Source organism: Xanthobacter sp. ZOL 2024, from assembly GCF_052932325.1.
Window position 1 is genome coordinate 1,934,354 of record NZ_CM128808.1, and the last position, 230,686, is coordinate 2,165,039.

Sequence of the window (230,686 nt, forward strand, 5' to 3'; positions counted from 1 at the left end):
TCGACACCCAGGGCAGGATGCCCTTGACCTTGTAGCCTCCGGCCACCCGCGTGCCCTTCAGCTTCAGCGTCTCGATGCCGAAGAAGGACTTCATGGGGTTGGACAGAGCCGTGCCGCCCAGCAACTGGCCGTTGGCGGCGGCATTGAGATATTTGGTCCGGGCGGCCGCATTCTCGGAATTGATGAGATACCAGGCCAAAGTGTTCTGGCACCAGGCCATGAAGCCGGTGGAGACGCAGTGCTCGGACACCAGCGCCATGCCTTCGATGGCATCGCCGACCGCATGGCCCTCGTTCACGTGCAGGCGGAAGGCGCCCACATCCCCCAGCCGATGCATCAGCGTGGCCGGATAGGCCCCCTCGTCGATGGCGCGGGCCCAGGTGGCGAGGTCCGTCCCGGCGATGGTGCGGATCTCGGCCAGGACCGCTTCGGGCGGCGGCGCGGATGCGGGGGAAGCAGCTTCAGCCGTGGGAGCGGTCGCGACGAGCATGGCGGTCCTCGAAAGCGGGAAGGGAGCGCGCCCGGCCTCACGCCGGGCGCTGGGAGCGTCGTCGAAGGCCGGGCTCAGCCCAGGCCGACTTCCAGGTTCACCGGGCGCACGAAGGTGTTGGCCACCGGCGACCACTTCTTCACATGGGCGACGAGGGCGTCGATCTCTTCCTTCGGCACGCCGTCGCACTCCATCTCCACCTTCACCCGCACGTCGGTGAAGCCCACCGGCTTGTCGCTGACGTCGCCGGTGCCCCAGACGGCGGTGATGTTCAGATCACCTTCCAGCTGCAGCTCCAGCTTGCGGACGGTCCAGCCGCGATGGACGGCATTGGCGTGCAGGCCCACCGCGAGGCAGGAGCCGAGCGCGGCGAGGGAGGCCTCGGACGGGTTCGGGGCGGTGTCGTCGCCCAGAAGGCCCGGGGGCTCGTCGACGATGTAGGGCGGCAGCGAGCGGATGTAGTTGGCGTGGCGGAAGCGACCCTCGGCCACCGTCTTGCACTTCAGGGTCTTGATGACCTTGGGGTCGGCCTTGCCGGCGGCGATCAGCTTGTCGAGCCCGTCCTTGTCGATGGGGGCGAGGCAGCCCGTGGCGGCTTCCGGCGCAAGGCAGCCGGTGAGCACGGTGTTGGGGGCGGATGAAGACATTTCACTCTCCTTGGTGCGCCTATGGAGACAGACCGGTCTGTCTTATGCAGAAGCTGTGCCAAGGGAGAAGAAGGGGGCGCGGATTCTCGCGTAATCGCGAAAAAGCGAGGAATCGCCTATGTTCCGCCGCCAGGGTTCCGGTGCGGGGCCGGCACGATCCCTGCTTGATGTAGTCAGACAGGTCTGTCTTTTTGCCTGCAAATGCGGCACACTGATGAGGCTCGGTGCACGCATTGCATCGGGGGAGAGCGAAGACGACGATGGCGCGCAAGACCAAGAGCATGGCCGCAACGGCGGCCGACAGCGACGTGAGCTGCCCTCCGGTGCAGGTCCGCGCCGCATCGCCCGGCTTTTCCCACGCGCCGGCGCCGGTGGTGGAGGGGGCGGAACCCAAGGCGCGAGACCGCATCATCGATGCCGCGACCCGACTGTTCTGCCAATACGGCATCACCGCGGTGGGGGTGGATGCGGTGGTGGCGGAGGCGGCCACCGCCAAGGCGACGCTTTATAAGACCTTCGGCTCCAAGGAGCGGCTGGTGGAGGCGGTGCTGGAGCGGGAAGGAGCGGCTTGGCGTGACTGGTTCATTGGCGAGCTGCTCAAGGGTGAGGCAACACCCATGGCCCGCCTGCGCCGCATCTTTCCGGTGCTGCGCCAGTGGTTCACTGACGACGCCTTCTTCGGCTGCCCGTTCATCAATGCGGTGGCGGAGACCGACAAGCGGGACGACCGCATGCGCCAGATCGCCCTCAACCACAAGAAAGTGGTGCTCGATACGCTGACCACGCTGGCGGACGAGGCGGGGGCGCGCGATGCCCATGGCCTTGCCCACCAGCTGGGGCTGCTGATCGACGGCGCCATCGTCGCCGCCATGATCACCAAGGATGCCAATGTGGCGCTGCTGGCCGGCCAGAGCGCCGACCTTTTGCTGCGCGACCGCTGCGCCGCGGCGGCCTGAGCGCCGCCCGGCGCAGGTGCGTCAGTGGCAGGTGCGTCAGTGGTAGACGAACAGGGCTGCGGGCGGATTTTCCACCAGCTTGTGGGTGGTGGAGCCGAACAGCAGCTCCTTCAGGCCGCGATGGCCGTAGGAGCCCATCACCAAGAGGCTGGCCTTCACGTTTGCCGTCTCGAGCCGCAGCACGTCCGGGGGGGAGATGCGCGAGGTGATGGGCATGGCCTCGGCCTGGTAGCCGTGGCTCTCCAGATAGCTGACCGCGGCGCTGGCGCGGCGCGCGGCCTCTTCCTGGGACGGGTCCACGGAGATCACCCGGACCTTGCGGCCGGTGGCGAGGCCGATGAGAGCGAACATCTGGACCGACCGCATGGCCGGCACACTGCCGTCATAGGCGACCAGTACGTCACCCCCGTGCGGCGGCTCCTCTCCACAAACCACGCAGGGACGCGGCGTGAGCGCGAGCAGGCGAGCCAGGAGGTCCGGCAACGGCACCTCGACGCCGCCCTGAAATCCGGTGTCGCAGCCGGTCACCAGAAGGTCGCGCGTTTCCGAGGCCTGTTGCAGCGCCGCCAGGGGCGCGCCCTCGAACGCCAGCCACTCGAACGGCACGCCGTGATCCGCGCAGGCCTGCTGATAGCCGGCGCGCAGCCGATGCTGCTGATCCTCCGCCTGGGCGCGCAGATCCCGTTCCAGGCGGACCTTGAGGCCCCCCGCGCCGGCGCGGCCGAGGCTGGTCACCGCCAGGGCCGCCAGATCAATGCCGGCGAGACCGGCCAGTCCCGCGCCCGTCTCCTGGGCGAGCTGGAAGGCATAAGCCCGCGCCGACGCCGATGCCGCCGAATCTCCGAGCAACAGCAGAATGCGCTTGAGCATAGGGTCTCCTTCCGTGCGCAAGATGGCAGGCGGCTCCGCGGGCGGAGCGCAGGTTCAGGCTCTAGAGCATTTTCCCTGTTGGTTGAAACGCGAAAATGCGCTTCGCAGCATAGGCGGACTTGCGCGCATTCCGTTGCGGCATGTCGGCGCTCTCCGGATCTCCGGTGATCACCCCCCTTCCGCGGCGCCGAGAAGCGGCTATGGTCGCCTTCGTCCCATCGCCCCGGGGCGGGGATGAAGCGCGGCGATATCGCCGTCGGCGCGAGGAGGCGTCATGCGCAATCTGGTTCGTCTCATGGTGGTCGCCGGCTTCGCCATGTCGCTGAGCGCCTGCGACAAGTGTGGCAATTGGTTCGGGCAGAGCCGCCCCGGCGCCTGTCAGACCCAGACGCCGCGCTAACGGCCCGACCGGATCCGGGCTCAAAGGCGCGCCGGCGTTGCATTTGCGGCGTCCCGCCGCTATAAGCGCGCCTTCGCGAACGGCATGCGCCCCCCTGGAGGCGTGCCGCGCCGCGAAACCTGTGGCTGCCCGGCGGCGCAGGTGTTTTGAACCCAAGTGTTCTGAACCCAGCTGTTTCTGAACACACAATTCAGGATGAGTGCCATGACCGCCATCAAGGAACTGAAGGCTGTGGCGCGTGCGCGGGCCGGCAAGGGGGCCGCTCGTGCCGAACGCCGCGCCGGACGGGTGCCCGCCGTGATCTACGGTGAGAAGCAGGACCCGATCACGATTTCGCTGAACTTCATCGAAGTGAACAAGGCCATCTATGCCGGCCACTTCCTCACTACCCTGTTCGAGGTGGATGTGGACGGCACCAAGCACCGCGTGATCCCGCGCGACTACCAGATGGACCCGGTGAAGGACTTCCCCCTGCACGTGGATTTCCTGCGCGTGTCCCAGGGCGCCAAGATCACCGTGGACGTGCCGGTGCACTTCGTGAAGCAGGAGGCCTCCCCGGCCATCAAGGCGGGCGGCACCCTCAACGTGGTGGCCCATTCCGTCGAGCTGGAATGCCCGGCCGATGCCATTCCCGAGGCCGTGGTGGTGGACCTGACCGGCGCCGATTTCGGCGACATCTTCCACCTCTCCAAGGTGGCGCTGCCCACCGGCGTGACCTGGGCCGGCCATGGCGACGACACCCTGGCCACCGTGATGGCTCCGACCGTGGCCCCCGAGCCGGCTGAAGCCCCGGCCGCCGCCGCGGAAGAGCCCAAGGCCTGATCCGACGGCCGGATCGTGTTGAGTAATGAGACCCGCCCGGGCCCGCCCGGGCGGGTCTCATCGCATTTCGCCGCCGCGCCCTTGTTGGGGGGCCTGTCGGGGGGGGGGCGGCCCGATGCGCGGCGCAGCCGGAGGTGTCCCATGTATCTGCTCGCGGGGCTTGGCAATCCGGGCCCGAAATATGCCGGCAACCGGCACAACATCGGCTTCATGGCCCTCGACGCCATCTGTCGTCGCCACCGGCTGGGCCCGCTGCGCAAGCGTTTCCAGGGGCAGGTGGCGGAAGGGGAGATCGCCGGCGAGAAGGTGCTGGCCCTATTCCCCGAGACCTATATGAACGAGAGCGGCCGCGCCGTCGGCGAGGCCATGCGCTTCTTCAAGATCCCGCTCGATCACGTGGTCGTCTTTCACGACGAGCTCGATCTGCCGCCCGCCAAGGTGCGCATCAAGAAGGGCGGCGGCAATGCCGGCCACAACGGCCTGCGGTCCATCACCGCCCAGTGCGGCAATGACTATTGGCGGGTGCGGCTCGGCATTGGCCATCCCGGCGACAAGGCCATGGTGATGCCGTATGTGCTCGGCGATTTCGCCAAGTCCGAGAAGGGCTGGCTCGATGCCGTGTGCGATGCCTGCGCCGATTTCGCCGACCTCCTGGTAACCGGCCGTTCCGACGAGTTCCATAACCGGGTGCACCTGTTCCTGGAGGCCCAGGGCTTCGGCGACCAGAAGCGGGTGGGCGAGAAGGGCTGAACCGCCTTTTCCGCACGAAAGTGGGGGTGCGCCCACGTGTGGGCTTGGCTTCCAGCGATTCCGCGTTAAGAGCGGCGACACGATTTTTCCGGCGCGCCGCTCCAGGCGCCGCCTCACCTTTGTCGCTTGGAACCGGCGGCGCATGGGCGCCCCCTCCATGGCGGCGCGACCAGTTCGGGAGCTGATCCATGGGCTTCAAATGCGGTATCGTCGGTCTGCCGAATGTGGGCAAGTCGACCCTGTTCAACGCGCTCACCCAGACCGCGGCGGCCCAGGCGGCCAATTACCCCTTCTGCACCATCGAGCCCAACGTGGGTGACGTGGCGGTGCCCGATCCGCGTCTCGATACCCTGGCCGAGATCGCCGGCTCGGGGCAGATCCTGCCCACCCGCCTCACCTTTGTGGACATCGCCGGCCTGGTGCGCGGGGCTTCCAAGGGCGAGGGACTGGGCAACCAGTTCCTGGCCAACATCCGCGAATGCGATGCCATTGCCCATGTGGTGCGTTGCTTCGAGGATGGCGACGTGACCCATGTCGAAGGCAAGGTCTCGCCCATCGACGACATCGAGACCATCGAGACCGAGCTGATGCTGGCCGATCTCGAGAGCCTCGAAAAGCGCCTGCAGACGCTGGAGAAGAAGGCCAAGGGCGCCGACAAGGAGGCCAAGGAGACCCTGGACCTCGTCAACCGCGCTTTGGTCCAGCTGCGAGACGGCAAGCCCGCGCGCATGGCCGAGGTGAAGCCGGAAGAAGAGCGGCTGTTCAGCCAGCTGGGGCTGATGACCGCCAAGCCCGTCCTGTATGTCTGCAATGTCGAGGAGGCCTCGGCCAAGGACGGCAACGCCTTGTCTGCCCAGGTGTTCGAGCGCGCCAAGGCGGAGGGTGCCAAGGCGGTGGTGGTCTCCGCCAAGATCGAGAGCGAGATCGCCGTTCTCTCCGCCGAAGAGCAGACCGAGTATCTGGAAGCCATCGACCTGGAGGAGCCGGGCCTCAACCGGGTCATCCGCGCCGGCTACGATCTTCTGAACCTCATCACCTATTTCACCGTGGGGCCGAAGGAGGCCCGCGCCTGGACCATCACCAAGGGCACCAAGGCGCCGGCGGCGGCAGGCGTGATCCACACGGATTTCGAGAAGGGCTTCATCCGCGCCGAGACCGTCGCCTATGAGGACTATGTGAAGTTCAGGGGTGAGGCCGGGGCTCGCGAGGCGGGGCGCTTCCGGCTGGAAGGCAAGGATTACACGGTCGCCGATGGCGACGTGCTGCACTTCCGCTTCGCCAACTGATGGCGGCGCCGTCCGCTCCCGCTCCCGTCGCGGAGGCGCGGGAGATCGGCCGCCTCACCTTTACCGCAGCCGAGATCACTCGCTTTGCGGCGGCGTTCGATCCCCAGCCCGCGCATCTGGCCGGCCCACACAACGCGGGCGCGCCGGTCGCCTCCGGCTGGCATGTGGTGTGCGCCTGGATGGGCTTCTTCGTCCGCAGCCATGAGGGGGCGGAAGCGGAGGCGCTGCCGGGTGACCATCCGGCGGTGATCTCGCCGGTGGGAGTGGGATTCGGCCTGAAGGACCTCAAATGGTTGGAGCCGGTGCCGGCGGGCACGCGCCTCGTGTTCTTCACGCACGTGGAGGAGGCGCGCGCCAGTGGCAGCCGGCCGGGCTGGCAGATCCTGCGCCGCTGCAACAGCGCCCGCACCGAGGCCGGGCAGCTCGTCATGAGCTTTACCCTTTCCCATTTGGCGCCAATGGTTTCGGCGGAAATCTCGGAACCCTGACACCGCGTGCCTTGACGTTTGCGTCATCCTCCCCTTGGATCGGCGCAAATGAGGAGGGTGGGTGTTGCCGGATTTCTTTTTCGAGGATTTTGTTCCGGGAGAGGTGAAGACCTTCGGCTCCCACACGGTCACCGAAGAGGAGATCGTGGCGTTCGCCCGGGAGTTCGACCCCCAGCCCATGCATCTGGACGCCGCCGCCGGCGCCGCCTCCATCCTCGGTGGGCTGGCCGCCTCCGGCTGGCACACCTGCGCGATCATGATGCGGCTCATCTGCGACAGCTTCCTGCTGCGCACCGCCTCCATGGGCTCGCCCGGCATCACCGAGAATTCGTGGCTCGCCCCGGTCCGCCCCGGCGACACCCTCACCCTGCGACGCACGGTGATCGAGGCGCGCACCTCCAAGAGCCGCCCGGAAATGGGGCTGGTGACCTTCCGCTTCGAGCTGGTGCGGCCGGACAAGGCGGCCGTGATCAACCAGGTCGCCATCGTCATGATCGAACGCCGCAACCCGGGAGCTCGCCTCGCATGACCTATTATGAGGACGTCGAGATCGGCAGCACCGCGGAGCTGGGCAGCTACACCTTCACCCGCGAGGAGATCATCGCCTTTGCGGAAAAGTTCGATCCGCAGCCGTTCCATGTGGACGAGGAGGCCGCCAAGCGCTCTCACTTCGGTGCTTTGTGCGCCTCTGGCTGGCACACCGCGGCCACCTGGATGAAGTGCCTGATGGCCTATCAGAACCGCAGCAACGCCACCGACAAGCCGATCCGCGCCGCCGGCGCCTCACCAGGCTTTCGCAACATGCGCTGGCTGAAGCCGGTCTATGCGGGGGACACCATCACCTATGTCACCGAGGTGACGGAGAAATCCGTGAGCCGCAACAAGCCCGAGTGGGGCGTGGTGCGGTCCCACAATACCGGCACCAACCAGCATGGCGAGCTGGTGTTTGATTTCGAGGGCGCGGTGATGATGCGCCGGCGGCCCTGAGCCTTCAGGTTCCGCGTGGCTTGGCCCGGGTGGTGGGCGGCGCCTGCGCCGGGTCCTCGGGCCAGGGGTGCTTGGGGTAGCGCCCGCGCATGTCCGCCCGCACGTCGCGCCACGAGCCGCGCCAGAACTGGGGCAGATCCTTCGTCACCTGGATCGGCCGATGGGCCGGTGACAGCAGGGCGAGGGTGAGCGGTATCCGGCCGCCGGCGATGGCCGGGTGGTGGGTCAGCCCGAACAATTCCTGCACCCGCACCTCCACCTGCGGCCCGCCCTCTGCCCCATAGTCGATGGGCAGGCGCGAGCCGGTGGGGGCGGTGAAATGGGTGGGCGCCTCCGCCTCCAGTCGCGCGGTGAGGGCGTAGGGCAGGAGGGCATGGAGCGCATTGGCCACGGTGTCCGCGCCGATGTCGGCCAGGCTGGTCTTGCCCTCGATATAGGGTGCCAGCCAGCTCGCGGCAGTGGCGCTGAGCGCCGCGTCGGACAGGTCGGGCCAGTCCTCGCCCTCGGCGGCACGCAGAAAGGCGACCCGCTCGCGCCATTGGGCCAGCGCCTTGCTGAGCGGCAGACGGGCGAGACCGGTGGCGGCGAGGCCCTCGGCGAGGATGCGGGCCGTTTCCCCATCGGCGGGCACCTTCTGGGGCGCATCCGCCAGCACCAGGGCGCCGAGCCGTCGCACCCGTCGCGCCCGCACCGCGCCAGCCCCGGCATCGAAGGCGATCTCGGTGCGCTCGGTGATGGCCGGGCCGAACTGGTCGTCCACGTCCTCGGCGCTCAAGGCCGCGGCTAGGGTGATGCGGGCGGCCTCCGCCCGGCCGGTCACCTCTGCCACCGCCAGGAACGGCGCCCGCGCCAGGGCCGTGGCCGGGTCCATCACCGCGCCGCGGCCATTGGCCAGCAGGAAGCGGGTGCCATCGCCGCGTGCCTTGGCAACGCGGTCGGGATAGGCGAGGGCGAGCAAAGCGGCGGGGGAGGGGGCAGGTCCGCGCGCGATGCCGCCGCCGGCGATTTCGGCCCAACGGCTGGCGAGGCGCCGGGCGTCCTCGGCGCGGCGGGCGCGATCCCGGCGGAAGCCGTCCAGCCGGTGGACGAGGTCGACGCCGTCGCCGCCGAGCCCCCGCTCGGATACCAACGCGGCAATCTCCGCGGCCAGCCGCCCGGCGCCGCGATCGGCGCCCATCACCACCATATGGGCGAGGCGCGGCGGCAGCGGCAGCCGGGCCATGCGGGCACCGAGGGGCGTGACGGCGTCGGCGTCATCCAGCGCGCCGAGCAGGCGCAGCAACGCCTTGGCTTCGCTCACCGCGGGAGCCGGTGGCGGATCGAGGAAGGGCAGGGCGGCCGGATCGCGGACCCCCACCCGGGCGAGGTCCAGCACCAGCCCGGTGAGATCGGCGGCGAGGATCTCCGGCGTCGCATAGGCGGGCAGGGCGGCGGTCTCGCCCTCGCCCCACAGGCGAAAGCACACGCCCGGCTCGGTGCGGCCGGCGCGGCCGCGTCGCTGGTCGGCGCTGGCGCGGGGTACCCGCACTGTCTCCAGCCGGGTCAGGCCCACGTCGGGCTCGAACCGGGGCACACGGGCCAGGCCGCTGTCCACCACCACCCGCACCCCTTCGATGGTGAGGGAGGTTTCGGCGATGGCGGTGGCGAGCACCACCTTGCGCCGGCCCGCCGGCGCCGGCAGCACCGCCCGATCCTGCTCGGCGGCATCCAGCGCGCCGAACAGGGCGACCACGTCCACGTCAGGATTGCGCAGCTGGGTCCGTAAGAGGTCCTCGGTGCGGCGGATCTCGGCGGCGCCGGGCAGGAAGGCGAGCACCGAGCCGCGCTCCTGGCTGAGCGCGCGCAGGATGGCATCGGCCATCTGCCGGTCGATGGGCGTGCGGGGATCACGGCCCAGATAGCGGGTTTCCACCGGGAAGGCGCGGCCCTCGCTCTCCACCACCGGGGCGGGGGCGTTCTCGTTTCCCATCAATTGCGCCACCCGGGCGCCATCCAGGGTGGCGGACATGGCGAGCAGGCGCAGGTCGTCGCGCAGCGAGCGCTGGCTGTCGAGGGCGAGGGCGAGGCCGAGATCCGCATCAAGGCTGCGTTCGTGGAATTCGTCGAACAGCACCGCCGCCACGCCGGCGAGCTCGGGATCGTCCAGCACCATGCGGGTGAACACGCCTTCGGTGACCACCTCGATGCGGGTACGGCACGACACCTCGGCCTTGAGCCGCACCCGGTACCCCACCGTCTCGCCCACCCGTTCCCCCAGGGTCTGGGCCATGCGGTGGGCGGCGGCCCGGGCGGCGAGGCGGCGCGGCTCCAGCACCAGGATGCGGCCGCCCTTCACCCACGGCTGCTCCAGCAGGGCGAGGGGCACGCGGGTGGTCTTGCCGGCGCCCGGCGGCGCCACCAGCACGGCGGAGGGGGTCGCCACAAGGGTCTGCGTGAGCGGGCCGAGCACGGCATCGATGGGAAGGGGCGGGCTGAACATGTTGCCGCGCTCATAGGACATCGGGGCCCGCGCTGGCAAAGGGACAGATGACGACAGCGCGCGCAGGTGTGCGCCTTTGCCCGCAGGCACTGGCGTCGCCACCCTTGCGATCGTGGGCGTTCGGTGCCTTAAGGGGACGGTCCGTGCCTGCCGCGTCTGTCAGAAAGCGCCCCCATGTCCTCCGCACCGTCCAGCCTCACCGACAAGGTCCTGCCCCTCGCCTTCGAGGACGAGATCATCGCCGCCGCTTTCCTGGGGACGACGCCGGCATTCGTGGGCGCGGGCGGCAAGGTGTTCCTGGCCGGCGCCGAACCGAAGACGGTGGAGGCCCATGTCGGGGCCACCCTGTGCGCCGCCAGCGATGGCCGGCGGCTGGTGTCCGGTGGCGACGATGGCCGCGTGGTCGAGACCCTGGAGGATGGCACCTCCTCCACCCTCGCCACCCAGAAAGGGCGCTGGATCGACCGCGTGGCGCTGGGGCCGGACGGGGTGGTGGCCTTTTCCGCCGGCAAGACCGCGCATGTTCTCACCCCCAAGGGCGAGGCCCGCAGCTTCGAGGCGCCCTCCACCGTCGGCGGCCTCGCGTTCGCGCCCAAGGGGCTGCGGCTGGCCATCGCCCATTATGGCGGCGTGACCCTGTGGTTCCCCAATGCCGCCGGCGCCAAGCCGGAGGTGCTGGGCTGGAAGGGCTCGCATCTCGGCGTCGCCTTCTCGCCGGACGGGCGGTTCGTGGTGACCACCATGCAGGAGGCGGCGCTGCACGGCTGGCGGGTGGTGGATGGCGCCCATATGCGCATGAGCGGCTACCCCTCGCGGGTGAAGTCGTTCGCCTTCACCGCCGATGGCAAGTGGCTCGCCACCTCCGGCTCGGGCGAGGCCATCCTGTGGCCGTTCCAGGCCAAGGACGGGCCCATGGGCAAGCAGCCGGCCATGCTGGCGCCTTCGCCCACCTCGCGGGTGACGGCGGTGGCACCCCACCCGAAGGATCCGGTGGTGGCGCTGGGCTATGAGGATGGCATGGTGATGATGGCGCGTATCTCCGATGGCGCCGAGATCCTGCTGCGGGCCCCCACCAACACCAGTGGCACCGACGCGGTGAGCGCCTTGGCGTGGCACCCGTCCGGTGGCGCGCTGGTGTTCGGCACCCTCCGTGGCCAGGCGGGCCTGCTGGCTTTCTGAGGCTTGACGATCTTGCCGGAGGTCCGCGCGCGGGGCCACGATTCCGGGGCGGCGGGACTGTCACCGCCACGCTTTATTCGGTAACGTTGCGGCGCTGTCTCGCAACCGCGAGGCCCGCGCAGCCGGAGAATTCCGCCGATGAAGATCGACGACGTCCGCCGCACCGCCTATTCCATGCCGCTCACCAGCCCTTCGTTCCCGAAAGGCCCCTATCGCTTCATCGACCGCGAGTTCATGACCATCACCTACCGCACCGATCCCGCGGCGCTGGCGAAGGTGGTCCCCGAGCCGCTGGAGATCGTGGAGCCGATCGTCAAATACGAGTTCATCCGCATGCCGGATTCCACCGGCTTCGGTGACTACACGGAGACCGGACAGGTCATTCCGGTGAAGTTCAATGGCGTGGCGGGCGGCTATGTGCACGCCATGTACCTGGACGACGAATCGCCTATCGCCGGTGGCCGTGAGCTGTGGGGCTTTCCCAAGAAATATGCCCACCCCAAGCTGAAGGTGGAGAAGGACACCCTGGTCGGCACGCTCCATTACGGCAGTGTGCTGTGCGCGCAGGCCACCATGGGCTACAAGCACGTGCCGGCCGACAAGGAGCAGGTGCTCGCCTCACTGCTGGTGCCCAACTACATGCTGAAGATCATCCCCCATGTGGATGGCTCGGCGCGGGTGTGCGAGCTGGTGCGCTACTTCCTGGAGGATGTCACCCTCAAGGAATGCTGGGTGGGGCCCTCTGCCCTCGGTCTTTTCCCCCACGCCCTGTGCACCGTGTCGCAACTGCCGGTGCTCGAGGTGCTCTCGGCCGTGCATCTGAAGGCCGATCTCACCCTCGGCATGGGCTCGGTCATCTACGATTATCTCGCCGAACCGGCGAAGTGATCCCGGGTCGGCGTGCGGCGCCGGCCCTGTCCATCATGGCCCCTCGATCGCTCCTGCGGTAGCGATCGACGCGGGCAGGGATGCGGAACGTGAGGATCTGGGCGACCGGATCCGGGAGAGGGACCCATGAGCAGCAATCCGCGCACCCGGCCTCTGCCGGCCGATCTGTGCGATATCGTCAATTCCTATGAGCGGATCGCGCTGGTGTTTCAGGGCGGTGGCGCGCTCGGCGCCTATCAGGCCGGCGTCTATGAGGCTCTGGCGGAAGCGGGCTGCGAGCCCAATTGGATTTCCGGTGTCTCCATCGGTGCCATCAATTCGGCCCTGATCGCCGGCAATACACCAGAAAACCGGGTGCCGCGCCTGCAGGAATTCTGGGACACCATTGCCGGCCACACCAAGTCCACCATGTCGTGGGCGCCGGAGGGCGACATCTTCCGCCAGCTGCGCAATCAGATGAGCGCGGCCATGACCATCATGCGGGGCCAGCCGGGCTTCTTCCGCCCGCGCGTGCCCAATCCCTGGCTGCTGCCGGCGGGCGCCAGCGGCGCCACCTCCTTCTATGATACGTCGCCGCTGCGCGACACCCTGCTGAAGCTGGTGGACTTCGACCTCATCAACTCCCGCCAGAAGCGCTTTTCGGTCGGGGCGGTGAATGTGCGCACCGGCAACTTCATTTATTTCGACAATTCCGAGCACGTCATCGGCCCCGAGCACATCATGGCCTCCGGCGCGCTGCCGCCCGGGTTTCCGGCGGTGAAGATCGAGGGCGAATATTATTGGGATGGCGGCGTTGTCTCCAACACGCCGCTGCAATTCCTGCTGGACCAGCCGGACCATCCGAGCGCCCTGGTGTTCCAGGTGGACCTGTTCAGCGCCCGTGGGCCGCTGCCGCGCGACATGTATGACGTGACCGAACGGCAGAAGGACATCGGCTATTCCAGCCGCACCCGCTACACGACCGACGTGTTCCGCCGGGTGCAGGATCTGCGTGGCAAGCTGTTCGAGGCGCTGCAGCGCATTCCCGAGCAGCTGCGCAGCGAGGAGGACCGCGCGCTCATCGACGATTATGCATCGTCCGGGCCGGTGAACATCTGCCACTTGATCTACCAGGAAAAGAGCTACGAGCGGGAATTCAAGGACTATGAATTCTCCCACGATTCCATGCGCGATCACTGGCAGACCGGTTACGAGGACACGGTGCGCACCCTGCAGCGCAAGGAATGGCTGAAGAAACCCGACGATATCGGCATCGTCGTGCACGACATCCACCGTCTCAACGACTGAGCGCGGGTGGCCCGCCGTCTTAAAGCAGGCCGCGGGCCACCATATAGACACCGAGCACGGCGAGACCGCCGAAGAAGACCTTGCGGAACGTCGCGGGGTCGAGGCGCAGGCGCGCCACGCGGCCGAGCTCCATGCCGACGACCGCGGGCAGCAGCGCGGCGCCCGATGCCAGGATCAGCATGGGATCGTCGAACATCACGTCGGCGCCGCTGCCGGGCAGTGCGAGGGTGAGCGCCAGCGCGAAAGTGGAGACGGTGAAGGTGAGCCCCAGCGCCTGCACCAGGTCGTCGCGCTCCAGCGCCAAAGCCTGCAGGTAGGGGGCGGCGGGCATGACGGAGACCCCGGTGGTGCCGGTGATGAGCCCGGTGGCAAAGCCCATGAGCGGCGACAGCCAGGGCTCGTGGCGGGTCGGCAGGCGCAGGGTGATGCGCGACAGGCCGAGCAGGCCATAAAGCACGAGGGTTGCCCCGAGCACGGGATGCGCCAACGACGAGGTCAGGCCCCCGAGGACCGCGCCGCCGAGCAAGGTGCCGCAGGCGACGCCGATCATCATGGTGAGAAACCGGCGGGCGATGGGCGCGCGCCGCGGCCCGGTGGCGAACTGCCAGACATTGGTCACCGCCGAAGGCACGATTAACAGGGCCGCCGCCTGGGCCGGGGCGAGAAACAGGCTGAGCAGGCCAACTCCGACCGTGGGCAGGCCCATGCCGATGACCCCTTTGACCAGCCCCGCGAGAACGAGAATGCCGGTGCCGAGAACGAGGGTGATGGCGAGCATGACGGGGCCTAGATAACCAAAGTCCGGGGTGGGTAGGGGCCGTGGCCCGCGACCCCGCAGGGGTGGCGCCGCGCGATCAGGGCGAGAGGCGCGATGTGCGGAAGCGCGCGGGCCGCTGCCCGTGGCACGGCCGCGGGGCGTGGCGTCCGGCCCGCCCGGCATCTGCGGCGGTCTCTGGTGTGCGCGCCATCGCCTCCGCCTGCGACCCGTCGCCCTTCCGGCCGGTCGGGACGTTGCGACGGCTGGCCGGTCTTCAGAATTCCACGTCCAGCTCTTCCAGCTCCTCGGGCTCCCCGAGCGCGCCGGCGATCCATTCCTGCATGACGGGCAAGGCCATGATGCGGTCCCGATAGGCGGCGCATTCGGCGTCGAGCGGCACGTCATAGGTGGTGAAGCGCGAGCAGACCGGGGCATACATGGCATCGGCCAGGGTCGGGTTGGCGCCCATCAGGAACGGGCCGCCATGGGCGGTGAGGCAGCCGCGCCAGATGGCGACGATACGGTCGATGTCGGCCTGGGCGCCGGCCCACACCTTGAAGCCCGGATAGCGCGCCTTGATGTTCATGGGTAGCGCCGAGCGCATGTTGGCGAAGCCGGAATGCATCTCGCCGGAGATGGACAGGCAATGGGCGCGGGCGGCCCGGTCCTCGGGCAGCAGGCCCGCCTGCGGAAACAGCTCGTTGAGGAAGGCGGCGATGGCCAGGGTGTCCCACACCGTCACGTCGTCGTGCACCAGGCGGGGCACCAGGAATGAGGGCGACAGCAGCAGCAGCTCCGCCTTGGCGTTGGGGTCGTCCACGGGAACGCGCTCTTCATCGAAAGCGAGGCCCGCCATCTTGCACAAGAGCCAGCCGCGCAGCGACCAGGAGGAGTAATTCTTGCTGGAGATGGTGAGTGTTGCCATGTCTGCCATGCGCCTCGGCTGTTGCATGCGCTTCGGGATGAGAGGTGGCCACCAAGGGTCTCCGACCGCCGGCGAAGACGCGCTGTGGAGGCGGCAAAACCAAACCTTCGGATCCTTACGCGGAATGCGTGTTGCAATGCACCACGCCCCGCTTCAATATCATTGTAACAGGTATAACTGAACGGGCCACCGGAAAAGTGCAAAAGCAGCCCTGCGACAAGAACTTACGGTTTTTCGTTTCGCCGGGGCGGAGATAACGCGCGAGCGCGGAACCGAAGGACACACCAGCCAGATGGACGGATCTCTTCTTTGCGCGACGCTGCCGGGTTGGACCGCAGCCAGGGGGTGTCTGCTGCCATGATGTATTCGGCCTACCAGACCCAAGCCGATCTGATGCAGCCCTTGCGTGTTGCCGCCGGGCTCGCGCGGCAGACCCTCAGCGGACCCCTGATCAACGGATACGGACACGCCGGCCTGCGCCATCTGGCGGCGGCGTTCGAGATGGTGGAGCGCGCGGGTCTGAGCCACGGCCGGCCGGACTTCGGCATTCGCAGCGTCGAGGTGGGCAACCGGGAGGTCCCGGTGGTCGAGGAAAAGACCGCGGTCTTGCCCTTCGGCACCATGCTGCACTTCAAGAAGGATGTGGACGTGCCGCAGCCGCGGGTGCTGGTGGTGGCGCCCCTCTCCGGCCACTTCGCGACGCTGCTCGTGAACACGGTCAAGACCCTGCTGCTCGACCACGACGTTTACATCACCGATTGGCATAATGCGCGGGATGTGCCGCTGTCCGCCGGCCGCTTCGGCTTCGACGAATATGTGGACCACATCATCCGCTTTCTGGAGATCCTCGGGCCGGGAGCGCATCTGCTGGCGGTCTGCCAGCCCTGCGTGCAGGCGCTGGTGGCGACGGCGGTGATGTCGGAGGACAACAATCCCGCCACCCCCCGTTCCATGACGCTGATGGCGGGCCCCATCGATTGCCGGGTCAACCCCACCGTCGTCAACAATCTCGCCACCTCAAAGTCCATCGGCTGGTTTGAGCGTAACCTGATCTCGACGGTGCCGAAGGGCTTTCCTGGTTCCGGTCGGCGGGTCTATCCCGGCTTCATGCAGTTGACGGCCTTCGTCAACATGAACATGTCGCGTCATCTGAAGTCCCACTTCGATCTCTACAACAGCCTGGCTGAGGGCGATTATGAGAAGGCGAAGGTTACAAAGGACTTCTATGACGAGTATTTCGCCGTCCTCGATCTCGATGCGGATTTCTATCTGGAAACCATCCGCTACGTGTTCCAGGAATATCGCCTGCCCAAGGGGGAATTGACCTATCACGGGCGGCCGCTGAATTGCGCAGCCATTCGCCGTACCGCTCTGCTGACGGTGGAAGGGGAGCGCGACGACATCTGCTCCCTGGGCCAGACCGTGGCGGCCCACGATCTGTGCACCAGCCTGAAGCCGCACAGGCGGCGTCATCACATGCAGCCGGGTGTCGGCCATTACGGGGTGTTCTCCGGCCGCAAATGGGCCGGCCAGGTCTATCCGCTGGTGCGCAACCACATCCTCGCCAGCGACTGAGGGGCGTCGCCCGCGCTGGCCGGCGCGCGCGCCGGTGGCCGTGCGCGTGGTGGGAGGTGGCATAGGGCCTCCGGCTGTGGTTTTCTGCGCCGCCCGCACCCGCATGGGATGACCTTCGGTTCCGGGTTCCGGAGACCCGACGTGTTGTCCCTGCCTGTGAGGCCTTCGCCTGAGCGCGACCGGTTGCGCGATCACCCCGATTTCATGCGCCTGTGGGTGGGGCGCGTCTGCTCCTCCCTCGCCTTCCAGATGCTGGGGGTGGCGGTGGGCTGGCTGATCTACGACCTGACCGGCAGCGCGGTCGCGCTCGGCATGGTGGGTCTGTGCCAGTTTCTGCCCATTCTCGGCCTGTCGCTGCTGGTGGGCCACGTGGCGGACAATTTTGACCGGCGCTGGATCATCGTCATCTGCCTCGCCATCGCCGCCGTGACCCTGGGGGCGCTGGCGGCGGGGCTCGCCACCCATTGGGCCGGCATCGCCGCCATCTATGGGGCGGTCACGGTGATTGGCGCCACCCGGGCCTTCGAGCATCCCACCCTGGCGGCGCTGCTGCCGGGGCTGGTGCCCGCGCCGCTGTTGCCTCGCGCCCTCGCCGTCTCCTCGTCGGCGGTGCAGGCGGCCACCATCATCGGCCCAGCCCTGGGCGGCTTTGCCTATGTGTTCGGACCGGTGGCCGCCATCGGCGGTGCCGCCGCCGTTTATGGCATCGCGACGCTGGCCCTGCTGGGCATCCGTCACCGCCCGCCACCGGCGGCGCGCACGCCCTTGAGCGTGGCCTCGCTATTGATGGGCCTCACCTTCATCCGCCGTCATCCGGTGGTGCTGGGCTCCATCTCCCTCGATCTGTTCGCGGTGCTGCTGGGCGGGGTGACGGCGCTGCTGCCCATTTTCGCCCGGGATGTGCTGCATGTGGGCGCCGAGGGCATGGGCGCACTGCGGGCGGCCCCGGCGGTGGGAGCCACCTTGATGTCGCTGGTGCTGGCGCGTCTGCCGCCCAGCCGCGCGGTCGGGCACGTCATGTTCGGCGCGGTGGCGGTGTTCGGGCTGGCGACGGTGGTGTTCGCATTGTCCGAGAACTTCCTGCTGTCGCTCGCGGCGCTGTTCGTCACTGGCGCCGCAGACAACGTGAGCGTGGTGATCCGTTCGTCGCTGGTGCAATTGTCCACCCCCGATGAGATGCGCGGACGGGTGTCGTCGGTGAACTCGCTGTTCGTGGGCACCTCCAACCAGCTCGGGGAGTTCGAGTCGGGTATGACCGCCGCGCTGCTGGGGCCGGTGGGGGCGGGGCTGTTGGGGGGCTTCGGCACGCTTTTCGTGGCGTTGGCCTGGATGCGCCTGTTTCCCGAGCTGCGGCGGGTGGACGAGATGCCGCGGCCGGCGACCAGCCGGCGCTGAGAGTTGCGCCACAACCGCGGAGCTCGGCGGGAAACGCTTGCGGCGACTTGGTTTGCCGGCAATCTGCCGGTTCAGTTGTTGACGCGCCGATCGCCATTACCCATGGTGCCTCAGCTTGGCACGTCCGTGCCGGGCGATCCGCTCGCATCCCGCGCAGAACCAGCGGCGTCGCCGCATGATGGGGTGCGAAAAGCTGGCAAGACAACGAGCCGCCCCCGACCTGGAGCCGGGCGCGTCTCGCGCAGGAGTATTGCGCCATGAGCGAGTGGCCAGTCCACGCCAAGATCGATGGCCCGATCGTGATGATCGGTTTCGGGTCCATCGGTCGCGGCACGCTGCCGCTGATCGAACGGCATTTCGAGTTCGACCTGGAACGCATGGTGGTTATTGATCCCGTGGCGGACCACGCCACGCTTCTGAAGGCCCGGGGCATCCGCTTCATCCAGGCGGAGGTGACCCCGGAGAATTACCGCGATCTGCTCACCCCGCTGCTGACCAATGGCGGCGGGCAGGGGTTCTGCGTGAACCTGTCGGTGGATGTCTCGTCGGTGGCGGTCATGGAACTGACCCGCGAGCTCGGCGCCCTCTATGTGGACACCGTGACGGAGCCCTGGAAGGGCTTCTATTTCGACGAGAACATGGATAACGCGGCCCGCACCAATTATGCGCTGCGCGAGAGCCTGCTGGAGGCGCGCCGCCGTAACCCGGGCGGCCCCACCGCGGTGTCCACCTGCGGCGCCAACCCCGGCATGGTGTCCTGGTTCGTGAAGCAGGCGCTGCTCAACATCGCCGCCGATACCGGCCTCGACCGGCCCGAGCCGGCCAACCGCGAGGAATGGGCACAGCTCGCCCGGGCCATCGGGGTGAAGGGCATTCACATCGCCGAGCGCGACACCCAGCGGGCGCGTATGCCCAAGGTCATGGGTGAGTTCTGGAATACCTGGTCGGTGGAAGGCTTCGTGTCCGAGGGACTGCAGCCGGCCGAGCTGGGCTGGGGCACCCATGAGAAGGCGCTGCCGCCGGACGCGCGGACCCACGACAAGGGATGTGGCGCGGCCATCTACCTGCTCTCGCCGGGCGCCGACACCCGCGTGCGCTCCTGGACGCCCACCCCGCAGGCCCAGTTCGGCTATCTGGTGACCCACAACGAGAGCATCTCCATCGCCGATTACCTGACGGTGCGGGATGGCGACACGGTGGTCTACCGGCCGACCTGCCATTATGCCTACCATCCCTGCAACGATGCCGTGTTGTCGCTGCATGAGATGTTCGGCAACGGCGGCCATTTCCAGGGCGCGTGGAAGATCCTCGACGAGCATGAGATCGTCGACGGCATCGACGAACTGGGCGTGCTCGTCTATGGCCACGCCAAGAACGCTTATTGGTATGGTTCCCAGCTCTCCATCGAGGAGGCGCGGGAACTCGCCCCCTACCAGAACGCCACCGGCCTGCAGGTGAGCTCGGCGGTGCTGGCGGGCATGGTGTGGGCGCTGGAAAACCCCAATGCCGGCATCGTCGAGGCGGACGAGGTGGATTTCCGCCGGTGTCTTGAGGTGCAGCGGCCCTATCTGGGGCCGGTGGTGGGAGTCTATACCGACTGGACCCCGCTCACCGGGCGCCAGAAGCTGTTCCCCGAGGACATCGATCTGGACGATCCCTGGCAGTTCAAGAACGTCATCGTGCGCTGAACGCGAAGCGCCACGGCGGCCTCATGGCGCCGTGGCGTCCCGTTCCATCCCGGCCCGGCTTCTGTCGGGCCGTTTTCATGTTCAGGCGGGCAAAAGAAGGCCCCCTCTCCCGGGACCTGCACGGCGGGAGCCGTGGGGCAGGTGGGGAGAGGGGGCATGCGCCGTAGGGCGGGCCTCGCGCTGGAGCGGGCTTGCGGGAGGCGGTCCGGAAGGGCCGCGCAATCCACCACAAGGCGGCTCGGCGCGCCTCGGGCCGGTTCGCGCGACAGAACGCCACGAACGGGCCGCGACAGGGCGGCCTCAGGCCGAGCGGCGCAGCTCGCCGGCCAGCATGGCGCTGGCGAGGTCGGCGAGGGAGGGGCGGGCGACCGCGACGCCCGTGGGGGAGATGAGGCCGCGGACGCCGTCCAGCGCGCCGGCGCTGAGCTCAAGGCCGAGCAGCCGCTCGCGGGCGAACGGCCCAGGCATCCACAGGGCGCCGGTCTTCTCCGCGGAAAAGCCGAAGCGCGCGTAATAGGCGGCGTCACCCACCAGCAGCACCGCCCGGTGGCCTTTCTCCTGCGCCGCGGCAAGAGCTGCGCGCATAATCCGCCCGCCAAGGCCGTCCTTGCGGAACCAGGGGTGCACCGCCAGTGGGCCGAGCAGCAGCGCCGGGGTGCCGGGGCCGGCAGCCACGTTCCACAGGCGGACGGTGCCCACCAGGCGGCCATCGGGCCCATGGGCCGAGAAGGCGAGATCCTCCGCCGGCCGGCGGCCCTCGCGCAGGCGCTCGGACGACTTGGCCCGCCGCTCCTCGCCCATGCACAGGTCGAGCAGGGCCTCGCGCGGGGCCACATCTTCCACGGATTCCAGCACAATGTCAGTCACCGGCACCTCCTGTGCCATAACCGAGACGTGAAGAACGCCGCTCCGGCCGCGCGGGGGCGACCAGACCTTCAAGGTCTCTCGGGAGCGGTGCGGAAGACGAGGGGATGATCCCCTCCTCAAGACCCTCGGACGGCGGAGCGCCGGTGCCGAGGGGGCCTGATGCCGAAGCAGCGCAGGAGAGCGCGGGACGCAAGGCGCGTCCCATCGTGCCGGCGGTCCGCCGACGCCACCAACCCGTCGCCGGGCCGGATCAGATCACGTAGGACTTCAGCGGCGGGAAGCCGTTGAATGCCACCGCCGAATAGGTGGTGGTGTAGGCGCCGCATGCCTCGATCAGGATCTTGTCGCCGATGGCCAGCGACAGAGGCAGCTCCACCGGGGTCTTCTCATAGAGCACGTCGGCGGAATCGCAGGTGGGGCCGGCGAGCACGCAGGGGGCGGTGTCGTCGCCGTCCCGCGGGGTGCGGAACGGATAGCGGATCGCCTCGTCCATGGTCTCGGCGAGACCGCCGAACTTGCCGATGTCCAGATAGACCCAGCGCATCTTGTCGCTGTCGGACTTCTTGGAAATCAGCACCACTTCCGTCTCGATGAGGCCGGCGTTGCCCACCATGCCGCGACCCGGCTCCATGATGGTTTCCGGGATGCGGTTGCCGAAATGCTTGCGCAGCGAGGCGAAGATGGCCTCGCCATAGGACCGGGCCGCTGGCACGTCCTGCAGGTAGCGGGTGGGGAAGCCGCCGCCGAGGTTGACCATGGCGAGGGCGATGCCACGCTCCGCGCACTCGCGGAAGATGGTCGCGGCGGAAGAGAGGGCGTTGTCCCAGGCGTTCACATTCTTCTGCTGCGAACCCACGTGGAAGGAGACGCCATAGGCGACGAGGCCGAGCCGGTGGGCGTGCTCCAGCACGTCGACCGCCATCTCCGGCTCGCAGCCGAACTTGCGCGACAGCGGCCATTCGGCGCCGGCGCCGTCACACAGGATGCGGCAGAACACCTTCGCGCGCGGGGCGACGCGGGCGATCTTCTCGACTTCCTCATAGGAATCGACGGCGAACAGGCGCACGCCCGACTTGAAGGCGCGCTCGATATCGCGCTCCTTCTTGATGGTGTTGCCGAACGAGATGCGCTCGGGCCCGGCGCCGGTGGCCAGCACCATGTCGATCTCGCCGGTGGAGGCGCAATCGAAGCACGAGCCGAGCTCGGCCAGCGCCTTCAGGATGGCGGCGTCGGGATTGGCCTTCACCGCATAGAACACGCGGGTGTCGGGCAGGGCCCGGGCGAACGCCTGGAAATTGGCGCGGACCACGTCGAGGTCCACCACCATGCAGGGGCCATCCTCTCGTCGGGTACGCAGGAACTCGCGGATGCGGTCGGTCATGGTGTCCTCCCCGTGACCTGAAGCCTCATGAAGCGCCACGGGCAACGCACCCGCCGCGCACCGAAAGGACGGATGGGACAGACGCCCGCCATACAGGCGGGCTCGTCATGGGCCCATCCGGGACATGCGCTTGCGGCCTTGGGCGATGTGGACTCGCCGTTCGAGCCGCGGGCCATGCCCGCTTCGCCGGTCTCTCAACCGGCCGCATCATGGGACCGAACGGCAGCCGAACCACCCGCGCGGACAACCGCCTCGCGGGTTTGGGACGACTGCGCACGTTTGGAGGGGGAATCCCGCTCCGCACGGCCGGCAAGATGTAGCGCCTCTTCAGTAACGCCGGCCTGTGGAGGGCCGACCGAGACCAAAAAAGCCCTTACGTCGTTGCTTCAAGTCACGTCCCCCGCATTGAGGAGCGGGGTGGGCCGGTTACTTCCGGCTATCGGTCGTCCTGGCAGCTTTCCGGCCTCTTGTCCGGAGATCCTACCGACCGACACGCGACCACAGGCACGTGCGAAATTGGGCGAGCGCGGATGTAGGGCATTCCGCCTGCCGATGCAAGTGGCGTTTTGATGAAAATCAAGACGTGCGGGGAGAGGCGGAAGCATGCGCAACTTTAGATTGTTTAAATTATAAATACACGCAAATATGGCATCGGTCCTCCTCCAATCCCGGAGCGCATCATGATCACCGAAGCATTGATTCTGCAGGTGTCGCGCGGGGCGCGACCGGGCTATGTGGCGGCCTTCCGCGAGGGCGCCGAGACGCTGGCGCGCCATGGCCTCGCCACGCCGCTGCGCGCCGCGCATTTCCTGGCGCAGGTCTGCCACGAGACCGACGGGCTGACGATCGAGTTCGAGCGCATGAACTACCGCGCGCCGCGAATCCTGACGATCTTCGGCCAAGGGCGACACTCGGCAGCGGTTCGCCCGGCTGAGGCGGAGATGCTGGCGGGCCGCGAGGAGGCCTTGTCTGAGCGCGTTTATGGGCTCGGCAATCCGCGTAAGGCGCACGAATTGGGGAATACCGAGCCCGGCGATGGCTATCGCTATCGCGGCGGAGGCTTGCTGCAGACCACGGGGCGCGGCAGCTACCGGCGATATGGCAAGAAGATCAAAGTGGACCTCGAGGGCGACCCGCGCCGCATCCTTGCACCGCAGGTGGCCCTGTTGCCTGCTTTGCTGGAGTGGGATGAAGGGCAGCTGAACGCCGCGGCGGACCGGGACGACATTCATGAGATCACGCGCATGGTCAACGGCGGCTTCAACGGGCTGAAGTCGCGCCGCGCCTGGTTCACGCGCATCTATCCCTTGCTGACCGGTGATCCGGATGCCGCGGGTTGGCAGGATGCCACACCGTCCGACGACGTCCGAGAACTGCAGATCGCCCTCAACCAGCTGGGCGCGGATCCACGGCTGGAGGAGGATGGTCGCTATGGACCGGGCACCGAAGCGGCCGTCAAGGCGTTCCAGCGCAGCCAAAATCTGAAGGTCGACGGGGTCGCCGGCCCGGCCACGCGGGCGGTGATCGCGCTGCGGCTGGCCGCGGTACGCGGGCGCTGAAGGCCCCGCCATCGCCCTGCGCGCCGGGGCTTTCCCCGCGGCGCCCGCGTTCGATCGCCGCGCACCCCCTGCAGGGCCTTGATCGGCGTCAATTCAAGGCGCAAGGTGAAACTATAAAGATGAAAAGAACGCAGGATCGTTCGCCCGCGGTCCGCGCCGTCTGCAGGGTCCGGAATGAATTACGATCATTTCTTCGCCGACGCCATCGACGCTCTGCGCAAGGAGCGCCGCTATCGCACCTTCGCCGAGATCGAGCGTGATGCGCACCATTTCCCCCGCGCGGTCTGGCATTCGCCCGGCGGCCCCCGCGACATCGTGGTGTGGTGCTCCAACGATTATCTCGGCATGGGCAGCCATCCGAAGGTGATCGAGGCCATGTGCGCCGCTGCCCAGGAGCGCGGCGCCGGTGCTGGCGGCACCCGCAACATCTCCGGCAACAGCCACGAGATCGTGACGCTGGAGCGCGAGCTTGCCGATCTGCACGGCAAGGAGCAGGGGCTGGTCTTCACCTCCGGCTACATCTCCAACGACACCGGCATCTCCACCATCGTGAAGCTCATTCCCGATTGCGTGGTGCTGTCCGACGAGCTCAACCACAATTCCATGATCGAGGGCGTGCGCCACGGCGGCCGGCAGAAGGCCATCTTCCGCCACAACGACCTCGACCATCTCGAAGAGCTGCTGAAGGCGGCGGGTGACCGGCCGAAGCTGATCGCCTTCGAGAGCGTCTATTCCATGGATGGGGATATCTCCCCCATGGCCGGCATCTGCGATCTCGCGGAGAAGTACGGCGCCATGACCTATCTCGACGAGGTGCATGCCGTGGGCATGTACGGCGCGCGGGGCGGCGGCGTGGCCGAGCAGGAAGGCGTGATGCACCGCATCGACGTCATCGAGGGGACCCTTGGCAAGGCGTTCGGCGTGGTTGGCGGCTATATCACCGGCAAGCGCGTGCTTATCGACGCGGTGCGTTCCTATGCGCCCGGCTTCATCTTCACCACCGCCTTGCCGCCGGCCATCGCGGCCGCGGCTGCGGCGTCCGTGCGCCACCTCAAGGACTCCCAGGCGGAGCGTGAGGGCCAGCGCGCCCAGGTGGCCAAGGTGAAGGCGGCACTGGCCGCCGCCGGCCTGCCGCAGATGGACACCCCCACCCACATCGTTCCGGTGATGGTGGGCGATGCCAAGGCCTGCAAGATGGCCAGCGACCTGCTGCTGGCCGAATACGGCATCTATATCCAGCCCATCAATTACCCCACCGTGCCGCGCGGCACCGAGCGGCTGCGCATCACCCCGACCCCATTCCATGACGACGCGCTGATCGCCCATCTGGCGAAGGCTTTGTCGGATGTGTGGGAGCGCCTGGAGCTGCCCTATGCGGACCGGGTGATCGAGCGGCCGGATTCGCGCCGCGTGGCTCTCGGCCCGGCGCCGATCCCGCTGCCGGTGGCGGGGGGCTGATTCGCCCGTTCAGATTCGACGTGTCGAAATGCCCCGGCTTGGTCCGGGGCATTTTTGTTTGGGCTGGCTTTCGCCTTGCGTGGTGGGGCGCGGAGGCGGCGGCGCTCGGCTTCGGAATGAGCGCGCCCGGCTGAGAGGTTCCGCAGGCGGTGGCCGGCTTCTCCATACGAGGGGCCGGACATGAAAACGCCGCCGGCGCGGGCCGGCGGCGTGAACTGCTTCTGCGGGCGATCAGCCCTTGGCGGGCGTCTTCCTTTTGAAGACCCCTCTGATGTTGTCCCACAGCTCGATCTTCACCCCGTGGCGCTTCATGATGAGCGCCTGCTGGGCCACCGAGAGGGTGTTGTTCCAGGCCCAGTAGATCACCAGGCCGGCGGCGAAGTGGGCCAGCATGAAGGTGAAGATGATGGGCATCCAGTTGAAGATGGCCTGCTGGGTCGGGTCCGGCGGGGCCGGGTTCAGCTTCATCTGCACCCACATGGTGATGCCCATGATGATGGGCCAGGCGCCCAGCATGAGATAGGCACCGATGACGGGCACCGTCGCCGGATCCCAGGGGATCAGGCCGAACAGGTTGAAGATGGTGGTCGGGTCGGGCGCCGACAGATCGTGGATCCAGCCGAAGAACGGCGCGTGCCGCATCTCGATGGTCACGAACAGCACCTTGTAGAGGGCGAAGAACACCGGGATCTGGATGACGATGGGCAGGCAGCCCGCCACCGGGTTGATCTTCTCCTTCTTGTACAGCTCCATCATCGCCTGCTGCTGCTTCACCTTGTCGTCGGCGTAGCGTTCGCGGATGGCGGTGAGCTCGGGCTGCACGGCCTTCATCTTCGCCATGGAGGCGTAGGATTTGTTGGCCAGCGGGAAGAACACCAGCTTCAGAATCACCGTCACGATCAGGATGGCGACGCCGAAGTTGCCGACCAGCTTGTAGATCCAGTCGATGGCCAGGAACAGAGGCTTGGTGATGAAGTAGAACCAGCCCCAGTCGATCAACAGGTCGAAGCGGTCGATCTTGTAAGTGCGCTCATATCCGTCGACCACCTGCACCACCTTGGCGCCTGCGAACAGCTGCGAGGACGAGGTGGTGGAGGCGCCCGGCTCGATGGTCTTGGGCGCAGCCAGGAAGTCCGCCTGGAAGGTGGGGGTGCCCCCCACCGTCGCGCTTGAGAATTTGGCATCCACCTTGACCGACTGGTCGGGAATGACGGTGGCTGCCCAATATTTGTCGGTGATGCCGAGCCAGCCGCCGGTGGCGGAGAAGGTGAGCGGCTTCTCCTTGTCCATCTTGGCGTAGGTCACTTCCTGCAGGCCGTTGTCGCCGAGCACGCCGATGAGGCCTTCATGCAGGATGTAATAGCCGGCGACCTGCGGCAGGCCGTGGCGGGAGACCAGGGCATAGGGGTAGAGGGTGACCGGGCTGCCGGCTTTGTTCTCCACCTCGTCCTTCACGGCGAACATGTAATGGTCGTCCACCGTGAAGGTGCGGCGGAAGGTGAGGCCCTCGCCATTGTCCCAGGTCAGCACCAGGGGCGTCGTGGGGGTAAGCTTGCCGCCGTTGGAGGCCCACAACGTGTCGGGGCCGGGCACCTTGGCGGTGGTGCCGGCGGCAGAGGCCCAGCCGAATTCCGCATAGAAGGGGTGCGGCGCGCCGGAGGGCGACAGGAGAATGATGTTCGGGCTCTTGGGGTCCACGGTCTCGTGGTATTCCGTGAGCAGCAGGTCATCCACCCGGCCGCCCTTGAGCGAAACGGAGCCTTTGAGGCGGGGCGTCTCGATGAGGGCGCGGGGGGTCGCGGCGATCGCCTGCTCGCGGGTCAGCGGCTTGGTGACGGGCGTGCCGGCGGCCTGGGGCACGGCTCCCGGCGCCGGCGCGGGGCTCGCGGTTCCCGGCGCGGCGGCGGGCGCCGCCTGTTCGGTCACGCGCTGCTGCTCGGCGGCCTGGCGCTGCCGTTCCGCTTGCGGAATGCCGAAGAAATATTGCCAGCCGATGAGGATCGCCACCGATGCAACGATGGCGATGATCATATTGCGATTGTCACTCATGCCGGATGGCCTCCGTCGGCGGAACCCGCCTTGGGGTCGGAAATCGAAGGGGCGGTGGTTTCAGGGGACGTGGCGGCGCTGCGGCCGGAGGCCGTGGCGTCTGCGGTGTCCCGAATGTGGAGCCGTGCTGCTTGGTCGTCCGGCGCCGCGGCCAGCGCGTCGCGTGGAACGGATCGCGGCGGGCGGCCGGGCGGCGCCGCGCCGGGCGTCGCGGCCGGGCGCCCGGATGCGCTGTTTGCCCCCTTGGAGCGTGCCGCCTTGGGGCGCACCGGCGGGCGGGTGGGATCATGGAGCTTGCGCAGCGCCCGTTCCACCTCGCCCACGAGGGTCTCGAAGGGGGCGTGAAGGGCAGCCTCGCGGGCGACCAGGACATAATCATGTCCGGCGCGTCCAGCGGCGGGCACGACACCCCGCACCGCCTCACGCAAACGGCGGCGGATGCGATTACGCACCACCGCGTTGCCGGTTTTTTTGGTCACGGTGAAGCCGATACGGACATCACCGCCGTCGCCGCGATCGCGGCCCTGCATCAGGAAACAGGGCACGCCCGCCCGCAACGCTTTGGCTGCGGCCACGAAATCGCGGCGTTTGCGGAGTCGATCCACGATCGGGTGGCCTCCGCGGCGCACCGCGCTCAGGCGGACAGGCGCTTGCGGCCCTGGGCGCGGCGGGCGGCGATGACCTTGCGGCCGTTGCGGGTCGCCATGCGCGCACGGAAGCCGTGGCGACGCTTGCGCACGAGCTTGCTGGGTTGATAGGTGCGCTTCACGGGTCATTCTCCGGATTGGTGTGATCGCGACGGGACGTTGGACCCCGGGGCGGCTTGACGGGTCGTTCCACCTTCATGCAAGGCGAACACGGCACGCAAATATCCGCTGGGCTCCGGCCGCCGGCGCCGCCTGAGTTGGGCAGGCTTATAGGGGGCGGGCTCGCGTCCGTCAATCGCCGGCGCGCATCCCGATGGGTCACACCGCCGGGCAACCTTACGGCAGGTAGATAGGCGTGGGTGGTTGCGCGCAGCCCCTTGTGCGCGGCGCGGGCGTCGGATCATCTGGGCACCAGTCTTGGGGACCGACCATGAGTCTCGTTCGCGTCTATATTCGCACCCTTGCGTTGCTGGGCCCGCAGGCCCGTATGGGCATGGTGCTGGCCCTGTCCAATCTGGCTCTGGCCATCGCCCAGTTCGCCGAGCCCATCCTGTTCGGCCGCATCATCGATACGCTGGCGGCGGCGCAGGCGGCTTCGCAGCTGCCCACCTTTCACGATCTCGCGCCGCTGCTCGCCGCCTGGGTGGGGTTCGGCCTGTTCAACATCGGCGCCGGCGTGCTGATCTCGCTGCATGCGGACCGTCTGTCGCACCGGCGCCGGCTGGGGGTGCTGGCGCAGTATTTCGAGCACGTGCTGCAATTGCCGCTGGCGTTTCATGGCGAGACCCATTCCGGCCGCCTGCTCAAGGTGATGCTGGAGGGCGTGGACGCCTTGTGGGGCCTGTGGCTCTCCTTCTTCCGCGAGGATTGCGCCGCCATCATCTCGCTGGTGGTCCTGGTGCCCGTGGGCATCTGGATCAACTGGCGGCTGGGCCTCGTGCTGATCGCCCTCATGGTGGTGTTCGGCATCGTCACCGGCTACGTCATCCGCCGCACTGAGACCATGCAGCGGGAGGTGGAGGAATATAATTCCGACCTCGCCGAGCAGACCTCGGACGCGCTGGGCAATGTGGCGGTGATCCAGAGCTATACCCGCGTCGAGGCGGAGGTGGGCGGCCTGCGTGATACGGTCAACCGGGTGCTGGCGGTGCAGATTCCGGTGTTGTCGTGGTGGGCTGCGGTGTCGATGGCGACGCGGGCGGCCACCACCTTGACCATCCTCGCCATCCTGCTGATCGGCACCTGGCTCTACGTGCATGGCCTCGCCCGCATCGGCGACATCGTGACCTATGTGGCCTTCGCCAACATGCTGATTGGCCGGCTCGAACACACGGTGAGCTTCTTCAATCGGCTGATGATGGCGGCGCCGCAACTCGCCCAGTTCTTCGATGTGCTGGATACCGTGGGCGCGGTGCGCGACCGGCCCGGCGCCCGGCCGCTGACGGCGGTGAAGGGCGATGTGGTGTTCGACGATGTGTCCTTTTCCTACGACGGCAAGCGGCCGGCGGTGGAGGATGTGTCGTTCCACGCGGCGCCGGGGCAGACCTTCGCCTTCGTGGGCACCACCGGGGCCGGCAAATCTACGGCGCTCGCGCTGCTGCACCGGGTGTTCGATCCGCAATCGGGTGCCATCCGCATCGATGGCATGGATATCCGGGACGCGACCTTGTCGTCGCTGCGCCAGAGCATCGGCGTGGTGTTCCAGGAGCCGCTGCTGTTCAACCGCTCCATCGAGGACAATCTCAGGGTCGGCAAGCCCGATGCCACCGAAGCCGAACTGCGGGAGGCGCTGGCGCGGGCCCAGGCCCTGGAACTGGTGGAGCGCAACCCGCTTGGTTTGCGGGCTATGGTGGGTGAGCGCGGGCGGGCGCTGTCCGGTGGTGAGCGCCAGCGGCTGTCCATCGCCCGGGCGTTGCTGAAGAACCCACCCATCCTCATTCTCGACGAGGCCACCAGCGCCCTCGATGCGGCGACCGAAGCCAAGGTGCAGGCGGCGCTCGACGAGGTGATGAAAGGCCGCACCACCTTCGTCATCGCCCACCGCCTGGCCACCGTGCGCAATGCCGATCGCATCCTGGTGTTCGAGCACGGCCGTGTGGTGGAGGAGGGGGCCTTCGAGGATCTGGTCCGCCTGGGCGGACGCTTCGCGGAGCTGGCCCGCGCCCAGTTCATGACGCCGGCGAGCCAGGTGAATGGCTCGGTGGTGGAGACCTGAACCCCGGCCACAACCAAGACTTTCGCAGGCTTGCTTAGAATTCGGCAAGAATGTGGCGGGCTTCGCCGCGCCGCGGGTGCTGCGTTGATGGGCCTTTCTCGGTGCGGGAGCGGGATTCGTCTTTTCCGCGACTGCGAAACCGGTTAGGAAGGGGGTGTTCAGGCGGGGGCCTCCTTCCAACACGGGAGCGGAATCGGTTGGCGCGCTCGAAATCCCTTCTGGCCGCATGGCGTATGCGGGTCGGTCGCGTGGCGGTTCGCGCCACGGGGTTGTTTTCGCTTGTGCTGCTGGCTTCTGCGGTGGCGGGTGCTGGCGCGGCGCGCGCCAATCCGGTGCTGCTGGTGGAGGCCGACACCGGCCGGGTGCTGGAGCAGCAGGACGCCGGCAAGGCGTGGTATCCCGCCTCCGTCACCAAGCTGATGACCGTCTATGTGGCGCTCAATGCGGTGCGCACCGGTCGCCTCACCATGGATTCGCCATTGACCGTGTCGGCGCTGGCGGCCTCGCAGCAGCCCTCCAAGATGGGCTTCCAGCCGGGCACCGTGGTCACCCTCGATAATGCCCTGAAGATGGTCATGGTGAAGTCGGCCAACGACATGGCCATGGTGGTGGCGGAAGGTGTGGGCGGTTCGCTGCCGAACTTCATCGCCGAGATGAACGCCACCGCCGTGCACCTGGGCATGACCGGCACCCATTATGAAAATCCCAATGGCCTGCCGAACCCGGGGCAGGTGACCACCGCCCGGGATCTGGCCATCCTGGCGCGGGCGCTCATCTATCACTTCCCCGAACACGAGATGCTGTTCCGCATTCCGGCCATCAAGATCGGCAAGCGGGTGCTGCGCAACTATAACCGGCTGATCGACCGCTATCCCGGGGCCGACGGCATGAAGACCGGCTTCGTGTGCGGGTCGGGCTACAATCTGGTGGCCACCGCCACCCGCGGCAACAAGCGGCTGATCGCCGTGGTGCTCGGTGCCCGCTCGGGCCGCGCCCGGTCCGAGGAAGCGGCGCTGCTGCTGGAAAAGGGATTCCAGTCGTCCTGGGGCATCTTCGGCGCGGCTGCGCCGACGGTGTCGTCGATCCAGAACCAGGGCGGCGAGCCGTTCGACATGAAGCCCTATGTGTGTGGCGGCAAGAAAATGGAGACGGCCTCGGAGGATGACGACAGCCCGAGTGGTGTCGCCGCCAACGCCATCTCCTTCGCCCTGACGGCCGGCAATCCCGCGCCCCGTTCGGGGGCCGACCTGTTGCAGACCCTGCCGCCGTCCATGGCGCCGATCCCGGTCTATGTGGGCACCCGCAACGCGCCGCAGGATCCCGATACGGCTGTGGCGCGCTCGGAGCCCTCGAAGACGCGGACCGTCACAGCCAAGCCCTCGGCCAAACCCTCCGCAAAGACCTCCGGATCCAAGCCGGGCGGAGGAAAGCCCGACAATGCCAAGGGGACGGGTGCGAAAACGACGGGCGCCAAGCCGGTCGCCGCCAATGTGGCACCCAAGCCGAAGCCCAAGCCCAAGCCGAGTGCATCGGCTGCGGTGGGCGACGGCGCCGCGCGCGCCGGCAACTGACCGCGCCGCGGGGGCCTCGGACGCGACCGGCCGGTTCCCGGCTGGGAAGGTGTGGGGTGGGTGTCCTGTCGGCTCTTCAAGGGCGGATGAACGTGCTCTAGAGTTGCGGCGCACCCCACGCGCGGGTGGTGTGTCCATGGGGAGCGGGAAGCGCCCTCGTTTCTTGATCAAGACAGGTCCGACCGGCGGCGATTGCGCGCGACCCGGCGTGGGCGGGCCGTCGTTCCGGTTAGCCGATGCCTGCCTCTTCCACCCAAACGCCCCGGCGTGGTCCGCCCGCTCCCATCCCGGTCACCGTGCTCACCGGCTTTCTCGGGGCGGGCAAGACCAGCCTGCTCAATAAGCTGCTGGCGGACCCGGCGCTGGCGGATACGGCGGTGCTGATCAACGAGTTTGGCGAGATCGGTCTCGATCATCTGTTCGTCCGGCCGGTGGAGGAGGGCATCGTCATGCTGTCCTCGGGCTGCCTGTGCTGCACGGTGCGCGGGGACCTGGTGGCGGCACTGGAGGATCTGCTGCGCGGCCGCGACAATGACCGCCTGCCGCCTTTTTCCCGCGTCATCATCGAGACCACGGGCCTTGCTGATCCGGCGCCGGTGCTGCACACGCTGATGACGCATCCCTACCTCGCCCTGCGCTACCGGCTCGACGGGCTCGTGTGCGTGGTGGATGCGGTGAATGGCGCGGCCACCCTCGACGGCCATGAGGAGGCGGTGAAGCAGGCCGCCATGGCGGATCGGCTGGTACTCACCAAGACCGATCTGATGGTCACCGCGGAGGACCGCGCCCGCCTGGATGCGCTCAAAGATCGCCTGCACCGGCTCGCGCCAGGTGCGACATTGCTCAAGGTCGATGCGGCGAACGCCGCGAATCTCTTGAATGCCGGCCTCTATGATCCTTCGGCCAAGATCCCGGATGTGGGCCGCTGGCTCGCCGCCGAGGCGGTGGCGGCGGTGGCGCCCGCCGTGGCGAACGCCGATCCCAACCGCCATGACAATCGCATCCGCGCCTTCACCCTCGCCACTGATGCGGCGATTCCGGCGGCCACTCTCGATCTGTTCCTGGAGCTGCTGCGCGCCACCCATGGCGCCAATCTGCTGCGCCTGAAGGGCATCGTGAAGGTGAAGGAGGAGCCGCAGACACCGGTGGTGCTGCATGGTGTGCAGCATGTGCTACACCCGCCGGCGCGGCTGGCGGCCTGGCCGGACGACGACCATCGCACCCGCCTCGTGATGATCGTGCGTGATCTCGACCCCAAGGTGATCGAGCGGCTGTTCAACGCCTTTCTCGGCGTGCCGGAAGTGGATGCGCCGGATGGCGCGGCTCTTGCCGACAATCCTCTGGCGCCCCCCGGCCTGCGCTGAGGCGCGGGCCACGCACTGCCTGCTCAGGCGCCGAGGTAGGCGATGACCCCCTCGGCGGCGGCCCGTCCGGTAGAAAAGCAGGCCTGCAGCAGATAGCCCCCGGTGGGCGCGTCCCAATCGAGCATCTCACCGCAGGCGAACACGCCGGGTTTGTGCTTCAGTTGATAGTCGGGGCAGATCTCGTCCCAGGCGATGCCGCCGGCACTGGAGATGGCGCGGGTGATGCCGGCGGCGCCGGTGAGCGGCAGTGGCACCGCCTTGATGAGTTGGGCCAGGGCCATCGGATCGCCGGGGCGGTCGGCGCCGGCGGCTTCCCGCACCAGGCCGGCGGCGCCCAGGGAAAGGCCGGCCGCCTTCCGCATGAGATTGGCGAAGGAGAGCTTCTTGGGTGCCGCCGTGAGCCGCGCATGGAGGGTCTCCAGGGGCAGATCGGGCCGCAGGTCGATCCGCAGGGTGGTCGGGCCATGCCGCAGAGCCGCCCGAATGGTGCGGGACAGGGCATAGACCACGCCGCCCTCCAGGCCTTCCGCGGTGATCACCGCTTCCCCGCGCACACTGTCCCGCCCGCAGGTGAGGGCGATGCGCTTCAAGGGCGTGCCGGCGAAGCGCTCGCGGAACAGGTCGGACCAGGCGAGGTGCACGCCCATGTTGGCGGCGGTGAGGTCGTGGACGCTCACGCCCACTTCCCGCACGCGCGCCACCCAGCCGCCATCGGAACCGAGGCGGGGCCAGGAGGCCCCACCCAGGGCCAGAATGGTGGCGTCGGCGGTGACGTCCAGCGGGCCGTCGGGGGTGGTGAAGCTCAGCCGCCCGTCATCGGTCCAGCCATTCCAGCTGTGGCGCGGGTGCAGTTGAACCCCCTGGGTGGTGAGGCGCGCCAACCACGCCCGCAGTAGGGGGCTCGCCTTGAAGCTTTCGGGAAAGACCCGGCCGCTGCTGCCGACGAAGGTGGGTTCGCCGAGGTCTGCGGCCCAGCGGCGCAGATCCTCCGGCTGGAAGGTGCGCAAGGCGCCTTCCAGCCGCGGTGCGGCGTCGCCGTAGCGGGAGAGGAAAAGGTCGCGGGGCTCGGAATGGGTGAGGTTGAGGCCACCGCGCCCGGCCATCAGGAACTTGCGGGCCGGCGAGGGCATGCGGTCATAGAGCTGGACGGCGAGGCCCGCGGCGGAAAGACGTTCGGCGGCGGCGAGTCCGGCGGGGCCGGCGCCGATGACGGCGATGGATGCTGGGGCCATGACGGGGCAGGCGTCTTCTCGTGAGGGGCGGAGGCGTACGGCAAGACATCGCGCGGCAGGCACTGCGCCGCCGGGCGATTCGGCGGAAGAGTATGATCCGTCATGGCGGGCCGCCCAAGACGGTAAGCGGGGATGTCACGGGAAGATTTCCCCTTGGGAAGAGGTCGATCCTTGCACCCGGCCCTTCAAGGCAGGTCGAGGGGCGGGGGCATCTGTGCACGGTTGCGGCTGGGGAGCCCCGCCGTGGCAGCCATTCATGCACAATGCGGCGACCTGCTGGTGTCGCGATCAGGTTCCTGAAACCTCCTTTTAAGGTCGGGTGCCTATCCCTTGAGGGGTGCCGCGTAGCTGTAGGTTTCAATCCATGTCTTCTTCGAACCAGCCTCCGAGAATGGTCAATTTCCCCTCGCTCCTGGTCTCGGAGGAGGAGAACCCGGATGCCTTTCCCGGGGAATCGGGCGAATCCACGGTCCATAGCTGGATCAATGCGGATTTCGTGCCGAGCTGGCTGCGCCCCTTCACGCTCGACCAGAACACCCGGTTCACCCGGACGCCGGACCACCTGCTGCGTCCGCCGGAGGAGCCGCAGCCCATCCCCAGCTTCGGCATCGGCGGGGCTTCCTGGCATTTCCTGGAGACGCCCGTCGATCCGGAGGAGGAGCGGGTTCCCGTGCCCGGGGTGAAGGCCGATCTCGAAGCCCTGGAGAATGCCTTGGCCGATCTGCCGGCCTTGCGCGCCGCCCGCGAGGGCACGCGGCAGGGAGAGTGGCAGGAGGTTTTGGGAGCAGAGAGCCTTGATGGCACGGGCGCGTTCGCGCTGTCCGAGCCGCAGGGCTGGAGCGTCGATGAGAATGGCATCGAGACGCGCGTGACCTTTGAAAGCGAGCCGTTTGAGCCGCAGGCTGCGGACGTCTCGCCCGGGGCTGATTGGGGCACCGACACGGGCTTCGCTTCGGAGGCCTTCTCCCCCAGCGCCGGGCCCGTTGAGGCGTCGCCGGTCGCGGCGCCTGGCGGTCTCGAACCCCAGGGGCCATTCGGGCCGATGGATGCGAGCCGGGTTATCGTCGACGACTGGGCCGATGCGCCGGCCCTCGTCGGGTGGCCGCCCGCGTCGCTCTCCTGCGATGGCCCCGGCGGGGCGGAGATGCCGGCGGAGGCCGGAGACGTCATGTGGTCCGTGGCGCCGCAAGAGCCGGTCATCGGCACCGAAGCTGAAATGGTGGGCCCGGCTCCGGAAGCTCCGGCCTGGGATGCGCCGCTCCCGGCCATGCCCGAGCCCTCCATGTCCGAACCGGCCATGCCCGACCCGTCTCTGCCCGCACTCTTGGAGATGTCCGCTGGGGTGTCGGATCTGCCGCTGTCCAATGGAACGGGGGCAGTGATGGGCTGGAGCGAGGTGGTCAGTCCGACCCTGCATCCCGATGCGGCGTCCGCTATGGAGCCGCCGCCGGCGGAGATGGAGCAGGCGTCCGTGCTCTCAGATGATGTCGCGCCCGTCGCCCACGCCGAGCCGATGGGCGGGATCCTCAATGCGGACCCGGTTCAGGACCTGCCCGAGGCGGTGTTCGTGACCGACGGAGAGGGGGGCGCGCCCGCGCCGGTGGCGGCTTCGCCCACCGAGAGCGAGCCCGTTGCCGCCGACGCAATGGCCGCCGACGCAATGGCCGGCGACGCGGCCTCGGACGCGACCGAGGCCTGGGGCGATACCGATCTGTGCGTGACGCCGCCGCTCGACAGTCTCAGTGCCGCCGGCCTGGAGATGGCTGCGGACGTGCTGCAGCCGGTCGATCCCGCCGCGGATGACGAGGCTATGCCTGCGGGTGAAGCGCAGGCCGCTGACGCCGCATGGGAGCGCATTGAGGGTATGACGATCGTGGAAGAGGACCTTGTGGGGCACGGGACCCTCATGAGCGACGGTGCTGGGCTCGCCTCCTTTGCCGTGGAACCGTTGGACGATGCGCTTTTGCGGCGCGCTACCGAGGCGTTGGAGGCGGTCGCGGCGCTGCCGGAAGAGCCAGTGGCCATGACGTTGGACGAGGAGCGCGCGCCGGCCCATCTCGTGCCGCTGACCCGGCTGATTGTGGTGGGGCGCCTCGCTCTTCCTGCCGTGGGTGAGCAGGATCTGGCCCCGGTGGTGGCGGAGGCCGAGCCTGAGCCGGTGGCCGACGCGCCGGTGATCACCGCCCATTTCTCCTGGCAGCCCTATCAGCAGAGCATTCGCGCCCATGTCCTCGGCACGCCGGTGGAGCCCGAGCCGGCGGCGATGGATACGCTCGTGCCGGTTCCGGTGGAGGAGGTACCGGTGCCGGCCCTGCCGGCCGCTCAGCTGCCGGTTCCCGTGGTAAGCGAGGCACCGAACGGGCGCTACGAATTGCCCGCCATCGACCTCCTGCGCGAGCCGCCGGAGGTGGAGCCGGACTTCGAGATGTCCGAGGAGTTCCTCGACCAGAGCTCGTCCGTGCTGCAGCAGATCCTGCGCGATTTCGGCATTCGCGGCGAGGTGATCGACGCCAATCCGGGTCCGGTGGTGACGCTCTATGAGTTCGAGCCGGCGCGGGGCGTGAAGTCTTCGCGCGTCATCGGCCTGGCGCCCGATATCGCCCGCTCCATGAGCGCGGTGTCGGCCCGCGTGGCGGTGGTGGAAGGGCGCAATGTCATCGGCATCGAGCTGCCGAACCGCCGGCGCGAAACCGTGTGGCTGCGCGAGCTGCTGGACAGCCACGAGTTCGCCGAGGCCCGCACCAAGCTTGGTATCTGCCTCGGCAAGACCATTGGCGGCGAGCCGGTGATCGCCGATCTCGCCCGCATGCCCCATCTCCTGGTGGCCGGCACCACCGGTTCGGGCAAGTCGGTGGCCATCAACACCATGATCCTGAGCCTGCTCTACCGGCACACGCCGGATGCCTGCCGGCTCATCATGATCGACCCCAAGATGCTGGAACTCTCTATTTATGAAGGGATTCCGCACCTCCTCACCCCGGTGGTGACCGACCCGAAGAAGGCCATCATCGCCCTGAAGTGGGCGGTGAAGGAGATGGAGGATCGCTACCACAAGATGGCGCGGCTCGCGGTGCGCAATATCGATGGCTACAACGCCCGGATGGCGGAGGCGCGGGAGAAGGGCGAGATCATCACCCGGCAGGTGCAGGTGGGGTTCGACAAGGAGAGTGGCGAGGTGCTCTATGAAGAGCAGGAGATGGACCTCGCCGCGCTGCCCTACATCGTCATCATCGTCGATGAGATGGCCGACCTGATGATGGTGGCTGGAAAGGAAATTGAAGGGGCAATTCAAAGGCTTGCGCAGATGGCCCGGGCCGCCGGCATCCATCTCGTCATGGCCACCCAGCGGCCCTCGGTGGATGTCATCACCGGCACCATCAAGGCCAATTTCCCCACCCGCATCTCGTTCCAGGTGACCTCCAAGATCGACAGCCGCACCATTCTTGGCGAGATGGGCGCTGAAACCCTTCTGGGACAAGGGGATATGCTGTTCATGGCGGGCGGCGGACGGATCACCCGGGTGCACGGGCCGTTCGTTTCCGACCAGGAAGTGGAGCACGTCGTCGCCTTCCTGAAGGCGCAGGGCGGGCCGGACTATCTCGACGAGGTGGTGCTCGACGAGGAGGCCGAGGGCGCCGCCGGCGCCGACGAGGCGGTGTTCGACAAGGGCGAGCTGGGCGAGAGCGGCGGCGACCTCTACGACCAGGCGGTGGCGCTGGTGCTGCGCGACCGCAAAGCCTCCACCTCCTACATCCAGCGCCGTCTCCAGGTGGGCTACAACAAGGCCGCGAGCCTGATGGAGCGGATGGAGAACGAGGGCATCGTCGGCCCGGCCAACCACGCCGGCAAGCGCGAGATCCTCTCCTTCTCCCGGCCCGAGTAGCGCGGGTCGATCCGTCTCTTCGCATTGCAAGGCCGGCCCCGCGGGGCCGGCCTTTTTTGTCTATTCGGCGAAGGCGCGTTCGGTCACGAAGGTGCCGGGGGCGGAATTGGCGCCTTCGCTGAGGCCGGCGGCCAGCAGCAGGGTGCGGGTGTCCTGGAGCATGGCGAGGGAGCCGCAGATCATGCCGCGATCCACCGCCGGATCGAGCGGCGGCACCCCGAGATCGGCGAACAGCGCGCCGCTTGCCATGAGATCGGTGATGCGGCCGCGCCGGGCGTAGTCCTCGCGGGTGACAGTGGCGTAGTGGCGCAGCTTGCCGCTGGCATAGTCGCCCACCAGCGGATCGGCCAGGGTCTCGCGCACCACGTCGAAGCCGTATTGCAGCTCGCCCACCTCGCGGCAGGTGTGGGTGAGGATAACCTCCTCGAAGGTCTCATAGGTCTGCGGATCGCGGATCAGGCTGGCGAACGGGGCGATGCCGGTGCCGGTGGAGAACATGTAGAGTCGCCGGCCGGGGGTGAGGGCATCGAGCACCAGGGTGCCGGTGGCCTTCTTGCGCAGCAATAGCCCGTCGCCGGGGCGGATCTGCTGCAGCCGGGAGGTGAGGGGGCCGTCCGGCACCTTGATGGAGAAGAACTCCAATTCATCGGCCCAGGCGGGGCTGGCGATGGAATAGGCCCGGTAGAGCGGCTTGCCCGCGGCCAGGAGGCCGATCATGGCGAACTCGCCGGAGCGGAAGCGGAAGCTGCCCGGCCGCGTGGTGCGGAAGCGGAACAGGCGGTCCGTATAATGGGTGACGCTGGTGACGGTCTCCACGAAGAGGCCATCGGGCGCCTGGTCGGCGAGGGCCGAGGCGGGAAGGGGCAGGGTCATCGGTCCATCCGTGCGGGTATCGGAGATCAGCGGGCGGGCGCGGCCTTCTCGCTCAGAAGCGGCAGCTTGTCGGGACGCCCGTTCCAGTCCTCGGCATCGGCCAGGGGCTCGATGCGGGCGGCGATGGAGGGCCATTCGGCCGCGTAGCGACGGTTGATCTCCAGCCACGCCGCGGCACCGGGATCGGTATCGGCGACGATGGCGTCGGCCGGGCATTCGGGCTCGCACACGCCGCAATCGATGCATTCGTCGGGATTGATGACGAGCATGTTCTCGCCCTCATAGAAGCAGTCCACCGGGCAGACCTCGACGCAGTCGGTGTATTTGCAGCGGATGCAGTTCTCGGTGACGACATAGGCCATGGCGGATCCCTGGGCTGTGATGAGGGGCGCGGCCGTTGGTGCCGCAGGCGGTGCCGGCCCGCTGAAGGGGCGCGAGCCGATGTCCGCAGCATCGCTCTAGCCGGCGCCGGGAGCGGGGTCTGTCAACTTGTTGCTATCGCAGGGCCGGGGCCCATGGTGACGTGCCGGGCAGCAAGGAGCGTTCCCCATGTCGTCCCCCGCTATGTCCGTTCCCGCCATCTCCTCCCCTTCGTCGGAGCCCGCAGTTTCCCAGCAGTGCGACTCCCCGCTGGAGGTGCGCCTGTCGCCGGATCGGACCCGGCTGACCCTGCAATGGGCCGATGGCGCGGTGAGCGTTTTGTCCGCGGCGCATCTGCGGGCCCACTCCCCATCGGCGGGGGCGCGGCGGGCCCGGCTCGCCGGCCTGTCGACGCCGGTGGCGGCGGATCTCACGGTGAGCGCCGTGCATCTCCTGGGCGGCTATGCCCTCAACCTGGTGTTTTCCGACGGCCACGACCGCGGCATTTACCCCTGGGCGCTGTTGAAGGCGCTGGGGGCGGAGCCATCCGCGGAGCCGAATGCAATTCCTTGACCGACAGCCGTCCTTGGAACGGTTCAACTCGGCGCGAACACGGAATTGCAGGAGGCAAGAGTGGACGAGATCAAGGCCGGACTTTCCGAGATCGACTGCGATGTCCTGGTCATCGGCGGCGGCACCGCTGGCCCGATGGCGGCCTACAAGGCCAAGATGAAGAATCCGGATGCCAAGGTCGTGCTTCTGGAAAAGGCCAATGTGAAGCGGTCCGGCGCCATCTCCATGGGCATGGACGGGCTGAACAATGCCGTGATCCCCGGCCATTCGACGCCGGAGCAGTACACCAAGGAAATCACCATCGCCAACGACGGCATCGTCGATCAGGCGGCGGTGCTGAAATATGCGCAGAACTGCTTCGAGATCATCCAGGAGCTCGACAAGTTCGGCATCCGCTTCCAGAAGGACGAGAACGGCGACTATGACGTGAAGAAGGTGCACCATATGGGCACCTACGTCCTGCCCATGCCCAATGGCGAGACGGTGAAGAAGGCGCTCTATCGCCAGCTGCGGCGGGCGCGCATCCTCATCTCCAACCGGTTCATGGCCACCCGCCTCATCACCGGCAAGAGCGGCCGCATCGCCGGCGCGGTGGCGGTGAACACCCGCTCGGGCGAGTTCCTGGTGGTGCGGGCCAAGACGGTGATCATGAGCATGGGCGCCGCTGGCCGGCTCGGTCTGCCCACCTCCGGTTATCTGTTCGGCACCTATGAGAACCCGGCCAATTCCGGCGAGGGTTATGCCATGGCCTATCACGCCGGGGCCAAGCTCGCGAACCTCGAGTGCTTTCAGATCAACCCGCTGATCAAGGACTATAACGGCCCGGCCTGCGCCTATGTGGCCGGCCCGTTCGGCGGCTACACCGCCAATGCCAAGGGCGAGCGCTTTATCGAATGCGACTATTGGTCGGGCCAGATGATGCAGGAGTTCTACAAGGAGCTGCAGTCGGGCAACGGCCCGGTGTTCCTGCGCCTCAACCACCTGCACAAGGAGACCGCCGAGCATATCGAGCAGATCCTGCACACGGTGGAGCGGCCCTCCCGCGGGCGCTTCCATGAAGCGCGCGGCACCCACTATGCCGAGACCATGATCGAGATGCACATCTCGGAAATCGGCTTCTGCTCCGGCCATTCGGCCTCGGGCGTGTTCGTGGACGAGTTCGCCCGCACCACGGTGCCGGGCCTCTACGCCGCCGGTGACATGGCCAGCGTGCCGCACAATTACATGCTCGGCGCCTTCACCAATGGGGCCATTGCCGGCGAGCACGCCATCGATTTCGCCGCCGAGGTGGATTTCGAGGAATTCGACCGGGCGGATGTGGCCCGCGAGCAGGAGCGGGTGCTGGCGCCCACCCGGCGCGAGGACGGCATTCCCCCCAACCAGATCGAATACAAGGTGCGCCGCCTGGTGAACGACTATCTCCAGCCGCCCAAGGTGACGCGCAAATACGAGCTGGCCCAGGCCCGCTTCGCCGAGGTGCGCGAGGACCTGGAGAACGCCATGGTGGTGCGCGATTCCCACGAGCTGATGCGCGCCATGGAGGTGGCCTCCATTCTCGATTGCGCTGACATGGCCGCCTGCGCCTCGCTCTACCGCACCGAAAGCCGCTGGGGCCTCTACCACTGGCGCACCGACTTCCCCGAGCGCAACGACGCCGACTGGAAGTGCCACGTGCTCCTGTCCAAGCAGGCGGACGGCTCCATGGGCTGCGAGAAGCGCGCGGTCCAGCCCTATATCGTCCCCATCTCCGATGACGAGAAGGACGCCTATTACAAGCAGCGCATCACGGCCGAAGCCTGAGCGAGAGCCCACCGAAAAGCATAGAACAAAGGAGCCCCGCCATGCCCCTGGCCAATACATCCACCGCCGTTCCGGTCGTCGTCGACGAGGGAAAGTGCATCGCCGACAAGGGCTGCACCGTCTGCGTCGATGTCTGCCCGCTCGATGTGCTGCGCATCTCCGAGCTCACCGGCAAGGCCTATATGAAGTTCGACGAGTGCTGGTACTGCATGCCGTGCGAGGCGGATTGCCCCACCGGCGCCGTCACCGTCAACATTCCCTACCTGCTGAAGTGAGGCGCCGATGACCTTCGAGCCGTTCGAGGCCTTCACCGACGTCGAGGACCTCGCCGACAAGCTGCACGATGCCGATGCCAGCGTGCGCCGGGTGGCGGTGATGGAACTGGCGGACACCGCCGACCCCGCCGCTGTCGCCCTCATCGGCTCGGCGCTGAAAGACGAGAGCGCGGAGGTGCGTCTGCAGGCGGCCATCGCGCTGGGCGAGTTCGATGGGCGCGAGACCGCGGAGATGCTGGTGATCGGCCTCGTCGACGCCGATCCGCGGGTGGCCCGCGCCGCCGCCGACAGCCTCGCCGAACTGAAGGACCCGGCCGCCGCCGATCCCATCTTCCCGCTGATCGGCCATGCCGACCCGCGGGTACGCTCCGGCGCCCTGCGCGGGGTGAAGGAATTGCGCCGCCCGGAGGCCCTGGCCTATGCCCTGCGGGCGCTGGAGGACCAAGACCCGCAGGTGCGGGTGGAGGCGCTGGGGGTGATCGGCTATCTGAAGGCGGAAGAGACCTTGCCGGCGCTCATCGCCTGCGCCCGCGACCCCATGGCCGAGGTGCGGCGCACCGCGGTGGGGGCGCTCGCCTTCTCCCGCTCCAACCATGCCGCCGAGGCGCTCATCCGCGCCCTCGCCGATGCCGACTGGTCGGTGCGCGAGACCGGTGCCGAGATGCTGGGCAAGGGGCGGTACGCCCGCGGCGCCGCGCCGCTCCTCGCTGCCATCAATGATGCCGACTGGCAGGTGCGGGTGAAAATCGTGCGCAGCCTCGGCCAGTTGAAGGTGGTCGAAGCCGTGCCGCAGATCGCCGCCGCCCTGGGCGACGAGATCAGCAACCTGCGCAAGGAGGCCGCGGCGGCCCTGGGCGAGATCGCCCATGCCTCGGCCCGGCCCTATCTGGAGCGCTATGTCGATGACGGCGACCCGGATGTGCGAAAGAACGTGCGCTGGGCGCTGAGCCGGATAGAATGAACGGTCTGCAGGCGCGGCCCGCCGCGCCTGCGCCATCCGACGCCGTTTCCTTGTTTCATGGACCCGACGAAACAGCGTAGGTTATTGACCGACTGCATTTTCTTCACGTGGACCGGTCTTTCCGCCGCTTGAAAATGCCCGATGGAGGCCACAGCCCGGAGGTCGCTGCCATTCCGTCCGATGGACTGAAGACGCCGGGCTTGCCCCGTCCCGCTCCGCGCCGTGCCGCGGTCCTGTCCCAGGAGCCACCGGGTGGCGAGGGACACGAGGACGTGCGGCGACCGGCGGGCGGCGGACACAGCGGAACCGGTGGACACGGCGCGCTGGAAGGTGGCGGGCATAGTAGCGGGCAAAGTAGCGGACATGACGGGACCCGGCGCCTGGCGTCGCGCACCAAGGCGCCGCGGGTGCCGAAATATCTCGAGCTGAAGGAATGGCTGCTGCGCGGCATGCTCGACGGGCGCTTCCGCCCCGGCACCGCGCTGCCCAGCGAGAACGAGCTCAGCCAGCAATTCCAGGTGAGCCGCATCACCGTGCGCCAGGCCCTCGACCTGCTGCGCGCCGGCGGGCTCGTGAGCAGCCACCAGGGCAAGGGCTATTTCGTCCGCAACATCAGCGCCATGCAGGATCTCGGCCGGCTCCAGGGGTTCGGTGAGATGATGGAGCCCTTGGGGGTGGATACCCGCTCCCAGGTGTTGAGCGCGGCGGTGGTGGAAGCCCCCGCCAAGGTGGCGCGGGCGCTCAATGTGAAGCGCGGCGACGGGGTGGTGAAGATCGAGCGGCTGCGCATCGCCGCCGGCGTCACCTTGTCCGTGGACCTCAGCTATTTCCCCCTCGATGTGGGTCGTCCCCTGCTCGATCTCGATTTGCAGCGGGTGGACATCTTCAAGCTCATCGAGACCGATCTGGGCATCGAGATCGGCTTTGCCGACATCACCATGAGCGTGGTTGAGGCGGGGGTGGAGCTGTGCGCGCCGGTGCCGGCGGTGGACCTGCCCTTCACCCCCGGGGCGCCGGTGATCCATATCGAGCGCCTGACCTATGCCATGGACGGGCGGCCGATCGATTTCGAGAGCCTCTACGCCCCGGCCGGCAGCCACCGCTTCAAGGCGCGGATTCCGCGCTGGTAGGCCGGCGGGTTCCCAACGGTTGCGTGCGCGATATGTGCATTAAATCAATCAAAATTATTGACAATAGATCAGGGTGGCGCCACGGTTGAGGCATCGGCGATCGGGGCAGGAGGCCCCGGCGCCGGTGCCTCATCCTGCCTGCGCGCGCCTCTCCCAGCTCCGACAGCGGACCGTGAAGGCTGTGTGCATCAAGGTTCCCGGTGATCTTGGGAAAGGAGTGCCTGCCGTGCCGGCACCGCAGCCAACTTGTATTATCAAGTGTCGAAGGGGCCTGCTCAACGGGCAGTCAACTGCGCTCTGCGTGAGCAAGAGGCAGTGACGAAGACGCAGGCATCGCAGCGGAAGGGACTTTCCGCGCCTATGCCTTAAGCCTTGTTTTCTAGAGATTTTCCAACTCCAGTCACGGCATGCACGGTGCGAATGGCACGGCTGTTGCGCCTTTCAGAGGGCGTTTTAGCCAAGTGGCAGACCAGTGCCAGACCAGTGGCAGCTTGCGAGGGGTCAGACATGCGACATCATTCGATGCTCTTGGGCGTAGCCTTGACCGCGCTATTGAGCGCACCTGCCTTCGCCGAGACGATCGAGATCGGCATCGGTCACCAGAGCACCGTGACCAACACCGTGCCGGGCGGCATCATCCTTGAGAAGCTCGGCCTTCTCGAAAAGCACCTGCCCCACGACGGCAAGTATAAGGATGTGGATTACAAGGTGGTCTACCAGGACTATACGTCCGGGCCGCCGATCACCAACCAGATGCTGGCCGGCAAGCTCGCCTTCGGCGTGATGGGCGACTATCCCCTCATCGTCAACGGCGCCAAGTTCGAGGCCTCCGGCAATGCCGAGACCCGCCTCATCGCCATCACCGGCTACAATCTAAAGGGCACCGGCAACGGCATCGTGGTGCCGGTGGCGTCCGAGGTGTTCGCGCTCAGCGATCTCAAGGGCAAGACCATCTCCACCCCGGTGGGCTCCGCCGCCTGGGGCATGACGCTGAAGGCGCTGCGCGATGCCGGCCTCAGCGACGACGTGCGCATCCAGAACCAGGCGCCGCCGGTGGGTGTTGCCTCCATCGCCCAGGGCAAGGTGGATGCCCACGCGGACTTCTGCCCCTGGTCGGAGGTGATGGAATTCCGCGGCACAGGCCGCAAGATCTTCGACGGCAGCGAGGCGGACATTCCCACCTTCCACGGCACGGTGGTGCTGAAGGCGTTCGCCGACAAGTATCCCGAGCTCGTGCAGGCCTATGTGGACGCCACCATGGAGGCCCAGGACTGGATCGCCAAGGATCCGGTCGTGGCCGCCACCAAGGTCTCCGAATGGACCGGCATCGAGAAGGAAGTGCTCTACCTCTATTTCAGCAACGGCGGCATCTCCACCTTCGAGCCCACCCTCAAGGCCCAGTGGGTGGACGCGCTGAAGTATGACCACGACCTGTTGGCCAAGGAGACCAAGCTCACCCCCCTCGACTTCTCCCGCTGGGTGGACCCGAGCTTCGTCAAGGCGGCCTACAAGGCGCAGGGCAAGGACTATGACGCGGCGGTGAAGAGCGTGGTGAGCTCCAAGCCCGGCGCGCCCGGCCTGAAGCCGGCGGAAATCTGGATCGATGGCGCCGGCATCACCAGCTTCGACAGCATCAAGGCCATGACCGACGCCGCCAAGGCAGCCAAGGCCGACAAGAAGACGGTGTTCGCCACCTATGTCTATGACCACGCCAGCGGCCTGAAGCTGTTCGGCAAGGTGGCCTTCTTCGTGGAAGGCAAGGACGGCGCCCTCACCGCCTTCATGAAGAAGGGCGATGCCGAGGCGTTCGCCAGGAGCTCGGGCGGCAAGATGGTGGGCTGGGAAGCCATCGCGTCGTGATGCCTGATGCCGGCGGCGCACGGCGCCGCCGGCATCCCGCCGATGATTGGCCCGTTTGTTTCAGGAAACTGCACCCATGCAAGATGCGCTGAAGCCCCAGGTTGCCTATGCCGGTCCCACCCTGGTGGCCGTGCCGCCCGCGCCCGGCGAGACCCCGCGCGGCGGTGGCCGGCCGCCGGTGGTGGAGGAGCGCGAGGGACCGCCCTCCGTGGGCGTCGTGGTGGCGCAGGCGGTGGCCGGCTGGTTCCAGACCCGGGCCTATGGCTTGGTGGTGGGGTGCATCGGCCTCGCCATTGGCCTCGGCCTGTGGCAGCTCATGAGCGCAAACAAGGTCAATTTCTTCATCAATTTCGCCAATGTGCCGCTGCCCGGCGCGGCGTTCACTGACCACGTGATGGACCGCGAATTCTATATCCATATCGAAGTCTCGGTGCTGCGCATCGCCGCCGGCTTCTGCATTGCCGCGGTGCTGGGCGTGCTGCTCGGCACGGTGATGGGGCGCTCACGCTTCGGCGCCGCCCTCATCGCCCCCTATATCGAGATCCTGCGGCCGATCCCGGCGGTCGCCTGGATTCCCCTCGCCATCCTGATGTGGCCCACGGATGAGGCTTCCATCGTCTTCATCACCTTTCTCGGCGCGCTGTTCCCGGTGGTCATCAACACCATGCACGGGGTGGAGCAGGCGCCGGAAGTGCTGGTGCGCGCGGCCAAATCCCTCGGCGCCTCGCCGCTGCAGATCTTCGCCCAGGTGATCTTTCCGGCGGCGCTGCCCAATATCGTCACGGGCCTCGCGGTGGGCATGGGGGTGAGCTGGTTCTCGCTGCTGGCGGGGGAGATCATCTCCGGCCAGTACGGCATCGGCTATTTCACCTGGAACGCCTATTCGCTGGTGAACTACCCGGACATCATCGTCGGCATGCTGGTGACCGGCCTGCTCGGCACCGTCTCCACCTCGCTGGTGCGCCTTCTGGCGCAGCCGCTCCTCAAGTGGCAGCGCAAGGCGCGCTGACCCGGCCGGCCCACCCGTAACCTTTTCGGAGCATGGACGATGAAAGAGGTGGTTTCCTTCACCGAGCGCCTGGCCGGCCTTGGTTCTCAGCGCGGCAGCGTTGGCCGCGGCCATATCCGGGTGGATGGGGTGACCATCTCCTTCGGCTCGGGGCGCAAGACCCATCAGGCGGTGATGGAGACCAATCTCGACATCAGGCCCGGTGAGTTCGTGTGCATCCTCGGCCCTTCCGGCTGCGGCAAGTCCACGCTGCTCAGTTCCATCGCCGGCTATGTGCGGCCAAGCACCGGCGAGGTGCTGGTGGATGATGCGCCGGTGCGCGGGCCGGGCCCGGAGCGGGGCATGGTGTTCCAGCAATATTCGCTGTTCCCCTGGAAGACCATTGCCGAGAACATCGTGTTCGGCCCCAAGGTGGCGGGCCGGCCCAAGGCGGAATGCGCCGCCATCGCCGCCACCTTCCTGGAGATGGTGGGGCTCACCAAATTCGCCAATGCCTATCCGGCCGAGCTGTCGGGCGGCATGCAGCAGCGGGTGGGCATCGCCCGGGCGCTGGCCAATTCGCCCAGCGTGCTGCTGATGGACGAGCCCTTCGGCGCCCTCGATGCGCAGACCCGGCTGATGATGCAGGAGAGCCTCCTGGAGATCTGGAGCGCATTCGGCATCACCGTGGTGTTCGTGACCCATGATGTGGACGAGGCCATTTTCCTGGCCGATCGCATCGTCATCATGAGTGCCAGCCCGGGCTCGGTGATCGCCGACCTGAAGGTGACCCTGCCGCGGCCGCGCAGCTCGGAGCTCGCCACCAGCGAGGCCTTCACGGGCTTGAAGCGGGCCTGCCATGAGGCGATCCGCGCCGAGAGCCTGCGGGCCTTCGCCCAGCAGAGCCAGTGAGCCGCGCCATGGCCCTTGCCGAGCGCCGGATCGGCGCCAGCGCGGCGGATGCCGCATCGGCGGTGTTCCTCAGCGAGGAGCGCGACGCCCTCAATGCCGGCGCCGATTTCCTGCAGCGCCTGTCGCCGGCGGAGATCGCCCAGGTGCGGGCCGCCGGCACCACCCGGCGGGTGGCCGCGGGCGAGAGCCTGTTCCGCCAGGGCGACGTGCATGCCGGCATCTGGCTGATCGAGAGCGGCACGGTGCGCACCTTCTATGTGAGCCCGGCCGGACGCGAGATCACGCTCGCCCTGTGGACCAGCGGTCATTTCGTGGGCGGTCCCGAGGTGTTCGGCGGCGGCGCCCATGTATGGTCGGCGGACGTGCACGAGGAAGCCGAGGTGCTCTATCTCACCGGCGCCAAGATCCGCCTGCTGGTGGAGACCATGCCGCGGTTCGCCATCTGCCTCATCGAGGGGCTGGTGGCCAAGGGCAAATGCTATTCGGCGCTGGTGCAGATGCTGGGAACCCGCTCGGTCACCGAACGGCTGGCCCATCTGCTCATCATCTTCGCCGATACCGCCGGCCGGCCGGAAGGCAACCGTCTGGTGATCGAGCGCAAGCTGACCCATGACCAGCTGGCGGCCATCGTCGGCGCCACCCGGCAATGGGTGACCATGACCCTCGACAAGTTCCAGAAGCGCGGCCTCATCTCCGTCAGCCGGCAGTCCATCGTGGTGGAGAATTACGACCTGCTCAGCGCCGAGATGCACGGCTGAGGCCGGCCGCGGTGAGGCCCTGTCGGAGCGGGACCTTTACGGCGCTCTAAATGATATAATATATCATCTGCATCGACGCGCGAGGGGGCGAGCCCCGGCGCGCGCCTCTGGAGCGAGGAGAGATGCAGATGGAGCATCGCCACAACGATCCCCTTAAGGATCACCATCAGGACCTTCGCCTGCCGGTGACCGTGCTGTCCGGCTTTCTCGGATCGGGAAAGACCACCCTTCTCAACCACATCCTGTCGAACCGGGCCGGCCTCAAGGTGGCGGTCATCGTCAACGACATGAGCGAGGTGAATATCGATGCGGCGCTGGTGCGGGCGGGGGAGGCGAACCTGTCGCGGGCCGAGGAGAAGCTGGTGGAGATGACCAACGGCTGCATCTGCTGCACCCTCAGGGATGATCTGCTCTCCGAGGTGCGCCGGCTCGCCGCCGAGGGGCGGTTCGATTACCTGCTGATCGAATCGACCGGCATCGCCGAGCCCCTGCCGGTGGCCGCCACCTTCGATTTCCGCGACGAGGACGGGGCCTCCCTTTCCGACGTGGCGCGGCTCGACACCATGGTGACGGTGGTGGACGCGGCCAACCTGCTCAACGATTTCGGCTCGCGCGACGTCCTGCGCGACCGGGGCGAGACGGCGGGGGAGGAGGATCATCGCACCCTGGTGGACCTGCTCACGGACCAGATCGAGTTCGCCGACGTGATCGTGCTCAACAAGATCTCCAGCGTGGATCCCGAGCGGCTGGCGGCAGTGCGCGGGGTGGTGAAGTCGCTCAACCCGGACGCGCGGGTGGTGGAAACCGATTATGCCCATGTCGCACCGGGCGAGGTGCTGGGCACCGGACGGTTCGATTTCGAGAAGGCCAGCACCCACCCGGTGTGGTTCAAGGAGCTGAACGGCTTCAAGGATCATGTGCCGGAGACGGAGGAATATGGCGTCGGCAGCTTCGTCTATCGCGCCCGGCGGCCCTTCCATCCGGAACGGTTCCACGATTTCCTGTGCGCCACCTGGCCCGGCCTGGTGCGGGCCAAGGGGCTGTTCTGGCTCGCCACCCGGCCGGGGCGGGTGGGCGAGATGAGTCTTGCCGGCGCCATCTGCCAGACCGGCAGCATCGGCCGCTGGTGGGCCGGGGTGCCCAAGCAATATTGGCCCACCGAGCCCGATTGGCGTTCCTGGCTGCGGGCTCAATGGGTGCCGGGCTATGGCGACCGGCGGCAGGAACTGGTGTTCATCGGCATGGGGCTCGACGAGGCCGCCATGCGGGCGGCGCTGGATGCCTGTCTGGTGGGGCCCACCGACCCCAAATTGTTCAACCCCGACAAGCTCAAGGCGCTGCCCGATCCGTTTCCGGCCTGGGAGGCGGCCCCGGCCTGAGTGCCGGCTCTTCCTATGGAAAGATAAGTGCATTATATTTTCCATAGGAACAAAGGAGCGGGCGCATGTCAGCGGTAGCGCAGGGGAGGGGAGACCCGCGCCATCACCCAGCGGGCGATCATTCGCCGAGCGATCATTCTGGGCCCGCGCCGGACGCCGGTGCGGTCTTGTCCAAGGCGGTGGTGCGGGCGGCGCAGCGGCTGGATGTGAAGGGCGCGGCCCTGGCCCCCATCCTCGGCCTCAGCCCGGCCAGCCTGTCGCGGCTGCGCAGTGGTGCCTTCCGCCTGGAGCCGGGCACCAAGCCGTTCGAGCTGGCGGTGTTGTTCGTGCGGCTGTTCCGTGCCCTCGACGCGCTGGTGGGGGGCGATGAGAGGGTGGCGCGGGCCTGGCTCGTGGCGCCCAACCTCGCTTTGGGTGCCACGCCCGCTGAGAAGATCCGCACCATCACCGGTCTCATCGATGTCCTTGCCTATCTGGACGCCCGCCGCGCTATCGTCTGAGCTGCGTCCCCACGCGGGGCGCTGCTGGCGGCTGGTGGAGGCGCAGCATGTGGTCTCCACCGCCAAGCTGGTGGATACGCTCGATGAGCAGGCCCTGCTGGAAGGGCTGCTGGAGGCGAGCAAGCCGCCGCTGCCGCCCGAGTGCCAGGGGCTCAACTATCTCCTGTTCACGCCGTTCCGCTATGAGCCGCCCTATCCCCACGGCTCCCGCTTCCGCCGGGCCGGGCGCACGCCGGGGGTCTATTATGCCGCCGAGCGGGTGGAGACGGCGGTGGCCGAGCTCGCCTTCTATCGCCTGCTGTTCTTCGCCGAGGCGCCGCAGGTGCCATGGCCGGACAATGCCGCGCCTTACACCGCCTTCTGCGCATCCCTTTCCACACCGCGGGCGCTGGACCTGACGGCGCCGCCGCTCGCTGGGGATGCCGCCACCTGGACCCATCCCACCGCCTATGCCCCGTGCCAGGATCTGGCCGATGGGGCGCGGGCGGCGGGGGCGGAGCTGATCCGCTACCAATCGGTGCGCGATCCTCATGCCGGCGCCAATCTCGCCGTGCTCACCTGCGCCGCCTTCGCCGCGCCCGCCCCGGTGGAGCACCAGAGCTGGCAGATCCGCCTCAGCGCCAACGGTGTGCTGGCTGTGTGCGATTTTCCGCGGCAGCGGCTCGGCTTCGATCCGGCGGCGTTTGCCGCCGATCCGCGGATCGCGGGGCTCGATTGGCCGCGCTGACGGCGCGGCATGTTTCTTCCCTGTGCGCCATGGGCTAACCATGTGGGCGGCGCAGCGGGGCGTGCGCCATTCTCAAGCCCGCGCCCGTGCTTTAAAAGCGAGGCTGGTCGTCGCTCACCGACGGCACGGCGTTTCGGCGGATGGGCCCATGGCGGTGGTGGCAGGCAGCGGAAAACAGGTGGTCGGGCTCCGGCGTGGATCCAGGCTGAAGCTGCGCCCGCTGCTGGCAGCCTCCGTAATCAGCCTCCTCGCCTGCGCCTGCGCGCCGCGTGAGGGCGTGCTGGTGCCGGTGGAGGTGGGCGAGCCGGTGGCCGGCGGCGCCCAGGTGGATATGCTGGTGGCCACCACCCGCGCGCCCAGCGCCGCGCCGGGCGTGGTGTTCTCCGGGGAGCGCGGCGACGGGCTCGCCTTCACCAATATGGTGGTCTCCATTCCGCCCAACCGGCCGGTGGGCTCCATCCAATGGCCACAGCAGGTGCCGCCGAACCCGACCCGCGAATTTGCGGTGACCGAGGTGGATCCGCTCACCCGCGCCGGGGTGCGCAACTGGTATCTGAGCCAGCCCAAGGCCAAGCGGCGGGTGCTGGTGTTCGTGCACGGCTTCAACACCCGTTTCGACGCCGCCGTGTTCCGCTTCGCCCAGTTCGTCCATGACACCGACACCAATCTGGTGCCGGTGCTGTTCTCCTGGCCCTCCCGCGGGCAGGTGACGAGCTATGTCTATGATCGCGAGAGCACCAATTTCTCGCGCACCGACCTCGCCAATGTCCTCGCCACCGCCGCCGCCAGCCCGCATGTGGACGAGGTGGTGGTGCTGGCCCATTCCATGGGCGCCTGGCTCGCCGTGGAGGCGCTGCGCGATCTTGCTCTGCGTGACGGCAAGGTGCCGGCCAAGATCTCCAACGTCATCCTCGCCTCGCCGGATCTCGATATCGACGTGTTCGAGCGCCAGCTCCGGGACATGGGGCCGAAGCGGCCGCACATGACCATCTTCGTCTCTCGCAACGACCGGGCCCTGAGCGTGTCGCGGCTGCTGGCGGGTGAGGTGACGCGGGTGGGCGCGGTGGATCTCACCGATCCCGCTTACGCCGCCCGCCTGGAGCAGGGCGATGGGGTGGTGGTGCTGGATCTCACCGCGTTGCAGGGGGGCGATTCCCTCAACCACAGCAAGTTCGCCACCAGCCCGCAGATGGTGCAGATCATGGGCGAGCAGTTCGTTGCCGGCCAGGATATCGCCAGCACGGCCCCGGCCGGCGCGCCCGATGTGGTCTCGGGCCTGGTGGGCGCGGTGGCGAGCGCGCCCATCCAGGTGTTCGCTGCCGGGCGTGCCGCCGTCACCGGTCCCTAGGCGAGGCCGACGACTGGACCGTCAGCGCACCATGAAGCCGATGGCGATGGCGTTGGCGATGTCGATGAAGAAGGCCGACACCAGCGGCAGGATGATGAAGGCCAAAGGTGCCGGGCCGTGCGTGCGGGTCACCGCCGTCATGTTGGCGATGGCGGTGGGGGTGGCGCCCAGGCTGATGCCGGTGAAGCCGGCGGAGAGCACCGCCGCCTGGTAGGTCTTGCCCATGGCCGGGAACACCACGAACAGGATGTAGGCCACCGACACCAGCGCCTGCAGCCCCAGCACCACCGCCAGCGCCGGGCCGAGCCCGCCCAGGGTCCACAGCTGCATGCTCATGAGCGACATGGCGAGGAAGATCTTCAGCGACAAATCGGAGATCAGCGCCAGCGCCGACGTGCGGGCCGGCCAGGCCATCTTCGGCATCAGCCGCGGCAGGGTGTTGGTGAGCACGATGGCCACCAGCAGGCACACCACGAACAGCGGCAGCTTCAGCCCGGTCATCTCCACCAGATCCTCGAGGGCATAGGCGATCAGGATGACCACGTTGAGCACCAGCACCGCGCTCAGGATGTTGCGGTAGGTGACCTTGCCGGCGTCGGGCCCCACGTCCTCTTCGGGCAGGCCCACCATGGGCGCCTCGATGGCGTCGTTCTTGAGCTTGTAGCGGCTCATCAGCACCCCGGCCACCGGGCCGCCCAGCACGCTCGCCAGCACCAGGCCGAGGGTGGCGGAGGCGATGCCCACCTCCAAAGCGTTGGGCAGGGCGAACCGCTCGGCGATGATGGGCGCCCAGGCGATGGTGGTGCCATGGCCGCCGATCAGCGACACCGAGCCCAGCAGCGGCGCCATGCCGGAGGGCAGCCCCACCGCCGCCACGCCGCCGATGGCGACGAGGTTCTGGATCGCCAGATAGGCGACCGTGAGCAGCAGCAGGATGACGAGCGGCTTGCCGCCCGCCACCAGATCCGACAGCCGGGCGTTGAGGCCGATGCCGGTGAAGAAATAGAGCAGCAGCATGTCGCGCGCCGCCAGGTCGAACGAGATGGCGACGTTGAACACGCGATAGGCGACGAGGGTCGCCACGGCTGCCAGGATGCCGCCGGTCACGGCTTCGGGAATGTTCCAGCGCCGCAGCGGCGCGATGACCCCATTGAGCCCCGCGCCGACGAAATAGACCACGATGGCGAGGGTGAATGTGAGCAGTCCCGAGACCTGAAGATGGACCGGCATGTCTCTCCCTTGAGATCGTTGAAGCTGTACGTGGCGGGCAGGAAAGCACACTCCGGAGGCTTTCTCACCCGCAAATCCGCACGCGGGCGTCGGCCCGGCACCCGCAGGCGCCGGGCCGGGGTTCAGAAGCTGCCCACCAGGGTGCCGAGGCCGATCACCACTACCAGCGCCAGCACGGCGCTGACGATGCCGGCCATGACGATGTCGAGATAGCCTTCCTTGTGGGAAACGCCGCACACCGACAGCAGCGTCACCACCGCGCCATTGTGCGGCAGGCTGTCGAGGGTGCCGGAGCCGATCACCGCCACCCGGTGCATCAGCGCCGGGTCCATGCCGATCTCGTGGGCGATCTTCATGTAGGTTGGCCCGAGGGCGTCGAGGGCGATGGTGAGGCCGCCGGAGGCAGATCCGGTGAGGGCGGCGAGGATGTTGGTGGCCACCGCCAGCGACACCAGCGGGCCGCCCTCGATGCCCAGCACCCAGTTGCGCACGTCCGCAAAGGCCGGCAGCGCGGCGACGATGGCGCCGAAGCCCACCAGGCTCGCCACCGACAGGATCGGCAGCACCGAGGCGTTGGCGCCCGCGGTCATGGTGGCCCGCAGCTTCGGCACCGAGCGGAAGTTGATGGCGATGGTGGCGATGATGGCGGCGGTGAGCGCCACGATCACCGACCACACGCCGCCCACCGCCGACAGCGAGGTGGAGCCCCATTCCGGCGCGGCCAAGAAGCCGCTGTCCATGCGCGGCAGGATGACGAACGACATCAGCAGGTTGACGACGATCACCACGACGATGGGCAGGGCCGCGAGGACGATGGGCGGGTTCTTATCGGCTTCGTCGCTGGAGTGGATCTCCGAGGGGTCGAAGGCGCCGGAAGTGGTGGCGCGCTCGCGCACGATGGGATCCTCGGCGGCCTCCTCCGCGCTCTCGTCCGCCGGGGCGGTGAGGGCGCCGAAGCCCTCGCCCCGGGCGCGGGCAGCCGTCTCCCGCCGCTTCAGCCACCACATGCCGAAGCCGAGCATGATCAGCGAGGCGATGATGCCGAGCCCCGGCGCCGCGAACGGCGTGGTGCCGAAGAACGGCATGGGAATGGCGTTCTGGATGGAGGGGGTGCCGGGCATGGCCGACATGGTGAAGGTGGAGGTGCCAAGCGCGATGGCCGCCGGCATCAGCCGCCGCGGCACGCCGGCCGAACGGAACAGGGCGATGCCCATGGGGGCGAGCACGAAAAAGGCGACGAACAGGCTGACGCCGCCATAGGTGACGATGGCGCCGGCCAGCACCACGGCGAGGATGGCCCGCTGGGCACCCAGCTTCACCGTCATGTAGTTGGCGATGGAGGTGACCGAGCCGGAATCCTCCATCAGCTTGCCGAACACCGCGCCGAGCAGGAACAGCGGGAAGAACTGGGCGACGAAATCCGCCGCGTTGCGCATGAAGGTCTGGGTCCAGCTCGCCAGCAGCGGCTCACCGGAGAAGGCGGCGGCGATGAGGCCCGCCACCGGCGCCAGGATCAGGATGGAGGAGCCGCGGAAGGCGAGATAGATGAGCAGGCCGAGACCGACCAGGATGCCGAGAAGTCCCATGGCTCACACCCCTTCCAGCAGCACGTCGAGATCGATGGAGGACTGGACGCCCAGCTTGTCACCGTCCTTCTCCAGGAACGCCTCCGCCGATGCGCGGCCCTCCGCCTTGAGCATGCTCAGGAAGTCCCATTCGGCATTGAGCTTGGAGGAATAGCCGAGCGTCGCCATCAGGGAATTCGGCACCATGTGAATGCGCATCTTGGCCCATTCGGCGCCTTCGCTATTGCCCGGATCGGCCACCTTGCGCAGCAGCGCGATCATGCGCAGCTCCTTGAGCAGCACGGCGTTGAACGACACCTCGTTGAGCCGGTTCATGATGTCGGCGGCGGATTTGGGCGTGCCGGGGCGCTCCACCGGATTGATGGGGATGAGGATGGTGTCGTCGGATGAGAGCTCGCGCACCAGCGGCGTCATGGTGGGGTTGCCGGAATAGCCGCCATCCCAATAGGGCTCGCCGTCGATCTCGATGGCCTGGAACAGGGTGGGCAGGCAGGCCGAGGCGAGCAGCACCTCGGGTGTGATCTCGGCGTTGCGGAACACCCGCCCGCGCCCGGTGCGCACGTTGGTGGCGGTGATGAACAGGCGGATGGGCGAGCCCTTCAGCCGCTCGAAATCGATGTGCGCGTCGAGGATCTCGCGCAGGGGGTTGAGGTTCGCCGGGTTGAGGTCATAGGGCGAAAACATGCGGGACATCATGTCCATGCCCCAGAACATGGGCGAATTGTCCAGGGTCCAGCGGCCCATCAGCCGGTCGAGCGGGCTGCGCTGGAACGGGCTGAAGCGGGCGGCTTCCGAGACCGCGCGCCAATAGCGGTCGAGGGCGGCACGGGCCCCCTCGGCGCCGCCGGCGGCATAGCCGTCGGCCAGCACCGCCGCGTTCATGGCGCCGGCCGAGGTGCCGGAGATGCCGTCGATGGTCAGCCAGCTCTCTTCCAGCAGGCGGTCGAGCACGCCCCAGGTGAAGGCGCCATGGGCGCCGCCACCTTGCAGGGCCAGATCCACGAGGAGGGGGGAGCGTTCCATGTCGCGCGTCTCCAGTCAGTTGCCCCGCCCGCGCGGGGCGTATGGGCTGTGCGTTTGCTGCAAGCCCTGTGCGTTTCCTGGTGGTGTCACGCCGTGGGCGGCGCTCTTGCTTCGGGCCCGGCGGCGTGCCGCCGCCGGGATCATCGGTCAGGCGTGGGCCGGCGCCGCGGCAGGTGCAGCCGCCTGCTCCGGCCCGGTATCGGGGCCGAACCAGGCCACGTAGAGCGCCGGCAGGAAGATGAGGGTGAGCAGGGTGCCCACCAACAGACCGCCCATGATGGCGAAGGCCATGGGCCCCCAGAACACGGTGGGGGCGATGGGGATCATGCCCAGCACGGTCGAGACGGCGGTGAGCATGATGGGCCGGAAGCGGGTGGAGGAGGCGTGCACCACCGCATCCCACACCTTTTTGCCGGCGGCCCGGTCGGCCTCGATCTGGCCGATCAGGATCACCGCATTCTTGGTGATCATGCCGATCAGCGCCAGCACGCCGAGGATGGCCACGAAGCCCAGCGGTCGCCCGGAGGCGAGCAGCGCCGCCACCACGCCAATGAGGCCCAGCGGCGCCACCGACAGCACGATGATGAGCCGCTGGAAGCTCTTCAGCTCGAACATGAGCACCGTGAACATCAACAGCAGCATCACCGGCACCACCGCCACCACCGAGGCGAGGGAGGCGGCGCTTTCCTCCACCGTGCCGCCCACCGCGATGTCGTAGCCGGCGGGCAGGGTCTTGCGCAGCGCCTCGATCTTCGGCTGCAGCGCTTCCACCACGCTCTCCGGCAGCACGCCGCGTGTCACGTCCGCCTGCACGGTGAGCGTGGGCACCCGGTCGCGCCGCCAGATGGCGGGATAGTCCTGGCCATATTCGAAGGTGGCGATCTGGCTCAGCGGCACGGTACGGCCGCTGGGCAGAGGCACCTGCAGGGTGGCGAGGCTGTCGAGGGAGACACGCTCCTCGTCAGTGGCGCGGGCCACCACATTGACGAGATAGATGTCGTCCCGTACCTGGGTCACCGGCGCGCCGCTGAGCACCGTGTTGAGCACCCCGGCGAGCTGGGCGGTGGAGAGGCCGAGCAGCCGCGCCTCGTCCTGGTTCACCACGATGCGCACCTGGCGGGCGGGCTCGATCCAATTGTAGTTGATCTGCTCCGCCTTGGGGTTGGAGGCCACCACCGCCGCCAGATCGAAGGCGATGGCGCGGACCTTCTCGATGTTCGGCCCGGACACCCGGTATTGCACCGGCCAGCCCACCGGCGGGCCGAGCTCCAGCGGCGCGATGCGCGAGACGAGCTGCGGGAAGTCTTCCGCCAGCACCTTCTCCAGCTTCGCGCGCAGCCGGTCGCGCCCGGCCACATCCTTCGCCACGATCACCGTCTGGGCGAAGAAGTCGTTGGGCAGCTGCACGTCGAGGGGCAGATAGAAGCGGATGGCGCCACGGCCCACATAGGTGCTCCAGCGGTCCACGTCGGGATCGCCCTGCAGCACCTTGTCGAACGCTTCCGCCACCGCCTCGCTGGCGTAGATGGAGGCGTTTTGCGGCGAGGCGAGGTCCACCAGCAGCTCGGGCCGGTCGGACGACGGGAAGAACTGGCGCGGGATCAGCGGCAGCGCCAGCACCGACAGCACGAACAGGCCGAGGGTCACGGCGATGGTGGCCCAGCGCATCTTGAGGCAGCCGATGAGCAAACGGCGGTAGAGCCCCATCACTCCCTTCGGCGGCGCATCGGGATCGGGCACCTGGTTCCTGGGCGGCGCCTTCAGGATCAGCGTCTGCAGCAGCGGCGCGAATAGCACCGCCACGATCCACGACACCAGCAGGGCGATGGCCACCACCGCGAACAAAGTGAAGGTGTATTCGCCGGCCGAGGAGGCGGCGAAGCCCACCGGCACGAAGCCGGCCACCGTCACCAGGGTGCCGGCCAGCATGGCCGCCGCATAGGCCTTGAAGGCGTAGGAGGCGGCGGTGACCTTGTCATCCCCGGCGGCGAGCCGCGTCAGCGTCGCGTCGGTGGTGGTCATGGCGTCGTCCACCATGAGCGCCAAGGCGATGATGAGGGCGCCCAGCGAAATGCGCTGCATGTCGATGTTGGCGATCTGCATGAGCGCGAACACGATGGCGAGGGTGAGCGGGATGGCCAGCGCCACGATGGCGCCCGCCCGCACGCCCAGAGCGATGAACGACACCACCAGGATGATGGCCACCGCCTGCCACAGGCTTTCCATGAACTCGGCGATGGCGTTGTTCACCGTCACCGCCTGGTCGGCCACCAGATGCGCCTCGATGCCCACCGGCAGGTTGGCGACGATGCGGTTCATGGCGGCATCGATATTCTTGCCCATGGCCAGGATGTCGCCGCCGTCCCGCATGGCGATGGCGAGGCCGATGGCCGGCTGGCCGTTAACGCGGAACATGGGCTGGGGCGGATCGGCAAAGCCGCGGCGGATGGTGGCGATGTCCGCGAGGCGGATGAGCCGGCCGTTCACCACGAAATTGACGTTGGCGATGTCCTGTTCCGAGGAGAAGGCGCCGGAGACCCGCACCGCCAGGTTCTCCGAACCGGTGCGGATCTCGCCCGAGGGCTGCACGATGTTTTGCCGCTGCAGGGCCGCCAGCACCGCCGCCCGGTCGATGCCGAGGCTGGCGAGCTCGCGCATGGAGAACTCGATGAAGATGCGCTCGTCCTGGGCGCCGAGGATCTCGATCTTCGAGACGTCCGGTACATGCAGCAGCTCGGAGCGGGCGTCTTCCACATAGTCGCGCAGCTCGCGCTGGGTGAAGCCGTCCGAGGTGAAGCCATAGATGATGCCGAAGGTGTCGCCGAACTCGTCATTGAAGAACGGTCCGACGATGCCCTGGGGCAGGGTGTGGCGGATGTCACCCACGCTCTTGCGCACGTGATACCAAATGTCCGGCACCTCAGCGCCGGTGGCCGAACCCTTCAATTGCACGAAGATGGTGGTGGTGCCGGGGCGGGTGTAGCTCTCCAGATAGTCGAGCTTCGGCACCTCCTGCAGCTTGCGCTCCAGCCGCTCGGTGACCTGCTTGAAGGTCTCTTCGAGGGTCGCGCCCGGCCAGTTGGCCTGCACCACCATGGTCTTGATGACGAAGGTCGGGTCTTCCGCCCGGCCCAGGTTCTTGAACGCCATCACCCCGGCCACCACGGAGATGGCCATGAGGTAGATGATGATGGAGCGGTGCTTGAGCGCCCAGGCGGAGAGGTTGAAGCCGTTCACGACTGCGGCTCCAGCAGGCGCACCTGCTGCCCCGGATGCAGGGCCTGGACGCCTGCCGTCACCACGATCTCATCGGCCTTCAGGCCGTCGCCCACCGCCACCGCGGCGGGACTGAAGCGCAGCACGTCCACAGTGCGCAGCGCCACCGTCTTGGTCTTGGGATCCACCACCCACACCGCCGGCTTGTCGTTGAGGCGGGTGAGGGCGCTCGCCGGAATCTCGATGACCGGGGCATTGTCCACCGCCACCCGGCCGATCACCGTGGTGCCGAGGCGCAGCGCCTCCGGCGGGTTGATGAGGCCCACCCGGACCCGGAAGGTGCGGGTGACCGGATCGGCCTGGGGCGCCACCTCGCGCACCCGGCCCTGCGCGGTCACGGCGGGATCACCGGCCAGGGTGACGTCCACCAGCGGATCGCTCGGCAAGGTGGAGAGCAGCGCCGCGGGCACCTCGAACACGGCGTCGCGGCCATCGCGGCGCGCCACCTCGACGATGGGCTGGCCGGGCTGCACCACCTCGCCGGGCTCGGCCCGGCGCTGGGTGACGACGCCGGCGGAATCCGCCTTCAGCTCGGTGAAGCCGAGCCGGTCTTCGGCCATGCGCACCCGGGCTTCCGCGTCGTCGAGCTGGGCGCGGGCATTGAGGAACGCCTGCTCGGCCTGCTCATACTGGGCGCGCGGGGTGAAGCCGCGGGCCAGCAGCTGGCGCTGGCGCTCATACTGGTTGCGGGTCTGGGTGACGTTGGCGGTGGCCGCCGAGACCGCCGCCTGGGCCGAGCGCAAGGCGTTCTGCTCATCCTGCGGATCGAGCCGCGCCAGCACCTGGCCGGGTTGAACCTGGTCGCCCACATTCACCAGCCGCTCGATGACGCGTCCGCCGATGCGGAAGCCGTAGGCGGCTTCGTTCTGCGCCTCCACTTGGCCGGTGAGGGAGACGGTGTCGCCGGCGGGCCGGGCCGCCGCGATCACGGTGCGCACCGGGCGCGGCTCGGGGGCTTGCGCCTCCTGCTTCTCGCCGCAGGCCGCCAGCAGCAGCGGCGCGCCCAGGAGCAGGATCGGGAGGGCGAGCCGGCGCCTGCGGGAGGCCGGCGTGGTCTTCAGCAGAAGCGACTCGACGGCCACGGTGGCACCCCTTTTCAGACAAAACATCGGTTTCCTATAGCCGAGGTGCTGCGGTGCCACTAGCGCCGGCCACCGCCGACTTTGGTCCCCTATGAAACCGCGCGGACGGAGGCGATGGGCCGCCGCGGGGGAGGGCTGCATCCCGCCAGCGCTTGAGTTTCCACCGCATGGCCTTTCGGTGGAGGTATCAAGGTCGCGCACGCTTCCTGGTTGGTGGGGCAGGGCGGCTCGGCCGCAGGCCATCACATTCGTGTGGAGTGTTGCTGCATGGGCGCACCTTTCGCCGGCAAAGCCGCGGCGGTGATGTCTCAAGACAGGACAGAGGGGCGGGGATCGGCTATCGCATCGAGGGTCCGGTGGTGTGAGTTGTGCCGGTCCGGGTTGTGCCACTCGGCCGATCCAGGTTCGGGCGGGCCGTCGGCGGCACGGGAGTGGAATTTGAGCGATCTGCGGAGCATGGCCGTCGCGCTGGCGGTCGGTCTGGTGTCGGCCCTCGCCATCGCCGGCATCGGCGCCCGGCGGGTGGATGCCGAGCCGACCCCGGCGCTGGTGGGCAGTGAGGCCTGCGCCGATTGCCATGGGACGCAGACCGAGGCGTGGCGCAACTCCCAGCATGCGGTGGCCATGCAGCACGCCACCGCGCAGACGGTGCTCGGCGACTTCAATGGGGTCGATGTCGATTATTTCGGCACCCGCTCGCGCTTCTTCCGCGACGGCGACAAGTTCATGGTGACCACCCAGGGGCCGGATGGCGCCGACACCCCCTATGAGGTGAAGTACACCTTTGGTGTCCATCCGCTGCAGCAATATCTGGTGGAGTTCGCCGACGGCCGGGTGCAGGCCCTGCCGTTCGCCTGGGACAGCCGGCCGAAGGCGGCGGGTGGCCAGCGCTGGTTCCATCTCTATCCCAAGGAGCCGATCCGCGCCGGCGATCCCCTGCACTGGACCCGGCCCAGCCAGAACTGGAACTTCATGTGCGCGGAGTGCCACTCCACCGGGGTGCGCAAGAATTACGACGCTGCCACCGATCGCTTCAATACCACCTTCTCGGAGATCTCGGTCGGCTGCGAGTCCTGTCACGGCGCCGGGGGCGGGCATGTCGCCTGGGCCCGCGGCGGGGCGGATCCCGCCCAGCCGCGCATGGGTTTCGCCAGTCTCCCCGCGCGCCGCCCCACGCCCGACTGGACCCCTGATCCCGCCACCGGCAGCCCGGCCCATGGCACCAGCCGGCCCAGTGGCGACGAGGTGGAGACCTGCGCCCGCTGCCATGGCCGCCGCGGCATCCTCTCCGAGGACTGGGCCCCGGGCCATCCGCTCACCGACACCCATCTGCCGGCGCTGCTCTCGGGGGATCTGTTCGAGGATGACGGGCAGATGCGCGACGAGGTCTTCAACGACCACAGCTTCAAGCAGAGCCTGATGTATGCCAAGGGCGTGGTGTGCAGCGATTGCCACGATCCCCACAGCGGCGCGCTCAAGGCGGAGGGGGCGGCCGTGTGCGGGCAGTGCCACGCGCCGGAGCGTTTCGCCAGCCAGAGTCATACCGGCCACGTGCCGGGGCCGCAGGCGCCGGACTGCATCTCCTGCCACATGCCGGCGCGCACCTATATGGTGGTGGACCCGCGCCACGATCATTCGTTCCGCGTGCCGCGGCCCGACCAGTCGGTGGCGTTCGGCACGCCCAACGCCTGCACGGACTGCCACAGGGACAAGCCGGCGCAATGGGCGGCCGATGCGGTGGCCCGCTGGCACGGGCCCGACCGCAGGGGCTTCCAGACCTGGACCGAGGCGTTCCACCGGGCCCGCGCCGGCGAGCCGGCGGCGCGGGCGCTGCTGCTCCAGCTCGCCGACGATCCCGCCACGCCGGGCATCGTGCGGGCGACCGCCCTGTCGGAGGCGCAGCAGTTTCCCGCCCAGGCCACCGCGGCCGCCGTGGAGAAGGGGCTGGGCGATGCCGATCCCATGGTGCGGGTGGTGGCGCTGCGCGGCCTGGCCGGCCAGCCGGCGGCCCGGCGCCTGGACCTGGCCGGTCCGCTGCTGGCGGACCCGGTGGCGGCGGTGCGCATGGAGGCGGCGGTGGTGCTGGCCGATCAGGCGGTGGCCGATCTGCCGCCGGAGCTGCGCGGCCGGCTCGCCACCGCGCTGGCGGAATATGAGGCGGCCCAGCGGCTCAACGCCGATCGGCCGGACGCCCGGGCCAACCTGGCGCGGGTGCTGGCGGCGCGGGGCGATGTGGCGGCCGCCGAGGCGGAGCTGCAGGCGGGGCTGCGCCTTGCCCCCGATGCCACCGGGCTTACGGTCAACCTGGCCGATCTCTACCGGGCCCAGGGGCGCGAGGGGGAGGTGGAGCGCACGTTGCGCGCGGCGCTCGTCGCCAGCCCGCGCTCGGGGGCCCTGCATCATGCGCTCGGTCTCTCTCTGGTGCGGCAGAAGCGCTACGAGGCGGCACTGAGCGAACTGCGGCAGGCCATGGAGCTGGCGCCGGAGGATCCGCGCTTCGCTTACGTCTATGCCGTGGCCCTCACGTCCACCGGCCAGGGTGAGGAAGCGCGGGCGGTGATCGATCAGGCCTTGCGCCGCCACCCCTATGATGGGGGCCTGCTGACGCTGGCGCTGCAGGGGGCGATCCGCGGCGGCCAGGTGGCGCAGGTGGCGGACCTCGCCACCCGCCTGTCGCAGGTGCAGCCGGACGATGCCAATCTCGCCCGGCTGGTGGAGCGTCTCAAGGGGCGCTGACCGCGTCCGCTGGCGGCGGTTCGCGGCCAGCGGGCCGTGCCGCGAACCGCGCGTCAGGCCTTCACCACCGGCGGCGGCGCCCAGGTGCCGTCGAGTACGGAGGGCGGGGTGCGGTTGGGCCAGTAGAGGCGCATGGTCAGGGCGAAGGGCGCGGCCGGCGCCGGCAGCCAGTTCTGCTCCTTGTCCTTGCCCGGGGATTCGTGCTGGACATAGAGCGTCAGTGAGCCGTCGTCGTTGTAGACGAAGTCATTGCGGGTGCTGACCGTGAGCTTGTTCAGCGCATTGGGGTAGAACCACAGCCCGTTGTCGATCTGATACATGGTGATCGACCAGAACGCCTTGGGATTGACGGGCGGCATCTCGCCCTTCTTGAAGGTCACGGTGTAGCGGTTCCGGCCGTCGAGCTTGGCGCCGGTGCCATCCACATAGGTGGTGGGATAGACCGAGACCTGCGGCTGCTGGGCCGGCCAGCCGTTGGAGGCCCAGGCGGCGCGGGTCAGATAATCGGTGCCGTAGATGGCGCCGGTGCTGGTGACCCGCCAGCCGTTCACATCCTTGCCGAGGGTGGCCCAGGTCTCGTTCAGCTTGTCGGTGACGCGCTGCGGCACGTCCTGGAGCGCCGCGCGGATGGCGGGATCGAGGGCTGACAGCTTGAAGCGCTGGCCGGGCACGATGCCGATCCGGGCCATCTTGTCGAGCATCGGTGCATCGGCGGCGGGCGGCACGGCCACGGTGCCCATCAGCCGCGTCAGCCAGTCGAAATAACCCTCGACGCCGAGGGCCAGGATGACCTTCTGCGGCGCCTCGTCCATCTTGATGCCCACATCCGCCACGGGCGGGGCGACGAAGCTGAAGTCCTTGCCGTAGGACGACAGGGGCACGACCTTGTACTGGTCCTGCAGCGTGTGGACGATGGCCAGGTCCTCGGGGGTGTCGAGGGCGTAGGTGCGACCCAGCACGCCCAGGTAACGGGTGGGATAGGCGATGTGGGTCATGCCCTTGGGCACCTCGCCGCTCCAGCCGGGGCCGGTGAACAGATAGGTGGCGGCGGCGGTGCCGGTGGTGTTGGTGCCCACCGAGTGCTTCACCACCATCCACAGGTCGACCAGCTCGAAGTTGAAGAAGCGGTCCTTGATCTCCGGATGGCTGAAGACCATCGGCTCCTTCAGGTCGAGCCACGCCATGGAATACAGCGTGTCCGCATTGGTGGCCGAAACGCCGCGATAGGTCGCCGGCGGGTAGCCTCGCACATTGAAGAACGAGCCCAGCGGCGCGCTCATCAGGCCGGGCTTGGCCACATTGCTCATCTGCAGCCGGGTGATGTCGGTGGTGACCAGGGAATAGCCATAGATATAGGCATCGATGGCGATCTGCCGGGCCTCTTCGGCGCTGAGGCCGGCCTCGGCCCGGCCGGTGGCGGGCGCGACGGCCACGGCGGTGGCCAGGGCGCCGACGGCGGTGGTGGCCAGAAAGGCGCGGCGCGACAGTGTGCGGCCGGTCAAACGTGTGTTCATCTGGAACATCCCCGAGACAGTGGGTTGTGTCGGCCGCATCGGGCTGTGCGGTCGGCGTGGAAGGGCGCGCCGGCGCGGCGCGCGGTCCGCTCCGGTGCAGGGCGCGCTGTGCGCTGCTCCCAGCCCGGCGACCCCCGTCCGGGTGGGGCGCGCTCGGGAAAGCGTGGTCAGTCCCACATCCCGCCCTTATCGTATCCGACAAGGGGCGCTCTCCGCGGATTCGCCACCACTCGCACCGGAGCGGCTCAGGTGACAGAGCAAAGAAGGCAGGCGCCGACCACCCATTTTGCGCCAGTGCCGCGCAGGCTCCCGGCCCGTGCGGCACTGGGCGACACCCCGCTGCTGACGGTGACCGCGCTGGCCGGAGTTCCCGGCTTCGTGCGCGAGAGCTTCGGCGAGCGGGTGCTGCAGCGGGCGGTTCAGGCGGCCATGCTCGATATCGAGGCGGTGGAGGACCAGGATTGCTTCATCCCTCACATCACCGTGACCACCTTCGTGGATGCGGTGGCGCGTTTTTCCGGGGACGATGCCTTCTCGCTGACGCTGGCGCCGCACCTGACCATGGCCAGCAAGGGCTGCTGGGCCACCTACATGCTGGCCGCGCCCACCCTCGGCGCGGCGATTGCGCGGGGCATCGACACCATCGGCTTCCACAGCCGGGGCGATGTGATGTCGCTGGCGGTCCATGAGGGCACCGCGCGGCTCGCTTATGCCAGCGCGGCCCGAGGTTTCGATGGCTATACCCATGTGGCGGTGGGCACCGCCGGCATTCTGCTCAGCCTGTGCCGGGCTTTTCTGCCGGCCGCCTGGCGGCCGGGGCGGATCGCCTTCGATCTGCCGCGACCGCCGCGGCCGGAGCTGTTCGAGGCGACGTTCGGGTGCCCGGTGGTGTTCGATGCGCCGGCGCTCGCCGTCACCTTTCCTGCAGATCTCTTGCGGCGGCGGGCGCGCCACGGCGGCGCCCTGCCGCCGATCACCGTGGCCGATATCGCCCGGGCGCGGGTGGAGTGCCGCACGTTGAACCGCCTGCGTGACGTGCTGGAGCAGCAGATCTGGACACAGGTGCTCAGCGGTCGGGTGTCCATCGAGAGCGCGGCGCATGCGGTGGATACCAGCGTGCGGACCCTCCAGCGCGAGCTCAATCGCGAGGGCACCAGCTTCCGGGAGCTCGCCAACGCTATGCGCATCAAGCGGGCGGCGGAACTGCTGCGCGACACCGATCTTTCCGTTACCGCGATCTCCACGGTGCTGGGCTATGCGGCGCCGGCCCATTTCGCCCGCGCCTTCCGCCAGGGGCGTGGCATCAGCCCCCATGAGTTCCGCGTGCACGCCGCGTCCAACGTCGCCGCGTAAGCCGGTACGTGCGGATCGCGCGTGGAGCAGGCGCGCCAAGGGGATCTTTGACGCCCGGGCGTGACAACCACCGGCCCCTTTTGCCCTCTCAACTCCGTTGTCCCCCGTGGTCGGGGCGCGGCCAAGGCGCGCCGGCCGCGGAGCCGGCCCCTGGCTTTTCGGCCGAATACGGCCGGGGCGGGGCCGCAGAGGTCTTGATACCTGCGGGCCGCTTTGTTTAAGATACAATTGATGTAATCGTTATGCGATTAAAATTCGCATTCGTCGCACAAGGCACCGCCCGATGACGATCCTTTCCGCGCTCCGGCAGGTCCTGGCCGAAACGGCCATTCTCACCGCGCCGGCCGATGTCGCCCCCCATCTCACCGACTGGCGCGGGCGATATAGCGGCGCGGCTGAGTGCGTGGTGCTGCCGGCCACCACCCAGGAAGTGGCTGCGGTGGTGAAGATCTGCGCCACCCGTGGGGTTCCGGTGCTGCCGCAGGGTGGCAACACCAGCTTGTGCGGCGGTGCCGTGCCGGGGGGCGCGGCGCGCCCGGTCATCATCAATCTCTCCCGCATGCGCCGCATCCGCGCCCTCGATGCCGCCAACAACACCATGGTGGTGGAAGCCGGCTGCGTGCTGGCGACGGTGCAGGAGGCGGCGGCCGCCGCCGGCCGGCTCTATCCCATCAGCCTCGGCGCCGAGGGCTCGTGCCAGATCGGCGGCACCATCGCCACCAATGCCGGCGGCACCGGCGTGCTGCGCTATGGCAACACGCGGGAGAACATCCTGGGCCTCGAGGTGGTGCTGCCCGACGGCAGCATCTGGGATGGCCTCTACACCCTGCGCAAGAACAACACCGGTTATGATCTCAAGCACCTGTTCATCGGCGCCGAAGGCACCTTGGGGATCGTCACCGGCGCGGTGCTGAAGCTGCATCCCCTGCCCACCGCCCATGCGGTGGCGTGGCTGGCGCTGGAGACGCCGGAGCAGGCGCTGGAGCTGCTCGGCCTGTTCCAGGCCGCGTGCAGCTCGCGGCTCTCGGCGTTCGAGCTGATGAACGCGCTGCAGCTGCAATTGGTGCTCGACCACGTGCCCGGGCGGCGCAATCCGCTTGCCGCCGGCGCCCCCTGGCACCTTCTGGTGGAATTGTCCGACACCGGCGACGAAGGCGAGCTGACCGCGACGTTGGAAAAGGTGCTGGAGCAGGCGCTGGGCGCGGGCCTCGTCGCCGATGCGGTTCTGGCCTCCAGCGAGGCGCAGCGCGCCGCCATGTGGCTGGTGCGGCACAGCGTTTCCGAAGCCAACAAGAAGGCGGGCGTGGGCCTCACCACCGATTGCGCGGTGCCGGTTTCCGCCGTGCCCGCCTTCCTCCGGAGCGCCACCGAAGCCATGCGCGCGGTGGTGCCGGATCTGCCTGCCATCGTGGTGGCCCACATGGGCGACGGCAATGTCCACTTCATCCCCTTCTTCACCCATGCCGCCTGGGCGGCGCTGGAGAACCGGGATGAGATCGCGGCCCGGGTGCGGGCGGCAGTGACCGATGCCGGCAGCGCCCTCGGCGGCACCTTCAGCGCCGAGCACGGCATCGGCCAGACCCTGGTGCCGGAGATGGCGCGCCGCAAGCCGGCGGTGGAACTCGCCCTCATGCGCACCCTCAAGGCGGCGCTTGACCCCGCCGGCCTGTTCAACCCCGGCAAGCTGCTGCCGCCGGCGTCCTGACATCCCACCCCTTTCAAGACCCTCCAGAGCCTGAAAAACATAAGGGAACTGCCATGACCCACGCGTCGAAGACCAACGGAGTTTCGCGTCGCACCGTGCTGCTGGGGGCCGCCGCCGCTGGCGCCCTCGCCATGCCCGCCGTGTGGAGCCCCGCCCGGGCCCAGAACAAGCGCATCGTGGTGCGCGACGACGGTGGCATCTACACCAAGGCCTATGGTGCCATCTATTACCGCCCCTTCACCGAGGCCACCGGCATCGAGGTGGTGGCGGTGCAGGCCAATGCCGAGCCCACCGCCCAGATCAAGAGCATGGTGGAAACCGGCAACTACACCTGGGACATGGCCAAGATCAGCTCGCCGGCCATCCTCATCCTCACCGCCGGCGCGCGGGTCTATCTCGAAAAGCACGGCCTCGAGAACGAGGCGGTGATCAAGTCGATCCCGGCCCAGTACATGTCGCCTTATGGGGTCGGCACCAACGTCTATTCCACCGTGCTCGCCTATCGCACCGATGCCTTCAAGGGCCGCAAGGCGCCGGAGAGCTGGGCGGACCTGTGGGACGTGAAGGGCATTCCCGGCCGCCGCGCCATGCGCAAGCATGCGTTCGACACCATCGAACAGTCGCTGATGGCGGCCGGCGTGCCCACCGACAAGGTCTATCCGTGTGACCTCGACAAGGCCTTCGCCTCCCTCGACAAGATCAAGCCGGACGTGGCCGTGTGGTGGACCAGCGGCGCGCAGGTGGAGCACATGCTGACCTCCGGCGAGGTGGACATGCTGCCCACCTGGGTGTCCCGTGCCCAGGCCGCGCAGACCGCCGGCGCGCCGGTGGGGATCATCTGGAACCAGGGCATCTGGGGGGCCGACAGCTGGTCGATCCTGGCCGGCTCGCCCAATGCGGACGCCTGCCGCCAGTTCATCACCTTCGCGTCCGACCCCAAGCGCCAGGCAGCGCTGACCGAGTATTTCCCCGCCGGCGTCACCCAGCCGGAGGCCTTCAACTACATCAAGCCGGAGATGGCGAAGAACTGCCCCACCTATCCGGACAACATCAAGACCGGCCTGAAGATCGACGCCAAATACTGGTTCGACAACCAGGCCGCGGTCATCGAGCGCTTCAACGCCTGGCTCCTGAAGTAAGCCGTTCCTTCCAGACGACAGGAGCCCGCCATGGCCGCATCGAGCCTGAAGATCTCGCAGCTCACCAAGACCTACGGTGATTTCGTCGCCCTTGCCCCGACGGACCTCGATGTGGCGGACGGTGAGTTCCTCACCCTGCTCGGCCCCTCGGGGTCGGGCAAGACCACTTTGCTCAGCCTGATCGCCGGGCTGGCGGACGCCGATGCCGGCGCCATCCTCATGGAGGGCGCCGACATCACCTACAGCCCGCCCTATGAGCGGGACATCGGCATGGTCTTCCAGAACTATGCCCTGTTCCCCCACATGAGCGTCATCGACAACATCGCCTTTCCCCTGAAAATGCGGAAGGTCGGTACCGCCGAGGCGCACCGCCGCGCCCAGGAGGCGCTGGAGATGGTGCGGCTGCCGCAGGTGGCCGCCCGCTTTCCGCGTGAGCTGTCCGGCGGCCAGCAGCAGCGCATCGCGCTCGCCCGCGCCCTGGTGTTCCGCCCCTCCATCGTGCTCATGGACGAGCCCCTGGGCGCCCTCGACAAGAAGCTGCGCGACCATATGCAGCTTGAGATCAAGCGTATCCATCGCGAGCTCGGCACCACCATCATCTATGTGACCCACGACCAGGAAGAGGCGATGACCATGTCGGATCGCATCTGCCTGATGAATGCCGGGTCCATCGAGCAATTGGGCACGCCGGACGATCTCTATTTCCGTCCGCGCACCCTGTTCGTGGCTGATTTCCTCGGGGAATCGAACCTGCTGCCGGCCACCGTGCGCGCCGTCGCTGGCGAGACGCTGGACGTGGCCATGGGGGGCGTGGTGGCGCCGGTGGGCGGCAATGGCGCGGCCTTCACGCCGGGCCAGGAGGTGAAGGTGCTGGTGCGCCCGCAGAACCTCACCGTCGATGCCGCCCGGCCCGACGATGGGCGGGTCACCGGCCGGCTCGCCGAGATCATGGTGAGCGGCAGTCTCACCAAGCTCTATCTGGACCCGGTGACGCCGGGCCTGCCGCCGCTGGTGGCGGCGTTCCCCACCCATCGCCGCAGCCCCCACCATGCCATCGGCGACCTCCTGGCGGTAGAATGGCACAGCGCCGACGCCGTCGCCATTCCCAGCGCGGGAGCCTGAGCCATGGCCTCTTCGCATGTGGTGGCACAGGGGGTGAACCACGCGGCGCGGCGCGCCCATGCCCGCCGGGCGGTGCTCACCAAGCTCGCCATGGGCGTGCCGCTGGTGGCGCTGCTGGCGGTGTTCCTGATCCTGCCGGTGGGCCAGCTTCTGGCGCTCAGCGTGTTCGGCGAGAGCGGCTTCAGCCTGAAGCAGTATCAGCAGTTGTTCGCCTCGTCGGTCTATTTCGACGTGCTGCTGATCACCTTGAAGATCTCGCTGCTCACCGCGGTCTTCTCCACCGTGCTCGGCTATCCGGTGGCCTATCTCATCTCCACGCGCAGCGGGCCGGCCAAGGAGCGGCTGCTGTTCTGGGTGCTGCTGTCGTTCTGGACCAGCTTCCTGGTGCGGGCGTTCGCCTGGGTGGTGCTGCTGGGGCGCCACGGGGTGGTGAACAAGCTGCTGCTGGGACTTGGCCTCATCGAGCGGCCGGCGGACCTGCTCTACAATCTGGGCAGCGTGCTGGTGGGCATGGTGCACGCGCTGCTGCCGTTGGCGGTGCTCACCATGTTGTCGGTGATGGAGAATATCGACCGCAACCTGCCGCGGGCCGCCTCCACCCTGGGCGCCCGGCCGGGCAGCGCGTTCTGGAAGGTCTATTTCCCGCTGTCGCTGCCGGGTGTGGCGGCGGGCGCCATCATGGTGTTCGTCACCTCCATCGGCTTCTTCATCGTGCCGGCGCTGTTGGGCGGGCGGCGCGAGACCATGATCACCCAACTGATCATCGACCAGATCCAGCAGACCCTGAACTGGGGCTTCGCCGGGGCCATCTCGGTGCTGCTGCTGGTGGTGGTGCTGGCGGTGTTCGTGGTCTACGACCGCCTGCTCGGCCTCTCCACCATGACCGGATCATCGTCGGCGCGGGCCGCCGGCGCCGGCTCAAGCTTCGCCCATCGCATCGGCGACGCCATCCTCACGGTGCTCGGTGTCATCACCGACGCGCTGCTGGCGCTGCTGCCCCGACGCCGCCGGCGGCGGGCGCCCGGCGAGAGTTCCCGAGGGCTGTCGGTGGTGGTGTGGACCATCCTCATCGTCATGACCGTGCCGGCGGTGCTGATGATCCCGCTGTCGTTCGGCAGCGGCGGGCTCAACTGGCCGCCTACCGGCTTCACCCTGCAGTGGTACCAGGACGTCTTCAACTCGCCCATCTGGATGCAGGCGCTCACCCGCTCGCTGATCGTTGGCGTCGGCACCGGCCTCCTGTCCATGCTCATCGGTACGCCGGCGGCCTTCCTTCTGGTGCGCGGCAACCTGCCGGGCAAGGGGCTGCTGCTGGGCCTGGTGCTGTCGCCCATCGTGGTGCCGCGCATCATCATCGCCGTGGGCCTGTTCTACTTCTTCGCCAACATCGGCCTGGTGGGCAGCGCCCTCGGTCTGGTGCTGGGCCACACGGTGGTGGCGGTGCCCTATGTGGTGATGACCATGATGGCGGTGCTGCGCACCTACGACACCCGCCTCGACCTTGCCGCCCAGAGCCTGGGCGCCGGGCGCTTCGCCACCCTGCGGCACGTCACCCTGCCCATCCTCGGCGCGGGCATGATGTCGTCCTTCCTGTTCGCCTTCGCGACCTCGTTTGACGAGCTCACCATCGCTTTGTTCGCCTCCGGCGGCCTCAACGCCACTTTGCCCAAGCAGTTCTGGGACGAGGTGACGCTGCAGGTGTCCCCGGTGATCGCGGCGGTGTCCACCTGCCTGTTCCTGTTCGTTGGGGTGCTGATCTTCGTGGCCGACCGGCTGCGTCGTCCCGCCGCCCGCTGAATCCGTTTCCCCACAGAGGTTTTGTTCAATGCTGACCGCAGACCGCCTTCGAGGCATCTTCCCCGCCCTGCCCACGCCGGTGCGCGATGACGACAGCGTGGACGAGGTGGCCGTCGGCGCCCTGTTCTCCTGGCTGCTGCAGCAGGGGGTCGATGGCGTGGTGCCGCTCGGGGGCACGGGCGAATATGGGGCGCTGGCCCGGCGCGAGCGGCAGCGCATGGCGGCGCTGTCGGTCACCGCCATGGCCGGCAAGGGCCCGGTGATCGCCGGCGTGCTCGACACCGGCTTTCATGATGCGCTTCAGGCCGGCAAAGAGTTCGCCGCCGAGGGCGTCGATGCCCTGCTGGTGCTGACGCCCTATTACACCAACCCCACCCAGGCCGGTTTGCGCGACTATTTCCTGCGCTATGCCGATGCCTCGCCGGTGCCGGTGCTGCTCTACGAGATCCCCTACCGCACCCGCATCGCCATCGCGCCGGAGGTGATCCACACGTTGTCGCGCCATCCCAACATCATCGGCATGAAGGCGTGCAATCTCGACATGTACCACTTCCTGCAGGTGGTGGCCGGGGTGGACGAGAGCTTCACCGTGCTGAGCGGCGAGGACAGCCTCTTCCCCCTGCATGTGGCGGCGGGCGCCAAGGGCGGCATCGTGGTGACGGCGAACCTGCTGCCGCGCGCCTGGCGGCAGATGCTGGAGGCGGCTGAGGCCGGCCGCACCGCCGAGGCGCTGGCGCTCCACCGCCAGCTGATCCCCCTCATGAACATGGCGTTCCAGGAGACCAACCCCGGCCCCATGAAGTCGGTCATGGACCTGATCGGTGTCAACGCGCCCCACATGCTGGCGCCGCTGGTGGAGCCGGCCCCGGCCCTGCAGAGCGCGCTGCGGGCCGAGCTGCAGCGCCTGTTGGCCGTCACCGAGCGCGCGGCCTGACGGCAAAGGGGAGGCACGGCTTGCAATGACCGCCGATCGCAGACAGATAGGGGCCATGACGCGAACCGGGTCTTCCCTCACTTCCCAGGCCGAACCGGAGAAGGCGGCCGCCAAGGCGGAGCGCTCGACCCTGTTCGTCGGGTCGGTGGAAAAGGCGTTCCAGGTGCTGCACGCCTTCGACGGGCCGCACCGCTTCATGACGCTGGTGGACATCGCCCGCGCCTCCGGCCTCGACCGCAGCGCCACCCAGCGCCTGGTGCACACCCTGGAGGCGCTGGGCTATTTGCAGCGGGTGCCGCAGACCCGCAACTATCGCCTCACCTCCAAGGTGCTGCAGTTCTCCTACAGCTACATCCGCGCCAACGAACTGATCGACAAGGCTTCGCCCTATCTGCTCGAGATCAGCCGCAACGTGGGTGAGACGGCCAATTTGCAGGAGTTGGACGGCCACGAGATCGTGTTTGTCGCCCGCTTTCCCGGCCGGCATCTGGTGAATGTGGACATCGTGGTGGGCAGCCGCCTGCCGGCCCTGTTCACCGCCTCGGGCACCGCCATCCTCTCGCGCCATTCCGACGAGGAGCTGGAGGAGGCGCTGCGCCGTACGCCCCTGGAGCCCATCACCCCCTTCACGGTCACCGATCCGCAGGCCCTGCGCGCGCGGGTGCGCCAGGCGCGGGAGACCGGCTACGCCATCGTCATGAACGAGACAGTGATGGGCGACATTTCGGTGGCCGCCGCCATTACCGACGAGCACGGCCGCGCCGTGGCCGCCATCAACATCTCCGTGCCCACCACCCGCTGGACGGTGGAGCGGGCGCAGGCCGAACTGGTGCAGCACGTGCAGGTGGCGGCCACCTCCATCTCCAAGTCGAAGTTCGCCGGCTACGGCGGTTGACCCGCGGGACACCGCAGGCCAGCCTCGGTGGGGGAATCGTCCCGCCGTTGGCACGCCCGTTGCGTGCAGCCGCGGCTCGAGCGCGGCGCGCGCGGGTCCGGACCGGCGGGCCAGGGCAGGCGAGACGTCGGGGCAGCGGGCTGACGGCTGCGGCACGGGGGCGGCAAGGGGGGGCTGGGGTGATGGCGGACAGGGATGACGATGCGCCGCAAGGCATCCTCTCCAGCGCGGGAGTGCGGATGCCGCGCCTGCTCTACGGCACCGCCTGGAAGAAGGAGCGGACCGCCGATCTGGTGGCGCAGGCCCTGCGGGCGGGTTTTCGCGGCATCGACACCGCCTGTCAGCCCAAGCATTATGACGAGCCGGGCGTGGGCGCGGGGGTGGCGGCGGTGCTGGCCGAAGGGCTGTCGCGCCGGGACCTCTACCTGCAGACCAAATTCACCCCCGTCGGCGGTCAGGAGCCGGCCAATCTGCCCTACGATCCGGCGGGTCCGCTGGACGAGCAGGTGCGGCAGTCCTTTCGCGCATCGCTGCGCAACCTGCGCACGGACTATCTCGACGCCCTGATCCTCCACTCGCCCTATCCGGACGACGAGCACACCTTCGCCGTCTGGCGGGCCATGGAGAGCGCCTGCGAGGGTGGAGTGGTGCGCCAGCTCGGCCTCAGCAATTGCTATGAGCCGGAGCGCTTCAAGAGGATCTATGAGCACGCCCGCATCAAGCCGGCGCTGCTGCAGAACCGGTTCTATGCCAAGACCGGCTATGATCGGGAGATCCGCGCCTTCTGCCGGCGCGAAGGGGTGCTCTACGAGAGCTTCTGGACCCTCACCGCCAATCCGGATCTGCTGGCGCGGCCGGAGCTCGGGGCGATCGCGGGGCGGCATGGGGCGACCCCCGCGCAGGCCTTTTTCCGCTACCTCACCCAGCAGGATGTGGTGTGCCTGACGGGCACCACATCAGCCGTGCACATGGCGGAAGACCTGGCGATCTTCGATTTCCATCTGAGCGCGGCGGAATGCGAGGTGATTGCCGGCTTCCTGGTCTGAGGCCGCGCGGCGTCAGCCGTGGGCGCCGAGCCGGCGCAGCGGCCGGCCGGCCAGAACATCCGCCTCGATCTGCTCCAGCCCCACCCGCCGCGTTTCCGGCACGAAGGCGAGGGAGATGGCCAGCGACAGCAGGCAGACGCCGAGGAAGATGCTGATGGTGCCGGGAAGGCCGATGCCCTGCACCAGCGACAGGAAGGTGCCCGCCACGATGCCGTTGAACAGCCAGCTGGTGGCCGAGGCGACGGCGATGCCGCGCTCGCGGATGGCGGTGGGGAACAGCTCGGCCATCAGCACATAGGGCAGGGGGCCGAGGGACAGGGCGAAGGCGACGATATAGGCGCCAAGTCCCAGGAGCGCCATCCACGGCCAGTCCTGGCTGGCGGCGAGGATCACCGTGGCGAGGCTGGCCGCCATGGCCGCCGAGCCGGCGATGAGCAGCGGGCGCCGGCCCAGCCGGTCCACCAGGGCCATGGCGAGCACCGTCGCCAGCACGTTCACCAGGCCGAGCCCGAACGTCGCCGCCAGGGCGGCGGTGCCGGCCGCAAAGCCCAGCTCGGTGAAGATGTGCGGCGCATAATAAAGAATACCGTCGATGCCGGAGAAGTTCTGCAGGATGAACAGCACGCTGCAGAGCAGCAGAACGGCCGCGGTGCTGCCGGCGCGCAGTGCCGCCCGCCAGTCCCCCGCCGGCTTATCGCCGGCCGGTTCGCCCGCCTGCGGGCCCATCTCATCGAGAATGCCGAGCTGGCGGGCGGCGGTGGCGGCGGCTGCGGTGCGGCCCTGCGCCTTCAGCCAGCGGGGGCTTTCCGGCAGCAGCAGCACCGACAGGGCGCTGAACGCGGCGATGACGATGCCACCACCCAGCATCACCTGCCAGGAAGCCCGATCGTGGAGCGCCAGCGGCACCGCATAGCCCACCAGGATGCCGATGGTAATGGCCAGCTGGAACAGGGAGACCACGGCGCCGCGATGTCGGGCCGGCGTCGCCTCGGCCGCATACATGGGAACCACCATGGAGGACAGGCCGACCCCGAGGCCGATGAGCATGCGTGCCGCCACCAGCATGGCGGGCCCAGGCGCCGCCTGTTGGCCGAGGGGGATGAGCGCATAGCCGGCAATGGCGAGGCCCGCGGCGATCAGGCACGACGGCTTGCGGCCGATCCGTGCCGAGAGCGGCGCCGCCAAAGCCGCGCCGATGAAGCAGCCGAGCAGCAGGGCCGTCACCACCATTTCCGTTGCGCGCGTCGAGAGCGCGAACGCCGCCGCAATGTCCCCGACGACTCCGGCAATGGAGGCGGTGCTGAAGCCGAACAGGACTCCGAACCACAAGACAAGGATGGCGGTATAAAGGAACGGCCTCATGAAGATTTCACCCGGAAACCCCTACCTGGAATGGGTCTTGAGCTCAGACACTCAACTCAGGACAAAAAGTCTTGTAAGATGTCCTCAAGCTGAAGCATAACATTAAAATAATTCCAGAGCAGAGACGCCTCGGCTCCTGGCGAGGAAAAGGGGGACACGCTCGTGACCATGCCCACCGCCGCGCAGGAGCACGCCAACCGCCTCGCCATCGAGGGTGGACAGCCCGTCCGCACCGCGCCGCTGCCCTGGGAACTGCCCGGCGCCCACTGGATCGGCGCGGAGGAGCTGGAGCTGGTCTCGCGCGTGGTTCAGGCCCGCAGCCCGTTCCGTTTCTACGGCCCCGATCTCCAGCACATGGTGGATACGCTGGAGAACGAATGGTGCGCCGCCTTTGGCCACAAGCATGCCCTGGGCGTATCCTCCGGCACGGCGGCCTTGAGCATCGCCATGTCGGCGCTGGAGATCGGCCCCGGCGACGAGGTTCTGGTTCCCGGCTATCTGTGGGTCAGCTGTGTCAGCGCCGTGGTGCGCGCCGGCGCCATTCCGCGCCTGGTGGACATCGACGACTGCTTCACCCTCGATCCCGAAGACCTGGCCCGCAAGATCGGCCCCCAGACCCGCGCCGCCTTGATGGTGCATATGAGCGGCGCGCCCGGGCGGGTGGCCGAGGTGGCGGCGATCTGCAAGACCCGCGGCATCGGCCTCATCGAGGACTGTGCCCAGGCCGCGGGCGCCAGCCAGAACGGCAAGGCCGTGGGCACTTTCGGCGACATCGGCATCTTCTCGTTCCAGCTGAACAAGAACATGACCTCCGGCGACGGCGGCATGGTGGTGACCGAGCGCGACGACCTGTTCCGCCGCATCGTCGCCTTGCACGACCTCGGCTATCCGCGCAACGCCCAGGGCCGCCTCGACACCTCCGACGAGAGCTGCCAGCTGTGGGGCGTGGGCGCGCGCATGTCCGAGCTGTCCGGCGCCATGTGTCTTGCCCAGATGCGCAAGCTCGGCCAGATCACCGGCGCCATGCGCGACGCCAAATGGCGCATCCGCAGCGCCCTCGCCGACGTGCCGGGCCTCGGCTTCCGCACCATCGTCGATCCCAAGGGGGATACCGGCCCGTTCCTGCTGATGCTGCTGAAGGACGAGGCCACCGCCCGCCGCTTCGTGGACGCCCTGCGGGCCGAGGGCATCGCCGGCCCGCCGGGCTCCCTCGCCTGCCTCACCCTGCGGGAATGGGGCATGCACTGGTACTGCAACATTCCGAGCCTGGTGAACAAGCGCTCCAACAGCCGCGACGGCGCGCCCTGGACACTGCCGTCCAACGCCTTCGGCGCTGATTATCATTATGGGCCCGGGGCGCTCGCCCATTGTGACGATCTGCATGCCCGCGGCGCGCTCCTGACCATCGCGTCCACCCTCACCGACACCGACGTGTCCGACATCGTGACCGCGATCCGCAAGGTGGCCCGCGTCGTCCTCGACTGACGCCGGCCCATGCGCGCTCCCGCGCGCCAACGACCCACCGTGGAGGGCGCCCGTGATCTATCTCATCGCCACCATCGCCGGCATCGCCGGCGCCCTGTTCGGCTTCGACGAGGGTGTCATCGCCGGCGCCCTCGGCCCGCTGCGGCAGGATCTCGGCATCGATCCGCTGGCCGAAGGCATGATGACCTCGGCGGTGCCGTTCGGCGCCTTCGTGGGGGCGATCCTGGGCGGGCGTTTTGCGGCCGCCGCGGGCCGCCGCAAGCTGCTGCTGGTGGCGGGCGCGCTGTTCATCATCGGCGCGCTGCTGAGCGCCACCGCCGGTGGTCTTTGGACGCTGACCGGGGCGCGGCTCATCATCGGCCTCGGAGTGGGCATCGCCGCCATGATGGCGCCGCTCTACATTTCCGAGAGCGCGCCCACCGAGCAGCGGGGCCAACTGGTCTCCATCTACCAGCTGGCCGTGACCATCGGTATTCTCGGCGCCTATCTGGTGGGCTATGTGTTCGACGACAACTGGCGCCTGATGTTCGCGGTGGGCGCGGTGCCCGCCGTGCTGCTGTTCGCCGGCATCTTCATGGGCACCGACACGCCGCGCTGGCTCGTCTCGCGCGGGCGCAACGTCGAGGCCCGCCAGGTGCTGGCGCGCATGCGCGGCCAGCCGGAGACGGATCGCAAGGTGGCGGCGGAGTTCGAGGCCATCCGCGCCGGCGCCGAGGCCGATGCGCAGCGCCACGGCCGCTTCGCCGATCTCTTCAAGCCCGATGTCCGCCCCGCCCTCATCGTCGCCATGGGGCTGTTCCTGCTGCAGCAGCTCTCCGGCATCAATGCGGTGATCTATTACGCCCCTACCGTGTTCGAGCATGCCGGCTTCAGCTCGGCCACCAACACCATCCTCGCCACCGCCGGCATCGGCTTCGTGAACGTGGCGATGACGGTGGTGGGCATGCTGCTGATCGACCGCATCGGCCGCCGGCTGCTGCTGCTGATCGGTTTTGCCGGCACCGCGGTGGCGCTGGGCATCATCGCCATCGGCGCGGCCACCAACATGCCCGGCATGGACGGCATCACCTTCGCCGCTTTGGTGCTCTACATCTCCGCCTTCGCCATCGCCCTCGGCCCCATGCCCTGGGTGATGATGGCCGAGGTGTTTCCGCTGAACGTGCGCGCCCTGGGCATGAGCCTCGCCTCGCTGGTGAACTGGGGCTTCAACTTCCTGGTGGTCTTCTCCTTCCCCATCCTGGTCGCCGAGTTCGGTCTCGGCGGCGTGTTCGGCCTTTACGCCCTCGTCTGCGTGGCCGGCATTGCCTTCACCCTGTGGCTGGTGCCGGAGACCAATGGCGTGTCCCTGGAAGAGATCGAGCGCCACCTGAAGAGCGGCCGCCCGCTGCGCCAGCTCGGCCGCGGCGTGGCCCACGCCTGAGGAGGATCAGCATGGTTGCGGAACATCCCGAAACGGCGGGCCTTGCCCCGGCGGATCCGCCGGCCCTTGATTTCCACGGGCTGGTGGTGGCGCTGCTGCCGCTTGATCCCTACCACCCGGCACTCGAGCCGCTGATTGACGATCTCGCCCGCATCGCCGCGCTGAATCTGCAGCTCAACGCCGCCTTCCACCGTATCGCCGCCCGTTCCGGCTTTGCCGCCGGCGGCGAGGTGCGCCGTGAGCACCTGGCGGAGGACGCCACCGCCGTCTTCGCCTTTCTCGAATACATGCATTTCGCCTCGCCCTCGTTCCTGAAAAGCGTGGGTGAATGGCCGTTGGGAGGCGTGCGTGGCTGAAGCGACCCCTTGTGATGTCGTCGTCGTCGGCACCGGGGCGGGCGGCGGCATTCTCGCCTACGAGCTCGCCAAGGCGGGCCTGAACGTCATTTCCCTGGAACAGGGCGGCGTGCTCGCCGACGATCATTTCAAGACCGTCGATCCGCCCAACACGGCGCTGGATTTCGGCATTCGCGCCAACACCGTCTGGCCGGCGGAACCGCACGACAGCCTGTTCGTCCATCCGCTCTACGAGAAGGGCGGGGACGGTTCCACCGGCTGGCCGGAAGGCGGCTTTCACCATTATCAGGTGCTCGCCGTCAACGGTCTGCAGAACCTGTGGAACGGCGTCAGCGTGCGCTTTTCGGCCAAGGATTTCGCCCATTGGCCATTCCCCTACGAGACCCTCGCGCCCCATTACGATGCGGTGGAGCGGCGCATCGTGGTGTGCGGCACCACGGAGAACATCGAGGAACTGCCTGACGGCATCTTCGTGGAGCCCAAGCCCCTGCGGCCGCCGGATCACATGATCATCGCCGCGGTGGACGGGCTGGGCGAGACCTATTCCCGGGCCATTCCCAACCGCAAGGCCATCGACACCCGGCCCGACAGCCCGAAGGCCTGCGTCTCCACCGGCATCTGCACCTCCGGCTGCCCCACCGGCGCGGTCTATAAGTTCACCTCGCGGCTGCTCCCGGAAATCCGCGACCTGCCCAATTACACGCTCGTCACCGGCGCCAAGGTGGTGCGCGTCACCCGCGCCGGCGGCGCGCGGCAGGCCTCGGGCGTGGACTATATCGACATGGCCACCGGTGATGCCCGCAGCCTGGCCGCCAAGGTGGTGGTGCTGGCGGCCGGGGCGGTGGAGAGCCCGCGCATCCTGTTCAATTCCGCCGACGAGATGGCGCCCGAGGGCATGGGCAACGCCACCGGCCAATTGGGGCTCCGGCTGCAGGACAATCCCAAAGCGGTGGTCTCCACCTCCCTGTGGCAGCTGTGGGGCAAGGCGCGCGATTACGACATCGGCTATGGGGATCTTCTGATCCTCATGTCGCGGGGCAAGCTGCCCGATGGGGAGGAGTTTCCCTTCATCGGCCACGCCATCCACGGCGTTCCCGATGTGCCGCACTATCTGGCGGGCATGAAGCGCTTTCCGGTGTTCATGAAGGAGCGCCTCGCCCGCTTCATGTTCCATTCCTATGTCACGCTCGGCCTGTTCTGCGCCGGTGATCCTACGCCCGCCAACCGGGTGCGGCCGGGCACCACGCGGGACCGCTTCGGCGTGCCCCACGTGGCGGTGGACTTCTCCCATTCCGACCGCACCGAGGCCATGATGGACGCCATGGATGCCTGGGGCCGCAAGGTGCTGCGGCATGCCGGCGCCAGCTCCATGCACGCTTCGCGGGACAATACCGGCACCGGCATCCATTATGCCGGCACCACCGCCGCATCGGATGATCCCGCCACCGGCGTGGTGAATGGGGACATGCGCCTGCACGACATGGACAATGTCTATGTGTGCGACGGCGGCGTGGTGCCGTTCCTGCCGGACAAGCACCTCACCCTCACCATCATGGCGCTGGCCCACCGCCTCGCCGGGCATCTGGCCGAGCAGGCCCGCACCGCCACCGCGGTCTCCTCCTGAACGCGGCCTCGCACTGGCGTCGGGAGGCGCTCTCAGCCCTCCAGCGGGGGGAGTGCTTCGTCGGCTGTGTCGTCGATCTCCTCGCCTTCCTCCGGAGTTGGCCCTGTGTAAGCGGCTTTTCCCATGGCTGCCTCGATGAGGCCCAGGAGCCTCTTCTGCCGATCATCCATGAAAGCCTTGAAAGCGTTGCCCCGCAGCAAGCCGGGCTCGATCAGATGTGTGCGGAGAAGGGCATCCAGTTTGTCCGGAGCGATCGAAGGCGTCGTGCTCGTTCCCTTTTCAAGCTTGGCGAGGTAGTCGGAGGGCGCGACGCCTCCAATCGTTCGGTTGGTTCGGTATGAAAGGGGTGTTTTGTTGATGATGGAATCATAGGTCGCGGGCTTGTAACCGCGCGACTTGCACCAGTCCTGCGGAAATATGTGATGTATATCGACATTTTCTCCGAAGAAGACTGTGTGATTGAAGTTCTGGCCAGAGAGAAAGTCCTGCGCGCCTTCCTTCATGAGGAGCGCATTGACGCCCTTGTATGCGGCTGACAGGCGCATGCGCATGGTTTTCAGGCGATCAGCGCGGAAAATGGTTTCACTGACGGTCGAGGGCTCTGCGCCACCCTTGAGCCAGAGCGGGACTTCCATGAAGTCTCTCGCTATTCGGGTTTCGACCGCAGAGCCATAAAGCTCGCCGAATACACCGTTCCAATACCATTGCACCAGCTTTGCGCGGTTTGCCGCATTCTGCCAAGCATCGCCCATATCCGCCAGGATCGCCGCGAGAGGGACGATCTGTGACTGGTAGGGGAGATCAAAGATCCTGTAGATGTGCAGCATATGGAGGAATTTGGCCGCCTGGATGAAGCCGTGTTCGACCTGTGTTTCATATTTCTTGTAGGCGTCGAGCGGCAGATCCAGAAGAGCTTGGCGGTTGCCGGAGACAGCGGGCAGATCTTTGCCTTCCTTTCCCGCTTGTTCGGCCGCCCGCCGGCGTTCACGGGTGTGAAACAAGGAAATGGCCTGAAGAAAATCCGTGTTGCCCACGCCCGCAAGAATGCCGGCATCGGAATCCGCCGGACGCAGGGTGTCGGCGAAACGACGCTGTCGACCTTTTATGTCCTCGTCGCCATACCAATCCTTGCGCAGTTCATGGCCGTCGGCCGCATACATTGCCGTAACCAGCTCGAAGGCGTCGAGCGGTTTGCCGCCGGTGTTGACTTTCTCGAAGACGACACAGACCGCTTCTTTCGAGGTGGATCGGTCCAAGGCGATGACGGGAACTCTATAGTATTTGAAATTCTCCAGTACGGTCTTTTTGAATTCTCTGAATAATTCACGTGTCTCCCTGTTCGCGTCTCCGGTCCAATATTCATCGAAGCCGTCCTGCCATTTGTCCCAATCGAAAACATGGGTCGTCGGGTACATGAGGGTCGCGTATTCTTTTTCGGGTGTCGACAGATCGCGGGTCACCTCCCGTCCAAACTCCGTTCTCTCGACGCGGTCCTCCGGGACCCCCAGGATCGCATCCTCGCGGTCCACCGTACCGTCGAGCGCCTTGCGAATGTCGATGTAGAACCAGCGGCGCACCTTCTTTCGCTTGGGCGTGATGGTAGCGACAACTTTTCCGCGCAAAGTGACCTGGTAGAGGGAGGTCATCCGCTGCTGGCCGTCGAGCAGCAGCGATTGCGGGGTGTTATGTCGTGCCTCCGCCGGCGCGCCCTCTATCGGGCGGGGCTTGAAATTGACCGGTCCGCCGGTGTCCAGAGACATCAAGGCGCCGACGGGGAACGCCCGGGAGATCGAGGCAATCAGGCTTTTGATCCGGTCTTCGTCCCAAACCCAGCTTCGTTGAAAGTCGGGGAGTTGAATGACGCCGCGATGGCATTCATCCAGTAGGCGCTGCAGGTCAATCGGGTTGGTTTGAAAGCTGGATCCAGGCATCAATGCCCCGTGTCGATGCGTGTGTGTTGGCCGATTCTAGCTATAATTGTACTTCGCGTTGTGCAAGCTCGCGTGCGGTGCGGGTGAGCTCGTCCGCGGCATGTTCCGCTGCTGCAGATCGGCGCTGGGCGTCTGCCGCGCCGCCTGCTTTTCAACGCTCTCCACGTGCGGCGAAACGGGGCGTGAGGCACAGTAGTCGACGGTCGCGCGGGCAGGTCCCGGTGCCCGCCGGGCGTCGTCTTCGGAGAGAACGCACCTGCGGCCCGGGCTGCTTCCGCTGAAGGAGCGGGGCCAGTGCGGCGTGTCAGCATGCTTCTGAAGCTGCCGAACACAGGCCCCGACCGCCAAAAAATACAAAAGCCCCGCGAAGGGCGGGGCTAACATCTTGAAAAGATTGGCGCTCCCAAGGGGACTCGAACCCCTGTTTTCGCCGTGAGAGGGCGACGTCCTAGACCGCTAGACGATGGGAGCGTTGCGGGAAGGCGCTCCTCATAGCGGTGATCCGGGGGGAGCGCAAGCGGCTTGTGGGGAAAAGCGAAGTTCTCAACAGGGCGTCAGCCCGCGGCGGCGGGCAGGGGCGGGCGGTGGCCGAAGATGGCGCTGCCCACGCGCACATGGGTGGCCCCCTGGCGGATGGCGGCGGCGAAATCGCCGCTCATGCCCATGGATAGGCCGGTGAGGCCGTTGCGGGCGGCGATCTCCGCCAGCAACGCGAAATGCGGGTCGGGCACCGCTTCCACGGGGGGGATGCACATCAGCCCGGTCAGCGTCAGGCCGTGCACGGTCCGGCAGTCTTCGATGAAGGCGTCGGCATCCTCCGGCAGCACACCGGCCTTCTGCGGCTCGCTGCCGGTGTTCACCTGCACGAACAATTCGAGGCTCCTGCCGGTGTGCTTGAGTTCGGCGGCGATCGCGGCCGCGATCTTCGGGCGATCCACGGTGTGGATGGCATCGCACAGGGCCACCGCTTCACGCACCTTGTTGGATTGCAGGGGGCCGATGAGATGCACCCGGGCATCGGGGAAATCGGCGCGCAGCTGCGGCCATTTGTGCTGGGTTTCCTGAACCCGGTTCTCACCGAATATCCGCTGGCCGGCGTCGAGCACCGGGCGCACGGCGTCGGCGTCGAAGGTCTTGGAGACCGCCACCAGGGTCACGCTCTCGGGCGTACGGCCCGCCTCGCGGCAGGCCTTGGCGATGGCGGCGCGCACCTCGGACAGATGATGGGGGCTGTCGCTCACGCGCGGATCTCCTTGGGGTCGAGGCGGCGCAGGGTGCGCAGCGGCGCGCTCGCGGCGATGCGTTCCAGCGCCGGGCGCAGCGGCTCGCGCGCCACCATCATGTGAAAGGCGTTGGCGTGCAGCAGCAGCTCCGGCGTCTCCACCAGCGCCACATGGCCCGGCCAGAACAGCAGGTCGCCGCGCTGCAGCGGCGTATCGAGGGCGAGCGCCGTGCCCAGGGCGCGCTCCTGCATGTCGCTGTCGCGCGGGGCGGCGATGCCGCAGGCGGCGAGCGCCGTCTGCACCAGGCCGGAACAGTCGAGCCCGAGGGCCGAGCGGCCGCCCCACAGATAGGGCACGCCCAGAAAGCGCGTGGCTACGTCCACCATATCGCCCTCCACCTGATCCAGGGGGGCGAGGTGGCGGGCGAACAGGGCGCCGTCGGTGGTCAGCGCGAACGCGCCGCGCATCTCGCGCACATGCACCGGGCTGCCGAAGCACAGGGCGGCGCGTGGCGGCAGCTTGATGTCGGGGCCGGGGAACAGGAAGGTGCGGGGCGCCGCCACCTTGTGCGTGGGGGCGCCGGCCAGCGGCCGCAGGGCGTCGCTGGGCATGTAACCCACATAGCCGTCGGCGGCGAGCTGGACGAAGGCCCAGCCCTCGCCATCGTCCGCATAGACGGTGACGCGCTCGCCGAACAGCGCCTCGGTGTCGAGGGGGGCGTCGCCGGCGGGGCGGCGGCGCACCGGCGCCACCGGCTCCGCCACCTGGCGCACCTCGCCTTCCACATAGCGCGGGGCCTCGACGACGCCTTTGAGAGAGGCGGCGGCAAGGTCGGAGCGGGCGGGGGTGAGGCGCGGGTCGAGACCGCTCGGAAGGCTCATGATGTCAGCCGTAGCGGGCCGCCAGCAGGGCGTCGAGGGCGCGGATGGTCTGCGCCTCACCGCCCTCCGGCCGGCCGGGGCGGGCGGCGGGGTTCCAGGCGAACAGGTCGAGATGCAGCCAGGTCTTGGCGGCGCTCACGAACTTGTCGAGGAACAACGCCGCGGTGATGGCCCCGGCGAAGGCGCCGGAAGAGACGTTGTTGGTGTCGGCGATCTTCGAATCGAGCATCGCAGCGTAAGGCCGCCACAACGGCAGGCGCCACAGGGGATCGGCCTCGCGTGCCGCGGTGGCGGCGAGCTCGGCGGCGAAGGCGTCGTCGTCGGTGAAGGCGGCGGGGAGCTGGGGGCCGAGGGCGACGCGGGCGGCGCCGGTGAGGGTGGCGAAGTCGATCAGCACGTCGGGCGCGTCCTCGTCCGCCAGGGCGAGTGCATCGGCCAGCACCAGCCGGCCTTCGGCGTCCGTGTTGCCGATCTCCACGGAGAGGCCCTTGCGGCTGGTGATGATGTCGCCGGGGCGGAAGGCGGACCCGGAAACGGAATTCTCCACGGCGGGAATGAGCACCTTCAGCCGCACCCTGGCGCCGCGGGCAAGCAGCAGATGGGCAAGGCCGAGCGCATTGGCGGCGCCGCCCATGTCCTTCTTCATCAGCAGCATGGCCGAGGAGGGCTTGAGATCGAGCCCGCCGGTGTCGAAGCACACGCCCTTGCCCACCAGCGTCACCTTGGGGGCGTCCGGATCGCCGGCGGTGATCTCCAGCAGGCGCGGGGCGCGGTCGGCGGCGCGGCCCACCGCATGGATGAGCGGGAAGTTCTCCGCCAGCAGCGCATCGCCGACGATGCTGCGGAAGCGCGCGCCGTGGCGGGCGGCGAGCGCGCGGGCGGCGTCTTCCAGCTCGGCCGGGCCGAGGTCGTTGGTGGGGGTGTTCACCAGGTCGCGCGTGAGGGTGATGGCTTCTGTCGCGTGGGTCAGCGCCGCCGCGTCCACCCCCTCCGGCACCACCAGGCGCACGTCGCGGGCGGGGGCGCTGCGATAGCGGGAGAAGCGGTAGGTGCCGAGGGCGAAGGCCAGGGCCGCGAGGCGCCGGTCGCCGGCTTCGCCCTCCAGCCGCCAGGTGCCGGGTGGCAGCAGGGTGGCGAGGGCACCGAGGGCGAAGGGGTCGGCCTTCTCGGGCGGGGCGACGCCGAACAGGGCGCCGGCGAGGCCGCCGTCGGCGGCGGGCACCAGCAGCAGCTTGCCGGCCTCGCCCTTGAAGCCGGCGGCGGCGGCGAAGGCGCGCGCGGCTTCAGGCAAAGCAGAGGCGGTGAGGTCGGCGGCGCGGACGCACCACACGGGCAGGCTGGGCGTGGAAACGGGGGCGAAGCAATCCGGCATGATGAACTCCTCACCGTGGGGGTAGCACGGCGCGGGGTGGAGGGCGAAGCCTCAACGCGCGCAAAGCTGCCGCGCTTGGGGCTGCAGGCCCTCAGCTGGCGAGCATGACGCTGGAATAGGGGTGCAGCAGCAGCCCGGCGCCGGCCAGGGCGACCCCATAGGGAATGGTTTCCCCGGTCCGGGCGACGAGGGCCCGCGCCCGCGGCAGCAGCCGGCCGTGGGTCTTCAGGGTGACCGCCAGGGTCAGCAGGGCGCCGATGAGGCTGCAGATGATGACGAAGGCCGGCACCTGGGCGGGATCCAGCCACAGGGCGAGCGCCCCGGCGAGCTTGGCATCGCCGGCGCCGATGAGATCGTGGGAAAACAGCACGAATCCGGCGGCGGTCACCGCCCCGGCCGCCATCAGCCGCAGGGAAACGTCGGTCAAGGGGGTGAGCACCGCCACCAGAGCGAAGCCGGCGATGAGCGCCAGCACCAGGAGGTTGGGAATGATGCGCCGGGCGAGATCGGTGCCGATGGCGAGGCACAGCAGCGCGGGATAAAGGCCGGTGCGCAGGACTTCGAGCAGCAGAGCGAAGGTGTGTACCCGATCCATGACGGCTCCCAAGGGCGGCTCCTGAAACCTCAGTTGCTGGCGGCCGCAGCGGTCGCCTTCAGGCGGGCGAAGGTGGTGGCGATCTGCGCCAGCACGGTGACGATGGCAATGGAGAGCCCGGCGGCGATGAGGCCATACTCCAGGGCGGTGGAGCCGTGCTCCTCGCGAATGAAGCGGGACAACATGAGCTTCATCTGACGCTTTCCCATAGGGGCGTTACCAGGGCGATACGCAGCCCCGTCGTTCCACACGGGCCATCACGGCAGTGAGTCTGACAGTGAGTCCCATGGCGATGCCGATGGCGCCGCGGATCGAAGGCTAGAGGGGGCCCGTTGCGCGGAGGTAAAGATGGGCTACCGAAATACCGCCCCTGTGGACGGCCTGGGGAGACGGTTAATGCTCTGTCTCCGCATGGGCGCTCATAGTCGGGTGTGCGCCACCAGGAAATCCACGAAGGCGCGGATGCGGGCGGACAGGGGGCCGGCGCCGCCCACATAGACCGCGTGGACATCCACCGCGTCACCGGGGTTGAGGTCTTCCAGCACCGGCACCAGGCGGCCGGCGGCCATATCGGCGCGGACCTGGAATTCCGCCAGCCGGGCGAGGCCGAGGCCGGCGAGGGCCAGGGTATGCATGGCCGCGCCGTCGCTCACCTGGGCATTGCCGCGCGGCGGCACCGAAACGATGCCGCCGCGCCCATCCAGGAACGGCCAGCCTTCCAGAATGCGGGTGAAGGTGAAGCCCAGCATGTTGTGATGGGCGAGGTCCTCGGGTGTGCGCGGGGTGCCGGCGCGGGCGAGATAGGCGGGGGCGCCCACCACCACGGCGCCGCTCTTGGCGATCTTGCGGGCGACCAGCTGCGAATCGCGCATGGGGCCGACGCGGAGCGCGACGTCGGCCCGCTCCTCCAGAAGGTCCACCACCCGGTCGGTGACGGTCACCTCGATGCTCATCTGCGGGTGGGCATCGAGAAAGCGCGGCACCAGCGGCAGCAGATGGGTCATGGCGAAATTGACCGAGGCGTTCACCCGCAGCCGGCCGCGCGGGGCGGCGCCGGCGGCGGCCTCCTGCTCGGCGGTGGCGACCTCGTCGAGGATGCGGGCGGCACGCTCGTAAAAGGCCACGCCCTCCGGCGTCAGCTGCAGCTTGCGGGTGGTGCGCACCAGAAGCCGCACCCCCAGCCGGCGCTCCAGCCGCGCCACCAATTTGCTCACCGCCGAGGGGGTAAGGCCGCAGGCCCGGGCGGCAGCGGAAAAGCCGCCGCGCTCCACCACCCGGCTGAACACCTCCATCTCGGCGAAGCGGTTGACGTCGCGGGGGGTGTTCTGGGCGGTGTAGGGGGCCATGGCGCCTCGGCTCATTTGTGATGATAATTCATGAATGCTTTGACGTGACGCACGCTAGTTCATGAGCGCGTGCGGGTCCATGTTGCGCTGCATCTGCCCGGCTCCGTGCCGGGCTCCTCTTGGAGCGCACCGCATATGCCTGTCGCACTCTATGCGCTCGCTGCCGGCGCATTCGGCATCGGCGTCACCGAATTCGTCATCATGGGCCTGTTGCTGGAGGTGAGCGCCGATCTCGGCGTGTCCATCTCGGCGGCGGGCCTGCTCATCTCCGGCTATGCCCTCGGCGTGGTGGTGGGGGCACCGCTGCTTACCGCGCTCACCGCCCGCTGGCCGCGCAAGACGGTGCTGCTCGGCCTCATGGCCGTGTTCACCCTCGGCAACCTCGCCTGCGCCTTGGCGCCCAGCTATGGCTGGCTGATGGCGGCGCGGGTGCTCACCGCCTTCGCCCATGCCACCTTCTTCGGCGTCGGCTCGGTGGTGGCCACCGATCTGGTGCCCGCCAACAAGAAGGCGTCGGCCATCGCCCTCATGTTCACCGGGCTGACCGTCGCCAACATCCTGGGGGTGCCGTTCGGCACCTGGCTCGGCCAGCTGGCGGGCTGGCGCTCCACCTTCCTGGCGGTCACCGGCGTGGGCGTCGCGGCCTTCGCCATCATCGCCGTGCTGGTGCCGAAGGACCATGGCGCCGGCACCGTCACCCGCCTCAGCGAGGATCTGATGGTGCTGCGCCGGCCGGCGCTGCTCTATGGCCTTGCCACCACGGTTTTGAGCTGGGTGGGGGTGTTCGCCGCCTTCACCTATATCGCCCCCATGCTCACCCGCATCACCGGCTTTCCCGAAGGCGCGGTCTCGCCCATCCTGCTGGTGTTCGGCGCGGGGCTGGTGGTGGGCAATCTGCTGGGCGGGCGCCTCGCCGACCGTTGGCTGGTGCCCACGGTCTATGGCTCCCTCGTGCTGCTGGCGGTGGTGCTGATGGCGCTGGCGCCGGCGCTGACCAGCCGCTGGACCGCGGTGGCGGCGGTGGGTCTGCTCGGCGCGGTGGGCTTCGCCACGGTGGCGCCGCTGCAGATGTGGGTGCTCGGCAAGGCCAAGGGGGCGGGGCAGAGCCTCGCGTCCTCCTTCAACATCGCCGCCTTTAACCTCGGCAACGCCATCGGCGCGGCGCTGGGGGGCTGGGTGATCGACGCCGGCCCCGGCCTGTGGGCGGTGCCGCTGGTGGCGGGGCTGGTGCCGTTGGGGGCCCTTCTCACCGCCTATCTGTCTGAGCGGCGCGGCGATACGGACGAACCGGATGCGGTGCTGCGTGCGCCGGAGTGCTCGGAACAAGGGGCCTGAGATCCTCGGTTGCGGGCCAAGATCTCGTGATTGTGGATTTCGTGATCGAAGGTTCTACGGTCGCGCTTTATGGTCCACGACGTTTTGGGGCGGGATGACGCCCGGGTCGCCGCATCTGGCAAGCCCCCCGCTCAGCGGGTCTTTCAAGGAGACGATTCCATGAATATCGACCTGACGGGCACGCGGGCCGTCGTCACCGGTTCCACCCTTGGCATTGGCTTTGCCATTGCCAAGGGCCTGGCGATCTCTGGCGCCGAGGTGGTGGTGAACGGCCGCAAGGCTGAGGCGGTGGCCGCCGCGGTGGAGGCGCTCAAGGGGGATGGCGCGGTGCGCGGTGTCGTGGCTGATCTGGGAACCGCCGAGGGGTGCGCGACGCTGGTGAAGGCGGTGCCGCAGGCGGACATTCTGGTCAACAATGTCGGCATCTACACGCCCGACGATTTCTTCGAGGCGGGCGATGAGGTGTGGCAGCGCTACTTCGATATCAACGTCATGTCCGGCGTGCGGCTCGCGCGCGCTTATCTGCCGGGCATGGCGGCCAAGGGCTGGGGGCGGGTGGTGTTCCTCTCCTCGGAATCGGGCGTGGCCATTCCGGCCGACATGATCCCCTATGGCTTCTCCAAGACCGCGGCCATCTCGATCGCCCACGGGCTGGCCAAGCGCATGGCCGGCACCGGCGTGACGGTGAATTCCGTGCTGCCTGGCCCCACCTTCACCGAAGGGGTGGCGGACATGGTGCGGGCGGAGGCGGAGAAGCAGGGCGTCGCGCTCAAGGATGCGGTGGATGCCTTCACGCGCGCGGCGCGACCAACCTCCATCATCCAGCGCGCGGCGACGCCGGAAGAGGTGGCGAACATGGTCGTCTACGTCTGTTCCAAGCTCGCCTCTGCCACCACCGGTGCGGCCCTGCGGGTGGACGGCGGCGTGGTGGATGGCCTCGTCTGACCCAGCCCGAAACGAAACGGGGACCGGCATGCCGGTCCCCGTCGTCTGTTCTGTCGCGGTGAGGCTCAGATCTTCTGGTTGTATTCGCCCACTTCCGGATGGGTGCGCAGCACGCCGTCGACTTCCGCGAACATGTCGCGCATGCGGGCTTCGGAGACGGGGCTTTCCACCACCACCACCAGCTCGGGCTTGTTGGAGGACGCGCGCACCAAGCCCCAGGAGCCATCCTCGCAGGTGACGCGCACGCCGTTGACGGTGACGAGATCGCGGATCTTCTGGCCGGTCACCAGGGCGCCCTTGGCCTCCAGATCCTGATAATGCTTCACCACCGCATCGACGATGCCGTACTTGGCCTCGTCCGCGCAATGGGGCGACATGGTGGGCGAGGACCAGGTCTTGGGCAGGCTCTCGCGCAGCTCGGCAAGGCTCTTGCCGGGGGCGCGGTCCAGCATGTCCAGCACGGCGATGGCGGAGACGAGGCCGTCATCATAGCCGCGGCCCACCGGCTTGTTGAAGAAATAGTGGCCGCTCTTCTCGAAGCCCACCAGGGCGCCGCTCTCGTTCACCCGGCGCTTCATATAGGAATGGCCGGTCTTCCAGTAATCCGCCTTCACGCCGAGCTTGATCAGCTCGGGATCGGTGGCGAACAGGCCCGTGGACTTCACATCCACCACGAAGGTGGCGCCGGGGTGGAGCTTGGCGAGGTCGCGGGCGAGCAGCACGCCCATCTTGTCGGCAAAGATCTCCTCGCCCGTATTGTCCACCACGCCGCAGCGGTCGCCGTCACCGTCGAAGCCCAGCGCCAGGTCCGCCTTGTGCTCCAGCACGGCGTCGCGCATGGCGTGGAGCATCTCCAGGTCTTCGGGATTGGGATTGTATTTGGGGAAGGAGTGGTCGAGCTCGCAATCGAGCGGGATCACCTCGGCCCCCAGCGCCTCGATGATGCGCGGGGCGAAGGCACCGGCGGTGCCGTTGCCGCAGGCCACCACCACCTTCAGCTTGCGGGAGAGCTTGGGCCGCTCGGTGAGGTCCTTGATATAGACCTCCGGGAAATTCTCGACGAAATGATAGGCGCCGCCGCCGCGGGCATCGAACTTGGCGGAGAGCACGATCTCCTTCAGCCGGGTCATCTCGTCGGGGCCGAAGGTGAGCGGGCGGTTCACGCCCATCTTCACGCCGGTCCAGCCATTGTCGTTGTGGGAGGCGGTCACCATGGCCACCGCCGGCACATCGAGGGCGAACTGGGCGAAATAGGCCATGGGCGACATGGCAAGGCCGATGTCGTGCACCTTGATGCCCGCCGACATCAGCCCGGTGACCAGCGCCAGCTTGATGGAGGAGGAATAGGAGCGGAAGTCGTGGCCGGTGACGATCTCGGGCCGGACGCCCATCTCGTGCATCAGCGTGCCCAGGCCCATACCCAGGGCCTGGATGCCCATCAGGTTGATTTCCTTCTGGAACAGCCAGCGGGCGTCATATTCCCGGAACCCCGTCGGCTTCACCATGGGCTCGGATTCATAGGCGTAGGTGTTGGGCGTCAGGACGGGCTTGGGAACAGGAAACATCGACGCTTCTCCACGCGGCAGGGCAAGGTGGCCCTGCGCCGTCTGGTTGTACGGTCGGGTCTGGGGCGGCGAGATAGCACGAAAATTGTGACGGAAAGAACCGCAAATCACGGCATGGACGGGATCAATGCCCGTGCGGCAGGGCTTGCGGCCGACATGGTAAATGCCGGCCCGGCGGCCTGCTGTACCCCGGTCCCGCCTTCTCCGGTGAGGCGCCCGGCGCGCGGGGCGCCGGGCGTTCAATTTAGGCGCGCAGGGTGGCGCCGGTCTTCTTGGTCACTTCGGCGACGATCTTGGCCGCCACCTCTTCGATTTCCTTGTCGGTCAAGGTGCGCTCGCGCGGCTGCAGGGTGACTTCCACCGCCACCGACTTCTTGTCGGGGTCGATGCCCTTGCCCTCATAGACGTCGAACACGCCCACCGCGGTGACCAGCTTCTTGTCCACCCCCTGGGCGGCCTTGAGGATGTCCGCCGCCGGCACCTGGCGCCCCACCAGGAAGGCGAAGTCGCGCTGCACCGGATGGAAGGCGGACAGGTCGATCTGCGGCTTCACCTTGGTGGGCTTGGCCTTGGGCTCGGGGATCTTGTCGAGCACGATCTCGAAGCCCACCAGCGGCCCGTCCACGTCGAGCGCTTCCAGCACGGCGGGATGAAGCTCGCCGAAATGGGCCATGGCATTGGAGCCGAGCCGCAGGGTGCCCGAGCGGCCGGGGTGATACCAGGACGGCGCATCGGCGGTGACCTGGAGGTTGGCCACCGGGGCGTTGCAGGCGGCGAGCGCCGCCAGGGCATCGGCCTTGGCATCGAACACGTCGACGCTGCCGGCGGCGCCCGACCAGTGGCGGCCAGAGCCGAATGGCTTGGCGGTGCCGTGGCGCACGCCGGCGGCGATCTGGTGCTGGTCCTGCGGCCTGTCGCCGGCGAAGGTCTGGCCCACCTCGAACAGGGCCGCATCCGGGAAGCCCCGGTCGGCATTGGCCTTGGCGGCGCGGATGAGGCCGGGCAGCAGGCTCGGCCGCATGTCCGAGAGCTCGGCGGCGATGGGGTTGGAGAGCGCCAGCGCCGGGGCGCCGCCGCCGAACAGCTCGGCCTCCCGATGGGAGACGAACGACCAGGTCACCGCCTCCACCAGGCCGCGGGCGGCCAGCGCCCGGCGCGCCTTGCGGCTGCGCCGCTGCAGGGCGGTGAGGATCGGCTTCCGCGCATCATCGCTGCGCGGCAGCTCGGTGGAGGGCACGCGCTCCAGGCCGAGGATGCGCACCACCTCTTCCACCAGATCCGCCTTGCCCTCGATGTCGCCGCGCCAGGAGGGCGGCACCACGTCCAGCACCGGCGCGGTGCCGGAGACAGTGAAGCCGAGGGCGGTCAGCACTTCGCGCATCTCGGTTTCCGAGGCCTCGAGCCCGGTGAGCCGCTTCACCTCGGTGAGGGGGAAGGCGATGGTGCGGGTGGTGTCGGGAATGGCGCCGGCCAGCACCACCTCCGACGGCTCGCCGCCGCAGATGTCGAGGATGAGGTGGGTGGCGAGATCAAGGCCCGGCAGGGTGAAGGCGGGGTCGATGCCGCGCTCGAACCGGAAGCGCGCATCGGAATTCAGCCCCAGCTTGCGGCCGGTCTGGGCGATGTTGATGGGCTCCCACAGGGCCGATTCGATCACCACGTCGGTGGTGGCCTCGTCGCAGCCCGATTCCTCGCCGCCCATGACGCCGGCGAGGCTCTCCACGCCCTTCTCGTCGGCAATGACGCACATGGTCTCGTCGAGGGTGTAGGTCTTGCCGTCCAGCGCCAGCAGGGTCTCGCCGGGCCGGGCCCGCCGCACCACCAGATCGCCCGACACCTTCTTGGCGTCGAACACGTGGAGCGGGCGATTGCGGTCGAACGTCATGAAATTGGTGACGTCCACCAGCGCGTTGATGGGGCGCAGGCCGATGGCGCGCAGCTTGTCCTGCATCCACTGGGGCGAGGGGCCGTTCTTCACGCCGCGGATCACCCTGAGGGCAAAGGCCGGGCAGAGCGCGGGCGTGTCGCCGAAGTCGAGCCGGGCGGTGACGGGCGAGGGGAAGGCCCCGTCCACCGGCTTGATGCGCGGGTTCATCAATTCGCCGAGACCGGCGGCGGCGAGATCGCGGGCGACGCCGGACACGCCCAGGCAATCGGCCCGGTTGGGGGTCACGGCGATTTCCACCACCGGATCGTTAAGGCCGATCACCTCGGCGAACTTGGCGCCGGCGGGGGCGTCGGCGGGCAGCTCCATGATGCCGTCATGCTCTTCGGAGAGCCCCAGCTCGCGGGCCGAGCACAGCATGCCGCGGCTTTCCACGTCGCGGATCTTGCCCACCTTGAGCACGGTGCCGCTGGTCGGAATGGTGACGCCCGGCGCCGCGAACACGGTCTTGAGGCCGGCGCGCGCATTGGGCGCCCCGCACACCACCTGGATCGGCTCACCCGCGCCGATGGAGACCGAGCACACCTGCAGCTTGTCCGCATTGGGATGCTTGGCGGCGGTGAGGATCTCGCCCACCACGAAGGCGGACAGATCCTTGGCCTTGTCCTCCACCGCCTCGACCTCCAGGCCGATGAGGGAGAGCCGCTCGACGATCTCCTCGAACGAAGCGGTGGGTTCCAGATGCTCCTGGAGCCAGGAATAGGTGAATTTCATCGGATATCGTCCTTATCCTGATCCGCCAGAGGCGCGTCCGGGGCGTTTTCGCCCTCCCGACCCTCCCCCGCAAGCGGGAGAGAGCCTTTCCCGCTGGTCTCCGCGCTACTCCCTCTCCCGCTTGCGGGGGAGGGCTGGGGAGGGGGCAGCAGGTCCGGAGGGGGCAGCAGGTCTGGGTGCGTCGCGGCGTTGATCGTTTCGAGCACTCCGCTCAGATTTTGCAGCACATCGAGATTGGAGAAGCGCAGCACCGTGAAGCCGCGCTCCGTGAAGAACAGATCGCGCCGCGCGTCCCGGGACTGGCCGGCGTCTTCGTAATGCTGGCCGCCATCCACCTCGATCACGAGCTTGGCCGGCAGGCAGGCAAAATCGGCGACGTAGGGACCGAGGGGATGCTGGCGGCGGAAGCTCAGGCCCTCGAACCGGTGGCCGCGCAGGGCGGCCCAGAGCTTCCGCTCCGTATCGGTCTGGTTCCCGCGCAGGGTCTTTGCCCGGGTGCGCTGGCCTCGGGAGACATGCCATCTGGGAGGTTCGGCATCGTCCATCGGGCTGCGCTCCAGATCGGACCCTGCGTTCCCCCTCCCAACCCTCCCCCGCAAGCGGGAGAGGGCTTTTCCCTCAGCCTCTAGGTCACGCCCTTTCCCGCTTGCGGGGGAGGGCTGGAGAGGGGACAAGGCGATCGCCATCACTCACGCGCTCAGGCCACCGGCGAGGGTGGGGAAATCGAGCGGGCGGAAGCCGTAGTGGGAGAGCCAGCGGACGTCGGCCTCGAAGAAGGCGCGTAGGTCGCTCATGCCGTATTTCAGCATGGCGATGCGGTCGATGCCCATGCCCCAGGCAAAGCCCTGGTACACGTCGGGATCGAGGCCGCAGTTGCGGAGCACGTTCGGGTGCACCATGCCGCAGCCGAGGATTTCCAGCCAGTCGTTGCCCTCGCCGAAGCGGATCTCGCCCGGGCGGGAGCGGTCGCACTGGATGTCCACTTCCATGGAGGGCTCGGTGAAGGGAAAGAAGGACGGGCGGAAGCGCATCTTCACCCCGTCCACCTCGAAGAAGGCCTTGCAGAATTCTTCCAGGATCCACTTCAGGTGGCCGAGGTGGGAGCCCTTGTCGATCACCAGCCCCTCCACCTGATGGAACATGGGGGTGTGGGTCTGGTCGCTGTCGCAGCGATAGGTGCGCCCGGGGCAGATGACGCGGATGGGCGGCGCCTTCGACATCATGGTGCGCACCTGCACCGGCGAGGTGTGGGTGCGCAGCACCTTGCGGGTGCCGCTCTCGTCCGGCGGCAGGAAGAAGGTGTCGTGCATCTCGCGGGCCGGATGGCCGGGCGGGAAGTTCAGCGCCGTGAAATTGTGGAAGTCGTCCTCGATGTCGGGGCCTTCCGCCACCGAGAAGCCCATGTCGGCAAAGATGGCCACCAGTTCCTCGGTGACCTGGGCGATGGGATGCACCCGGCCCACCTCCGCCGGCGCCTCGCGCACGGGCAGCGTCACGTCCACCCGCTCGGTGGCGAGGCGCGCCTCGAGGGCGGCGGCCTTCAGCGTCTCCTTGCGGGCGGCCAGCAGGCCCTGCACCCGGTCGCGCAGGCCGTTGATGGCGGGGCCCATCACCTTGCGCTCATCGGGGCTCATGCCGCCGAGGGACTTCAGCAGCTCCGAGACGGTGCCCTTCTTGCCCAGCGCGGTGATGCGGACCTGCTCCAGGGCGGCTTCATCATCGGCGCCGAGGATGGCGCTGGCGATGTCACGCTCCAGCGCGTCGAGGGCGGGGTGATCGGTCAGGACGAATTCGGACATGGAAGGTCCTCGAAATGAAAGGCGTCAAAGCACGGGCCTGGTAGCGCGTCCGGGATCCGCTGTCGCAACGGCGCGGGACGGCGGCGGCCCGGTCGCCCGTGATCCATGCACAAAAGCCCCGCACGGTGGTCCGTCGGGGCTTTCGCAGGTCTCGGAAGGCGAAAGGATCAGGCCAGAGCGGCCTTGGCCTGCTCCACCAGGGCCTTGAACGCGTCGGGCTCGTGGATGGCGATATCCGAGAGCACCTTGCGATCGATCTCGATCCCGGCCTTGCCGAGACCATCGATAAATCGCGAATAGGTCAGGTCGAGATCAAGCGCGCGCACGCCGGCATTGATGCGCTGGATCCACAGGGCGCGGAAGTTCCGCTTCTTCACCTTGCGATCGCGATACGCATACTGCATCGACCGCTCGACGGCGGACTTGGCAGCGCGGATGGTATTCTTGCGACGGCCGTAAAAGCCTTTGGCGGCCTTATAGACCTTCTTGTGCTTGGCGTGGGCGGTAACGCCACGTTTCACGCGGGCCATGGGTATGCTCCTTCAGATCGTGACTGGCGTCAGCCGTTGGGCAGGAAGTGCTTGCGGATGACCCGCCCGTCACTCTCGCTCAGGATGGTGGTGCCGCGCAGATTGCGGATCTGGTTGTTGGTGCGCTTGATCATGCCGTGGCGCTTGCCGGCCTGGGCGGCGATGACCTTACCCGTACCCGTGAGACGGAAGCGCTTCTTGGCTCCCGACTTGGTCTTCATCTTGGGCATTTGGCTCTCCGTGGCCGCGATCCATCACGCCTTGCGGGCGAAGGACGCTCAGCCTCTTGTTGCTGTTGAGCGGTCTGGACCGTCACGGCAGCCCTTTTTCGCCGGCCGGTCCGAAGGCGCGTTGGTTACAGGAGCGCGGCGCGAAAGGCAAGGGGTGGCCAAGGGGCGGGCCCTATTTCCCCTGCATGGGCGTAAAGCCCAGGCTGCGCGGCGGCCGATGGGCAGTGAGCCAATCGGGCCAGCCCCACAGGGCCTCCACCGCGAAACACACCACGGCGAGGGCAATCACCCCGGCGAAGATCATGACATGGGTGCGCGAGGGTGGGCGCCGAACCCAATAGGCCATGCGCATGAGCAGCCGAACGAACAGATCCATGGCCAAAAGCCTAGACGTTGCCGGGAAGCCCGGCAACGCGCGCCCCACGGCCGGCGGGCTCAGCCGAGCTTGCCGGTGTAGGTCTCGAGGATCGACCAGGCCTCGTCGCCATATTTGCCTTTCCACTCGCCATAGAAGCCGGCGGTGCCGAGCTGGGCGCGGAAGCTCTCGGGCTTGGGCGCGTTGAAGGCGAGCCCCTTGGCGGTGAGATCCTTCTGCAGCTCGGTGTTGAGCGCGGCCACGTCGGCGCGCTCCTTCATGCCGGCTTCGTTGATATGCTTGGCGACGATGGTGCGCAGGTTTTCCGGCATGGCCATGAAGGCCCGGCGGTTGGCGAGGAACCAGAAGCCGTCCCACATGTGGTTGGTGAGGGAGCAGTATTTCTGCACCTCATAGAGCTTCGCCGTGGAGATGATGGCGAGCGGGTTCTCCTGCGCATCCACCGTGCCGGTCTGCAGCGCCGTGTAGACCTCCGCGAAATTGAGGCTCGCCGGGGCCGAGCCGAACGCCTTGAACATGGAGGTCCACAGGGGTGAGACCGGCACGCGGATCTTCAGGCCCTTGAGGTCGGCGGCAGTGTCGATGGGCTTGGTGGAAGTGGTGATCTGGCGGAAGCCGTTGTCCCAGATCTTGTCCATGGCAATGATGCCGGCCTTGGCGATCTGCCCGCGCACATAGTCGCCGAGCTTGCCGTCCATGGCCTTCCACACCGCCGCATAATCGGGGAACGCGAAGCCGATGCCGCTGATGGAGGCGTTGGGCACCAAGGTGGAAAGAATGAGTGGCGACAGGGTGAAGAACTCGATGCCCCCGGAGCGCAGCTGGCTCAGCATGTCGGTATCGCCGCCGAGCTGGTTGGAGGGGAACACGCTGATGGCCACCCGCCCGTCGGTCTCCTTCCTGATGGCCTCCACCATCTCCGCCGCGCGGATGTTCATGGGGTGGGTCACGGGCAGGTTGTTGGCATATTTGTAGGTGAATTCCGGCTCCTGCGCGCGGGCGACGAAGGGGGCGAAGACAGTGCCGGTCAATGCGGTGGCGCTCGCCTGCAGCAGGGTGCGACGGGTCAGGGTCATGTTGGGGCCAGCTCCTTGCACAGGTCCGGGATGGACCTGCATCCTTGCGGGGATTGACGTGTCCTCAGCGGGGTCCGACGTGGCGCGAACCTCTCGTTACCCCCATGCTGGCCTGCCCTTCGCGGTTTCGCAAGCGGTGTCCGGTTAGGCGCCGCCGCGCAGGATTGTCATTGACGCGCGATCAAACGCCGCCATGGTTCCAGGCTTGGTGTTCGGCTGATTCTGACCGGTCGAATTCGCGCGGCCGCAGGCGGAGCAGGTGGGATGGCCGGGAGCCCGGAGATCTTCGACGTGGCCGTCATCGGCGGCGGCATCAATGGCACCGGCATCGCCCGCGATGCCCAGGGGCGCGGCCTCTCCGCGGTGCTGTTCGAGAAGGGCGATTTCGCCTCCGGCACGTCGTCCGCCTCCACCAAGCTCATCCATGGCGGCCTGCGCTATCTGGAGCATTACGAGTTCCGCCTGGTGCACGAGGCGCTGGAGGAGCGCGAGGTTCTGTGGGGCATGGCGCCCCACATCATCTGGCCGCTGCGGTTCGTGCTGCCGCACCACCGGGGCCTGCGGCCCGCTTGGCTGTTGCGTCTGGGGCTGTGGATCTACGACCATCTGGGCGGTCGCCGGCGGCTGCCGCCGACCCGCAGCGTGGACCTGCGGCGCGATCCCCTGGGCGAGCCGCTGAAGCCGCTGTTCACCCGCGGCTTTGAATATTCCGACTGCTGGGTGGAGGACGCCCGTCTCGTTGTGCTCAATGCCCTCGATGCCGCCGAGCGCGGTGCCAGCATCCGCCCGCGCACCCGCGTGCTGGGGGCCCGGCGCGCGGACGGGCTTTGGCTGATCCAGTGCGAGCACGACGGGATCATCAGCGAGGTGGCGGCCCGCAGCCTGGTGGATGCCGCCGGCCCCTGGGCCGGGGATGTGCTGGACAGCCTGGGGGTCCGTGCCAGCGCCCATGTGCGGCTGGTGCAGGGCAGCCACATCGTGGTGCCGCGCCTTTATGCCCATGATCGCTGCTACATCTTCCAGAATGCCGACGGGCGCATCATCTTCGCCATTCCCTATGAAGGGGATTTCACCCTCATCGGCACCACCGATCGGGACTATCAGGGGCGTCCCGAGGACGTGGCGGCGACGCCGGAGGACATCGCCTATCTGTGCGCCGCCGCGAGCGAATATTTCGCCGCGCCGGTGACCCCCCACGCGGTGGTGTGGAGCTATTCCGGCGTGCGGGCGCTCTATGACGACGGCGCCGGCCGGGCCCAGGACGCCACCCGCGACTATGTGCTGACCCTGGACGCGCCGGCCGGAGGGCCCCCGCTGCTCAGCGTGTTCGGCGGCAAGATCACCACCTACCGTCGCCTCGCCGAGGCGGCGCTGGCCAAGCTGCTGCCCCACTTGCCGGGCGGGCCGGCGCCGGCGCCGTGGACGGCGGGCGCCACCTTGCCGGGCGGGGACTTTCCCCGCCAGGGCTTCGACACCCTGGTGGGCGAGCTGCGGCGCACGTTTCCCGAGCTGGACCCGGCGCTGCTGCGTCGCCTCGCGCGAGCCTACGGCACCCGGGCCGGGCGCCTGCTGGACGGGGTGAAGGGCGAGGACGACCTCGGCGAGTGGTTCGGCGCCCATTTGTGCCAGCGCGAGGTGGATTACCTCATGGACGTGGAATGGGCGCACAGCGCGGATGACGTGTTGTGGCGCCGCACCAAGCTGGGGTTGCGACTCAGCCTGGAGGAGGCGGCGGCGCTCGCCACCTACATGGCGCTGCGCCGCGCGCGCAGACGATAAGCACACGGCCGCATCACGGCCGGCGGGAGGAATCATGGCCGCATTCATCCTCGCCCTCGATCAGGGCACGACCTCGTCGCGCGCGTTCCTGGTGGGGCCGGATGGCGCCATCGTCGCCGGGGCGCAGCGGGAGCTGCCGCAGCATTTTCCCGCGCCCGGGTGGGTGGAGCAGGAGCCGGAGGATATCTGGCAGAGCGTGCTCGCCTGCGCCCGCGAGGTGATGATCCGCGCCGGCGTGAGCGCCGCCGCCATCGCCGCCATCGGCATCACCAACCAGCGTGAGACCACTTTGGTGTGGGATCGCGCCACCGGCCAGCCCATCCATCGCGCCATCGTCTGGCAGGACCGGCGCACGGCCCCCGCCTGCGCCCGGCTCGCGGCCGAGGGACATGGCCCTCGGATGTCGGCCACCACCGGGCTGCTGCTCGATCCCTATTTCTCCGCCACCAAGATCGCCTGGATTCTCGATGCGGTGCCGGGCGCGCGGGAGCGGGCGGCGCGCGGCGCCCTCGCCTTCGGCACCGTCGACAGCTTCCTGCTGCATCGCCTCACCGGCGGGCGCGTCCATCGCACCGATGCCACCAATGCCAGCCGCACGGCGCTGTTCGACATCCATGCGGGGCAGTGGGATCCGGCCCTGCTCGACCTGTTCCAGGTGCCGGCGGCGCTGCTGCCCGAGGTGTGTGACAGCGCCGCCGATTTCGGCACCACCGATCCCGAATGGTTCGGCGCGCCCATCCCCATCCGCGGCATCGCCGGTGACCAGCAGGCGGCGGCGGTGGGGCAGGCCTGTTTCGCGCCGGGGGCCATCAAATCCACCTATGGCACCGGCTGCTTCGCCCTGCTCAACACCGGAACCCAGCCGGTGACCTCCCGCCACCGCCTACTCACCACCATCGCCTATCAGCTGGAGGGGCGGCGCACCTATGCGCTGGAAGGCTCCATCTTCGTCGCCGGCGCGGCCGTGCAATGGCTGCGCGACGGGCTGGGGCTGATCGACAGCGCTGCGGCCACCGGCCCCCTGGCGGCGGCCGCCGATCCCGATCAGGACGTGGTGCTGGTGCCGGCCTTCGTCGGGCTCGGCGCGCCGTATTGGCAGCCGGAGGCGCGCGGCGCGCTGTTCGGCCTGACCCGGGCCACCGGTCCGGCCGAGCTGGCCCGCGCCGTCCTGGAGAGCGTGTGCTTCCAGACCGTGGACCTCATGGAGGCCATGCATGCGGACTGGGTGGGGGCGGCCGGCGCCGACACCGTGCTGCGGGTGGACGGCGGCATGGCCGCCTCGGACTTCACCCTGCAGCGGCTCGCCGACCTGATCGCCGCGCCGGTGGACCGGCCGGTGTGCGCCGAGACCACGGCCCTCGGCGCGGCCTATCTCGCCGGCCTCAACTGCGGTTTCTTTCCCCCGCCGGACACGTTCGCGGCGCGCTGGCGGCGGGACCGGCGCTTCACCCCGCAGATGGCGGAGCCGGAACGTCATCGTCGCCTCGCCCTGTGGCGCGATGCGGTGCGCCGGGTGATCGGCCCGGCACCGGCCGGTGGGGAACGGCCTTGACCGACGCGACAGAGTGTCGCCATCTGATGGCAAGATCCAAGTCGGCACATGCCAAGTCGGCACATGCCAAGTCGGCACATGCCAAGTCGGGAGGAGGGGCCGTGGCACAGGACAGCAGCGCCCGGGAGCGCATGGCCGGTCCCCAGGCGGAGATCCCGGCACGGACGGACGATGGCCAGCAGGGGGGCTTCAGTGCCGCCGAGCGGGCCGCCATCTATCGCTGCATCACCGAACGGCGGGACGTGCGGCGCAATTTCCTGCCCGATCCGGTGCCCGATGACGTGCTGGGGCGAGTGCTGGCGGCGGGCCATGCGGCCCCCTCGGTGGGCTTCCTGCAGCCCTGGAACTTCATCGTCATCCGCGATCCCGCCACCAGGACGGCCCTGCATGACGCCTTCACCCGTGCCAATGGCGAGGCCGCCCGGATGTTCGAGCCGGAGCGGGCCAAGCTCTACCGTTCCTTGAAGCTCGAAGGCATCCTGGAGGCGCCGCTGATGCTGTGTGTCACCTGCGAGCGCGATCGCGCCGGGCCGGTGGTGCTGGGGCGCACCCACCAGAGCGAGATGGACATCTATTCCACCGTCTGCGCGGTGCAGAACATCTGGCTCGCCGCGCGGGCGGAGAATCTGGGGGTGGGCTGGGTCTCCATCCTGTCGCTGGCGGACCTGCGGGCTATTCTCGGCATTCCCGAGCCCATCGTGCCCATTGCGCTGCTGTGCGTGGGCTATGTGGCCCGCTTCGAGACGACGCCGGATCTGGAGCGGGCCGGCTGGCGCAAGCGGCTGCCGCTGGAGGATCTGGTGTTCTCCGAGCGCTTCGGTGTCCTTGCCTCCGGCAAGGGGGTGAGCTGAACGGCGGGAGGAAAAGGTTCGCCGCGAAATCGGGTGGCCGGCGCCGGCACGCTTTGGTGCAATGGGTCAAGCCCGATAGGATGGAGATGCCCCGTGCTGGCGCTCGATGCTCCCGCTTTTCGCCTGTTCCCTGCCGCAGGTCCCATGATCGCGACCCCCGCCACGCCCCTTGAGATCGCCGCCTGTGACTATGACGTGGTTCACCGGGCGGTGGAGTACATCTCCCACCACATGCGCCGCCAGCCGGAGGTGGAGGAGATCGCCGCCGCCGTGGGCGTGTCGTCCCGGGCGCTGACGGACCTGTTCCGCCGCTGGTGTGGCCTCACCCCCAAGGCGTTCCTGCAGGCGGTGACCCTCGACCGGGCCCGCCGGGTGCTGGCCGAAAGCCCCAATGTGCTCGATGCCGCGCTGGAGCTCGGCCTGTCGGGGCCCGGCCGGCTGCATGATCTGTTTGTGGTGCACGAGGCCATGTCGCCGGGCGAGTGGAAGACCGGCGGCGCCGGGCTGCTGATCCGCTACGGCTTCCACCCCTCGCCGTTCGGCCAGGCGCTGGCCATGTCCACCGGCCGGGGGCTGTGCGGCCTCGCCTTCGCGGATGCGGGCGAGGAGGTGGCGGCGCTGGCCGACATGCGGGCCCGCTGGCCCAATGCGGATTATGTGGAGGATCCCGCCGCCACCGCGCCTTTGGTGTCGCGCATCTTCAACCCCACCGCCTGGCGTGACGACCAGCCTTTGCGCATCGTCTTCATCGGCACGGATTTCGAGATCCGGGTGTGGGAGACGCTGCTGCGCATCCCCATGGGCCGGGCCACTACGTATTCCTCCATCGCCGCCCACGTGGGCAAGCCCAAGGCGGCGCGGGCGGTGGGCGCCGCCGTCGGCAAGAACCCGATCTCCTTCGTGGTGCCGTGCCACCGGGTGCTGGGCAAGAGTGGGGATCTGACCGGCTATCACTGGGGCCTCACCCGCAAGCGCGCCATCCTCGGCTGGGAGGCCGGCAAGGCCGGCGCCAGCGCGTGAGCGGGGCCGGCTGAACGCGGCCCCGGCGCGCCGCGCTCAATCCCGCGACAGGGCTTCCACCGGATCCAGCAGGGAGGCGCTGCGCGCGGGCAGGTAGCCGAACACGCCGCCGATGAGGCTGGATGAGACGAACGCCAGCACGATGGAGGCGCCGGAATAGACCAATGTGAAGTTCGACCCCACATAGGTGAACAGCACGCCGAAGCCGAGCGCCGTGCCAATGCCCAGCACGCCGCCAATGAGGCACACCAGCACCGCCTCGATCAGGAATTGCTGGAGGATGTCGGAGCGCCGGGCGCCCACCGCCATGCGCACGCCGATTTCCGCCACCCGCTCCGACACCGACACCAGCATGATGTTCATCACCCCGATGCCGCCCACCAGCAGCGAGATGAGGGCGATGGCGGCAATCAGCAGGGTCAGCGTCTCGGTGGTGGAGGTGATGGTTTTCCGGATGTCGTCGGTGTTGAGGATGAAGAAATCCTGCTTGCCGTGGCGCTGGGTGATGAAGTCGGTCACTGCCGTCTCGGCCAGGGCAGTATCCACATCGTCCGCCACCCGCACGGTGATGGAGCGCAGTGAGGTGGTGCCGAGCAGGCGCGCCTGCACCGTGGTGTAGGGCAGGTAGATGGACAGGTTCTGGCTGGAGCCGAAGCCGCCCTGCTGCTGCTCGGCGATGCCCACCACCCGGCACGGCACGTCGCCCACCAGGATCACTTCGCCGATGGGGTCGCCGGGGAAATCGGCGAACAGGGTCTTGCGGGTGTTCTCGTCGATGACCGCATCCTGGGCGTAGGTGCGCACCGCCTCGGCGTCAAACAGGCGGCCCTGGGCGAGCTTGGTGCCGCGGGCGGTGAAATACTGTTCGCCCACGCCATTCACCAGCGCGCTCGCCTCGATGGAGCGGAACCGCACCGTCTTGGAGGTGGAGACCGTGGGCGTCACCGCGGCCACATAGGGCTGGTCCGCCAGCGCCTTGGCATCGGCCACCACCAGCGTGGTGATCTTGCCCGAACGCACATCGCCGAAGGTCTTGCCGGGGAACACCTCCAGCGTGTTGGTGCCGAGCGAGGAGATGTTGGCGAGCACTTTCTGCCGCGACCCTTCGCCCAGCGCCACCACGCACACCACCGAGGCGATGCCGATGATGATGCCCAGCATGGTGAGGAAGGTGCGCAGCCGATGGGCGTTCATGGCCAGCAGCGCCATGCGGAACGCTTCCTGGAAGCGCATGATCAGCGCCTGGAGGGGATGACCGGCCGGCTGCGCCGCGGCGGCCACCGCCTGCGCCTCGCCGGGGTCGGCGGCGACGACGGGGGGCGCCGGGGCCTTGCCAGTGCGGCGATCGGAGATGATGGCGCCATCGGAAAATTCGATGATGCGCTCGGCCCGGGCCGCCACGTTCATATCGTGGGTGACGATGACGATGGTCTTGCCCTCGGCGTGCAGCTCATCGAGGATGCGCAGCACTTCCTCGCCGGAGGTCTTGTCGAGGGCGCCGGTGGGCTCATCCGCCAGGATCAGGTTGGCGCCGTTCATCAGCGCGCGGGCGATGGAAACGCGTTGCTGCTGGCCGCCGGAGAGCTGGCCCGGGCGGTGGCCGGTGCGCTCGCCCATGCCGAGCCGCTCCAGCAACTCCAGCGCGCGGGTGCGTCGGGCGCCGGCGGTCCAGCCGGCATAGATGGCCGGGATTTCCACATTGCCGAGGGCGGTCAATTCGCCCAGCAGGTGATAGCGCTGGAAGATAAAGCCGAAATGTTCGCGCCGCAGCGCCGCCAGCTCGTCCGGGGCGAGGCTCGAGGTCTCGCGGCCGGCGATCTTGTAGCTGCCGGAGGTGGGGCGAGCGAGGCACCCCAGGATGTTCATGAGGGTGGACTTGCCGGAGCCCGAGGCCCCGACAATGGCCACCATCTCTCCCTGCTCGATGGTGAGGTCGATGTCCTTGAGGACGGTGAGAACCCCCTCGCCGGCGGGATACTCGCGCCGGAGCTTGTGGAGTTCGATCAGCGGCGTGCCCATGGCGGATCCGTCACAGGCCCATGGGCGGCGGCGGCATGCGCCGTGCGGCGCTGGTGCCGCCAGCGCCGGAGAGCTGGCCGGTGACCACCGTTTCGCCCGCCTTCAGGCCGGAGCGGATCTCCGCCCGGGTCTTGTTGTTGAGCCCCACCTCCACGAACCGGGTGATCACCTCGCCATTGGGCTCCAGCACCCGCACCGCATAGCGCCCGTCCTTCTGCTTGGCGCCGAGCGCCGCCGAGGGGATGGTCAGGGCATTCTTGGCGCTGCCAAGCACGATATGGACCTCGGCCGTCATGTAGGTGCGCAGCTTCCCGTCCGGGTTCGGCACGTAGAAGATGCCGTTGTAGTAGATGGCGCTCGACGTGGACGTGCTGGATGAGGACTTGCTGCTGCTGCTCGAGGTGGAGGAGGTGGAAACGAGGCTGTCGCTGGTGATGGATTCCGGCGCCGGCTCGATGAACTCCAGCTTGGCCTCGTAGCGCTGGTCCGGTTCGCCGATGATGTTGAAATAGAGGCTCTGGCCCGGCTTCACCTTCACCACGTCGGCTTCGGAGATCTCGGCGCGCACCATCATGGTGTCGAGGTCGCCGAGGATGACGATGGTGGGCGTGGTCTGGTTGGCGTTCACCGTCTGGCCTTCCTGGCTGACGATGTAGAGCACGGTGCCGTCCATGGGCGCGGTGATGCGGGTGTAGCCGAGGTTCACCCGGGCGGTGTCCACCGCCACCTCGGCCTCGATGATCTGCGCCTCCAGGGCGGCGATCTGGGCCCGGGTGGTGGCCACATCCGCCTGGGCGGTCTCGAAATCAGCCTGGGAGACGGCGGTCTGCGCCACCAGCTTCTTCTGGCGGGCAAGGGTCTGCTCGGCCAGCACCAGGGTTGCTTCTTTTTCCTGCTTTTGGGCACGCATGTTGGCGACCGATGCCTCGGCGGTGCGCAGGGAATTCTGCTGGGTGACGGAATCGATCTCCGCCACCAGGTCGCCCTGCTTGAGCTTCTGGCCGAGCTGCACCTTGATGGAGGTGACGCGGCCGGACACCTGGGCGCCCACTGCCACCAGCTTGGCGGGCTTCAGGGTGCCGGTGGCAAGCACCGTCTCTTCCACTGTGCCGGTGGTGACCCGGGCGGACATGATCTTCGGCGCCTCGGGCGGGAAGAGGGTGTCCTTCAGCAGCAGTGCCGCCACCAGCGCGGCGATCACCAGCGCGCCGATGATGATGGCCCGCCGGCGCCCGGGCACGCGAAGCGCAGCGGTCATGGCCGCGCCTCCAGCGGCGGACGGGCAGGCAGGGCAGGCAGCGCGGACGCGCGCGGGGGCAGGAGAGAGGTCACGGGCGTCTCACGGTTGAAGGGCTGAGAAATGGGGGCCGGTGTTCTCATCCACCACGGCGGGGGTCATCACCTCCACGTCGCCGTCCCATCCGCCGCCCAGCGCCTTGTTGAGGGCAATATAATCGGTGGCCATGGCCACCCGGCTCTGCAGCAGGGAATCCTCTGCTGAATAGAGCGAGCGCTCCGCATCCAGCACGTCCAGGAAGCTGGTGGAGCCGTTCTGGTAAAGGGTGCGCGACAGGCGGGTGGCGTCCCGGTAGGAGGCGGCCGATTCGGCGAGCTTGCCGGACTTGATGCGCTCCTGGGTGAGGGAGACCACCGCATTCTCCACATCCTCCAGCGCCGTCAGGATGGCCGCATGGTAGGCGAGGAACGACTGGTCGCGCTGGGCGGCGGCGATATCCACGGCAGCTTTGAGCTGCCCGCCGGTGAACACCGGCACGGTCAGGCTGGGCCCGTAGGACCAGCTGATGGAGGAGCCGCGGGCGAGATCACCGAGCTTGGTGCCCTGGGTGGTGAGATTGCCGGTGAGGCTGACGGCGGGATAGCGGTTGGCCTCCGCCTGGCCCACCAGGGCGGTGGATTGGCCGAGCGTCCGCTCAGCCTGGCGCACGTCCGGCCGGTTGCGCAGCACGTCGGCCGGCACCCCCTTCGCCACCCGCAGGCGGGGGCTGGGAATGGCGCCGCCACGGCTGAGCTGCGCGGTGAGGGCGCCGGGGGGCTGGCCGGTCAGAACGCTCAGGCGATGGACGCTCTGGGCGAGGGCGGCGCGCAGCTCCGGCACGTTGGCTTCGGTGGAGGCGGCGAGCCCGGCGGCATTGGCGACATCCATGGCGCTGGCGCCGCCGGCCGCGAGCTTGGTGCGGGTCAGGGCCTCGGTCTCGCGCTGGGAGGCGGCGGTGCGCTGGGCAAGGGCCATGCGGGCCTGGTAGCCGCGCGCCTCCACATAATTGGAGGCGATGTCGCCCACCAGGGTCAGCAGCGTGCCGCGCAGCTCGTCCTCTGCCGCCTGCATGGCGTATTTGGAGGCTTCCACCCCGCGCCGGTTGGCGCCGAACAGGTCCAGCTCCCAACTGGCGTCGAAGCCGGCCTGGTATTGGGTGTAGAGGCCGCCGACGGTGACGTCGCCGCCACTGGACACACGTGACCCATTGTCGCCGCGAGTCGCCGATGCGGAGCCGTCCACCTGCGGGAACAGGCCGCCCACCTGCTGGCGATAGGTGGCGCGGGCCTCGCGGATCTTGGCCTTGGCGGTGGCCACGTCGAGGTTGCCATCCACCGCCTGGGCGATCAGGGCGTTCAGGGTGCGGTCGTTGAGGCGCTCCCACCAATGGGCGAGCTGGGGCGGTGCCGGCTCCTTGCGCTGGTGCTGCTGATCGCTCCAGCGCGCCGGCAGGTCGAAGGCGGGGGTCACATAGTCCGGCCCCACGGCGCAGGCGGAGGTGCTCAAGGCAAGAGCGAGCGCCACGAGCGTCCCGATCCGCCGGTCGACGGCGAAGCACAGGCGTGGAGAGAAGGGCGCTTGAAGCGCGCGAAGATCGACGAACCGGCTCAAAGGGCCCTCACCGGCGCACAGGCGCATGCGCCGCCATGCCGGGTGGCAGGGAGACGGAACCAGGGAAACGTTTGGGCCAAAGCCTCCGCCCTGCGGCCGTGACCAATAGGAGGCAGTGTATTGGCACGTGAAACTCGATAAGAAGCGCTATTTAAGAAACTGCTCATTACCCTTATAATCGGTAAACGAAACTGTCAATGTGGAGGAACTGCATGTCCGGGGCCGAGGCTGTCAAGGCGCGCCCCTTGAATGAGAGCCATTCCAGTTCCGGGGGAGACCCTCGCCATCGCGGCCGGCCAAAAGGGCAGGCGGATGGCGCACGGCGCACGCACGTCGTGCAGCTGGCCCATCACCTTTTCGTGTCCGAGGGCTATGGCGGCACCACCATGGACGCGGTGGCGGCGCGATGCCGCATGTCGAAGCGCACCCTCTACCGGCTCTTTCCCGGCAAGGTGGAGCTGTTCGCCGCGGTGGTGGACGCGCACCGCCAGAGCATGCTGGCCCTGCCCGGCAATTATGACCACCTGCCGCTGGCCGCCGCGCTGGAGGCGATCTTCCGTATCGACATCACGCCGGAGGAGGAGCGCGATCGCCAGGCCCTGCTGCGCCTGGTGATGATCGAGGGCGTTCATTTCCCCGAATTGCGGGAGATCCTCGGCCGTTGCGGGGGCGAGCCCTCGCGCGCGGCGCTGGCGGACTGGCTGCGCGGACGGGCGGAGGCCGGCGAGATCCTCTGCGACGACGCCCCGGCCATGGCCGGTCTTCTGATGGACATGGTGTTCGGCGCCGCTTTACCGAAGGCGCATGGTCGATTGGAATGGGCCGGTGGCGCCGCGCAGCGGGAGCATCTGCGCCGCTGCGTCGGTGTGTTCCTGAACGGTGTCGTGCCGCGCGGTTGAACGGCCGGCTCAGCCGTGGTGCGCTGGCCCCTTCGGGTGGCCAGCGGGGGCCCCGTGGGGGGAGGCGCCGTGGCCGGGCATGCCGTGGGGTGACGTGCCGTGGGGCGACATCCCCCCGCCATGGGGATGGCCGCCGCCCGCCGGCGGCTTCTGGGCGGCTGGGGGTGTCGCCCGTGGCTTCAGCTCCACGTCGGGGAGTTGGCCCACCAGCTGGCAAAAGACGTCGCCGCGCACCTCGAAATTGGGAAACTGATCGAAGCTGGCGCAGGCGGGGGAGAGCAGCACCACCGGATGGGGCAGGCAGGAGCTTGCAGCATCGGCCGCGGCGGCGGCGACCGCCTTGTCGAGGGTGCCGACGCGGTCATGGGCGACCCGGCCGCCCAGGGTCTCGGCGAAGGCGTCCGCCGCCTCGCCGATGAGATAGGCCTTGGCGATGCGGTCGAAGAAAGGTGCCAGCGGGGTGATGCCGCCGGCCTTGGGCTTGCCGCCGGCGATCCAGAAGATGTGCTCGAAACTGGTCAGCGCCCGCTCGGTGGCGTCGGCATTGGTGGCCTTGCTGTCGTTCACGAACAGCACGTCGCCCTGGGTGCCCACCTGCTCCATGCGATGGGCGAGGCCGGGAAAACGCGTCATGGCCACGGCGATCACTTCGGGCGCAACGCCCACGGCCCGGGCCGCCGCATAGGCGGCGGCGGCGTTCTGGGCGTTGTGCACGCCGCGCAGGGAGCCGATGCCGCCAAGGTTGAGGCGGAAGCGCTCGGCGCCACCTTCCGACACCACCAGGGTCTCGCCCTCGCGCCAGATCCCATCGGCGAGCGGACGGCGCATGGACAGGCGCACCACGTGCTTGCCGGCCCGCTCGGCCCGGTCCGCCATGGCGGCGGAGAAATCGTCGTCCACGCCCACCACCGCGGTGCCACCGCCTTCCACGCCGGTGACGAGCCGTTCCTTGATGGCGGCGTACTTCTCGAGGGTGCCGTGGCGATCGAGATGGTCCGGGGTGATGTTGAGCATCACGCCCACGGAGGGGTCGAGGCTGGGGGCAAGGTCGATCTGGTAGGACGAGCACTCCACCACATGCACCCGGCCGATCTTGGGCGGGGCGAGGGAGAGGAGGGCGGTGCCGATATTCCCGCCCATCTGCACATCGCGCCCGGCCACCCGCAGGATATGGGTGATGAGGGCGGTGGTGGTGCTCTTGCCGTTGGTGCCGGTGATGGCGATGAAGGGTGAGCGGCGGGCGATGGCATGGCGCTCGCGGCAGAACAACTCCACGTCGCCGATCACTTCCACCCCGGCGGCGCGGGCGAGATCCACCGACCAGTGCGGCCTGGGATGGGTCAGCGGCACGCCGGGGGAGAGCACCAGCGCCTGCACCGGTGTCCAATCGATGGCGCGCAGGTCCTGCACGGTGATGCCCGCTTCGCCGGCCTTGCGCCGCGCGGCTTCGGAATCGTCATGGGCGATCACCCGGGCGCCGCCGGCGACCAGCGCCTGCGCGGTGGCCAGGCCCGAGCCGCCGAGCCCGAAAAGGGCGACGGTCTGGTCCTTGAGCACGGTGACGGGCGTGATGGGGTGTGGAGGGCTGGCAGGAGCAGTGCTGGCGTGCGACGTCATGGCGGGCAATGTCTCGCTGAAGGCAATGGAAGCCGGCGGGCCAATCTCGCGCCTGCTCTAGCCCTCCAGGTCTCGGGAGGGAAGAGGGTTGGCGCCCTGTCGCGACCATTGGACTGTCCGCGACACAGTGACCGTAGGAAAATCCCGAGATTGACATGATCACACATTAAAAACATTGAATGTATGATCCGATGATCGGGAGGCGACGATGACAGCGAATGTGGGTGGGATCGACCGGGTGTTGAGGTTCGTGGTGGGGATCATCCTGCTGCTGGTGCCGTTCTTCGGCGGCAGCGTTCCCGCTTTGGCCGGGCTCGGCAACTGGGCATGGCTGATCGGCGCGGTGGGTCTGGTGATGCTGCTCACCGCCATTTTCCGCTTCTGCCCGGCCTATGTGCCGTTGGGCATCAAGACCTGCGGGAAGTGAACGCGCCGTGGCAGGTGCCGTGTCAGGTGCCGCGGCCAGCGTGAAGGCGCCCGGCGGAGCTGCTCCGCCGGGCCTTTTCTTGATCAGCGCAGCTTCAGGGTGGCGAGGCCGACGAGGGCCAGCACCACGGCGATGATCCAGAAGCGGATCACCACCTGCGGCTCGGTCCAGCCGAGCTGCTCGAAATGGTGGTGGATGGGCGCCATCTTGAACACGCGCTTGCCGGTGAGCTTGAACGAGGCCACCTGGACGATCACCGACACCGCTTCCAGCACGAACAGGCCGCCCACCACCGCGAGCACGATCTCGTGCTTGGTGGCCACCGCCACGGTGCCGAGCAGGCCGCCCAGAGCCAGCGAGCCGGTGTCGCCCATGAACACCTGGGCCGGCGGCGCATTGAACCACAGGAAGCCGAGGCCGGCCCCCATCACCGCGCCGCAGATCACCGCCAGCTCACCGACGCCGACCACGTAGTGGATCTGCAGGTAATCGGCGAACACCACGTTGCCCGAGAGATAGGCGATGAGGCCGAACGTGCCGGCCGCGATCATCACCGGCACGATGGCGAGGCCGTCGAGCCCGTCGGTCAGGTTCACCGCATTGCCCGCGGCGACGATGACGAAGCCGCCGAAGAACACGAAGAACACGCCGAGATCGAGCAGCAGGTCCTTGAAGAAGGGGAACGACACCGCCGTGGCGAGGCCCGGCTTGCCCACATTCATGATGACCACGACGGCCACCCCGGCGATGACGGCCTCAATGGCGAGACGGGCCTTGCCCGACAGGCCGTTGTGGGTCTGCTTGGTGACTTTCAGGTAGTCGTCATAAAAGCCGATCATGCCGAAGCCGAGGGTCACCAGCAGCACCACCCACACATAGGGGTTGGCAAGGTTCGACCACAGCAGCGTCGCCACCACGATGCCCGAGAGGATCATCAGGCCGCCCATGGTGGGCGTGCCCTTCTTAGTGAGCAGATGCGACTGGGGGCCATCGGTGCGGATGGGCTGGCCCTTGCCCTGCTTCAGCCTCAGGGTGGAAATCATGGACGGGCCGAACAGGAACACGAACAGAAGCGCCGTCACCACCGATCCGCCGGTGCGGAAGGTGATGTAGCGGAAGACGTTGAAGGCGGAGAACGACTGGTGGAGTTCGGCTAGCCATTGCAGCATGGGTCATCCCTCGAGGAGCGCGTCCTCGCTCGTACGGAAGCGTTCGGAAAGGCTCTTCACCAGCGGTCCCATGCGGCTGCCGTTGGAGCCCTTCACCATCAGCGTGTCGCCGGCGCGCAGCGCCGCCGCCACCATGGGTTCGAGATGGCTGGCATGGGCGGCATAGCCGCCACGGCGCTCGCTCGGCAGCTTCTCCCACAGGGCATGCATCAGCGGCCCGCAGCAGAACACCTGGTCGATACGACCCTGGATGAGCGGTTCGGCGAGGCCCGCATGCATGGCGGCGGCGTCCTCGCCCAGCTCCAGCATGTCGCCGAGCACGGCGATGCGCCGGCCGCGCGGCCCCACCGGGGTGCGGCTCAGCACGTCGATGGCCGCCCGCATGGAGGCCGGGTTGGCGTTATAGCTCTCGTCCAGCAGGGTGGCGGTGCCGCCCTTGAGCGTCAGGGTCACCGGCACGCCGCGTCCGGGCGGCGGCTTGAGGCGGGACAGGGCGAGGGCCGCCAGCGCCAGGTCGGCCCCCACCAGCTTGGTCGCCGCCAGCACCGCCAGCATGTTTTGAACGATGTGGCGGCCCGGCACGGAGACCTTGAGGGTCACGTCGGTGCCCATCACGTCCACCACCGCCACCGAGCAGGATGGCTGCAGCGCCACCGTCTTTAGCCGCACGTCGGCGCCGGCGCTCTCGCCGAAGGTGACGATGCGCGACACGCCCTTGGCCAGAGCGGAGGCCTTCAGGCGCTCGAACAGGGGATTGTCGAGGTTGAGGACGGCCGTGCCGGCCGGCTCCAGGCCGTCGAAGATCTCGGCCTTGGCGTCGGCGATCTCCTCGATGCCGGAGAATTGGGCGATGTGCACCGGTTCCACCGTGGTGATGATGGCCACATGGGGCCGCACCAGCTTCACCAGCGGGGTGATCTCGCCGGGATGGTTCATGCCGATCTCGAACACGCCGTAGCGCGCCTCGCGGGGCAGCCGGGCGAGGGAGAGGGGCACCCCCCAGTGATTGTTGTAGGAGGCGGCCGAGGCGTGGGTCTCGCCATCGGCGCCCAGCGCCAGGCGCAGCGCCTCCTTGGTGGTGGTCTTGCCCACCGAGCCGGTGACCGCGACGATCCCCGCCCCCGAGCGGGCGCGGGCGGCGCCGGCAAGGTCGCGCAGGGCGGCGAGCACGTCGTCCACCAGCAGCAGCGGCGCCTCGGCGCCGAAGCGCTCCGCTTTGCTTTTCTCCACCACCGCGACGGCGGCACCGGCCCTCAGCGCCGTTTCCACATAATCATGGCCATCGGAATTCTCGCCGGCGATGGCGAAGAAGGCGTCGCCTGGGCTGAGGGTCCGGCTGTCGATGGAGATGCCGGTCACCCCATCGGCGGTGAACGCCCGGGGGGTGGCCGCCATGGCGGTCGTCATTTCATCGCGGCCGTAGAGACGTCGCGCACCGCTGCTCATGCCCGCACCTCCGTCAAAGCGGCGAGAACTTCCGCCGCATCCGAGAATGGATGTGTGCGGTCGCCGATGATTTGGCCCGTTTCGTGGCCTTTTCCCGCCACCACCAGCGCATCCCCCGCTTCCATCATGGCGATGGCGGTATGGATGGCCTCCCGGCGGTCGCCGATCTCGCGGGCGCCGGGGGCGGCGGCGAGGATCTCGGCGCGGATGGCGGCCGGGGCCTCGCTGCGGGGATTGTCGTCGGTGACGATCACCACATCGGCCTTTTCGGTGGCAATGGCGCCCATGATGGGGCGCTTGCCCCGGTCGCGGTCACCGCCACAGCCGAACACCACCATGAGCCGCCCCTTCACCGCCCCCCGTAGGGTGTCGAGCACCGCTGCCAGCGCCTCGGGCTTGTGGGCATAGTCCACGAACACCGGCCGGGCGGGATCGTCGCCGATCCGCTCCAGCCGCCCCGGCACCCCCTTCAGGGTGGTGAGGGCGCCGAGGGCGGCGTCGCGATCGGCACCGCAGGCGATGGCAAGGCCGGCGGCCACCAGCGCATTGTCGGCCTGGAACCGCCCTGCCAGCGGCAGCAGGATCTCGTCGCCGCCGCCAAAGCGGATGCGCTGGCCGCCGCCCTCTGGGGTAATGTCCAGCACCTCGATGGTGGCGCCGGCGAAATCGTCGCCGAAGGAGAGGGTGCGCAGGCCCCGCGTCTCGGCCCAGGCGAGGGCGGTGGCTGCATAGGGGGCGTCCAAGACACCCACGGCGGTGGCGTCGGGTGGCAGAAGCTCGGTGAACAGCCGCAGCTTGGCCTTGAAATAGGCTTCCACAGTGGGGTGGTAGTCCAGATGGTCGCGGCCGAGATTGGTGAAGGCCCCGGCGGTGAGGCGCACGCCGTCCAACCGGCGCTGGTCGAGCCCGTGGGAGGAGGCTTCCAGCGCCATATGGGTGATGCCTTCCCCCGCCAGCCGGTCGAGGGTGGCGTGCAGGTCCACCGGATCGGGCGTGGTGAGGCTGCCATAGGTGGCGGCATCCGGCGTCACCACGCCGATGGTGCCGAGATAGGCGGCCCGATGGCCGAGGGTCTCCCAGATCTGCCGCAGGAAATACGCGACGGAGGTCTTGCCGGCGGTGCCGGTGACGGCGGCGATCACCGCCGGCTGGCGGGCATGCAGCCGCGCCGCGGCCAGGGCGAGGGAGCGGCGCACATCGAGCGAGAAGGCGAACGCCACATGGGCGTAGGAGCCGCCGGCGGGCGGCGCGGGCAGCGGCGCCACTGGCTCCAGCAGCACGGCGGTGGCGCCCCGGGCCACCGCATCGGCGATGAAGCGGGCGCCGTCCGCATGGGTGCCGGGGATGGCGACGAACAAGAAGCCCGGCTTCACCTTGCGGCTGTCGGAGGTCACCCCCTCGATGCGCTGCGCGGCGGCGTGGGGCGCGAGAATGTGGGCGTGGCCGCCGAGAAGGGATCCGAGGGTGTGGTGTGTCATCGGATCTCCTCATGGCACCGGCGTGGGGCCGGGATCAAGGGTTGTTGCCGCGCGGGCGGCACAACGGGAGCGGCGCATCAGCGGCTGGCCGTCACCTTCTGTCCGGCGTTGCGCAGCATTTCCTCGGCCGAGGGCAGGTTCTGGCGCGGCGGCACGCCGAGCATGGGGGCGATGCGCTCCACCACCTTGCCGGCGGTGGGCGCCGCGTTCCAGCCGGAGGTGGCGAAGCCATAGGTTTCCGGGGTGGCCTTGGGCTCGTCCAGCATGATGAGCACGAGATATTGCGGCCGGTCCATGGGGAAGATGGCGGTGAACGAGGTGAGCAGCTTGTGCTTGGCATATCGCCCGTTCACCACTTTCTCGGCGGTGCCGGTCTTGCCGCCGACCATGTAGCCGGCGATGTCGGCCTTCTTGGCGGTGCCCTTCTCGGCGTTGAGGCGCATGATGTAGCGCATCTTGTCCGAGGTTTCAGTCTTCAGCACCTTGGTTCCCAGCTTCTGCGCCTCTTCCTGGTTGCGCTTGATGAAGGTGGGCGGGATGAGATAGCCGCCGTTGACCATGGAATTGACCGCCATGACGGCCTGCAGCGGCGCCACGGACAGGCCGTGGCCGAAGGCGATGGTGGCCGAGCTCAGCTCGCCCCAGTTCTTCGGCACGATGGGCAGCGAGCTTTCCGGCAGCTCGGTGCGCAGGCGGTCGAGCTGGCCCATCTTCCGCAGGAACGCCTTGTGGGCCTCGACCCCCAGAGACAGCACCATCTTGGCGGTGCCGATGTTGGAGGAGACGAGGAAGATCTCAGGCACGCTCAGAACCCGGTTCTCGGCGTGATAGTCGGAGATCTTGAAGCGGCCGAAATGCAGAGCGCTGCGGGCATCGAACGACGAGTTGAGGCCGATCTTGCCGCTGTCCAGTGCCATGGCGAAGGACATGGCCTTGAAGGTGGAGCCCATCTCGTAGACGCCGGTGGTGAGGCGGTTGAGATAGGCGTCGTCAGCCGGGTTGCCGGGCACGTTGGGATCGAAATCCGGCAACGAGACCATGGAGACAATCTCGCCGGTGTTGACGTCGGTGACCACGGCCATGGCGTGCAGGGCGGAGAACTTCTCCTTCGCCTTCATCAGCTCGTCGCGCACCGCATGCTGCACCCGCATGTCGATGGAAAGCTGCACGGGCTCCTGCTGGCGGTCGGTGGCGAACCCGGCCATGTGCAGGTCGGACAGGCCGCGTCCGTCGATCCATTTCTCGATGCCGGCGATGCCCTGGTTGTCCACGTTCACGCCGCCGATCACGTGCGACAGGATGGGGCCATCGGGATAGATGCGGCGGTTCTCCCGGAGGAAGCCGATACCCGGCAGGCCGAGCCGGTAGATGGCGCGCTGCTGGGTCGGGGTGATCTCCCGCTTCAGCCAGGCGAAGCCCTTGCCGGAGTTGAGCCGCTTGCGGGTCTCTTCCACATCGAGGTCGGGCAGGATCTTGAGCAGGCCCTCCAGCGCCTCGTCGGGATCGATGAGGCGGCGCGGCTCGGCGAACAGCGACGGCGACTTCACGTCGATGGCGATGATATCGCCATTGCGATCGACGATGTCCGGCCGCGCCGAGGAGACGGCGTCGGACCCGCGCCCGCGGGTGGCGCCGGGATCGGAGGTGAGCGCGAGATGGGTGAGCTGGGCGCCGATGGCGGCGAACACCAGGCAGAAGGCCCCCATCACCAGCCGGATGCGGCTGCGCCCGACGGCCTCGGCGGAGCCGCGATCAAGGCCGAACAGGCCGCGCACGAACCCGCGTCCGCTGCGATAGGCCAGCCCGCCCACGTCGGCGAATAGGCGCGCCAGCAGGCGGCCGAGGCCCAGGAGCATCGCCAGCAGCAGGGCGCCGAAGCGGCCGGCGCCGCGGGCGACGCCGCGTCCGGCGAGGATCAGGAGGCCGTTGAGGGCGTCGGTGAGGCTGGCGTCCGATGCGGGCCTGGCGACGCGGCCGTCAGGGTCGGCGGCGTTCGGTTCGGGCGCGGACGGGTCGGGGGGCAGCTGGGACGTGGGCTTGGACATGGGGACCTCGTCAACGTCCACTGAGGAAACCGTTGAAGAACGTGCGCACCGCATCGGGCGCCTGGGCGGGCTCGGCGGCAGCGACGGGCGCGGCGACCGGCGGCAGGACGGCCGACGGGGGCGCCGGGCGCGGGGGCGCGACGGGGCGGGCCTGCGAGGGTCGGGGCGCCAGCGCCGTGTTGGCGGGCACGGTGAGCGGCTTGGAGGGCGGCGGCCTCAGGGCGGACGCGGCCGGCGCCGTACTACCCGTCGCGCCGCTGCCCGGCGCCGTGGGGGTCACCGGTCCGCGGCTGACGGAAGAGGTGACGAGCGGTGCGTCTTCCAGCGCCTCGATGATGCCGCCGATACCGTCGTTGCCGCTGCTCGGACGCTCCGGCAGGCTGGCGAGATCGGAGATGGAATCGACGTCGAGCCGCTTCAGGTCCAGGTGGCGCTCCACCAGGCCCTGTATGTACATGGGAGAGGTGCGACGGGCCCATTCCGCCTTCAGCACGCCGATAACCTCGCGCTCCTTGCGGATCTGGCTGCGCAGGGTGGCGAGCCGCTCGGCCTCGGCGGTGGACGCGTATTTGAGCTGGTACACCACCGCTGCGGTGATCAGCAGCGCGCCGACCATCACGATGTTGGCGACACGAAACATTCTTTCAACGTCTCCGCCCATGCCGTTGCGGTGAGGGGGCGGGAAGAAGCCCCATCAAGTCACCGCCCGGATGCGCCGGAGCGTTCGTACGTTCGGCCGCGCGAAGCTTCGCGGACCTGGCGCGCGGATTGTCTGCCACTTCGTCGGGACCGGGCTCCACCGCACCCTTCGCCACGAGGCGGAAGGCGGGTTCCGGTCCTTCTCCGAGCGGCAGATGGCGCGACGCGGACGGTGCCTTTACCCTGTTTGCCAGAAAAGTCTTAACGATCCTGTCTTCCAGGGAATGGAAGGTCACAACCACCAGTCGACCACCCGGCTTCAGCACCCGCTCGGCCGCCGCCAAGGCGTCCACCAGCTCCTGCAGCTCCTCGTTCACGGCGATGCGCAGGGCCTGGAAGGTGCGGGTGGCGGGGTGGATCTCCCCCGGCTTCGCCCACACCACCCGGGCGACGATCTCGGCCAGTTGGGTGGTGCGGGTGATGGGGGCCTCGGCGCGGGCCTTGACGATGGCGCGGGCGATGGCGCGCGAGTGCCGCTCCTCGCCGAAGGTCCACAGGATATGGGCGAGGCGCACCTCGTCGAGGCTGGCCACCACGTCGGCGGCGGAAAGCCCATCGCCGCCCATGCGCATGTCGAGGGGACCGTCGCGGCGGAAAGAGAAGCCGCGCTCCGCCTCGTCGATCTGCATGGACGACACGCCGATGTCCAGCACCACGCCGTCGAGGGGCGTGAAGCCTTCCTGCTCCGCCAGAGCGTCGAGTTCGGAAAAGCGCCCTTCCACCAGCCGCAGGCGGCCGCCGGAGGCGGCGACCAGGGCCTGGCCGCCGGCGATGGCGGTGGGGTCGCGGTCGAGCGCGAGCACCCGGCAGTCGGCGGCCTTGAGGATGGCGCCGGTATAGCCCCCCGCGCCGAAGGTGCCGTCCACATAGGTGCCGGCGTCCTTCGGCGCGAGATGCGCGAGAACCTCACGGAGCATCACCGGGAGATGACGGGCCGGTCCGCCTACGGCGTCGGTGGGGCCGACCCCGTGGCCCGTCGTCATTCTGTGTTGCCCCCTGGGTTCGCGGCTCGGGAGCCGATGGCCCGGCGCAGCTCGCGCACCCTTTGGGTGGCCTCCGCGAGATGCGCCTTCAGCCGCTCCGGTTCCCAGATGCGGAATTTGTGCCCGAGCCCCACGAACGCCACCTGATCGGTGATGCCGGCGTGGGCCTTGAGTGTTTCGGTCAGCACCACCCGGCCTTCCGGATCGATGCGTAATGTCTCGCTGGTGCCGTAGAGCGCGGCGGCCAGCTCCTCGCGTTCCTCGGAATAGGGCGGGTAGCGGTCGATCAGCGCGTCGATCTCGCCGATCAGCCGGTTGCCGCCCGCATCCAGCGCGGGCTCGGCGAGGCTCGGGTGGCAGTACAGGCCCTCCGCGCCATCCTTGGCGAGCACCGTCCGATACGGTGCCGGGATGGAAACCCGGCCCTTGGCGTCGAGGCGCATCGTGTAGGTGGACACGAAGCGGTCCATAGGAGCGCTCCTCGGCGCCGGGGTGCCTTCAGGTACAGCGGGCAGCTCTTGCGAGAACGCGCCCGGCGACGGCGGGAGCCGTCCGACATGTTCTTGGGTAAGAATGGGCTAACATGGGAAAACATGGGCGTCAATGGAATCGGGCGGGCGGAGGACCCGCTGGTGGCGCCAGTCCGACCGGTGATGGGCCTCTGCCGTGGGGGTACAAGAGGCGCGGCTTTGGCTAGGATGGCGCCTGTCGCCGCGCGGCGTTCGGATGGGGATGAGCGCACCATGGGTTCCCGCCTCTATTGGCTCGCCACCCTTGGTGCGCTGCTCGCCGGCCTGGCGCTGCTGGTGCTGGAACCGGCGGTCATGAGCGATGTCCGCAACGACCTGTTCGATGCCTATCAGCGGGCCGATCCGCCGCCGTTCGACGCCGACCTGCCGGTGCGCATCGTCGACATTGACGACGCCGCCCTTGCCCGCGTCGGCCAATGGCCCTGGCCGCGGACCACTCTGGCGCGGCTGGTGGACCAGCTTGCGGCAGCGGGTGCGGCGGTCGTCGCCTTCGACATGGTGTTCGCCGAGCCCGACCGGCTCGATCCCGCCCGGATCGCCGCCGAGCTGCCGGCGGAGATCCGGGCGCGCCTTGCGGCGCTGCTGGCCGACCGGGAGCCGAGCGACGCCCGTCTCGCCCGCGCCTTCGCCGCTGTGCCCACGGTGTTGGGGGCGGTGCTGACGCAGGGGCCGGGCGGCACCTATCCGGTCAAATGGGGGCTCGCCGTCGCCGGCGACGACCCAGTGGCCCAGCTGCCGCATTTTTCCGGCGCGGTGGCGCCCCTGCCGGAGCTGGCCCAGGCGGCGGCCGGCATCGGCGCCCTCAACTGGCTGCCGGATCGCGACCAGGTGGTGCGGCGGGTGCCGCTGCTGCTCGATCTCGATGGACGCCTGGTGCCCGGCCTTGCCGCCGAGGCGCTGCGGGTGGCGCAGGGCGCGTCCACTTATCTGGTGCGGGCCACCGGGGCGAGTGGGGAGAGCGCGTTCGGCGCCGCGCGGGGCCTCGTCTCCGTGCGCATCGGCGCTTTCACCATCCCCACCGATGCGGCGGGGGCGGTGCGGGTGCGGTTCGGGGCCAGCGATCCGCGCCGTTTCGTCTCCGCCGCCGATGTGCTGGAGGGACACCTCGCCGCCGATGCGATGGCCGGCCGGATCGTGCTGGTGGGCACCAGCGCCGCCGGCCTCAAGGACACCCGCGCCACCCCCATTGCCACCGCGCTGCCGGGGGTGGAGGTGCAGGCCCAACTCCTGGAGCACATGCTGCGCGGCGCCCGGCTGGTGCGGCCCGATTGGGCCCGGGGGGCGGAGCTGGCGCTGGCGGCGCTGCTCGGCCTTGGCCTCGCTTTGGCGTTGCCCCGGGTGCCGGCGCTGGCCGCCGGGGCCGGCGTCGCGCTGGTGCTGGGGGCGCTGGCGGCCGGCTCCTGGCTGGCGTTCCGCCGCGCCGACCTGCTGCTCGATCCCATGGGGCCGGCGGCGACCGCCCTCCTGGTCTATGGCGTGGGCGTGCTGGCGCTCTATCGGCAGGAGCAGCGGCAGAAGGCGTGGGTGCGCGCGGTGTTCGGCCGGTTCGTGGCGCCGGCGGTGGTGGCCAGGCTCGCCGAAGCGCCCGACCGGCTGGCCCTGGGCGGCGAGACCCGCGAGCTCACCATCCTGTTCTGCGACTTGAGGGATTTCACCACTTTGTCGGAGACCCTGGACGCCCAGGCGCTCACCCGCTTCATGAACGCCTATCTCACCCCCATGAGTGAGGTGGTGCTGGCCCATGGTGGCACCATCGACAAATATATCGGCGACGCCATTATGGCATTTTGGAACGCGCCGCTGGACGAGCCCGCCCATGCCCGCAAGGCGGCTCTGTGCGCCCTTGCGCTGGTGCGCCGGCTGGAGGCGCTCAACGCCGACTGGCGGGCGGCGGCGGAGCGGGAGGGGCGGGTGTGGCGGCCGGTGCGCTGCGGCGTGGGCCTCGCCACCGGGCCCTGCTGCGTGGGCAATCTCGGCTCTGAGCAGCGGCTCGAATATTCCTGCCTCGGCGACGACGTGAACCTCGCCTCCCGCATCGAGGGGGCCACCAAGGGCTTTTACACCGACATCCTGGTGTCGGAGGCAACCCGGGCCGCCGCCAGCGGCCTCGCCTTCCTGGAGGCCGGAGCGCTGACCCTGAAGGGCAAGGCCAAGCCGAGCCGGCTGTTTCTGCTGGCCGGAGATGCGGCGTTCGCCAGCTCCGAAGGGTTCCGCCTTTTGGCCCAGCGCCACCGGCACCTGCTGGCGACGCAGGCGGCGGGCGAGCGCGCCGCCGTACGGGCGCTGGCCGCCGAGCTGGCGCGGAGCGCGCCCGAGCGGCTGCGGCCCTTCTATGAAGGCTATGGGGACCGGAGCGCCTGAGGCGCCCCGATCAGGCGGGTTCCGGTACCGGAACCGGGGCGAGCGCCCCCACGGTCTTCAAGGCGAACAGATAGACCAGGGCCACTTCGTCCAGCCGGTCGAAGCGGCCGGCGGCGCCGCCGTGGCCCGCATCCATATTGGTGCGCAGCAGGAGCGGCGCGGTGCTGGTCTTGGCGGCCCGCAGCCGCGCCACCCATTTGGCCGGCTCCCAATAGGTCACCCGCGGATCGGTGAGGCCGGCCAAAGCGAAGATGGCCGGATAGGCGGCGGCATGCACATTATCCACTGGCGAATAGCCGAGCATGCGGGTGAAGGCGTCCGGATCGGTGATGGGATTGCCCCATTCCGGCCATTCCGGCGGCGTCAGCGGCAGGGTGTCGTCCAGCATGGTGGTGAGCACGTCCACGAACGGCACCTCGGCGACGATGCCGGCGAACAGCTCCGGCCGCATGTTGGCGATGGCCCCCATGAGCATGCCGCCGGCCGAGCCGCCATGGGCGACGATGCCCTCGGGCCGGGTGAATTTCTCCGCCACCAGATGCTCCGCCACCGCGATGAAATCGGTGAAGGTGTTGGTCTTGTGGGTCAGCTTGCCGTTGGCATACCAGCGCCAGCCCTTGTCGGTGCCACCGCGGATGTGGGCGATGGCATAGATGAAGCCGCGATCCACCAGGGAGAGCCGGCTGGTGGAGAAACTGGCGGGTATGGTGATGCCATAGGCCCCATAGCCATAGAGCAGCAGCGGGGCGGAGCCATCCAGCACCGTGCCCTTGCGATAGAGCAGGGAGACCGGCACGGTTTCCCCATCGGCGGCGGGGGCGAAGATGCGGCGGGTGACATAATCCGCCGGATCATGGCCCGAGGGCACCTCCTGGCGCTTCAGCAGGGCGCGGGCGCGGCGCGCCATGTCATAGGACCACACCTCGGACGGGGTGGTCATGGAGGCATAGGTGAAGCGCACCTCGGTGGTGTCGAAGGTAAAGCCGGGGTGCAGCCCCAGGGCATAGGCCTCCTCATCGAACGCCACCGCATGCTCGGCGCCGGTGTCGAGGGCCCGCACGATGATGCGCGGCAGGCCCGCCTCCCGCTCCAGCCGCGCCATATGGCGGGCAAATACCGTGTGGCTCAGGATCATGCGGCCGGGAGCATGGGGCACCAGATCGCGCCAATGGGCCCGCTCGGGGGTCGCCGTGGGGGTGGTGACGATCTTGAAGTCTTCAGCCCCTTCGGCATTGGTGAGCAGCACCAGACTGTCCACGCCGGCAAGGGCGGGGTGGTGCTCCACCTCATAGCGCACCCCGGGGGTGCGGGCCGCCACCAGCCGTGGCGGCGCCGCCGGATCGGCGAGATCGATGAGGTGGACCTCGGAGGTCTCGTGATCGCCGCAGGAAATGAGGCCGAAGGCGCGGGACTGGGTCTCGCCCAAGGAAACGAAGAAGCCCTTGTCCGGCTCCTCATAGATCAGCACATCGGTTTCGGGGGCGGTGCCGATGTGGTGGCGGAACACCTTGGAGGGGCGATGCTCCGCGTCGCGCCGGATATAATAGAGCGCCGCGCCATCGGCGCTCCACAACAGGTCGCCGGTGGTCTCGGTGATGATGTCCGGCAAGGCGGTGCCGGTGGCGAGCTCGCGCACCCGCAGGGTGTGAAGTTCGGAGCCCTGCTCGTCCACCGCCCAGGCGAAGCGGTGGTGGTTGGGGCTGTGGCGCCAGCCGCCCAAATGGAAATAGGCCTTGCCGGCGGCTTCCTTGTCGCCATCCAGCAGGATTTCCTCCGGCCCCTCAGGCCAGGGCTTGCGGCAGGCGAGGGGGTGCTGGCCGCCCTCGCGATGCCGGCTGTAATAGGCAAATGGGCCGTCCGGGGCCGGAACGGTGGAATCGTCTTCCTTGATGCGGCCGCGCATCTCCGCCACCAGCGCCTGCTTCAGGCCCTCCAGTGGCGCGAAATAGGCGTCCGCATAGGCGTTTTCCGCCTCCAGATAAGCGCGGATGTCGGCGGCGAGCAGCTTGGGGTCGCGCATCACGTCGCGCCAATTGTCGGCGCGCAGCCACGCATAATCATCGGTGAGGGGGACGTCGTGAACGGTGCGGGTGGTGGGGCGGCGGTCGGCGTGTGGAGGCTCAAGCGCCGCCATAATCGGCTCCTTCATCGGTCTCGAGGGTCAAGGCGGTGCCGTTCATGCAGAAGCGCAGGCCAGTGGGCGCCGGTCCGTCTGGAAACACATGGCCCAGGTGGCTGTCGCAGCGGGCGCAGCGCACCTCGATCCGGCGCATGCCATAAGAGGTATCTTCGTGCGTCACCAGCGCCTCGGGTGAGACCGGGGAGAAGAAGCTGGGCCAGCCAGTGCCGGAATCGTATTTCGCCTCGGAGCGGAACAGCGGCGCACCGCAGGCCACGCAGCGATAAAGGCCGATGCGCTTCTCGTCCCAATAGGGGCCTGTGAAGGCGCGTTCGGTGCCGTGCTCGCGGGCGACGCGGAACTGCTCAGGCGTCAGACAGGAGCGCCATTCCGCCTCGCTTTTGACGACCTTGGCTTCGGATTCCCGGTCCGCAGGAGTTGGGCCGGACGATGGATTGCTCATGGGACCCCCGCTGTGCTCGGGATGCGACGTTGAAGAGGTAGGCACCCCTGCCGCCCGTGACAAGGCACAGGCCCGTCAAAAGCCGCGCGCCCCGGCCGCTTCCGCTTTGCACAAATGCTTGACGGAAGTACATGGGCGGGGCGGAATTTCTACTTGCATTTGCGGAACGGCGAACATACCACGTCAATGATGCAGAAGGGGTGGAAGCGGTCGTTTTCCGCTTTTTCGGCATCTCGGGCCCGGATGGGGCAGGCGCCTCAGGCGTATTGCCGGTCGCGGGCATGGTTTCGTTTGCAGGCACAAAGAAAGTCCCATGAACGACGAAACGGAATCGACTCCCTTCATTGCTCTGGTCGCGGATATCGTGTCGGCTTATGTCAGCAACAATTCCGTGGACTCTGCGGAACTGCCGGCATTGATCGGTGACGTCCATGCTGCGTTGCAGCGGATCACGCAGGTGGAGAGCGAGCCGGAGGTCGAGCCGCTGAAGCCGGCCGTGCCGGTGAAAAGGTCGATCACGCCGGATTTCATCATCTGCCTGGAAGACGGCAAGAAGTTCAAATCGCTGAAGCGACACCTGCGCACGCAGTACAATATGACGCCGGAGCAGTACCGGGAGAAGTGGGGACTGCCCGCTGATTACCCGATGGTCGCGCCCAATTACGCCGCCGCCCGCTCCGAGCTCGCCAAACAGATGGGCCTCGGCCAACAGCGCCGCGGGCGCTGAGCGTCGCACCGCCTCAAGTCGGCGTTGATCCGAAGCGCGGGCGGCGGCGCCCGCGCTTGTCTTTCCGGCCTGGCGGCTGCGGTCGCCGCGGAGTGGCCACGAGGGTGGCGCTCGCGAACGCGTCCGGCGGCTTTGGTCCCGGCGGCTGCCGACGTCGTTCGCAGACCGATGCGAAGGGCGACCGGGGCGTTCAGCCCAGCCAGATGCCCACCAGCGCTGCGGCGATGATCCACAAGGCGATGTTGCCCCACAGCGCCCGCTTGGCCTCGGCGCGGCCGATGCCATCGAGGGAGTCCGCCGACAGGTGGATGCCGTCGCGGGTGGCCTCGTCCAGCTGCTCCACCACCCGCGCGGTGCGGCTCAGCAGGCCGGGCAAAGTCGTGGCGAAATGGCCCACCTCGCCCAGCCCCATGCCGGCGCGCTGCAAGTGCCCCACCGGGCCGAGATTGCGGGCGATCCAGTCTTCCACCACCGGCGCCGCCGTGCTCCACATGTTGAGCTGCGGATCCAGCGACCGGGCGACGCCTTCCACCACCACCATGGTCTTCTGCAGCAGCAGCAGCTCCGGCCGCGTCTGCATGTCGAACAAAGCAGTCACCTCCAGCAGCAGGGCCAGGAGGCGGGCCATGGAGATCTGGTCGGCGCTGCGCGAATGGATGGGTTCACCGATGGCGCGGATGGCCAGAGCGAAATCATCCACCGAATGGTGGAACGGCACATAGCCGGCCTCGAAATGCACTTCGGCCGTGCGCCGCCAGTTGCGGGTGATGAAGCCGTAGAGGATCTCCGCCAGGAACCGACGTTCCTTGAGGCCGAGCCGCCCCATGATGCCGCAATCCACCACCACCAGGCGGCCCTGGGCATCCACGAACAGGTTGCCGGGGTGCATGTCGGCGTGGAAGAAGCCGTCGCGCATGGCCTGGCGCAGGAAGGACTGCATCACGATCCGGGCGATCTCCTTGGGATCATGCCCGGCGGCGATGATCGCCTCCTTGTCGGAGAGCTTGATGCCGTCGATCCACTCGGTGGTCAGCACGTCGCGGGTGGAGCGGTCCCAATCCACCCGGGGTACGTGCAGGTCCGGATCGTCCTTGGTGTTTTCCGCGAGCTCCGCATAAGCGGCGGCTTCCAGGCGCAGGTCCATCTCCATGGAGACGGAGCGGGCCAGGGTTTCCACCACCTGTTCCAGCCGCAGCCGGCGCGCCTCGGTGAAATTCGCCTCGGCAAAGCGCGCCAGCCGGCGGAAGCTCGCCATGTCGGCGGAAAAGCGCCGGTGCAGGCCCGGGCGCAGCACCTTCACCGCCACCGCGCGGCGGGTGCCGTCGGGGTCCACCACTTCGGCCTTGTGCACCTCGGCGATGGAGGCGGCGGCCACCGCCGGCCCGAAGGTGGCGAACACGGCGTTCAGGGGCCGCTCGAAGGCGTCGGTGACGATGGCTTCCGCCACCTGCTGGCCGAACGCCGGCATGCGGTCCTGCAACACTTCGAGGTCGCGGGCCACCGCCGCGCCCACCACATCCGGACGGGTGGCCAGGAACTGGCCGAGCTTCACATAAGAGGGGCCGAGCCGGGACAGAGCGGCGGAAAAGCGCGCCGCCCGCGTGCCGGCATCCTTGCGGGCGATGAGGCGCGCGAGCCGCAGCAGCGGCCGGGCCAGCGGCGGCACGGTGGCCGGCGACACCAAAGAGAGCACGCCCTCGCGCGCGAGCACGTAACCGGCACGGGCGAGCCGTGCCGCATCGGCGACAAGAAAGATCACGTCAGGCGCCTTTCGGCCGGGTCCGCCCGGCCATCAGATCCGAAAACCCCAGTGCAGCGCCACCACGCCGCCGGTCATGCGCATGAAGTCCACCCGGCCGAAGCCGGCGTCGCGCATCATCTGGGCGAAGGTGTCCGCATTGGGGAAGCGGCGGATGGATTCCACCAGATACTGGTAGGGCTCGGCATCGCCGGCCACCCGCCGGCCGATCTCCGGGATCACCTTGAAGGAATAGGTCTCGTAGATCTTGTCCAGCAGCGGCACGTCGACCTTGGAAAATTCCAGCACGAAGGCGCGGCCGCCGGGCTTCAGCACCCGGCGCATCTCCTGGAGCGCCTTGGGGATGCGCGGCACGTTGCGGATGCCGAAGGCGATGGTGACGGCGTCGAAGCTGCGGTCGGCGAACGGCAGCTCCTCGGCGTTGGCGTCCTGGAAGTCCACCTTGGTCGAGAGGCCGCGCTTCTCGGCGCGCTCGCGGCCCACCTGGAGCATCTCGGTATTGATGTCGGCCACCGTCACCCGGGTGCCGGGGCCGCCAGCCTCGGCGACCCGGAAGGCCACATCTCCGGTGCCGCCGGCGAGGTCGAGCAGGTGGAACGGGCGGTCGTTCACCGGCGGGCGCAGCTTGGAAACCAGCGCGTCCTTCCAGACCCGGTGCATGCCGGCGGACATGAAATCGTTCATGATGTCGTAGCGACGGGCCACCTTGTGGAACACGTCGTCCACCAGCGCCTGCTTCTCGACGAGCGGGATGGTGCGATAGCCGAAATGGGTCTGAGAGACCTGCTCGGACGCCTGCGGGGCAGGCTCGGCCGCGGCCGACGTCGGCGACGGGAACGGGGCGGAATTCGGGTCCGTCATGATGGGTCGACACCACGTACGCTGTTCTTAACGGGGCGGGACCTTAACGGATGATGGCGCGCGATGCCATGTCGGTGGACATATCGCCCGTGCGCCCGAACGTCTCCGGGCGCGGCGCGCCGCAGCGGGGCGCCGGAGCCGAGAGAGTGGGAGTGGAGACGTGAACGGAAAGCTGCCTCCCCCGCTCAGCGTGACGAGCGGGAGGGCTTGCCGAGGCCCGAGACATCGAATTCGAGGCCGTCGCGGCTGTAGCGCGGTTCAGACGGCTTGCTGGTGAGCGAGCCGGGAAATGGCAGGCCGCCGATCTTCAACCCGCGCTTGCGCTTGCGATCCGCAATTTCCTTCCGCATCGGAAAGAGTGGAATGTTGATTGTGATGGTCATAGCCGCTCTCCAACTGTATTGGCCGGTACAAGTCGGCAAAGAAATGTAACGATCTTTAACAATTTCGTAACATATCCATGCCGCGAGGGCGTGCATCTATGGCACTCCCCCATCACGCCTCCGGAAGGGGGCGTTTATTTGGCCTTGATGGGTGTGAAGCAGGGCTTATTCGAGATGGCCATCGCGCCATTGGTGATGTGGTTAAGCAAGTCTATACGACGGCGGCCTGAGACAGGCGCCACTGGGCCAGCATGGCGCGCAGGGCCGCCGGCTTTAGGGGCTTGTGGAGGATCACCATTTCGGCGGCGTGGGCGGCTTCGCGCACGGCGTGGGTGCGATCGGCGGTGATCAGTACGGCGGGAAGCTTCCCCAATTTCCACCGCAGCGACATCACCGCGTCGATGCCGGAGCCGCCATCCAGGTGGTAATCCACTAGGGCCATATCGGGCGGCGCCTTGGCCTCGTGCACGGCGGCCAGGGCGGAGGTGGCATCGCTCGCCGTCATCACGGTGCAGCCCCAGCCGGTCAACAGCAGGCGCATGCCTTCGAGGATGGCCGGCTCGTTGTCGATGACCAGCAGGCACAGGCCCGCCAGGGGCGCGCCGGCCGGGGTGGGGCGCGGGGTGCAGGAACTGCTCTCGGGCACGGGCACCGACAGCGGCATCTCCAGGGCGAACACCGAGCCCTTGCCCTGCACCGAACGCAGCGCGATGGGGTGATCGAGCACCCGGGCGATGCGCTCGACGATGGACAGGCCGAGCCCGAGGCCTCGCGCCACCCGGGCCCCCTGGTCGAGGCGCTGAAACTCCTCGAACACGGTCTTCTGCTGGGCGGAGGGGATGCCGATGCCGGTGTCCCAGACCTCGACCCGCATGCGCCCGCGCGCCCGGCGGCAGCCCACCAGAATGCGGCCCTGGGGGGTATATTTGATGGCGTTGGAAATCAGGTTCTGCAACAGCCGCCGCAGCAGCCGCCGATCGGAGCGCACCGCCAGGGTGCTCGGCACGAACCGCAGGTCCAGATTCTTCTCGCGGGCCAGCGGCTCGAATTCGATCTTCAGCTGCTTGAGCACCTCGTTGATGCGCAGCGGCGCGACCTCGGGCTTGAGGGCGCCGCTGTCGAGGCGGGAGATGTCGAGCAGGGCGCCGAGGATTTCCTCCACCGCCTCCAGCGAGGCATCCACATTGGCGGCCAGTCGCCGCTCCTCCGGCCACTTGGCCCGTTCCACCAGGCTGGTGACATAGAGCCGGGCGGCGTTGAGCGGCTGCAGAATGTCGTGGCTGGCGGCGGCGAGAAAGCGGGTCTTCGACAAATTGGCGTCGTCGGCGGCGGCCTTGGCGCTCTCCAGCGCCCGGTTCAGGCGCTCCAGCTCCTCGGTGCGCTCGCGCACGCGCCGTTCCAAGGTTTCATTGGCCCGCTCCAGCGCCTGGGCGGCCTCCACCGAGGCGGTGATGTCGGTGAAGGTCACGGCGATGCCGCCATCGGGCATGGGATCGGAGCGGGTCTCCACCACCAGCCCGCGCTGGTGCAGCCGCTCCGAGAAGGTCGGCGCCGGATGGACATAGCGGGCGAGGCGGGCGGACAAGTCCTGAGCCCGAATCTGAGCCCGCGCCGCATCCGGCTCCTCGTCATAGGGCACGTTGGCGAGAATGTCGCGCAGAGCGGCGCCGACCGTGTAGCAGTCGGCGGGCAGCTCCAGCATCTCGCCGAACTGCCGATTCCAGCACACCAGCTTCAATTCTCGGTCGAACACGGCAATGCCCTGGTGCACATGGTCGATGGCGCTCTGCAGCAACTCGCGATTGTACTGGATCGCGGCGGAGGCATCGTCGAGCAGCTTCAGGGCGGCCTTGGCGGACACGTCGCGCTTGCGCAGCAGCAAGGAGAGCACCAGCCGCGAGGAGGCCGCGCCCACCGCCGCCGCCAGCAGGTGCTCGGCGTGGCGCACGGTGGCGGCATCGGCCTCGCGCTTGGGATCGAGGCTGACATTGTGCACCCGGGCGAAGGTCTGGAAGGCCGCCTGCGCGCGCTCCTGTCCCAGATAGCGCTCCACGGTGCCGATCACCTCGCCCATGGTGACGGTGGAACGCCAGCGCAGGAAGGCCGGGCGGTGGGGCGGGCGATCCGGGCTCTGGCCGACGAACACATCGGCCTGGACCCGCTCGATGGCGCTCTGCCGGGTCAGGAACGAGACGACCACCAGCACGAGCGTATTGATGGCAAGGCTCCAGGCCACCCCATGGGCCAGGGGACCGGCGGTGAGGCCGAACAGGGCGGTGGGGCGGAGCAGTCCCAGCCCGAACGGTCCCTCGGTGGTGATGGACTGTGCCAGGAGGCCGGCTTCCACCAGGCTCGGCAGCATCAGCGTGTAGGCCCACAGAGCGGTGCCCACCAGGATGCCGGCGATGGCGCCCTTGGCGGTGGCCCGCCGCCACAGCAGCCCGGCGGCGAAGGCGGGACCCACCTGGGCCACGGCGGCGAACGACAACAGGCCGATCTGCGCCAGCTGCACTTCGCCGATCAGCCGGTAATAGAGATAGGCGAGCAGCAGCAGGAAGAAGATCGCTACCCGCCGCACCAGCAGCAGCAGGGCCACCATGTCCTCGCGCGGGGGCGTGGCATCCTGACGCCGGTCGGCGTGGCGGCGCACCAGCAGCGGCATCACCAGGTCGTTGGAGATCATGATGGCGAGGGCCACGCTTTCCACGATCACCATGGCGGTGGCCGCCGAAAGGCCGCCCACGAAGGCCAGCAGCGCCAGGGCATCGGCGCCGGCGGCCAGCGGCACCGCCAGGACGTACATGTCGCTGTCCACCAGGCCGCGTGGAAACAGCGTCATGCCCGCCAGCGCCAGGGGCACCACGAACAGGTTGATGAGCAGCAGATAGAGGGGAAACAGCCACCGGGCGCGGCGGATCTCCTGCTCGCCATTGTTCTCCACCACCGCCACGTGGAACTGGCGCGGCAGCAGCATGAAGGCGCCGCCCGACAGCACCGTCATGGTGATCCAGTTCTCCAGGGACAGGCCCTGGGTGAACGGCGCGGTGACGCCGGCTTCCCGCGCCACCCGCCATAGATCGGCGGGCCCGGAGAAAATGAAGAAGGTGACGAGCACGCCCACCGCCAGGAAGGCGGCGAGCTTGACCAGGCTCTCGGAGGCGATGGCCAGCATCAGGCCATCCTGGTGCTCGGTGGCATCGGTATGGCGGGTGCCGAACAGGGCGGCGAACGCGGCCATGGCGCAGGCCACGAACAAGGCGAGATCGCCCACCAGCGTGCCCTGTGCCGCCTGCCCGGCGAAATAGCCCAGCATGGCCAGCAGCGAGGCCGAAACCGCTTTGAGCTGCAAGGAGATATAAGGAATGGAGCCGACCAGGGCCACCAGCGCCACCAGCGCGGCGATGCCCTGGTTCTTGCCGTATCGGGCGGCGATGAAATCGGCGATGGAGGTGATGTTGTTGGCCTTGGCGAGCCGCACCACCCGCAGGAAGGCGGGGGCCGCCACGGTCATCAGCAGGATCGGGCCCAGATAGATGGTGAGGAAATCCAGCCCCTGGGTGGTGGCAAGGCCCACCGAGCCGAAGAAGGTCCAGGAGGTGCAATAGACGGCAAGGGCCAGGGAATAGATCAAGGGGCGCGGCGCGCGGCGCCGGGCGGCGGGGCGCGGACGGTCGCCGAAGCTCGCGATGGCGAACAGAAAGCCGATATAGGCAAGCGCCGCGAAGATGACGACCGAAGCCTGAAGCATGTCCCCCATCCGGCGGCGGGGCGGGCGGCACCGTCGCCTTGTCTTGTCCTTGTTCCGCAACTCAGCATTTGGGCCCGGCCTTGTCCAGCAGCTCCCGGCCCTTGGGGTGTCGCGGGTTCCCGCTGGCCATGGCCGGCGCGCGGGGTCGTCAGCCCTGCGTCGGTGTGGACTTGGCCTTTCGTGCCGGTTTGTCGGCGGTCCGCTCTGCGGCCTGTTCCAGGTGATGGCGCAGGGTGGTGATGTCGCGTTGCAGGCGGATGAGGTCGGCGATGTCGAAGCCGGTGGCGTCCAGGATGCAGGCGGGGATGGCCCGCGCCCGCGCTTCCAGGGCGCGGCCTTCGGCGGTGAGGTGCAGGCGGACGACCCGTTCGTCGGCGCGATCGCGGGTCCGGCTGATATGCCCCATGGCCTCCAGCCGCTTCAGCAGGGGCGTCAGCGTGCTCGACTCCAGGGAGAGCCGCTCCCCCAGGGCGCCGACGGTCTCGTCGTCCCTTTCCCACAGCGCCACCATGACCAGATATTGCGGATAGGTGAGGCCGATGGCGTCCAGCAGCGGCTTGTAGATGCGGTTGAAGGCATGGCCGGTGGCATAGATGGAGAAGCACAGCAGCTGATCGAGCCGGGGAAACGGCAAGGCGGGGGCGTCGGAAGCGGTGGTGGGTTGGGCCGTTGGCTGTGTCATGGAAGCGGGACCTGAGGTGGAACTGGCTTAAAATAATTATCGCACGATCTAATCGCAAGCGCTTGACAGCCGTGCGGCGTCGGCAGATATATCGTGCACGATTTAATCGCCAGAGATTAAATGCGTTCGAAAGGAAAAGCCATGTCTGTCAACGTTCTCTATCGCACCTCCGCCCGCGCCACCGGTGGCCGGGACGGCCGTTCCGGCACCCTTGATGGCACACTCGACGTGAAGCTGGTGACCCCGAAGGAGTTGGGCGGTCCCGGTGGGGCAGGTATCAATCCGGAGCAGCTGTTCGCCACCGGCTATGCGGCCTGCTTCCTGGGGGCCATGAAGTTCGTCGCTTCCCAGGGCGGCGGCGCCAAGGTGCCGACGGAGGCCAGCGTGACCGCGACGGTGGGCATCGGCCCGCGTTCGGAAGGGGGCTTCGGGCTCGACATCGCTCTGGCCGTGGACCTGCCCGGGGTGGACCGTGCCGCCGGTGAGGCGCTGATCGCCAAGGCGCACGAGGTGTGCCCCTATTCCAACGCCACCCGCAACAATGTGAATGTGGCCCTGAGCCTGGTTTGAGGCTTCCGCCCCGCAGCGGTCGGCCTTCGGTCGCCGCGGAAAGGCGTCGCCCCCGCCGTCTCAGCTCGCTTCGCTGCGCAGCGCCTGCTTCTCCCGCCGGCGCTGCACCGAGGAGGGAATGTTCATGCCTTCCCGATACTTGGCGACGGTGCGGCGGGCGATGTCGATGCCGTCATCCTTCAGCTTCTGCACCAGGGTGTCGTCCGAGAGGATGTCATCGGGGCTTTCGGCATCGATCAGCGACTTGATGCGATGGCGCACCGCTTCCGCCGAATGGGCTTCGCCGCCGCCCGAGGCGGAGATGGCGGAAGAGAAGAAGAACTTCATCTCCACCACGCCGCGCGGGGTGGAGATGTATTTGTTGGAGGTCACCCGCGAGACGGTGGATTCGTGCATGCCGATGGCATCCGCCACCGTGCGCAGGTTCAGAGGCCGCAGATGGCGCACGCCGTGCAGCAGGAAGGCATCCTGCTGGCGCACGATCTCGCTCGCCACCTTCAGAATGGTGCGGGCGCGCTGGTCCAGGGAGCGGGTGAGCCAGCTGGCGCTCTGCAGGCATTCCGCCAGGAAGCTCTTGTCCTCGGCGGACTTCGCCACCTTGGCCACGGTGGCGTGATAGCTCTGGTTCACCAGCACCCGCGGCAGGGTTTCCGAATTCAGCTCCACCAGCCACGTGCCTTCCGGGCCGGGCCGCACATAGACATCGGGTACCAGCGGGTGCACCACGCCGGAGCCGAACGCCAGGCCGGGCTTGGGATCGAGCCGGCGGATCTCGCCGATCATGTCGGCGATGTCGGCCGCATCCACGCCGCAGATGCGCTTCAGCGCGTTGCGGTCATGCTTGGCCAGAAGCTCCAGGTTTTCGACCAGCGCCTGCATGGCGGGATCATAGCGGTCCCGCTCCTTCAGCTGGAGGGCCAGGCACTCGGCGAGGTTCCGGGCGCCGACGCCGGTGGGCTCGAAACTCTGGATGAGCCGGAGCACGTCCTCGACCTCATCCAGCGGCGCGGCCAGCTGCTCGGCCACCTGGGCGATGTCGCCGGTGAGATAGCCGGCCTCGTCGATCAGACCGATGAGGTGCAGGCCGATGAGCCGTCGGGCAGGATGGGTCTCGGCCACCGCCAGCTGGGCTTCCAGGTGATCGGCGAGGGTGGTCTGCGCGGTGAGGAAGGCCTCCGGATTGTAGTCTTCGCTGCGCTCACCGCCGCTCCACTCCCCGGGGGAGGACGGCAGGCCGGCGGCGACGGTCTCGGTGGCGCGCACGGCGGGCGCATCGTCGGGAAAGACATTGCCGAGATCGGTATCGAGCCGGGTTTCCATCTCCGCCCGGCTGGGCTCCATCGTCTGCTCCAGCCAGTCGCCGGATTGGGCGTCCCGCTCGGCGGCGGGCGGCTCCGGCGCTTCGATCTCCGGGCTCTCGGCCGGACCCCCATCCTCGCTCGCCCGCTCCAGCAGCGGGTTGCGCTCCAGCTCCGCCTCCACATAGGCGACCAGCTCCATGTTGGAGAGCTGCAGCAGCTTGATGGCCTGCATCAGCTGCGGCGTCATCACCAGGGACTGGCTTTGCCGGAACTCGAGCTTGGGGGTCATCGCCATTCAGCAGCCCTCCCCGGAGAATGGGATGAGGGATCTCACAGGCGGAACTCCTCGCCGAGGTAGAGCCGCCGCACGTCGGGATTGGAGACGATGGCGTCGGGATCGCCTTCCATCAGCACCGCGCCGGAATGGATGATGTAGGCCCGGTCGATCAGCCCCAGGGTCTCGCGCACATTGTGGTCGGTGATGAGCACGCCGATGCCGCGGGTGGTGAGGTGGCGCACCAGAGCCTGGATGTCACCCACCGCAATGGGGTCGATGCCGGCGAACGGCTCGTCCAGCAGCATGAAGGACGGGCGGCTCGCCAGGGCGCGGGCGATCTCCACCCGGCGCCGCTCGCCGCCCGACAGGGCGATGGCGGGCGATTTGCGCACATGGGTGATCTTGAACTCCTCGAGGAGGGCTTCCATCTCCTCGACCCGCTTCCGGCGGTCGGGCTCGGTCACCTCCAGCACACCCATGATGTTGCCTTCCACCGTGAGGCCCCGGAAAATCGAGGCCTCCTGCGGCAGGTAGCCGATGCCGAGCCGGGCCCGGCGATACATGGGCATGGGGGTGACGTCATGGCCGTCCAGCTCGATGCGGCCGGCATCCGCCTTCACGAGGCCGGTCACCATATAGAAGCAGGTGGTCTTGCCCGCGCCGTTGGGGCCGAGCAGGCCCACCGCCTCGCCGCGCCGCACATACATGGAGACGTCACGCACCACCTTGCGGCCGCCATAGCTCTTGGCGAGGCCATAGGCGGCGAGCGCACCGGTGCTGGTGTCAAGATACGGCATGTCGGTCGACATGCCGGTGATGACGCCCGCCGGCGCAGGGGCGCGAGACGTTTCGGCGAAGCTCATGTCCGAGGCCTCCTCCATCCGCCGGATGGCAAATGGGCTGGGTTCATTGTCGTGATCATGGCCAAGACTGGCCTGAAGCGCGTGCGCGGCATGCAGAGCGGTGTCGCTTTCCGGACCGTCGATGATCTCGCAGTGCCGATGATCACCTTGGCCCGACGCGGGGGTCGCGCCCCTGCCGAGCAGGGAAAGGACGTTCAACTCTACCTCCGGCCCACAGCCGTTCAGCGTTAGGTTTAGAACGTCCATGCCGCCGATGCAACGTTACATGCAAAAAATGGGCCGAATGCTTCAGCGCAGCAAAGCCCGTCGCCGGGGCGGCGCATTGCAATGGACCTTGACCCGCAGTGGGGTACGCTCTGGCGGTTGCGGCGCCGCCCGTCGGGAGGGTGCGCCGCGGGGTCGCGAAGCGGGGGTCAGCGGTTGGGTGCGGCCGGCGGGGCCTGGTTCTTCAAGCTGCCGGGCACGATGAGGCTCTCCACGCGCCCGCCCTCGAACCGCGACACACCGGTCACCAGGTTCACGATCAGCTTCTGGCCCCGGATGACGTTGGGGCCCTGGGTGAGCACCACCGGCTTGCCCACCAGGGTCACGGTGTTCGTCTTCATGTCGAACACGCCGTTCTCACCGGTGGCCGTCTGGTCCTTGGTGCGCACCACCACGCCGCCGGTGGCCTCCAGCTTGCGAATCTGCCCCTGCTTCATGGCGCTGCCGGCATCGCCCGCCGCCGCCGGTGCTGCCGGGACGGTGGCCTGCGCGCCGCCCTGCGGGGGTGTCGCTGCGCCAGTGGCGGCGTCCTGCCCGGCTACGGAACCTTCGTAATAGACCAGCAGGTCCTTGGAATTGAGGGTGGTGTCGCCCTGCACCACCACCACGTTGCCGGAGAACACGGCCACCTTGTCCTTGTCGCGCACCTCGAGGGAGTTGGCGTTGATGCGGACCGGCTCGTCGCGGTTGCGCGCGAAGCCCTGCAGCGCGTTGGGCACGTTCTGCCCCTGGGCCGCCGCACCGGTCGGCGCGGTGAGGGTCGCCGTCGTCGCCAGCAGCGTGGCGAGCAGGAGGGCGCCGAGGTTCTGGCGGCTCATCGGGTTCATGGCTGCGATACCGGTCGTGAGGGAGGAGTGGGGGGCGCGCCGTGGCCGGGAGCCGGCGCGGCAGCGGGCCTGTTGGTGGCAGGTTCGGGGATGGACCCGGTGGCCGCGCCCGGATGGCTGTCCTTGTTTCCGCGCGGAGGGGCCGACTTTTGCAGGCTGGACAGGCGGAAATCGAGCTGCACGTTGCCCTCGAACAGCGCCTTCTCGCCGCGATCGCTGACGGTCAGCCTGTCGGCGACAAGCTTGCCGTCGAGATAGGTGAAGGTCACCGGCTCGCGGCTGACGATGGTGCCCGCCTTCACATCCACCTCGGCATTGCGCAGGTGCCCGCCGTAACCGCCCTTCATGGCAAGATCGACGCCATCGTCCAGCCGGATGAACTGGGTCTTGGTGTCGACGCTGCCGGTCTTGGCGGCGATGGTGGTCCAGCCCTTGTCGGCCATCTCCAGTCGGGCGTCGATGTCCGACAGGTCGATGACGTCGGGCCGGGTGAGGTCCTGGGTGGCGGTCTTGGCGGTGACGCTGTAGCCGCGATTGTCATCCGTGAAGCCGGACAGCTTCGGCAACTCCATGGTCAGGCGCGAGCCGGACAGGGTCAGGTGGCCGATGTCGAATGGCAGGTCGAGCTTCACCTGCAGGCGCGCGAGCAGCGATCCCGCACCGAGGATCACGACGGCGGCGACGATGCCCAGGGGCAGAAGGCGGCGAATCCACCGCACGCGCGCGCTGTGGCGCTGCGCCTGCTGGAAGTCCGGCGGGCGGGGCGCGGAGAAGGCGGCAGCCTCGGTGGTCGTGGGGAGCTCTTGTGGCGACACGTGTCGATTCATCTTCCCTTCCGGTGGCAAGGTGAATTCCGGCCTCCGTCATCCGCCCGCGATCGAAGACGTACGCGCGCGGTCATCGCGCACGGTCCGCCGGGGGCCGGATCACGCATCGCCCCACGTGCCGGGCGGCCAAATTGTCCGAAATGGGCACCGCGCGCAAGCCTGCGCGTTAAGGGCTTGGTGCGGCGCACATTTCTCGCGGACGTTTCAGGAGTGGGCGAAAATATCCTGTTCGTCCCAGCCGGCAAGGTCGAGGGCGGCGCGGGCCGGCAGGAAGGCGAAGCAGGCGGCGGCGAGACCGGTGCGGCCTTCCCGCGCCAGCATCTCCTCCAGGCGCGCCTTGAGCGCGTGCAGGTGCAGCACGTCCGAGGCCGCATAGGCCAGCTGGGCGTCGGACAGCTCGCCCGATCCCCAGTCCGAGCTCTGCTGCTGCTTGGAGATGTCCACATTCAGGAGCTCGCGCACCAGATCCTTCAGGCCATGGCGATCGGTATAGGTGCGCACCAGCCGGGAGGCGATCTTGGTGCACCACACCGGCTGCGGCATCACCCGGAAGGTCTGCTGCAGGATGGCGATGTCGAACCGGCCGAAGTGGAACAGCTTGGTCACGTTCGGGTCGGTGAGCAGGCGCACCAGGTTGGGGGCGCTCTGGGCGGTGGCGCCCTGGGGAATCTGCACCAGATCGGCGCTGCCGTCGCCGTTGGAAAGCTGCACCAAGCACAGGCGATCGCGGAACGGGTTGAGACCCATGGTCTCGGTGTCGATGGCGACCACCGGGGCGGCGATGAAATCGTCGGGCAGATCGCCCTGATGCAGGCGGATGTTCATGGCGTGCAGGCTCCGGCAACGGGGTTCGTCAATAGGTTTCGACATGAAGGGTGGGCGCGCGGATGGCGGCAGCGGCGTCCGGTGGCCTTGCTCTTCGTTGCGGCGAGGCGCCGGCGCAGCGCGAGGTTGCGAGACTATGGGCGAGCCGGACCAAATGTCCTGTTTGGCCCGCATTTTCCCGTTGGTCCACCTGCGCAAGCGCGGCGCGCTCGTATAGTTTGCTTCTTAGCGAAGCCCTGGGGTGCTGTCGATGCGGGGAAGGCGGCATCCGTGTCCAGGGCCGCGCGTTGTGCAGACCAGATCCGAATGCTCGGACGGGGGTTTTCATGAAATGGTGGTCGATGTGGGCGAGCGCGCTCGCCGTGTTGATAGGTGTGGCCGTGGCACCGCTGCCGGCGGATGCGCAGCCGCTGCCGCCCGGCAGCTACATGCGCACCTGTCGCGATATTCAGGTGCGCGGGTGGAATCTGGTGGCCCTGTGTGAAACCCGCCAGCGCGGCGTGTTCACCACCAGCCGTCTGGACAATTTCCCCTCCTGCCGTGGCGACATTTCCAACGTGAACGGTCGCTTGTGGTGCGAGCGTCGGGCGGGGCCGCCGCCCGGTCCTCCGCCGGGGCCGCCCCGTGGGCCGCTGCCGCCCGGTTCCTATCTGCAGAGCTGCCGCAATGCCGTCGTCATCGACGGCTGGCTCGGCGCGGCCTGCCGGGACACGCGCGGCAATTGGCGGCCCAATCAGCTCAACCTGAGGACCTGCTCGGCCCGCGGCGATATCGCCAACATCAACGGCCGGCTGGTCTGCCGCTGACCCAAAGTCGAAAAGGGGGTGTGCGCGTACGCCCCCTTTTCCATATCCGATGGGCCGACCGCATGAGGGACCGGGCATGGGAGTGAGGGAGCTGATAGTGGCGGGCGGCGGGCTCGCCCTTGCCGCGCTGATGATCGGGATGCCGGCCCGGGCACAGTCCGTGCCGCCGGGCAGCTATCTCAACAGCTGTCGTGACGTGCGCGTGGTGGCGGGCTGGCTGAAGGCCAGCTGCCAGGACCGCAGCGGCCGCTGGGTGGAAGCCACCACCGCGCCGAGCTGGTGCGCGCCGGGCAATGACATCGCCAATGAGGATGGCCGCCTGACCTGCAAGGCCGGCGCTGCTGACGGCGGCTTCGGTGAGCGCGCGCCGCCGGGGTCCTACATGGCGAGCTGTCGGGACATTCGCATGGTGGCGGGCTGGCTGAAGGCCAGCTGTCAGGATCGCAGGGGCCGCTGGGTGGAGGCGACCACCGCGCCCAGCTGGTGCACGGGCGGCCGTGACATTGCCAATGAGGATGGCAGGCTCACCTGCCGATAGAGGACGCAGGGCAAGCGACCAGGAATAACGGCCGGACCGGCCCCATGGCCGGCCCGGACCGGAGCGTCAGCGCTTGAGGCCGCGCACGTCGCGCACGGCGCCGCGGGCGGCGGAAGTGGTGAGCGCCGCATAGGCCTGAAGGGCCTGCGACACCACGCGCTTGCGGTTCTCCGGCTTGAAGGCCAGATCGCCTTTCGCCTCCATGGCGGCGCGGCGGGTGGCGAGCACCTCGTCGCTCACCGCCACGCGCATGATGCGGTTCGGGATGTCGATCTCGATGATGTCGCCTTCTTCCACGAGGCCGATGGCGCCGCCTTCCGCCGCTTCCGGCGAGACGTGGCCGATGGACAGGCCCGACGAGCCGCCGGAGAAGCGCCCGTCGGTGATCAGGGCGCACGCCTTTCCGAGGCCCTTCGACTTCAGGTAGGAGGTCGGATACAGCATCTCCTGCATGCCGGGGCCGCCGCGCGGACCTTCATAGCGGATCAGCACCACATCGCCGGGCTGGATGCGCCCGGTGGAAAGAATGGCTTCCACCGCCGCGTCCTGGCTCTCGAAGATGCGGGCCGGGCCCTTGAAGGTGAGGATGGAGGCATCGACGCCCGCCGTCTTCACGATGCAGCCATCGAGGGCGATGTTGCCGAACAGCACCGCAAGGCCGCCATCCTTGGAATAGGCGTGGGCGAGATCGCGGATCACGCCTTTTTCCCGGTCGGTGTCCAGGGTGTCCCAGCGGCTGGCCTGGCTGAAGGCCACCTGGGTGGGGACGCCGCCGGGGGCGGCGCGATAGAAGGTGGTGACGCTCTCCGCCGTGGTGCGCTTCACGTCCCAGCGGTCCAGGGCGTCCCTCAGTGTCGGCGCATGGACGGTGACCTGATCACTATGGATGAGGCCGGCCCGGTCGAGCTCGCCGAGAATGGCCATGATGCCACCGGCCCGGTGCACGTCTTCCATATGGATGTCGGCCACGGCGGGGGCCACCTTGCACAGCACGGGCACCTTGCGGGAAAGGCGGTCGATGTCGGCCATGGTGAAGGGCACTTCGCCTTCGTTGGCGGCGGCCAGAAGGTGCAGCACCGTGTTGGTGGAGCCGCCCATGGAGATGTCCAGCGTCATGGCGTTCTCGAACGCCTGGAAGGTGGCGATGGCGCGCGGCAGCACGCGCGCATCGTCCTGCTCGTAATAGCGGCGGGCGAGATCGACGATGAGGTGCCCGGCCTCCACGAACAGCCGCTTGCGGTCCGCATGGGTGGCGAGGATGGAGCCGTTGCCGGGCAGCGACAGGCCCAGCGCCTCGGTGAGGCAGTTCATGGAATTGGCCGTGAACATGCCGGAGCACGAGCCGCAGGTGGGGCAGGCGGAGCGCTCCATCACCTGCACGTCGGCATCGGTGACCTTGTCGTCGGCCGCCGCGATCATGGCGTCGATGAGGTCCACCTTCTTCGGCCCGGTGGAGAGCAGCACCTTGCCGGCCTCCATGGGGCCGCCGGAAACGAACACCGCGGGAATGTTGAGGCGCAGCGCCGCCATCAGCATGCCGGGGGTGATCTTGTCGCAATTGGAGATGCACACCATGGCGTCAGCGCAATGGGCGTTCACCATATACTCGACGCTGTCGGCGATGATCTCCCGGGATGGCAGCGAATAGAGCATGCCGTCATGGCCCATGGCGATGCCGTCATCCACCGCGATGGTGTTGAATTCCTTGGCGACGCCGCCCGCCTTCTCGATCTCGCGTGCCACCAGCTGGCCGAGATCCTTCAGGTGCACGTGTCCCGGCACGAACTGGGTGAAGGAATTCACCACCGCGATGATGGGCTTGCCGAAATCTCCGTCCTTCATGCCTGTGGCGCGCCACAGGCCGCGGGCGCCGGCCATGTTGCGGCCGTGGGTGGAGGTGCGGGAGCGGTATTGGGGCATGTTCCTCTTCGCCTTCTCATGCGCGGGTGCGGGGCCGACACCTTCGTGCGCACCGACCCCGGGCAACGCAACATTATGACCGCTGTCTTAGTGCGAATTCGGGCGAAAGGAAGCCTTTTCCGCCATGCGCGGCCGGCGCCGGCCGCGCGGGAGGCCTGCGCCGCGGGCATGCGGACGAGGCGCCGATACCAAGAGGGTCAGGCGGGAGGGTCGTCGTCGGCGCTCCAGGCGCGGATGGTGCCACGGGCCCGGCCCCGGGCGGTGGTGGCGAGGCCGTAGTGGGCGGCGAGGCGCTGAAGGGCCAGTCCCAGCACCACCTTGGCGGTGCGTGGCGGCCAGCGGCGTTCCCCCTCCACCGCCTCCAGCCCCTTGAGGAAACAGCAGACGTCCAGCAGCACACCAGACAGCTCGGGCCCCACGGCCGCCAGCGCGTGGCGCAGCCGCTGGCGCGCCGCCAGGACCATGTCGGTGAAGGCCTCGGGGCTCCGGCCGCTGGTGATGAGCGCCGACCAGTTGCTGGTGACGCGGGGCGTGAGCTGGGCGCGGGTGAAGTCGGCGCGCAGGCGCTCGCCGGCGGCGAGCTGGGCCTCGTCCACCAGCGGCCGCCCGTCCTTGCCGTTGCGCCGGGCCAGCCAGGTGAGCGGGCTTTCCGCCAGATTCAGAGACGGTGCTGGCGGCGCGGCGCTGGCGGATGCCGGCGATCCTTTGCGGCGTCGGGGCCGGGTGGTCCGCGACGCGGGGGTGCCCTCGCAGGAGGCGGTGGCGCCGGGGTGTGGGGCGTTCTGACCGGCAGGCATGCCTCAATCCTCCACGGCCCAGCGGGCGCAGGCTTCCAGCAGGCTGACCCGACGGTCGAAGCTGGTGCCATCGCGCAGGTCCTCGATGCGGCGGCAGGCATGGGCGACGGTGGTGCGGTCGCGCTGGAACACGCGGGCGACATCGGCTTGGGACAGGCCGAGGCCCACATGGGCGACATACATGGCCAGCTGACGGGCGGCCGCCACCGGTGCCGAGGAACGCTTCAGATTGAGCAAGGCGTCCGTCGCGATGCCGCTGCTGGCCGCCACCAGGGCGATGGCGATCCGGGCGCCATCGGCGGTTCGGCCCTGCGCACGGGCACCGGTGGTGCGGCCGGGGGCGGGTTGGAGGTGCGCAGATACAACTTCAAACTCAGGCATGGCAACCTCGAATAGTAGGTATCTTTTCCTACACCCATCATGCGGCGCTGCAAGGGCACGGGGATGCTCCGGCTGCGCATCGCCTAAGTGAGATGAATAAAAAATATTATTTTGTAATGATATGCGTGATTTTTCGCCCGCCGATGGTGCTCCATCGATCTAGGAACTTATCCCCCTTGTTCCGGCCTTGGGCACAGTGTTTGCCTCTCGGAGGATGGAGCATGAGGGCGAGCGAGGCGAAAATTCACCGGACGCGCATTCGCGCCTTTCGAGCGGAAGACGGCAAGGCCCAGGTCGAGCGCGGCACGGCGGCGCTGCGGGTTCTTTATCCGGCGCCGCTGGATCTGCTGCGGGCGCTTCGCCAGGCGCGGCGGGCGCGCCTGCAGGGCAGCATCCACTACGACGTGGCCCGGCACGCGGCCTTGATGCGGCTGGCGCGGGACGCGGGGACGGTCAGTGCGGACGGGGAGCCAGGGAACTGAGGTCGAGGCGCCGGCTTCGGCGCGGACCTCATGTGCGGCGGTCAGGCGTGGACATCAGAGGTCGGTGGTCCGTCGGGCCAGTCCTCTCGGCCATATCCATCGTGCGACCTCGCCCCAGCCCCTGTCTACCTCGGCTGAGACATGCAAAAGGGACGGCGTGCGGTGCGCGCCGTCCCTGAGGATGATCGGGCCACTGTTGCGGCGGGACTCAGAGCCCCTCGAACAGGGCCGTGGACAGATAGCGCTCGGCGAAGGAGGGGACGATGGCAACGATGGTCTTGCCGGCCATATCGTCCCGCACCGCGATCTCGAGGGCGGCAGCGATGGCGGCGCCGGAGGAAATGCCACCGGGGATGCCCTCATAGCGGGCGAGCGCGCGCGCGGTGTCGAAGGCCGTCTGGTTGCCCACCGTCACCACTTCGTCGATGACGGCACGGTCCAGCACCTCGGGCACGAAGCCGGCGCCGATGCCTTGGATCTTGTGGGGGCCGGGGGCGCCGCCCGACAGCACCGGGGAATCCTCGGGCTCCACCGCCACCATGCGGATGGCGGGCTTGTAGGCCTTGAGCACCTGGCCGATGCCGGTGATGGTGCCACCGGTGCCGACGCCGGACACCACCGCGTCCACCTTGCCGTCGGTGTCGTTCCAGATCTCCTCCGCGGTGGTGCGGCGGTGGGCCTCCGGATTGGCCTTGTTCTTGAACTGCTGCGGCATGACCGCCTTCGGCAGTTCCTGGATGAGCTGCTCGGCCTTGGCCACGGCGCCCTTCATGCCGAGGTTGGCGGGGGTCAGCACCAGCTCGGCGCCCAGCAGTGCCAGCATCTTGCGGCGCTCGATGGACATGCTCTCCGGCATCACCAGAATCAGGCGGTAGCCGCGCGCCGCCGCCACGAAGGCAAGGGCGATGCCGGTGTTGCCGGAGGTGGGCTCCACCAGCACGGTGTCGGCGTCGAGCACGCCGGCCTGCTCCATGGCATCCACCATGGCCACGCCGATGCGGTCCTTGACGCTGTTGATGGGATTGAAGAACTCGAGCTTGGCGAGAATCTCCGCCTTGGCCCCGCGCAGCTGCGGCAGCCGCTTGAGGCGCACCAGCGGGGTGTTGCCGATGGTGTCGGTGATGGAATCGTAGACGAAGCCACGGCCCGGGCGGGGCAGTTTGGCGGGAATGACCTTGGCTGCGGAATCGGCCATGGTGAGCTCCTTGAATTCAGACGATGTCGGACCCGCGCCGCGGGTCGTCAAATGGCAAAATCAATGCGTTCCGGGGCGAAGCCATGGCCGCTGCCATCGGCTGCCTGGCACAGGTCTTCCAGCGAGACCGCGTCGAGGGCGGTGTCGAAGGTCGCCTCCGCCGCCGCCACAGCCGGTTGCACGACGTCGCTGACCAGCGGAGGCAGAACGATGTCCTTCTCTTCCTCCGCCCCTTCCACCACGCGGACAATCTCAGCCACCGAGATGCGGCGCCGCTCGCGGGCGAGCTCATAGCCCCCACGGGGGCCGCGCACGCCCTTCAGCACGCCGGCATGCACCAGCGCCTGCAGCACCGGTTCCAGCCGCCGGGGCGGCAGGCCGTGGCGCGCCGCAAGGGCCTTGGCGGCAACCGGGGTGCCGCGCGCATGGACGGCGACATCCACCACGGCGGCGATGGCGAGAAGGCTCTTGTCGGATAAACGCGGCATTTGACTGTAACTAATCCAACCTCACATGCCGGATAGTCCCGTTGAACCAAAACCACCGGCGCCGCGTGCAGTTTCTCCCAAATCCCCGGATTCTTCCAGCATTATTTGCGGCGCGGGGCTCACCACCAGTTGTGCGATGCGCATGCCGCGGGTGAAGGTCACCGGAGCCGGGCCGTGGTTGATGAGGATCACCTTCACCTCGCCGCGATAGTCGCTGTCCACCGTCCCGGGCGCGTTCAGCACGGTGATGCCGTGTTTCAGCGCCAGCCCCGAGCGCGGTCGCACCTGGCCCTCGAAGCCGGGCGGCAGCGCCAGGGCGAGCCCGGTGGGCACGGCCACGAAGGCGCCCGGGGCCAGGGTCAGCGGCGCGTCGGCGGGCACGGCGCAGCACAGGTCGAGCCCGGCGGCGCCGGGGCTCGCATAGGCGGGCAGCGGCAGGTCGTCGGCGCCGTCCAGGCGTTGCACGCGCACGCGCGGTGTAGGGGAAGTCATATCTATTCTCCTTCGAGCGCGGTGGCGATGCGCGCCACCAGGCGATGGGCCACCTCGACCTTTGAGGCCGAAGGCCAGTCCTCGACCCCTGTGGCGGTGACCAGATGAATGGTGTTGCTGTCGCCGCCCATGATGCCGGTCTCTGGGGAAACGTCATTGGCGACGATCCAGTCGCAGCCTTTCCGGGCGCGCTTGGCCTGGGCGTTCTCCAGCACCGTCTGGGTCTCGGCGGCGAAGCCCACCACCAGCCGGGGGCGGGCCGTGGGGTGGCGGGAGATGGTGGCGAGGATGTCCGGATTCTCCACCAACGTCAGGGTGGGCGCGCCGGCCGGGCCCTTCTTGATCTTCTGGCTGGCGGCGTCGGCCACCCGCCAGTCGGCCACGGCTGCGGCGAATATCGCGACATCCGCCGGCAGGCTGTTCTCCACGGCCGCCAGCATGTCGCGGGCGCTCTCCACATGAATGACCTCAACCCCGGCCGGATCCGGCGCCTCGGCCGGTCCGCTCACCAGAACCACCTCGGCGCCGGCTGCGGCTGCGGCCGCAGCGATGGCGTGCCCCTGCTTGCCGGATGAGCGGTTGGCGATGTAGCGCACCGGGTCGATGGGCTCGTGGGTGGGGCCGGAGGTGACCAGCACCCGGCGCCCCGCCAGGACGGTGGGCATCGGCGCGGCGCGCGTGGCGTCGAGCCGGGCGATGACGGCATCGAGAATCTCCTGCGGCTCGGCCATGCGCCCTTCGCCGAACTCGCCGCGCTCGGCCATGGCGCCGGCGTTGGGGCCCACCACGGCGATGCCGTCGGCCTGCAACTGCGCCAGATTGCGCCGGGTGGCCGGATGGGCCCACATGCGCGGATTCATGGCCGGGGCGATGAGCACCGGCTTGTCGGTGGCCAGCAGAGCGGTGCTGGCGAGGTCATCCGCATGCCCCTGGGCCATCTTCGCCATCAGGTCGGCGGTGGCCGGGGCCACCACCACCAGGTCGGCTTCACGGGACAGGCGGATGTGGCCGATGTCGTGCTCAGCGGTGAGATCGAACAGGTCGCAGAACACCCGCTCGCCCGAGAGCGCGCCCACGGCCAGCGGCGTGACGAACTGCTGGGCGGCGGCGGTGAGGATCACCCGAACGGTGGCGCCGCGCTCCTTGAGCCGGCGGATCAGGTCGAGACACTTATAGGCGGCGATGCCACCGCCGATGATGAGGAGAATGCGCTGCGCGCCGAGCATCGGCCGGCTCCGGAGTGTGGGCCACGGGACAGGCCGCCGGTCGCCCGGTGGCTCAAAGCGCATATAGCCTGCGCGTCGCGCCGAGGCGAGCGGCAGGCCGCATCATCTCTTTGCGGGATGCGTCTGGAGCGGGGATGCGCACAACCTGGGGGCGGAAAAAATGCCGGGCTTGCCGCTGGCGCGCTGGCAACATCTTTATGTGACGATTACACTTTTGCTGTTCAGTCGAGGTTCTTGGGGGGACGAGAGCGATGGCGCAGTCGGAGACTGCTGATGACCTGCGCCTGACCGCACTTGGGGGGGAGTTTGCCGATCCCGAGCGGGAGGCGGCGTTTCGCGCCGATCGCCTGAATGAGCTGAAGCGACATGTGCGGATCATGTTCGCCCTGTCGGCGGTGCTGAATGCCCTTTTTCTCCTGAGCGACTGGCGGTTCGAGGGCACCGCGCATTTCGTGGTGGCCCTCTCGGCGCGCTTCGCCGTGATTTTCATCGCCTTGATCTGCCTGGTGGCGGTGGATGCTGTCCGCACCGCCCGGCAGCTCGATGCGGTCTCGGTGCTCTGGCAATGGGTGACCGGCGCGGGCGTGGCGGTGCTGGTGGCGACCCGCAGCGAGCTCGCCTTGTTCGTGGTGGTGCTGCTGCCGACGATCCTCTATCTCACCGTGCCGGCCGCCTTCTGGCTGTCCGTCGGCAGCGGCGTGGGCGTGAGCGTGATGCTGCTGATCGGCTATATCGATTTCGCCGAGCCCTGGCGGGTCTCCATCGGGCTTACGGTGGCCGTTGCGACGCTGAATGCCGCCCTGATCATCGTGCTGTCGCGGGCCAATCGGCGCGATCGTCTGCAGTGGGCGGCGGTGGCGGCCCAGCGCCGCACCAACGAGCGGCTGCGCGAGAGCGAAAACCTCCTGGAGAAGACCTTCCATGCCGTGCCGCTGCCGCTGGTGGTGACCACGCGCGACGGCGGGGAGGTGCTGAAGTTCAACGAGGCGGCGCGCCGCTATTACGGCACGTCCGCCGATCTGGTCCCCTCGGTGCGCATCCTCGACCTTTACGTGCAGCCCGGCGATCGCAGCCAACTGATGGCGCGGCTGGATGAGGACGGCTACGTGACCGATTTCGAGACCAGCATCCGCCTGTCCGACGGCAGCGCGCGGAAAGTGTTGCTGGCCGCCGCGCGGATCGAGATGGAGGGGGCCCCGGGCCTGGTTTCGGCGGTGATCGACGTCACCGAGCGCAATGCCATCGAGCTGCAGGTGCGCCATGCCGCCACCCATGATGCGCTGACGGGCCTTCCCAACCGGCCGGCCTTCCACGCGCGGCTGGAGGCGGCGCTCGCCACCCGGCCGGCGGGGCAGGGGGTGTGCCTGATGCTGATCGACCTCGATAGCCTGAAGGACGTGAACGATTCCCTCGGTCACGATGCCGGCGATGTGGTGTTGTCGGAAACCGCCCTGCGCCTGCGCGCCCTGGTGGGTGAGCGCGGTGTGGTGGCACGGCTGGGCGGCGATGAATTCGTCGTGCTGCTGGTGGCGCCAGATGCGCTGGATGTCGGCCGGCGGCTGGCGCAGCGTATCGTTTCCGACCTGCGGCGGCCGGTGCCCCACCAGGGGCGCCAGCTCTCCACCAAGGCCAGCGTCGGGGTGGCGTCGTGTCCCGAGCATGATTGCAGCTACAGCGAATTGATGAAGGACGCGGACCTCGCCCTTTATGCCGCCAAGCAGCAGGGGCGGAACCGGGTCATGATCTATGCGCCGGCCATGCGCCAGGTGGTGTCCGAGCGGCTCACGCTCCTGCGGGAGATGATGGGGGCGCTGGCCGATGACCAGATCGTGCCCTATTACCAGCCCAAGGTATCGCTGACGACCGGTCGCCTGGCGGGCTTCGAGGCCCTGGTGCGCTGGCGCCGCTCGGCCCACACGGTGCTGGCCCCTGCCGCGTTTGAGATGGCGCTGATGGACCGGGAGCTGTCGGTTCTGATCGGTGAGCGCATGGTGCGCAAGGTCACCAGCGACGTGCGGGGCTGGATCGAGGCGGGCTACGACTGCGGTCGCATCGCCATCAATCTGTCACCGGCGGAGTTCACCTACCGGGACCTCGCCAGCCGGCTTCTGCGGCAGTTTCATGCCGCCGGCGTGGAGGCGGACCGGTTTGATGTGGAGATCACCGAGACCGTCTTTCTCGGTCGCAATTCCGACCACCTCGCGCCCACGCTCGACGAACTCTACCGCGCCGGGGTGCGGGTGGCGCTCGACGATTTCGGTACCGGCTATGCTGGCCTGATCCACCTCAAGCAACTGCCCATCGACACCATCAAGATCGACCGCGGCTTCGTAAAAGACATCGAGCAGGACGCCTTTGATACGGCGATCGTGTGCGCGGTGATCGAGCTCGGGCGCAATCTCGGCATGCGGGTGGTGGCCGAAGGGGTCGAAACCGCGGGGCAGGCCCGCTTCCTGCGCGACCGCGGCTGCGAATATGCGCAGGGCTTCCTGTTCCGGCGGCCCATGCCTTCCGCTGAGGTTCCGGAGTTTCTGCGGGGGGAGGGGGCGGCCGCCGCGGCCGCGCGCCTGGCCCTGTTCATCTGAGGTCCGTGGCTTCAGGCCGTGACGACTTCTTTGTTTGTATACGAATACTGAAACGGTCGGGATCAGAGAAGTTGAACCGTGGTTTCCAGCAGAAATCGCGAGCGGTTCGCAACATGTGCGCGACATGAAATGTCGGATCCGTCCCCTCTGGCTTTCGAATTCTTCCGAGTCTCGGTCGCGCAGCCCGGCCGAACCCGTCAGAACGGTGATGCGACGAAAAAGATAAGGAAATATCTCGGATCGAATTCTCGCATGACGCCAGACTGTTATATGTCTACGCATATTTATTGGGCAGTTTTGCCTTCAGGTTGTGCACGACATAAGAACCAAACTAAATCAAAATGTCGCTAAACAGACAAAATGGGTGAGGGGGAACGGTCGGGGTGACGGAGAAAGCACCATGCCCTTTGAAGATGTGGTTTCGGTGGAGCGGGATGCCGCGCAGGCGCATGTGCCGCTCGTCTCGTTGAGCGATGTGGCCCTTACCGGGATCTATGAGATCTCGAAGATCCTGACGGCTCCGACCCGCCTGGAAACCACTCTGTCGAGCGTCGTCAATCTTCTCTCCTCTTTCATGCAGATGCGACACGGCGTCATTTCGCTGCTGGAGGACGATGGCATTCCCGACATTACGGTCGGCGCCGGGTGGAACGAGGGAACGGACGAGCGCTATCGCGCGCGGCTGCCGGAGAAGGCCATCGGCCAGGTGATCGCCACCGCAGTGCCGCTGATCGCCGAGAACGTCTCCTCGCATCCCGCGTTCAGCCCGGCGGACGTCACCGCCCTTGGTGCGACGGACGACACGCGGGTGTCGTTCATCGGCGTTCCCATCCGTGTGGCCTCCCGGGTCATCGGCACGCTCACCATCGATCGGGTGTGGGACGGGCGCTCGGTGTTCCGGCTTGATTCCGATGTGCGCTTCCTCACCATGGTGGCCAACCTGATCGGCCAGACCGTGCAGCTTCATCGTGTGGTGTCGCGCGATCGCGAGCGGCTGATGGCGGAGAGTGGCCGCCTTCAGAAGGAATTGTCCGAGCTCAAGCCCATGCGCGAGCGCAAGAAGGTCTATGTGGACGGCATCGTCGGCGACAGCCCCGAGATTCGCGCGCTGCTGGACAAGATCACCATCGTCGCCAAGTCCCATTCCCCGGTTCTGCTGCGTGGGGAATCCGGCACCGGCAAGGAGCTGATCGCCAAAGCCATCCATGAATTGTCCGGCCGCGCCAAGGGGCCGTTCATCAAGCTCAATTGCGCGGCTCTGCCGGAATCCGTTCTGGAATCGGAACTGTTCGGCCATGAGAAGGGCGCCTTCACGGGTGCCGTGGGCGCGCGCAAGGGCCGGTTCGAGCTCGCCGACAAGGGCACCTTGTTCCTCGACGAGATCGGCGAGATCTCCCCCGCCTTCCAGGCCAAGCTGCTGCGGGTGCTGCAGGAGCAGGAGTTCGAGCGGGTCGGCGGCACGCACACCATTAAGGTGAACGTGCGGGTGGTGGCCGCGACCAATCGGAATTTGGAAGAGGCCGTGGCGCGCAATGAGTTCCGTGCCGATCTCTACTATCGGATCTCGGTGATCCCGGTGCTGGTGCCCTCCCTGCGCGACCGCCGCGGCGACATCCCGCTGCTCGCCAATGAGTTCCTGGACCGCTTCAACCGCGACAACGGGCGCGACCTGCTGTTCGGCCGCGACGCCATTGACGTGCTGATGCACTGCGGCTTCCCCGGCAACGTGCGCGAGCTGGAAAACTGCGTGCAGCGCACCGCCACCCTGGCCCAGGGCAGCGCCATCCACAGCGACGACTTCGCCTGTCGTCACAACGAATGCCTGTCGGCACTGCTGTGGCGCAATCCCACCGATATCGCCACGCGGCGGCCGGTGGACATTCCTCTGCCGGTGGTGGCCGCTGCGCATGGCGCGGGGGCCGCGGCGTCCGAGCCGGCCAATTCCAATACCGCCCCGCACGGCGCCTTCGGCGTGCCGCCGGCGTCGGTCACGGTTCCTGTCCCGGCGCTGCCGGGCGCTCTGGCCGGGCCCGCCCCGGCGTCCTCGCCGCTGGTACGCACCGCGTCCCCCGAGTTCGACGACATGTCGGAGCGGGAGCGGCTGGTGGATGCCATGGAGAGGGCCGGCTGGGTGCAGGCGAAGGCCGCGCGCCTGCTGGGCCTCACGCCCCGCCAGATCGGCTACGCGCTGAAGAAGCACGACATCGAGATCAAGCGCTTCTGACGGGCTGTCGCACTTGCGACAGCATGTCGGGGCCGCGACAGCGACAAGTCCCGACAGTCTGAAAAATAATAATTCCAGATCAATATGTTATGATCTGGCACGCGGCTTGAAAGGAGATCTTGCCTGCCATCATCTGCACAATGCGGAGCTAGCCCATGGCCTACAAGATCATTACCTCTCAATGCACCGTGTGTGGCGCGTGCGAGTTTGAATGCCCGAACGCCGCCATCCGCATGAAGAACGACACCTATATCATCGACCCCAAGAAGTGCACCGAATGCGAGGGCAGCTTCGACTCCCCGCAGTGCGCCGCGGTGTGTCCGGTGGAGAATACCTGCGTGCCAGCCTGACGTTCTGCCGGACGGGATCTGCGCGAAGGGGTGTTCGGCCCGGTGGCCCTCGCTCATCCCCTTGCGGCAGAGTGGCCGGCGCGGTGCTTCGCATCCGTCGGCGGCTCTCCCTTTCCGGTCAAGCGCTCATCCCCTGAGGCCGGTGGCCTGGGGGCTGAGCGGGGTGCTCGGCCCAAGGTGGGCGCGGGGAACTTTCAGGATCGTGGCTGCTTCCGTTGGAGGCGGCTGTTTCGAGCGGACGGCGCCACTGACGGGCGCGTCCGGATGCCAAGACGGTGCGCCAGGCTGGGTGCGCGTGAGACTGAAAAGTTGAACGGAGGACAAAATGGCGGCCGTACAGGACACAGTCGAACAGGTTCGTTCCATCGACGTCGACCAGTATAAATACGGCTTTGAAACCAATATCGAATCGGAAAAGGCCCCCAAGGGTTTGTCCGAGGAGGTCATCCGATTCATTTCGGCGCGCAAGGATGAGCCTGAATGGATGCTAGAGTGGCGGTTGGATGCCTACCGCCGTTGGCTGAATATGGCGGAGCCGACCTGGGCGCGCGTTGATTTTCCTCAAATCGACTTTCAGGATCTCTATTATTACGCGGCACCGAAAAAGTTTAAGGCGCCGAAATCCCTCGACGAGGTCGACCCCGAGATTCTGAAGACCTACGAGAAGCTCGGTATCCCCCTGCGGGAGCAGGAGGTCCTCGCCGGCGTCGAGATTCCCGAGGGTGAGCGGCCGAAGATCGCGGTGGACGCGGTGTTCGACAGTGTCTCGGTGGCCACCACCTTCAAGGAGGAGCTGAAGGCCGCCGGCGTGATCTTCATGCCCATCTCGGAGGCGCTTCGCGAACACCCTGACCTGGTCCGTCAGTATCTCGGCACGGTGGTGCCCACCACCGACAATTATTATGCCACTCTGAACTCCGCTGTGTTCTCCGATGGCTCCTTCGTCTACATCCCGCCGGGGGTGCGCTGCCCGATGGAGCTGTCGACCTATTTCCGCATCAATGAGAAGAACACCGGCCAGTTCGAACGCACGTTGATCATCGCCGACAAGGGCGCTTACGTGTCCTATCTTGAAGGCTGCACGGCGCCCATGCGCGACGAAAACCAGCTGCACGCCGCCGTGGTGGAACTGGTGGTCCTGGACGATGCAGAGATCAAGTATTCTACTGTCCAGAACTGGTATCCGGGCGATGCCGAGGGGCGTGGCGGCATCTATAATTTCGTGACCAAGCGCGGGGATTGCCGCGGCAGGAATTCCAAGATTTCCTGGACCCAGGTGGAAACCGGATCGGCCATCACCTGGAAATATCCGAGCTGCGTGCTACGCGGGGAAGGCTCGTCGGGCGAGTTCTATTCCATCGCCATCTCCAATGGCCGCCAGCAGGTGGATTCGGGCACCAAGATGATCCATCTGGGCAAGAACACCACCAGCCGTATCATCTCCAAGGGCATTTCCGCCGGGCGATCCAACAACACCTATCGCGGACTGGTCTCGGCCCACCGCAAGGCCACCGGCGCCCGCAACTTCACCAATTGCGACTCGCTGCTCATCGGCGAAACCTGCGGCGCGCACACGGTGCCCTATATCGAGGCGAAGAACCCCTCCGCCCAGTTCGAGCACGAGGCGACCACCTCCAAGATCTCCGAGGACATGCTGTTCTATTGCATGCAGCGCGGTCTGTCGCAGGAAGACGCGGTGGCGCTGGTCGTGAACGGCTTCGTGCGCGATGTGTTGCAGCAGCTGCCCATGGAATTCGCCGTCGAGGCTCAGAAGCTCATCTCCATCAGTCTTGAAGGCAGCGTCGGCTGAACCCGTCGTCGACATCTTGAACCAGAGGATCCGTGTCATGGCCCCCTTGCTGGAAATCCGCGATCTTCATGCCGAGATCACCGGCGGACGGAAGATCATCAATGGCATGAATCTCACCATCAATCCGGGTGAGGTGCATGCCATCATGGGGCCCAACGGCGCCGGCAAGTCGACCCTGTCCTATGTGCTGTCCGGTAAGCCAGGCTATGAGGTGACCTCCGGCGAGGTGCTGTTCCGCGGCGTGGATCTTCTTTCCCTGTCGCCGGACGAGCGGGCCGCGCAGGGCATGTTCCTGTGCTTTCAGTATCCGCTGGAGATCCCGGGCGTGTCGAACATGGCATTCCTGCACACGGCGGCGAACAGCCAGCGCAAGCAGCGCGGCGAGCCGGAGCTGACGTCGCCCGAGCTGGTGCGCAAGGTGCGGGAGCTGGGCAAACAGCTCGGCATCGATACCGACATGCTGAAGCGTCCGGTGAATGTCGGCTTTTCCGGTGGCGAGAAGAAGCGCAACGAAACCCTGCAGATGATGCTGCTGGAACCGTTCCTCAGCATCCTGGACGAGGCGGACTCCGGGCTCGACATCGACGCCTTGAAGGTGGTCTCCAACGGCGTGAACGCCATGCGCTCGCCGGACCGTTCGTTCCTGGTGATCACCCACTATCAGCGCCTGCTCGATTATATCGTGCCCGATGTGGTCCACGTGTTCGCTGCGGGGCGGATCGTTCATACCGGTGGCAAGGAGCTGGCGCTGGAGCTGGAAGCCACCGGCTACGCACAGTATCAGAACGAAGCGGCGTGACGACCATGGCAGCCGAAATCCGCCTCATGAAGACCGCCGCGGAGTTGGCCCTGGCCGACGCTTTCGCAACCCTCAAGTCCCGCCTTCCGGGCGATGCGGCGGTTGCCGCGCGTCGGGTCGATGCCTTCGAGGCCTTCGCGGCCACGGGGCTGCCCCATCGCCGCGTGGAAAGCTGGAAATATACGGATCTGCGCACGCTGCTGCGGGACGCGCCGCCTCTGGCGCCGCTGCCGACCCCTGAGCAGGTCGCTGGGGCGGCTGCGGCCTGTCCCATGCTGGCGGGCATGGATCTGCGGCGGCTCTATGTGGTGAACGGCGCGTTCGCGCCGGATATCTCTGATCTGGCGGGGCTTGAGAGCGGCCTCACGATTACCTCGCTGGCCAGCGCGCTGGCCGTCGGGGATCCTCTGGTGGCGACGCATCTGGGCCAGACGGTGCCGAGCACCGATGCCGCATTGGCGCTCAACACCGCTTTCATGGGTGATGGCCTCGTCATCTCGGTGGCGCCCGGCGCTCTGGTCACTCGCCCCCTGCACCTGGTGTTCGTCGCCACCGAGCCGGCGGCGGTGGCCATGTTCACGCGCTCCCTGGTGGTGCTGGGTGAGGGCGCGCGCCTGAGCCTGGTGGAAAGCCACGAGGGGCCGTCTGGCGTCGCCTACCAGATCAACACCACCCTGGAAGCTGTGGTGGGAGACGGCGCGCAGCTGGATCGGCTGAAGCTGACCCTTGAGGGCGGTGAGGCGCTGCACATCGCCACGCTCTTGGCACAGGTTGGGGCGTCCGCGACCTTCGCGAACACCAATTTCACCATCGGCGGGGCGACGGTGCGCAACCAGATGCTGGTGCAACTGGATGGCGCGGGCACCGAAGCCCGCATCGGCGGCGTCAGTCTGCTGGCGGGCAAGCAGCACAGCGACACGCTGCTGGCCATGGAGCACATCGCGCCCCATTGCCAGAGCCGCGAGCAGTTCCGGGCTGTGGTGGATGGCGCGGCGCAGGATATCTTCCAGGGCCGGATTTCGGTGCGCCCTGGCGCGCAGAAGACCGACGCACGCATGATGAGCCGCGCGCTGCTCCTCTCCGACACGGCGGAATCCGACAACAAGCCGGAATTGGAGATCTTCGCTGACGACGTGCAATGCGGCCATGGCTGCACCACCGGATCGCTCGATCAGCAGGTGAAGTTCTATCTCATGGCGCGCGGCATTCCCGAGAAAGAGGCGGAGGCGCTCCTGATCCAGGCTTTCGTTGGCGAGGTGATTGATGGTATCGCTCATGAAGGGGTCCGCGCGGCTCTGAGCGACGCGACCCGAACCTGGCTCATCGAGCGGAAGTGAGATTCATGCATCCCGCTGTGACCAACGGCGGCTATGACGTCATGCGAGTGCGCGAGGATTTCCCAATCCTCGGCATCGAGGTGAACGGCAAGCCCCTCGTCTATCTCGACAACGGTGCTTCGGCCCAGAAGCCGCTGGCGGTTCTGGATCGCATGCGTCACGTGTGCACCCACGAATATGCCAATGTGCACCGTGGCCTGCATTACCTCGCGAACGCCTCCACTGAGGCTTACGAGGGGGGGCGCGAACGGGTGGCTCGCTTCCTCAATGCCCGGCGCAATGAGGAAATCGTCTTCACCCGCAATGCCACTGAGGCGGTGAACCTGGTGGCGGCCACCTTCGGGCGCACCCATATCGGCGAGGGCGATGAGATCGTCCTGTCGATCATGGAGCACCATGCCAATATCGTGCCCTGGCATTTCCTGCGCGAGAGCAAGGGCGCGGTGCTCAAATGGGCGCCGGTGGACGAGGACGGCAACTTTCTCCTGGACGAGTTCGAGGCGCTGCTGACGGAGCGCACCAAGCTCGTCGCCATCACCCAGATGTCGAACGTGCTCGGCACCACGGTCCCGGTGAAGGAGGTGACGCGCATCGCCCACGCTCGCGGCATCCCCGTTCTGGTGGATGGCTCACAGGGGGCGGTGCATCTGGACGTGGATGTGCAGGATATCGACTGCGACTTCTATGTCATCACCGGCCACAAGCTCTACGGGCCCACGGGGATCGGTGCGCTCTACGGCAAATACGACATTCTCGAGGGTATGCCGCCGTTCAACGGTGGCGGCGAGATGATCCGCGAGGTGCGCCTTGATACAGTGACCTATGGCGATCCGCCTCATCGTTTCGAGGCCGGGACGCCCGCCATCGTCGAGGCGGCAGGGCTCGGGGCCGCGCTGGATTACATCAACTCCATCGGCAAGGAGCGGATCCGCGCCCACGAGCAGGATCTTCTGGCTTACGCCATGGAGCGCCTGCGGGAGATGAATTCCATCCGCGTCATTGGCACCGCCAAGGAAAAGGGCGCCATCATCTCGTTTGAGATGAAGGGGGCGCACGCCCATGACGTGGCAACGTTGATCGACATGGATGGCATCGCCGTGCGGGCCGGGACACATTGCGCCATGCCGCTGCTTGACCGCTTCGGCGTCACCGCCACTTGCCGGGCGTCGTTCGGTCTCTACAACACCCGTCAGGAAGTCGATGCGCTCATCGATGCCCTGAAGAAGGCCGAACGCATGTTCGGTTGAGGTTTTGGCGGCCGGCTCTGATGCCGGCCGCACGCCGTTCTGACGGCGCACCTGCGGAGCCCCTCGTCGCAGCCCGCCGGTGCCTCCTGCGGGTCTCAGCCTACTCCGGTCTCTGCCATTTCTTGCCTTCCAGGAGCGCCGCGCGCCCTTGCCTTAGCGGGCTCTGGCCGCGTTGTCCTGCCTCTCACGACCTTCCGGCTTGGTCCGAAGCGGCGATCGCCGCTGATCGTCGGCCCATTGCGCGGCATGGCGATCACCCCACCATGTGGCATGCCAAGGGCGGTTCGCGCCGCCGCTCCCTGTCTCCGCAGGAGAGGGGAGGGGCCAGTGGTGGAAGGTGTTTCGTTTCCAACAGAGGCCCGACCCGTGTCGTGCGGCTTTCGCGGATGTCGGGTTCTCAACACAGGCGCCTTGCGCCGGGCTTGGCGTCTATCCCTCTACATTTGAATAGTTTTTGACTGCGATCCGAGCTGGCACGGTCGTTGCTATCTCTTATGGCGGGCAACGGGTTGCAGACGTTGCGGCGCCACTTCGGTGGCCTCGCACGGTCTCCGAAGCGCCACTGGCACAGGCACGTCCGGGCAACGGGGACGCGCCGCCCGACCGGCACAACCGCCTCAGGCGTTTTGCCGACACCGGCTGAAGTTCATCAGGAGAGCAAGATGTCTTCTCTGCGACAGATCGCGTTTTACGGCAAGGGTGGTATCGGCAAGTCCACCACCTCCCAGAACACCCTGGCTGCGCTCGCGCAGATGGGTCACAAGATCCTCATCGTGGGTTGCGACCCGAAGGCGGACTCCACCCGCCTGATCCTGCACGCCAAGGCCCAGGACACCATCCTGTCGCTGGCGGCCAACGCCGGCTCGGTGGAAGACCTCGAGCTCGAAGACGTGATGAAGATCGGCTTCGAGGACATCAAGTGCGTTGAGTCCGGCGGTCCGGAGCCGGGCGTGGGCTGCGCCGGCCGCGGCGTGATCACCTCCATCAACTTCCTGGAGGAGAACGGCGCCTACGAGGACATCGACTACGTGTCCTACGACGTGCTGGGCGACGTGGTGTGCGGCGGCTTCGCCATGCCCATCCGCGAGAACAAGGCCCAGGAAATCTACATCGTCATGTCCGGCGAGATGATGGCCATGTATGCGGCCAACAACATCTCCAAGGGCATTCTGAAGTATGCGAACTCCGGCGGCGTGCGCCTGGGCGGGCTGGTGTGCAACGAGCGCCAGACCGACAAGGAGCTGGAGCTGGCGGAATCGCTGGCGAAGAAGCTCGGCACCGAGCTGATCTACTTCGTGCCGCGCGACAACATCGTGCAGCACGCCGAGCTGCGCCGCATGACCGTGGTGGAGTATGCGCCCGACAGCGCCCAGGCCCAGCACTACCGGAACCTGGCGACCAAGGTGCATGCGAACAAGGGCAACGGCATCATCCCGACCCCGATCACCATGGACGAGCTGGAAGACCTGCTCATGGAGCACGGCATCATGAAGGCCGTGGACGAGAGCCAGGTCGGCAAGACCGCCGCCGAGCTCACCGCCTGATCGGCTGACACCGACGCGGCCGCCGGTCCCGTATCACCGGGGCCGGCATGCCAGAACGGCAACCCCAAGAAGAGCGAGATTTCAAGATGAGCTTGGCCGAAAAGCAGAGCGTTGCTGAAATCAAGGCCCGCAATAAGGAACTCATCGCGGAAGTTCTCAAGGTTTATCCGGAGAAGACCGCGAAGCGCCGTGCGAAGCACCTCAACGTGCACGAATCCGGCAAGTCCGATTGCGGCGTGAAGTCCAACATCAAGTCCATCCCCGGCGTCATGACCATCCGTGGATGCGCCTATGCCGGTTCCAAGGGCGTGGTGTGGGGTCCCATCAAGGACATGATCCACATCTCGCATGGCCCGGTTGGCTGCGGCCAGTATTCCTGGGCTGCCCGCCGCAACTACTATATCGGCACGACGGGTATCGATACCTTCGTGACGATGCAGTTCACCTCGGACTTCCAGGAAAAGGACATCGTCTTCGGCGGCGACAAGAAGCTCGCGAAGATCATGGACGAGATCCAGGAGCTGTTCCCGCTGAACAACGGCATCACCGTTCAGTCCGAGTGCCCCATCGGCCTCATCGGCGACGACATCGAGGCGGTGTCCAAGTCGAAGTCCAAGGAGTACGATGGCAAGACCATCGTGCCGGTGCGCTGCGAGGGCTTCCGTGGCGTGTCCCAGTCTCTGGGTCACCACATCGCCAACGACGCGATCCGCGACTGGGTGTTCGACAAGATGGATCCGGCGAAGCCGGCACCGTTTGAGGCGACTCCCTATGACGTGGCCATCATCGGCGACTACAACATCGGTGGTGACGCTTGGTCGTCCCGGATCCTCCTCGAGGAGATGGGCCTGCGCGTGATCGCTCAGTGGTCTGGCGACGGTTCTCTGGCCGAGCTCGAGAATACCCCGAAGGCCAAGCTGAACGTGCTTCACTGCTACCGCTCGATGAACTACATCTCGCGGCACATGGAAGAGAAGTTTGGTATTCCGTGGTGCGAATACAACTTCTTCGGCCCCTCCAAGATCGCCGAGTCGCTGCGCAAGATCGCCGGCTATTTCGACGACAAGATCAAGGAAGGTGCCGAGCGCGTCATCGCCAAGTACCAGCCCCTGATGGACGCGGTGATCGCCAAGTATCGTCCGCGCCTGGAAGGCAAGACCGTGATGCTGTACGTGGGCGGCCTGCGTCCCCGTCACGTCATTGGCGCCTACGAGGACCTGGGCATGGAAGTGGTCGGCACCGGCTACGAATTCGCCCATAACGACGACTATCAGCGCACCGCCCAGCACTACGTCAAGGATGGCACGATCATCTATGACGACGTGACCGGCTATGAGTTCGAGAAGTTCGTCGAAAAGATCCAGCCGGATCTGGTCGGCTCGGGCATCAAGGAAAAGTACGTCTTCCAGAAGATGGGCGTGCCATTCCGTCAGATGCACTCCTGGGACTATTCCGGTCCCTATCATGGCTATGACGGTTTCGCGATCTTCGCGCGTGACATGGACATGGCCATCAACTCCCCGGTGTGGAAGATGACCAACACCCCGTGGAAGAAGTCTCCCTCCAAGCCGACCCTGCTCGCTGCCGAGTGATCTCGCGCAACTAGCGTTTCGTCTGCACACGCTGATCCCAGCCCCTCCCGCGTGCGGGAGGGGCAACGGGAAAGGTTTGTCGAGTTCAAGGCCCACCATAGGGGTTCGCAATGCCACAAAATGCAGATAACGTGCTCGATCACTTCGAGCTTTTCCGTGGTCCCGAATACCAGCAGATGCTGGCCAACAAGAAGCGGATGTTCGAGAACCCCCGCGATCCGGCCGAAGTGGAACGGATCCGCGAGTGGGCCAAGACGCCCGAATACCAGGAAAAGAATTTCGCCCGTGAAGCCCTGACCGTGAACCCGGCCAAGGCGTGCCAGCCGCTCGGCGCGGTGTTCGTGGCGGTCGGCTTCGAGAGCACGATCCCGTTCGTGCATGGCTCGCAGGGCTGCGTGGCGTACTATCGCTCGCACTTCTCGCGCCACTTCAAGGAGCCCACCTCCTGCGTGTCCTCGTCCATGACGGAAGATGCGGCGGTGTTCGGCGGCCTCAACAACATGATTGACGGCCTCGCCAACACCTACAACATGTACAAGCCCAAGATGATCGCTGTCTCCACCACCTGCATGGCGGAAGTCATCGGCGACGATCTCAACGCCTTCATCAAGACGGCGAAGGAGAAGGGCTCCGTTCCGGCGGAATACGACGTGCCGTTCGCTCACACCCCGGCCTTCGTCGGCAGCCACATCACCGGCTACGACAACGCCATGAAGGGCGTGCTCGAGCACTTCTGGGACGGCAAGGCCGGCACCACCGACAAGCTGGTGCGCGAGCCCAATGAGAAGATCAACTTCCTCGGTGGCTTCGATGGCTACACCGTCGGCAACCTGCGTGAGATCAAGCGGATCTTCAATCTGATGGGTGTCGAGTACACCATCCTCGGCGACAATTCCGACGTGTGGGATACCCCCACCGACGGCGAGTTCCGCATGTATGATGGCGGCACCACGCTGGAAGAGGCGGCCGCCGCCGTCCACGCCAAGGCCACCATCTCCATGCAGGAATACTGCACCGAGAAGACCTTGCCGTTCATCAAGGGCCACGGTCATGAGGTGGTTGCGTTCAACCACCCTGTGGGCGTCGCCGCCACCGACAAGTTCCTGATGGAAGTCTCCCGCATCACCGGCAAGGAGATCCCCGAGGAACTGGCCAAGGAGCGTGGCCGCCTGGTGGATGCCATCGCCGACTCCTCGGCCCACATCCACGGCAAGAAGTTCGCCATTTATGGTGATCCGGACCTCTGCTATGGCCTCGCCGCCTTCCTGTTGGAGCTGGGCGCCGAGCCGACCACGGTGCTCGCCACCAACGGCGGTCCGAAGTGGGCGCAGAAGATGCAGGCGCTGTTCGATAGCTCGCCGTTCGGCCAGAACTGCAAGGTCTATCCGAACCGTGACCTGTGGCACATGCGCTCGCTGCTGTTCACCGAGCCGGTGGACTTCCTGATCGGCAACACCTACGGCAAGTATCTGGAGCGCGACACGGGCACCCCGCTGATCCGCATCGGCTTCCCGATCTTCGACCGTCACCACCACCACCGTCGGCCGGTGTGGGGCTATCAGGGCGGCATGAACGTCCTGATCACGATCCTGGACAAGATCTTCGACACGATCGACGCCAACACTATCGTGCCGGCCAAGACCGACTACTCGTTCGACATCATCCGTTGATGTCTTTCTCCCGGGCGGCGCTGCCGCCCGGGAGTTGTCTTTGGCTACGAGCCGGTTCCGGGGCCCCGCCCGATCCGACCCGACCGGGAGAGTTCCGCAAATTCCTTGTGATCTGACACAGCCCTTTTGTTGAAGGAGAGATCCATGAGCTCGTTGTCCAACACGATTCAGGCCGTCTTCAACGAACCGGGTTGCGCGAAAAACCAGAACAAATCCGAAGCGGAGAAGAAGAAAGGCTGCACCAAGCAGCTGCAGCCCGGCGGTGCCGCCGGCGGCTGCGCGTTCGATGGCGCGAAGATCGCCCTTCAGCCCTTCACCGATGTCGCCCACCTGGTGCACGGTCCCATTGCCTGCGAAGGCAACAGCTGGGACAACCGCGGCGCCAAGTCGTCGGGCTCGAACATCTGGCGGACCGGCTTCACCACCGACATCAATGAGACGGACGTGGTGTTCGGCGGCGAAAAGCGGCTGTTCAAGTCCATCAAGGAAATCATCGAGAAATACGATCCGCCGGCCATTTTCGTCTACCAGACCTGCGTGCCCGCCATGATTGGCGACGACATCGACGCGGTCTGCAAGGCGGCCAAGGAGAAGTTCGGCAAACCGGTGATCCCGGTCAATTCTCCCGGCTTCGTGGGCCCCAAGAACCTCGGCAACAAGCTCGCCGGCGAAGCCATCCTCGAGCACGTCATCGGCACCGAGGAGCCGGAGTATACGACACCCTACGACATCAATATCATCGGCGAATACAACCTCTCCGGCGAGCTGTGGCAGGTGAAGCCGCTGCTGGATGAGCTGGGCATTCGCATCCTCGCCTGCATCTCCGGCGACGGGAAGTATAAGGATGTGGCCTCCTCCCATCGCGCCAAGGCGGCGATGATGGTGTGCTCCAAGGCGATGATCAACGTCGCCCGCAAGATGGAGGAGCGCTACGACATCCCCTTCTTCGAAGGCTCCTTCTACGGCATCGAGGATTCCTCGGATTCGCTGCGGGAAATCGCCCGCATGCTGATCGAGAAGGGTGCCGATCCCGAGCTGATGGACCGCACCGAGGCGATCATCGCCCGGGAAGAGAAGAAGGCGTGGGACGCCATCGCCAAGTATAAGCCCCGGTTCAAGGGCAAGAAGGTGCTGCTCATCACCGGCGGCGTGAAGTCGTGGTCGGTGGTGGCGGCTCTGCAGGAGGCCGGGCTGGAGCTGGTCGGCACCTCGGTGAAGAAGTCCACCAAGGAGGACAAGGAGCGCATCAAGGAACTGATGGGCCAGGACGCTCACATGATCGATGACATGACGCCGCGCGAAATGTACAAAATGCTCAAAGACGCGAAGGCGGACATCATGCTGTCGGGCGGCCGCTCGCAGTTCATCGCGCTCAAGGCGAACATGCCCTGGCTCGACATCAACCAGGAGCGCCACCACGCCTATATGGGCTATGTGGGCATGGTGAAGCTGGTCGAGGAGATCGACAAGGCGCTCTATAACCCCATCTGGGAGCAGGTGCGCAAGCCGGCACCGTGGGAGGATCCCGCCAACAACTGGCAGGCCCGGGCCATCGCCCAGATGGAGGCGGAAGCGGCGACCCTCGCCGCCGATCCGGTGGCAGCGGAAGCCGCGCGGCGCGCCAAGAAGATCTGCAATTGCAAGAGCGTGGATCTCGGGACGATCGAGGACGCCATCGCCGCCCACGGCCTCACCACCGTGGAGGGTGTGAAGCAGCACACCAATGCCTCCGGCGGCTGCGGCGCCTGCGCGATCCGCATCGAGGAGATCCTGGAGGCGAAGGGGGTCGCGGCCCCGCCGGCGGTGATCACCGATCCGGTGGCGGCGGAAGCCGCGCGGCGGGCCAAGAAGGTCTGCAATTGCATGAGCGTCGATGTGGGCACCATTGAGGACGCCATTCGCGCCCAAGGGCTCACCACCGTGGCGGACGTGAAGGCGCACACCAAGGCGTCGGGCGGTTGCGGCAGCTGCGCCGAACGGGTGGGCGACATTCTCTCCAGCGTGAACGATGGCGATGCCTCCGGCACGCTGGTGGCGGCGGAGTGAGGGGCCCATCATGGCGAAGCTGATCCCCACCAAGAAGGCATGTGCGGTCAATCCCCTGAAGATGAGCCAGCCGATCGGCGGTGCGCTCGCCTTCATGGGCCTGCGTGGCTGCATGCCGTTGCTGCACGGCTCGCAGGGCTGCACCTCGTTCGGCCTGGTGCTGTTCGTGCGTCACTTCAAGGAAGCCATTCCGCTGCAGACCACCGCCATGAGCGAGGTGGCGACTGTGCTGGGCGGCCTGGAGAATGTCGAACAGGCCATTCTCAACATTTACAATCGCACCAAGCCGGAAATCATCGGCATCTGCTCCACCGGCGTCACCGAGACCAAGGGCGACGATGTGGATGGCTATATCAAGCTGATCCGCGGCAAGTATCCGCAGCTTGCCGATTTCCCGATGGTCTATGTCTCCACGCCGGACTTCAAGGATGCCTTTCAGGATGGCTGGGAGAAGGCCGTCGCCAAGATGGTGGAGAGCTTGGTGAAGGTGCCCGACCCGGGCGCGGAGAAGGACCCGACCCGCGTCAACGTGCTGCCCGGCTGCCACATGACCCCGGGCGATCTCGATGAGCTGCGCACCATCATCGAAGACTTTGGCCTGACGCCGTCTTTCCTGCCGGACCTGGCGGGCTCGCTCGATGGTCACATCCCCGACGATTTCACCCCCACCACCATTGGCGGCATCGGCGTCGATGAAGTGGCGACCATGGGCGATGCAGCCTGGACCATCGGCATTGGCGCGCAGATGCGCCGCGCGGCCGAAGCGATGGAAAAGCGCACCGGCTCCAAGGCCCGGGTGTTCGAGCGCCTGTGCGGGCTGGCACCGAACGATGATTTCATCATGTTCCTGAGCGAGATCTCCGGCAAGCCGGTGCCGCGCAAGTATCGGCGCCAGCGGGGCCAGCTGGTCGACGCCATGCTCGATGCCCATTTCCACCTGGGCGGGCGGCGCCTCGCCATTGGTGCGGAACCCGACCTGTTGTTCGATGTCGGCTCCATGCTGCACGAGATGGGCACGCAGATGGTGGCCGCAGTCACCACCACTCAGTCGCCGGTGTTCGAGCGCCTGCCCACCGACGAAGTGCTGATTGGTGATCTGGAAGACTTGGAAACCCTCGCCAAGGAGCGAGGGTGTGATCTGTTTCTCACCCATTCCCATGGCCGCCAAGGGGCCGCGCGCCTCGGCATCCCGTTCCACCGCATCGGCATGCCCATGTTCGATCGCCTGGGGGCGGGGCACCAGCTGAGCGTGGGCTACCGGGGCACTCGGGACCTCATCTTCGACATCGCCAACCTCGTGATCAAGGACCACGAGGACCATCACGAGCCGACGCCGGACACCTGGCGTCCCGGTGCCGAGGGGCACGGACATGGGGGCGATGCTGGCACGACTTCTGCAACGACCCATCACTAAGAAGAATGTCGAGGCGATCGCATCATGAAAGTCGCATTTGCTACGCAGGATCTGAAGCGGGTCGACGCACATTTCGGATGGGCCAAGAACATCGCCATCTATGAGGTGAGCCCCGATGGGAGCCACTTTGTGGAGGCGATCGAGTTCGATGGCGATCTGAAGGAAGACGGGAACGAGGACAAGCTCGCCCCCAAGATCGACGCCATCAAGGATTGTGCGATTCTCTACGTGGCGGCGATCGGCGGTTCCGGCGCGGCGCGCGTGGTGGCCAACAATATTCACCCCATGAAGGTGAACCAGCCGGAAGAGATCGCCGATCTCATCGACAAGCTCTCCGAAGTGCTGAAGGGCACCCCGCCGCCCTGGCTCCGCAAGGCGCTGAACAAGGGCAAAGAACGCACGCTCGATTTTGAGGATTGAGGACGCACCATGGCCGAAGCAGCAGATGCCACCATCGCGGTGGTTCCCGCCGAAGAGACGCCCTTCGTCAAGGAATTGATCAAGGTCTGGCGGGCCCAGGACACCCATGGGGCCTGGGAGGGCAAGAAGGACCTCGATCTTCTCGAGCCTTATATCCTCGACAAGGAAGCCCGCCGGGCGCTGCCGATCATCGGTGATCCCGATCCCGAGACCATCTGGCGGCTCGAGCTGTTCTTCAACGCCGTCTGTCTGCTGATCGAGCGCGAGACCCGCGTGATGATCTCGCCGATGCTGAAGATGAGCCACGAAGGCTTCGGCCGCATGGTGCTGATCGGCGGGCGGCTGATTGTGGTGAACAAGCAGTTGCGCGACGTGCACCGCTTTGGTTTCGACAATCTCGGCAAGCTGGCGGAAGAGGGTGCGAAATACGTCAGCTCCGGCGTCGAGATGATCAAGAAATTCCCTGACGTGGCCAATTATTGAGGACTGACATGAGCGACATCGACGCGCTGAAGGCCGAACTCAAGAAGCTGTCCGCAAAGGCGACCCAGGCCAAGATGGATCTTCATGACCTCTCCGAAGAACTCCCGGTGAATTGGGAGCAGATCATGGATGTGGCCACGAAGGCGCACAATGCGTTCGCGGAGCTGGAGAAGAAGCGCGCGGACCTGAAGGCCCTGGAGGCCGCCTGACGTTCACCAACGGTGCCGGGCCGCGGCGTGTCGCGCGTCGGCACCGTTCCCGTAAGTGACCTGAACCTGGAAGGTCGTTTTCCCATGTCTAACGAAACCCGAGATGGTCGAGCTTGGCAGCCAGACTACCTGCTCGATATCGATGCGGAGAAGTGCATCGGTTGTGGGCGCTGCTACAAGGTGTGCGGCCGGGACGTGATGACCCTCAAGGGCATCAACGAGGATGGCGAAGTGGTCAGCCTTGATGATGACGAGGATGATGAGGTGGAAAAGAAGGTCATGGTCATGAACGACACCGGCGCCTGCATCGGGTGCGGCGCCTGTGCGCGGGTGTGTCCGGCCAATTGCCAGGTGCACGGCCTGGAAAAGGCAGCCTGATCGGGGAGGCGCGGCGATGGCGGCGGAAGAGGTCTACGACCAGCTTCTCGCGACGCCTGCTCCGGCGGGCTGGGATGCGTTCGATCGTCATGTCGTCGCCGCCATGGTTTCGCTGGCCATGGAAGAAGGGGCGCGGAGCGGGCAGGGGGGCTTGGTTGGCCTGGGGCTTTCGGCCCTCGAGTTTCGTCAGCTCCTCGACGCCGGGTTTCCCGGTGCCGCGGCGTCGCTGGCGCCCTGCCTCGCGGCGGAAGGCGTGCCGCCCGATGGGGAAGAGGAGTCCATTCGCGACATTCTTCGCCTCTATTGCTCCACCGGTGACGGGATCGAGCAATGGCTCATCGCGATGATTGCCCGTCGGTGCAAGGCGCCCCATCATCTGTGGCAGGATCTCGGCCTGCGGGATCGTGGGGAGCTGTCGCAGCTCATGCGGCGGCATTTCGCGCCATTGGCGGAAAAGAACCGCAACGACATGAAGTGGAAGAAGTTCCTCTATCGCATGGTGTGCGGCACGGAAGGCTTCAGCCTGTGCACCGCCCCAGTCTGTGCGGAATGCGATGATTTCGCCGTCTGCTTCGGCGCCGAGGATGGCGAAAGCCGGCTGGCGCGAACCCGCAACGGGCGGCCGGCAGCGGGCGCGGAAATGGATCTGCCGTTGGCGGCGGAGTAGAGACCGGCAGAAACGCATCAGTTCAAACGGAACGCTGGGTCTTGTCATTCCGCGCTCCGGTGCCCAGGGGGCGGTAATGCTGGGTGCGCCGATGCGGTGGAGCGTGAAAGCGATGTGCGGCGGCGTGATGCGCCCCACATCGCCGGTGCGGGGGCGGAGCGCAAAACCGGCTTGGCTTGAGGGGCTTCTGATCGGCCGCTTCGGGCGCAACTTTATCCCACAGCGTGACCCCCACGTAACCGACAAGTAACCCCTGGGAGAGCCCCGCTGTGTTCATGGCGCCAGCCATGCAGTGCTCGTTCCTGTTCGGCTGGGTTCGGTACCGCGCGGCTTCAATCAAAGATGCGGGGGAGGCGGCTGAAGGCGGTGTCCAGCTCCGCGACCGTCAGCGGCGCAAAGCCGATGAGCAGCGCGCGGGCCAACCGTTCCGGGGTGTCGCGCACGGCGCAGGCGGCGGCGGGGTAGAGGCCGACGCCGGCGCGCCGCGCGGCGGCCGCAACCGTGGCGGCGTCGGGGGCGTGGGGCGCCAGGGTGCCATAGAGATGCAGGCCGCCGGAATTGGGGCTCACGGCGAGACGCGGGCCGAACACGGTGCGAAGGCCGGAGAGCGCAGCCTCGCGGCGGGGCCGATAGGCGGTGCGCAGGCGGTTCAGATGCCTGCGGTAGCGTCCGCTTTCCAGAAAGGCGGCGAGGATCTGCTGGTCGAGCCAGGACTGGCCATAGCTCATCAGGCTCTTAGCCGCTTCGGCGGCGGCCACCAGGGTGGGGGGCACCACCATGTAGCCGAGCCGCAGTCCACTGCCGATGGTCTTGGAGAACGAGCCCACAAAGAGCGTGCGGGTTGAGTGGTCCATGGCGGTGATGGCCGGCGCGGGTGGCGGCGCGAACAGGATCTCGCCGTCATAATCATCCTCGACGATGAAGGCGCCAACGGCGGAACAGGCGGCGATGAGCGCCTGCCGGCGGGCGTGGCTCATGGCAACCCCGGTGGGAAACTGGTGGGCCGGGGTGACGTAGACGAGCCGCGGACGGAGGGCTGCGATGGCAGTGCACACGAGCCCCTCCGCATCCACCGGCGCCGGGCACAGCCGAGCGCCCTCTGCGGCGAACACGTGGCCCGCGGCGGCGTAGCCCGGCGTTTCCACCACCACGGCATCGCCGGCGCGCAGCACCAGACGGGCGATGAGGTTGAGGGCCTCCTGGGCGCCGGAGGTGACGATCACCTGCTCCGGCGCCACCGCCAGCCCGCGCGAGGTGGCAAGATGGGTGGCGATGGCCTGGCGCAGGCGCGGCTCGCCGCCGACCGGTCCATAGCTGGCGAGCCCGATGGCGCAGGCGTCCAGGGCGGCGTTGCCGAGGCTGCGCCACACATGGGCCGGAAACAGGCGCGGGTCGCCGTGGCCATACCACAGGTCGAGCACCGGCCGGCGGTCGGTGCGGGTGAGCAGTGGCGGCATGGCGACCGGCTCGGCCACTTGCGGCGTGGCTGCCGGGGCGGCGTCGATCAGGGGCGTGGGGCCCATCGGCGGGGGCGCGGCTGGCCGGTCCGCAACGAAAACACCGGCCCCCGCACGCATTTCCACATAGCCTTCCTCGGCCAGGCGCTCATAGGCCAGAATGACAGTGTTGCGGGACACCCTCAGGCGCTGGGCCAGCTCGCGGCTGGAGGCGAGGCGGCTGCCCTTCGGCAGACGGCCCATCTGCACCAGCTCGCGGGTGGCCAGGAAGATCTGCTCCTGGAGGGTGACGTCGCTGGTCCTGTCGAGCCCGATCGCAAACATGCCGCCAACCGTCCGTTCCGTCCGGTGCCACTGGTTCCATCCGGCGCCGCTGCGCCGGATCTATGCCCTCGCATGGGCGCGACCCATGGTGTGTGGCATTGGTGTTTTGATCGAGGTTTGTTCCATGTCCAGTCCCCCGAGCGCACGAACCCGTGTGAGGCGGTATCATCATATTGCCCATTACGATGCGGCCACCATCCATGCCATTCTCGATGCCATGCCCATGTGCAATGTGGGCTACGTGCACGAGGGCCAGCCGGTGGTGACGCCCACCTTGCAGTGGCGCGAGGGGGATCGGATCTATTGGCACGGCTCCTCCGCCAGCCGCATGATCCGGGCGGTGAAGAGCCAGCCGGTATGCGTCACCGTCACCATCTTCGATGGCCTGGTGCTGGCGCGCTCCGCCTACAATTACAACATCAACCACCGCTCGGTGATGATCTTCGGCGTGGCCGAGATGGTGGAGGATCCACAGGAGAAGCGGCGCCAGCTGCAGCGGTTCGTGGACGGCTTCATCCCCGGCCAATGGGATCGCCTGCGGCCGGTGACCGAACAGGAGTTGAAGGCCACCACGCTCATGTCGCTACCCATCACCGAGGCATCGGCCAAGGTGCGGACCGGGGCGCCGGAGGACGAGGCCGAGGATTATGCCTTTCCGGTGTGGGCGGGGGTGGTGCCGGTGCGCATGGCCATCGATGCGCCGGTGCCCGATCCGCGCAACTTGCCGGGGGTGGAGATGCCGCCGGAGGTGCGGGCCTTCAAGATCGGCTGACATCAACCCCGCAGATAGGAGACCAGACGCCCCTCCACCAACTGGTGGAGGGCGATCTGTGGCGGCTCGCGAACCACCGCGAAGCCCGGCGCCGTGAAATCAAAAGCGAACTGGTGGCTGGCCGAAGGGGCGATGAAGGCGCGATGGCCGGCGAACATGCCTGAAATCGCGCGGTGGACATGGCCACAGAGGATGCCCACCACGTCGGTGCGTCCGCGCAGCAGCGCGGCGAAGGCCTCGCGCCCCTGCGTGAGGCCGATGTCATCCATGGCCTTGAGACCCGTGGTGAAGGGCGGGTGGTGCATGAAGATGAGCAGGGGCTGGCCCTCGCCGGCGTCCAGCCGGGCGTCCAGCCAGGCGAGGCGCGCCGCATCGAGCGCGCCATGGGCGCGACCTTCCACCAGTGTGTCGAGGCCGATGATCCGCAGGCTGTCGAAGTTGCCATCCAGGCACAGATGGTCCGCCGCTTGCCCAGTCGAACTGCCGAGCACCCGCCGCATGGGCGCGCGCAGGTCGTGATTGCCAGGCACCGCAAGGAAGGGAATGCGAAGGCTCTCCAGGCCGGCGCGGACGAAGGCATATTCCTCGTCCACCCCCGCCTCGGCGAGATCTCCGCTCACCAGCAGGAGGTCCGGCTTCGGGCGCAGCACGGCGAGGCGCGCCACCAGGGCCATGAAGGCGGCGCGGGTGTCGATGTCGCCCACCCGCGCGCCGGAGACCGTGACATGAAAATCCGTGATCTGGGCGATCAGCATCGCATTTGCTCCACAGTGTGAAAGGCGCTGCCCCTTGGGCCCGCGTTCGCGGCGCCTGTGGATCGGCTGGGCGTGGGGAAGCGCATGCCGGGCACCTTAGGGGCCGGGCGGTCGGGCGTCGAGGCGCGCGAGGGAAAATGTGGAACTTTGTGCATCTTGCTCAATTTATAGTCTCGATTCCCAAATTTACTGACGATACAGTCACATCAATGTCACGGGTGTGGCGATAAGAAATCCACGCGCCGGGTCCCGACGGGATCTCGAGGGCGTCTCTCCCGGGGAGTTCCACCAGAAGACTTTGCGAGCCGCCATCCCGGCGGTCGGCGACGCGCGCCTATTCGATCCCATTCGCTCTATGAGAGGAACGAGATGTCGGTCAAATCCACATTTTCCCCCATTTCCCGGCGCGGCGTTCTCGTCGGCGGCGCCGTCTCGGCTGCCGCGCTGGTGGGGCTCGGTGGCGGCCGCGCCCGTGCGGCGGACAAGGTCAAGGTCCAGTTCATGTATCCGGTCGGTGTGTCCGGCGACATCAACCGGATCGTCTCGGGCATGATCTCCAAGTTCAATGCCGAGCACGAGAAGATCGAAGTCGAAGCGATCTATGCCGGCAGCTACGACAATACCGAGCAGAAGGTCATCACCGCCCTCGGCGTGGGTGATCCGCCGGCCACCTGGCTGCCCATCAATTCGGCGCTGCAGACCTTCCTCGGTCTCGATTCCCTGGCCGACGTCACCGATAAGGCCAAGAAGACTGACATCTACCAGGACTTCATCCCGAGCTTCCTCGATACCTGCGTGTCCGACGGCAAGCTCTATGGCCTGCCGTTCCAGCCCTCGACCCCGGTGCTCTATCTCAACAAGGACGCCCTGAAGGCCGCCGGCATCACCAAGGCGCCGGTGACCTGGGACGACCTGCTGGAGACCGCCAAGGCCCTCACCATTCGCGAGAATGGTGAGCTGAAGCGCTGGGGCGTCACCATCGGCGGCGGTTGGCACGACTGGATGTTCGAGTGCTACTGCCGCCAGAACGGCCTGGTGCCGTGGACCAAGGACAGCGTGCTGTTCGACAAGCCGGAAGCGGTCAACGCCCTGGAATTCTGGGTGAAGATGGTCAAGGCGGGGGTGATGCCGCCGGCCTCCACCTGGCAGGGCTCGGCCAACGACTTCATGGCCGGCCGCACCGCCATGCTCTACCACTCCACCGGCTCCCTCACCAACCTGCGCAAGTCCTCCCCGTTCGAGGTGGACGTGGCGATGATGCCGAAGAACAAGATGTTCGGCGCCTGCCAGGGTGGCGGCCCCATCATGATCGCCAGGAAGCAGTCCGACGCCGCCATCGAGGCCAGCTGGACCTTCGCCCAGTGGATGACCTCCACCGAAGTGCAGTCCCAGTGGGGTCGCGACACCGGCTATCTGGCGGTGCGCAAGTCCGCCTGGCAGACCCCCGAGATGCTGGCCTATCTCAAGGAAGTGCCGCAGGCCAAGGTGGCCCTGGAGCAGGCCGAATATGCCGGCGCCTTCCTGCAGGTGCCGGGCTATCACAAGGTGCGCGAATATCTCAAAAGCGCCCTCGACCGGACGCTGGCCGGCGAGATCGCGCCCGACGCCGCCTTGAAGGAGGCGACCATCAATTCCAACCGCGAGATCCAGCGCCTGCTGCGGCGCCGCGGCTGACCAGCTTCGCCTGCGCCCGGCTCGCCGGGCGCAGGCTCCCACAAACCTGTGCTGACGCGCAGCCCATCGAGGCCCGGCCATGGTCATCAGTCCCGCCTTCCGCGCCCGCTTCTCGGAAGCAGCGCTCGCCTATTGCCTGCTGCTGCCCTCCCTCGTGTTCCTGGCCGCCTTCACCTATTGGCCCATCGTGCGGTCCATCTATTTCAGCTTCCACGACGTGATGCTGGGTTCGGACAAGATCTTCTTCCTGGGGCTCGAAAACTACGAGCGACTGTGGACCGACAAGCTGTTCTGGAAGTCCCTGGGCAACACCGTCTTCTACACCCTCATCACCATTCCCTGTGCCATCGCCTGCGCGCTGCTGCTGGCCGTCGCCCTCGACAGCAAGCTGCGCGGCATGACCTTTTACCGCTCCGCCTTCTTCTATCCGGTGATGATCCCCTCGGTGGCCGCCGGCATGGTGTGGGTGTTCCTCTATGCACCTGGCTACGGCCCCATCAATTCCGCCCTGGCCGCCCTCGGCCTGCCCAAGGTCGAATGGCTCTATGACGCCCGCTGGGCGCTGCCAGCCATCATGTTCATGAGCATCTGGAAGTATTCGGGCTACTTTATGCTGATCCTGCTGGCGGCACTGCAGCTGGTGCCGCGGGATCTTTATGAAGCCGCCAAGCTCGATGGTGTCTCGGCCTGGCACCGGCTCATCCACATCACCATTCCGCTGATTTCGCCCACGCTCTATTTCGTGGTCATCATCGGCCTGCTGCATTCCTATCAGATCTTCGACTATGTCTATGTCATGACCCAGGGCGGCCCGGCCGACGCCACCAATGTTCTGACCTTCTACATCTATCAGAACGGCTTCCAGTATCAGGACATCGGCTACGCCTCGACCCTCGCCAACATCCTGTTGCTATTCGTCGGCGGACTCATCGGCCTGATCGCGCTGGTGTTCGGTCGCCGGGTCCACTACCTCGGGCATTGATCGGACGCACCATGGCAACCCTTCAGGATCCCATCGAGATGGCCGCCCCCGCCTTTTCCGGCCCCCGCTGGCGCAGCCTGCGCAAGGTCATCCGGGCCAACGGGCTGCATGCCTTGCTGCTGCCCCTGATGCTGCTCTGGATCAGCCCGCTGGTCTGGATCGTCGTCACCTCCCTCAAGTCGCGCACCGAGGTGTTCGATCCGAATGCCGGCTTCCTGCCGGCGGTGCTGAACTTCAGCAATTATCCCGCCGCGCTCGCGGTGGCGCCGTTCGGCACCTACATGCTGAATTCGATCCTCGCCACGGGCGGCATCCTCCTGGGGGAGCTCATCACCATCACCTTGGCCGCATATGCTTTCGCGCGGCTGAACTTTCCCGGCAAGAACATCCTCTTCACCCTGTTCCTGCTGCAGATCATGTTCCCCATCTACGCCACCTTCATCACCAACTTCCTCACCGTGCGGGAACTGGGGCTGGTGAACTCCTTGCCGGCGCTGGTGGTGCCCTTCATCGCCTCCGGCTATGGCACCTTCATGCTGCGCCAGGCGTTTCGCCAGGTGCCGACCGAGCTGGCCGACGCCGCCCGGCTCGACGGCTGCGGGCACTTCGGCATCCTCTGGCATGTCTATCTGCCGCTGGTGAAGCCGACCCTCATCGCCTTCTCCATCATCGCCGTGGTGACCCACTGGAACGACTATATGTGGCCGCTCCTCGTCACCAACAGCGAACAGGTGCGCACCCTGCCCATCGGCCTCGGCCTTCTGGCCAAATCCGACAGCGGCGCCGACTGGACGCGCCTGATGGCCGCTACCGTGGTGGTGGTCTCCCCCCTCCTGCTGTTCTTCGTGGTGTTCCAGCGCCGCTTCGTGGATAGCTTCATGCACGCGGGTCTGAAGTAGAGGTTTTAGGCATGGCCGAAGTTGTTCTTCAGGGCGTCAGCAAGTCCTATGCGGGCCGGCCCACCGTGCACGCGGTGGACCTCGCCATCGCCGACAAGGAATTCATGGTGCTGGTGGGCCCTTCGGGCTGCGGCAAATCTACCACCCTGCGGATGATCGCCGGCCTGGAGGACATCACCTCCGGCCGCCTGCTCATCGACGGGCGGGAGGTGACCCACGCCGAGCCGCAGAAGCGGGACATCGCCATGGTGTTCCAATCCTATGCGCTCTACCCGCACATGACCGCCTATCGCAACATGGCGTTCGGCCTGCTGAAGACCTCGCGCCTCTCGAAAGAGGAGATCGACCAGCGCATCCGCGAGGCGGCGGAGATCCTGCACATCACCCACCTGCTCGATCGCAAGCCCAATGCGCTCTCGGGCGGCGAGCGCCAGCGGGTGGCCATCGGCCGCGCCCTGGTGCGCCAGCCCAAGGTGTTCCTGTTCGACGAACCCTTGTCCAACCTCGATGCCAAGTTGCGCACCCACATGCGCGGCGAGCTGAAGCGCCTGCACAAGGAGCTGGGCCTGACGGTGATCTATGTCACTCACGACCAGATCGAGGCGATGACGCTGGGCACCCGGGTGGCCATCCTCTCCCAGGGCCGGCTGCAGCAGGTGGGCGCGCCCATGGATCTTTATATGCGCCCCGCCAACACCTTCGTCGCCACCTTCATCGGCTCGCCGGAAATGAGCCTGCTGCGCTGCGCGCTGAAGCCCAATGGCGAAGGCAGCCTGGTGCATCACGCCGCCTTCGACACCCGGGTGCCGGAGCGGCTGGAGGCCTCCGAGATCCTGCTGGGGGTGCGGCCGGAAGAGGTGATCGTCGGCGCCGCCGATGCCCCCGCCATGGCCCGCGGCGTGGTGGAGCGCACTGAGCTGATCGGCTCCGAGGCCCTCGCCGAGATCCGCCTGGGGGAGGACCGCATCGTCGCCCGCACCCCGGTGATGAGCGCGCCGCCCGCCGGCGCCGAGGTGGGGCTCAATTTCGACATGGCGCGGGTGCGCCTGTTCGATGCCGCCACCGGCAGCGCCATGCCCCGCTTGTGAGCCAAGGCAGTCCCATGGCCCAGACCCCGCGACAGCAGCAGATCGTCGAACTTCTCCATGATCGCCGATCCACCACCATCACCGACCTCGCCGGGCACTTTCAGGTGTCCGACGAGACCATCCGCCGGGATTTGAAGGCGTTGGCCGAGGCCGGGCTGGTGGACAAGTTCCACGGCGGCGTGCGCCTCAACGAAAGCGAGTGGGAAGCCCCGTTCGAGCGGCGCCTGCGTGAGCAGGCGGTGGCCAAGCGGCGCATCGCGCAGGCCGCCGCCGAGCTGATCGACGAGAACGCCACGATCATGCTCGACAACAGCTCCACCGCCTGCTTCCTGGCGCAGGCATTGGCGCCCCGTCCCGGCCGCCTCACTGCCATCACCTTCTCGGTGGAGGTGGCGCAGATTCTCGCCTCGGCGGGGCGCCAGCACCACATCATCCTGCCGGGCGGCGAATTGCGGGCCGATGACCGCACCATCATCGGTCCGTCCGCCATCGACTTCGCCTCGCAATTCACCCCGAGCCTGTTCGTGATGTCGGTGGCGGCGGCCTCGCCCGCCCGCGGCTGCATGGATTTCGATCTGTTCGAGATGGAGTTCAAGCGCGCCATGATCCCGCTCGCCGACAAGGTGATGCTGCTGCTGGATACATCGAAATATGCCAAGCCCGGTCTGATCCAGGTGTGCGACTGGTCGGCGGTGGACGTGCTGGTCACCGATGCGCCGCCGCCGCCGCCGGTGCGCGAGGCTCTCGAGCATGCGCAGATTCTCGTCGCGCCCGGTCCCGTCGAGGCGGGAGATGTCCGAAAGTCAGCCCATGACGCGTGAACTGCCCCTCGCTGCCGCCCCCGCGGGCGCCGATCTCTCTGAGCTGAGCCGCTTTGCGCAGGTTCTGGCCGAGATTGCCCGCCCCCTCGCCCTGTCCCACTTCCGCCGCCCCATCGGCGTCGAATGGAAGGCCGACCACAGCCCCGTCACCATTGCCGATCGGGCGGTGGAACGGGCGCTGCGCGAAGCCATCAGCACCCATGATCCGGCGCATGGCATCCTTGGCGAGGAGGAAGCGGCCACCGGCATGGACCGGCGCGTGGTGTGGGTGGTGGATCCCATCGACGGCACCAAGAGTTTCATCACCGGCCTGCCGTTGTTCGGAACCTTGATCGCCGCTTTGGTGGATGGCGCGCCGGTGGTGGGCGTCATCGAGGCGCCGGTTCTGGCTGAGCGCTGGGTCGGCGTGGTGGGGCAGGGCACCGCGCTGAACGGGCGGCCATGCCGCACCAGCACCGTTGAGACCCTCTCCGCCGCGCGTCTCTATTCCACGTCGCCGGAGATGTTCTCAGCGGTGGAAGCGCCGGCCTTCGCGCGGCTCGCGGCGGCGGTGGGCCTCTGCCGTTTCGGCGGGGATTGCTATGCCTATGGGCTCCTGGCCAGCGGCCATGTGGACCTGGTGGTGGAAGCCGACCTGAAGCCTTATGATTTCATGGCGCTGGTGCCCGTGGTCGAGGCGGCGGGCGGCGTGATCACCGATTGGAGCGGCGCGCCGTTGACGCTGTCGTCTCGCGGCCAGGTGGTGGCCGCCGCCAATGGCACGCTTCATGCTGCGGCCCTGGAGATCCTGGGCGGCGCCAGCGCCTGAGCGCGTCGGGCCAGCGGGGCCCACGGGAGGAGGTGCGTCATGAGCTTTTCCGTGACCCTGCTCGATCTCGCGGGTTTCGCCGCACTGCTGCTGTGGGGCATCCACATGGTGCAGAGCGGCGTGCTGCGGGCGCTGGGGCCCCGTCTCAAGGTCATTCTCGGCCGGGCGCTGCGGCGACCGCTGCAGGGCTTCTTCGCCGGCGCCCTGGTGACCACCCTGCTGCAGAGCAGCACCGCCACGGCGCTGATGGTCTCGGGCTTCGCCGCTGCCGGGCTGGTGGCGCTGGTGCCGGCGCTGGCGGTGATGCTGGGCGCGAATATCGGCACCACGCTCATTGTTCAGGCGCTGTCGTTCGATGTTACGGCGCTGGCGCCGGCGGCCATCCTCTCCGGCCTCATCATGTTCCGCCGCGGTGCCGGCAGCGCCATGCGGGATCTCGGTCGGGTCGCCATCGGCCTGGGGCTGATCGTGCTTGCGCTCCATCATCTGGTGGATCTGCTGCGGCCGTTGGAGGATGCCCCCAGCATCCGCATGCTGCTGGGGGCGGTGGCCACCGTGCCGCTGCTCGATGTACTGCTGGCGGCGGTGCTCACCTGGGCCGTGCACTCATCCGTGGCGGTGGTGCTCATCACCGCGTCGCTGGCCGCCCAGGGGGCGGTGCCCCCCAACGCCGCCCTGGCGCTGGTGTTGGGCGCCAACCTCGGCAGCGCCATCGCGCCGGTGCTGGAGGCCATGGGCAAGGAGGATCCCACCGCCATGCGGCTGCCCATCGGCAATCTCATCAACCGGGGCGCCGGTGTGGCGCTGGGGCTGGCGCTGCTCGAGCCGCTCGGCCAGGCCATGGTGCGGTGGCAGCCGGACCCGGGGCGGGCCGCCGTCGATTTCCACACCCTGTTCAACATCGCCACGGCGCTCGCCTTCCTGCCGGTGCTGGGGCCCTTCGCGCGGCTGCTGGAGTGGTTGTATCCGGCGCGGGAGGATCCGGCGGATCCGGCGCGGCCGCGCTATCTGGCCTCCGCCGCCGGGGATACGCCGGTGGTGGCGCTGGGTGCTGCCGCGCGGGAGGCGCTGCGCCTGGCCGACGCGCTCGACGAGATGCTCGATCGGGCGCGCGCGGCGCTGATCGGCGGGGCGCGCCACCAGATCGCCGAGGGCCGCAGTGGTGATGATGTGCTCGATCGCCTGAACCGCGAGATCCGCAGCTATCTCGCCGGCCTCGATCCCGACGAGCTGGCGCCCGCCGATCGCCGGCGGGTGGACGAGATTCTCGCCTTCGCCGCCAACATGGAGCAGGCGGCGGATGTGGTGAGCGGGCGGCTGATGACCGACGCCGCCAAGCGCCTCAGCCGCGGCATCGCCTTCTCATCGGCCGAGGAAGGTGAACTGGTGAAGCTGCTGGAGCGGCTGAAGGCCAATGTGAGGCTGGCCGCCTCCCTGTTCATGACCGGGGACGCGCGGGCCGCGCGCCTGCTGGCGCTGGAGAAGTCCGCTTTCCGCGAGAGTGAGAGCGAGGCCGCCCAATTGCACTTCGATCGGCTGCGTCAGGGCCTCGCCGCCCAGGCGGATGCGAGCTTCCTGCACATCGACATCGTGCGCGACCTCAAGCTCATCAACTCCCACGTGGTCGCGGCCGCCGCCTATCCGGTGCTTACCCGCGCCGGAGAATTGCTGCCGAGCCGCGTGGCCGGCACACCGGCCGCCGGCTGAGGAGCGCGTCTAGGCGTGGGGCCGCCGGGCCGGCTGGCGGGCCAGCAGCATCAACAGCACGATGCCCGCTGCCATGGTGAGGCCGGCGAGGATCAGGGGCGCCTGATAGCCGCCGGTGCGGGCCACCAGCCAGCCGGCGACGGCGGGAGCCGCGGTTTGTCCCAGACCATAGCTCAAAGTGAGGCGGGCCATGGCCCGCGCCGGGTTGGCGAGGGCCTGCCGGCCGGCATAGGCCAGGGTCAGCCCGACAATGCCCATGAAGGTGGCGCCATAGAGGATCGCGCCCAGCAGCGCGCCGATAAGCCCTGGGCCGAACAGCAGAACGACGAAGGAGGCGATCTGCACAAGATACGCCAGCTGCAGCGCGCCGAGCTGGCCGGTTCCGCGCGCCACCCGGTCCCACAGCCACACCGAGGGAGTCGCGGCAAGGCCCGCCACGATCCACACCAGATTGCCTGACCCGCCTACATCCGGCCGCTGCGCCAGCGCCGCCACCAGGAAGGTGGCGGTGACCACATAGCCCACGCCGGCGCAGAAATAGGCGACCGGCAAGAGCAGGTCGCCAATGGCTAGCCCCCCCTTCACGGCGGGTTGGAGCGGTGGGGCGGCCGGCGTCGGTGTGGCGCGCGGCTGGAGGGCCGCGGGCATCCAGATCCAGGCCGGCAGCAGCAGCACGAGGCCGAATGCGCCCAGGGCGAGCCACTGGCTGCTCCAATCCAGCGAACCGGCCATCCAGCTCGCGGCAACCCCGGAAATGGCGAGGCCGAGGCCCATTCCGGCGAAATGAATGCCGAGCTCGGGACGGTGGCCATGTTCCACCAGCCACGCCAGCACCATGCCGGACCCGAGCAGCATGCCGGCGACGCTGGTGAGGCCGCCGAGAAAGCGCAGCGCGCCCCACAGCCAGGGGTTCACGGTGAGCCCCATGGCGGCGGTGGACAGCACTGCCACGATCAGCGCCAGCCGATACAGCAGCAGCCGACGGCGGGCATCGTGCAGGACCGCCGCATAGAGGGTGCCGGCCATGTAGCCGGCGTAGTTCAGGGTCGCCAACCAGCCGCTGGCCGCATCATTCAGCCCGGCCTGAGCCTTCATGAGGGGCAGGATGGGTGTGTAGGCGAACCGGGCGAGGCCGACGGTGAGCACCAGGGCGCAGATGCCAGCCGTCAGCACCTGCCAGGCGAGCAGGGGGCTGGCGAGGGCGGGCCGATCCTGCGCGGGCCGGGGAAGGGGAGCGGGTTGCATGACGGCCGGGGCTGGAGAGAGGGGATGGGCAACCGCTGATGCCCACCTCTCAGGGCTGCCTGCTTCCCGCCTCTTCGTCAAGTTCCGGCGCGCGGTCGTCGTCGCCCGGCGGATGCTCCTGTTTGGGAGCTTGCCCGGCCTCCTCGCACGTGTCACGGCGAACACGGATTGGACCTTGCGGATTTCCGCGGCGGGTGGTGTTGCAATCCGGGCCGTGCTCCGCAAACTTGGGCGTGGCGCGCAATCGCGGGCAAGAGAGTCGTCTTCTGCGCTCCGCTCGGGAGTGTGTCCTGTCAGTGACGACGCGGCTGTGATCGAGCGGATCGGGGGTGCCAGCCGCTTCCGGCCGACCGAGTGGGGCAGCACAGACGGTGGAGTGGCGAGAGGCGCATGAACGAAGATCTTTTGGCGCAGGGCCAGCCCGGCGATCGGCCCGGCGAGGCGCGCTATGTGGTGCTGGCGGTGCTCACCGGCGCACTGGCGGGCTTCGTGGGCTCCATCTTCCACCTTCTCATCGACCAGGCGGTGCTGTGGCCTGGGCTGCTGCGGCACTATGTGGATGGCTGGTGGCTGGTGGCGGCTGCGGCGGCCATCTCCATGGTGTGTGCGGTGGTGTCGGTATTCATCGTGCGGCATGTGGCGCCCGAGGCCGGTGGCAGCGGCGTGCAGGAGATCGAAGGGGCGATGGAAGGCCTGCGAGAGGTGCGTTGGCGCCGGGTTCTGCCGGTGAAGTTCTTCGCCGGTCTCATCGCCATCGGCTCCGGGCTGGTGCTGGGGCGTGAGGGGCCGACCATTCATATGGGCGCATCGGCGGCCGCCGCGGTGGCGGAAGCCAGCCGCACCAGCGAGCTGGAGCGGCGCGGCCTGCTGGCGGCGGGCGCGGCGGCTGGACTTGCCTGCGCGTTCAACGCGCCAGTGGCCGCGGTGCTGTTCGTGATCGAAGAGACCCACAAGGAGTTTCCCTACACGTTTCGCACCTATCTCGGCGTCATTTTCGCCTCCGCCGCCTCGACCCTGGTCACCCAGCTCATCGGTGGCACCGGCCCGGATCTGCCGCTGCCGGTGGTCGGCGCCTCGCTGCAGCTGCTGCCGGCCTTTCTCCTGCTGGGAGTCGTGCTGGGGGTGATCGGCGTCGCCTTGAATGGCGCCATCATGGCCATGGTGAATTTCAATGGGCGCAGCTTCCCCCATGTCCCCTACGTCTATCCGGCAGCCATCGGTCTGGCCGTGGGCGCGCTGTTCATTCTGGCGCCGAAATCAGTCACCGGCGGGGAGAGCATCATCCTTGAGCTGGCGCGTGAGAACATGGCAGTCACCGGCCTGCTGGTGCTGGGCCTGATCCGTTTCTTCACTATGGTGGGCAGCTACTCGAGCGGCGTGCCCGGTGGCATCTTCGCGCCGATCCTCACCCTGGCCGCCTGCGTCGGCTTCGCTTTCGGCGGCGCCCTTGAGCAGATCCTGCCCGACGCCGGAATCTCCGCATTGCCGTTTGCCATCGTCGCCATGGGGGGCCTGTTCACCGCCTCGGTGCGGGCGCCCATCGTTGGCGTGGCGCTGACCTTGGAGCTCACCGGTTCCTATGCGCTGGCGCTGCCGCTGATGGTGACCTGTGTCACCGCCGATCTGATGGCCCAATGGTGCGGTGGCCGGCCGATCTACAGCCAGCTGCTGGAGCGCACCTTGGCCCAGGCCGGCATCAAGCCCTCTCCCAAGGGGCGGGCACCAACGGGCCTCGCCTGATCGGCCGATCGCGGATCAGCGGCCGCAGAGGCTGGAAATCTGCAGCACCAGCTCCGCCTGCCGGTTCACGCCGAGCTTGCGGAACACCCGCTTGAGCACGATCCGCGCCGTTCCTTCGGTGATCCCGAGCTTGCCCGCCGCCTCGCGCACCGGCAAGCCGCCGCCAATCAGAGCCGCCAGCCGTGCCTCGCCGAGGGACAGGCCGAAGACGTCGCGCAGGGCGGTGGGGTCCACCATGTGCTGGCGCTCCACCGGCTGGGCGATCAGCAAGGTGCTGGTGCCCGCATCAAGGCCGATGCGCTCGCGCCCCAAATCGGTGACCGGCAGGGCGGTGACGATGATGCGCTGCCCGTTCAGCCCGGTGAGGGCGCAGGACTGCGGTGGGGTGGTGTCGGCCATGCTGATGCGGGCGGCCGTGGTCAAGGCCTGGAAGCGGCCGCCGTCCTCCTTGCCGACAGGGACGAGGCGTCCCTCGTCGGTGGTGAAGTGATTGGGGATCTGCTCCCGCGCGGCGAGGTTGGCCAGCACCAGGGTTTGGTCTGCAGCGAGGCCGTAGATGCCGACCTCCATGGCGTCGAGGGCGGCGATGAGGACGGTCTCCCGCGCTTCGAGATTGGCGATGCGCAGGGAGATCCGCAGTGCCTGTTCCGCATGGCGCCCGATGGCCTGCAGGGTGGCCATCTCCTCCGCCGTGAAGGGGCCTTTCGCTTTTGCGCGCGGCAGCGACAGCGCGACGAGCATGTCGAGATCCGGCAGCATCACGGTGGACATCAGCCAGCCGAAGCCGACCCGTCGAAAGAAATCCACATAGATGGGCAGCGTCTCGATTTCCTGTTTGGTGGCGATGGTGAAATCGCTGAAGACGTCGCCGCTGGTCAGGTGGCTTTCGATCGCGCGCTGGGCATGAATGTCCTGACGCCACCATTCCTCATCCATGTAGACGCGAACCGCATGGGTGAGGTTGTCGGAAAAAATGAAATCCGCAGGCGCGCAATTCTCATAAAATATGACGACGGCGCCTTCCGCATCAAAAAGTGCGCCTATCTTCGATAGCGCTTCCGGCCAAAGATCCGGATTTATAGCGGCATCGTATGTAAAATATATGGCCTCGCTGAATGAATTCATGCTCTTATGGCGCCGATATATTTTTTATATTGATGGTTTTAGATGTCTTCGCTGCGCTATACGCGGGCGACTCTGCGACGGGAAATTATCTCATATCAGATTTATAATATGTATAGATGAATGTGGGGTGTCATCTCATAGTTCCACTCGCCTGCGCTTCTACTGTATCCGATTTGGGATATTGTTCGTCAAGGGCTTTTCGGTAGCTTTAACGCTGTTTGTCACGGCAGGCAGGTCTTCTCCGCACTCTTCTGAGTCGTCCCCATGTCATGCCTCTTTCTGCCGGCGTGTGGACTCTTCGGCCGAAAGCAGCGCGCGGCTGCCGATGGCACGACGACTGTGGGTTGCCGGTGCGCGCCGGGCGCTTGCGTGGGGTTGGGCGTTCACGTCGAGGAGGGGCACGGGTGGCGATCGCAATTTTTCAGGAGCATCCCGAAACGATCCGGTTTCCACTGATGGAGCACCGCAGCGTCGGTTTCCTTCTGGCGGTGATGGCCGGTTTGATGAACGCCTGGACCCTCGCCCACGCGGAGACCTTCGCCACGGTGCAATCAGGCAATGTCGTCCAATCGGGGTATCGCCTCGTCCAGGGTGACTGGTCGGCCTTCGTCTTCGCTTTCGGCTCGGTGCTGGCGTTCGGCCTTGGCTCAGCGGCGTGCGGCGTGTTGATGACGGATCGGCTGCGGCACGGGCAGGTGTTCACGCCGGTGGTGCTGTGGTTCGAGGTGCTGGCTCTGGTGGCGTTCGCTATCGCCTCGCAGATGGGGCTGGTCGATCCGCACCTGGTGGCCTACGGCGTCAGCTTCGTGGCGGGCGCGCAGGGCAATGCCTTCCACAAGAACCACGGCATGCTTTACGGCAATGTCGCCGTGACCTTCGTGGTGCAGATGGCGTTCAATTTCCTGGTGCAGGGCCTGTTCAGAAAAACCGGCATCAATGGCGAGCCGAACATGATGTGGGCGGGGGTGTTCTTCTCGGTGCTCATCGGCTTTGCCGGTGGCGGCGCGCTGGGCTTCTTTGTTGATCTGCGGGTGAGCGACCACAGCTCGCTCTATCTGTCCGCCTTAATCGCCCTGGTGCTCGCCGTGCTGGCGATGCGTCGCAAGGCTTCCGCCGATCCCACATCCGGCGGGCTGATCGGTTGAGGCGCGCGCCACTGGCATGACATGATGACGGCACAGGCCCGCGGGTGACATCGTCGGGCCTGTCCGCACTTGGGACAGGCCTTCTTCCATCTTACCAGACAGGAGTTTTCGATGACCGATCCGGTTGAGCCGATCGTGGGCACCAAGGGCGCGACCATCGTCGGCCCCCGCAATCCGGCTGTGGAAGCGCTGAACCCGGACATTCTCATTCCGCCCGCCACCGACAACGGAGGCATTCCCAACCTCAAGTTTCCGTTCGCCATGGCGCACAATCGCCTGGAAGACGGCGGCTGGGCCCGTGAGGTGACCATTCGCGAGCTTGGCGCGCTGAAGGAGCTCGCCATGGTCAATATGCGCCTGGGGCCGGGCGTGGTGCGCGAGCTGCATTGGCACAAGGAGGCGGAGTGGGCCTATGTGGTGCAGGGGCGCGTGCGCTTCTACCTGGTGGACGATCAGCGCCAGGTGCTGGTGGAAGACCTCGGCCCCGGCGATCTGTGGCTCGCCCCGGCGGGCTTCCCCCATGCCATCCAGGGCCTGGAGGAAGGGACCGAGTTCGTCCTCGTGTTCAACGACGGCAATTTCTCGGAGAACCAGACACTGCTCGTGACCGAGCTGTTCGCGCACACCCCGCGCGACGTGCTGGCGAAGAATTTCGGTGTGCCGCAGAGCGCGTTCGACGGTATTCCCGCGGCGGAGAAGTACATCTTCCGCATGCCGGTGCCGGGGCCGCTCGAAGAGGTGCGCCAGCAGCTCGGTGCGGTGTCGATGACCGGAAAATACGTGTTTCGCGGAGCCGAGGTGCCCACCAATGCCTTCGCCGGTGGCGGCACCAAGATCATCGATTCGCGCAAGTTCCCCGTCACCAACATGGCGGCCCTGGTGATCGATCTGGAACCGGGTGCCATGCGCGAGATCCACTGGCATCCCGACGCGGACGAGATTCAGTATTACCTCGGCGGAAAGGCCCGGATGACGGTATTTGACGCCGTCAATAACGCCCGAACATTCGACTTCTCCTCCGGAGATGTGGGCTATGTGCCGAAGACCCTGGCTCATTATATCGAGAACACCAGCGACGAGCCCATCCGTGTGCTGAACGTGTTCAGCAAGGGAGAGTATAAGGACATCTCTCTCAACCAGTGGCTGGCTCTGACGCCGGCTGATCTGGTGAAGGGGCATCTCGACGTGGGGGCGCCGCTCCTGTCGGCGCTGCGTCAGGGCTACAGTCCCGTCGTGAAGGGCTGAGGTGCTCGCACCCGCCGGGGCGATGGTCCCGGCGGGTGTTGCGTCGGTTCAGCGGCGGGAGAGCCGGCCCGCGAGGGAGAGCGGGCGCAGATATCTGGCAAGCCCGCTGCGGCCGCTGGCGGTGTGATCGTCCTTCGGTGTCGGTGCCAACGGCACCAACGCCAGGTTCTGGATGCGGTAGGTCTGCAGGCGCGGAGGCACCATCAGGCGAAGCGGCGCCGACAGGTCCGGCGCCGTCACCAGGCACCGCAGATGATTGCGGCCGGCGCTCAGCGCGGCATCCTGGTTGAGGTCTTTGCCGCCGCTCCGGTAGGAGAGCGTGAGGGGTGGTGGCGCGGCCTTCGCGCCGGCTTCCACCTCGATCTCAAGAAGGACGAGCCAGCTGCTGGCCCATTTCCATGGAACCTGCAGGCTGATCGTCGCTTTGGCGCTCTTGGCGTGGTCCACCACGATCACATGATCGTCGCACCGGACAAATGCCGGTGGGGCGGGATCGCGGGTGAGATCGGCCAAAGTGAGATGGCTGTCGGCGACGGCCACGAGATTGCGATAAAGCGTGTCGGCATGAGCCTGCTGCTGGGCGAGGTGGGTTTCCGCTCGCGCAAGGTCGGCCTGCGCCCTGGTCAGTTCGCGGTGGTTCTGTTTCACCATCGCCTCCTGCTGCCGGCACAGGTCATTGGCCATGCGGCTCAGGATCTCCACGGTCCGCTCCCGAGCCTGGACCTTGGCGATGGCCTCCAGCGTCCGCGTTTCCATGCCTTCGAGCACGGCGCGTTGCGTCTGCAGCTGGGCGTCGAGGACGCGGGTCGCGCCTTCCGGCAGTGCGGCGGCCACCTGCGGCGGCTGTACGTCGAGGCTGTCCTGGGAGAGGCGATAGCCGCAGGCCTCAAGGGTCGGTCCGGCGATCAGCGCGATGAGGTCGCGCTCGGCGGTCGAGGGGCGGAGCGGATCGTCGGGTGTCTGCAGGCTTTGTGGTGGCAGCGTGAGGGCCGTGGCGTCGGCCGTCGACAGTGTTGCTCCGGTGCTGGCGCTGGCAACGATGCGAGCGGTCCAGGCCTCCGGGGCGAAGCAGAATTGCTCCAGCTGGAGCACCGGCCATCCACTGTCGAGTACCTGGCGGACATGGCGCGCCCACAGGCTCGTGACCACCGCCGCGAAGCCCATGGCATCGGGGGCCCAATCGGCGGCCGGCGCCTCGAACAGCGTGCGGGAAATCGCGGTGATCAGCGCCATGCGCGCGGCTGACGCCTTGTCCGGATCAGCTGGAAGCGAGGCGCTGAGGTCCGCCACCACGTGGAAGGGATTGCGGATCAAGGCCAGCCCCGGCGCCACGGGGGCGGGCATCCAGCCATGGGTGACGACGCGCGCGGCGCCGGTGGGCGAAGGGTCGGGACTTGAGGCGAGAAGCGGCCGTGGGGGGCGCACGTCGAGCCCCGGCGCGCCCACCAGCGCGGCAAGCAGATGATCCACGCCGGAGCCGGGAAAGGCGCAGACCACGAAGGGGGCGAGGGGGGCGAGGCAAGGGGCGGCGGGCGGCAGAGGCGGGTTCATGGGCGTTGGGCTTCTTGGCCGGCGGCGTGGCGCCGGCGGAGAACGGGGCTCCCCGTTCCAGGGATGGCGGCCCACGCTGCGGCGCTCCGTGACGGACGCGGGATCATGCGGACGGCTCCATTGGGGATGGCTGACGAGCGGCGACTTCGTCCGCGCGGGGGGCGCGGCCGCTCAGCGCGGTGCCAAGCAGGTCGCGCCACACATTGCGGGCATGATCCATGGCGCCCAGGCTGCGGGCCAGCGCCTGACCCGCCTCGGCGAGGGTGGCGATCCGCGTCGGATCGGCGATGAGGGCATCCAAGGTGGCCTCCCAGGTGTCGGGATCGTTGGCGACGAGCAGACCATCCATGTCGTGATGGACGACACCATTGAACGGCGCAACGTCCGAATACACGCCCGCCGCGCCGAGGGAGGCGGCATCCAGCACCTTCACGACGGACTTGCCGCGATTGAAGGGGGTGTCGAGCATGGGGGCGATGCTGATATGCACCGGGTTGGCGGCGACGAACGCCGCATAATCATCCCAGCCCATGGGCCGGATCTGCTCCACCCGGGGGTGGCCGACGAGGGGTTCCGGCAGCTGTCGGCCGAAGACGCTCACATGGAGCGTGTCGTGGCACGCCAGCAGGCGGGCGAGCACCGGGGCGAGGAATTCGATGTCCTCCCGGTGGCAATCCGTGCCCTGATAGGACAGGCGGATGGCCTCCGGCGCAGACAGATGCGCCATGCTCGCCGGCGTGCGCATGTAGGGCGGTGGGATGAAACTCGTCTTCGCGCTGGCATAGCGCGCGGTGAGGCCCGGAGAGGTGACCAGAAGCCGGTCGCAGCGCTGCAGCAGCGGCCGCACGTCCGAAGCGAGGAGTTCCTGCATCCGTCGTCGGAATTCTTCTGACAGGCCGGGGGAGTCCGCCGCCGCCGCGATATCGTCGTCGATGAGATAGATGACAAAGGCATCGCTGGTCATGAGCCGCGCCAGGTGGGCGGGGCCCGCCTCCCGCGAGACCACCACCACGGTGCGGTTGGTCAGCGGCGGCAAGGCGGAGGGCGGTTCTTCGCCGGTGGGGATGACGAGGGGGATGCCGGCGGTGGCGAGCAGGGGCCCCAGCGGTTGCAGAACGTAGAGATCGTCGGTGGGGAAGGCGCCGGGGCGGATCAGGACCACTTGATCGACGAGGGCCGGTGCCGGCCGGCGGGCGGTCTCGGGCAGCGGCAGCAGGGTGGGGGTGGGATGCTCCGCGCGCGCCGGGGCCGGCGCATGCCGCAGGCGGCGCGCCCGCGCCCGCCATTCACCGGTGACCGCCTCATCGGCGGCCGCGCTCCAGTGCCGTTCGCCCTCGACCATATGCACCACATCGCCCAGCGGCACATCCTCGACCGCGAGGCCGCGCCGGACGACCAGTGTCCAGCCGTGCGCCGTGACGTCGATCCGCAGCGGATGGACGGTCTGGGTGCGGCCGTCCGCATGGGTGAGGTGAATGGTGCGGTTTTGCCGCCGCGCCTGCAGGTAGGTCTGGCGCGGCACCAGGGGGTGCGGCACCACGGTGCACGCCGACCACGGGCCGGACCGCGTGGGCGTTTCGCAGATCAGCAGATCGAGGGCGGTCGGAAGGAACCCCTGCCAAGTGCCGGCCTCGATGCGCTGCCACTGCGGAGGGCGGCCATTCATGAAGGGGGGCGGCGCATCCGCTGGCAGCATCAGGTGGGTGCCGGACGGTGAACTCCAGGCATGCCCCCCCGCGCCCGGCGCCGGCGTGCAGAAGCTGCACAGATGCACCTCCCGCCGACGCTCCGCCGCGACGCGCGCCCACAGGTGGACGCCGGCCGGTGCCGCCAGGGGCCATTCGGCATGGAAGTGCCCATCGTCGAGCAAGGTGACCGGGAAGACGCGCCCGGCCTGCCAGGCTTCCAGCGTGAGGGTGCCGATTTCGTCGGGGGCATCGGGCGCCGCCAGACGACCGCGCAGGTGCGCCCGTCCTTCTCCGGTCTCAAGATCCGCGGTCACCGCCACCGGCAGCACGCGCGGTGTGGTTGGCCGATAGACGGCCTCCCACGTGACCGTTGTGCCTAAGGGCTGGGTTTCGCCCCAGGCGTCTGTGCCGAAGAAGCGCAGCGCGCGGCGGCACCCCTCGCCTGCCAGGTCGATGGGGCCCTGCACCGGGCGTGCCGGGCCGGGAAAGCCGCGGCCCAGCTCCAGCGGCTGTGGCTGGCCACCGTTCACCGCCACGGTCAGCGTGCGAATGGCGCCGCCCGCGTGCAGCGCGCCGTGGGCCGCCACGTGGGGCGCTTCCATCAGTGTGCCGGTCTGAGGGGTGGCCAGCACAAGACGAGGGGTCACGCCTCTCGAGCGCGCGCTGCGGCGGCCCATGAGCATGGTGGCCAGAGGTGCGGCTTCGACCGGAAGCTGCTGGCCCTCGAAGATGAGATGGGGGAGCCCGTCGCGGCCGATGGCGAGGGCGACGCCGCGGGCGCGTTGGGCATCGTCGGCATCCCACAGGGGCAGGATCTCGTCGATTTGCGCATCGAGCGCGTCGGTGAGGGTCATCACGACGACGTTGGGGCGCAAGGCCCTCATCCATGCGCGGACGCGGGCCTGGCGGAGGGTGCGCAGAGTGGTGTGCGCGTCCCCACTGGTGGTGTCGGGAATGATGAAGCCGGGCAAGTCGACCACGATGCCCTGCGCTGGCGTGGTGGCCTCGGTGGTGGCCTTTTCACCGATATAGGTGACCTGCGCGTCCGCCATCGCGAGATCTTGCGCGAGGGTGCGGGCGCTGCGGCTGAGGTCGTCATGCCCCGCCAGGTCGAGAAATACATATCTCATGACACACGAGAATTGAGTGGCAGCGCACGCGGAGAAGTCAATATTTGTCTATGATATCAATCATCAGGTGTCAAACTGACCTTGTCTTCGGTCGGCGGCCTGCGCCCGTCGCATGCCGGGTGTCGGGCCGGGAGGGGCGGTTCACGTGGATGCGGGATAGGGCTGCACGCAAGGGTAGTTCTTTCCGTGCTAGGTTGTGTTCCCCGCAATGTGCCTCCGAGCACGCGAGTTTCTCGCGTATTGGAGCGCATTCTGTATAAATAATGGCGCCATATATATAATTTGAGAGATACCTCGGCTGGGAGTGCGATGGTATTTGGTGACTTGCAACCGCGCCGCGCGTCGTCTGGTGCGGTGTAGTTAATTGGAGATATGAATATTAAGTGTAGGTGATGTTGATGCGTATTTCTTCTTATTTATTGCGTGGTGCGTAACGCGCGGTGCAGTTCATCCCGATGTGGTGTGGATGGGCCCCGTGCAGCCTGAGGAGAACGAGCGTGTTCGACAGCGACCCGAATCGGCCGCATCAAAGCCAAGCGGCGGCGGTCTCCCCCGTATTCACCGCTTGCGGTGCGAAGGTGGCTCCCGCCTTCTGCCCGTGTCGTCCGGCGCCGCCTCTGGGGCCCGCGTCGACTGGTGCGCCTTCATGACCGGCGTCTGCGCCGGGGCGCGGTTCGGCACGGCGCACGATCGTGTTGCAGGTCGCATCGCAGGTCGCATTGCAGGTCGCGCGCGGACCATATGTGCTGTTCCCGTGCTGCGGCCTTTCGGTGCTCCCATCGTTGTCTTGTTCTCGCCGCGGGCGCCGACCCGCCGGCGCGCGGTGGCCAGCCATGCGCGGTCCGCGCCACGGGGAGAGCGTACGGGCGCGGGGGCTTTTCGCTGAGCATTTGCGGGCCGAGGCCCGCGCGAGGCCGCAACCGGCTCCGCCGCGGTGGGGGGCGGTCCGGTGGCCGTTGCGGAGGGCGGGTCGGGGCTCTGGTTCCGACCCGTACCCCGCTCCCGGGCCAATGCGCCGGCCGCCGAGGATCGATCTCCTTCCAACTGTCACAGCCGGTCTCTGGCGGGCTTTGCCCTTCCGCTCGGTCGGCATGATGGGCAGAGCGGCACGCGGCGGGATGCGTCCGGCCCGCGTCCGCACAGAACTCCAAGCGCATGGCTCGTGTCCCGCTCGCGAAGGTCGGGGAGGGGGCGAGACCGAAGGCGGGCTCGGATGGATTTGCCGTTGTTCAACGAAGTGGTGTGCGACATCTATGATGCGGCTCTGAGTCCGGACCGGTGGCCCGCCACCCTGGATCGCATGGCCACGGTGACCGGGGCCGCGGGGATGGCGCTCCATGCCCGCACCGCTTCGGGCTGGGCCTGGTCGGCGCGTTCAGCGAGGATCGCGCCGGTGCTCGATGCCTATGTGCGGGAAGGCTGGGCGGCGCGTGACCCGTGGTTGCGGCGGCTCGCCGATGGCGCCTTGCAGCCCGGCCACGTCTATCAGGATACGGATGTCGTGGCACCGGCGGAGCTTCCGCGCCACCCTTTCTATGGGAATTTCCTGCGCCGTTTCGGCATCGGAAACCTGATGGTGGCGATCATTCGGTCCGAGCTCGGAATGCCCACCTGCCTGGTGGCCTACCGGCCGCAGTCTCGCGGCGCCTTTGCGGCGGATGAGATGCATGCGCACCTGCAGCTTGCCCGGCATGTGGAACAGGCCCTGCGGATCACGACCGTGCTCGCCCACACCGAGGCCGCCCTGCACCGGACCGCGGCGGCCTTTGATGCCATCGAGCGGCCGGCCTTCATCCTTGATGAGAAGGGGCGCGTCGTGCGGCGCAACCGCGCGGCCGAGCCGATGATCGGTCGGTATTTCGACCCCCAGTCGGTGGCGCTTCAACCGGTCGCCGTGGCGGAGCGGCCCGCATTTCAGGAGATGGTGCGCCGCGCCCTTGGCAGCGTGGGTTCGTCCGACCCTGCACTGACCGATGATGCGCCTCCGCCCGTGGGGCTCTCGGCGCGCAGCGGCAGCGATCGCATCGTGGCCTGGTGTGTGCCCCTAGCAGCGGACCCGCCGGACCGGTTGGGCCTGATGCCGCCGCAGCGCTCCGTTCTTCTCCTGGTCCAGCCTCTCCAGCAGACCCGCTTGGTGGACGTGGAGCTCATCCGCGGCGTCTACGGGCTGACCACGGGTGAGGCCAAGCTGGCCACGCTGCTGGCCGGTGGGCGCAGCGTGAAGCAGGCCGCCCGTGAGCTGGGGCTGACCGAGGGCAGCACGCGCTTCGTGCTGAACCGGATCTTCAAGAAGCTCGGGGTCCACCGGCAGTCTGATCTCGTGGCGGGCATCCTGTCCCTGCGGCGTTGACCGTGGCGGCGGAGGTCGATCCCGGAGGCTTGACGCTGGGGGCCCTGGAGGCCATCCAGATGAACGGTCGCAACGCGCTGAGTGGGGCGCATCGGCCGGTGGTTCCAGCGGCGGGAAGGGGAGTGGGATGCTTCTGGCCCAGTTCAGCGACGTGGTGCACGGGATCTATGATGCGACGCTCACCCCCGAGCATTGGCCCGCGGCGCTCGACGGCATCGCAGCGCTTGCCGGGGCGCGTGGCGCGGTCGTGTGGGCCAAGACTGCGCGTGGCTGGACCACGCCGCTTTATTCCCCCAGCCTGAAAGAGGCGATGAACGCCTACGTGCAGGAAGGATGGGGTCAGCACAATCCCTGGCTGCAGGGGCGGCTGGATGCCGGCTTTCGCGTGGGGGACGTGTACCGGGACCTGGATCTTGTTTCCATCGAGGAGATGAGGAGCAATCCTTTCTACACGGATTTCCTGCGGCGCTTCGATCTTGGCCGGCAGATGGTGGCCGTCATCTATTCGCAGCTGGGCAATCCCACCTGCCTCGCGGTGCATGGGGCCATGTCCCGGGCGCCCTTCCAGGCCGAGGAGATGCAGACTCATCTCATGATCGGGCGCCACTTCGAGCAATCCTTGCGCACCACCTGTGAGTTCTCGAAGCTCCAGGCGGAGCATGCCACCATGACCGCTGCGTTCGAGGCGGTCGACCGGCCCATGTTCATTCTCGATGAACAGCGCCACCCGGTGCAGATCAATCGATCCGGGCAGGACCTGATGGACAGCTATTTCGTGCGCGACCAAGGTTGCCTCAAGCCAGTCGCACCGGAGGATGAAGCCGCGTTCTCCGGGGTGGTGGAGGGGGCGCACCGCTTTGCCGGCAACGGGGAGGCCGAGCCGCGCCCCATCACCATCTCCCATAAGGACCGCACGGCGCGGATGATGCTGTGGGGCGTGCCTCTGGTGGGGGCCTCCGCCGACAAGCTGGGCCTTGGTCCGGCACAGAAGCAGGTGCTGGTGGTGGCGCAGCCGCTGCTGCAGGAAAAGTCCGTGGATCCCACGGTCATCCGTGGCGCCTATGGCCTCACCACCGGCGAAGCGCGGCTGGCCGCGCTGCTGGCGGGCGGGCGCAGCGTGAAGCAGGCGGCAGCCGAACTCGGACTGACCGAGGGCACCACCCGCTTCGTGCTGACGCGCATCTTCCAGAAGATGGGCATCCACCGCCAGGCCGAACTGGTCTCCCGCATTCTGCAGCTCGCGCGCTGAGCGCCACCCGCCTGCTGCCGGGACCTCAGAAGTTCACCGAGAGCCTCACACTGCCCATGTTGCGGGAGCTGTGCGCGGAGAAGGCGCCTTCATACTCGGCCCTGAGGTTGATGCCGTGCTGAAGGGCGGCGAGGTCGAGGCCGGCGCCCACGCGGCCGAAGACCGTGTCCAGCGGCAGCACCACATCGAGGCCGCTGAGCCCCAGCGGCGCCCCCACTAGGGCGGTGGTGGAGGTCCAGGCATCGGTGGTGGAGAAGGTGGCGCCGAACCGCGCATAGCCCCGCAGCACGAAGTCCGGATCAAGATTGATGCGTGTGCCAAGCTCCAGGCCCGGGGTGGTGAGCCCGGTCCATTGGTCGCTGCCGTTCACCACCCGATTGAGCACGCCGGCGCCGGATTCCGTGTCACCCGACAGGCTGGTGTATAGAAGGTCGAGGTCCATGTAGGGACGGACATAGGCGTGTTCGCTTCCCACCGTGTAGGCCACCCGGGCCCGCCCGCCCAGGCCCCACACGTCGCTGGTGGACTGGGCGACGCCGCCGATGGTGCCGAGATAGATGGCGCGGCTGTTGTCGAAACTGCCATAGGAGCCGCTGAGGGCGGCGGCGAGCAGCCACGGGCCGGTTTCGTATTTCAGCGTCGCCCCAGCCCAGCCGCTGGCGCCATCAATGGAGAGATTGGCGGAGCTGATACGGCTGTCGTCATAGCCGCCGGCGAAGCCCAGGAACCAGCCGTCCGCCACCTCCTTCTGCAGGCCCATGGCGAAGCTGTAGGTGGTGCTGCCATAGCCGCCGGCGGCATCAAAGCCGCTCTGGTCGAACGTCTGGCCGGCGCCGACCGCCCACATGCAGCTGGTCTGGGTGACGATGGCGGTCTGGCCTTGGAATTGCGGGCAGCTCATCAGCCGGTCGAGATGCTGCTGGGCGAGCGCGATGCTCTCGCCGGCCGGCGCATTGACCGTGCCTTCGCCGAGTTGCCCCAGGGCACTCGCATAAGCACCAGGGGTCAGGTTCGAGAGATGGCCGAAGACCGGGCCATAGCCGGCGCCGCCACTGTTCCAGATGCCTTGCAGATAGTGCGCCACCCGCTGCTCGATGGCATTGAGGCGGCCGGAGTTGGAGAAGTCGGCGGTGGCGACCACCGAATAGGCGCCGTCGGACTTGTCGACCACATAGTCAAAGACATTGCTGGTGGAACCCTCAAGGGTGCCCACCGCAACCCCATCCACCTCCAGGAAGGTGAGCTTGCGGTTCGGCAGCAGCGAAGAGGCCTCCACTTCCACACGGCCGCTGAGCTCCGCATTGCCGCCCACCGACAGCAGATCGATGGTGCCGGCGGAGAAGTCGGCATTGGCGATGATGACGCCGGAGCTGCTTTGGGTGAACGATCCGGCCAGCCGGGTCGTTCGGTCGCTGTCCAGCGCACCCAGCACCAGCGTGCCGTCATTCACCAGATGGCCGGCCATGGTGCTGCCGGCCACCAGCGTGCCGTCGCTGGCATTGGTGAAGGTGCCGTAGGTGGCGCCCGATGTGGCAGCAAGCGCCTGGCCATTGGAGAAGGTGCTGCCGGAGGTGAGGTCCCAATTGCCCGCCACCGCGCCGTGATTGGTCACGTTGGTGATGCCCTCGCCGGTGGAGCGGATGGCGAGGTTGGAGGTGGCGCTGAGGAAGCCGGTGGACGAGATCAGGATGGAATTGGTGGTGCTGTCGGAGTCCACCCAGATGGCGGTGCCATCTTCGCCATAGCCGCCGATCACCGAGCCGTTCACGGTGATGGAAACGCCGCCGCTCGACGAGGTGCTATAGCCATTCTGGCCGACGCTCTGGGCGAAGATGCCCACCGCGTTTTCGCCGGTGGTGTAGATGAACCCGCCCGCGCCTTGGGTGACCGTCACCTTGCCGCCGCTGCCCAGGGAGCCGGTTCCGCCGGTCGAGCCGGCAATCACCGACAGCCCGTCATTGCTGGACCTCACACCGCCGCCGGCGCCCACGCTCTGGGCGAAGATGCCATGGGCGCTCGCGCCGGTGGTGGTGATGGAGCTGTTGCCGGTGTTGACGGAGACATCGCCGCCATTGCCGGAAGTCGCGAAATTGGGCCCATCCTGCGATGTCGCCATGCTCATGGTGGTGGTTCCGCCGGCGAAGCCGACGATGCCGCCGCCGCCGCCCACCGACTGGGCGAAGATGGCGTGCGCGCCATCGCCCGATGTGGCGATTGAACTGTCGTCATGCAGCGCCACGCTGACCGTGCCGCCATTGGAATAACCGGTGGCGCCACCGAGCTCGTAAACGCCGGTTCTGGTGCTGCTGCCCGCCTGGCGGAACACCAGGCCGCCACCGCCGCCGATGCTCTGCGCCAGGATGCCATAGGCATTCGCCCCGCTGGTCGCGATGGTGAGATAAGGCAGGTTCGCGGCATCGAACGTCACCGCCCCGCCATCGCCGATCACCCCCGAGCCACCCGCAGACAGGGAGACGTCGCCGCCGAATTGCAGGATGCCGGGCGTCAGGGTGAAGCCGTCGCCCGCCACGCCACCTCCGCCACCAACGGACTGGAGGAACACGGCCATGGCGGCGTCGCCGGCGGTGGTGATGCTGGAGGGCCCGCTGCCGCCGGCCGAGGCCAGGGTGACGCTGCCGCCATTGCCCATATCGGCGGAGGAATGGCCGCGGCTGGCGCCGAGGGAGAAATAGCCGCTGGAATTTGTCTGCGCCGACCCCGCCGTGCCGCCGCCGCCGCCCACGCTCTGCGCCAGGATGCCATAGGAGGCGTAACCGGCGGTGGAGATGACCGAATCCGCCAGGGTCACGGTCACCGTGCCACCGTCGCCGGCGGCGCCGCCGGTGGCGCCAAGGGCGATGTTGGCATTGAGCTTCATGATGCTGCCGAAGCCGGCCGAGCCGCCCGCCACCGCCGCGCCGCTATCGCCACCGCCGCCGCCGATGGACTGCGCCGCCACCGCGGTGGAATAATCACCCAGGGTGGCGACCGTGCTGTCGGTGAGCGCAACCTTGACCGCGCCGCCATCGCCCCCGGTGCCGCCCTCGCCACCCAGAGAGAGGGAAAAATTGACGGAGGGCAGGAAATTGCTGAGGGAGTCGCGCATGGCCTGCGACCAGCCAGCCCCATCCTGAACCTTCTTCAGGATATCGGTCATGTAGTTCGCGATGCCGCTCACGAACTTCTTGTCCGCCTTCAGGTCATCGATGACGTTGGGATCGTCGGAGGAGCCCGAGGAGCCGGCCGAGCCGCCCTTGCCGCCGCCGCCGCCCACGCTCATGGCCGAAATGCCGGTGGCGCCTTCCGCGCTGGTGGTCACGGTGGTGCCGGTGAGGGCCACGTTCACCGTGCCGCCATCACCGCCGCTGCCGCCCGTATTGCCGGTCTTGATGGTGACGGAGGAAGTGAGCTTGCCCGCCGTCCAGCCGGTGGTGGAGCCGTTGATGACCTTGCCCACCTCATCGAGGCTCGGCAAACCCACCTGGTACGAGCCGCCGCCCGAATTGCCGCCGCCGCCGCCGGTGCTTTCCGCGTAGATGCCAATGGCGCCGTCGCCATAGGTCTGGATGGAGGTGCCATCGAAGGTGGCCACGCTCACATTACCGCCGGTGCCGCCTCCGGTGCCGGTGCCGCCGAGGGTCACTCCCAGCTTGAGGGCCGTGCTGCCGCTGGTGCCGTTCTGGGTGGAGCCGGAGCCGGAGCCCGCATTGCCGCCGCCGCCGCCCACCGACTGGGCGACCAGGCCGTAGGCCGCATCTCCCAGCGTGACGATCTGCACCGGATGGCTCGCCGCATTGGCATCGGCCACGCCATTGGTGCCGCCGAGGGTGACGTTCACCGCCCCGCCATTGCCGCTGGTGCCGCCATCGGAGCCCAGATTGAGCGTGAGGTCCATGTTGTAATTGGCCTGCCCGCTGACCTTGGACAGGGTCTTGAAGCCGAAGGTGGTGGAATTGGACGACGAATCGCCGCCCGAGCCGCCGCCCCCGCCGATGGACTGCGCCACCAGCGCATGGGCGCCATTGCCGTAGGTCAGGATGCCGACCTCCTCGGCGAGGTTGAGGGTCGCCGTGCCGCCATTGCCGCCGCCGCCACCATCGCCGCCCGCGGAATAGGTGAGGGAGACGGCGAAGCCGGACAGGCCCTCGCTCCCCGGAATGGTGACATCCTGCACGAAGGCCTTCGCGGCCGACGATCCGCCCAGGCCACCACCGCCGCCGACGGACTGCACGACCACGCCGAAGGAATCCACCGCCAGCGGATCAAGCACGGTGCCATAGGCGGCATCTTCCGGATTGGTGGCATCCTGCACGCTGGCGGCGGTCACGATGGTGGTCTTGGACAGGCTCACCGACACCGCGCCGCCATTACCGCCACTGCCGCCACTGCCACCCGCCGCCACCGCTGCGCCGAAGCCGGCGCTGGCAGTGAGATCGAAGGCCGAGCCGCCCGTGCCGCCGCCGCCGCCGACGGATTGCGCCACGATGCCCACCGACTGCGATCCCAGGGTCTTGATGGCAAGGTCGGTACCGGTCAGGGTCACCGCGCCGCCGGCGCCGCCATCGCCACCCGCCCCGCCGATGGCAAGGCTCACCCCCGCCGACGTCGCGGTGACATTGCCGCCGGCGCCGCCGCCGCCGCCCACCGACTGGGCGAGGATGGCGGCCGCCAGGTCTCCTTCGGTGGAGATGGTGCCGCCCGCATTCACGGTCACGGCGCCGCCGCCGCCACCGCCGCCCCCCTGGCCGCCGATGGACGCAAGATTGTCGGCCGAGCCGCCGGCCCCGCCACCGCCGCCGATGCTCTGGGCCAGGATGCCGATGCCGTTGAAGCCCGTGGTGAGGATGGAACCCAGGTTCGTCACCTGGACGGCGCCGCCATTGGTGGCGAAGCCGGCGGAGCCGCCCAGGCCCGTATTGGCCATGTCCAGATTGCCGCCATCGCCGCCATCACCCGAAATGGACTGGGCCAGGATGCCAACGGCGGCCATGCCGCTGGTGCTGAGGGAGCCGGTGGCCGAATTGGTGGCGATCACCTCGCCCACCACGCCGGCCGACGCGCCCGTACCGGCCGAGACGAAGAAGATGCCGCCGGTCTGGCCGCCGCCACCGCCGCCGCCGGTGGCGGCCACGGCCTGGATGGCGGCGGAATCGTCGCCCAGGGTGGTGATGACGCCGTTGTTCACGGCCTCCACCGCCGTCAGCACGCCATTGACGGTGGAGCCGGCCTGGCCGCCCGTGCCGCCATCGCCGCCATGACTCGATCCGACGTTCGAGACGGTGTTGCCGTTGCCGCCAAAGCCGCTGATGCTGATGGCCACGAGGCCCCCGGAGGCATCGCCCTTGGTGGTGATGGTGGCGCCGGCATCCACCGTGGCGCTGACGAAGCCGCTATTGCCGCCATTGCCACCATTGCGCGGGCTGCCGGTCATGTTGACCTCGCCAATGCCGCCATTGCCACCGGCCCCGCCCGCGGAATAGGCGATCACGCCGGCGGACGAATAGCCATTGGTGGTGACGTTGGAACCCGCCCCGAGCTCCACCGTGACGGAACCGCCCGATCCCGCATTGCCGCCGCCGCCGGCATCGCCGGAATTGCCCGACTTGCGGTCGCCGCCATTGCCGCCATTGCCGCCGGTGGAGAGGGCGACGAGGCCCGCCGAATAATCACCATTGGTGGCCACGGACGTATTGCTCAGGTTCACGGTCACCGCGCCGGCGCTGCCGCCCGCCGAGCCATTGCCGGCGTCGGAGTTCCAGCCGTAATAGCTCGCGCCGTCGCCCCCCACCCCGCCGATGGCCGCCGCCACCACGCCCGGCGCCAGGGTGCCGGAGGCGGTGATCCTCGTCCCATTGGAGAGGCTGACCGACAGGGCCCCCGCCGAGCCACCCGCGCCGCCATCCGTCTTACTGCCGCCGTAGGGCTCGCCATCATTGTCCTTCGAATTGCCGGTGCCGCCGGCGCCGCCCGCATTGCGCGCCTCCACGCCGGCCATGGCATTGCCCGAAACGGACACCTGTGCGCCGGTGATGCTCACGCTGGTGAGGGTGTCGCCGATGCCCGCGTCGCCGCCAGTGCCGGCGGTCGCATCATTGCCATAGGTCAGGCCGCCGTCCCGGCCCTGGGAGAGGGCGGCTACCGCCGCGCCGCTCAGCGCGGTGCTGGCCAGCTTGCCCGTGTCGTCATAGGCGATGGCCCCTGCGGTGTTCTGCGCCACCACGGTCACGTCGGCATCGGCGGTGAGGGTCACAACCGCGCCATAGGCGCTGCCACCCGCACCGCCATTAAAGCCCTCCTGCGCCTTGTTTGGGCTCTCCCCGCCTTCGGACCCGGCGACCACGCCATAGAGCTGGGATTCGCCAACGCCCGGTCCGGCGCCCTGCCAGGTCCAATAGACGCTCACCGGCGCGGTGCTATAAACGCTCGCGAAACCGCCGGAGCCACCGAAACGCGCGTCGCTCGCCGTGCTTTCGCCTGCAGATCCGCCGAACGAGGACGCCTGCAAGGCGCTGATAGCGCCGCCCGCACTGCCGCCCGTGGACCCCACGACGAACGAGGTGGCGCTGCCAATATTGACCGCCGCATAATTCTCCAGCTGCACGGTGCCGCCAAAGCCGCCCGAGCCGCCGCTTGCGCCCTCGCCGCCATCCCCGCCTGTGGCGGTCGCGAGCACCAGGGCAAGGCCCCCAGGGAACTCCCCTAGGGCGGTGATGGTCTGGGAGTTGCTGACATAGACACCGCCCAGCGCGCTGCCGCCATTGCCGCCGGCATAGGCATTGTCGTCGCCGGAATACTTGCCGCCATTGCCGCCCACGGCCTGGCCCAGCAGGGAAGAGACCGGAGTGTATGACGAGGCGTCCCCGGTGATGGTGATGGCGCCGGACTCATGGGCAATCAGATTGAGATAGCCCGCCGCGCCGCCGTCCTGCGCGCGGCTGGAGCTGGAGTCCGTGCCCGCCACCCCCAGCGCGCTGGCGGAGACGCCGGCGGCCGTGTCGCCCCCGACGGCGATGTTGAAGGTGCCGTAATCATCCACCGAAAGCGCGCCCGCGCTGGTGGACACCGGTGCGGTGTAGCTCCCCGCCGAAATGGTGCAGGCGACGCCGCCGGAGGCCTGGCTGCAGTTGGGCACCGCCGTCTGTGCCAGGACCGCCCCGCTGGAAATGGCCATGAACAGGGGCGCGAGGGAGAGCGCGCCGAGGGGCAGATCCCAAGTGATGGAACGCCGCACGGGGGCGCGCGATGCCCGTGCGAAAGGGGGCCGGCCGGCATCAGGATTCAGCACGGGAGATCTCCAGGGAAAACAGCAGCGGGCGCAGGTGTGGGGCGCGGGCATGCTTCCGCAGGAAGTCCCGTTCTTCGCGACGCCCCGCCCGGCGTGGCTTCAAGTGAGGGATGAATGGAGTGTGGATGAAGATCTCAGCTCCATTCCGGCATTGATCTTCAGGTGAACGGTGGATGGCGGCTCAACATGCGCATCGGTCATCCATGCTCCGTCTCCAAACCTCTGCGTGACGGTTGATCCGGCTGCAATGACATGACGCATGTCGTGGGTGGCCGCCGTCTGCCGGCCATTGTTCCGCGCATGCGCGCACCGACAAGCGTCATTCGATGAGCCTGCCGGAATCCTCGATGAAACGGCGCATGGGGCGCTAAAGGCTCAGGCGGGCCTGCTGGTCGCCTCACGGAGCCGCCGCGCGGCCGCGCGACCGAGGGCGAGGGGGCGCGTCTCGGCCCCCAGAATGACCTGAACCCGCCCGCCGTCCGCGTTTTCCACCCGACGCACTTGCGCGAGATTGACGATGACGGAACGGCTGAGGCGGCGAAACGGCGGGTCGGGCAGCTCGCTCTCGAACTGGCCGAGGAGACGGCAGACCAGGAGATCCTTGTCCTCGCTGACATGGATGCGGGTGAAGTCGCCTTCCGCGGCCAGCGCCAGGATCCGGGCATGGGGCACCAGCACCTGCCGGCCGGGCAGCGTGAGCCGCAGCTTGTCCTCGCGATCGGCGGTCGGGCCACGGCGCAGGCGCAGGCGCTGCAATGCCAGCGCCAGCCGTTCCGGCTCCACCGGCTTCATCAGGAAATCCGTGGCCGCCACGTCGAACGCTTCCACCGCATAACGGCTGTAGGCGGTGACGAACACCACCTCGGGCGCGGGGGCGAGGGCGCGAAGGGCTTCAAAGCCCTTGCCGTCGCCCAGCTCCACATCGAGAAAGACCACGTCGGGCCGGATCGCGGCAAGGGCGGCGCGCGCCTCGGCGAGGCTTGCCGCCTCGCCGGCCACGATCACATCCGTATGGGCCGCCAGGAGGCGCTTCAGGCTGCGGCGGGCCGGCGGCTCGTCGTCCACCACCATCACCCGTAGCATAGGGACCCCTTCAGGCTGATGCGGGCCACCACCTGCGGCCCCTCCTGTGCGACGGCGAAATGATGTCGTCCGGGATAATGCAGCTCCAGCCTGCGCCGGATGTTCGCCAGCCCGAGCCCGGCGGGGGACCGCGCCCCGGGCGCATAGGTGCCGGGGTTGGCGACGGTGATGGACAGCACATCGCCGTCGACCCGCGCCTCCACCTTGATCCGCAGCGGTGCGCCGGTGCGGGGACGCAGGCCGTGCTTGGTGGCGTTCTCCAGCAGCCCCTGGAGAATGAGGTGGGGCACGCGAAAGTCCGCAGCCTCGGCCGCCAGCGCCACCGTGCAGGTAAGGCTGCTGTCGAACCGCAGTTCCTGGATCCGCAGGTAAGACCGCGCTGCCTCGATCTCGTCGGCGAGGCGGCAGGCCGAGCGATCCTGATGATCCAGGCAATACCGCATGTAGCTGGAGATCCGGCGCACCATCTCCAGGGCGATGTCCGGCCGCTCGGGGATCTCCGCCGTGACCGTGTTGAGCGCATTGAAGAGGAAATGCGGATCAAGCTGCACCCGCAATTGCTGCAGCTCCGCCCGCGCCGCTGCCGATTGCGCCTCGGAGCGGCGCAATTGCTCATTGCGTGCGGCGAGGTCCGCCGTCAGCCAGAAATAGCCCAGCGCCCAGCCGAGGAAGATGGCGGTGTAGTAGAGCATGGGCACGATGCGCCCGCCGAACGCCCTCTGGAATTCCCCGGTGGAGAAGGCGAGCGCGCGCAGGCCCTCGGCGGCGGCCATCTCGATGGCGCCGCCGGCCAGGGCGGCCAGCACCACCAGTGGAATGAGCTTCAGGCCGGGAAACTGCGGCCGCGGCTGGCGCCGCAGAAGCGCATGGGCGATGCCCGTGAGGCCGAAGCCGATGCTGTCCAGAACCAGGGTGAGAATGACCGCATCGAGCAGATTGCCGAAGAACACCGCCCGCGTGGCGATGCCCAGCATGGAGATCAGCAGCCAGGCCGCCAGATTGGCCTGCCAGAAGCCGGAGATGCGCGCCAGCAGCGGCCGCCGGAGCGGGGCGGCGCGGGGGGCCTCGAAGGCGTGGTCGTCGGTGGCCGTCATCGCTTCTATGGTCTCGCGCCGTTTCGCTCGCATCGTCCCGAGCGCGCGCCTCGGGCCGCAGGATGTCAGCAAAAGATCGCCCGGTCACGTGACCAGGCGGCATGGCCCCGGGGCAAGACATCGCCCGCGGGGCTGGACGTGGCAAGCCTCAGCAAGCGGCGCGTCCATGGGCACCACCCAAGCGTGTTTCATCAAGTCACCCGATACCGCCTCACAGGGCCATGTGAGGCGGCGGCATGGCGACGCGACAAGATGTGCAGCGTTGCCCGGTCGGCTTTGCCGTTGCGGTTCCGCTCGCTAATGTCACCGGCTGAAACGGTGAATCTGCAGGGACGTGTCGCGTGCTGACAGGCGAATTGAGAACCAGGATCGACGCCATCTGGAACGCATTCTGGGCGGGCGGCATCGCCAACCCGATCGAGGTGATCGAACAGATCACCTACCTGCTCTTCATCCGCGGCCTGGACGAGCTCCAGACCCGCGAGGAGAACAAGGCCGCCATGACGCGCAAGCCCATGGGGCGCGTCATCTTCCCGGCGGGGGTCTATCGCAAGGACCGTGACGGCGCCGACGTCACCTATGACGAATTGCGCTGGTCGCGGCTGAAGAATGCCGAGCCGGCCCGCATGTTCACGCTGATGGCGGATTTCGTCTTCCCCTTCCTGCGCGAGATGGCGGAGGAGGGCACCGCCCATGCCGAGCACATGAAGGGCGCGCGCTTCACCATCCCCACCCCCGGCCTGCTCACCAAGGTGGTGGACATGCTGGCGGAGATCCCGCTGGAGGACCGCGACACCAAGGGCGACCTTTATGAATACATGCTGGCGAAGATCGCCACCGCCGGCCAGAACGGCCAGTTCCGCACGCCGCGCCACATCATCCAGCTGATGGTGGAACTGACCGCGCCCACCCCGAAGGACGTGATCTGCGATCCGGCGAGCGGCACCTGCGGCTTTCTGGTGGCGGCGGGGGAATATCTGCGCGAGCACCATAAGGCTCTGTTCCGCGATGCCGCGCTCAACCGGCATTTCCACACCGGCCTATTCCACGGCTACGATTTCGACCAGACCATGCTGCGCATCGGCTCCATGAACATGCAGCTGCACGGGGTGGACGGAGCCGACATCCGCTATCGGGATTCGCTGGCCTCCGGCCATGCGGACGACAAGGACAAATATTCGCTCATCCTCGCCAATCCGCCGTTCGCCGGCTCGCTGGACTATGAGACGACGAGCGCGGACCTGCTTTCCATCGTCAAGACCAAGAAGACCGAGCTTCTGTTCATGGCGCTGTTCCTGAAGCTCCTGAAGCCCGGCGGGCGGGCGGCGGTGATCGTGCCGGACGGGGTGCTGTTCGGCTCCTCCACCGCGCACAAGGCGATCCGCCGGATGCTGGTGAAGGACCACAAGCTCGATGCCATCGTGAAGCTGCCCTCGGGCGTGTTCCGGCCCTATGCCGGCGTGTCCACGGCCATCGTGCTGTTCACCAAGACCAATTCCGGCGGCACCGACCAGGTGTGGTTCTACGATGTCGCGGCGGACGGCATGAGCCTCGACGACAAGCGCCAGATGCTGGTGGACGAGGAAAAATTCGGCCCGGTGCCGCAGGCGGCGCTGAGCGTCGAGGAGCACGCCAAGAACAACCTGCCCGATGTGGTGGCCCGCTGGAGGGAGCGCGCCGGCGCGGAGCGGCAGAACCCGCGCACGGCGCAGAGCTTTTGCGTGAGCGCGCAGGAGATCGCCGCGGCGGACTACGATTTGTCCCTCAACCGCTACAAGGAGGTGGTCCACGAAGCCGCCGAGCACCGCCCGCCCAAGGAGATCATCGCCGAATTGCTGGCGCTGGAGGAGGAGATCGCGGCAGGGCTCAAGGAGCTGGAGGCGATGCTGTGAGCGTGCGGATGGTTCCGATAGGCGATGTCATTGACAGGGTTTCTACTTGGAATCCTGCAAACGCCGCTGACGACGAATTCGATTATATTGACCTCAGCGCAGTCGATCAGGACTGCAAACTCATCTCTGGATGCAAGCGAATTCTCACGGTTGAGGCTCCCAGCCGCGCGCGACAGCTTGTGCGAAAGGGAGACGTCCTTGTCTCGACTGTCCGTCCAAATCTGAATGGCGTAGCGAAGGTTCTGGATGAGCACGATGGAATGACGGCTTCGACAGGTTTCTGTGTCTTGAGGCCCAAGGAAAGACGGCTAGATGAGAGTTATCTTTTCCATTGGGTGAGGAGCCCCTCATTCGTGCGTGGGATGGTTCAACAAGCCACCGGTGCGAGCTATCCAGCAGTCAGTGATCGAATAATAAAGGCATCGGAAATCCCCCTCCCGCCCCTCGATGAGCAGAAGCGGATTGCGGCGATCCTGGACAAGGCCGATGCGCTGCGGCGCAAGCGCCGGCAGGCCCTCGCCCTCCTCGACAGCCTCACCCAGTCGATCTTTCTGGAGATGTTCGGGAGGGCCAACTCTGCGTATCCAACGGTTCGCTTGGCGGACATTACTCATCGAATAACTGACGGCGTTCATCAAAAGCCGACTTATACAGAAGTTGGCGTGCCATTTATATCGGTTAAAGATATTACAACCGGAATTCTTTCTTTCGATAAATGTAAATTTATAAGCTTAGAAGATCATAAAAAATATACAAAACGCTGCAAACCAGAAAGGGGTGATATTTTGTATACTAAAGTGGGAGTCACATATGGCCGCCCAGCGATCATAAATACAGATGATGAATTCTCAATATACGTTAGTGTATCATTAATTAAGCCGGATCGCACCCGGATTCGCCCTAAATTTCTGAATGCGTTAATGGCAACGGATTTGGTCAAATCACAAGCTGATAGGTGCATCAAAGGCATTGGCGTTCCAGATTTGCATTTGGACCAAATCCAAAGATTTCAAATTCCACTCCCTCCATTGTTGGAGCAGGTGGAGTTTGAAAAGGTGGTAGATAATCTGGAATTGATATCCAATCCGAGCGCAAGCTCTCTGGACGTTCTGGATTCGGCGTTCGCCTCCCTCCAGCATCGCGCCTTCACCGGACAGATCTAGGACCCGCCCATGTCCAATTTCGCCTTCCTCGCCAGCGAGTTCCCGGAGATCTTCGACAGCGCGAAGAAGGCGGAAGGCTATGTCATCAGCGATCCGCGCTCGGCGGCCTTCTATGCGCGGCGCACGGTGGAGCTGGCCGTGCAATGGGTCTATCGCAATGATGGCGCCCTCACCTTTCCCTATGACGATCGCATCTCGGCGCTCATCCACGAGCCGAGCTTCAAGGCCCGCGCCGGGCAGGCGGTGTTCACCAAGGCGAAGCTCATCATCTCCATCGGCAACCGCGCCGTCCATGAGGCCCGCGACACCCCGGCCAAGGACGCCGAGGGGTCGGTGCGCGAATTGTTCCATCTGTGCTTCTGGCTGGCGCGCACCTATGCCAAGGCCCCGCCGCCGGACACCCTCGCCTTCGACCCGGCCCAGCTCACGCAGCGGGACGATCTGGTCCGCAAGGCGTTCAGGGAGCTGACCCGCCTCAAGGCCGAGATGGAGGCGAAGGACCACGCCTTCGCCGCCCTGCTGCGCGACAAGGGTGATCTCGACGCCGAGCTCAAGGCCGCCCGCGCCGCGCGCGACGCCATCCGCAAGGCCAATGCCCAGCGGCCGGACACCCACGATTATTCCGAGGCGGAAACCCGCGACCGCTTCATCGACCTCCTGCTGAAGGAGGCCGGCTGGCCCCTCGACCAGGCGCGCGACCGGGAGTTCCCCGTCACCGGCATGCCCAATGCCGAAGGCAAGGGCTTCGTCGACTACGTGCTGTGGGGCGATGACGGCAAGCCTTTGGGGCTGGTGGAGGCCAAGCGCACCCGCCGCGGCGAGCATGAGGGCCGCCAGCAGGCCAAGCTCTATGCGGACGGCCTGGAAGCGCAGTTCGGCCAGCGCCCGGTGATCTTCACCACCAACGGCTACGATCACTGGATGTGGGACGATGCCAGCTATCCGCCGCGCAAGGTCTCCGGCTTCTACAAGAAGGATGAGCTTGAGCTTTTGATCCAGCGGCGCACGGCGCGGCTGCCCCTTGCCGGCGTGCCGGTCAACCGCAAGATCGTCGAGCGCTATTACCAGGAGCGCGCTATCGCGCGGGTGAAGACGGCGTTCGATGCCGCCCGGCAGCGCAAGGCGCTCCTCGTCATGGCCACCGGCTCAGGCAAGACGCGCACGGTCATCGCCCTCATCGACGTCCTGATGCGCGCGGGCTGGGTGAAGCGGGTGCTCTTTCTGGCCGATCGCGTGGCGCTGGTGAACCAGGCCGCGCGCGCCTTCAAGGCGCATCTGCCGGATTCCTCGCCGGTCAATCTGGTGACCGAGAAGAACGCCGCGGGGCGGGTCTTCCTCTCCACCTACCCGACGATGATGAACCTCATCGACGAGCGCAAGGGGGAGGCCGCCCGCTTCGGCCCCGGCCATTTCGACCTCGTGGTGATCGACGAGGCGCACCGCTCCATCTACCAGCGCTATGGCGCCATCTTCGACTATTTCGACAGCCTGCTGGTGGGGCTCACCGCCACGCCGCGGGACGAGATCGATCGCAACACCTTTGGCCTGTTCGACCTCGAGGAGGGCGTGCCGACCGACGCCTATTCCCTCGATCAGGCGATCGGCGACGAATGGCTGGTGCCGCCCGTCGCCGTCTCCGTGCCCCTCCACTTCCTGCGCGCGGGCATCCACTACGACGAACTGTCGGAGGCGGAGAAGGACCAGTGGGACATGCTGGAGTGGGACGAGGAGGATGGCGACCCGCCCGACAGCGTGGAGGCGGAGGCGGTCAACAAATGGCTGTTCAACGCCGACACCGTGGACAAGGTGCTGGCCCATGTGATGACCCATGGGCTGAAGGTCGCGGGCGGCGACCGCATCGGCAAGACCATCATCTTCGCCAAGAACCAGGCCCATGCGGAGTTCATCGAACAGCGCTTCAACCGGGCCTATCCCCACCTCGCCGGGCACTTTGCCCGCGTCATCACCTTCAAGACCGAATATGCGCAATCGCTGATCGATGATTTCTCGAAGAAGGACAGCGCGCCGCACATCGCCATCTCGGTGGACATGCTGGACACCGGCATCGACGTGCCCGAGGTGGTCAATCTCGTCCTGTTCAAGCTGATCCGCTCCAAGACCAAATTCTGGCAGATCATCGGGCGTGGCACGCGGCTCTGCCCGGACCTGTTCGGTCCTGGCGAGGACAAGGAGTTCTTCCGCGTCTTCGACTATTGCCAGAATCTCGAATTCTTCCGCCAGAACCCCAAGCCCGACGATGGCACGAACGCACGTTCCCTCAGCGAACGGCTGTTCGCCGCGCGGTTCGACCTCATCCGGGCACTGGATGAGAAGGCGAAGCTCTCCGCGTCGTCGGGCGTTGCCGAGGAGGGCGCCCCCTATGACGCCGGCCCTGAAGCTGCCCCGGACGAACGGGAGATCCGCGCTGCAGCGCTGGATTTCCTGAAGGCCTATGTGGCGAGCATGACGCTCGACAATTTCGTCGTGCGCGCCGAGCGCAAGCTGGTGGAGAAGTATCAGGCGCCGGAGGCCTGGGAGACGCTCACCGATGCCATGCGCGAGGAACTGATCGCGCGCGTCGCGCCCCTGCCCAACGGCCTGAAGAGCGAGCCTGAAGAGGCCAAGCGCTTCGATCTTCTGATGTTCAATCTGGAGATTGCGCAACTGACGGGGGCGCGGCGCTTCGATCAGCTCAAGGCGCAGCTTGTCGAGATCGCCTCCGCCCTCGACGAGCAGACAGCGATCCCCGCCATCGCCGCTCAGCACGCGCTCATCCTCGATATCCTGTCCGATATCTGGTGGCAGGGCATCACGGTGCCGCTGCTCGAAGTGGTGCGTCTTCGCCTGCGGGGTCTCGTGCATCATATCGAGCGGCGCCGAAAGGCGATCGTCTACACCAATTTCGAAGATCGACTGGGAGAGGCGACGGAGCTGGATCTGCCGCAGGTCGGGGAAGTCGATTTCGCACGGTTCAAGCGCAAGGCCCGCCACTTCTTGCGCGACCATGAAGATCACATCGCCATCGCCAAACTGCGACATGGCAAACCGCTGACCGAGACCGACATCGCGCAATTGCGGCGGATGCTGCTCGACGCCGGCGTGGGCGAAAGCCAGCATATCGAAGCGGCCAGCGCTTTGGCGCACGGCTTTGGTCTCTTTCTGCGCACGCTGGTGGGGCTCGACCGCCATGCGGTCGCCGAACGGTTCAGCGAGTTCCTGGCCGATGCGGCGGCCACCGCGCAGCAGATCGAGTTTCTCGACATGGTCATCGAGCACCTGACTGCGAACGGTTCGATGGATCCGGGCCTTTTGTATGAAAGCCCGTTCACGGACATCGCGCCGAGTGGGCCGGAGCAGGTCTTCACCCTTCAGCGCGCGCAGAAGCTGGTGACGATCATCAACGATCTCAATGCGAGCGCCGTCGGTTGAATTTTCGACGATCGCATACTGCGGGCAATGCAGGCCGAGCCTGTTTGGCTATCCTCACACCGTATTCCGCTGCGAGTTATGCCAGCCGCAGAATGGCTAAGCCCACCTCCCAACGTTCAAAACGACAGCCGGAATAGCGTCATTGATAGAGGGCTTGCCTGATTTTGTAATGGTCACGTCTTCGAGCGCTCGATTGCCAATGAGCTTGGACTTCCCGTAGGTGGCGGATCATGGCTCTTTGAAATTCGCCAGCAGTTCCGATAGCGGATCCGCGGAATGAGCTGCTGCCAGTTTGGTGGACCACGGGTTAAGGTGGAGACCACCCCCGTCGGTCAGCTTGTAGGGCTTTTCGGCCGCCTTGGCTTTGCGGATCCACATGTCTGTGAGCGGCATTCGGCGGCCTCCCCCTTTACCCGGTTTTTACCCGGGATCGACTGCGCTCTAGCGCGATATCGTGAGGTGCCCGGCCGTCGATATGTCGCGCAAATCAAGCGCTGGCACGGCTTCTGATGGGATCTAAGATGGGGCGAGATTGAGGGATGGCGGAGAGAGAGGGATTCGAACCCTCGATACGGTTGCCCGTATACACGCGTTCCAGGCGTGCGCCTTCAACCACTCGGCCACCTCTCCAGCCGCACCGGCAGGCCGGCGCAAAATGTGTGAATGACCCATCGTTCGACGATGCCGTCGCCCGGTGATCATCCCGTCATGGCGGTGTTTCACCGACATGACGTCGCCAGGCGCTTCCAATCAGATCTTGGGTGAGCAGCAGCGCCGGTTGATGCGCTGCGTCCTGGCGAGGCCGCGGAATATACAGGCTCAGGGCCGTCGCGCAAGCGGGATTCGCGCGCCCTCCGCCACGCCATGCACAGCTGCGTCGGTGCATCGTCGCGGCCGGCATCCGGCACTGGCGTGCGGAGCCTCGCGCCCGTTCGTCCGTGCGCCGCCCGCTGCCCCACTCCGTCTTGCGGACGTGGCACGGCGCGGGCGCGGCGGCACCCCGGCGAAGGGGGCCGCCGCCGGTTTGTCAGTCGCGCAGGAGGTCGTTGATGGAGGTCTTGGAGCGGGTCTGTGCGTCCACGCGCTTCACGATCACGGCGCAATAGAGCGAGGGGCCGGGCTGCCCGTTGGGCAGCGGCTTGCCGGGCAGGGAACCGGGCACCACCACCGAATAGGCCGGAACCTCGCCGATGAAGACCTCGCCGGTCTCGCGGTCAATGATCTTGGTGGAAGCGCCGATGAACACGCCCATGGAGAGCACCGAGCCCTGGCGCACCACCACGCCTTCCACCACCTCGGAACGGGCACCGATGAAGCAGTCGTCCTCGATGATCACCGGGCCGGCCTGCAGCGGCTCCAGCACGCCGCCGATGCCGACGCCGCCCGAGAGGTGCACGTTCTTGCCGATCTGGGCGCAGGAGCCCACCGTCGCCCAGGTGTCCACCATGGTGCCCTCGCCCACATGGGCGCCGAGGTTCACGAAGGAGGGCATGAGCACCACATTGGGCGCGATGTAAGCGGAGGCGCGAACGATGGCGCCGGGCACCGCGCGGAAGCCGGCGGCGCGGAATTCCGCCTCGCCCCAGGAGAGGAACTTGGAGGGCACCTTGTCCCACCAGTGGGCGCCGCCGGGGCCGTTGCCGATGGCCACCATGTCGTTGAGGCGGAACGACAGCAGCACCGCCTTCTTCAGCCACTGATTCACCGTCCAGCTGCCATCGGCCTGGCGCTCGGCGACGCGGGTCTTGCCGCTATCCAGAAGGCTGAGGGCGGTGTCCACGGCCTGGCGCACCTCGCCCATGGTGGTGAAGCCGATTTCGGCGCGCTTCTCGAACGCCGCGTCGATGATGGTTTCAAGCTGGGCGAAGTCAGACACGGGTTTCCTCCAAGGGACGGATTGGCGGCGAGCGACGGCCGGGCTGCGGCCGGCCGGATGGATCGAAGAGGCGGAAGAGGGGAAGGAGGCGCTCAGCCCCGTTCCTTCACCGCCACGAATTTGAGCTTGGGCCATTCCTCGATGGCGCGGTCCAGCACCCACTGGCTGCGGGCGAGATAGACCGGCGCGTCATCGCGGTCGCGGGCGGTGGAGGAGCGGTTCGCCTCCATGAAACGCTCCACCTCGGTGCGCTCGCCGGTGATCCAGCGGGCGGTGACGAAGGAGGTGGTCTCGTAGCGGATCGGCACGCCGTATTCCTTCTCCAGCCGCGCCGCCAGCACGTCGAGCTGCAGCGGGCCCACCACGCCGACGATGGGGGCGGGATCGGACACCGGCTTGATGACCTGCACCACCCCTTCCTCGGCCATGTCCTGCAGCGCCTTCAAGAGCTGTTTGGCCTTCATGGGGTCGGCCAGCAGCACCCGGCGCAGGATTTCAGGGGCGAAGTCGGGCAGGCCCTCGAAGCGGATGGTCTCGCCCTCGGACAGGGTATCGCCCACCCGCAGCATGCCGTGGTTGGGAATGCCGATGATGTCGCCGGCCACCGCCTCATCCACCGTCTCGCGCTCCTGGGCGAAGAAGAAGATGGGGTTGGCAATGGCCATCTGCCGCTTTTCGCGGGCATTGAACAGCTTCATGCCGCGCTTGAAGCGGCCCGAGCAGAGGCGCACGAACGCCACCCGGTCGCGGTGGTTGGGGTCCATATTGGCCTGGACCTTGAAGACGAAGCCGGAGACCAGGTCCTCGCCCGGCTCCACGGTGCGCTCGCCGGCGGCGCCGCGGGGCTGGGGGCTGGGGCCCACGGCGCCGAGCCCCTCGAGCAGCTCGCCGACGCCGGCTTCCTTCAGCGCGCTGCCGAAGAAGACCGGGGAGAGGTGACCCTCGCGGAACGCTTCCAGATCGAACGGCGGCAGCACCCCGAGCGCCAGGGTGAGGCTCTCAAGGGATTCGGTGAGAATGCGCTCTTCCACCCCGTCGAGGCCGATCAGGTCCTCGGGTGTATTGAACGGCACCTCGCGCACCAGCGGCCCGCCGCGCTCGGTGGCAAGGCGCGCCACCTTGGCGGTGATGTCGATGAGGCCGCGGAAATCGACGCCGAGGCCGATGGGCCAGGTGAGCGGTGTGAGATCCAACGCCAGGGTGGAGGAGACCTCATCCATCAAGGCGATGGGGTCGAGGCCCTCGCGGTCCACCTTGTTGACGAAGGTGAAGATGGGAATGTCGCGCAGGCGGCAGACCTCGAACAATTTGCGGGTCTGGCTCTCGATGCCCTTGGCCACGTCGATCACCATCACCGCCGCGTCCACCGCCGAAAGGGTGCGGTAGGTGTCCTCGGAGAAGTCCGAGTGGCCGGGGGTGTCGAGCAGGTTGAAGACGATGCCGTCCTTTTCGAACGTCATCACCGAGGAGGTGACGGAGATGCCGCGCTGCTGCTCGATCTCCATCCAGTCGGAACGGGTGCGGCGGCGCTCGCCGCGCGCCTTCACGTGGCCGGCCATGCGGATGGCGCCGGAGGCAAGCAGCAGCTTTTCCGTCAACGTCGTCTTACCGGCGTCCGGATGGGAGATGATGGCGAAGGTGCGCCGGCGGGCATAATCGGGCAGGGCGTCCGGTCTGGCGGCCGCGCGCGCCGCGCCATGGTCAGGGGTGTGGAGCATGGCGGCTATATAGTGCGAAACCGGCCGCCGATAAACGGCCAACGCAAGGGAGCGGGGTGATGACGCGCAAATTTGGGCGGATAAGGGCGGGACAGGGCGCCGGCGGCGCGGGACTGCTGCCGCGCACCGCCTGCCTGCTGGTGGCTGGGCTCGCGTGGGGCGTCGCCCCCGCGGCGGCGCTGATGCCGCCTTATGTCTATGAAAATGCGCGGCGGGATGCCGCCAGTGTCATCGTGCTGGAGGTGCAGGGCGTGACGCCGCCCACGGAAGGCTACGGCGCCTGTCGGGTCACGGGCGTGGTGCGACAGGTGGAGCGGGGCACCACGCTGCAGCCCGGTGCACGGGTCGTGCTCGATGTTCCTTGCGTCGAGCCCGGCGCGCAGCCCCCCATCGGCGGCACCATTTACCAGGCGGTGCCTACCCTGGCCGCCTCGCGCTTCGGCCGCGCCTGGCTCGATGGCGCCGGCCGGGTGGTGCAGTCACAATACCAGGTGCTGACGCAACTGCCGTGAACGCCCGGTCGGGGTGCCACAAGGGCACGGTTCCTGCTTGAGGGGAGGGCAGGGGACCCTTTGGGTGGAAACCCGCCACGGATCCGGCGCGCGACGCGGCGTCCTCAGGCGGTGGACCGGCGATCCGTCCCTGCGGCGCGCGCGGCGCCGCCGATCCGGAGAGACACCCATGACCGCCCCAGACGTCGCCTTATCGCCCCTCACGTCAGCGCCAGCGCCGGAAGCGCCATTGTCCGCAGCGGAGCTTGCCGCTTTGGACGCGGCCTATGTGTCGCCCACCTATCTGCGCACCCCGTTCCGGGAGTTCCTGCTGCGAAATGATCGGGGCCTCTATTGGCTGCGGGCGCCGCGCGGCGTGGGCAAGACCCTGTTCGTGCGCGGCATCATCGCCCGGCGCCCGGGGCGGAACCCGGCCGAGCGGGAAGGCATCGACAGCGCCACCTCCAGCGACGTGCGGGCGTTCGGGGTGCATCTGGTGGCCGGTGACCCACCGGCGGCGGTGCTCGCCGCGCTCGACGCAGCCTTCGCGGCGGAGTGCGGGCCGGGTGCGACGGTGGATGGGGAGGCCCAGACACCGGCCGAGGCGCTGCTCGTGCGCTTGAGGAAGTGGCATGCCCAGGTGGTGGGCAGTGGGGCCAAGCGGCTGCTGGTCTGCCTCGATGGGGTGGAGAAGCTGGCGGAGGGGGCCGATCTGCTGCCGCCGGCCGCAGCCCTGCCGGCGGGGGTCATCGTCCTCGTCACCTCCCGGTCACCGGAGGGCGAACGGCCAGCCGGCCCCGAGGGCGCGACGGTGCGGGACGTGTGTTATGGCGATGCCGACTATACCGACATGCTCGCGCGCTATTTCAAGAACCGCACCCGGCCGCTTCTGCGGGCCAAAGTGGTGGCTCACTTCCGCCAGCTCTTGGAGACCAAGGCCCCGTTCGAGAGCGGCGGCCGCGACAACCGGCTCACCAACGATCCGGAACTGCGCGACAGCCTCAAGGCGGAATGGAAGAAGCTCACCAACATCTATCCCCGCTACACCGGCCTGCCCCTGCCCATCACGCCGTTGGTGGGGCTGTTGGACCAGTTTGACCAATTATGGACGGATCTGATCGATCACGCCGAGCGGCGGTTCACCGACCTGGCCGCCATGCTGGATGCGCTGACCGACGGGCGCCTGGAGGTGGAGGCGGTCGCGGACCTGCCTCGGGGCGAGGGGCTGCTGGCGTACCTGCGGGCCCTGCCGGTGGCCTGAGCCGAGAGGGCCGCCATGCGCCGCGCAGGGATCATCGCACAGCGGACGAGGCAAGCAGCCCCGTTCCCGCGAATGGGTCCTTCGGGAGAGGTGATTGCGCGGCGATCAGTCGCCGGTGCCGGGCTCGGGGGAGAACATCTCATCCTTGCCGGGCTTGCCGTCCCACTCCTTGGCGTCGGGCAGGGCGTCGCGCTTCACGGTGATGTTCGGCCAGGTCTTGGCATATTCGGCGTTCAGGGCGGCCCACTTCTCAAGGCCCGGCTCGGAATCGGGCTTGATGGCCTCGGCCGGGCATTCGGGCTCGCACACGCCGCAGTCGATGCATTCGTCAGGGTGAATGACGAGCATGTTCTCGCCCTCGTAGAAGCAATCCACGGGGCACACGGCAACACAATCCGTATACTTGCAGCGGATGCAGTTCTCGGTGACGACGTAGGCCATGGATGATCCCTTTCGCGGCGTCCCAGTGCGCGCTTACCTTGCCGGCTCCTGGCCGATCGGCGGCGCGCTCTTGCCGCGTCCTCTATTGCACGTCAGTTTTCGGTGATTTCATCGAAAAGCTCGGCGACTGAGTTAGCATCTCCGCGCCGTTCAGAAAAGCTCAAGACTCGCAGCACCCGTACGCGAAAATCGAGGGCGATGGTGAGGACCTGTCCCACCCGCACGCCTTGGCCCGGGCTGGTCACACGATGGCCGTCGAGCCGCACGTGGCCGGCGCGGATGAGCGTGGCGGCATCGGTGCGGGACCGCACCACCCGCGCATGCCAGATCCAGCGATCCAGCCGCTGGCGTTCATCGCCCGGCTCGATCGCGGGGTTGGGTGCCGCGGCAGATCGGCCTTTCCTCACGCGACCTGTTCCTCGCGCAAAGCCGCCGGAGCCCACCTGCGTGGGGCTCCGGTCCGTTGATGTCGAGGGCCGCGGGACGCGAACCCTCATGGGATCCTTAGGGGATCCTACTTGCCCTTCTTCTCCGTCTCCATGCGCGCCTTGAGGGCGGCGAGCGCGGCGAACGGGCTATCGGGATCCATCGGCTTGTCGCGCCGGCGTTCCTGGTGGGCGGGGCGATGCTCGTTGCGCGGCGGCCGGTTGTCCTCCCGCGGGCCGCGCGGCGGGCGTTCCCCGCGCGGAGGCCGCGGCGCGCGCTCGCCTTCGGCGGCACCGGCATCGGCGGCTGGCGCGTTTTCGGCGCGGCGATGCCCGCCCTCGCCACGGCGCTCACCACGACGGTGCCCGTCCTTGCGCTCGCCGTCCTTGCCACCGAAACGCTGACCTTCGCCACGCTGGCCCTCGCCACGCTGGCCATGGGGCCGGTCGCGACGGGGTGCGCCCGGCGGCCGGCCGGGACGCCACACCTCGATCATCTCCGGCTCGGCGGGCTCGCCTTCCACCACTTCGGGACCACCGGGAGCGGCGGGGGTCTCCACCTCAGCCGCCACTTCGGCGGCGGTGGGGTCTCCGCTGGCGTCCAGGGCCTCCACCGCGACCTCGGTTTCCACCAGGTCCTCGGTCTTGGCATGCTCGACGCCCTCGGTCGCGGCATCCGCCTCCACCCGAGCCTCTTCCAACTGGGTGTCGTCCACCTGGGTGTCGTCCACCTGGGCGATTTCAATCGGGGGCTCGGCCGGGGTGGTGCCCTGCGCGGTGTCCTGCGCCGGGGCATCCACTTCAGTTGCCGGTTCCGAAGCGGCCTCGGTGTCGGGCGCCTCGGCCGGGGTCTCGAACAGCAGGTCCGCCTCGATGGCGCCTTCCGGAGCCGGCACAAGCTCCGCCGGTGCGGCGGTGGGCGCCGCTTCTTCCGGCGGCGGCGCCGGGCGGCGTTCCATGCGATAGCCCAGGGATTTCAGGATGGAGGCGAAATCCTCTCCCGAGCAGCCCGCCAGCGACGTCATGCCGACGGTGACCGAGAAGCCGCGGCCATCCACGGCACCCGCCGGCTTGGGGCCGGGAGAGCTCGGGCGCCAGTCCAGCGCCGGGCGGATGAGGTCGGCAAGGCGCTCCAGAATGTCCACGCGCACCGCCCGCTCGCCGCACACGCGGAAGCCGACGGCCCGGTAGAGGCCCTTCTGGATCTCGTGATCCACCGGGATTGAGGTGCGGCCCGACGCGGCCAGGTGCGGCAATTCGTCAAGGCCCTTCTGGGCGAGGCCGCCATGCTTGAGGGCGTAGAGCTCCACCGCCAGCGAGCGGGGGGCGGGCTTCAGCAGCGCCGGCAGGTAGATGTGGTGGGCGCCGAATCGCACGCCATAGCCGCGCAGGGTGGCGCGGGCGGTCTGGTCGAGGCTCTTCATGTCCTCGGCGACGCGGGCGCGCTCCAGCACGCCGAGTGATTCGACGATCTGGAAGGCGATGCCGCGGGCAATGCCGGTGATGTCCTCGGCGGCCTGCAGCTTCAGGAGCGGGCCGAGCAGCTTGTCCACATGGGCTGCGAGCCACAGGGTGATGCGGGCATCCACCTGGTCGCGGGCAGCCCCGGTCAGGTGCTCGTCGGCGATGATCTTGAAGCGGGGCTTCAGGACCTCGTCGCCGGGAATGAGCTTGGCCACCGCCTCGCCGGTCCAGCGGATGGTGCCGTCGATGGTGAGCACGAAGGCTTCATCCACGGCCTGGGCCAGACGCTGGGCGCGCGCTTCGATCTCGCCGGCCAGCGCCTGCTGGGCGGCGGTGCGTAGCGCCTTGGCCTCTTCTCCGCCGGCGGTCGGTTCCGCCTGGAACTGGAAGCCGTGGAGATGGCCGATGACATGTCCTTCGACGGTGACGTCGCCGGTCTTGCTGATTTCAGTTTCGAGCATCTTTTTCTCTCGCAGGCGTCGCATGAGCACGCTGGTCCGCCGATCCACGAAACGCTGAGCCAGCCTTTCGTGCAGTGCATCGGACAGCTTGTCCTCGACCCCTCTCGTGACGCCTTGCCAGTGCTCCGGATCCTTGAGCCAGTCGGGCCGGTTGGCCACGTAGGTGAGAGTCCTCACCTGCGCGATCCGGCTCGACAACGTGTCGATGTCGCCTTCTTGGCGATCGGTCAAGGCGATTTGACGTTTGAACCAGTCATCGGGGATGAAACCCCCCCCTTCCACATGCCCGAACAGGGTGCCCACGAGCTCCGCATGGGCTCCGGGCGACACCTTGCGATAATCGGGGACCTGGCACACCTCCCACAGGCGTTCCACCTGGGCCGGGGAGGTCACGCGCCGCGCCACCTCCGTGTCACGGCTCATGATTTCCAGCACCGCCACGTCGTCGGCGGTGGGGGCTCGGGTCAATCCCTCTTCGCGCGGGGGTTGCGACAGTGCGGCCAGCAGCGCGGAAATGGTCCTGAAGTCCGGACGGGAGTTGCGCCATTGCAACACCTTGGCGGTGTCGAACGCATGCTCCTCTAATTGCGCCACCAGTTCCTCGTCGAGGGGGGCGCATCGCCCGGTGGTGCCGAAGGTGCCATCGCGCAGCGCGCGGCCGGCGCGGCCGGCGATCTGCGCCATCTCGGACGGGTTGAGGCGGCGGAACTGCCAGCCGTCGAACTTGCGGTCCGAGGCGAAGGCCACATGGTCCACGTCCAGATTGAGGCCCATGCCGATGGCGTCGGTGGCCACCAGATAATCCACGTCGCCGGACTGGTAGAGCTCCACCTGGGCATTGCGGGTGCGGGGCGAGAGCGCCCCCATCACCACCGCCGCGCCACCCCGCTGGCGGCGGATGAACTCGGCGATGGCGTACACCTCCTCCGCCGAGAAGGCGACGATGGCCGAGCGCCGGGGCAGCCGCGAGATCTTCTTCTCGCCGGCAAAGGAGAGGGTCGACAGGCGCGGGCGCATCATCACATTGACGCCCGGCAGCAGCTTCTCGATCAAAGGCCGCATGATGGCGGAGCCGAGCAGCAGGGTCTCGTGGCGGCCGCGCCGGTTCAGCAGGCGGTCGGTGAAGACATGGCCGCGGTCGAGATCGGTGGCGAGCTGGATTTCGTCAATGGCGACGAACGACACGTCGAGGTCGCGCGGCATGGCCTCCACGGTGGAGACCCAGTAGCGCGGATGCTTGGGCTTGATCTTCTCCTCGCCGGTGACGAGGGCAACCTTGTCCGACCCCACCTTCTCGACGATGCGCTGGTACACCTCGCGGGCGAGCAGGCGCAGCGGCAGGCCGATGATGCCGCTCTCATGGCCGAGCATGCGCTCGATGGCGAGGTGGGTCTTGCCCGTATTGGTGGGGCCGAGGACCGCGCTCACCCCCCGCGCACGCACGGTGCGCGGCAATACGGCCCATTGGGTGATGTCATCCATCGGCGTCAGGTTCGATCCGCAGTGAGAGGGGATCTGTACCATATTGGGTCGCCGACGCGAGGGCGAAAGGTGCAGCGCGTCATCGCCGGGAACGAAACGGCGACAAAGCGCGCGCGAATCGCGGCGCGGCACGGGATCGCGCTTCGTTCTGCGCTCTTGTGGGCGGCCGCCGGGCTGCTTAAAGCTCACCCGTGCCCCAGATGGGGGAAGGAGGTTGCCATGTCGCTGTCCCAGGCCACGGTGGATCCCGAAGAGGTCGCCCGCTTCGACGCGCTCGGCGAGGAGTGGTGGAACGAGAAGGGCAAGATGGCCCCGCTCCACGCCATGAATCCCTTCCGCCTCGCCTTCCTGCGCGGCGCCCTGGTGCGGCACTTCGGCCGGGATGAGAAGGCGCTGCGGCCGCTCGGCGGGCTTCGCGTGCTGGACATCGGCTGCGGCGGCGGGCTGCTCAGCGAGCCGCTGGCCCGCATGGGCGCGCAGGTGACGGGCATCGATCCCGCCCCCGGCAATATCGAGGTGGCCCGCGCCCACGGCCGCGCGTCCGGCCTCGACATCGAATATCTGCCCTCGACGGCGGAAGAGCTGGCGGCCCGCGGCGCCCGCTTCAACGTGGTGGTGGCGCTGGAGGTGGTGGAGCACGTGGCCGACGTGAGCCTGTTCGTGCGCACCGCCGGCCAGCTGGTGGATGAGGGAGGCCTGCTCATCCTCTCCACCCTCAACCGCACGGCCAAGAGCTTCGCCCTCGCCATCGTCGGCGCCGAATATGTGCTGCGCTGGCTGGCGCCGGGCACCCATCGCTGGGAGAAGTTCATCACCCCGGACGAGCTGGAGGCGACACTTGCCGCCGCCGGCTTCGCCCCCACCGAGAAGGCGGGGCTGGTCTATCATCCGCTCAGCCGCACCTTCAGCCTCTCGGCCGATCTCGACGTGAACTATTTCATGGTCGCCGAGCGCATGTGACGGTGGCGCCGCGCCTCAGCCGGCGCGGCGGAACAGGTTGGGGCCGCGCTCGGGGCGGGCGGCATGGATCATCATCAGCTCGCCCACATTCTCCGGGGTGAGCAGGCCGACGAGGCGGCCGTCGCCATCCACCACCCCCACCGCTGGCACCTGGGCGGTGGTGATGAGCTTCAGCGCCGAATCGAGCCGGGCGCGAGCCTCCACCGTGGGCACGTCCTTCTGCATCACCTGGATCACCGGGGTCTGCGGGCCCTCGTCCTTCATGGCGTGGATCATGGCGTCGCGGGTCAGCACGCCGCGCAGGTGGCCGCCGCCATCGACGATGGGGAATTCCTTCTGGGTGGAGCGGATGAGGGCATCGGCCGCATCGTCCACCGTGGCGGTGGGGCCCAGGGTCTCAAAATGGGTGATCATGGCGTCGGCGACGCTGAGCCCGCGCGACGCTTCCTTGAGCTGCACCTGGCCGGCCTCGCCGGAAGCGGCGAGGAACACGAACACGCCGATGATCATCAGCATGGGATTGGTGAAGATGCCCAGCAGCCCGAGGCCGATGGCGATCGCCTGGCCGATGGAGGCGGCCATGGCGGTGGCCCGGCCAAAGCCCATGTTCATGGCCAGCAGCGCCCGCAGCACCCGGCCGCCATCCATGGGGAAGGCGGGGATGAGGTTGAACACCACCAGGAAGATGTTGGCGCCGGCGAGCTTCACCAGCATGGAGGTGCCGGGATCCTCGATCTTCGACAGGTCGTCCACCTTGAAGCCGGCACCGAGGATCAACAGCAGCACCGCGGCGATGGCCACGTTCACCAGCGGCCCGGCGATGGCCACCACCAGCTCCTCGGAGGGCTTCTCCGGCATGCGCTCCAGGCTGGCGATGCCGCCGAACGGCCAGAGGGTGATGTCCGGGGTCTTCACGCCGTAATGGCGGGCGGCGAACACGTGGCCGAGCTCGTGCAGCAGCACGCAGGCGAACAGCAGGGCGACGAACAGCACCCCCTGCCAGGCGGCATCGGCGCCCCCCATGCGGTAATAGGCAGCCCAGATCCACACCAGGAACAGCAGGAAGGTGACATGGATGCGGATGGCGGTCTCGCCGAGGCGTCCAATGGTCAAGGACCAGGGCATGGGGATCTCCACGGGCCGGCGGCGGGATCGCTGCCGGCGGTTCGGCCCAGACATAGGCCCTGGAACGCGCCGTGCAAACCATCGCGCCCCATCGCGGGCATTGCGGGGGGCGTGCTCATGGAGACGCTTGTTTGTAAGGTCACCTTATTATAAGGTTTGTTTTGAAATGGCTGAAACTCCCATCGGATTCCTCATCGTCGATGCGGCGCGGCTCTACCGCGCGCGCATCGACCGCGCCTTCACCCAGGCCGGGCTCGGCCTCACCGCGGGGGAAGCGCGCACCCTTGCCTATGTGAACGAGCATTCGGGCCTCCGGCAGAACGCGCTGGCGGTGAAGATGAATGTGGAACCCATGACCCTGGTGGGCTTCCTCGATGGGCTGGAGCGGCTGGGCCTGGTGGTGCGGGAGACCGATGCCACCGATCGGCGCGCCAAGATCGTGCGCCTGACCGATGCGGCGCAGCCTTATCTCGAAGGGGTGCTGGCCGCCGCGACCGCCGCGCGGGCCGAGGCCCTGGCCGGGTTTTCCGACGCCGACCAGGCGCAGCTGCGCGCCTTTCTCATCCAAGTGCGTGCCAACCTCGCACGCTGTCGGGAGGAGGGCGCCCGGGATGACGGGAGCAAGAGCGAAGAATGAGCCGCGCTGAGCTGTCCGGAACCACGACCGCAGGCCGTCCCGCGCCGATGATGTCGGAACTTCGGGTGGCCGTGCTCGGGGCGCTCATGGTGATGCTCGGCCCCATCAGCCTCGCCATGTACACCCCTGCCATGCCGGCACTGGTCTCGGCGTTCGAGACCACCCCGGCGGCTGTGAAGCTCACCTTGACGGTGTTCTTCCTCGGCTATGCGTTTTCTCAGCTGGCCTGTGGGCCGCTGTCCGATGCCTTCGGGCGGCGGCCGGTGGCGCTGGGCTTCTTCAGCATCTACGTGCTCGGCTCGCTGGCGGCCACCTGGGCGCCCAGCATGTCGTGGCTGGTCACCGGCCGGGCCCTGCAAGGGGTGGGGTGCGCCGCCGGCATCGCCGTGTCGCGGGCGCTGGTGCGCGATCAATATACCGGCCAGGTCTCGGCCCGCATCATGAACCTCATCGGCACCATGCTGGCCATCGGCCCGGCGGTGTCGCCCACCCTCGGGGGCGTCATTCTCGGCGCCGCCGGCTGGCACATGATCTTCGTGGTGATGGCCGCCTATGGCGTGATCCTGCTGGGTCTGCTTGTCTTTTTCGTGCCGGAGACCAATATCGCGCGGGATGCTTCGCTCGCTTCGCCCGTGGGCATCGCCCGCAGCTATGCGCGGCTGCTGGGTGACCGCTCCTTCATGCGGGCGAGCCTGGTGCTGGGCGGCGGCCTTGGTGGCCTTTATACCCTGTCCGCCCTGGTGCCCTTCGTGCTGATCCAGGGGGTGGGCCTCACCCCCACCGAGTTCGGTCTCGCCATGCTGGCGCAGACCGGCTCCTTCCTGTGCGGCACGCTGATTGCCGGCCAGCTGCTGAAGCGCATGAGCGCGGCCGCACTCGTGCCCATTGGCCTCACCCTGATTCTGTGTGGCGCGGTGGGGCTCGGCGTCGGTCCGCGGGTGCTGCCGCTCTCCACCCTGACGGTGATGGCTCCCATCGGCCTGTGGGCGTGCGGCGTCGCCATGGTGATGCCGGGCTGCACCACGTCCGCCCTTGCCAATTTCGCGCAGATCGCCGGCGCCGCCTCCGCCTTGATGGGCTTCATGCAGATTGGTGGCGGCTTTCTGGGAACGGCGGTCTCGCTGCTGTTCGCGTCACCGCTCGCGGCCCTGTGCACGCTGCTGCCGGCGGCGGCGCTGGTGGCGCTGGCCGGCCATCTGCTGCTGCGTCCCCGCGCGGCGCAAGCCTCGGACACGGCGCCTGCCACACCGGTGGGCGCCGGGCCGGTGAACCCGGCGGACCTCGAGCTCGCCGCCGATCCCCTCGGTGTGGTGGGGGCGGCGGGCGACGAGATCGAGGCGCAGACCTACTCGCGATCCGCATAGCAATTTTCGGCACCCCACCCACCCCTGTTCGCGTTGACCTGCTCCGTAACGGCATGATCAAACGTCAGGGTGGCCGCACGCCGGCCAGGGGGTGGGAGAAACATATGAGATTTTCAGGACTTGTCCTGGGCGCGCTGTTGCTGCTGCCGGCAGTGGCGCAGGCGCAGACCGTGAGCTATGCGGAGGCGGCCGGCCAGCTGGCGCAGCATTGTGGCGAGGACATCATGCGGCATTGCCGCGGGGTCAATCTCGGCAATGGCGCCATCAGCCAGTGCCTGGCGGCCAACCAGGCGAAGCTGGCGCCGAACTGCGCGGCCAATCACGAATCCATCCGCATGATGACCGAGGCACGCGCCGCGGCGCAGCAGGCCGTGCACCGGCTGTGCGATCGCGACCGCGCCGAATTCTGCCCGGGCGTCCAGCCCGGCGACGGCAATATCGTCTCCTGCCTGCTGGAGGCCTCGAAGGTGGTGAGCCAGGCCTGCGAGGCCGGCCTGACCAATGCGGGGTATCGCTGATGCGCGCCGGAACCAAGCGGGAGGCAGGATCCATGACAGCCAAGTCGTTTGCAGGATCGTTTGCAGGATCGATGGCCGATGCCCTGGCTGCCGCGGTGGCCGCCAGCGCGCTGCTGTTGGCCGCCGGCACGCCGGCCATGGCCCAGGTGTTCACGCCTAACGCCGAGATCGTCCAGGGGCTCTCCAGCTCGGTGGACGATGTGCCGGGCGTTTCGGCGGAAGCCCTGCGCGGCCTCGCCGAGGCCCATATGCAGTATGAAGGACCGCCGCAGAGCCGGCCGCCGTTGGCCCTGCAGCTGGATCAACTGGCCCAGGTGAACGTGGAGATCGAGTTCGAACTGAACTCGGCGATGGTGAAGCCATCGTCCTACCGCACCCTCGGCGCCATCGCTGACGCCATGCACAATCCGGTGTTGCTCGGCTACAGGTTCCTGGTGGTCGGCAACACCGACGCCACCGGCACCCGGGCCTATAACATGAAGCTGAGCCAGGAGCGGGCCGATGCCATCGCCAGCGCCCTGACCACCACCTTCCGGGTGGATCCGCGGCGGATCCAGGCGGTGGGGCTCGGCGAGGAGGCACTGCAGGATACCCAGCATCCCGACGCCGCCATCAATCGCCGGGTGCAGATCTTCAACGTCGGACGCGCCGGCCCGCTGCCGCCGCTGTGACAGGCGAGCGGTCCCGATCATGACAAAGGGCCCTCCCGCCTGCAGCGGGAGGGCCCTTTTCACATAGCGGTTCGACCGATCAGGACTTCGCGGCCTTCGCCTTGGCGGGCGCTTTGGCGGGCGCCTTGACTGGGCCTTTGGTCGCTGTCTTGGCAGAGGTCTTGGTCGCCGTCTTTGTCACGGTCTTCGGGGTGGTCTTCGGCGCGGCTTTGGCAGCGCTCTTCGCCGGCGCCTTGGGCGCGGCCGGGGCGCTGGCCACGGCTTCCGGCGCTGCCGCCTCGACCACAGCCGGGTTGGGCGCAGGGGTCTTGGGCGCAGGGGTCTTGGGCGCAGAAGCTTTCGGGGCGGAGGTCTTTGTCGCCGGCGCCTTGGGCGCGACGGTCTTGGTGGTCGGCGCCTTGGCCTTGGCCGTCGCAGCCTTGGCGGTCGTAGCCTTGGCGGTCGCGGGCTTCGCGGCAGCAGCCTTCCCGGCGGCCTTCGGTGCAGCTACGGGCTCTGTCACCGGCGCAGTGGCCTGAGAGGCGGCCGGCTTAGACGCTGCAGCCTTGGGCGTGCTCTTCGGCGCAGTCGCCTTTGGCGGGACCGTCTTGGGTGCCGTGCCCTTGGGAGAGGCGGAAGTCTTCGCCGCGCTGGCCTTCGCCGCGCTGGCTTTGGCGGCGGAGGCTTTGGTGTTGGTGGTGGGCGCCGGCGCGGACTGCGATGCGGCCTTTGCCTTTCCCTTCGCCCCGCTCTGCGTTGCGCTCTTGGCGCTGGCGGCCTTCACCATCGGCGCCGTCGCCGTTTTCGGAGCAGCTTTGGCCACCGCCTTCACCGGCTTTTCAGCGACCGGCTTGGTCGCGGGCTTGGTCGCGGTTTTGGCCGCCGCCTTTTGGGGGGGCGCCTTGACGGCCGGCGTCGCCACAGGCTCGGTGGCCTTCGCCGGCGCGGCCGTCTTTGTCGCGGGGGGCTTGGTGGCCGGAGCTTTGGCCGCAGCCTTCACTTTCGCGGGCTTGGCGGTCGCCTTGCTCGTCGCGGCCTTGGGCTTGTCGGCGACTTGGGTGAGGCAAGAGGCGGCGAGCGTCTTGATGTCCTCATGGGTGATGCTGCCGGGGTCCTTGAGCGCCTTGGCGGCGATCTTGGCCACCTCCGCGCTCGTGACTTCACTCTTCGCCATTTCTGCCTCCACATCTGAGCGCCGGCGAAGATTCAACGTGCAGTCCATGTCGGCCCTGTTCCATGTCGGCCTATGTTGGCGCCCGCCAGCATCTCATTGATCTCGCGCATCAATTTCAGAATGGTTAACGCAAGCTCAATGGTTCGTGGGAACCGCCGATGACGGTGTGGCCAGGCCGCATATGCCGCGGGTAAAACCCTGCAGCGGCAAGGTGTTCGCGGTGGTTCCGCTGGCACGGGCGTGGTCCGGGCCAAGGGCTGCGACGGCATTGTCATGTTCGCGTCGGAGCCGGCTCTTATGGTCCGCGCCAGCCGAATCACCCGTTCTTTGTGATTCGGCTCTTGGTGAGGGGAGCGAGCGTGATGATCGCGCGGCCGTCCATTCTGTTCGTCTGCCGTGACAATGCCGGCTTGAGCCTGATGGCTGAAGCGGTGGCCATGCACGTGTCGGCCCGGGTGAGGGCCTTCAGCGCTGCGGCGGGCGCTCCCGCGCCGGTGGATGGGGCGGCGCTGGAGGCCCTGCACCACGCGCATATTCCGGCCGATGGCCTGTCCTCCAAGCCGGTGGAACTGTTCGCGCTGTCGGGGGCGCCGCGGGTGGATCTGGTGGTGACGCTGGTGGACGAGGCGCACCGCGCCGCCCGGCGGCTGCCCTGGATGCATCTGATGCGGCTGCGGACCTGGCATTTCGAGGATGTCGCGCGCCAGGCCGATCCCCAGGCGCGGCGGGTGGGGTATCGTCGCCTGCTGCCGGATCTGCGGGCCGCCGTCTCCGCCCTGCTGGTGCGTGAGGACGGCTTCGCCTCGGCGGCCTGAAGGGCGCGCGCCTAAAGCGCCGCCCGCAGGTCCTCAAGCCGCCGGCGCTGCCGGTCGTCCGCATCGAAATTCTCCGGGGCGAGCCAGGCTTCGAGCGCCGCCCGCGCCCGTGGCCAGTCGCCGTCCAGCAGTGTGTACCAGGCGGTATCCCGGTTGCGGCCCTTGACGATCATATGCTGGCGAAAGATGCCCTCGAAGGTGAAGCCGAGCCGCTCGGCGGCTCGACGGGAGGGGGTGTTGAGGGCATTGCACTTCCATTCATAGCGACGAAACCCCAGGGTCTCGAAGGCGTGCCGCGCCATCAGATACATGGCCTCGGTGCCGCCGGGCCGATGCTGGAGCTGCGGCGTGAACAGGATGTTGCCCACCTCCATCACCCGATGCACAGGCTCGATGCGCATGTAGCTGGCATGCCCCACCGCCCGGCCATCCCGCCTGTCCTCGATGGCGAACAGCAGGGGATCGGACGCGGCCGCCGCGCGCGCGTAATATTCGGTGAAGGCTTCGAGGTCGGCGAACGGCTCGGGGGTCAGATAGGCCCAGAGTGCCGCCTTCTCTGGCCCATGTGAGCCCGCGAAAAGGTCGGCGGCGTGGCGCTCCGGGGCGAACGGCACCACGCGCACATGGCGCCCGTCCAAGGCTACCGGTTCCGGCCGGCGCGCGGCCACGCCGGCCACCTTAGGACCGAGGGGTGACGCGGGCGGCGATGCCGGGCCGGATGGGGCAGGGTTTTCAATCATGGCAGCGCCTCCCGGGCGCGCCGGGCCCGTGGGCCGGCGATGGAGTTTCTTCTGATAGCGTGGCTGATCCGCCGACGCCATGGCGCGGGAGGCATGCGCGAGCAAGCCGGAACACTTGCGCGGCGGAAGGATCCGTTACATCGAAGCCAGACACTGAAGGGACTGACACCGTTGTTCGCTTCCTCTCGTTCCGATGCGCCCGCAGCCGGCGCTGGCGTTCGCCTTGCCGATGTGGAGGTGACGCGCGGCGCCCGCGTGGTGTTCTCCGGCCTCACCCTGGCCCTCACCGAACGCCGCATCGGCCTGGTGGGGGACAATGGGGCGGGCAAGAGCACCCTGCTGCGGCTGCTGAACGGCCTGCTGCTGCCCGACAAGGGGCGGGTGGAGGTGGCGGGCCTGGAGACCCGCGGCCATCGCCGGCAGCTGCCGGCACAGGTGGGGTTCGTCTTCCAGAATGTGGATCACCAGATCATCTTCCCCACGGTGCGGGAGGAGATCGCCTTCGGCCCGCGCGAGCAGGGCTTCAGCAAGGCGGCGGCCGCGGATCTCACCGAGCGCCTGCTGGCCGACCACGGCTGTGCCGGCTGGGGCGAGCGGGCGGTGGACGAACTGTCGGAAGGTCAGAAGCAGCTGGTCTGCATCCTCGCCGCGCTGGCGGCCGGGCCGCGCCTGCTGCTGCTCGACGAGCCGTTCTCGGCGCTGGATCTGCCCACACGGCTGGCTCTGTGCGCGCGGATCGCCGGGCTGGATCAGCAGGTGATCATGGCCAGCCATGATCTCAGCCTGTTCACCGGCTTCGATCGCCTGCTGTGGCTGCGCGGCGGGGAGGTGGCGGCGGATGGTCCGCCGCAGGTGGTGCTGCCACTCTATGAGGCACACGCCCGCCTGAAGGCCGGCCTCGCCGTGGCGCCACCGCGCGCGGGGGGAGCGGGCGGATGATCGGCGGCTATCTCGACCTGCGCAGCCCCCTGCACCGGCTGCCGGCGGGGGTGAAGCTGATCGGCCTCGCGCTGCTGTCGCTGGTGCTGCTGCCGGTGGAGTCGCCGCTGCTGCTGGTGCTGGCGCTGGCGGCGGTCATCCTGGTCTATGCCAGCTTCGGCCGGCGCGGGGTGGCGCGGCTGCGGCAATGGCTGGTGCTGGCGCCGTTGCTGGCGGCCATTGCCGCGCTGCAGATCTGGGCCGCCTCGTGGAGCGTGGCGGCCACCAGCGTGCTGCGCATCGCGCTGATGGTGCTGCTGGCGGATCTCGTCACCCTGTCCACCCGCCTGCAGGATATGATGGATGCGCTGACGGTGGTGCTGCGGCCGTTCGAGCGCTTCGGCTTCGAGAGCCGGCGGCTCTCCCTGGCGGTGGCGCTGGTCATCCGCTTCGTGCCGGTGCTGCTGGCGAACTGGCGGGCCCGCGAGGAGGCCTGGCGCGCCCGCAGCAGCCGGCGCGTGGGGCTGGCGCTGATCGGCGCCTTCTTCTCGGGCGCCTTGCGCAGTGCCGATCAGGTGGCCGAAGCGCTGGAGGCCCGCGGCTTCGCCGCGACCGGGCGGGTGCCGGGAGAGGCGGGGCAGGACATGAGGCCCGTGGTGCGGCAACAGACAAGACAAGAGACGAGAGAGGATTGAGCATGGAAACGCGGGCCCTTGTTCGCATCGCTCTGGTGGCCGCGCTGATCGGCGCGCTGGGGTTCGTGCCGCCGGTGTTTCTGCCCATCGCCGCGGGGGTGCCGGTGAGCGCGCAGACCCTCGGCGTGATGCTGGCGGGGCTGTTGCTGGGGGCGCGCGGCGGCGCCGCGGCCTGCGCCCTGTTTGCGCTGGTGGTGCTGCTGGGCGCGCCACTCCTCAGCGGCGGCCGCGGCGGCCTGGGCGTGCTGGCGGGGCCCACGGTGGGGTTCTTCCTGGGCTTCATTCCCGGCGCCTTCGTCACCGGCTGGCTGGCGCAGCGCCTGCGTCTGCCGGCGCTGGTGTCGGCCATTCTCGCGGCGGTGGTCGGCGGGGTGGGTGTCATCTATCTCTGTGGCGTGCCGGCGCTGGCGCTGGTGGCGGGCATCAGCGTGCAGCAGGCCTTGATCGGCTCAGCCGTGTTCCTGCCCGGCGATCTGCTCAAGGCGGTGGCTGCGGCGGTGTTGGCCTCCACCGTGCTCAAGAGCTGGCGTATTCCGGCACGCGCCTAGAAGGCGGGTGATTGGCACAGGGTTGCGGTATTCCGGTCGGGTTCATCCAATGGAGATGTGCCCGGTGTAAGCGAACCGGCGGGCTTTCGCGCCACCGCGCCTGCGACACCTTCGCCTTCTCTCTTCGGGTGAGGAACCGCTGTCGTCGGCGTGCGTTGGCCGAGAATGGCCCGATCGTATTTGTCGCCCGCTGGATGGATGTCCTGATGATGCATCGCCCCGACCCGAGCCGAGCTGATCCCGTGTCCGCACCGCAGATGAGCGCGGCGCCGCCCGCTCCGGTCTCCGCCGACCCTGCGGCGCGGGCGCCGTTGGCGGCGGCGCTGCATCGCACGCTGGACAAGGTCGCGCGGGCGGCGGCCGATCCCGATCCGGTGGAGATGGTTCACGACGCCCGCAAGGCGATCAAGGAATATCGCGCGTTGCTGCGCCTGGTGGATGGGACGGCGGCGCGCGCTGCCCGTCATGCCGCCGCCGCGGTGGCGCGTGGACTGGCTGCCGCGCGCAATCGCGCCACCGCCCAGGAGGCGCTGGACCTTCTGGACGCCGCCGGCCTGTGCCTTGCCTGCGATCTGAAGGAGGCGCGGGCGGCGCTGGCTTCCGACGGCAGAGAGGTGTCGGAAGCCGCGCACCTGCGTGGTGATCTCGAGCGCTTCGTGACCGAGACGCGGACCCATCTGGAAGAGAAGCTGGAAGCCCATGCCGATCAGGCCGATCTGGCGGCCGGGCTCGCCGCCGCCTATGGCGCCGCCCGTCGCACGCGCCTGACGTCACCGA

At 67.7% G+C, this 230,686-nt stretch carries 189 protein-coding genes and 2 tRNA genes (2 of these 191 cut by a window edge); 105 read left to right on the forward strand and 86 right to left on the reverse strand.

Going from position 1 to position 230,686, the window contains the following annotated elements:
• Positions 1-490, reverse strand: partial view of an acyl-CoA dehydrogenase family protein gene (locus ACU4E7_RS09015; protein WP_447021309.1) — the 5' portion only. 632 nt of this gene lie to the left of the window's left edge; the window shows 490 of its 1,122 coding nt (coding positions 1-490); its start codon is at positions 488-490; its stop codon lies off the left edge, out of view.
• Between the two features lie 74 nt (positions 491-564).
• Positions 565-1,137 carry an OsmC family protein gene (locus ACU4E7_RS09020; protein WP_238122078.1) on the reverse strand — a complete coding sequence of 191 codons (573 nt, stop codon included), beginning with the start codon at positions 1,135-1,137 and terminating at the stop codon, positions 565-567.
• Between the two features lie 260 nt (positions 1,138-1,397).
• Between ACU4E7_RS09020 and ACU4E7_RS09025 the strand changes: the two genes are divergently transcribed.
• On the forward strand, positions 1,398-2,093 hold the full coding sequence (locus tag ACU4E7_RS09025; RefSeq protein WP_447021310.1) for a TetR/AcrR family transcriptional regulator: 696 nt from the start codon (positions 1,398-1,400) through the stop codon (positions 2,091-2,093).
• Positions 2,094-2,129: 36 nt separating this feature from the next.
• On the opposite strand, the gene ACU4E7_RS09030 is transcribed toward ACU4E7_RS09025, so the two are convergent.
• Complete coding sequence (locus ACU4E7_RS09030) at positions 2,130-2,963, reverse strand: universal stress protein (RefSeq protein ID WP_238122076.1); 834 nt, start codon at positions 2,961-2,963, stop codon at positions 2,130-2,132.
• Positions 2,964-3,237: 274 nt separating this feature from the next.
• On the opposite strand from ACU4E7_RS09030, the gene ACU4E7_RS09035 reads away from it, so the two are divergent.
• From ACU4E7_RS09035 to ACU4E7_RS09065, 7 genes are all read left to right on the forward strand, one after another.
• Positions 3,238-3,363 carry a hypothetical protein gene (locus ACU4E7_RS09035; protein ID WP_273546258.1) on the forward strand — a complete coding sequence of 42 codons (126 nt, stop codon included), beginning with the start codon at positions 3,238-3,240 and terminating at the stop codon, positions 3,361-3,363.
• Positions 3,364-3,567: 204 nt separating this feature from the next.
• On the forward strand, positions 3,568-4,185 hold the full coding sequence (locus ACU4E7_RS09040; protein WP_238122075.1) for a 50S ribosomal protein L25/general stress protein Ctc: 618 nt from the start codon (positions 3,568-3,570) through the stop codon (positions 4,183-4,185).
• A gap of 141 nt (positions 4,186-4,326) precedes the next feature.
• On the forward strand, positions 4,327-4,935 hold the full coding sequence (pth, locus tag ACU4E7_RS09045; protein ID WP_238122074.1) for an aminoacyl-tRNA hydrolase: 609 nt from the start codon (positions 4,327-4,329) through the stop codon (positions 4,933-4,935).
• Positions 4,936-5,123: 188 nt separating this feature from the next.
• Entirely contained in the window at positions 5,124-6,221 is a 1,098-nt protein-coding gene (gene ychF, locus ACU4E7_RS09050) for a redox-regulated ATPase YchF (RefSeq protein ID WP_238122073.1), read from the forward strand.
• Positions 6,221-6,709, forward strand: coding sequence for a dehydratase (locus ACU4E7_RS09055; RefSeq protein WP_447021311.1), 489 nt, complete (start codon positions 6,221-6,223; stop codon positions 6,707-6,709). The genes ychF and ACU4E7_RS09055 overlap by 1 nt, the downstream gene beginning before the upstream one ends.
• A 64-nt stretch (positions 6,710-6,773) precedes the next feature.
• Positions 6,774-7,238, forward strand: a complete 465-nt coding sequence (locus ACU4E7_RS09060; protein WP_238122071.1) for a MaoC family dehydratase — start codon at positions 6,774-6,776, stop codon at positions 7,236-7,238.
• A complete protein-coding gene (locus tag ACU4E7_RS09065; RefSeq protein WP_238122070.1) occupies positions 7,235-7,696 on the forward strand; it encodes a MaoC family dehydratase in 462 nt (153 codons plus the stop codon). The genes ACU4E7_RS09060 and ACU4E7_RS09065 overlap by 4 nt, the downstream gene beginning before the upstream one ends.
• A 4-nt stretch (positions 7,697-7,700) precedes the next feature.
• Here ACU4E7_RS09065 and hrpB read toward each other — a convergent pair whose 3' ends face one another.
• Entirely contained in the window at positions 7,701-10,175 is a 2,475-nt protein-coding gene (gene hrpB / locus ACU4E7_RS09070; protein WP_447021312.1) for an ATP-dependent helicase HrpB, read from the reverse strand.
• A 174-nt stretch (positions 10,176-10,349) separates the two neighbouring features.
• Between hrpB and ACU4E7_RS09075 the strand changes: the two genes are divergently transcribed.
• From ACU4E7_RS09075 to ACU4E7_RS09085, 3 genes are all read left to right on the forward strand, one after another.
• Complete coding sequence (locus tag ACU4E7_RS09075) at positions 10,350-11,354, forward strand: WD40 repeat domain-containing protein (protein WP_447021313.1); 1,005 nt, start codon at positions 10,350-10,352, stop codon at positions 11,352-11,354.
• 138 nt (positions 11,355-11,492) lie between these two features.
• A complete protein-coding gene (locus ACU4E7_RS09080; RefSeq protein WP_447021314.1) occupies positions 11,493-12,242 on the forward strand; it encodes an acetoacetate decarboxylase in 750 nt (249 codons plus the stop codon).
• A 126-nt stretch (positions 12,243-12,368) separates the two neighbouring features.
• A complete protein-coding gene (locus tag ACU4E7_RS09085) occupies positions 12,369-13,529 on the forward strand; it encodes a patatin-like phospholipase family protein (protein WP_238122066.1) in 1,161 nt (386 codons plus the stop codon).
• A 19-nt stretch (positions 13,530-13,548) separates the two neighbouring features.
• Here ACU4E7_RS09085 and ACU4E7_RS09090 read toward each other — a convergent pair whose 3' ends face one another.
• On the reverse strand, positions 13,549-14,307 hold the full coding sequence (locus ACU4E7_RS09090) for a sulfite exporter TauE/SafE family protein (protein WP_447021315.1): 759 nt from the start codon (positions 14,305-14,307) through the stop codon (positions 13,549-13,551).
• 253 nt (positions 14,308-14,560) lie between these two features.
• A complete protein-coding gene (locus ACU4E7_RS09095) occupies positions 14,561-15,211 on the reverse strand; it encodes a glutathione S-transferase family protein (protein ID WP_443267345.1) in 651 nt (216 codons plus the stop codon).
• 357 nt (positions 15,212-15,568) lie between these two features.
• Here ACU4E7_RS09095 and ACU4E7_RS09100 point away from each other — a divergent pair, with 357 nt between their 5' ends.
• The 3 genes from ACU4E7_RS09100 to ACU4E7_RS09110 all read left to right on the forward strand — a co-directional run bounded on the left by ACU4E7_RS09100 (position 15,569) and on the right by ACU4E7_RS09110 (position 19,869).
• Positions 15,569-16,786 carry a polyhydroxyalkanoate depolymerase gene (locus tag ACU4E7_RS09100; RefSeq protein ID WP_238122446.1) on the forward strand — a complete coding sequence of 406 codons (1,218 nt, stop codon included), beginning with the start codon at positions 15,569-15,571 and terminating at the stop codon, positions 16,784-16,786.
• Positions 16,787-16,990: 204 nt separating this feature from the next.
• Complete coding sequence (locus ACU4E7_RS09105; RefSeq protein ID WP_447021609.1) at positions 16,991-18,181, forward strand: MFS transporter; 1,191 nt, start codon at positions 16,991-16,993, stop codon at positions 18,179-18,181.
• A 257-nt stretch (positions 18,182-18,438) separates the two neighbouring features.
• Entirely contained in the window at positions 18,439-19,869 is a 1,431-nt protein-coding gene (locus tag ACU4E7_RS09110; protein ID WP_238122063.1) for a homospermidine synthase, read from the forward strand.
• A gap of 300 nt (positions 19,870-20,169) precedes the next feature.
• Here the strand turns inward: ACU4E7_RS09110 and ACU4E7_RS09115 are convergent, their stop codons facing one another.
• Positions 20,170-20,736 (reverse strand): GNAT family N-acetyltransferase, encoded by a 567-nt coding sequence (locus tag ACU4E7_RS09115; RefSeq protein WP_447021316.1) that lies wholly within the window; start codon positions 20,734-20,736, stop codon positions 20,170-20,172.
• Between the two features lie 250 nt (positions 20,737-20,986).
• A complete protein-coding gene (locus ACU4E7_RS09120) occupies positions 20,987-22,117 on the reverse strand; it encodes a type III PLP-dependent enzyme (protein WP_447021317.1) in 1,131 nt (376 codons plus the stop codon).
• Between the two features lie 680 nt (positions 22,118-22,797).
• Between ACU4E7_RS09120 and ACU4E7_RS09125 the strand changes: the two genes are divergently transcribed.
• Complete coding sequence (locus tag ACU4E7_RS09125; protein ID WP_238122060.1) at positions 22,798-23,676, forward strand: peptidoglycan-binding protein; 879 nt, start codon at positions 22,798-22,800, stop codon at positions 23,674-23,676.
• A gap of 174 nt (positions 23,677-23,850) precedes the next feature.
• Positions 23,851-25,134 (forward strand): 5-aminolevulinate synthase, encoded by a 1,284-nt coding sequence (gene hemA, locus ACU4E7_RS09130; protein ID WP_238122059.1) that lies wholly within the window; start codon positions 23,851-23,853, stop codon positions 25,132-25,134.
• A 231-nt stretch (positions 25,135-25,365) separates the two neighbouring features.
• On the opposite strand, the gene yidC is transcribed toward hemA, so the two are convergent.
• Genes yidC through rpmH form a run of 3 tightly spaced genes read right to left on the reverse strand, consistent with a single transcriptional unit; the run spans position 25,366 to position 27,952 of the window.
• Positions 25,366-27,183 (reverse strand): membrane protein insertase YidC, encoded by a 1,818-nt coding sequence (gene yidC, locus ACU4E7_RS09135; RefSeq protein ID WP_447021318.1) that lies wholly within the window; start codon positions 27,181-27,183, stop codon positions 25,366-25,368.
• Entirely contained in the window at positions 27,180-27,812 is a 633-nt protein-coding gene (gene rnpA, locus ACU4E7_RS09140; protein ID WP_447021319.1) for a ribonuclease P protein component, read from the reverse strand. The genes yidC and rnpA overlap by 4 nt, the downstream gene beginning before the upstream one ends.
• Before the next feature lie 5 nt (positions 27,813-27,817).
• The gene (gene rpmH, locus ACU4E7_RS09145; RefSeq protein ID WP_238122056.1) at positions 27,818-27,952 is read right to left on the reverse strand and encodes a 50S ribosomal protein L34; all 135 of its coding nucleotides are present in this window, start codon (positions 27,950-27,952) and stop codon (positions 27,818-27,820) included.
• Positions 27,953-28,260: 308 nt separating this feature from the next.
• Here rpmH and ACU4E7_RS09150 point away from each other — a divergent pair, with 308 nt between their 5' ends.
• The 3 genes from ACU4E7_RS09150 (at position 28,261) to ACU4E7_RS09160 (ending at position 32,980) form a co-directional block, all read left to right on the forward strand.
• On the forward strand, positions 28,261-30,045 hold the full coding sequence (locus tag ACU4E7_RS09150; protein WP_447021320.1) for a glucan ABC transporter ATP-binding protein/ permease: 1,785 nt from the start codon (positions 28,261-28,263) through the stop codon (positions 30,043-30,045).
• Between the two features lie 281 nt (positions 30,046-30,326).
• Entirely contained in the window at positions 30,327-31,616 is a 1,290-nt protein-coding gene (locus ACU4E7_RS09155; protein ID WP_447021321.1) for a D-alanyl-D-alanine carboxypeptidase family protein, read from the forward strand.
• 236 nt (positions 31,617-31,852) lie between these two features.
• A complete protein-coding gene (locus ACU4E7_RS09160; protein ID WP_447021322.1) occupies positions 31,853-32,980 on the forward strand; it encodes a CobW family GTP-binding protein in 1,128 nt (375 codons plus the stop codon).
• 23 nt (positions 32,981-33,003) lie between these two features.
• Here ACU4E7_RS09160 and ACU4E7_RS09165 read toward each other — a convergent pair whose 3' ends face one another.
• Positions 33,004-34,212, reverse strand: coding sequence for a TIGR03862 family flavoprotein (locus ACU4E7_RS09165; protein ID WP_447021323.1), 1,209 nt, complete (start codon positions 34,210-34,212; stop codon positions 33,004-33,006).
• 1,645 nt (positions 34,213-35,857) lie between these two features.
• Here ACU4E7_RS09165 and ACU4E7_RS09170 point away from each other — a divergent pair.
• Entirely contained in the window at positions 35,858-38,095 is a 2,238-nt protein-coding gene (locus ACU4E7_RS09170; protein WP_447021610.1) for a DNA translocase FtsK, read from the forward strand.
• Positions 38,096-38,155: 60 nt separating this feature from the next.
• Here the strand turns inward: ACU4E7_RS09170 and ACU4E7_RS09175 are convergent, their stop codons facing one another.
• Complete coding sequence (locus tag ACU4E7_RS09175; protein WP_447021324.1) at positions 38,156-38,968, reverse strand: ferredoxin--NADP reductase; 813 nt, start codon at positions 38,966-38,968, stop codon at positions 38,156-38,158.
• A gap of 26 nt (positions 38,969-38,994) precedes the next feature.
• Positions 38,995-39,330 carry a ferredoxin FdxA gene (gene fdxA, locus ACU4E7_RS09180; protein ID WP_238122049.1) on the reverse strand — a complete coding sequence of 112 codons (336 nt, stop codon included), beginning with the start codon at positions 39,328-39,330 and terminating at the stop codon, positions 38,995-38,997.
• 187 nt (positions 39,331-39,517) lie between these two features.
• Here fdxA (ACU4E7_RS09180) and ACU4E7_RS09185 point away from each other — a divergent pair, with 187 nt between their 5' ends.
• The 13 genes from ACU4E7_RS09185 to ACU4E7_RS09245 all read left to right on the forward strand — a co-directional run bounded on the left by ACU4E7_RS09185 (position 39,518) and on the right by ACU4E7_RS09245 (position 52,539).
• Complete coding sequence (locus ACU4E7_RS09185; RefSeq protein ID WP_447021325.1) at positions 39,518-39,901, forward strand: gamma-butyrobetaine hydroxylase-like domain-containing protein; 384 nt, start codon at positions 39,518-39,520, stop codon at positions 39,899-39,901.
• A gap of 60 nt (positions 39,902-39,961) precedes the next feature.
• Positions 39,962-41,701: a fumarate reductase/succinate dehydrogenase flavoprotein subunit gene (locus ACU4E7_RS09190; RefSeq protein WP_447021326.1), complete on the forward strand. Its 1,740-nt coding sequence runs from the start codon at positions 39,962-39,964 to the stop codon at positions 41,699-41,701.
• Between the two features lie 41 nt (positions 41,702-41,742).
• Positions 41,743-41,976: a 4Fe-4S dicluster domain-containing protein gene (locus ACU4E7_RS09195; RefSeq protein ID WP_238122046.1), complete on the forward strand. Its 234-nt coding sequence runs from the start codon at positions 41,743-41,745 to the stop codon at positions 41,974-41,976.
• Positions 41,977-41,983: 7 nt separating this feature from the next.
• Positions 41,984-42,937, forward strand: a complete 954-nt coding sequence (locus ACU4E7_RS09200) for a HEAT repeat domain-containing protein (protein WP_238122045.1) — start codon at positions 41,984-41,986, stop codon at positions 42,935-42,937.
• A 407-nt stretch (positions 42,938-43,344) separates the two neighbouring features.
• Positions 43,345-44,067 carry a GntR family transcriptional regulator gene (locus ACU4E7_RS09205; RefSeq protein WP_238122044.1) on the forward strand — a complete coding sequence of 241 codons (723 nt, stop codon included), beginning with the start codon at positions 43,345-43,347 and terminating at the stop codon, positions 44,065-44,067.
• 507 nt (positions 44,068-44,574) lie between these two features.
• Positions 44,575-45,927 (forward strand): ABC transporter substrate-binding protein, encoded by a 1,353-nt coding sequence (locus ACU4E7_RS09210; RefSeq protein WP_238123691.1) that lies wholly within the window; start codon positions 44,575-44,577, stop codon positions 45,925-45,927.
• 76 nt (positions 45,928-46,003) lie between these two features.
• Positions 46,004-46,936 carry an ABC transporter permease gene (locus ACU4E7_RS09215; protein ID WP_447021327.1) on the forward strand — a complete coding sequence of 311 codons (933 nt, stop codon included), beginning with the start codon at positions 46,004-46,006 and terminating at the stop codon, positions 46,934-46,936.
• 39 nt (positions 46,937-46,975) lie between these two features.
• Entirely contained in the window at positions 46,976-47,827 is an 852-nt protein-coding gene (locus tag ACU4E7_RS09220) for an ABC transporter ATP-binding protein (RefSeq protein ID WP_447021328.1), read from the forward strand.
• A gap of 8 nt (positions 47,828-47,835) precedes the next feature.
• Positions 47,836-48,585, forward strand: coding sequence for a Crp/Fnr family transcriptional regulator (locus ACU4E7_RS09225; protein ID WP_447021329.1), 750 nt, complete (start codon positions 47,836-47,838; stop codon positions 48,583-48,585).
• A gap of 128 nt (positions 48,586-48,713) precedes the next feature.
• On the forward strand, positions 48,714-49,964 hold the full coding sequence (zigA, locus tag ACU4E7_RS09230; RefSeq protein ID WP_238123687.1) for a zinc metallochaperone GTPase ZigA: 1,251 nt from the start codon (positions 48,714-48,716) through the stop codon (positions 49,962-49,964).
• Positions 49,965-50,029: 65 nt separating this feature from the next.
• Entirely contained in the window at positions 50,030-50,464 is a 435-nt protein-coding gene (locus ACU4E7_RS09235) for an antitoxin Xre/MbcA/ParS toxin-binding domain-containing protein (protein ID WP_447021330.1), read from the forward strand.
• Positions 50,424-51,191 carry an RES family NAD+ phosphorylase gene (locus tag ACU4E7_RS09240; protein WP_447021331.1) on the forward strand — a complete coding sequence of 256 codons (768 nt, stop codon included), beginning with the start codon at positions 50,424-50,426 and terminating at the stop codon, positions 51,189-51,191. The genes ACU4E7_RS09235 and ACU4E7_RS09240 overlap by 41 nt, the downstream gene beginning before the upstream one ends.
• Before the next feature lie 148 nt (positions 51,192-51,339).
• Positions 51,340-52,539 carry an alpha/beta hydrolase gene (locus ACU4E7_RS09245; RefSeq protein ID WP_447021332.1) on the forward strand — a complete coding sequence of 400 codons (1,200 nt, stop codon included), beginning with the start codon at positions 51,340-51,342 and terminating at the stop codon, positions 52,537-52,539.
• A 21-nt stretch (positions 52,540-52,560) separates the two neighbouring features.
• Here the strand turns inward: ACU4E7_RS09245 and gltS are convergent, their stop codons facing one another.
• From gltS to ACU4E7_RS09270, 5 genes are all read right to left on the reverse strand, one after another.
• The gene (gene gltS / locus ACU4E7_RS09250) at positions 52,561-53,769 is read right to left on the reverse strand and encodes a sodium/glutamate symporter (RefSeq protein ID WP_447021333.1); all 1,209 of its coding nucleotides are present in this window, start codon (positions 53,767-53,769) and stop codon (positions 52,561-52,563) included.
• A 122-nt stretch (positions 53,770-53,891) separates the two neighbouring features.
• Positions 53,892-55,355, reverse strand: a complete 1,464-nt coding sequence (locus ACU4E7_RS09255; protein WP_447021334.1) for a GntP family permease — start codon at positions 55,353-55,355, stop codon at positions 53,892-53,894.
• Positions 55,356-55,358: 3 nt separating this feature from the next.
• On the reverse strand, positions 55,359-56,378 hold the full coding sequence (locus ACU4E7_RS09260) for a patatin-like phospholipase family protein (protein WP_447021335.1): 1,020 nt from the start codon (positions 56,376-56,378) through the stop codon (positions 55,359-55,361).
• Between the two features lie 147 nt (positions 56,379-56,525).
• Positions 56,526-59,615: an efflux RND transporter permease subunit gene (locus tag ACU4E7_RS09265; RefSeq protein WP_447021336.1), complete on the reverse strand. Its 3,090-nt coding sequence runs from the start codon at positions 59,613-59,615 to the stop codon at positions 56,526-56,528.
• Positions 59,612-60,736 (reverse strand): efflux RND transporter periplasmic adaptor subunit, encoded by a 1,125-nt coding sequence (locus tag ACU4E7_RS09270; protein WP_447021337.1) that lies wholly within the window; start codon positions 60,734-60,736, stop codon positions 59,612-59,614. Before ACU4E7_RS09270 ends, ACU4E7_RS09265 begins: the two co-directional genes overlap by 4 nt.
• Positions 60,737-61,174: 438 nt before the next feature.
• On the opposite strand from ACU4E7_RS09270, the gene ACU4E7_RS09275 reads away from it, so the two are divergent.
• Complete coding sequence (locus ACU4E7_RS09275; RefSeq protein ID WP_447021338.1) at positions 61,175-63,472, forward strand: tetratricopeptide repeat protein; 2,298 nt, start codon at positions 61,175-61,177, stop codon at positions 63,470-63,472.
• Positions 63,473-63,525: 53 nt separating this feature from the next.
• Here ACU4E7_RS09275 and ACU4E7_RS09280 read toward each other — a convergent pair whose 3' ends face one another.
• Positions 63,526-64,986: a DUF1254 domain-containing protein gene (locus ACU4E7_RS09280; protein ID WP_447021339.1), complete on the reverse strand. Its 1,461-nt coding sequence runs from the start codon at positions 64,984-64,986 to the stop codon at positions 63,526-63,528.
• Positions 64,987-65,235: 249 nt separating this feature from the next.
• Here ACU4E7_RS09280 and ACU4E7_RS09285 point away from each other — a divergent pair, with 249 nt between their 5' ends.
• The 8 genes from ACU4E7_RS09285 (at position 65,236) to ACU4E7_RS09320 (ending at position 74,977) form a co-directional block, all read left to right on the forward strand.
• Positions 65,236-66,339 (forward strand): AraC family transcriptional regulator ligand-binding domain-containing protein, encoded by a 1,104-nt coding sequence (locus tag ACU4E7_RS09285; RefSeq protein WP_447021340.1) that lies wholly within the window; start codon positions 65,236-65,238, stop codon positions 66,337-66,339.
• Between the two features lie 283 nt (positions 66,340-66,622).
• Positions 66,623-68,044 carry an FAD-binding oxidoreductase gene (locus ACU4E7_RS09290; RefSeq protein WP_447021341.1) on the forward strand — a complete coding sequence of 474 codons (1,422 nt, stop codon included), beginning with the start codon at positions 66,623-66,625 and terminating at the stop codon, positions 68,042-68,044.
• 53 nt (positions 68,045-68,097) lie between these two features.
• Positions 68,098-69,183, forward strand: coding sequence for an ABC transporter substrate-binding protein (locus tag ACU4E7_RS09295; RefSeq protein WP_447021342.1), 1,086 nt, complete (start codon positions 68,098-68,100; stop codon positions 69,181-69,183).
• Positions 69,184-69,213: 30 nt separating this feature from the next.
• Positions 69,214-70,305, forward strand: a complete 1,092-nt coding sequence (locus ACU4E7_RS09300) for an ABC transporter ATP-binding protein (protein ID WP_447021343.1) — start codon at positions 69,214-69,216, stop codon at positions 70,303-70,305.
• A 3-nt stretch (positions 70,306-70,308) separates the two neighbouring features.
• Positions 70,309-72,102, forward strand: a complete 1,794-nt coding sequence (locus ACU4E7_RS09305; RefSeq protein WP_447021344.1) for an ABC transporter permease subunit — start codon at positions 70,309-70,311, stop codon at positions 72,100-72,102.
• A 28-nt stretch (positions 72,103-72,130) separates the two neighbouring features.
• Positions 72,131-73,036 carry a 4-hydroxy-tetrahydrodipicolinate synthase gene (dapA, locus tag ACU4E7_RS09310; protein WP_447021345.1) on the forward strand — a complete coding sequence of 302 codons (906 nt, stop codon included), beginning with the start codon at positions 72,131-72,133 and terminating at the stop codon, positions 73,034-73,036.
• 55 nt (positions 73,037-73,091) lie between these two features.
• Entirely contained in the window at positions 73,092-73,931 is an 840-nt protein-coding gene (locus ACU4E7_RS09315; RefSeq protein ID WP_238123670.1) for an IclR family transcriptional regulator, read from the forward strand.
• A gap of 182 nt (positions 73,932-74,113) precedes the next feature.
• Entirely contained in the window at positions 74,114-74,977 is an 864-nt protein-coding gene (locus tag ACU4E7_RS09320) for an aldo/keto reductase family protein (RefSeq protein ID WP_447021346.1), read from the forward strand.
• Between the two features lie 12 nt (positions 74,978-74,989).
• Here the strand turns inward: ACU4E7_RS09320 and ACU4E7_RS09325 are convergent, their stop codons facing one another.
• Positions 74,990-76,339, reverse strand: coding sequence for a sugar porter family MFS transporter (locus tag ACU4E7_RS09325; RefSeq protein ID WP_447021347.1), 1,350 nt, complete (start codon positions 76,337-76,339; stop codon positions 74,990-74,992).
• 168 nt (positions 76,340-76,507) lie between these two features.
• On the opposite strand from ACU4E7_RS09325, the gene ACU4E7_RS09330 reads away from it, so the two are divergent.
• The 4 genes from ACU4E7_RS09330 to ACU4E7_RS09345 are packed head-to-tail and all read left to right on the forward strand — an operon-like array spanning position 76,508 to position 81,224.
• Complete coding sequence (locus ACU4E7_RS09330; RefSeq protein WP_238123699.1) at positions 76,508-77,824, forward strand: DegT/DnrJ/EryC1/StrS family aminotransferase; 1,317 nt, start codon at positions 76,508-76,510, stop codon at positions 77,822-77,824.
• A gap of 52 nt (positions 77,825-77,876) precedes the next feature.
• The gene (locus tag ACU4E7_RS09335) at positions 77,877-79,244 is read left to right on the forward strand and encodes a sugar porter family MFS transporter (protein WP_447021348.1); all 1,368 of its coding nucleotides are present in this window, start codon (positions 77,877-77,879) and stop codon (positions 79,242-79,244) included.
• An 11-nt stretch (positions 79,245-79,255) separates the two neighbouring features.
• The gene (locus ACU4E7_RS09340; RefSeq protein ID WP_238123666.1) at positions 79,256-79,600 is read left to right on the forward strand and encodes a hypothetical protein; all 345 of its coding nucleotides are present in this window, start codon (positions 79,256-79,258) and stop codon (positions 79,598-79,600) included.
• Positions 79,593-81,224, forward strand: a complete 1,632-nt coding sequence (locus tag ACU4E7_RS09345) for a GMC oxidoreductase (RefSeq protein WP_447021349.1) — start codon at positions 79,593-79,595, stop codon at positions 81,222-81,224. Before ACU4E7_RS09340 ends, ACU4E7_RS09345 begins: the two co-directional genes overlap by 8 nt.
• A gap of 32 nt (positions 81,225-81,256) precedes the next feature.
• On the opposite strand, the gene ACU4E7_RS09350 is transcribed toward ACU4E7_RS09345, so the two are convergent.
• The 8 genes from ACU4E7_RS09350 to ACU4E7_RS09385 form a co-directional block, all read right to left on the reverse strand.
• A complete protein-coding gene (locus ACU4E7_RS09350) occupies positions 81,257-83,155 on the reverse strand; it encodes a GmrSD restriction endonuclease domain-containing protein (RefSeq protein WP_447021350.1) in 1,899 nt (632 codons plus the stop codon).
• A 395-nt stretch (positions 83,156-83,550) separates the two neighbouring features.
• Positions 83,551-83,626, reverse strand: a tRNA-Glu gene (locus ACU4E7_RS09355).
• Positions 83,627-83,709: 83 nt separating this feature from the next.
• Positions 83,710-84,396, reverse strand: a complete 687-nt coding sequence (locus tag ACU4E7_RS09360; RefSeq protein WP_447021351.1) for a YggS family pyridoxal phosphate-dependent enzyme — start codon at positions 84,394-84,396, stop codon at positions 83,710-83,712.
• The gene (locus ACU4E7_RS09365) at positions 84,393-85,259 is read right to left on the reverse strand and encodes a C40 family peptidase (RefSeq protein WP_238123655.1); all 867 of its coding nucleotides are present in this window, start codon (positions 85,257-85,259) and stop codon (positions 84,393-84,395) included. Before ACU4E7_RS09365 ends, ACU4E7_RS09360 begins: the two co-directional genes overlap by 4 nt.
• Positions 85,260-85,263: 4 nt before the next feature.
• Positions 85,264-86,631 carry a leucyl aminopeptidase family protein gene (locus tag ACU4E7_RS09370; protein ID WP_447021352.1) on the reverse strand — a complete coding sequence of 456 codons (1,368 nt, stop codon included), beginning with the start codon at positions 86,629-86,631 and terminating at the stop codon, positions 85,264-85,266.
• A gap of 91 nt (positions 86,632-86,722) precedes the next feature.
• Complete coding sequence (locus tag ACU4E7_RS09375; RefSeq protein WP_238123653.1) at positions 86,723-87,226, reverse strand: A24 family peptidase; 504 nt, start codon at positions 87,224-87,226, stop codon at positions 86,723-86,725.
• Positions 87,227-87,255: 29 nt separating this feature from the next.
• The gene (locus ACU4E7_RS09380; protein WP_238123652.1) at positions 87,256-87,420 is read right to left on the reverse strand and encodes a Flp family type IVb pilin; all 165 of its coding nucleotides are present in this window, start codon (positions 87,418-87,420) and stop codon (positions 87,256-87,258) included.
• A 225-nt stretch (positions 87,421-87,645) separates the two neighbouring features.
• A complete protein-coding gene (locus tag ACU4E7_RS09385) occupies positions 87,646-88,572 on the reverse strand; it encodes a LysR family transcriptional regulator (protein WP_447021353.1) in 927 nt (308 codons plus the stop codon).
• A 135-nt stretch (positions 88,573-88,707) separates the two neighbouring features.
• Between ACU4E7_RS09385 and ACU4E7_RS09390 the strand changes: the two genes are divergently transcribed.
• Both ACU4E7_RS09390 and ACU4E7_RS09395 read left to right on the forward strand, forming a co-directional pair.
• Entirely contained in the window at positions 88,708-89,907 is a 1,200-nt protein-coding gene (locus tag ACU4E7_RS09390; RefSeq protein WP_447021354.1) for an MFS transporter, read from the forward strand.
• A 159-nt stretch (positions 89,908-90,066) separates the two neighbouring features.
• Complete coding sequence (locus ACU4E7_RS09395) at positions 90,067-90,852, forward strand: SDR family NAD(P)-dependent oxidoreductase (protein WP_447021355.1); 786 nt, start codon at positions 90,067-90,069, stop codon at positions 90,850-90,852.
• Between the two features lie 65 nt (positions 90,853-90,917).
• Here the strand turns inward: ACU4E7_RS09395 and ACU4E7_RS09400 are convergent, their stop codons facing one another.
• From ACU4E7_RS09400 to ACU4E7_RS09435, 8 genes are all read right to left on the reverse strand, one after another.
• Entirely contained in the window at positions 90,918-92,417 is a 1,500-nt protein-coding gene (locus ACU4E7_RS09400) for a phosphomannomutase/phosphoglucomutase (protein ID WP_238123648.1), read from the reverse strand.
• A 244-nt stretch (positions 92,418-92,661) separates the two neighbouring features.
• A complete protein-coding gene (gene pheT, locus ACU4E7_RS09405) occupies positions 92,662-95,076 on the reverse strand; it encodes a phenylalanine--tRNA ligase subunit beta (protein ID WP_447021356.1) in 2,415 nt (804 codons plus the stop codon).
• Positions 95,073-95,621 (reverse strand): endonuclease domain-containing protein, encoded by a 549-nt coding sequence (locus ACU4E7_RS09410; RefSeq protein WP_447021357.1) that lies wholly within the window; start codon positions 95,619-95,621, stop codon positions 95,073-95,075. Before ACU4E7_RS09410 ends, pheT begins: the two co-directional genes overlap by 4 nt.
• A gap of 144 nt (positions 95,622-95,765) precedes the next feature.
• Positions 95,766-96,875 (reverse strand): phenylalanine--tRNA ligase subunit alpha, encoded by a 1,110-nt coding sequence (gene pheS, locus ACU4E7_RS09415; RefSeq protein WP_443267866.1) that lies wholly within the window; start codon positions 96,873-96,875, stop codon positions 95,766-95,768.
• Between the two features lie 167 nt (positions 96,876-97,042).
• The gene (gene rplT / locus ACU4E7_RS09420; RefSeq protein ID WP_238123645.1) at positions 97,043-97,405 is read right to left on the reverse strand and encodes a 50S ribosomal protein L20; all 363 of its coding nucleotides are present in this window, start codon (positions 97,403-97,405) and stop codon (positions 97,043-97,045) included.
• A 29-nt stretch (positions 97,406-97,434) separates the two neighbouring features.
• Positions 97,435-97,635 carry a 50S ribosomal protein L35 gene (gene rpmI / locus ACU4E7_RS09425; RefSeq protein WP_237346208.1) on the reverse strand — a complete coding sequence of 67 codons (201 nt, stop codon included), beginning with the start codon at positions 97,633-97,635 and terminating at the stop codon, positions 97,435-97,437.
• 172 nt (positions 97,636-97,807) lie between these two features.
• The gene (locus ACU4E7_RS09430; RefSeq protein WP_238123644.1) at positions 97,808-98,011 is read right to left on the reverse strand and encodes a hypothetical protein; all 204 of its coding nucleotides are present in this window, start codon (positions 98,009-98,011) and stop codon (positions 97,808-97,810) included.
• Positions 98,012-98,070: 59 nt separating this feature from the next.
• The gene (locus ACU4E7_RS09435) at positions 98,071-99,087 is read right to left on the reverse strand and encodes a TRAP transporter substrate-binding protein (protein WP_447021358.1); all 1,017 of its coding nucleotides are present in this window, start codon (positions 99,085-99,087) and stop codon (positions 98,071-98,073) included.
• Positions 99,088-99,351: 264 nt separating this feature from the next.
• Between ACU4E7_RS09435 and glpD the strand changes: the two genes are divergently transcribed.
• The 4 genes from glpD (at position 99,352) to ACU4E7_RS09455 (ending at position 104,289) form a co-directional block, all read left to right on the forward strand.
• The gene (gene glpD / locus ACU4E7_RS09440) at positions 99,352-100,866 is read left to right on the forward strand and encodes a glycerol-3-phosphate dehydrogenase (RefSeq protein ID WP_447021359.1); all 1,515 of its coding nucleotides are present in this window, start codon (positions 99,352-99,354) and stop codon (positions 100,864-100,866) included.
• Between the two features lie 34 nt (positions 100,867-100,900).
• Positions 100,901-102,418 (forward strand): glycerol kinase GlpK, encoded by a 1,518-nt coding sequence (glpK, locus tag ACU4E7_RS09445; protein ID WP_447021360.1) that lies wholly within the window; start codon positions 100,901-100,903, stop codon positions 102,416-102,418.
• A 131-nt stretch (positions 102,419-102,549) separates the two neighbouring features.
• Complete coding sequence (gene bluB / locus ACU4E7_RS09450) at positions 102,550-103,269, forward strand: 5,6-dimethylbenzimidazole synthase (RefSeq protein ID WP_447021611.1); 720 nt, start codon at positions 102,550-102,552, stop codon at positions 103,267-103,269.
• A 144-nt stretch (positions 103,270-103,413) separates the two neighbouring features.
• A complete protein-coding gene (locus tag ACU4E7_RS09455; RefSeq protein WP_238123696.1) occupies positions 103,414-104,289 on the forward strand; it encodes a methylated-DNA--[protein]-cysteine S-methyltransferase in 876 nt (291 codons plus the stop codon).
• A 36-nt stretch (positions 104,290-104,325) separates the two neighbouring features.
• Here ACU4E7_RS09455 and ACU4E7_RS09460 read toward each other — a convergent pair whose 3' ends face one another.
• The 3 genes from ACU4E7_RS09460 to ACU4E7_RS09470 all read right to left on the reverse strand — a co-directional run bounded on the left by ACU4E7_RS09460 (position 104,326) and on the right by ACU4E7_RS09470 (position 109,222).
• Positions 104,326-106,308 carry a MacB family efflux pump subunit gene (locus ACU4E7_RS09460; protein WP_238123640.1) on the reverse strand — a complete coding sequence of 661 codons (1,983 nt, stop codon included), beginning with the start codon at positions 106,306-106,308 and terminating at the stop codon, positions 104,326-104,328.
• A 10-nt stretch (positions 106,309-106,318) separates the two neighbouring features.
• Complete coding sequence (locus ACU4E7_RS09465; protein ID WP_447021361.1) at positions 106,319-107,566, reverse strand: efflux RND transporter periplasmic adaptor subunit; 1,248 nt, start codon at positions 107,564-107,566, stop codon at positions 106,319-106,321.
• Positions 107,567-107,647: 81 nt separating this feature from the next.
• Positions 107,648-109,222, reverse strand: a complete 1,575-nt coding sequence (locus ACU4E7_RS09470; protein WP_443267858.1) for an efflux transporter outer membrane subunit — start codon at positions 109,220-109,222, stop codon at positions 107,648-107,650.
• Between the two features lie 308 nt (positions 109,223-109,530).
• Between ACU4E7_RS09470 and ACU4E7_RS09475 the strand changes: the two genes are divergently transcribed.
• On the forward strand, positions 109,531-110,094 hold the full coding sequence (locus tag ACU4E7_RS09475) for a TetR/AcrR family transcriptional regulator (RefSeq protein ID WP_447021362.1): 564 nt from the start codon (positions 109,531-109,533) through the stop codon (positions 110,092-110,094).
• Between the two features lie 9 nt (positions 110,095-110,103).
• Here the strand turns inward: ACU4E7_RS09475 and murD are convergent, their stop codons facing one another.
• Entirely contained in the window at positions 110,104-111,666 is a 1,563-nt protein-coding gene (murD, locus tag ACU4E7_RS09480; RefSeq protein WP_447021612.1) for a UDP-N-acetylmuramoyl-L-alanine--D-glutamate ligase, read from the reverse strand.
• 253 nt (positions 111,667-111,919) lie between these two features.
• Here murD and ACU4E7_RS09485 point away from each other — a divergent pair, with 253 nt between their 5' ends.
• Positions 111,920-112,138 carry a YgaP family membrane protein gene (locus tag ACU4E7_RS09485; RefSeq protein WP_238123636.1) on the forward strand — a complete coding sequence of 73 codons (219 nt, stop codon included), beginning with the start codon at positions 111,920-111,922 and terminating at the stop codon, positions 112,136-112,138.
• Between the two features lie 83 nt (positions 112,139-112,221).
• Here ACU4E7_RS09485 and mraY read toward each other — a convergent pair whose 3' ends face one another.
• The 7 genes from mraY to ACU4E7_RS09520 all read right to left on the reverse strand — a co-directional run bounded on the left by mraY (position 112,222) and on the right by ACU4E7_RS09520 (position 120,428).
• The gene (gene mraY, locus ACU4E7_RS09490) at positions 112,222-113,307 is read right to left on the reverse strand and encodes a phospho-N-acetylmuramoyl-pentapeptide-transferase (protein WP_238123635.1); all 1,086 of its coding nucleotides are present in this window, start codon (positions 113,305-113,307) and stop codon (positions 112,222-112,224) included.
• Positions 113,308-113,310: 3 nt separating this feature from the next.
• Entirely contained in the window at positions 113,311-114,753 is a 1,443-nt protein-coding gene (locus tag ACU4E7_RS09495; RefSeq protein WP_447021363.1) for a UDP-N-acetylmuramoylalanyl-D-glutamyl-2,6-diaminopimelate--D-alanyl-D-alanine ligase, read from the reverse strand.
• Positions 114,750-116,231, reverse strand: a complete 1,482-nt coding sequence (locus ACU4E7_RS09500; protein ID WP_447021364.1) for a UDP-N-acetylmuramoyl-L-alanyl-D-glutamate--2,6-diaminopimelate ligase — start codon at positions 116,229-116,231, stop codon at positions 114,750-114,752. Before ACU4E7_RS09500 ends, ACU4E7_RS09495 begins: the two co-directional genes overlap by 4 nt.
• A gap of 77 nt (positions 116,232-116,308) precedes the next feature.
• Positions 116,309-118,087 (reverse strand): peptidoglycan D,D-transpeptidase FtsI family protein, encoded by a 1,779-nt coding sequence (locus ACU4E7_RS09505; RefSeq protein ID WP_443267900.1) that lies wholly within the window; start codon positions 118,085-118,087, stop codon positions 116,309-116,311.
• 199 nt (positions 118,088-118,286) lie between these two features.
• Positions 118,287-118,916, reverse strand: a complete 630-nt coding sequence (ftsL, locus tag ACU4E7_RS09510) for a cell division protein FtsL (protein WP_447021365.1) — start codon at positions 118,914-118,916, stop codon at positions 118,287-118,289.
• Between the two features lie 4 nt (positions 118,917-118,920).
• Positions 118,921-119,958 carry a 16S rRNA (cytosine(1402)-N(4))-methyltransferase RsmH gene (gene rsmH, locus ACU4E7_RS09515; RefSeq protein WP_447021366.1) on the reverse strand — a complete coding sequence of 346 codons (1,038 nt, stop codon included), beginning with the start codon at positions 119,956-119,958 and terminating at the stop codon, positions 118,921-118,923.
• The gene (locus ACU4E7_RS09520) at positions 119,955-120,428 is read right to left on the reverse strand and encodes a division/cell wall cluster transcriptional repressor MraZ (protein ID WP_238123630.1); all 474 of its coding nucleotides are present in this window, start codon (positions 120,426-120,428) and stop codon (positions 119,955-119,957) included. Before ACU4E7_RS09520 ends, rsmH begins: the two co-directional genes overlap by 4 nt.
• A gap of 273 nt (positions 120,429-120,701) precedes the next feature.
• On the opposite strand from ACU4E7_RS09520, the gene ACU4E7_RS09525 reads away from it, so the two are divergent.
• Positions 120,702-122,849, forward strand: a complete 2,148-nt coding sequence (locus ACU4E7_RS09525) for a CHASE2 domain-containing protein (RefSeq protein ID WP_447021367.1) — start codon at positions 120,702-120,704, stop codon at positions 122,847-122,849.
• A 10-nt stretch (positions 122,850-122,859) separates the two neighbouring features.
• On the opposite strand, the gene ACU4E7_RS09530 is transcribed toward ACU4E7_RS09525, so the two are convergent.
• Both ACU4E7_RS09530 and msrB read right to left on the reverse strand, forming a co-directional pair.
• On the reverse strand, positions 122,860-124,983 hold the full coding sequence (locus ACU4E7_RS09530; protein WP_447021368.1) for a S9 family peptidase: 2,124 nt from the start codon (positions 124,981-124,983) through the stop codon (positions 122,860-122,862).
• Positions 124,970-125,431 carry a peptide-methionine (R)-S-oxide reductase MsrB gene (msrB, locus tag ACU4E7_RS09535; protein WP_447021369.1) on the reverse strand — a complete coding sequence of 154 codons (462 nt, stop codon included), beginning with the start codon at positions 125,429-125,431 and terminating at the stop codon, positions 124,970-124,972. Before msrB ends, ACU4E7_RS09530 begins: the two co-directional genes overlap by 14 nt.
• 313 nt (positions 125,432-125,744) lie before the next feature.
• Here msrB and ACU4E7_RS09540 point away from each other — a divergent pair, with 313 nt between their 5' ends.
• The gene (locus tag ACU4E7_RS09540; protein WP_238123626.1) at positions 125,745-126,158 is read left to right on the forward strand and encodes a MucR family transcriptional regulator; all 414 of its coding nucleotides are present in this window, start codon (positions 125,745-125,747) and stop codon (positions 126,156-126,158) included.
• A 190-nt stretch (positions 126,159-126,348) separates the two neighbouring features.
• Here the strand turns inward: ACU4E7_RS09540 and ubiB are convergent, their stop codons facing one another.
• The 5 genes from ubiB to ACU4E7_RS09565 form a co-directional block, all read right to left on the reverse strand.
• On the reverse strand, positions 126,349-127,917 hold the full coding sequence (gene ubiB, locus ACU4E7_RS09545) for a 2-polyprenylphenol 6-hydroxylase (RefSeq protein WP_238123625.1): 1,569 nt from the start codon (positions 127,915-127,917) through the stop codon (positions 126,349-126,351).
• 33 nt (positions 127,918-127,950) lie between these two features.
• Positions 127,951-128,778 carry a bifunctional demethylmenaquinone methyltransferase/2-methoxy-6-polyprenyl-1,4-benzoquinol methylase UbiE gene (ubiE, locus tag ACU4E7_RS09550; protein WP_238123624.1) on the reverse strand — a complete coding sequence of 276 codons (828 nt, stop codon included), beginning with the start codon at positions 128,776-128,778 and terminating at the stop codon, positions 127,951-127,953.
• A 185-nt stretch (positions 128,779-128,963) separates the two neighbouring features.
• Positions 128,964-129,161, reverse strand: a complete 198-nt coding sequence (locus tag ACU4E7_RS09555; protein WP_447021370.1) for a hypothetical protein — start codon at positions 129,159-129,161, stop codon at positions 128,964-128,966.
• 211 nt (positions 129,162-129,372) lie between these two features.
• Positions 129,373-132,909, reverse strand: a complete 3,537-nt coding sequence (locus tag ACU4E7_RS09560) for a NahK/ErcS family hybrid sensor histidine kinase/response regulator (protein ID WP_447021371.1) — start codon at positions 132,907-132,909, stop codon at positions 129,373-129,375.
• A gap of 148 nt (positions 132,910-133,057) precedes the next feature.
• Positions 133,058-133,591, reverse strand: coding sequence for a MarR family winged helix-turn-helix transcriptional regulator (locus tag ACU4E7_RS09565; protein WP_447021372.1), 534 nt, complete (start codon positions 133,589-133,591; stop codon positions 133,058-133,060).
• A gap of 141 nt (positions 133,592-133,732) precedes the next feature.
• Here ACU4E7_RS09565 and ACU4E7_RS09570 point away from each other — a divergent pair, with 141 nt between their 5' ends.
• Positions 133,733-134,161 carry an organic hydroperoxide resistance protein gene (locus ACU4E7_RS09570; protein WP_447021373.1) on the forward strand — a complete coding sequence of 143 codons (429 nt, stop codon included), beginning with the start codon at positions 133,733-133,735 and terminating at the stop codon, positions 134,159-134,161.
• A 60-nt stretch (positions 134,162-134,221) separates the two neighbouring features.
• Here the strand turns inward: ACU4E7_RS09570 and rpoN are convergent, their stop codons facing one another.
• From rpoN to ACU4E7_RS09595, 5 genes are all read right to left on the reverse strand, one after another.
• Entirely contained in the window at positions 134,222-135,757 is a 1,536-nt protein-coding gene (gene rpoN / locus ACU4E7_RS09575) for an RNA polymerase factor sigma-54 (protein ID WP_238123619.1), read from the reverse strand.
• 35 nt (positions 135,758-135,792) lie between these two features.
• Positions 135,793-136,620 (reverse strand): LPS export ABC transporter ATP-binding protein, encoded by an 828-nt coding sequence (gene lptB / locus ACU4E7_RS09580; protein WP_447021613.1) that lies wholly within the window; start codon positions 136,618-136,620, stop codon positions 135,793-135,795.
• Between the two features lie 395 nt (positions 136,621-137,015).
• Positions 137,016-137,693 carry an LptA/OstA family protein gene (locus tag ACU4E7_RS09585; RefSeq protein ID WP_447021374.1) on the reverse strand — a complete coding sequence of 226 codons (678 nt, stop codon included), beginning with the start codon at positions 137,691-137,693 and terminating at the stop codon, positions 137,016-137,018.
• On the reverse strand, positions 137,690-138,520 hold the full coding sequence (locus tag ACU4E7_RS09590; RefSeq protein WP_447021375.1) for a hypothetical protein: 831 nt from the start codon (positions 138,518-138,520) through the stop codon (positions 137,690-137,692). The genes ACU4E7_RS09585 and ACU4E7_RS09590 overlap by 4 nt, the downstream gene beginning before the upstream one ends.
• 204 nt (positions 138,521-138,724) lie before the next feature.
• A complete protein-coding gene (locus tag ACU4E7_RS09595) occupies positions 138,725-139,345 on the reverse strand; it encodes a ribonuclease D (RefSeq protein ID WP_238123616.1) in 621 nt (206 codons plus the stop codon).
• Between the two features lie 326 nt (positions 139,346-139,671).
• Between ACU4E7_RS09595 and ACU4E7_RS09600 the strand changes: the two genes are divergently transcribed.
• Positions 139,672-140,151 (forward strand): CVNH domain-containing protein, encoded by a 480-nt coding sequence (locus ACU4E7_RS09600; protein WP_447021376.1) that lies wholly within the window; start codon positions 139,672-139,674, stop codon positions 140,149-140,151.
• Positions 140,152-140,227: 76 nt separating this feature from the next.
• Entirely contained in the window at positions 140,228-140,689 is a 462-nt protein-coding gene (locus ACU4E7_RS09605; protein WP_447021377.1) for a CVNH domain-containing protein, read from the forward strand.
• A 66-nt stretch (positions 140,690-140,755) separates the two neighbouring features.
• Here ACU4E7_RS09605 and ilvD read toward each other — a convergent pair whose 3' ends face one another.
• From ilvD to ACU4E7_RS09620, 3 genes are all read right to left on the reverse strand, one after another.
• Positions 140,756-142,609: a dihydroxy-acid dehydratase gene (gene ilvD / locus ACU4E7_RS09610; protein WP_447021378.1), complete on the reverse strand. Its 1,854-nt coding sequence runs from the start codon at positions 142,607-142,609 to the stop codon at positions 140,756-140,758.
• Between the two features lie 197 nt (positions 142,610-142,806).
• A complete protein-coding gene (locus tag ACU4E7_RS09615) occupies positions 142,807-143,406 on the reverse strand; it encodes a DUF6456 domain-containing protein (protein WP_238123612.1) in 600 nt (199 codons plus the stop codon).
• 3 nt (positions 143,407-143,409) lie between these two features.
• Positions 143,410-143,787, reverse strand: a complete 378-nt coding sequence (locus ACU4E7_RS09620) for a helix-turn-helix domain-containing protein (protein ID WP_238123611.1) — start codon at positions 143,785-143,787, stop codon at positions 143,410-143,412.
• 221 nt (positions 143,788-144,008) lie between these two features.
• Between ACU4E7_RS09620 and ACU4E7_RS09625 the strand changes: the two genes are divergently transcribed.
• Positions 144,009-144,269: a hypothetical protein gene (locus ACU4E7_RS09625; RefSeq protein ID WP_238123610.1), complete on the forward strand. Its 261-nt coding sequence runs from the start codon at positions 144,009-144,011 to the stop codon at positions 144,267-144,269.
• Positions 144,270-144,477: 208 nt separating this feature from the next.
• Here the strand turns inward: ACU4E7_RS09625 and cysK are convergent, their stop codons facing one another.
• The 4 genes from cysK to coaBC are packed head-to-tail and all read right to left on the reverse strand — an operon-like array spanning position 144,478 to position 147,670.
• On the reverse strand, positions 144,478-145,464 hold the full coding sequence (gene cysK / locus ACU4E7_RS09630; protein ID WP_238123609.1) for a cysteine synthase A: 987 nt from the start codon (positions 145,462-145,464) through the stop codon (positions 144,478-144,480).
• A gap of 47 nt (positions 145,465-145,511) precedes the next feature.
• Positions 145,512-145,952: an RrF2 family transcriptional regulator gene (locus tag ACU4E7_RS09635; RefSeq protein ID WP_238123608.1), complete on the reverse strand. Its 441-nt coding sequence runs from the start codon at positions 145,950-145,952 to the stop codon at positions 145,512-145,514.
• A gap of 21 nt (positions 145,953-145,973) precedes the next feature.
• Positions 145,974-146,444, reverse strand: a complete 471-nt coding sequence (gene dut / locus ACU4E7_RS09640; protein WP_447021379.1) for a dUTP diphosphatase — start codon at positions 146,442-146,444, stop codon at positions 145,974-145,976.
• 2 nt (positions 146,445-146,446) lie between these two features.
• Positions 146,447-147,670: a bifunctional phosphopantothenoylcysteine decarboxylase/phosphopantothenate--cysteine ligase CoaBC gene (gene coaBC / locus ACU4E7_RS09645; RefSeq protein WP_447021380.1), complete on the reverse strand. Its 1,224-nt coding sequence runs from the start codon at positions 147,668-147,670 to the stop codon at positions 146,447-146,449.
• Between the two features lie 251 nt (positions 147,671-147,921).
• On the opposite strand from coaBC, the gene ACU4E7_RS09650 reads away from it, so the two are divergent.
• From ACU4E7_RS09650 to ACU4E7_RS09730, 17 genes are all read left to right on the forward strand, one after another.
• On the forward strand, positions 147,922-150,255 hold the full coding sequence (locus ACU4E7_RS09650) for a putative bifunctional diguanylate cyclase/phosphodiesterase (protein WP_238123605.1): 2,334 nt from the start codon (positions 147,922-147,924) through the stop codon (positions 150,253-150,255).
• Between the two features lie 400 nt (positions 150,256-150,655).
• Complete coding sequence (gene nifA, locus ACU4E7_RS09655; protein WP_447021381.1) at positions 150,656-152,479, forward strand: nif-specific transcriptional activator NifA; 1,824 nt, start codon at positions 150,656-150,658, stop codon at positions 152,477-152,479.
• 155 nt (positions 152,480-152,634) lie between these two features.
• The gene (locus tag ACU4E7_RS09660; RefSeq protein WP_238123603.1) at positions 152,635-152,829 is read left to right on the forward strand and encodes a 4Fe-4S dicluster domain-containing protein; all 195 of its coding nucleotides are present in this window, start codon (positions 152,635-152,637) and stop codon (positions 152,827-152,829) included.
• 325 nt (positions 152,830-153,154) lie between these two features.
• Complete coding sequence (sufB, locus tag ACU4E7_RS09665; protein ID WP_238123602.1) at positions 153,155-154,639, forward strand: Fe-S cluster assembly protein SufB; 1,485 nt, start codon at positions 153,155-153,157, stop codon at positions 154,637-154,639.
• Positions 154,640-154,676: 37 nt separating this feature from the next.
• Positions 154,677-155,438, forward strand: coding sequence for a Fe-S cluster assembly ATPase SufC (sufC, locus tag ACU4E7_RS09670; RefSeq protein WP_238123601.1), 762 nt, complete (start codon positions 154,677-154,679; stop codon positions 155,436-155,438).
• Between the two features lie 5 nt (positions 155,439-155,443).
• Positions 155,444-156,775: a Fe-S cluster assembly protein SufD gene (gene sufD, locus ACU4E7_RS09675; protein ID WP_447021614.1), complete on the forward strand. Its 1,332-nt coding sequence runs from the start codon at positions 155,444-155,446 to the stop codon at positions 156,773-156,775.
• Between the two features lie 5 nt (positions 156,776-156,780).
• Positions 156,781-158,022: a cysteine desulfurase gene (locus ACU4E7_RS09680; protein ID WP_447021382.1), complete on the forward strand. Its 1,242-nt coding sequence runs from the start codon at positions 156,781-156,783 to the stop codon at positions 158,020-158,022.
• Positions 158,023-158,684: 662 nt separating this feature from the next.
• On the forward strand, positions 158,685-159,566 hold the full coding sequence (nifH, locus tag ACU4E7_RS09685) for a nitrogenase iron protein (RefSeq protein ID WP_447020721.1): 882 nt from the start codon (positions 158,685-158,687) through the stop codon (positions 159,564-159,566).
• An 86-nt stretch (positions 159,567-159,652) separates the two neighbouring features.
• The gene (gene nifD / locus ACU4E7_RS09690; protein ID WP_238119128.1) at positions 159,653-161,158 is read left to right on the forward strand and encodes a nitrogenase molybdenum-iron protein alpha chain; all 1,506 of its coding nucleotides are present in this window, start codon (positions 159,653-159,655) and stop codon (positions 161,156-161,158) included.
• Positions 161,159-161,268: 110 nt separating this feature from the next.
• The gene (gene nifK, locus ACU4E7_RS09695) at positions 161,269-162,828 is read left to right on the forward strand and encodes a nitrogenase molybdenum-iron protein subunit beta (RefSeq protein ID WP_238119131.1); all 1,560 of its coding nucleotides are present in this window, start codon (positions 161,269-161,271) and stop codon (positions 162,826-162,828) included.
• Positions 162,829-162,972: 144 nt separating this feature from the next.
• Positions 162,973-164,874: a nitrogenase iron-molybdenum cofactor biosynthesis protein NifE gene (nifE, locus tag ACU4E7_RS09700; protein WP_447021383.1), complete on the forward strand. Its 1,902-nt coding sequence runs from the start codon at positions 162,973-162,975 to the stop codon at positions 164,872-164,874.
• A 10-nt stretch (positions 164,875-164,884) separates the two neighbouring features.
• On the forward strand, positions 164,885-166,288 hold the full coding sequence (gene nifN, locus ACU4E7_RS09705; protein WP_447021384.1) for a nitrogenase iron-molybdenum cofactor biosynthesis protein NifN: 1,404 nt from the start codon (positions 164,885-164,887) through the stop codon (positions 166,286-166,288).
• A 24-nt stretch (positions 166,289-166,312) separates the two neighbouring features.
• Positions 166,313-166,708: a nitrogen fixation protein NifX gene (nifX, locus tag ACU4E7_RS09710; protein ID WP_238119136.1), complete on the forward strand. Its 396-nt coding sequence runs from the start codon at positions 166,313-166,315 to the stop codon at positions 166,706-166,708.
• Positions 166,709-166,717: 9 nt separating this feature from the next.
• Positions 166,718-167,191: a NifX-associated nitrogen fixation protein gene (locus tag ACU4E7_RS09715; protein ID WP_238119139.1), complete on the forward strand. Its 474-nt coding sequence runs from the start codon at positions 166,718-166,720 to the stop codon at positions 167,189-167,191.
• 8 nt (positions 167,192-167,199) lie between these two features.
• On the forward strand, positions 167,200-167,400 hold the full coding sequence (locus ACU4E7_RS09720) for a CCE_0567 family metalloprotein (RefSeq protein WP_238119141.1): 201 nt from the start codon (positions 167,200-167,202) through the stop codon (positions 167,398-167,400).
• 84 nt (positions 167,401-167,484) lie between these two features.
• Entirely contained in the window at positions 167,485-167,778 is a 294-nt protein-coding gene (fdxB, locus tag ACU4E7_RS09725) for a ferredoxin III, nif-specific (RefSeq protein ID WP_238119150.1), read from the forward strand.
• 16 nt (positions 167,779-167,794) lie between these two features.
• A complete protein-coding gene (locus ACU4E7_RS09730) occupies positions 167,795-168,445 on the forward strand; it encodes a nitrogen fixation protein NifQ (protein ID WP_447021385.1) in 651 nt (216 codons plus the stop codon).
• 332 nt (positions 168,446-168,777) lie between these two features.
• Here the strand turns inward: ACU4E7_RS09730 and pdxR are convergent, their stop codons facing one another.
• Positions 168,778-170,226, reverse strand: coding sequence for a MocR-like pyridoxine biosynthesis transcription factor PdxR (gene pdxR / locus ACU4E7_RS09735; protein WP_447021386.1), 1,449 nt, complete (start codon positions 170,224-170,226; stop codon positions 168,778-168,780).
• 154 nt (positions 170,227-170,380) lie between these two features.
• Between pdxR and ACU4E7_RS09740 the strand changes: the two genes are divergently transcribed.
• Entirely contained in the window at positions 170,381-170,998 is a 618-nt protein-coding gene (locus tag ACU4E7_RS09740; protein WP_447021387.1) for a pyridoxamine 5'-phosphate oxidase family protein, read from the forward strand.
• Positions 170,999-171,000: 2 nt separating this feature from the next.
• On the opposite strand, the gene ACU4E7_RS09745 is transcribed toward ACU4E7_RS09740, so the two are convergent.
• The gene (locus tag ACU4E7_RS09745) at positions 171,001-171,753 is read right to left on the reverse strand and encodes a phosphodiesterase (protein WP_447021388.1); all 753 of its coding nucleotides are present in this window, start codon (positions 171,751-171,753) and stop codon (positions 171,001-171,003) included.
• A 369-nt stretch (positions 171,754-172,122) separates the two neighbouring features.
• Between ACU4E7_RS09745 and ACU4E7_RS09750 the strand changes: the two genes are divergently transcribed.
• The 7 genes from ACU4E7_RS09750 (at position 172,123) to ACU4E7_RS09780 (ending at position 179,732) form a co-directional block, all read left to right on the forward strand.
• On the forward strand, positions 172,123-173,427 hold the full coding sequence (locus tag ACU4E7_RS09750; RefSeq protein ID WP_238119160.1) for an ABC transporter substrate-binding protein: 1,305 nt from the start codon (positions 172,123-172,125) through the stop codon (positions 173,425-173,427).
• Positions 173,428-173,506: 79 nt separating this feature from the next.
• Entirely contained in the window at positions 173,507-174,409 is a 903-nt protein-coding gene (locus ACU4E7_RS09755; RefSeq protein WP_238119162.1) for a carbohydrate ABC transporter permease, read from the forward strand.
• Between the two features lie 11 nt (positions 174,410-174,420).
• Entirely contained in the window at positions 174,421-175,308 is an 888-nt protein-coding gene (locus ACU4E7_RS09760) for a carbohydrate ABC transporter permease (RefSeq protein WP_238119164.1), read from the forward strand.
• A gap of 11 nt (positions 175,309-175,319) precedes the next feature.
• Positions 175,320-176,396, forward strand: a complete 1,077-nt coding sequence (locus tag ACU4E7_RS09765; protein ID WP_238119166.1) for an ABC transporter ATP-binding protein — start codon at positions 175,320-175,322, stop codon at positions 176,394-176,396.
• Between the two features lie 14 nt (positions 176,397-176,410).
• Positions 176,411-177,217: a DeoR/GlpR family DNA-binding transcription regulator gene (locus ACU4E7_RS09770; protein WP_447021389.1), complete on the forward strand. Its 807-nt coding sequence runs from the start codon at positions 176,411-176,413 to the stop codon at positions 177,215-177,217.
• Positions 177,207-178,025: a histidinol-phosphatase gene (gene hisN / locus ACU4E7_RS09775; protein ID WP_447021390.1), complete on the forward strand. Its 819-nt coding sequence runs from the start codon at positions 177,207-177,209 to the stop codon at positions 178,023-178,025. The genes ACU4E7_RS09770 and hisN overlap by 11 nt, the downstream gene beginning before the upstream one ends.
• 39 nt (positions 178,026-178,064) lie before the next feature.
• Entirely contained in the window at positions 178,065-179,732 is a 1,668-nt protein-coding gene (locus ACU4E7_RS09780) for a Na/Pi cotransporter family protein (protein WP_447021391.1), read from the forward strand.
• A 9-nt stretch (positions 179,733-179,741) separates the two neighbouring features.
• On the opposite strand, the gene ACU4E7_RS09785 is transcribed toward ACU4E7_RS09780, so the two are convergent.
• Entirely contained in the window at positions 179,742-180,977 is a 1,236-nt protein-coding gene (locus tag ACU4E7_RS09785; RefSeq protein WP_447021392.1) for a YbfB/YjiJ family MFS transporter, read from the reverse strand.
• Between the two features lie 390 nt (positions 180,978-181,367).
• Here ACU4E7_RS09785 and clcA point away from each other — a divergent pair, with 390 nt between their 5' ends.
• Complete coding sequence (gene clcA / locus ACU4E7_RS09790; RefSeq protein WP_447021393.1) at positions 181,368-182,717, forward strand: H(+)/Cl(-) exchange transporter ClcA; 1,350 nt, start codon at positions 181,368-181,370, stop codon at positions 182,715-182,717.
• Positions 182,718-182,732: 15 nt separating this feature from the next.
• Here clcA and ACU4E7_RS09795 read toward each other — a convergent pair whose 3' ends face one another.
• Positions 182,733-183,842: a helix-turn-helix transcriptional regulator gene (locus tag ACU4E7_RS09795; RefSeq protein ID WP_447021394.1), complete on the reverse strand. Its 1,110-nt coding sequence runs from the start codon at positions 183,840-183,842 to the stop codon at positions 182,733-182,735.
• A gap of 404 nt (positions 183,843-184,246) precedes the next feature.
• Between ACU4E7_RS09795 and ACU4E7_RS09800 the strand changes: the two genes are divergently transcribed.
• Together ACU4E7_RS09800 and ACU4E7_RS09805 are read left to right on the forward strand one after the other, a co-directional pair.
• Positions 184,247-184,987, forward strand: a complete 741-nt coding sequence (locus ACU4E7_RS09800) for a YoaK family protein (RefSeq protein ID WP_238119179.1) — start codon at positions 184,247-184,249, stop codon at positions 184,985-184,987.
• Positions 184,988-185,098: 111 nt separating this feature from the next.
• Positions 185,099-186,232 (forward strand): cupin domain-containing protein, encoded by a 1,134-nt coding sequence (locus tag ACU4E7_RS09805; RefSeq protein WP_238119181.1) that lies wholly within the window; start codon positions 185,099-185,101, stop codon positions 186,230-186,232.
• Between the two features lie 48 nt (positions 186,233-186,280).
• Here ACU4E7_RS09805 and ACU4E7_RS09810 read toward each other — a convergent pair whose 3' ends face one another.
• Positions 186,281-187,783, reverse strand: a complete 1,503-nt coding sequence (locus ACU4E7_RS09810) for a hypothetical protein (protein WP_447021395.1) — start codon at positions 187,781-187,783, stop codon at positions 186,281-186,283.
• A 103-nt stretch (positions 187,784-187,886) separates the two neighbouring features.
• On the reverse strand, positions 187,887-190,601 hold the full coding sequence (locus ACU4E7_RS09815; RefSeq protein ID WP_447021396.1) for a hypothetical protein: 2,715 nt from the start codon (positions 190,599-190,601) through the stop codon (positions 187,887-187,889).
• Positions 190,602-191,826: 1,225 nt separating this feature from the next.
• Between ACU4E7_RS09815 and ACU4E7_RS09820 the strand changes: the two genes are divergently transcribed.
• On the forward strand, positions 191,827-192,951 hold the full coding sequence (locus ACU4E7_RS09820; protein ID WP_447021397.1) for a helix-turn-helix transcriptional regulator: 1,125 nt from the start codon (positions 191,827-191,829) through the stop codon (positions 192,949-192,951).
• A 127-nt stretch (positions 192,952-193,078) separates the two neighbouring features.
• Positions 193,079-194,200, forward strand: coding sequence for a helix-turn-helix transcriptional regulator (locus tag ACU4E7_RS09825; protein WP_447021398.1), 1,122 nt, complete (start codon positions 193,079-193,081; stop codon positions 194,198-194,200).
• Positions 194,201-194,225: 25 nt separating this feature from the next.
• Here ACU4E7_RS09825 and ACU4E7_RS09830 read toward each other — a convergent pair whose 3' ends face one another.
• The 3 genes from ACU4E7_RS09830 to ACU4E7_RS09840 all read right to left on the reverse strand — a co-directional run bounded on the left by ACU4E7_RS09830 (position 194,226) and on the right by ACU4E7_RS09840 (position 203,662).
• Positions 194,226-201,485 carry a hypothetical protein gene (locus ACU4E7_RS09830; protein WP_447021399.1) on the reverse strand — a complete coding sequence of 2,420 codons (7,260 nt, stop codon included), beginning with the start codon at positions 201,483-201,485 and terminating at the stop codon, positions 194,226-194,228.
• Positions 201,486-201,860: 375 nt separating this feature from the next.
• Positions 201,861-202,568: a LytR/AlgR family response regulator transcription factor gene (locus ACU4E7_RS09835; RefSeq protein WP_447021400.1), complete on the reverse strand. Its 708-nt coding sequence runs from the start codon at positions 202,566-202,568 to the stop codon at positions 201,861-201,863.
• Complete coding sequence (locus ACU4E7_RS09840; protein WP_447021401.1) at positions 202,556-203,662, reverse strand: sensor histidine kinase; 1,107 nt, start codon at positions 203,660-203,662, stop codon at positions 202,556-202,558. Before ACU4E7_RS09840 ends, ACU4E7_RS09835 begins: the two co-directional genes overlap by 13 nt.
• Positions 203,663-204,003: 341 nt before the next feature.
• On the opposite strand from ACU4E7_RS09840, the gene ACU4E7_RS09845 reads away from it, so the two are divergent.
• From ACU4E7_RS09845 to ACU4E7_RS09855, 3 genes are read left to right on the forward strand one after another with little or no spacing between them, the layout of a single operon-like run.
• On the forward strand, positions 204,004-205,554 hold the full coding sequence (locus ACU4E7_RS09845; RefSeq protein WP_447021402.1) for a type I restriction-modification system subunit M: 1,551 nt from the start codon (positions 204,004-204,006) through the stop codon (positions 205,552-205,554).
• Positions 205,551-206,717 (forward strand): restriction endonuclease subunit S, encoded by a 1,167-nt coding sequence (locus tag ACU4E7_RS09850; RefSeq protein ID WP_447021403.1) that lies wholly within the window; start codon positions 205,551-205,553, stop codon positions 206,715-206,717. Before ACU4E7_RS09845 ends, ACU4E7_RS09850 begins: the two co-directional genes overlap by 4 nt.
• Positions 206,718-206,726: 9 nt before the next feature.
• The gene (locus ACU4E7_RS09855) at positions 206,727-210,146 is read left to right on the forward strand and encodes a DEAD/DEAH box helicase family protein (protein WP_447021404.1); all 3,420 of its coding nucleotides are present in this window, start codon (positions 206,727-206,729) and stop codon (positions 210,144-210,146) included.
• 228 nt (positions 210,147-210,374) lie between these two features.
• Here ACU4E7_RS09855 and ACU4E7_RS09860 read toward each other — a convergent pair whose 3' ends face one another.
• From ACU4E7_RS09860 to ACU4E7_RS09875, 4 genes are all read right to left on the reverse strand, one after another.
• On the reverse strand, positions 210,375-210,539 hold the full coding sequence (locus tag ACU4E7_RS09860; RefSeq protein WP_447021405.1) for a hypothetical protein: 165 nt from the start codon (positions 210,537-210,539) through the stop codon (positions 210,375-210,377).
• A 147-nt stretch (positions 210,540-210,686) separates the two neighbouring features.
• Positions 210,687-210,776, reverse strand: a tRNA-Ser gene (locus tag ACU4E7_RS09865).
• A 397-nt stretch (positions 210,777-211,173) separates the two neighbouring features.
• Positions 211,174-212,022, reverse strand: a complete 849-nt coding sequence (gene dapD / locus ACU4E7_RS09870) for a 2,3,4,5-tetrahydropyridine-2,6-dicarboxylate N-succinyltransferase (protein ID WP_447021406.1) — start codon at positions 212,020-212,022, stop codon at positions 211,174-211,176.
• A gap of 92 nt (positions 212,023-212,114) precedes the next feature.
• On the reverse strand, positions 212,115-213,740 hold the full coding sequence (locus tag ACU4E7_RS09875; RefSeq protein WP_238119212.1) for a peptide chain release factor 3: 1,626 nt from the start codon (positions 213,738-213,740) through the stop codon (positions 212,115-212,117).
• A 59-nt stretch (positions 213,741-213,799) separates the two neighbouring features.
• On the opposite strand from ACU4E7_RS09875, the gene ACU4E7_RS09880 reads away from it, so the two are divergent.
• Both ACU4E7_RS09880 and ACU4E7_RS09885 read left to right on the forward strand, forming a co-directional pair.
• A complete protein-coding gene (locus tag ACU4E7_RS09880) occupies positions 213,800-214,252 on the forward strand; it encodes a hypothetical protein (protein WP_238119214.1) in 453 nt (150 codons plus the stop codon).
• A gap of 169 nt (positions 214,253-214,421) precedes the next feature.
• Entirely contained in the window at positions 214,422-215,492 is a 1,071-nt protein-coding gene (locus tag ACU4E7_RS09885) for a hypothetical protein (protein WP_447021407.1), read from the forward strand.
• 105 nt (positions 215,493-215,597) lie between these two features.
• On the opposite strand, the gene fdxA (ACU4E7_RS09890) is transcribed toward ACU4E7_RS09885, so the two are convergent.
• The 3 genes from fdxA (ACU4E7_RS09890) to ACU4E7_RS09900 form a co-directional block, all read right to left on the reverse strand.
• The gene (gene fdxA / locus ACU4E7_RS09890) at positions 215,598-215,933 is read right to left on the reverse strand and encodes a ferredoxin FdxA (RefSeq protein ID WP_238119224.1); all 336 of its coding nucleotides are present in this window, start codon (positions 215,931-215,933) and stop codon (positions 215,598-215,600) included.
• 92 nt (positions 215,934-216,025) lie between these two features.
• On the reverse strand, positions 216,026-216,340 hold the full coding sequence (locus tag ACU4E7_RS09895; protein WP_447021408.1) for an RNA-binding S4 domain-containing protein: 315 nt from the start codon (positions 216,338-216,340) through the stop codon (positions 216,026-216,028).
• 107 nt (positions 216,341-216,447) lie between these two features.
• Complete coding sequence (locus tag ACU4E7_RS09900; protein ID WP_447021409.1) at positions 216,448-219,765, reverse strand: helicase-related protein; 3,318 nt, start codon at positions 219,763-219,765, stop codon at positions 216,448-216,450.
• Between the two features lie 219 nt (positions 219,766-219,984).
• On the opposite strand from ACU4E7_RS09900, the gene ubiG reads away from it, so the two are divergent.
• The gene (gene ubiG, locus ACU4E7_RS09905) at positions 219,985-220,725 is read left to right on the forward strand and encodes a bifunctional 2-polyprenyl-6-hydroxyphenol methylase/3-demethylubiquinol 3-O-methyltransferase UbiG (protein WP_238119263.1); all 741 of its coding nucleotides are present in this window, start codon (positions 219,985-219,987) and stop codon (positions 220,723-220,725) included.
• 15 nt (positions 220,726-220,740) lie between these two features.
• Here the strand turns inward: ubiG and ACU4E7_RS09910 are convergent, their stop codons facing one another.
• Positions 220,741-221,850: a site-2 protease family protein gene (locus tag ACU4E7_RS09910; RefSeq protein ID WP_238119265.1), complete on the reverse strand. Its 1,110-nt coding sequence runs from the start codon at positions 221,848-221,850 to the stop codon at positions 220,741-220,743.
• Between the two features lie 166 nt (positions 221,851-222,016).
• On the opposite strand from ACU4E7_RS09910, the gene ACU4E7_RS09915 reads away from it, so the two are divergent.
• The 4 genes from ACU4E7_RS09915 (at position 222,017) to ACU4E7_RS09930 (ending at position 225,040) form a co-directional block, all read left to right on the forward strand.
• The gene (locus ACU4E7_RS09915) at positions 222,017-222,487 is read left to right on the forward strand and encodes a MarR family winged helix-turn-helix transcriptional regulator (RefSeq protein ID WP_238119274.1); all 471 of its coding nucleotides are present in this window, start codon (positions 222,017-222,019) and stop codon (positions 222,485-222,487) included.
• Positions 222,484-223,851, forward strand: coding sequence for a multidrug effflux MFS transporter (locus ACU4E7_RS09920; RefSeq protein WP_238119276.1), 1,368 nt, complete (start codon positions 222,484-222,486; stop codon positions 223,849-223,851). The genes ACU4E7_RS09915 and ACU4E7_RS09920 overlap by 4 nt, the downstream gene beginning before the upstream one ends.
• A 104-nt stretch (positions 223,852-223,955) precedes the next feature.
• Entirely contained in the window at positions 223,956-224,369 is a 414-nt protein-coding gene (locus ACU4E7_RS09925; RefSeq protein WP_238119278.1) for a hypothetical protein, read from the forward strand.
• Between the two features lie 71 nt (positions 224,370-224,440).
• Positions 224,441-225,040 (forward strand): OmpA family protein, encoded by a 600-nt coding sequence (locus ACU4E7_RS09930; RefSeq protein ID WP_238119280.1) that lies wholly within the window; start codon positions 224,441-224,443, stop codon positions 225,038-225,040.
• Positions 225,041-225,119: 79 nt separating this feature from the next.
• On the opposite strand, the gene ACU4E7_RS09935 is transcribed toward ACU4E7_RS09930, so the two are convergent.
• The gene (locus ACU4E7_RS09935) at positions 225,120-226,193 is read right to left on the reverse strand and encodes a hypothetical protein (protein WP_447021410.1); all 1,074 of its coding nucleotides are present in this window, start codon (positions 226,191-226,193) and stop codon (positions 225,120-225,122) included.
• A 362-nt stretch (positions 226,194-226,555) separates the two neighbouring features.
• On the opposite strand from ACU4E7_RS09935, the gene ACU4E7_RS09940 reads away from it, so the two are divergent.
• On the forward strand, positions 226,556-227,008 hold the full coding sequence (locus ACU4E7_RS09940) for an arsenate-mycothiol transferase ArsC (protein WP_447021411.1): 453 nt from the start codon (positions 226,556-226,558) through the stop codon (positions 227,006-227,008).
• Positions 227,009-227,019: 11 nt separating this feature from the next.
• Here the strand turns inward: ACU4E7_RS09940 and ACU4E7_RS09945 are convergent, their stop codons facing one another.
• Positions 227,020-227,676: a GNAT family N-acetyltransferase gene (locus tag ACU4E7_RS09945; protein ID WP_447021412.1), complete on the reverse strand. Its 657-nt coding sequence runs from the start codon at positions 227,674-227,676 to the stop codon at positions 227,020-227,022.
• 243 nt (positions 227,677-227,919) lie between these two features.
• Here ACU4E7_RS09945 and ACU4E7_RS09950 point away from each other — a divergent pair, with 243 nt between their 5' ends.
• The 4 genes from ACU4E7_RS09950 to ACU4E7_RS09965 all read left to right on the forward strand — a co-directional run.
• Entirely contained in the window at positions 227,920-228,687 is a 768-nt protein-coding gene (locus tag ACU4E7_RS09950) for an energy-coupling factor ABC transporter ATP-binding protein (protein ID WP_238119288.1), read from the forward strand.
• Positions 228,684-229,361, forward strand: a complete 678-nt coding sequence (locus ACU4E7_RS09955; protein WP_447021413.1) for an energy-coupling factor transporter transmembrane component T family protein — start codon at positions 228,684-228,686, stop codon at positions 229,359-229,361. The genes ACU4E7_RS09950 and ACU4E7_RS09955 overlap by 4 nt, the downstream gene beginning before the upstream one ends.
• Positions 229,362-229,363: 2 nt before the next feature.
• Positions 229,364-229,909 carry a biotin transporter BioY gene (locus ACU4E7_RS09960; protein WP_447021414.1) on the forward strand — a complete coding sequence of 182 codons (546 nt, stop codon included), beginning with the start codon at positions 229,364-229,366 and terminating at the stop codon, positions 229,907-229,909.
• Positions 229,910-230,115: 206 nt separating this feature from the next.
• Positions 230,116-230,686: the 5' portion of a CHAD domain-containing protein gene (locus ACU4E7_RS09965; RefSeq protein WP_447021415.1), read on the forward strand. The gene runs 386 nt beyond the window's last position; 571 of the gene's 957 nt are visible here — the first part of the coding sequence; the start codon lies at positions 230,116-230,118; its stop codon lies off the right edge, out of view.

Bases quoted from the DNA above. Each gene is read 5' to 3' on its own strand.
- ACU4E7_RS09505 (WP_443267900.1), bottom strand. From the start codon at position 118,087: ATGCTCCTGGGCCTCGGCCGCCTGCTGGCGCGCCTATTCGCCGACGTG.
- ACU4E7_RS09025 (WP_447021310.1), top strand. From the start codon at position 1,398: ATGGCGCGCAAGACCAAGAGCATGGCCGCAACGGCGGCCGACAGCGAC.
- ychF (WP_238122073.1), top strand. From the start codon at position 5,124: ATGGGCTTCAAATGCGGTATCGTCGGTCTGCCGAATGTGGGCAAGTCG.
- ACU4E7_RS09320 (WP_447021346.1), top strand. From the start codon at position 74,114: ATGGCGGACAGGGATGACGATGCGCCGCAAGGCATCCTCTCCAGCGCG.
- nifX (WP_238119136.1), top strand. From the start codon at position 166,313: ATGAAAGTCGCATTTGCTACGCAGGATCTGAAGCGGGTCGACGCACAT.
- sufD (WP_447021614.1), top strand. From the start codon at position 155,444: ATGGCAGCCGAAATCCGCCTCATGAAGACCGCCGCGGAGTTGGCCCTG.
- ACU4E7_RS09065 (WP_238122070.1), top strand. From the start codon at position 7,235: ATGACCTATTATGAGGACGTCGAGATCGGCAGCACCGCGGAGCTGGGC.
- ACU4E7_RS09080 (WP_447021314.1), top strand. From the start codon at position 11,493: ATGAAGATCGACGACGTCCGCCGCACCGCCTATTCCATGCCGCTCACC.
- ACU4E7_RS09900 (WP_447021409.1), bottom strand. From the start codon at position 219,765: ATGGATGACATCACCCAATGGGCCGTATTGCCGCGCACCGTGCGTGCG.
- ACU4E7_RS09195 (WP_238122046.1), top strand. From the start codon at position 41,743: ATGCCCCTGGCCAATACATCCACCGCCGTTCCGGTCGTCGTCGACGAG.
- ACU4E7_RS09210 (WP_238123691.1), top strand. From the start codon at position 44,575: ATGCGACATCATTCGATGCTCTTGGGCGTAGCCTTGACCGCGCTATTG.
- ACU4E7_RS09245 (WP_447021332.1), top strand. From the start codon at position 51,340: ATGGCGGTGGTGGCAGGCAGCGGAAAACAGGTGGTCGGGCTCCGGCGT.
- ACU4E7_RS09795 (WP_447021394.1), bottom strand. From the start codon at position 183,842: ATGAATTCATTCAGCGAGGCCATATATTTTACATACGATGCCGCTATA.
- ACU4E7_RS09605 (WP_447021377.1), top strand. From the start codon at position 140,228: ATGGGAGTGAGGGAGCTGATAGTGGCGGGCGGCGGGCTCGCCCTTGCC.
- pheT (WP_447021356.1), bottom strand. From the start codon at position 95,076: ATGAAATTCACCTATTCCTGGCTCCAGGAGCATCTGGAACCCACCGCT.
- dapA (WP_447021345.1), top strand. From the start codon at position 72,131: ATGCTGACCGCAGACCGCCTTCGAGGCATCTTCCCCGCCCTGCCCACG.
- fdxB (WP_238119150.1), top strand. From the start codon at position 167,485: ATGTCTAACGAAACCCGAGATGGTCGAGCTTGGCAGCCAGACTACCTG.
- ACU4E7_RS09855 (WP_447021404.1), top strand. From the start codon at position 206,727: ATGTCCAATTTCGCCTTCCTCGCCAGCGAGTTCCCGGAGATCTTCGAC.
- ACU4E7_RS09040 (WP_238122075.1), top strand. From the start codon at position 3,568: ATGACCGCCATCAAGGAACTGAAGGCTGTGGCGCGTGCGCGGGCCGGC.
- ACU4E7_RS09090 (WP_447021315.1), bottom strand. From the start codon at position 14,307: ATGCTCGCCATCACCCTCGTTCTCGGCACCGGCATTCTCGTTCTCGCG.
- ACU4E7_RS09095 (WP_443267345.1), bottom strand. From the start codon at position 15,211: ATGGCAACACTCACCATCTCCAGCAAGAATTACTCCTCCTGGTCGCTG.
- ACU4E7_RS09075 (WP_447021313.1), top strand. From the start codon at position 10,350: ATGTCCTCCGCACCGTCCAGCCTCACCGACAAGGTCCTGCCCCTCGCC.
- ACU4E7_RS09220 (WP_447021328.1), top strand. From the start codon at position 46,976: ATGAAAGAGGTGGTTTCCTTCACCGAGCGCCTGGCCGGCCTTGGTTCT.
- ACU4E7_RS09125 (WP_238122060.1), top strand. From the start codon at position 22,798: ATGATCACCGAAGCATTGATTCTGCAGGTGTCGCGCGGGGCGCGACCG.
- ACU4E7_RS09615 (WP_238123612.1), bottom strand. From the start codon at position 143,406: ATGCCTGCCGGTCAGAACGCCCCACACCCCGGCGCCACCGCCTCCTGC.
- ACU4E7_RS09915 (WP_238119274.1), top strand. From the start codon at position 222,017: ATGGCTGAAACTCCCATCGGATTCCTCATCGTCGATGCGGCGCGGCTC.
- ACU4E7_RS09055 (WP_447021311.1), top strand. From the start codon at position 6,221: ATGGCGGCGCCGTCCGCTCCCGCTCCCGTCGCGGAGGCGCGGGAGATC.
- ACU4E7_RS09165 (WP_447021323.1), bottom strand. From the start codon at position 34,212: ATGGCCCCAGCATCCATCGCCGTCATCGGCGCCGGCCCCGCCGGACTC.
- glpD (WP_447021359.1), top strand. From the start codon at position 99,352: ATGGCCGGGAGCCCGGAGATCTTCGACGTGGCCGTCATCGGCGGCGGC.
- ACU4E7_RS09860 (WP_447021405.1), bottom strand. From the start codon at position 210,539: ATGCCGCTCACAGACATGTGGATCCGCAAAGCCAAGGCGGCCGAAAAG.
- ACU4E7_RS09530 (WP_447021368.1), bottom strand. From the start codon at position 124,983: ATGGCGGCGCTTGAGCCTCCACACGCCGACCGCCGCCCCACCACCCGC.
- ACU4E7_RS09570 (WP_447021373.1), top strand. From the start codon at position 133,733: ATGTCTGTCAACGTTCTCTATCGCACCTCCGCCCGCGCCACCGGTGGC.
- ACU4E7_RS09380 (WP_238123652.1), bottom strand. From the start codon at position 87,420: ATGAAGCTCATGTTGTCCCGCTTCATTCGCGAGGAGCACGGCTCCACC.
- ACU4E7_RS09635 (WP_238123608.1), bottom strand. From the start codon at position 145,952: ATGCCGCGTTTATCCGACAAGAGCCTTCTCGCCATCGCCGCCGTGGTG.
- ACU4E7_RS09235 (WP_447021330.1), top strand. From the start codon at position 50,030: ATGTCAGCGGTAGCGCAGGGGAGGGGAGACCCGCGCCATCACCCAGCG.
- ACU4E7_RS09835 (WP_447021400.1), bottom strand. From the start codon at position 202,568: ATGCTACGGGTGATGGTGGTGGACGACGAGCCGCCGGCCCGCCGCAGC.
- ACU4E7_RS09390 (WP_447021354.1), top strand. From the start codon at position 88,708: ATGCCTGTCGCACTCTATGCGCTCGCTGCCGGCGCATTCGGCATCGGC.
- ACU4E7_RS09470 (WP_443267858.1), bottom strand. From the start codon at position 109,222: ATGCGCCTGTGCGCCGGTGAGGGCCCTTTGAGCCGGTTCGTCGATCTT.
- nifH (WP_447020721.1), top strand. From the start codon at position 158,685: ATGTCTTCTCTGCGACAGATCGCGTTTTACGGCAAGGGTGGTATCGGC.
- ACU4E7_RS09435 (WP_447021358.1), bottom strand. From the start codon at position 99,087: ATGACCCTGACCCGTCGCACCCTGCTGCAGGCGAGCGCCACCGCATTG.
- msrB (WP_447021369.1), bottom strand. From the start codon at position 125,431: ATGAGCAATCCATCGTCCGGCCCAACTCCTGCGGACCGGGAATCCGAA.
- ACU4E7_RS09030 (WP_238122076.1), bottom strand. From the start codon at position 2,963: ATGCTCAAGCGCATTCTGCTGTTGCTCGGAGATTCGGCGGCATCGGCG.
- ACU4E7_RS09120 (WP_447021317.1), bottom strand. From the start codon at position 22,117: ATGACCGACCGCATCCGCGAGTTCCTGCGTACCCGACGAGAGGATGGC.
- rplT (WP_238123645.1), bottom strand. From the start codon at position 97,405: ATGGCCCGCGTGAAACGTGGCGTTACCGCCCACGCCAAGCACAAGAAG.
- ACU4E7_RS09215 (WP_447021327.1), top strand. From the start codon at position 46,004: ATGCAAGATGCGCTGAAGCCCCAGGTTGCCTATGCCGGTCCCACCCTG.
- ACU4E7_RS09920 (WP_238119276.1), top strand. From the start codon at position 222,484: ATGAGCCGCGCTGAGCTGTCCGGAACCACGACCGCAGGCCGTCCCGCG.
- ACU4E7_RS09755 (WP_238119162.1), top strand. From the start codon at position 173,507: ATGGTCATCAGTCCCGCCTTCCGCGCCCGCTTCTCGGAAGCAGCGCTC.
- gltS (WP_447021333.1), bottom strand. From the start codon at position 53,769: ATGCCGGTCCATCTTCAGGTCTCGGGACTGCTCACATTCACCCTCGCC.
- ACU4E7_RS09590 (WP_447021375.1), bottom strand. From the start codon at position 138,520: ATGAATCGACACGTGTCGCCACAAGAGCTCCCCACGACCACCGAGGCT.
- ACU4E7_RS09225 (WP_447021329.1), top strand. From the start codon at position 47,836: ATGGCCCTTGCCGAGCGCCGGATCGGCGCCAGCGCGGCGGATGCCGCA.
- ACU4E7_RS09330 (WP_238123699.1), top strand. From the start codon at position 76,508: ATGCCCACCGCCGCGCAGGAGCACGCCAACCGCCTCGCCATCGAGGGT.
- dut (WP_447021379.1), bottom strand. From the start codon at position 146,444: ATGACTTCCCCTACACCGCGCGTGCGCGTGCAACGCCTGGACGGCGCC.
- ACU4E7_RS09305 (WP_447021344.1), top strand. From the start codon at position 70,309: ATGGCCTCTTCGCATGTGGTGGCACAGGGGGTGAACCACGCGGCGCGG.
- ACU4E7_RS09455 (WP_238123696.1), top strand. From the start codon at position 103,414: ATGATCGCGACCCCCGCCACGCCCCTTGAGATCGCCGCCTGTGACTAT.
- ACU4E7_RS09260 (WP_447021335.1), bottom strand. From the start codon at position 56,378: ATGGAACGCTCCCCCCTCCTCGTGGATCTGGCCCTGCAAGGTGGCGGC.
- ACU4E7_RS09150 (WP_447021320.1), top strand. From the start codon at position 28,261: ATGAGTCTCGTTCGCGTCTATATTCGCACCCTTGCGTTGCTGGGCCCG.
- ACU4E7_RS09410 (WP_447021357.1), bottom strand. From the start codon at position 95,621: ATGGACGATGCCGAACCTCCCAGATGGCATGTCTCCCGAGGCCAGCGC.
- ACU4E7_RS09185 (WP_447021325.1), top strand. From the start codon at position 39,518: ATGTCGTCCCCCGCTATGTCCGTTCCCGCCATCTCCTCCCCTTCGTCG.
- rpoN (WP_238123619.1), bottom strand. From the start codon at position 135,757: ATGGCGATGACCCCCAAGCTCGAGTTCCGGCAAAGCCAGTCCCTGGTG.
- ACU4E7_RS09085 (WP_238122066.1), top strand. From the start codon at position 12,369: ATGAGCAGCAATCCGCGCACCCGGCCTCTGCCGGCCGATCTGTGCGAT.
- sufC (WP_238123601.1), top strand. From the start codon at position 154,677: ATGGCCCCCTTGCTGGAAATCCGCGATCTTCATGCCGAGATCACCGGC.
- mraY (WP_238123635.1), bottom strand. From the start codon at position 113,307: ATGCTGCAATGGCTAGCCGAACTCCACCAGTCGTTCTCCGCCTTCAAC.
- pth (WP_238122074.1), top strand. From the start codon at position 4,327: ATGTATCTGCTCGCGGGGCTTGGCAATCCGGGCCCGAAATATGCCGGC.
- ubiG (WP_238119263.1), top strand. From the start codon at position 219,985: ATGTCGCTGTCCCAGGCCACGGTGGATCCCGAAGAGGTCGCCCGCTTC.
- ACU4E7_RS09200 (WP_238122045.1), top strand. From the start codon at position 41,984: ATGACCTTCGAGCCGTTCGAGGCCTTCACCGACGTCGAGGACCTCGCC.
- ACU4E7_RS09105 (WP_447021609.1), top strand. From the start codon at position 16,991: ATGCGCCTGTGGGTGGGGCGCGTCTGCTCCTCCCTCGCCTTCCAGATG.
- ACU4E7_RS09810 (WP_447021395.1), bottom strand. From the start codon at position 187,783: ATGAACCCGCCTCTGCCGCCCGCCGCCCCTTGCCTCGCCCCCCTCGCC.
- ACU4E7_RS09370 (WP_447021352.1), bottom strand. From the start codon at position 86,631: ATGCCGGATTGCTTCGCCCCCGTTTCCACGCCCAGCCTGCCCGTGTGG.
- rsmH (WP_447021366.1), bottom strand. From the start codon at position 119,958: ATGACGACGGGCCACGGGGTCGGCCCCACCGACGCCGTAGGCGGACCG.
- ACU4E7_RS09100 (WP_238122446.1), top strand. From the start codon at position 15,569: ATGATGTATTCGGCCTACCAGACCCAAGCCGATCTGATGCAGCCCTTG.
- ACU4E7_RS09595 (WP_238123616.1), bottom strand. From the start codon at position 139,345: ATGAACATCCGCCTGCATCAGGGCGATCTGCCCGACGATTTCATCGCC.
- ftsL (WP_447021365.1), bottom strand. From the start codon at position 118,916: ATGTTTCGTGTCGCCAACATCGTGATGGTCGGCGCGCTGCTGATCACC.
- ACU4E7_RS09500 (WP_447021364.1), bottom strand. From the start codon at position 116,231: ATGACACACCACACCCTCGGATCCCTTCTCGGCGGCCACGCCCACATT.
- ACU4E7_RS09560 (WP_447021371.1), bottom strand. From the start codon at position 132,909: ATGCTTCAGGCTTCGGTCGTCATCTTCGCGGCGCTTGCCTATATCGGC.
- ACU4E7_RS09375 (WP_238123653.1), bottom strand. From the start codon at position 87,226: ATGGATCGGGTACACACCTTCGCTCTGCTGCTCGAAGTCCTGCGCACC.
- sufB (WP_238123602.1), top strand. From the start codon at position 153,155: ATGGCGGCCGTACAGGACACAGTCGAACAGGTTCGTTCCATCGACGTC.
- ACU4E7_RS09160 (WP_447021322.1), top strand. From the start codon at position 31,853: ATGCCTGCCTCTTCCACCCAAACGCCCCGGCGTGGTCCGCCCGCTCCC.
- ACU4E7_RS09395 (WP_447021355.1), top strand. From the start codon at position 90,067: ATGAATATCGACCTGACGGGCACGCGGGCCGTCGTCACCGGTTCCACC.
- ACU4E7_RS09730 (WP_447021385.1), top strand. From the start codon at position 167,795: ATGGCGGCGGAAGAGGTCTACGACCAGCTTCTCGCGACGCCTGCTCCG.
- ACU4E7_RS09815 (WP_447021396.1), bottom strand. From the start codon at position 190,601: ATGAGATATGTATTTCTCGACCTGGCGGGGCATGACGACCTCAGCCGC.
- pdxR (WP_447021386.1), bottom strand. From the start codon at position 170,226: ATGTTTGCGATCGGGCTCGACAGGACCAGCGACGTCACCCTCCAGGAG.
- ACU4E7_RS09930 (WP_238119280.1), top strand. From the start codon at position 224,441: ATGGCCGATGCCCTGGCTGCCGCGGTGGCCGCCAGCGCGCTGCTGTTG.
- ACU4E7_RS09035 (WP_273546258.1), top strand. From the start codon at position 3,238: ATGCGCAATCTGGTTCGTCTCATGGTGGTCGCCGGCTTCGCCATGTCG.
- ACU4E7_RS09840 (WP_447021401.1), bottom strand. From the start codon at position 203,662: ATGACGGCCACCGACGACCACGCCTTCGAGGCCCCCCGCGCCGCCCCG.
- coaBC (WP_447021380.1), bottom strand. From the start codon at position 147,670: ATGCTCGGCGCGCAGCGCATTCTCCTCATCATCGGCGGTGGCATCGCC.
- ACU4E7_RS09280 (WP_447021339.1), bottom strand. From the start codon at position 64,986: ATGAACACACGTTTGACCGGCCGCACACTGTCGCGCCGCGCCTTTCTG.
- hisN (WP_447021390.1), top strand. From the start codon at position 177,207: ATGACGCGTGAACTGCCCCTCGCTGCCGCCCCCGCGGGCGCCGATCTC.
- clcA (WP_447021393.1), top strand. From the start codon at position 181,368: ATGAACGAAGATCTTTTGGCGCAGGGCCAGCCCGGCGATCGGCCCGGC.
- ACU4E7_RS09650 (WP_238123605.1), top strand. From the start codon at position 147,922: ATGGCGCAGTCGGAGACTGCTGATGACCTGCGCCTGACCGCACTTGGG.
- nifN (WP_447021384.1), top strand. From the start codon at position 164,885: ATGGCGAAGCTGATCCCCACCAAGAAGGCATGTGCGGTCAATCCCCTG.
- ACU4E7_RS09760 (WP_238119164.1), top strand. From the start codon at position 174,421: ATGGCAACCCTTCAGGATCCCATCGAGATGGCCGCCCCCGCCTTTTCC.
- ACU4E7_RS09750 (WP_238119160.1), top strand. From the start codon at position 172,123: ATGTCGGTCAAATCCACATTTTCCCCCATTTCCCGGCGCGGCGTTCTC.
- zigA (WP_238123687.1), top strand. From the start codon at position 48,714: ATGGAGCATCGCCACAACGATCCCCTTAAGGATCACCATCAGGACCTT.
- ACU4E7_RS09340 (WP_238123666.1), top strand. From the start codon at position 79,256: ATGGTTGCGGAACATCCCGAAACGGCGGGCCTTGCCCCGGCGGATCCG.
- pheS (WP_443267866.1), bottom strand. From the start codon at position 96,875: ATGTCCGAATTCGTCCTGACCGATCACCCCGCCCTCGACGCGCTGGAG.
- ACU4E7_RS09325 (WP_447021347.1), bottom strand. From the start codon at position 76,339: ATGAGGCCGTTCCTTTATACCGCCATCCTTGTCTTGTGGTTCGGAGTC.
- ACU4E7_RS09520 (WP_238123630.1), bottom strand. From the start codon at position 120,428: ATGGACCGCTTCGTGTCCACCTACACGATGCGCCTCGACGCCAAGGGC.
- ACU4E7_RS09255 (WP_447021334.1), bottom strand. From the start codon at position 55,355: ATGGGACTTCTCGGCATCCTGGTCGGTCTCGGCCTGCTCATCTATCTC.
- ACU4E7_RS09170 (WP_447021610.1), top strand. From the start codon at position 35,858: ATGGCCGCCGACGCAATGGCCGGCGACGCGGCCTCGGACGCGACCGAG.
- ACU4E7_RS09805 (WP_238119181.1), top strand. From the start codon at position 185,099: ATGACCGATCCGGTTGAGCCGATCGTGGGCACCAAGGGCGCGACCATC.
- ACU4E7_RS09935 (WP_447021410.1), bottom strand. From the start codon at position 226,193: ATGGCGAAGAGTGAAGTCACGAGCGCGGAGGTGGCCAAGATCGCCGCC.
- ACU4E7_RS09430 (WP_238123644.1), bottom strand. From the start codon at position 98,011: ATGGATCTGTTCGTTCGGCTGCTCATGCGCATGGCCTATTGGGTTCGG.
- ACU4E7_RS09910 (WP_238119265.1), bottom strand. From the start codon at position 221,850: ATGCCCTGGTCCTTGACCATTGGACGCCTCGGCGAGACCGCCATCCGC.
- ACU4E7_RS09555 (WP_447021370.1), bottom strand. From the start codon at position 129,161: ATGACCATCACAATCAACATTCCACTCTTTCCGATGCGGAAGGAAATT.
- nifK (WP_238119131.1), top strand. From the start codon at position 161,269: ATGCCACAAAATGCAGATAACGTGCTCGATCACTTCGAGCTTTTCCGT.
- ACU4E7_RS09585 (WP_447021374.1), bottom strand. From the start codon at position 137,693: ATGAACCCGATGAGCCGCCAGAACCTCGGCGCCCTCCTGCTCGCCACG.
- ACU4E7_RS09955 (WP_447021413.1), top strand. From the start codon at position 228,684: ATGATCGGCGGCTATCTCGACCTGCGCAGCCCCCTGCACCGGCTGCCG.
- ACU4E7_RS09290 (WP_447021341.1), top strand. From the start codon at position 66,623: ATGACGATCCTTTCCGCGCTCCGGCAGGTCCTGGCCGAAACGGCCATT.
- ACU4E7_RS09925 (WP_238119278.1), top strand. From the start codon at position 223,956: ATGAGATTTTCAGGACTTGTCCTGGGCGCGCTGTTGCTGCTGCCGGCA.
- ACU4E7_RS09565 (WP_447021372.1), bottom strand. From the start codon at position 133,591: ATGACACAGCCAACGGCCCAACCCACCACCGCTTCCGACGCCCCCGCC.
- ACU4E7_RS09175 (WP_447021324.1), bottom strand. From the start codon at position 38,968: ATGACCCTGCCCCTTCCCGCCTCGGCCCTCGCCGACCAGGCGCCCGAT.
- nifA (WP_447021381.1), top strand. From the start codon at position 150,656: ATGCCCTTTGAAGATGTGGTTTCGGTGGAGCGGGATGCCGCGCAGGCG.
- ACU4E7_RS09460 (WP_238123640.1), bottom strand. From the start codon at position 106,308: ATGGGCACGCCGCTGATCGAACTCCACAAGCTCCGGCGCGAGTATCCC.
- ACU4E7_RS09875 (WP_238119212.1), bottom strand. From the start codon at position 213,740: ATGCTCCACACCCCTGACCATGGCGCGGCGCGCGCGGCCGCCAGACCG.
- ACU4E7_RS09720 (WP_238119141.1), top strand. From the start codon at position 167,200: ATGAGCGACATCGACGCGCTGAAGGCCGAACTCAAGAAGCTGTCCGCA.
- ACU4E7_RS09300 (WP_447021343.1), top strand. From the start codon at position 69,214: ATGGCCGCATCGAGCCTGAAGATCTCGCAGCTCACCAAGACCTACGGT.
- rpmI (WP_237346208.1), bottom strand. From the start codon at position 97,635: ATGCCCAAGATGAAGACCAAGTCGGGAGCCAAGAAGCGCTTCCGTCTC.
- ACU4E7_RS09940 (WP_447021411.1), top strand. From the start codon at position 226,556: ATGATCGCGCGGCCGTCCATTCTGTTCGTCTGCCGTGACAATGCCGGC.
- ACU4E7_RS09240 (WP_447021331.1), top strand. From the start codon at position 50,424: ATGTCCTTGCCTATCTGGACGCCCGCCGCGCTATCGTCTGAGCTGCGT.
- hrpB (WP_447021312.1), bottom strand. From the start codon at position 10,175: ATGTTCAGCCCGCCCCTTCCCATCGATGCCGTGCTCGGCCCGCTCACG.
- ACU4E7_RS09600 (WP_447021376.1), top strand. From the start codon at position 139,672: ATGAAATGGTGGTCGATGTGGGCGAGCGCGCTCGCCGTGTTGATAGGT.
- ACU4E7_RS09780 (WP_447021391.1), top strand. From the start codon at position 178,065: ATGAGCTTTTCCGTGACCCTGCTCGATCTCGCGGGTTTCGCCGCACTG.
- ACU4E7_RS09785 (WP_447021392.1), bottom strand. From the start codon at position 180,977: ATGCAACCCGCTCCCCTTCCCCGGCCCGCGCAGGATCGGCCCGCCCTC.
- ACU4E7_RS09465 (WP_447021361.1), bottom strand. From the start codon at position 107,566: ATGACCGCTGCGCTTCGCGTGCCCGGGCGCCGGCGGGCCATCATCATC.
- ACU4E7_RS09885 (WP_447021407.1), top strand. From the start codon at position 214,422: ATGACCGCCCCAGACGTCGCCTTATCGCCCCTCACGTCAGCGCCAGCG.
- ACU4E7_RS09765 (WP_238119166.1), top strand. From the start codon at position 175,320: ATGGCCGAAGTTGTTCTTCAGGGCGTCAGCAAGTCCTATGCGGGCCGG.
- lptB (WP_447021613.1), bottom strand. From the start codon at position 136,620: ATGGAGGAGGCCTCGGACATGAGCTTCGCCGAAACGTCTCGCGCCCCT.
- ubiE (WP_238123624.1), bottom strand. From the start codon at position 128,778: ATGACGGACCCGAATTCCGCCCCGTTCCCGTCGCCGACGTCGGCCGCG.
- ilvD (WP_447021378.1), bottom strand. From the start codon at position 142,609: ATGCCCCAATACCGCTCCCGCACCTCCACCCACGGCCGCAACATGGCC.
- ACU4E7_RS09770 (WP_447021389.1), top strand. From the start codon at position 176,411: ATGGCCCAGACCCCGCGACAGCAGCAGATCGTCGAACTTCTCCATGAT.
- ACU4E7_RS09400 (WP_238123648.1), bottom strand. From the start codon at position 92,417: ATGTTTCCTGTTCCCAAGCCCGTCCTGACGCCCAACACCTACGCCTAT.
- ACU4E7_RS09110 (WP_238122063.1), top strand. From the start codon at position 18,439: ATGAGCGAGTGGCCAGTCCACGCCAAGATCGATGGCCCGATCGTGATG.
- ACU4E7_RS09715 (WP_238119139.1), top strand. From the start codon at position 166,718: ATGGCCGAAGCAGCAGATGCCACCATCGCGGTGGTTCCCGCCGAAGAG.
- ACU4E7_RS09745 (WP_447021388.1), bottom strand. From the start codon at position 171,753: ATGCTGATCGCCCAGATCACGGATTTTCATGTCACGGTCTCCGGCGCG.
- cysK (WP_238123609.1), bottom strand. From the start codon at position 145,464: ATGGCCGATTCCGCAGCCAAGGTCATTCCCGCCAAACTGCCCCGCCCG.
- ACU4E7_RS09660 (WP_238123603.1), top strand. From the start codon at position 152,635: ATGGCCTACAAGATCATTACCTCTCAATGCACCGTGTGTGGCGCGTGC.
- nifD (WP_238119128.1), top strand. From the start codon at position 159,653: ATGAGCTTGGCCGAAAAGCAGAGCGTTGCTGAAATCAAGGCCCGCAAT.
- ACU4E7_RS09825 (WP_447021398.1), top strand. From the start codon at position 193,079: ATGCTTCTGGCCCAGTTCAGCGACGTGGTGCACGGGATCTATGATGCG.
- ACU4E7_RS09960 (WP_447021414.1), top strand. From the start codon at position 229,364: ATGGAAACGCGGGCCCTTGTTCGCATCGCTCTGGTGGCCGCGCTGATC.
- ACU4E7_RS09680 (WP_447021382.1), top strand. From the start codon at position 156,781: ATGCATCCCGCTGTGACCAACGGCGGCTATGACGTCATGCGAGTGCGC.
- ACU4E7_RS09365 (WP_238123655.1), bottom strand. From the start codon at position 85,259: ATGAGCCTTCCGAGCGGTCTCGACCCGCGCCTCACCCCCGCCCGCTCC.
- ACU4E7_RS09385 (WP_447021353.1), bottom strand. From the start codon at position 88,572: ATGGCCCCCTACACCGCCCAGAACACCCCCCGCGACGTCAACCGCTTC.
- ACU4E7_RS09485 (WP_238123636.1), top strand. From the start codon at position 111,920: ATGACAGCGAATGTGGGTGGGATCGACCGGGTGTTGAGGTTCGTGGTG.
- ACU4E7_RS09625 (WP_238123610.1), top strand. From the start codon at position 144,009: ATGAGGGCGAGCGAGGCGAAAATTCACCGGACGCGCATTCGCGCCTTT.
- ACU4E7_RS09540 (WP_238123626.1), top strand. From the start codon at position 125,745: ATGAACGACGAAACGGAATCGACTCCCTTCATTGCTCTGGTCGCGGAT.
- ACU4E7_RS09020 (WP_238122078.1), bottom strand. From the start codon at position 1,137: ATGTCTTCATCCGCCCCCAACACCGTGCTCACCGGCTGCCTTGCGCCG.
- ACU4E7_RS09880 (WP_238119214.1), top strand. From the start codon at position 213,800: ATGACGCGCAAATTTGGGCGGATAAGGGCGGGACAGGGCGCCGGCGGC.
- yidC (WP_447021318.1), bottom strand. From the start codon at position 27,183: ATGAGTGACAATCGCAATATGATCATCGCCATCGTTGCATCGGTGGCG.
- nifE (WP_447021383.1), top strand. From the start codon at position 162,973: ATGAGCTCGTTGTCCAACACGATTCAGGCCGTCTTCAACGAACCGGGT.
- hemA (WP_238122059.1), top strand. From the start codon at position 23,851: ATGAATTACGATCATTTCTTCGCCGACGCCATCGACGCTCTGCGCAAG.
- ACU4E7_RS09495 (WP_447021363.1), bottom strand. From the start codon at position 114,753: ATGAGCAGCGGTGCGCGACGTCTCTACGGCCGCGATGAAATGACGACC.
- ACU4E7_RS09525 (WP_447021367.1), top strand. From the start codon at position 120,702: ATGGGTTCCCGCCTCTATTGGCTCGCCACCCTTGGTGCGCTGCTCGCC.
- ACU4E7_RS09295 (WP_447021342.1), top strand. From the start codon at position 68,098: ATGACCCACGCGTCGAAGACCAACGGAGTTTCGCGTCGCACCGTGCTG.
- ACU4E7_RS09350 (WP_447021350.1), bottom strand. From the start codon at position 83,155: ATGCCTGGATCCAGCTTTCAAACCAACCCGATTGACCTGCAGCGCCTA.
- ACU4E7_RS09315 (WP_238123670.1), top strand. From the start codon at position 73,092: ATGACGCGAACCGGGTCTTCCCTCACTTCCCAGGCCGAACCGGAGAAG.
- fdxA (WP_238119224.1), bottom strand. From the start codon at position 215,933: ATGGCCTACGTCGTCACCGAGAACTGCATCCGCTGCAAGTATACGGAT.
- ACU4E7_RS09620 (WP_238123611.1), bottom strand. From the start codon at position 143,787: ATGCCTGAGTTTGAAGTTGTATCTGCGCACCTCCAACCCGCCCCCGGC.
- glpK (WP_447021360.1), top strand. From the start codon at position 100,901: ATGGCCGCATTCATCCTCGCCCTCGATCAGGGCACGACCTCGTCGCGC.
- fdxA (WP_238122049.1), bottom strand. From the start codon at position 39,330: ATGGCCTATGTCGTCACCGAGAACTGCATCCGCTGCAAATACACCGAC.
- bluB (WP_447021611.1), top strand. From the start codon at position 102,550: ATGGCCGGTCCCCAGGCGGAGATCCCGGCACGGACGGACGATGGCCAG.